At 53.0% G+C, this 230,686-nt stretch carries 194 protein-coding genes, 2 tRNA genes, 1 other RNA gene, 5 pseudogenes, 1 CRISPR repeat array, 2 riboswitches and 1 other annotated feature (2 of these 206 running past the window's edge); of the genes and pseudogenes, 171 read left to right on the forward strand and 31 right to left on the reverse strand.

Translation table 11 applies throughout. From position 1 onward, the window contains the following. The 4 genes from thrS to DKB62_RS11455 form a co-directional block, all read left to right on the forward strand. On the forward strand, positions 1-1,440 hold the 3' portion of the coding sequence (thrS, locus tag DKB62_RS11440; RefSeq protein ID WP_107195289.1) for a threonine--tRNA ligase. Its footprint begins 468 nt before the window's first position; the window shows 1,440 of its 1,908 coding nt (coding positions 469-1,908); its start codon lies off the left edge, out of view; it ends in the stop codon at positions 1,438-1,440. 236 nt (positions 1,441-1,676) lie between these two features. After that, on the forward strand, positions 1,677-3,011 hold the full coding sequence (locus tag DKB62_RS11445; protein WP_331225467.1) for an S-layer homology domain-containing protein: 1,335 nt from the start codon (positions 1,677-1,679) through the stop codon (positions 3,009-3,011). Between the two features lie 111 nt (positions 3,012-3,122). Further along, entirely contained in the window at positions 3,123-3,992 is an 870-nt protein-coding gene (gene ylqF, locus DKB62_RS11450; protein WP_107195288.1) for a ribosome biogenesis GTPase YlqF, read from the forward strand. Beyond that, positions 3,989-4,777, forward strand: a complete 789-nt coding sequence (locus DKB62_RS11455) for a ribonuclease HII (RefSeq protein ID WP_107195287.1) — start codon at positions 3,989-3,991, stop codon at positions 4,775-4,777. The genes ylqF and DKB62_RS11455 overlap by 4 nt, the downstream gene beginning before the upstream one ends. A 94-nt stretch (positions 4,778-4,871) precedes the next feature. Here DKB62_RS11455 and DKB62_RS11460 read toward each other — a convergent pair whose 3' ends face one another. Further along, complete coding sequence (locus DKB62_RS11460) at positions 4,872-5,825, reverse strand: magnesium transporter CorA family protein (protein WP_087477532.1); 954 nt, start codon at positions 5,823-5,825, stop codon at positions 4,872-4,874. 304 nt (positions 5,826-6,129) lie between these two features. Between DKB62_RS11460 and DKB62_RS11470 the strand changes: the two genes are divergently transcribed. The 7 genes from DKB62_RS11470 to DKB62_RS11500 all read left to right on the forward strand — a co-directional run bounded on the left by DKB62_RS11470 (position 6,130) and on the right by DKB62_RS11500 (position 16,899). Beyond that, positions 6,130-6,816 (forward strand): DUF554 domain-containing protein, encoded by a 687-nt coding sequence (locus DKB62_RS11470; protein ID WP_087477531.1) that lies wholly within the window; start codon positions 6,130-6,132, stop codon positions 6,814-6,816. Positions 6,817-6,857: 41 nt separating this feature from the next. Continuing rightward, positions 6,858-10,403, forward strand: a complete 3,546-nt coding sequence (smc, locus tag DKB62_RS11475) for a chromosome segregation protein SMC (RefSeq protein ID WP_232818724.1) — start codon at positions 6,858-6,860, stop codon at positions 10,401-10,403. A 2-nt stretch (positions 10,404-10,405) separates the two neighbouring features. Continuing rightward, the gene (gene ftsY / locus DKB62_RS11480) at positions 10,406-11,350 is read left to right on the forward strand and encodes a signal recognition particle-docking protein FtsY (protein WP_087477529.1); all 945 of its coding nucleotides are present in this window, start codon (positions 10,406-10,408) and stop codon (positions 11,348-11,350) included. Between the two features lie 12 nt (positions 11,351-11,362). Beyond that, positions 11,363-11,845: a NanQ anomerase/TabA/YiaL family protein gene (locus tag DKB62_RS11485; RefSeq protein WP_107195284.1), complete on the forward strand. Its 483-nt coding sequence runs from the start codon at positions 11,363-11,365 to the stop codon at positions 11,843-11,845. Positions 11,846-11,990: 145 nt separating this feature from the next. Beyond that, positions 11,991-12,572, forward strand: a complete 582-nt coding sequence (locus tag DKB62_RS11490; protein WP_087477527.1) for a TetR/AcrR family transcriptional regulator — start codon at positions 11,991-11,993, stop codon at positions 12,570-12,572. Then, positions 12,569-13,735 (forward strand): efflux RND transporter periplasmic adaptor subunit, encoded by a 1,167-nt coding sequence (locus DKB62_RS11495; RefSeq protein ID WP_087477526.1) that lies wholly within the window; start codon positions 12,569-12,571, stop codon positions 13,733-13,735. The genes DKB62_RS11490 and DKB62_RS11495 overlap by 4 nt, the downstream gene beginning before the upstream one ends. Before the next feature lie 11 nt (positions 13,736-13,746). Beyond that, positions 13,747-16,899 carry an efflux RND transporter permease subunit gene (locus tag DKB62_RS11500; protein ID WP_107195283.1) on the forward strand — a complete coding sequence of 1,051 codons (3,153 nt, stop codon included), beginning with the start codon at positions 13,747-13,749 and terminating at the stop codon, positions 16,897-16,899. Between the two features lie 218 nt (positions 16,900-17,117). Here the strand turns inward: DKB62_RS11500 and nadE are convergent, their stop codons facing one another. Beyond that, positions 17,118-19,019, reverse strand: a complete 1,902-nt coding sequence (nadE, locus tag DKB62_RS11505) for an NAD(+) synthase (RefSeq protein ID WP_107195282.1) — start codon at positions 19,017-19,019, stop codon at positions 17,118-17,120. Between the two features lie 208 nt (positions 19,020-19,227). Between nadE and DKB62_RS11510 the strand changes: the two genes are divergently transcribed. The 11 genes from DKB62_RS11510 (at position 19,228) to DKB62_RS11560 (ending at position 30,103) form a co-directional block, all read left to right on the forward strand. Beyond that, on the forward strand, positions 19,228-20,985 hold the full coding sequence (locus tag DKB62_RS11510; RefSeq protein WP_107195281.1) for a B12-binding domain-containing radical SAM protein: 1,758 nt from the start codon (positions 19,228-19,230) through the stop codon (positions 20,983-20,985). A gap of 3 nt (positions 20,986-20,988) precedes the next feature. Then, positions 20,989-21,942, forward strand: a complete 954-nt coding sequence (gene mnmL / locus DKB62_RS11515) for a tRNA modification radical SAM protein MnmL/YtqA (protein WP_107195280.1) — start codon at positions 20,989-20,991, stop codon at positions 21,940-21,942. 23 nt (positions 21,943-21,965) lie between these two features. After that, positions 21,966-22,922, forward strand: coding sequence for a PhoH family protein (locus DKB62_RS11520; protein ID WP_087477521.1), 957 nt, complete (start codon positions 21,966-21,968; stop codon positions 22,920-22,922). A gap of 14 nt (positions 22,923-22,936) precedes the next feature. Then, positions 22,937-23,410, forward strand: a complete 474-nt coding sequence (gene ybeY / locus DKB62_RS11525; RefSeq protein WP_087477520.1) for an rRNA maturation RNase YbeY — start codon at positions 22,937-22,939, stop codon at positions 23,408-23,410. After that, positions 23,410-23,808 (forward strand): cytidine deaminase, encoded by a 399-nt coding sequence (locus DKB62_RS11530; protein WP_107195279.1) that lies wholly within the window; start codon positions 23,410-23,412, stop codon positions 23,806-23,808. Before ybeY ends, DKB62_RS11530 begins: the two co-directional genes overlap by 1 nt. Positions 23,809-23,817: 9 nt before the next feature. Next, the gene (era, locus tag DKB62_RS11535; RefSeq protein ID WP_087477518.1) at positions 23,818-24,720 is read left to right on the forward strand and encodes a GTPase Era; all 903 of its coding nucleotides are present in this window, start codon (positions 23,818-23,820) and stop codon (positions 24,718-24,720) included. A 42-nt stretch (positions 24,721-24,762) separates the two neighbouring features. After that, a complete protein-coding gene (locus tag DKB62_RS11540; protein ID WP_414467272.1) occupies positions 24,763-26,073 on the forward strand; it encodes a hemolysin family protein in 1,311 nt (436 codons plus the stop codon). After that, positions 26,060-26,788 carry a DNA repair protein RecO gene (recO, locus tag DKB62_RS11545; RefSeq protein WP_107195277.1) on the forward strand — a complete coding sequence of 243 codons (729 nt, stop codon included), beginning with the start codon at positions 26,060-26,062 and terminating at the stop codon, positions 26,786-26,788. The genes DKB62_RS11540 and recO overlap by 14 nt, the downstream gene beginning before the upstream one ends. 127 nt (positions 26,789-26,915) lie before the next feature. Next, entirely contained in the window at positions 26,916-28,253 is a 1,338-nt protein-coding gene (locus DKB62_RS11550; protein ID WP_162860314.1) for an MATE family efflux transporter, read from the forward strand. Between the two features lie 31 nt (positions 28,254-28,284). Then, on the forward strand, positions 28,285-28,686 hold the full coding sequence (locus DKB62_RS11555) for a CGGC domain-containing protein (RefSeq protein WP_107195276.1): 402 nt from the start codon (positions 28,285-28,287) through the stop codon (positions 28,684-28,686). A gap of 301 nt (positions 28,687-28,987) precedes the next feature. After that, positions 28,988-30,103 carry an alanine racemase gene (locus DKB62_RS11560; protein ID WP_087477514.1) on the forward strand — a complete coding sequence of 372 codons (1,116 nt, stop codon included), beginning with the start codon at positions 28,988-28,990 and terminating at the stop codon, positions 30,101-30,103. Between the two features lie 76 nt (positions 30,104-30,179). Here the strand turns inward: DKB62_RS11560 and DKB62_RS11565 are convergent, their stop codons facing one another. Then, positions 30,180-31,736 (reverse strand): nitrite/sulfite reductase, encoded by a 1,557-nt coding sequence (locus tag DKB62_RS11565; protein WP_107195275.1) that lies wholly within the window; start codon positions 31,734-31,736, stop codon positions 30,180-30,182. 250 nt (positions 31,737-31,986) lie between these two features. On the opposite strand from DKB62_RS11565, the gene secA reads away from it, so the two are divergent. The 27 genes from secA (at position 31,987) to DKB62_RS11695 (ending at position 60,599) form a co-directional block, all read left to right on the forward strand. Next, positions 31,987-34,461, forward strand: coding sequence for a preprotein translocase subunit SecA (gene secA, locus DKB62_RS11570; protein ID WP_087477512.1), 2,475 nt, complete (start codon positions 31,987-31,989; stop codon positions 34,459-34,461). A gap of 87 nt (positions 34,462-34,548) precedes the next feature. After that, positions 34,549-35,686, forward strand: a protein-coding gene (gene prfB, locus DKB62_RS11575) for a peptide chain release factor 2 (RefSeq protein ID WP_239478010.1) whose coding sequence is annotated in 2 segments (ribosomal slippage) — positions 34,549-34,620 and positions 34,622-35,686 — 1,137 coding nt in all. Because the reading frame shifts where the segments join, the coding sequence is not laid out codon by codon here. Further along, entirely contained in the window at positions 35,687-36,373 is a 687-nt protein-coding gene (locus DKB62_RS11580; RefSeq protein ID WP_107195274.1) for an LmeA family phospholipid-binding protein, read from the forward strand. Between the two features lie 13 nt (positions 36,374-36,386). Next, on the forward strand, positions 36,387-38,444 hold the full coding sequence (locus tag DKB62_RS11585; protein ID WP_107195273.1) for a DUF5693 family protein: 2,058 nt from the start codon (positions 36,387-36,389) through the stop codon (positions 38,442-38,444). Next, complete coding sequence (gene csaB, locus DKB62_RS11590; RefSeq protein WP_107195272.1) at positions 38,437-39,573, forward strand: polysaccharide pyruvyl transferase CsaB; 1,137 nt, start codon at positions 38,437-38,439, stop codon at positions 39,571-39,573. Before DKB62_RS11585 ends, csaB begins: the two co-directional genes overlap by 8 nt. A 38-nt stretch (positions 39,574-39,611) precedes the next feature. After that, positions 39,612-40,298 carry a cell division ATP-binding protein FtsE gene (gene ftsE, locus DKB62_RS11595; protein WP_107195271.1) on the forward strand — a complete coding sequence of 229 codons (687 nt, stop codon included), beginning with the start codon at positions 39,612-39,614 and terminating at the stop codon, positions 40,296-40,298. Then, positions 40,288-41,175, forward strand: coding sequence for a permease-like cell division protein FtsX (ftsX, locus tag DKB62_RS11600; protein WP_107195270.1), 888 nt, complete (start codon positions 40,288-40,290; stop codon positions 41,173-41,175). Before ftsE ends, ftsX begins: the two co-directional genes overlap by 11 nt. 3 nt (positions 41,176-41,178) lie before the next feature. Then, on the forward strand, positions 41,179-42,372 hold the full coding sequence (locus tag DKB62_RS11605; RefSeq protein WP_087477505.1) for a murein hydrolase activator EnvC family protein: 1,194 nt from the start codon (positions 41,179-41,181) through the stop codon (positions 42,370-42,372). Between the two features lie 12 nt (positions 42,373-42,384). Next, positions 42,385-43,539, forward strand: a complete 1,155-nt coding sequence (locus tag DKB62_RS11610; RefSeq protein ID WP_107195269.1) for a S41 family peptidase — start codon at positions 42,385-42,387, stop codon at positions 43,537-43,539. 181 nt (positions 43,540-43,720) lie between these two features. Then, complete coding sequence (obgE, locus tag DKB62_RS11615) at positions 43,721-44,992, forward strand: GTPase ObgE (RefSeq protein ID WP_107195268.1); 1,272 nt, start codon at positions 43,721-43,723, stop codon at positions 44,990-44,992. Positions 44,993-45,006: 14 nt separating this feature from the next. Then, positions 45,007-45,300, forward strand: coding sequence for a YhbY family RNA-binding protein (locus tag DKB62_RS11620; protein ID WP_107195267.1), 294 nt, complete (start codon positions 45,007-45,009; stop codon positions 45,298-45,300). A gap of 12 nt (positions 45,301-45,312) precedes the next feature. After that, positions 45,313-46,443: a glutamate 5-kinase gene (gene proB / locus DKB62_RS11625; RefSeq protein WP_107195266.1), complete on the forward strand. Its 1,131-nt coding sequence runs from the start codon at positions 45,313-45,315 to the stop codon at positions 46,441-46,443. 12 nt (positions 46,444-46,455) lie between these two features. Further along, positions 46,456-47,703 (forward strand): glutamate-5-semialdehyde dehydrogenase, encoded by a 1,248-nt coding sequence (locus DKB62_RS11630; protein WP_107195265.1) that lies wholly within the window; start codon positions 46,456-46,458, stop codon positions 47,701-47,703. After that, on the forward strand, positions 47,703-47,864 hold the full coding sequence (locus DKB62_RS12640; RefSeq protein WP_162860315.1) for a hypothetical protein: 162 nt from the start codon (positions 47,703-47,705) through the stop codon (positions 47,862-47,864). Before DKB62_RS11630 ends, DKB62_RS12640 begins: the two co-directional genes overlap by 1 nt. After that, positions 47,851-48,492, forward strand: a complete 642-nt coding sequence (gene nadD / locus DKB62_RS11635) for a nicotinate-nucleotide adenylyltransferase (RefSeq protein WP_095629675.1) — start codon at positions 47,851-47,853, stop codon at positions 48,490-48,492. The genes DKB62_RS12640 and nadD overlap by 14 nt, the downstream gene beginning before the upstream one ends. Beyond that, positions 48,450-49,052 carry a bis(5'-nucleosyl)-tetraphosphatase (symmetrical) YqeK gene (yqeK, locus tag DKB62_RS11640; RefSeq protein WP_107195264.1) on the forward strand — a complete coding sequence of 201 codons (603 nt, stop codon included), beginning with the start codon at positions 48,450-48,452 and terminating at the stop codon, positions 49,050-49,052. Before nadD ends, yqeK begins: the two co-directional genes overlap by 43 nt. Beyond that, the gene (locus DKB62_RS11645; protein ID WP_232818722.1) at positions 49,045-50,052 is read left to right on the forward strand and encodes an LCP family glycopolymer transferase; all 1,008 of its coding nucleotides are present in this window, start codon (positions 49,045-49,047) and stop codon (positions 50,050-50,052) included. The genes yqeK and DKB62_RS11645 overlap by 8 nt, the downstream gene beginning before the upstream one ends. Positions 50,053-50,079: 27 nt before the next feature. Next, complete coding sequence (gene rsfS / locus DKB62_RS11650) at positions 50,080-50,457, forward strand: ribosome silencing factor (RefSeq protein ID WP_087477497.1); 378 nt, start codon at positions 50,080-50,082, stop codon at positions 50,455-50,457. 1 nt (position 50,458) lies between these two features. Continuing rightward, entirely contained in the window at positions 50,459-51,325 is an 867-nt protein-coding gene (locus tag DKB62_RS11655) for a CvfB family protein (protein ID WP_087477496.1), read from the forward strand. 166 nt (positions 51,326-51,491) lie between these two features. Next, positions 51,492-52,532: a rod shape-determining protein gene (gene mreB, locus DKB62_RS11660; protein ID WP_107195263.1), complete on the forward strand. Its 1,041-nt coding sequence runs from the start codon at positions 51,492-51,494 to the stop codon at positions 52,530-52,532. A gap of 2 nt (positions 52,533-52,534) precedes the next feature. Next, complete coding sequence (gene mreC / locus DKB62_RS11665) at positions 52,535-53,455, forward strand: rod shape-determining protein MreC (protein WP_107195262.1); 921 nt, start codon at positions 52,535-52,537, stop codon at positions 53,453-53,455. Then, positions 53,452-53,961 (forward strand): rod shape-determining protein MreD, encoded by a 510-nt coding sequence (gene mreD, locus DKB62_RS11670; RefSeq protein WP_107195261.1) that lies wholly within the window; start codon positions 53,452-53,454, stop codon positions 53,959-53,961. Before mreC ends, mreD begins: the two co-directional genes overlap by 4 nt. Before the next feature lie 16 nt (positions 53,962-53,977). Continuing rightward, positions 53,978-55,849 (forward strand): penicillin-binding protein 2, encoded by a 1,872-nt coding sequence (mrdA, locus tag DKB62_RS11675; RefSeq protein ID WP_107195260.1) that lies wholly within the window; start codon positions 53,978-53,980, stop codon positions 55,847-55,849. A gap of 39 nt (positions 55,850-55,888) precedes the next feature. Then, positions 55,889-56,893, forward strand: coding sequence for an AAA family ATPase (locus DKB62_RS11680; RefSeq protein ID WP_107195259.1), 1,005 nt, complete (start codon positions 55,889-55,891; stop codon positions 56,891-56,893). A gap of 12 nt (positions 56,894-56,905) precedes the next feature. Further along, on the forward strand, positions 56,906-58,006 hold the full coding sequence (gene rodA, locus DKB62_RS11685; RefSeq protein ID WP_107195258.1) for a rod shape-determining protein RodA: 1,101 nt from the start codon (positions 56,906-56,908) through the stop codon (positions 58,004-58,006). A gap of 18 nt (positions 58,007-58,024) precedes the next feature. Beyond that, positions 58,025-59,914, forward strand: a complete 1,890-nt coding sequence (locus DKB62_RS11690; RefSeq protein WP_107195257.1) for a TIGR03960 family B12-binding radical SAM protein — start codon at positions 58,025-58,027, stop codon at positions 59,912-59,914. Continuing rightward, positions 59,889-60,599 (forward strand): TIGR03936 family radical SAM-associated protein, encoded by a 711-nt coding sequence (locus DKB62_RS11695; protein WP_107195256.1) that lies wholly within the window; start codon positions 59,889-59,891, stop codon positions 60,597-60,599. The genes DKB62_RS11690 and DKB62_RS11695 overlap by 26 nt, the downstream gene beginning before the upstream one ends. 69 nt (positions 60,600-60,668) lie before the next feature. Here DKB62_RS11695 and DKB62_RS11700 read toward each other — a convergent pair whose 3' ends face one another. Next, the gene (locus DKB62_RS11700; RefSeq protein WP_107195255.1) at positions 60,669-61,400 is read right to left on the reverse strand and encodes a type I 3-dehydroquinate dehydratase; all 732 of its coding nucleotides are present in this window, start codon (positions 61,398-61,400) and stop codon (positions 60,669-60,671) included. Positions 61,401-61,463: 63 nt separating this feature from the next. After that, a tRNA-Arg gene (locus DKB62_RS11705) sits at positions 61,464-61,538 on the reverse strand. Positions 61,539-61,756: 218 nt separating this feature from the next. Next, positions 61,757-62,000, forward strand: a binding site (T-box leader). A gap of 77 nt (positions 62,001-62,077) precedes the next feature. Between DKB62_RS11705 and DKB62_RS11710 the strand changes: the two genes are divergently transcribed. From DKB62_RS11710 to leuB, 4 genes are all read left to right on the forward strand, one after another. Next, a complete protein-coding gene (locus tag DKB62_RS11710; protein WP_107195254.1) occupies positions 62,078-63,820 on the forward strand; it encodes a 2-isopropylmalate synthase in 1,743 nt (580 codons plus the stop codon). Between the two features lie 70 nt (positions 63,821-63,890). Further along, a complete protein-coding gene (gene leuC, locus DKB62_RS11715) occupies positions 63,891-65,150 on the forward strand; it encodes a 3-isopropylmalate dehydratase large subunit (RefSeq protein WP_107195253.1) in 1,260 nt (419 codons plus the stop codon). A gap of 1 nt (position 65,151) precedes the next feature. Beyond that, positions 65,152-65,640 carry a 3-isopropylmalate dehydratase small subunit gene (locus DKB62_RS11720; protein ID WP_107195252.1) on the forward strand — a complete coding sequence of 163 codons (489 nt, stop codon included), beginning with the start codon at positions 65,152-65,154 and terminating at the stop codon, positions 65,638-65,640. Positions 65,641-65,642: 2 nt separating this feature from the next. Beyond that, positions 65,643-66,710, forward strand: coding sequence for a 3-isopropylmalate dehydrogenase (gene leuB / locus DKB62_RS11725; RefSeq protein ID WP_107195251.1), 1,068 nt, complete (start codon positions 65,643-65,645; stop codon positions 66,708-66,710). 82 nt (positions 66,711-66,792) lie between these two features. On the opposite strand, the gene DKB62_RS11730 is transcribed toward leuB, so the two are convergent. Beyond that, the gene (locus DKB62_RS11730) at positions 66,793-67,689 is read right to left on the reverse strand and encodes a LysR family transcriptional regulator (RefSeq protein ID WP_232818721.1); all 897 of its coding nucleotides are present in this window, start codon (positions 67,687-67,689) and stop codon (positions 66,793-66,795) included. A 110-nt stretch (positions 67,690-67,799) separates the two neighbouring features. Here DKB62_RS11730 and DKB62_RS11735 point away from each other — a divergent pair, with 110 nt between their 5' ends. From DKB62_RS11735 to DKB62_RS11785, 12 genes and pseudogenes are all read left to right on the forward strand, one after another. Then, positions 67,800-68,783: a YeiH family protein gene (locus tag DKB62_RS11735; protein ID WP_107195250.1), complete on the forward strand. Its 984-nt coding sequence runs from the start codon at positions 67,800-67,802 to the stop codon at positions 68,781-68,783. 223 nt (positions 68,784-69,006) lie between these two features. Continuing rightward, complete coding sequence (locus tag DKB62_RS11740) at positions 69,007-69,828, forward strand: Rpn family recombination-promoting nuclease/putative transposase (RefSeq protein WP_198643433.1); 822 nt, start codon at positions 69,007-69,009, stop codon at positions 69,826-69,828. Between the two features lie 203 nt (positions 69,829-70,031). Next, positions 70,032-70,211 carry a hypothetical protein gene (locus DKB62_RS12645; RefSeq protein WP_162860316.1) on the forward strand — a complete coding sequence of 60 codons (180 nt, stop codon included), beginning with the start codon at positions 70,032-70,034 and terminating at the stop codon, positions 70,209-70,211. After that, a pseudogene (locus DKB62_RS11745) lies at positions 70,186-71,605 on the forward strand (IS3 family transposase). Before DKB62_RS12645 ends, DKB62_RS11745 begins: the two are co-directional and overlap by 26 nt. Before the next feature lie 276 nt (positions 71,606-71,881). Continuing rightward, positions 71,882-72,100 carry a twin-arginine translocation signal domain-containing protein gene (locus DKB62_RS11750; protein ID WP_107196843.1) on the forward strand — a complete coding sequence of 73 codons (219 nt, stop codon included), beginning with the start codon at positions 71,882-71,884 and terminating at the stop codon, positions 72,098-72,100. Positions 72,101-72,172: 72 nt separating this feature from the next. Beyond that, positions 72,173-73,414 carry an IS256 family transposase gene (locus DKB62_RS11755; protein WP_107196844.1) on the forward strand — a complete coding sequence of 414 codons (1,242 nt, stop codon included), beginning with the start codon at positions 72,173-72,175 and terminating at the stop codon, positions 73,412-73,414. Positions 73,415-73,580: 166 nt separating this feature from the next. Further along, positions 73,581-74,483 carry an MBL fold metallo-hydrolase gene (locus DKB62_RS11760; protein ID WP_107196586.1) on the forward strand — a complete coding sequence of 301 codons (903 nt, stop codon included), beginning with the start codon at positions 73,581-73,583 and terminating at the stop codon, positions 74,481-74,483. Positions 74,484-75,704: 1,221 nt separating this feature from the next. Continuing rightward, positions 75,705-76,148, forward strand: a complete 444-nt coding sequence (locus tag DKB62_RS12740; protein ID WP_198643545.1) for a hypothetical protein — start codon at positions 75,705-75,707, stop codon at positions 76,146-76,148. 4 nt (positions 76,149-76,152) lie between these two features. Then, positions 76,153-76,920, forward strand: a complete 768-nt coding sequence (locus DKB62_RS11770) for an S-layer homology domain-containing protein (protein WP_240320108.1) — start codon at positions 76,153-76,155, stop codon at positions 76,918-76,920. 257 nt (positions 76,921-77,177) lie between these two features. Beyond that, entirely contained in the window at positions 77,178-78,959 is a 1,782-nt protein-coding gene (locus DKB62_RS11775; RefSeq protein ID WP_162860317.1) for an S-layer homology domain-containing protein, read from the forward strand. 272 nt (positions 78,960-79,231) lie between these two features. After that, a complete protein-coding gene (locus DKB62_RS11780) occupies positions 79,232-87,055 on the forward strand; it encodes an ESPR-type extended signal peptide-containing protein (RefSeq protein ID WP_115759904.1) in 7,824 nt (2,607 codons plus the stop codon). A gap of 12 nt (positions 87,056-87,067) precedes the next feature. Next, positions 87,068-87,316 (forward strand): annotated as a pseudogene (locus DKB62_RS11785) (S-layer homology domain-containing protein); the annotation flags it as partial. 177 nt (positions 87,317-87,493) lie between these two features. On the opposite strand, the gene DKB62_RS11790 reads toward DKB62_RS11785, so the two are convergent. Then, complete coding sequence (locus DKB62_RS11790) at positions 87,494-87,757, reverse strand: hypothetical protein (protein ID WP_240320110.1); 264 nt, start codon at positions 87,755-87,757, stop codon at positions 87,494-87,496. Between the two features lie 23 nt (positions 87,758-87,780). Between DKB62_RS11790 and DKB62_RS11795 the strand changes: the two genes are divergently transcribed. Together DKB62_RS11795 and DKB62_RS12650 are read left to right on the forward strand one after the other, a co-directional pair. Continuing rightward, on the forward strand, positions 87,781-88,611 hold the full coding sequence (locus DKB62_RS11795) for an Rpn family recombination-promoting nuclease/putative transposase (protein ID WP_107195712.1): 831 nt from the start codon (positions 87,781-87,783) through the stop codon (positions 88,609-88,611). Continuing rightward, entirely contained in the window at positions 88,611-88,988 is a 378-nt protein-coding gene (locus DKB62_RS12650; RefSeq protein ID WP_157949668.1) for an RpnC/YadD family protein, read from the forward strand. The genes DKB62_RS11795 and DKB62_RS12650 overlap by 1 nt, the downstream gene beginning before the upstream one ends. Positions 88,989-89,107: 119 nt before the next feature. On the opposite strand, the gene DKB62_RS11800 is transcribed toward DKB62_RS12650, so the two are convergent. Genes DKB62_RS11800 through DKB62_RS11810 form a run of 3 tightly spaced genes read right to left on the reverse strand, consistent with a single transcriptional unit; the run spans position 89,108 to position 90,889 of the window. Continuing rightward, entirely contained in the window at positions 89,108-89,338 is a 231-nt protein-coding gene (locus DKB62_RS11800; RefSeq protein WP_107195713.1) for a hypothetical protein, read from the reverse strand. Continuing rightward, entirely contained in the window at positions 89,335-90,060 is a 726-nt protein-coding gene (locus DKB62_RS11805) for a metallophosphoesterase (protein WP_107195714.1), read from the reverse strand. The genes DKB62_RS11800 and DKB62_RS11805 overlap by 4 nt, the downstream gene beginning before the upstream one ends. A 31-nt stretch (positions 90,061-90,091) precedes the next feature. Continuing rightward, the gene (locus tag DKB62_RS11810) at positions 90,092-90,889 is read right to left on the reverse strand and encodes a DUF4931 domain-containing protein (RefSeq protein WP_107195715.1); all 798 of its coding nucleotides are present in this window, start codon (positions 90,887-90,889) and stop codon (positions 90,092-90,094) included. Between the two features lie 126 nt (positions 90,890-91,015). Between DKB62_RS11810 and mutY the strand changes: the two genes are divergently transcribed. From mutY to DKB62_RS11845, 7 genes are all read left to right on the forward strand, one after another. Next, on the forward strand, positions 91,016-92,077 hold the full coding sequence (gene mutY, locus DKB62_RS11815) for an A/G-specific adenine glycosylase (RefSeq protein WP_232818759.1): 1,062 nt from the start codon (positions 91,016-91,018) through the stop codon (positions 92,075-92,077). Positions 92,078-92,100: 23 nt separating this feature from the next. Continuing rightward, positions 92,101-93,336, forward strand: a complete 1,236-nt coding sequence (locus tag DKB62_RS11820; protein WP_240320112.1) for a metallophosphoesterase — start codon at positions 92,101-92,103, stop codon at positions 93,334-93,336. 23 nt (positions 93,337-93,359) lie between these two features. Further along, a complete protein-coding gene (locus DKB62_RS11825; protein ID WP_107195717.1) occupies positions 93,360-94,361 on the forward strand; it encodes a nucleoid-associated protein in 1,002 nt (333 codons plus the stop codon). A 153-nt stretch (positions 94,362-94,514) separates the two neighbouring features. Next, positions 94,515-95,414, forward strand: coding sequence for a LysR family transcriptional regulator (locus DKB62_RS11830; RefSeq protein WP_095629651.1), 900 nt, complete (start codon positions 94,515-94,517; stop codon positions 95,412-95,414). 129 nt (positions 95,415-95,543) lie between these two features. Beyond that, a riboswitch (FMN riboswitch) is annotated at positions 95,544-95,680 on the forward strand. Between the two features lie 99 nt (positions 95,681-95,779). After that, on the forward strand, positions 95,780-97,321 hold the full coding sequence (locus tag DKB62_RS11835; protein ID WP_232818760.1) for an FGGY-family carbohydrate kinase: 1,542 nt from the start codon (positions 95,780-95,782) through the stop codon (positions 97,319-97,321). Between the two features lie 278 nt (positions 97,322-97,599). Continuing rightward, positions 97,600-98,460: a 3-hydroxybutyryl-CoA dehydrogenase gene (locus tag DKB62_RS11840; protein ID WP_087477468.1), complete on the forward strand. Its 861-nt coding sequence runs from the start codon at positions 97,600-97,602 to the stop codon at positions 98,458-98,460. 143 nt (positions 98,461-98,603) lie between these two features. Continuing rightward, entirely contained in the window at positions 98,604-99,386 is a 783-nt protein-coding gene (locus tag DKB62_RS11845; RefSeq protein ID WP_087477467.1) for a short-chain-enoyl-CoA hydratase, read from the forward strand. Positions 99,387-99,460: 74 nt separating this feature from the next. Here DKB62_RS11845 and cshA read toward each other — a convergent pair whose 3' ends face one another. Further along, entirely contained in the window at positions 99,461-101,050 is a 1,590-nt protein-coding gene (gene cshA / locus DKB62_RS11850) for a degradosome RNA helicase CshA (protein WP_095629650.1), read from the reverse strand. A gap of 166 nt (positions 101,051-101,216) precedes the next feature. On the opposite strand from cshA, the gene DKB62_RS11855 reads away from it, so the two are divergent. Both DKB62_RS11855 and DKB62_RS11860 read left to right on the forward strand, forming a co-directional pair. After that, positions 101,217-103,370: an ATP-dependent helicase gene (locus tag DKB62_RS11855; RefSeq protein WP_107195718.1), complete on the forward strand. Its 2,154-nt coding sequence runs from the start codon at positions 101,217-101,219 to the stop codon at positions 103,368-103,370. Between the two features lie 42 nt (positions 103,371-103,412). Continuing rightward, a complete protein-coding gene (locus DKB62_RS11860; RefSeq protein WP_107195719.1) occupies positions 103,413-104,036 on the forward strand; it encodes a CatB-related O-acetyltransferase in 624 nt (207 codons plus the stop codon). Positions 104,037-104,160: 124 nt separating this feature from the next. Here the strand turns inward: DKB62_RS11860 and DKB62_RS11865 are convergent, their stop codons facing one another. The 3 genes from DKB62_RS11865 to DKB62_RS11875 all read right to left on the reverse strand — a co-directional run bounded on the left by DKB62_RS11865 (position 104,161) and on the right by DKB62_RS11875 (position 106,463). Then, the gene (locus DKB62_RS11865) at positions 104,161-104,652 is read right to left on the reverse strand and encodes a flavodoxin family protein (protein ID WP_095629648.1); all 492 of its coding nucleotides are present in this window, start codon (positions 104,650-104,652) and stop codon (positions 104,161-104,163) included. A gap of 133 nt (positions 104,653-104,785) precedes the next feature. Continuing rightward, positions 104,786-105,439 carry a methionine ABC transporter permease gene (locus DKB62_RS11870; RefSeq protein ID WP_087477463.1) on the reverse strand — a complete coding sequence of 218 codons (654 nt, stop codon included), beginning with the start codon at positions 105,437-105,439 and terminating at the stop codon, positions 104,786-104,788. Continuing rightward, entirely contained in the window at positions 105,420-106,463 is a 1,044-nt protein-coding gene (locus DKB62_RS11875) for a methionine ABC transporter ATP-binding protein (protein WP_087477462.1), read from the reverse strand. Before DKB62_RS11875 ends, DKB62_RS11870 begins: the two co-directional genes overlap by 20 nt. Positions 106,464-106,558: 95 nt before the next feature. Beyond that, positions 106,559-106,656, reverse strand: a riboswitch (SAM riboswitch). A gap of 459 nt (positions 106,657-107,115) precedes the next feature. On the opposite strand from DKB62_RS11875, the gene DKB62_RS11880 reads away from it, so the two are divergent. The 6 genes from DKB62_RS11880 to DKB62_RS11905 all read left to right on the forward strand — a co-directional run bounded on the left by DKB62_RS11880 (position 107,116) and on the right by DKB62_RS11905 (position 113,216). Next, positions 107,116-108,570 (forward strand): sensor histidine kinase, encoded by a 1,455-nt coding sequence (locus tag DKB62_RS11880; RefSeq protein ID WP_240320114.1) that lies wholly within the window; start codon positions 107,116-107,118, stop codon positions 108,568-108,570. Further along, positions 108,548-109,237 (forward strand): response regulator transcription factor, encoded by a 690-nt coding sequence (locus tag DKB62_RS11885; RefSeq protein WP_107195721.1) that lies wholly within the window; start codon positions 108,548-108,550, stop codon positions 109,235-109,237. Before DKB62_RS11880 ends, DKB62_RS11885 begins: the two co-directional genes overlap by 23 nt. A gap of 28 nt (positions 109,238-109,265) precedes the next feature. Then, entirely contained in the window at positions 109,266-109,679 is a 414-nt protein-coding gene (locus DKB62_RS11890; RefSeq protein WP_107195722.1) for an EamA family transporter, read from the forward strand. Between the two features lie 185 nt (positions 109,680-109,864). Continuing rightward, complete coding sequence (locus tag DKB62_RS11895; RefSeq protein ID WP_107195723.1) at positions 109,865-110,797, forward strand: NAD-dependent epimerase/dehydratase family protein; 933 nt, start codon at positions 109,865-109,867, stop codon at positions 110,795-110,797. A 1-nt stretch (position 110,798) separates the two neighbouring features. Next, complete coding sequence (locus DKB62_RS11900) at positions 110,799-112,364, forward strand: ArnT family glycosyltransferase (RefSeq protein WP_107195724.1); 1,566 nt, start codon at positions 110,799-110,801, stop codon at positions 112,362-112,364. A 27-nt stretch (positions 112,365-112,391) separates the two neighbouring features. Then, positions 112,392-113,216 (forward strand): undecaprenyl-diphosphate phosphatase, encoded by an 825-nt coding sequence (locus DKB62_RS11905; RefSeq protein WP_107195725.1) that lies wholly within the window; start codon positions 112,392-112,394, stop codon positions 113,214-113,216. Between the two features lie 211 nt (positions 113,217-113,427). Here the strand turns inward: DKB62_RS11905 and DKB62_RS11910 are convergent, their stop codons facing one another. Beyond that, the gene (locus DKB62_RS11910; protein ID WP_095630170.1) at positions 113,428-114,372 is read right to left on the reverse strand and encodes a site-specific integrase; all 945 of its coding nucleotides are present in this window, start codon (positions 114,370-114,372) and stop codon (positions 113,428-113,430) included. Continuing rightward, entirely contained in the window at positions 114,369-115,538 is a 1,170-nt protein-coding gene (locus DKB62_RS11915) for a restriction endonuclease subunit S (RefSeq protein ID WP_331225470.1), read from the reverse strand. The genes DKB62_RS11910 and DKB62_RS11915 overlap by 4 nt, the downstream gene beginning before the upstream one ends. Positions 115,539-115,588: 50 nt before the next feature. Here DKB62_RS11915 and DKB62_RS11920 point away from each other — a divergent pair, with 50 nt between their 5' ends. The 14 genes from DKB62_RS11920 to DKB62_RS11985 all read left to right on the forward strand — a co-directional run bounded on the left by DKB62_RS11920 (position 115,589) and on the right by DKB62_RS11985 (position 133,421). Further along, a complete protein-coding gene (locus tag DKB62_RS11920) occupies positions 115,589-116,161 on the forward strand; it encodes a restriction endonuclease subunit S domain-containing protein (protein WP_107195727.1) in 573 nt (190 codons plus the stop codon). Next, positions 116,139-117,746: a type I restriction-modification system subunit M gene (locus DKB62_RS11925; protein WP_107195728.1), complete on the forward strand. Its 1,608-nt coding sequence runs from the start codon at positions 116,139-116,141 to the stop codon at positions 117,744-117,746. Before DKB62_RS11920 ends, DKB62_RS11925 begins: the two co-directional genes overlap by 23 nt. Continuing rightward, positions 117,743-118,951, forward strand: a complete 1,209-nt coding sequence (locus tag DKB62_RS12655) for a restriction endonuclease subunit S (RefSeq protein ID WP_157949669.1) — start codon at positions 117,743-117,745, stop codon at positions 118,949-118,951. Before DKB62_RS11925 ends, DKB62_RS12655 begins: the two co-directional genes overlap by 4 nt. 17 nt (positions 118,952-118,968) lie before the next feature. After that, the gene (locus DKB62_RS11935) at positions 118,969-122,094 is read left to right on the forward strand and encodes a type I restriction endonuclease subunit R (RefSeq protein WP_107195730.1); all 3,126 of its coding nucleotides are present in this window, start codon (positions 118,969-118,971) and stop codon (positions 122,092-122,094) included. A gap of 184 nt (positions 122,095-122,278) precedes the next feature. Beyond that, positions 122,279-122,545, forward strand: a complete 267-nt coding sequence (gene rpsO / locus DKB62_RS11940; protein ID WP_087478628.1) for a 30S ribosomal protein S15 — start codon at positions 122,279-122,281, stop codon at positions 122,543-122,545. 136 nt (positions 122,546-122,681) lie between these two features. After that, positions 122,682-124,820: a polyribonucleotide nucleotidyltransferase gene (locus tag DKB62_RS11945; protein ID WP_107195731.1), complete on the forward strand. Its 2,139-nt coding sequence runs from the start codon at positions 122,682-122,684 to the stop codon at positions 124,818-124,820. A 9-nt stretch (positions 124,821-124,829) separates the two neighbouring features. Next, positions 124,830-125,279, forward strand: coding sequence for a dUTP diphosphatase (dut, locus tag DKB62_RS11950; protein WP_087478626.1), 450 nt, complete (start codon positions 124,830-124,832; stop codon positions 125,277-125,279). Between the two features lie 73 nt (positions 125,280-125,352). Beyond that, complete coding sequence (locus DKB62_RS11955; RefSeq protein ID WP_107195732.1) at positions 125,353-125,910, forward strand: NUDIX hydrolase; 558 nt, start codon at positions 125,353-125,355, stop codon at positions 125,908-125,910. A 32-nt stretch (positions 125,911-125,942) separates the two neighbouring features. Beyond that, positions 125,943-127,115: a phosphopentomutase gene (locus DKB62_RS11960; RefSeq protein WP_107195733.1), complete on the forward strand. Its 1,173-nt coding sequence runs from the start codon at positions 125,943-125,945 to the stop codon at positions 127,113-127,115. Between the two features lie 5 nt (positions 127,116-127,120). Then, positions 127,121-128,425 carry a thymidine phosphorylase gene (locus tag DKB62_RS11965; protein ID WP_107195734.1) on the forward strand — a complete coding sequence of 435 codons (1,305 nt, stop codon included), beginning with the start codon at positions 127,121-127,123 and terminating at the stop codon, positions 128,423-128,425. A 39-nt stretch (positions 128,426-128,464) separates the two neighbouring features. Continuing rightward, complete coding sequence (rlmD, locus tag DKB62_RS11970; RefSeq protein WP_107195735.1) at positions 128,465-129,865, forward strand: 23S rRNA (uracil(1939)-C(5))-methyltransferase RlmD; 1,401 nt, start codon at positions 128,465-128,467, stop codon at positions 129,863-129,865. An 803-nt stretch (positions 129,866-130,668) separates the two neighbouring features. Further along, positions 130,669-131,352, forward strand: a complete 684-nt coding sequence (locus tag DKB62_RS11975; protein WP_107195736.1) for a hypothetical protein — start codon at positions 130,669-130,671, stop codon at positions 131,350-131,352. 5 nt (positions 131,353-131,357) lie between these two features. Then, positions 131,358-132,314: a PD-(D/E)XK nuclease domain-containing protein gene (locus DKB62_RS11980; protein ID WP_107195737.1), complete on the forward strand. Its 957-nt coding sequence runs from the start codon at positions 131,358-131,360 to the stop codon at positions 132,312-132,314. A gap of 15 nt (positions 132,315-132,329) precedes the next feature. Further along, complete coding sequence (locus DKB62_RS11985) at positions 132,330-133,421, forward strand: hypothetical protein (RefSeq protein WP_107195738.1); 1,092 nt, start codon at positions 132,330-132,332, stop codon at positions 133,419-133,421. A gap of 330 nt (positions 133,422-133,751) precedes the next feature. Here DKB62_RS11985 and DKB62_RS11990 read toward each other — a convergent pair. Further along, positions 133,752-133,892, reverse strand: a pseudogene (locus DKB62_RS11990) (IS256-like element ISCce2 family transposase); the annotation flags it as partial. A 78-nt stretch (positions 133,893-133,970) separates the two neighbouring features. Here DKB62_RS11990 and DKB62_RS11995 point away from each other — a divergent pair. Then, positions 133,971-135,212, forward strand: coding sequence for an IS256 family transposase (locus DKB62_RS11995; protein WP_107196844.1), 1,242 nt, complete (start codon positions 133,971-133,973; stop codon positions 135,210-135,212). Positions 135,213-135,369: 157 nt separating this feature from the next. Here the strand turns inward: DKB62_RS11995 and DKB62_RS12000 are convergent. Next, a pseudogene (locus DKB62_RS12000) lies at positions 135,370-136,431 on the reverse strand (IS256 family transposase); the annotation flags it as partial. A gap of 621 nt (positions 136,432-137,052) precedes the next feature. Between DKB62_RS12000 and DKB62_RS12005 the strand changes: the two are divergent. The 19 genes from DKB62_RS12005 (at position 137,053) to DKB62_RS12090 (ending at position 159,281) form a co-directional block, all read left to right on the forward strand. Next, entirely contained in the window at positions 137,053-138,804 is a 1,752-nt protein-coding gene (locus tag DKB62_RS12005; RefSeq protein WP_162860318.1) for a phage replisome organizer N-terminal domain-containing protein, read from the forward strand. 617 nt (positions 138,805-139,421) lie between these two features. Next, positions 139,422-140,366 (forward strand): tetratricopeptide repeat protein, encoded by a 945-nt coding sequence (locus DKB62_RS12010; RefSeq protein ID WP_107196525.1) that lies wholly within the window; start codon positions 139,422-139,424, stop codon positions 140,364-140,366. A 209-nt stretch (positions 140,367-140,575) separates the two neighbouring features. Then, positions 140,576-141,616: a heat-inducible transcriptional repressor HrcA gene (hrcA, locus tag DKB62_RS12015; protein ID WP_107196529.1), complete on the forward strand. Its 1,041-nt coding sequence runs from the start codon at positions 140,576-140,578 to the stop codon at positions 141,614-141,616. Between the two features lie 15 nt (positions 141,617-141,631). Then, positions 141,632-142,267: a nucleotide exchange factor GrpE gene (gene grpE, locus DKB62_RS12020; protein WP_107196524.1), complete on the forward strand. Its 636-nt coding sequence runs from the start codon at positions 141,632-141,634 to the stop codon at positions 142,265-142,267. A gap of 33 nt (positions 142,268-142,300) precedes the next feature. Beyond that, positions 142,301-144,163, forward strand: a complete 1,863-nt coding sequence (gene dnaK, locus DKB62_RS12025) for a molecular chaperone DnaK (RefSeq protein ID WP_107196523.1) — start codon at positions 142,301-142,303, stop codon at positions 144,161-144,163. 23 nt (positions 144,164-144,186) lie between these two features. After that, entirely contained in the window at positions 144,187-145,404 is a 1,218-nt protein-coding gene (gene dnaJ / locus DKB62_RS12030; protein ID WP_107196522.1) for a molecular chaperone DnaJ, read from the forward strand. 19 nt (positions 145,405-145,423) lie between these two features. Then, positions 145,424-146,305: a 50S ribosomal protein L11 methyltransferase gene (prmA, locus tag DKB62_RS12035; RefSeq protein ID WP_107196521.1), complete on the forward strand. Its 882-nt coding sequence runs from the start codon at positions 145,424-145,426 to the stop codon at positions 146,303-146,305. Continuing rightward, positions 146,305-147,033, forward strand: a complete 729-nt coding sequence (locus DKB62_RS12040; protein ID WP_087478598.1) for a 16S rRNA (uracil(1498)-N(3))-methyltransferase — start codon at positions 146,305-146,307, stop codon at positions 147,031-147,033. Before prmA ends, DKB62_RS12040 begins: the two co-directional genes overlap by 1 nt. Then, entirely contained in the window at positions 147,033-148,349 is a 1,317-nt protein-coding gene (gene mtaB / locus DKB62_RS12045) for a tRNA (N(6)-L-threonylcarbamoyladenosine(37)-C(2))-methylthiotransferase MtaB (RefSeq protein ID WP_107196520.1), read from the forward strand. Before DKB62_RS12040 ends, mtaB begins: the two co-directional genes overlap by 1 nt. 1 nt (position 148,350) lies before the next feature. Further along, positions 148,351-148,695 (forward strand): histidine triad nucleotide-binding protein, encoded by a 345-nt coding sequence (locus DKB62_RS12050; RefSeq protein ID WP_087478596.1) that lies wholly within the window; start codon positions 148,351-148,353, stop codon positions 148,693-148,695. 3 nt (positions 148,696-148,698) lie between these two features. Continuing rightward, positions 148,699-148,857 carry a hypothetical protein gene (locus tag DKB62_RS12660; RefSeq protein ID WP_157949730.1) on the forward strand — a complete coding sequence of 53 codons (159 nt, stop codon included), beginning with the start codon at positions 148,699-148,701 and terminating at the stop codon, positions 148,855-148,857. Positions 148,858-148,953: 96 nt separating this feature from the next. Further along, positions 148,954-149,877, forward strand: coding sequence for a DMT family transporter (locus DKB62_RS12055; protein WP_107196519.1), 924 nt, complete (start codon positions 148,954-148,956; stop codon positions 149,875-149,877). A gap of 618 nt (positions 149,878-150,495) precedes the next feature. Next, complete coding sequence (locus tag DKB62_RS12060; RefSeq protein WP_107196518.1) at positions 150,496-150,906, forward strand: hypothetical protein; 411 nt, start codon at positions 150,496-150,498, stop codon at positions 150,904-150,906. Between the two features lie 40 nt (positions 150,907-150,946). Then, entirely contained in the window at positions 150,947-152,872 is a 1,926-nt protein-coding gene (locus DKB62_RS12065; protein WP_115759907.1) for an ESPR domain-containing protein, read from the forward strand. Then, entirely contained in the window at positions 152,869-155,724 is a 2,856-nt protein-coding gene (locus tag DKB62_RS12070; RefSeq protein ID WP_240320153.1) for an S-layer homology domain-containing protein, read from the forward strand. Before DKB62_RS12065 ends, DKB62_RS12070 begins: the two co-directional genes overlap by 4 nt. 124 nt (positions 155,725-155,848) lie before the next feature. Then, the gene (locus DKB62_RS12075; protein ID WP_107196516.1) at positions 155,849-156,430 is read left to right on the forward strand and encodes an RNA polymerase sigma factor; all 582 of its coding nucleotides are present in this window, start codon (positions 155,849-155,851) and stop codon (positions 156,428-156,430) included. Between the two features lie 119 nt (positions 156,431-156,549). Beyond that, positions 156,550-157,791 carry an IS256 family transposase gene (locus DKB62_RS12080; protein ID WP_107196844.1) on the forward strand — a complete coding sequence of 414 codons (1,242 nt, stop codon included), beginning with the start codon at positions 156,550-156,552 and terminating at the stop codon, positions 157,789-157,791. 129 nt (positions 157,792-157,920) lie between these two features. Further along, a complete protein-coding gene (locus tag DKB62_RS12085; RefSeq protein ID WP_115759908.1) occupies positions 157,921-158,232 on the forward strand; it encodes a type II toxin-antitoxin system death-on-curing family toxin in 312 nt (103 codons plus the stop codon). A gap of 59 nt (positions 158,233-158,291) precedes the next feature. Beyond that, a complete protein-coding gene (locus DKB62_RS12090) occupies positions 158,292-159,281 on the forward strand; it encodes an IS30 family transposase (RefSeq protein WP_115759909.1) in 990 nt (329 codons plus the stop codon). Positions 159,282-159,384: 103 nt separating this feature from the next. Here DKB62_RS12090 and DKB62_RS12665 read toward each other — a convergent pair whose 3' ends face one another. Then, a complete protein-coding gene (locus DKB62_RS12665; protein WP_162860319.1) occupies positions 159,385-159,528 on the reverse strand; it encodes a hypothetical protein in 144 nt (47 codons plus the stop codon). Positions 159,529-159,934: 406 nt separating this feature from the next. On the opposite strand from DKB62_RS12665, the gene DKB62_RS12095 reads away from it, so the two are divergent. The 6 genes from DKB62_RS12095 (at position 159,935) to DKB62_RS12120 (ending at position 165,127) form a co-directional block, all read left to right on the forward strand. After that, on the forward strand, positions 159,935-160,309 hold the full coding sequence (locus DKB62_RS12095; RefSeq protein ID WP_157949740.1) for an ASCH domain-containing protein: 375 nt from the start codon (positions 159,935-159,937) through the stop codon (positions 160,307-160,309). Positions 160,310-160,344: 35 nt separating this feature from the next. Continuing rightward, entirely contained in the window at positions 160,345-161,121 is a 777-nt protein-coding gene (locus DKB62_RS12100; protein WP_107196604.1) for a HesA/MoeB/ThiF family protein, read from the forward strand. A 193-nt stretch (positions 161,122-161,314) separates the two neighbouring features. Then, positions 161,315-162,166: a polysaccharide deacetylase family protein gene (locus DKB62_RS12105; protein ID WP_107196605.1), complete on the forward strand. Its 852-nt coding sequence runs from the start codon at positions 161,315-161,317 to the stop codon at positions 162,164-162,166. A 21-nt stretch (positions 162,167-162,187) separates the two neighbouring features. Then, a complete protein-coding gene (locus DKB62_RS12110) occupies positions 162,188-162,781 on the forward strand; it encodes a sugar O-acetyltransferase (RefSeq protein ID WP_107196606.1) in 594 nt (197 codons plus the stop codon). 158 nt (positions 162,782-162,939) lie between these two features. Next, positions 162,940-164,424 carry a sensor histidine kinase gene (locus DKB62_RS12115; RefSeq protein ID WP_232818834.1) on the forward strand — a complete coding sequence of 495 codons (1,485 nt, stop codon included), beginning with the start codon at positions 162,940-162,942 and terminating at the stop codon, positions 164,422-164,424. Between the two features lies 1 nt (position 164,425). Then, positions 164,426-165,127, forward strand: a complete 702-nt coding sequence (locus tag DKB62_RS12120) for a response regulator transcription factor (protein ID WP_087478470.1) — start codon at positions 164,426-164,428, stop codon at positions 165,125-165,127. A 3-nt stretch (positions 165,128-165,130) separates the two neighbouring features. Here the strand turns inward: DKB62_RS12120 and dprA are convergent, their stop codons facing one another. Genes dprA through DKB62_RS12135 form a run of 3 tightly spaced genes read right to left on the reverse strand, consistent with a single transcriptional unit; the run spans position 165,131 to position 168,137 of the window. Further along, positions 165,131-166,237, reverse strand: a complete 1,107-nt coding sequence (dprA, locus tag DKB62_RS12125) for a DNA-processing protein DprA (RefSeq protein ID WP_232818835.1) — start codon at positions 166,235-166,237, stop codon at positions 165,131-165,133. A gap of 4 nt (positions 166,238-166,241) precedes the next feature. Further along, on the reverse strand, positions 166,242-167,762 hold the full coding sequence (locus tag DKB62_RS12130; protein WP_107196607.1) for a YifB family Mg chelatase-like AAA ATPase: 1,521 nt from the start codon (positions 167,760-167,762) through the stop codon (positions 166,242-166,244). A gap of 9 nt (positions 167,763-167,771) precedes the next feature. Then, on the reverse strand, positions 167,772-168,137 hold the full coding sequence (locus tag DKB62_RS12135; protein ID WP_095628671.1) for a YraN family protein: 366 nt from the start codon (positions 168,135-168,137) through the stop codon (positions 167,772-167,774). Positions 168,138-168,437: 300 nt separating this feature from the next. Here DKB62_RS12135 and DKB62_RS12140 point away from each other — a divergent pair, with 300 nt between their 5' ends. The 4 genes and pseudogenes from DKB62_RS12140 to DKB62_RS12155 all read left to right on the forward strand — a co-directional run bounded on the left by DKB62_RS12140 (position 168,438) and on the right by DKB62_RS12155 (position 170,737). Beyond that, positions 168,438-169,019, forward strand: coding sequence for a PepSY domain-containing protein (locus DKB62_RS12140; protein WP_107196608.1), 582 nt, complete (start codon positions 168,438-168,440; stop codon positions 169,017-169,019). A gap of 197 nt (positions 169,020-169,216) precedes the next feature. Further along, positions 169,217-169,371, forward strand: a pseudogene (locus tag DKB62_RS12145) (transposase); the annotation flags it as partial. 278 nt (positions 169,372-169,649) lie between these two features. Next, positions 169,650-170,309, forward strand: coding sequence for an NAD(P)H-binding protein (locus DKB62_RS12150; RefSeq protein ID WP_107196609.1), 660 nt, complete (start codon positions 169,650-169,652; stop codon positions 170,307-170,309). Positions 170,310-170,365: 56 nt separating this feature from the next. Next, the gene (locus tag DKB62_RS12155) at positions 170,366-170,737 is read left to right on the forward strand and encodes a hypothetical protein (protein ID WP_087478475.1); all 372 of its coding nucleotides are present in this window, start codon (positions 170,366-170,368) and stop codon (positions 170,735-170,737) included. Positions 170,738-170,810: 73 nt separating this feature from the next. Here DKB62_RS12155 and DKB62_RS12160 read toward each other — a convergent pair whose 3' ends face one another. Next, entirely contained in the window at positions 170,811-171,410 is a 600-nt protein-coding gene (locus tag DKB62_RS12160; RefSeq protein WP_087478476.1) for a DUF805 domain-containing protein, read from the reverse strand. A gap of 422 nt (positions 171,411-171,832) precedes the next feature. Here DKB62_RS12160 and DKB62_RS12165 point away from each other — a divergent pair, with 422 nt between their 5' ends. Next, the gene (locus tag DKB62_RS12165) at positions 171,833-172,459 is read left to right on the forward strand and encodes an outer membrane beta-barrel protein (protein ID WP_087478477.1); all 627 of its coding nucleotides are present in this window, start codon (positions 171,833-171,835) and stop codon (positions 172,457-172,459) included. 66 nt (positions 172,460-172,525) lie between these two features. Here the strand turns inward: DKB62_RS12165 and DKB62_RS12170 are convergent, their stop codons facing one another. Beyond that, positions 172,526-172,972 carry a hypothetical protein gene (locus DKB62_RS12170; protein ID WP_107196610.1) on the reverse strand — a complete coding sequence of 149 codons (447 nt, stop codon included), beginning with the start codon at positions 172,970-172,972 and terminating at the stop codon, positions 172,526-172,528. A 32-nt stretch (positions 172,973-173,004) separates the two neighbouring features. Next, on the reverse strand, positions 173,005-173,439 hold the full coding sequence (locus tag DKB62_RS12175; protein ID WP_107196611.1) for a hypothetical protein: 435 nt from the start codon (positions 173,437-173,439) through the stop codon (positions 173,005-173,007). Between the two features lie 127 nt (positions 173,440-173,566). Between DKB62_RS12175 and DKB62_RS12180 the strand changes: the two genes are divergently transcribed. The 18 genes from DKB62_RS12180 to cas2 all read left to right on the forward strand — a co-directional run bounded on the left by DKB62_RS12180 (position 173,567) and on the right by cas2 (position 189,231). Beyond that, entirely contained in the window at positions 173,567-174,265 is a 699-nt protein-coding gene (locus DKB62_RS12180; protein ID WP_107196612.1) for a tRNA (adenine(22)-N(1))-methyltransferase, read from the forward strand. Continuing rightward, the gene (locus tag DKB62_RS12185; RefSeq protein WP_107196613.1) at positions 174,241-175,362 is read left to right on the forward strand and encodes a Nif3-like dinuclear metal center hexameric protein; all 1,122 of its coding nucleotides are present in this window, start codon (positions 174,241-174,243) and stop codon (positions 175,360-175,362) included. Before DKB62_RS12180 ends, DKB62_RS12185 begins: the two co-directional genes overlap by 25 nt. A 15-nt stretch (positions 175,363-175,377) precedes the next feature. Then, positions 175,378-176,025, forward strand: a complete 648-nt coding sequence (gene thiE, locus DKB62_RS12190; RefSeq protein ID WP_107196614.1) for a thiamine phosphate synthase — start codon at positions 175,378-175,380, stop codon at positions 176,023-176,025. A 46-nt stretch (positions 176,026-176,071) separates the two neighbouring features. After that, an RNA gene (gene rnpB / locus DKB62_RS12195) (RNase P RNA component class A) lies at positions 176,072-176,418 on the forward strand. A 140-nt stretch (positions 176,419-176,558) separates the two neighbouring features. Then, positions 176,559-177,782, forward strand: coding sequence for an aspartate kinase (locus DKB62_RS12200; RefSeq protein ID WP_107196615.1), 1,224 nt, complete (start codon positions 176,559-176,561; stop codon positions 177,780-177,782). 8 nt (positions 177,783-177,790) lie between these two features. Continuing rightward, complete coding sequence (locus DKB62_RS12205; protein ID WP_107196616.1) at positions 177,791-178,090, forward strand: hypothetical protein; 300 nt, start codon at positions 177,791-177,793, stop codon at positions 178,088-178,090. A gap of 54 nt (positions 178,091-178,144) precedes the next feature. Then, positions 178,145-178,537, forward strand: coding sequence for a holo-ACP synthase (acpS, locus tag DKB62_RS12210; protein WP_331225482.1), 393 nt, complete (start codon positions 178,145-178,147; stop codon positions 178,535-178,537). Continuing rightward, complete coding sequence (locus tag DKB62_RS12215) at positions 178,534-180,186, forward strand: NAD(P)H-hydrate dehydratase (protein ID WP_232818836.1); 1,653 nt, start codon at positions 178,534-178,536, stop codon at positions 180,184-180,186. Before acpS ends, DKB62_RS12215 begins: the two co-directional genes overlap by 4 nt. Before the next feature lies 1 nt (position 180,187). Further along, a complete protein-coding gene (locus tag DKB62_RS12220; RefSeq protein ID WP_107196618.1) occupies positions 180,188-181,090 on the forward strand; it encodes a ComEC/Rec2 family competence protein in 903 nt (300 codons plus the stop codon). Position 181,091: 1 nt separating this feature from the next. Then, positions 181,092-181,307 (forward strand): DUF3006 domain-containing protein, encoded by a 216-nt coding sequence (locus tag DKB62_RS12225; RefSeq protein ID WP_107196619.1) that lies wholly within the window; start codon positions 181,092-181,094, stop codon positions 181,305-181,307. A 99-nt stretch (positions 181,308-181,406) separates the two neighbouring features. Continuing rightward, the gene (locus DKB62_RS12230) at positions 181,407-182,543 is read left to right on the forward strand and encodes an N-acetylmuramoyl-L-alanine amidase family protein (RefSeq protein WP_095628685.1); all 1,137 of its coding nucleotides are present in this window, start codon (positions 181,407-181,409) and stop codon (positions 182,541-182,543) included. Between the two features lie 176 nt (positions 182,544-182,719). Beyond that, positions 182,720-183,031, forward strand: a complete 312-nt coding sequence (gene rplU, locus DKB62_RS12235; protein ID WP_087478490.1) for a 50S ribosomal protein L21 — start codon at positions 182,720-182,722, stop codon at positions 183,029-183,031. After that, positions 183,031-183,339 carry a ribosomal-processing cysteine protease Prp gene (locus tag DKB62_RS12240; protein WP_107196620.1) on the forward strand — a complete coding sequence of 103 codons (309 nt, stop codon included), beginning with the start codon at positions 183,031-183,033 and terminating at the stop codon, positions 183,337-183,339. Before rplU ends, DKB62_RS12240 begins: the two co-directional genes overlap by 1 nt. 19 nt (positions 183,340-183,358) lie before the next feature. Beyond that, complete coding sequence (gene rpmA, locus DKB62_RS12245; protein ID WP_087478492.1) at positions 183,359-183,649, forward strand: 50S ribosomal protein L27; 291 nt, start codon at positions 183,359-183,361, stop codon at positions 183,647-183,649. A 96-nt stretch (positions 183,650-183,745) separates the two neighbouring features. Continuing rightward, positions 183,746-184,135 carry a hypothetical protein gene (locus DKB62_RS12250; protein ID WP_107196621.1) on the forward strand — a complete coding sequence of 130 codons (390 nt, stop codon included), beginning with the start codon at positions 183,746-183,748 and terminating at the stop codon, positions 184,133-184,135. A 626-nt stretch (positions 184,136-184,761) separates the two neighbouring features. Next, entirely contained in the window at positions 184,762-188,031 is a 3,270-nt protein-coding gene (cas9, locus tag DKB62_RS12255; RefSeq protein WP_107196622.1) for a type II CRISPR RNA-guided endonuclease Cas9, read from the forward strand. 14 nt (positions 188,032-188,045) lie between these two features. Continuing rightward, positions 188,046-188,936 carry a type II CRISPR-associated endonuclease Cas1 gene (cas1, locus tag DKB62_RS12260; RefSeq protein ID WP_107196623.1) on the forward strand — a complete coding sequence of 297 codons (891 nt, stop codon included), beginning with the start codon at positions 188,046-188,048 and terminating at the stop codon, positions 188,934-188,936. 4 nt (positions 188,937-188,940) lie between these two features. Beyond that, positions 188,941-189,231, forward strand: a complete 291-nt coding sequence (gene cas2, locus DKB62_RS12265; RefSeq protein WP_198643547.1) for a CRISPR-associated endonuclease Cas2 — start codon at positions 188,941-188,943, stop codon at positions 189,229-189,231. Here cas2 and DKB62_RS12270 read toward each other — a convergent pair. After that, entirely contained in the window at positions 189,204-190,193 is a 990-nt protein-coding gene (locus tag DKB62_RS12270) for an IS30 family transposase (protein WP_107196804.1), read from the reverse strand. The two genes, cas2 and DKB62_RS12270, sit on opposite strands and share 28 nt — an antisense overlap. Before the next feature lie 270 nt (positions 190,194-190,463). Next, positions 190,464-191,093: a CRISPR direct-repeat array (repeat unit 36 nt; unit sequence ATTATACCTTAGCGAGAGATATTAGGGAACTACAAC). 205 nt (positions 191,094-191,298) lie between these two features. On the opposite strand from DKB62_RS12270, the gene gatC reads away from it, so the two are divergent. From gatC to DKB62_RS12290, 4 genes are all read left to right on the forward strand, one after another. Beyond that, entirely contained in the window at positions 191,299-191,589 is a 291-nt protein-coding gene (gatC, locus tag DKB62_RS12275; protein ID WP_095628689.1) for an Asp-tRNA(Asn)/Glu-tRNA(Gln) amidotransferase subunit GatC, read from the forward strand. An 11-nt stretch (positions 191,590-191,600) separates the two neighbouring features. Then, positions 191,601-193,058: an Asp-tRNA(Asn)/Glu-tRNA(Gln) amidotransferase subunit GatA gene (gene gatA / locus DKB62_RS12280; protein ID WP_107196669.1), complete on the forward strand. Its 1,458-nt coding sequence runs from the start codon at positions 191,601-191,603 to the stop codon at positions 193,056-193,058. Next, positions 193,058-194,497: an Asp-tRNA(Asn)/Glu-tRNA(Gln) amidotransferase subunit GatB gene (gene gatB, locus DKB62_RS12285; protein WP_107196670.1), complete on the forward strand. Its 1,440-nt coding sequence runs from the start codon at positions 193,058-193,060 to the stop codon at positions 194,495-194,497. The genes gatA and gatB overlap by 1 nt, the downstream gene beginning before the upstream one ends. Before the next feature lie 79 nt (positions 194,498-194,576). Continuing rightward, a complete protein-coding gene (locus tag DKB62_RS12290; protein WP_107196671.1) occupies positions 194,577-195,023 on the forward strand; it encodes an acetyltransferase in 447 nt (148 codons plus the stop codon). Positions 195,024-195,095: 72 nt separating this feature from the next. On the opposite strand, the gene DKB62_RS12295 is transcribed toward DKB62_RS12290, so the two are convergent. Next, entirely contained in the window at positions 195,096-196,478 is a 1,383-nt protein-coding gene (locus DKB62_RS12295) for an NCS2 family permease (RefSeq protein WP_107196672.1), read from the reverse strand. Positions 196,479-196,764: 286 nt separating this feature from the next. Here DKB62_RS12295 and DKB62_RS12850 point away from each other — a divergent pair, with 286 nt between their 5' ends. From DKB62_RS12850 to DKB62_RS12305, 3 genes are read left to right on the forward strand one after another with little or no spacing between them, the layout of a single operon-like run. After that, positions 196,765-197,895 carry an amidohydrolase family protein gene (locus DKB62_RS12850; protein WP_232818844.1) on the forward strand — a complete coding sequence of 377 codons (1,131 nt, stop codon included), beginning with the start codon at positions 196,765-196,767 and terminating at the stop codon, positions 197,893-197,895. Then, a complete protein-coding gene (locus DKB62_RS12855) occupies positions 197,826-198,449 on the forward strand; it encodes an adenine deaminase C-terminal domain-containing protein (RefSeq protein ID WP_232818845.1) in 624 nt (207 codons plus the stop codon). Before DKB62_RS12850 ends, DKB62_RS12855 begins: the two co-directional genes overlap by 70 nt. 23 nt (positions 198,450-198,472) lie before the next feature. Further along, complete coding sequence (locus DKB62_RS12305) at positions 198,473-199,402, forward strand: DUF1848 domain-containing protein (protein WP_107196673.1); 930 nt, start codon at positions 198,473-198,475, stop codon at positions 199,400-199,402. 73 nt (positions 199,403-199,475) lie between these two features. Here DKB62_RS12305 and DKB62_RS12310 read toward each other — a convergent pair whose 3' ends face one another. After that, a complete protein-coding gene (locus DKB62_RS12310; protein ID WP_107196674.1) occupies positions 199,476-200,351 on the reverse strand; it encodes a phosphoribosylaminoimidazolesuccinocarboxamide synthase in 876 nt (291 codons plus the stop codon). A gap of 258 nt (positions 200,352-200,609) precedes the next feature. Here DKB62_RS12310 and DKB62_RS12320 point away from each other — a divergent pair, with 258 nt between their 5' ends. From DKB62_RS12320 to DKB62_RS12375, 12 genes are all read left to right on the forward strand, one after another. Then, the gene (locus tag DKB62_RS12320; protein WP_107196675.1) at positions 200,610-201,137 is read left to right on the forward strand and encodes a ComEA family DNA-binding protein; all 528 of its coding nucleotides are present in this window, start codon (positions 200,610-200,612) and stop codon (positions 201,135-201,137) included. After that, positions 201,134-203,242, forward strand: coding sequence for a ComEC/Rec2 family competence protein (locus DKB62_RS12325; protein WP_107196676.1), 2,109 nt, complete (start codon positions 201,134-201,136; stop codon positions 203,240-203,242). The genes DKB62_RS12320 and DKB62_RS12325 overlap by 4 nt, the downstream gene beginning before the upstream one ends. A gap of 3 nt (positions 203,243-203,245) precedes the next feature. Continuing rightward, a complete protein-coding gene (gene holA / locus DKB62_RS12330) occupies positions 203,246-204,271 on the forward strand; it encodes a DNA polymerase III subunit delta (protein ID WP_107196677.1) in 1,026 nt (341 codons plus the stop codon). A 2-nt stretch (positions 204,272-204,273) separates the two neighbouring features. Continuing rightward, positions 204,274-205,755, forward strand: coding sequence for a VanW family protein (locus DKB62_RS12335; RefSeq protein ID WP_232818846.1), 1,482 nt, complete (start codon positions 204,274-204,276; stop codon positions 205,753-205,755). A 54-nt stretch (positions 205,756-205,809) separates the two neighbouring features. Then, the gene (locus DKB62_RS12340) at positions 205,810-209,454 is read left to right on the forward strand and encodes a PolC-type DNA polymerase III (protein ID WP_107196678.1); all 3,645 of its coding nucleotides are present in this window, start codon (positions 205,810-205,812) and stop codon (positions 209,452-209,454) included. Positions 209,455-209,546: 92 nt separating this feature from the next. Then, positions 209,547-209,900 carry a YerC/YecD family TrpR-related protein gene (locus tag DKB62_RS12345; RefSeq protein WP_107196679.1) on the forward strand — a complete coding sequence of 118 codons (354 nt, stop codon included), beginning with the start codon at positions 209,547-209,549 and terminating at the stop codon, positions 209,898-209,900. A 64-nt stretch (positions 209,901-209,964) separates the two neighbouring features. Then, complete coding sequence (locus DKB62_RS12350; RefSeq protein WP_107196680.1) at positions 209,965-210,516, forward strand: hypothetical protein; 552 nt, start codon at positions 209,965-209,967, stop codon at positions 210,514-210,516. A 448-nt stretch (positions 210,517-210,964) separates the two neighbouring features. Then, positions 210,965-211,954 (forward strand): IS30 family transposase, encoded by a 990-nt coding sequence (locus DKB62_RS12355; protein ID WP_107196804.1) that lies wholly within the window; start codon positions 210,965-210,967, stop codon positions 211,952-211,954. A 578-nt stretch (positions 211,955-212,532) separates the two neighbouring features. Beyond that, a complete protein-coding gene (locus DKB62_RS12360) occupies positions 212,533-212,991 on the forward strand; it encodes a hypothetical protein (protein ID WP_107196839.1) in 459 nt (152 codons plus the stop codon). After that, positions 212,988-219,596 carry an ESPR-type extended signal peptide-containing protein gene (locus DKB62_RS12365; protein WP_115759910.1) on the forward strand — a complete coding sequence of 2,203 codons (6,609 nt, stop codon included), beginning with the start codon at positions 212,988-212,990 and terminating at the stop codon, positions 219,594-219,596. Before DKB62_RS12360 ends, DKB62_RS12365 begins: the two co-directional genes overlap by 4 nt. A gap of 118 nt (positions 219,597-219,714) precedes the next feature. Further along, positions 219,715-220,338: an RNA polymerase sigma factor gene (locus DKB62_RS12370; protein WP_107195559.1), complete on the forward strand. Its 624-nt coding sequence runs from the start codon at positions 219,715-219,717 to the stop codon at positions 220,336-220,338. Positions 220,339-220,426: 88 nt separating this feature from the next. Then, positions 220,427-220,515: transfer RNA gene (locus tag DKB62_RS12375), tRNA-Ser, on the forward strand. A gap of 262 nt (positions 220,516-220,777) precedes the next feature. Here the strand turns inward: DKB62_RS12375 and DKB62_RS12380 are convergent. Both DKB62_RS12380 and DKB62_RS12385 read right to left on the reverse strand, forming a co-directional pair. Then, on the reverse strand, positions 220,778-221,041 hold the full coding sequence (locus DKB62_RS12380) for a Txe/YoeB family addiction module toxin (protein WP_107195558.1): 264 nt from the start codon (positions 221,039-221,041) through the stop codon (positions 220,778-220,780). Further along, positions 221,022-221,291 carry a type II toxin-antitoxin system RelB/DinJ family antitoxin gene (locus DKB62_RS12385; protein ID WP_107195557.1) on the reverse strand — a complete coding sequence of 90 codons (270 nt, stop codon included), beginning with the start codon at positions 221,289-221,291 and terminating at the stop codon, positions 221,022-221,024. The genes DKB62_RS12380 and DKB62_RS12385 overlap by 20 nt, the downstream gene beginning before the upstream one ends. Positions 221,292-221,625: 334 nt before the next feature. Between DKB62_RS12385 and DKB62_RS12390 the strand changes: the two genes are divergently transcribed. The 7 genes from DKB62_RS12390 to DKB62_RS12420 all read left to right on the forward strand — a co-directional run bounded on the left by DKB62_RS12390 (position 221,626) and on the right by DKB62_RS12420 (position 230,162). Further along, on the forward strand, positions 221,626-222,510 hold the full coding sequence (locus tag DKB62_RS12390) for an MBL fold metallo-hydrolase (protein WP_107195556.1): 885 nt from the start codon (positions 221,626-221,628) through the stop codon (positions 222,508-222,510). Between the two features lie 372 nt (positions 222,511-222,882). Beyond that, entirely contained in the window at positions 222,883-224,430 is a 1,548-nt protein-coding gene (locus DKB62_RS12395; RefSeq protein ID WP_107195555.1) for a gluconokinase, read from the forward strand. Positions 224,431-224,455: 25 nt separating this feature from the next. Then, a complete protein-coding gene (gnd, locus tag DKB62_RS12400; RefSeq protein WP_087477328.1) occupies positions 224,456-225,868 on the forward strand; it encodes a decarboxylating NADP(+)-dependent phosphogluconate dehydrogenase in 1,413 nt (470 codons plus the stop codon). 18 nt (positions 225,869-225,886) lie between these two features. Continuing rightward, on the forward strand, positions 225,887-227,206 hold the full coding sequence (locus DKB62_RS12405) for a gluconate:H+ symporter (RefSeq protein ID WP_087477329.1): 1,320 nt from the start codon (positions 225,887-225,889) through the stop codon (positions 227,204-227,206). A 57-nt stretch (positions 227,207-227,263) separates the two neighbouring features. Then, positions 227,264-228,118 carry a MurR/RpiR family transcriptional regulator gene (locus tag DKB62_RS12410; protein ID WP_107195554.1) on the forward strand — a complete coding sequence of 285 codons (855 nt, stop codon included), beginning with the start codon at positions 227,264-227,266 and terminating at the stop codon, positions 228,116-228,118. 140 nt (positions 228,119-228,258) lie between these two features. Continuing rightward, positions 228,259-228,540: a hypothetical protein gene (locus DKB62_RS12415; RefSeq protein WP_232818746.1), complete on the forward strand. Its 282-nt coding sequence runs from the start codon at positions 228,259-228,261 to the stop codon at positions 228,538-228,540. Positions 228,541-228,725: 185 nt separating this feature from the next. Further along, positions 228,726-230,162, forward strand: a complete 1,437-nt coding sequence (locus DKB62_RS12420) for an Rne/Rng family ribonuclease (RefSeq protein ID WP_107195553.1) — start codon at positions 228,726-228,728, stop codon at positions 230,160-230,162. Between the two features lie 56 nt (positions 230,163-230,218). Here the strand turns inward: DKB62_RS12420 and DKB62_RS12425 are convergent, their stop codons facing one another. After that, positions 230,219-230,686 carry the 3' portion of an SIMPL domain-containing protein gene (locus DKB62_RS12425; protein WP_107195552.1) on the reverse strand. It continues 246 nt past the right edge of the window, so the window shows 468 of its 714 coding nt (coding positions 247-714); its start codon lies beyond the right edge, outside the window — the gene reads right to left on this strand; its stop codon occupies positions 230,219-230,221.

Raw genomic sequence — 230,686 nt, forward strand, 5'->3', positions numbered from 1 at the left:
GTAGAATTGATTGAAGACCTGCCGGAGGGCGAACAGATTTCCTTATACCGCCAGGGAGATTTCGTCGATTTGTGCGCAGGACCGCACTGCGAAACGACGGGCCGGGTCAAAGCTTTTAAGCTGCTGACGGTGGCCGGTGCGTACTGGCGCGGCGATGAACATAATAAGATGCTTCAGCGTATTTACGGCACGGCTTTCGAAAAGAAAGACGACTTGGATGCATATCTGCACATGCTGGCTGAAGCGGAAAAGCGTGACCATCGTAAATTGGGCAAGCAGCTCGACTTGTTCAGCTTCCACGAAGAAGGCCCGGGCTTCCCGTTCTTCCACGCAAAAGGCATGGTTCTCCGCAAGACGCTGCTCAAATTCTGGTATGAACTGCACGATGAAGCGGAATACGACGAAATCAGCACGCCGACGATCCTGAGCCGCCACCTGTGGGAACAGTCCGGTCACTGGGATCATTACCGTGACAATATGTACTTCACGACTATCGACGACGAACCGTACGCGATTAAGCCGATGAACTGCCCCGGCGGTATCCTCGTATATAAGAGCGACGTCCATAGTTATCGTGATTTCCCCATGCGGATGGCTGAATTAGGCCTGGTTCACCGCCATGAGCTCCACGGCGCCCTCCACGGCTTGTTCCGCGTTCGCTGCTTCACCCAGGACGACGCCCACATCTTCATGCTGCCGAGCCAGATGGAAGAAGAAATTTCCGGCGTTATCGACTTGTTTGACAAGGCTTACAACGTATTCGGCTTGGAATACCGCGTCGAATTGTCCACTCGTCCGGAAGACTCCATGGGCTCCGACGAAATTTGGGAATTAGCGACGAGCACCCTGCGCAAGGTATTGGAAGACAGAAACATTCCGTACCAGGTCAACGAAGGCGACGGCGCTTTCTACGGTCCAAAGCTCGACTTCCACGTCAAGGATTCCATCGGCCGTACTTGGCAGTGCGGTACGATTCAGCTCGATATGCTCATGCCGGAACGCTTCGACATGACCTATGTCGGCGAAGACGGCCAGAAGCATCGCCCGGTCATGGTACACCGTACCTGCTTCGGCAGCATCGAACGCTTCCTGGGCATCCTCATCGAAAACTATGCTGGAGCCTTCCCCGTATGGCTCGCTCCGGTACAGATCAAATTCCTGCCCATTTCCGATAAGCATTTGGCCTATGCTTTGGAACTGCGCAAGAAATTCAAGAAGCTGGGCATCCGCGTAGAAGTAGACGAAAGCAACGAAAAGATCGGCTACAAGATTCGCAAGGCCCAGATGGAAAAGGTTCCGTACATGGCTATCATCGGCGACAAGGAAATCGAAACGAATACCTTGTCCCTCCGTGACAGAGCAAAAGGCGATCTCGGCGCAAAACCGGTCGACGAAGTCGTCGCTCATATTCAGGAACTGACGGCTACGCGCAAAGGATAATAGCATAGGATATACGTTAGGGCATGCCCGTGCAGGGCATGTCCTTTTCCTATTACAAAACGGTTCGTCTGGCCATACTTTTTCTCATTTCATAGTTGACAAGAGCGGATATATCAGGCAAAATAAGTAGCGTTGTGTCTTCATAAGGCGTACAAGCCGCGTGGCATGCGACGGCTGGAAATGCTGCGTACGGAGTGGAGATAGAACGCACTATACGTTTGAAATGAGGGTTATACATGATGAAGAAACTAATCGCTATGGCGGCGGCCAGTATCCTGACAATGGGCATGACGAGTGCCGGTGCTGCCAATCCCTTTGCCGACGTGCCTGCCGACAGCTGGGCTTACCGCTCTGTGGCGGAGCTGGCTGAGGCCGGCGTGATTCAGGGCGTAGACGGAAATTATTTTCAGGGAAACCGTTCCATTACGCGGTATGAAGCGGCTGAAATGGTCGCTAAGGCCATGGCTCATATGGACAGGGCGTCGGTAGAACAGCGGGCCGTGATTCACAAGCTGGCCGACGAGTACGCCGAAGAGCTGAACCGCCTCGGCCTTCGCGTCGCGGCTTTAGAGAACAAGGTCGGCAATGTGAAGTTCAGCGGCGACGCCCGCTTCCGCTATCGCTATCAGAATTCTGCAGGCAGCCGCGTCGGCAAGGAAAATGACGATTCCTGGGATTACCGCATCCGCCTTCGCGGACAGGCACAGCTCGACGAACGGCTGAAAGCCACCGTAAGCATCAGCTCGGACTGGCAGAGCTTCAGTGAAAACGGCGCGGTCAGCGGCGGCACGAACGACGCCTTTGCCGACGCCCTCAAAGTCGACTACGAGGCGGATTCCTTTTATCTGAGCCTTGGCCGGACGGATATATACAAGATCGGCGGCCCGCGCAGCTATGGTTACACGTACAGCGATATCTTCGACCGCATAGAAGGGCAGTACCATGGGGATACATTTGCTCTTACGGCGGGCTACGGCAAATTCAAAAAGGGGAATGTCATGGCCGGCAGCGTCCAAGGCGATGATTCCATCAACGGCGTAAAGACCGGCTACGGCGAAATCGAAGCTTTTTTTGGCAGCGATTCGGCTGCCGGCGTATATTATAATGATTTCAATACGACTGGGAACGGAGAAGCCAACAGGGATTTTAACGCCGACTCCTTGTGGGGCGCCTATGCCAGCGTCAACATCGGCTCGAAATGGAATGTATTGGCTCAGTATGAACGCACGAACTTAAACCATGATACGAAATATACGCACGACGACGGCTCTGCCGACTTGTTCATCGGCCGCCTGATGTACGGGAAATCAAGCATGGCAATCCCGAAATCGTGGGATATCTGGACGGAATACATCGATGCAGAAGACGGTACCTGGCTCGGCGGCTTTACGACGTCGTGGCGCTTCGCCTCGCAGATGGACAATCTGACGTCATGGGGCGTCGGCGTCGACTATGTATTTGCCAAGAACGCCATGTTCAGCGTCATGCAGTCCTTCGCTACGGAAGCCAAGGCCGGCGGCATGGCTGATCCGGAAGAACAGACGCGGGCAGAATTGATTTTCGCGTTTTAAGCGGAAGGGACCGGCGCGGCGGACAAGGCGTGCGAAGACCGGCTGCTAGTTGACGGCAGGGACAGAATCTCCTACAATAGAAACGAAACACAGACAAAAGAGAGGTACGTTATGATTATCAACTGGTATCCCGGCCACATGGCGAAAGCCAGGCGGCTGATAGAAGCAAATCTGAAGGTCATCGACGTTGTCATCGAGCTCGTCGACGCCCGCATCCCCATGAGCAGCACCAACCCCATGATAGCCAGCCTCATCGGCCAGAAGCCGTCGGTCGTCGTCATGAACAAGGCCGATCTGGCCGACCCGGACATGGTCAAGGAATGGGTGCAGTATTATAAGGAGCAAGGACGCATCGTGCTGCCCTTAAACAGCAAAGACGGCAAAGGCGTCAAGCAGCTTGTCGCCCTGGTACGTAAGCTGGCTGAACCGAAGCTGGCCCATTGGCGGGCCCGGGGACTGAAGAACCGTTCCGTGCGGACGATGATCCTCGGCATTCCCAACGTAGGCAAGTCGACGCTCATCAACAAGCTGGCCCGGCGCAGCGCCGCCAAGACAGCCGACAAGCCGGGCGAAACGAAGGGCAAGCAGTGGGTTCACATCGGCGATCAGCTCGACCTTCTCGACACGCCGGGCGTATTGTGGCCTAAGCTGGAAAATCAGGTCAGCGCCTATCGGCTGGCCGCGACAGGGGCCATTTCCGACACGGTATTCGACATGGAAACGGTCATTACCCAGCTCATCGAAGAATTGAGCCAGTTCTACGCCGACGAATTGCTGGCGAGATTTAAGCTGGACGCGCTGGGAGCTGCGCCCTTGGAAACGATCGAAGCCATCGGCCGCAAGCGTGGCTGCATCGTATCAGGCGGCGTCGTCGACATGGAGAAGACTTATAAGCTCATTTTGAAGGAATACCGCGAAGGCAAAATCGGCTTGATTTCCCTGGACCGCTGCGGCGAAGCGTGTGGGGGCGGAGAATCATGATCGACATCGGGCAGCTAAAGACGGCTGATATTAAAGCCCTGCTGGAGCAGAATCCCGACGACGTCATGGCCCTGCTGCAGACTATGAAGGAAGACCGCCGCCTTTCCGTACAAAAATTAGCGGATACCTATATCCGCCGCAAGATGAAGGAAGAAGCCGAACGGGAACGAGTCATGCACATGTATTCCCTGGAAACGGCCTATTATAACGACGGCATATACCACGTCGCCGGCATCGACGAAGCCGGGCGGGGCCCCGTGGCCGGGCCGGTCATGGTAGCCGCCGTCATCCTGCCGCCTTACTGGGAATGTCCCGGATTAAACGACAGCAAAAAGCTGTCGGCGGCGAAACGGGACGCTTTGTATGATAAAATCATGGCTGAAGCCGTGGCCGTGTCGTGCGTTGCCAAGTCGGAGCTGGAAATCGATGCCCTCGACATTTACCACGCGACGATGCAGGGCATGTATGAAGCGGCGGCGGGCCTTGCTGTGCCGGCGGAAGCCGTCCTCATCGACGCCATGCCCTTGAAGGATCTGACGGTACCTCATCAGTCCGTCGTCCACGGCGACAGCCAGAGCGCGTCTATTGCGGCGGCTTCGATTATCGCCAAGGTGACGAGGGACCGGGTCATGATGGAATACGACGAGGCTTATCCTCAGTACGGATTTGCCGTCCATAAAGGCTATTTGACGCAGCGCCACGTCGACGCCATACGGCAGTACGGCCCCTGTCCCATCCATCGGCGCAGCTTTGAGCCGATCAAGAGCATGACGGCCGGACAATAATATACTTAAATATATGCAGACAAAAAAGCTGGTCATCGCCGGCTGCCTGTTTCGGCAGCGGCGAGGCCAGCTTTTGCAGTGTATAGGCGGTCTGTCAGAATAAATCCTTTCGCCACAGCATGAAGACGGCGCAGAGGGCGCAGAAAAAGGCGATGGCGATGACGTATACGAAACCCATGACGTTGTTGGCGAAGGGCAGGGGGACGTTGATGCCCCAAAAACTGAAGATAATCGTCGGCACGGCCAGGATAATCGTGATGGAGGCCAGGAATTTCATGACGATGTTCAGGTTGTTGGAAATGATAGAGGCGAACGTATCGGACATGCTCATGAGGATGTTGGAATACATTTCAACCATTTCGATAGCCTGCTTGTTTTCGATGATGACGTCTTCCAGCAGGTCCTCATCTTCTTCGTACATTTTCAGCAGGTGATGGAGAGACGTGTTGCGGCGCAGGCGCATGAGACGCTCCATGACGATGCCGTTGCCCCGCAGGGCCGACGTAAAGTAGGTCAGGGACTTCTGTAATTCCAATAAGAGGAAGAATTCCTTGTTGCGCATGGAATGGCGCAGGATATCTTCGATATCGTCGGTGCGGTGGTTAATCTGCATCAGGTATTTTAGGAACAACGTGGCCGAGCGATAGAGTATCTGGAACAAGAAACGCGTTTTTTTGAAGGTATAAAACAGAGGATATTTATTTTCCGTGAACGCGCGCATGACTTCCGTTTCCTGGATGCACAGGGTGATGATGAAATCGGGCGTGATAAAGATGCCCAGCGGCAAGGTGTCGTAGCTGTCCGTTTCCAGAATAATCGGGATGTTGATGACGACGAAGATGTAGTTGTCTTCTAATTCTACGTGAGAACGTTCTTCCGTATCCAGAGCGGTCTTCAGCACGTCCGTCGGGATTTCCGTTACCATCGATACGAGCTGTAAGTCTTCCGAATCGGGATTTACGACGTCGATCCATGAGCCTTTTTCCGCAGACACCAGGGAAATATTATTTTCCAGGTGGCCGTTATTGTGTTTGTATACTTGAATCATGGCGCTTCTCCGTTTCCTCTTAGTTTAGCGGACTTTCGAATCCAAATTCTAATATAATCATAAATATCTATCAAGTCAAGGGAAAGGGGCAGATTTTAAACGAAATGAACTGTAAATTTAGGGTAAACGGGGAAATGGAAGAGGCTGGCCGTCCGCCGCGGCGAAGGCAGAGAATAGACTACACGAACAAGAGAGAATTTGTTATAATGAGTAAGTATATCTTTTTGCAAGACGCGCCGCGAGGCGAAGGAATTCGAAAGATACGTACAGAGAAGCTGCGGAAGCAGCAAAAGGGGGATATATTGTGATTGCTGTAATTATCAACGGGGCAGCGACCGCTTTGGGCGCCGTGCTGGGCGTCATATTGAAGAAGGGCGTGCCGGAGCACGTATCGAAGGCCGTCTTTTCGGCCATCGGTCTGTGCCTGGCCGTCATGGCGATTCAGGGCGCCATTCAAACGGAAAACATACTGCTCATGGTGTTGTCCATCGCCATCGGCGTGGCCGTTGGGACGGTGTTGGCTATCGAAGACCGGATGCAGTCCTTCGGCCTTTGGCTGCGGAACCGCATGAAAGCCGGCGGCGATTCGAACTTTGTCGAGGCCTTCGTCACCTTGTCGGTCATGCAGGTCGTCGGCGCGATGGCTATTTTAGGGCCTATTCAGGCAGCTCTTTTAGGAGATACGACGCTCTTATATTTGAAATCTACCATTGACGGCATATCGGCCTTTATTTTCGGAGCGTTGTACGGAGTGGGCGCCGTGCCGGTAGGCATCGTCATCATCGTATACGAGCTGGCCGTGTATGCCGCGGCGTCCCTGCTGTCGCCCCTCATGACGCCCGATGTCATCCGCGAGCTCAGCGCCGTAGGCAACGTCATGATCCTGGCTATCGCCTTGAACATGATGGGCTTGACGAAGCTCAAGGTGGCCGATTATACGCTGGGTATGGTTGTTCCTATCATATATTATAACCTTATTGTATTGTTTTAAGAAAACTGCCGCGAGGAAAGAGGAACGGTCCATTGCGATTAGTGAAAATGGAGCTGCGGGGATTTAAATCCTTCGCAGACAAAACGACACTGGTATTTGACAAAGGCATAACGGCGATTGTCGGGCCGAACGGAAGCGGCAAGAGCAATATTTCCGACGCCGTCCGCTGGGTCATGGGCGAGCAAAACGTGCGCCAGCTCCGCGGGCAGAAGGCGGAAGATGTCATTTTTGCCGGTACGGAAAGGCGGCGGCCCCAGGGGGCGGCGGAGGTGTCGCTGTATTTTGACAACAGCGACGGCACGCTGGACGTAGACTTTGCAGAAGTCGTCGTGACGCGGCGCCTGTTCCGCTCCGGCGACAGCGAGTATTACATCAACAAGCGGCCCTGCCGGATGAAGGACATTCACATGCTCTTTGCCGATACGGGCATCGGGCAGGATTCCATGGCCGTCATCGGGCAGAACCGCGTCGACCGTATCCTGAACAGCAAGCCCGAAGACCGGCGCATTATCTTTGAAGAGGCGGCCGGCATCAGCCGCTATAAGGGCCGCAAGCAGGAAGGCCTGCGGAAAATCGCCGAGACGGAGCGAAACGTCGAGCGTATCCGCGACATGATGGCTATGCTGGAGGAACGCCTGGGGCCCATGAAGGAACAGGCCGAAACATTACAAACCTTTCGCCAGTTAGATGCAGAGCGCATATCCTATGAAGGGACTCTGACCCTGCAGGAGCTGCGCAACTGCGAACGCTTGCTGGAAAAGGCGGAAAACAACCGCCTGGCCGTGCTGACAGAACGGCAGGACGTCGTGAAGGCGTTGGCCGAAGCCGAAGAGAAGCGCAGTACCCTGATGGCCGCTATGGAGCGGGAAGGGGAGACGATGCGGCGACTCGACAGCGAAGCCCGACAGGTCCATACTGAACTGGACGGCATGAAAAGCCGCCGCGAAGCTTTCGTCCAGCGCAAGGAAGTGCTGAAGGAAAGAGGAGCGGAGCTGGATCGGGAAGAACGGGACTGGCAGAAAAAGAAGGAAGACGCTGCCAAGCGCGGCCTGGAATTGCAGGAATTGTCGGCTCAGAAGACGGCGGAGCTGGCTGCGGCCAGGAAAGGCCTGGCCCTGACGCAGGCCCTGTTCGGCAAGGCGGAAGAGCAGGCCCGTCAGGCTGCGGCTGAGCTGGAAAAGGTAACTGCGTCTAATTCGGACCGCCAGCAGAAGCTGTTTGTCCTGCGGCGCGATGCAGAAGAACTGCGGCGGCGCCTGCAGGAAAATGGAGAACGCTGCGATGAGCTGCAGCGGGCCGTAGGGGCGCAGCAGGCGGCGCGGAAAGAAGCCGAGCGGCGCTGCGGCGACGCGGCGGCGCAGGAAGAAGCCCTGCGGCAAGAAGCGTCAGCGGCTGAAGGGGCTGCAGCGTCCAGCCGCAGCCAATGGGAAGAAGCTGCGCAGGCGCTGCAGCGCATAGAAGATACGTACCGCCGCCAGCGAGGTCAGGAAGACGCGCTGGCTCAGCGCATCCGCGTGCTGGAAAGTATGGAGCAGGAGCACGAAGGGGCAGGCCGTCCGGCTAAGGCCGTTTTGGACGCCAAGACAGGCTGGAGACGCCAGGTGTGCGGCCTCGTCGGAGAACTGTGCCGCATACCGCCGGCCTACGCCGCGGCGCTGGACGTTGCTCTAGGCGCGGCGTCCCGATACATCGTGACGGAAGACGAACAGACAGCAAAGGCCGCTATTGCCTATTTAAAAGACCGTCATGCCGGCCGGACGACGTTTCTGCCCCTTGATACGGTGAAGGAACGCCGGCGGACTCGCGACGAAGAAACGGCATCCCAAGAACCGGGTATCGTCGGCTTTGCCAGCGATATTTTGACCTATGACGCGGCCTATGCAGGTATTTTTGCGTCGCTCCTGGGAAAGACCCTCGTCGCCGATTCGGTGGATGCAGGTTCCCGGACGGCGCGGAAATATGGATACCGTCTGCGCATCGTCTGCCTGGACGGCACGCAGTTCAACGCCGGCGGTTCTTTGACCGGCGGCAGCCTGAAGGGCAAGGAGGGCTCCCTGATCAGCCGGAGGGCCTTGCTGGAAGAATTAAAGGAACAGGCCGTCCAGCTTCGGGCGGCAAAGGAACAGACGGCTGCCCAGGGACGCGAGATGCGCTGCAAAGCAGAAGAGCTGAAACGAAACCTTGATAAACAGGATGAGCAAAGCCGTACGCTGCAGGTAGAGCTGCAGAAGCGGCAGTGGCAAGCAGCGTCGGCCCGGCAGGAGGCAGAGAAGGCTCAGGAAGAGCTGCAGCGCCTCGACGGGCAGGCTGAGCAGCTGCAGCAGGTACGGGCCGATATGCAGGCCGAGCTGGTGCGGCAGGAAGAGGTGTTGGCCGTCCTGGAACAGACGCCGGCAGAAAATACGCAGGAATTGGAAGCGGCGCGGACGGCGGCCTTGCAGGAAGCGGAGGAATGCCGCCAAGCCCTGACGGAGCGGCAGATTGCCGTGGCGACGCTGGAAGAACAGGTACGCCAGGCGGGAGAGCAGATGCGCCGGCACGGCGAAGAAACGGCGCAGCACGGCCGCGACGGCGAAGGGCTGTCCGACCGGCGGCGCGAATGGCGGGCCCGCTTGACGGAAACGGAAACGCTGCTGCAGGAATTGACGGAAAAGATTGCATTGAAAGAACGGGAAACGCAGCAGAAGGATGCGGAAAAAGAAGAATTTTACCGTGACAGGGAAGAAAACTTCCGGCAAAGCCAGACGCTGGAGCAATCCCTGGCGGAGCTGCGGGAACGGGAACGGCTGTGCAGCGAGCGCCTCAGCGCCGCCAACGTGCAGCTGGAAAAATACAGCGGCGACATACGCCGCGGCGAAGAACTGCTGGCCCTGCAGGGGCTGACGCGGCAGGAAGCGATGGAACGGCGGCGCGACGGCTCGCTGAAAGAGCTCCACGACCGCGTGGCCGACTTGAAGCGGCGCATTGCCGATCTGGGGCAGATCAACGGCAACGCCGAGGAAGAATACCGGGCGGCCCTGGCGCAGCAGGAATTTTACCAGAAGCAATGCGCCGATTTGCAGGAATCGAGGGCCAAGCTGGAGGACATCGTCGCCGAAATCGACGACGCCATGACGGCCCAGTTCCGCCAGGCCCTCGGTGAGATCGGCGGCCATTTTCAGCAGATTTTCAGCCGCCTCTTCGGCGGCGGCCAGGCTAAGGCCGTGCTGACGGACGAGCAGGACGTGCTGAACGCCGGCATCGAGATCATGATTCAGCCGCCGGGAAAGAAAAAGCAGCAGCTGTCCTTGTTGTCTGGCGGCGAACGGGCTCTGACGGTCATCGCCCTGCTCCTGGCCTTCCTGGCCTATCATCCGGCGCCGTTCTGCCTCGTCGACGAAGTGGACGCGGCCCTGGACGAGGCCAACGTCGAGCGCATGGCCTGCTATTTGAAAAATTACAGCGGCGCGACGCAGTTCATCGTCATTACGCACCGCCGCAAGACGATGGAAGCTGCCAATACGCTGCAGGGCGTGACGATGGAAGAACGGGGTGTATCCCGGCTATTAACTGTTAAAGTAGACGAACTCTTAGAGAAAGGAACGTAATCATGGGCTTTTTTTCAAAATTGCGCAAAGGTCTGGAAAAGACGAAGAAATCATTTATTCAGAATATTGAAACGGTCGTCCGCGGCTACGCCAAGATCGACGACGAAATGTACGAGGATTTGGAAGCGGTCATGCTGACCAGCGATATCGGTGTCGAAACGACGGATTACCTGCTGGGTAAAATCAGAGAAGGCGTCAAATCGAAAGAGATTCGCGACGGAAACGACGTCGTTCCTTATTTGGAAAAATGCGTTGTCGAGCTGTTGGAGGAAAACGCCGAGCCCATGCCGGACCGGACGGGGACGACGGAGGTCATCTTCATCGTCGGCGTCAACGGCGTCGGAAAGACGACGACTATCGGCAAGCTGGCCAAGTATTACACCCAGCAGGGGAAAAAGGTCATGCTGGCCGCCGGCGATACGTTCCGCGCCGCTGCATCGGAGCAGCTGACGATTTGGGCCGAACGGAACGACGTGCCTATCGTAAAGCATCAGGAAGGGGCCGACGCGGCGGCCGTCGTGTTCGACGCTACGGCTTCGGCTAAGGCCAGGGGCATCGACGTACTCCTCGTCGATACGGCCGGACGGCTTCACACGAAATCAAACCTCATGGAAGAGCTGCGGAAGATGGCCCGCGTGGCCGGCCGCAACATCGACGGCGCGCCTCATGAAACGCTGCTGGTCCTCGACGCGACGACGGGACAGAACGCCGTCAGCCAGGCCAAGCTGTTCGGCGATGTCGTGCCCCTGACGGGCGTCGTGCTGACCAAGCTCGACGGCACGGCCAAGGGCGGCATTATCTTGTCTATCAAGCGGGAATTGGGCGTGCCCGTCCGCTGGGTCGGCGTCGGCGAAGGTGCTGACGACCTGCGGCCCTTCGACGCGGCTCAATTTGCCGATGCGCTGTTCGATAAAAACGTAACGCAGCGGGAACAGGAAGAAGACTAGGAGGGACGAGCTATGTACGTAGGTAATTTAAAGCAGTGGGAAAAAGAGATTCCGTACGTGCCGGCAGGAGTAGCCAAGTGGATAGAAAAGCTGGCGTCGTACGATTTGGCTTCGCTCGAACCGGGACGCCATGAATTAGGCGACGGCAACTACATGAACGTCGACGTCGGCGAAACCCATCCGGCGGCGGAACGGACGATGGAAGCCCATCGCGAGTACATCGACATCCAGACGGTCATTGAAGGAGACGAAATCATCGGTTATCAGCCCATTCGCAACGCCGGCGCCGTCGTGGAAGACCGCTCGGCGTCCGATGCCTGGTTTTATAATCCCCGCATTGGCGAAGATACGGTAATTCGCATGGTCCCGGGAACCTTCGCCGTCTTTACGCCTGCCGACGGCCATCGCTGCCTCTGCGCTCCCGACGGAGAGGGGAAACCGATTAAAAAGGCCATCATGAAAATACGCATTGCGTCTTTGGGAAAGACATACTAACGGATGGCCGTCGGAAACTTAAAAAGAAATAAAAGTTTTCATCACCCAGATAATTTCTATTGACTAATAAGATAGAGTATATTAAACTATAAATTGGTACTGAGTTTTCATTTTTAGTTTACTATATTACATAGGATGTGTTGAAATGGCGGCAGATATTCGAGAAAAGATCATTGCCGAAGCTTTGCATGAAATCAACCGCCGCGGCGCGGATTTTCATATGGATGATTTGGCTCGAAACCTTCGCATCAGTAAGCGCACGCTGTACGAGCATTTTTCATCGAAGCAGGAAATTATTGAGAAATCGATGCTTTCTTTAATCGACGACATACATGAACAGCATGTGGCCCTGCTGGCGAATACGGAGATGACGACGGAAGAAAAAATCATAAACTTCTTCAATGTAAAAACGCATTATATCTCCGTTCTTTCCGTTCGCAAGACCGACGAAATCCTGCGCAAGATGCCCGAGGTCTGCGCCGCGCTGGAAGAACGGCGCCGCATGGATTGGGCGCTGCTGAGCCAGTTGTTCGAACAAGCGCAGCAGGAAGATTCCTTTAAGGAAGTCGATAAGTTTCTTCTGATTCACATGCTGCACAGCGCTTCCGATGATATATTGGAATACTTCGACGAGTCGGAACATGAATCTTCTTTTTCCGAATATATGGAAAAATGTATCCGTGTAATTTTATACGGAATAAAAAGACAGGAGGCAAGTAACGAATGATACACAAACATAAGGTATTCACGATGGGCGTGACGGTGCTGACTGTCGCGTCGTTATTGGCAGGGTGCGGCTCTCAGGAGGCCGGGCAGAAGGCGCCTGTCGCCGTCAATACGTATAAGGTAACGGCGGAAGACACGCCTGTGCGGGCCGAGTACAGCGGCACGGTCATTGCGACGGATAAGGTTCCTGTACGCGCTAAGATTTCCGGCCGCGTCGTTGAAAAATACGTGCAGGGCGGCCAGCAGGTCACGGCGGGGCAGCCTTTATTCCGTATCGACAGCCGCGAATACGATGCGGCTTTGGAAAACGCCAAGGCCAACCGGGCTCAGGCTGCGGCCAATCTGGCCAATCAGCAGCTCAACCTGCGCCGGTATCAGCAGCTGGTCGAGCAGGACGCGATTTCCGTTCAGACACTGACGGATCAGGAAGCGGCGACGCGGCAGCAGCAGGCTGTGCTGGAAGCCAACGACGCGCTGGTGCAATCTGCTCAGGATAACGTCGACGATACGATCGTATACGCTCCGTTCAGCGGCAAGCTCAACGTCGACGACGTAGCCGTCGGCACGTACGCTACAGCCGGCCAGACCGACTTGGTGACGATTTCTACGTTAGATCCTGTGTACGTAGAATTCTCCGTCAGCGAAGCGGAATACCTGCAGATGATGAAGAAGCGGTCGGACGAACCGGGCAGCTGGGGAGACCATCTGCAGCTGCGCCTGAGTGACGGCTCTATGTACGCCTATGAAGGCCACGTCGTGCAGATTAACCACGGCATGGACGGCAATTCCGGCTCCATCATTATCAAAGCGCAGTTTGAAAATCCGCAGAACCTCCTGATTCCGGGCTTGTACGCTACCGTCGTTTCTGACACGCAGGTACAGCAGCACGCCGTCATGGTTCCGCAGCGCGCCGTACAGCAGACCCTGGGCCGCTACTTCGTCTCAGTCATCGACAGCGAAGGCAAGGCGCAGAATAAGCCCGTTACGCCGGGTCAGAAGGTCGGCAAGTTCTGGATTATCAACGAAGGCATCAGCGACGGCGACCTCATCATCGTCGACGGCTACCAGAAAGCTACGGGCGGCGCGACGCTCGATCAGCACTTGCTGACAAAAGCCGAAATTGAAAGCGGCTCCGATATAGCTGTGAAAACAGAAAGTAAATAGGGGGCGAGAGAGTGATATCAAAATTCTTTATTGACAGGCCGATCTTCGCCATCGTCATATCGTTGATCATATCGATTGCCGGTCTCTTGGCGATGATGTCCCTGCCTGTCGCAAAATATCCGAACGTTACGCCTCCGCAGGTCAGCGTGTCCGCGACCTATACAGGCGCTAACGCCGAAGTTATCAGTGATACCGTCGCCAGCGTCATCGAACGCCAGATGATCGGCGTCGACGACATGGTAAACATGTCCAGCTCCAGTAACGACAGCGGCCGGTATTCCCTGACCGTCCAGTTCGAAACGGGCAGTAACGACGACATGGACACGGTTAATACGCAGAACCGCGTCAGCCAGGTTCAGGCGACATTGCCGCAGGAAGTTACGGCAACAGGCGTTACGGTCCAGAAATCGACGAGTTCTACGGCTATGGTTTTCGCCTTGTATTCCCCGAACGGTACTTATGACGCCACGTTCATGAAGAACTATGCAACCCAGTTCTTTATGGATGCCTTGAAATCCGTTTCCGGCGTCGGCAACGTTGAAGAATTTGGCTCCGACTACGCCATGCGTATCTGGATGGACCCGCTGAAGATGAATATCCTTCAGGTCACGCCGACGGATATTATTTCTGCTATTGAAGGCCAGAATATCCAGGCTGCCGTCGGCTCCATCGGCTCGCAGCCGACGACGAACGACCAGACGTACCAGTATACAATGCGCGCTGAAGGCCGTCTCCAGACTGCCGAACAATTCCGAGATGTCATCGTCCGTACCAATCCGGACGGAACGATGGTTCGCGTCGGCGATGTCGCCACGGTAGAATTGGGTGCAAAGGATTATAACGTGGAAGGCAACTTCAACGGCCAGCCTCAGGCCGGCTTCATGGTCAGCCTGACGTCAGACGCCAATGCCATGCAGACTGTAAGCGGCGCGCGGGAAGTATTGGAAGAAGCTAAAAAATCCTTCCCATCCGACTTGGATTACCGTATTATTTACGACAGCACGAAGTTCGTATCGGCGTCTATCAACGAAGTTATTCACACCTTTGTGGAAGCGCTGCTCCTCGTAGCGGCTATCGTATACTTGTTCCTCCAGAGCGGTCGGTCGACGCTGATCCCGCTGATCGCCGTTCCTGTATCGCTGCTCGGGACCTTTGCCTGCTTTACGATTTTAGATTTCTCCATTAATACCCTGACCTTGTTCGCCATGGTTTTGGCTATCGGCCTTCTCGTCGACGATGCCATCGTCGTTATCGAAGCTGTCGAATATGAAATCAAGTACAACAACAAGGGGCCGAGGGAAGCGACGATCATCGCCATGCAGAACGTACAGAACCCGGTTATCGGCGTTGCCTGCGTACTGGCGTCCGTATTTATCCCAGTCGGCTTCCTGAGCGGCATGAGCGGTATTTTGTACCGGCAGTTTGCCTTTACGATTGCTATTTCCGTGGCCATTTCGGCCTTCGTCGCCCTGACGCTGACGCCGGCCATGTGCGCCTCTATCCTGAAGGTTCATAAACCGACGGAAAATCCGAAAGGCATCTTTAAATTTTTCCAGCAGTTCAATCGTGCTTTTGAACGCATGACGAACTGGTACGGTATCCGTCTGGTGCATTTGAACCGGCGCATCAAGTGGAGCGTCGCTTTCCTGATTATGATTTCCGGTATTTCCGGATTCTTGTTCACCATCATTCCGACAGGCTTCGTGCCGTCGGAAGATAACGGCTTCGTCATCGTCAGCACGACCTTGCCGGAAGGCACGTCCCAGACGATTACCAAGCAGATTGCCGTCGATTTGGGCAACTGGATTGAACAGCAGCCCGGCGTTACGCAGTCCATGAATATCGTTGGCTACAACATGCTGGCCGGCGGCGCTAAGACGAATGGTGCGACGGCTTTCGTCGGCATGGAAGACTGGGATCAGCGTAAAGATCCGAGCATGTCCGTTGACGCGCTGGTAGGCAAGATCATGGCTCACGGTGCGCAGATTCCCCAGGCTTCGGTCGTCGCCATCAACCCGCCGCCTATTGACGGCATGGGCATTTCTGCCGGCTTTACGCTGCACATCGAAAACCGCGGCGGCCACACGACAGACGAATTGATGGAAACGGCCAATAAGTTCATCGCCGAAGCGGCGAAACGGCCGGAAATCGGCTCCGTCTATACGGCCTTTTCCAACGATACGCCGGGGTATTACCTCGACGTAGACCGCGACATGGTTGCCAGAGAAGGCGTATCCATGAGCTCTGTATACCAGACCTTGCAGTCTTTCTACGGCTCGTACCAGATCAACGACTTCACTATTTTCGGACGTAACTTTAAGGTCGTCATCCAGGCAGCTCCGCAGTTCCGCGAAACCGTCGACGGCAACAAGAACCTCTACGTCCGCAATTCCAATAACGAGCTCATTTCCGTGGCCAACTTCGTACGGCCCCGTCCGATTGGCTCGGCTTCTATTATCACTCGTTTCAACGACTATCCGGCCATTAAGATCATGGGCGCTCCGGCTGCCGGCCAGAGCTCCGGCGATGCGCTGAAAGCCCTGCAGGAAGTCGCCGCCGATACGCTCGGCGAAGGCTACACCTATGAATGGGCCGACATGAGCCGTGAAGAAGTCGAAGCCGGCAACAAGACGATTTACGTCTTCGGTCTGGCTATCCTCTTCGTATTCCTCGTATTGGCAGCCTTGTACGAAAGCTGGAAGGTACCGTTCGCCGTACTGTTCAGCGTGCCGGCCGGCTTGTTCGGCGCGACGCTGTTCACGTACATCTTCGACCAGACGAACAACATTTACTTCCAGATCGGTATTCTCGCCGTTATCGGTTTGGCGGCTAAAAACGCCATCCTGATTATCGAATACGCTAAAGTCCGTGTCGATGAACGCGGCATGGATCCCGTATCGGCGGCGATTGAAGCGGCGAAGATTCGTCTCCGTCCTATCGTCATGACGTCCCTGGCCTTCGTCGTAGGCTCTATCCCGTTGGCTCTTGCTACGGGCGCCGGCGCGGCATCCCGTGTCACCATGGGTATCGTCGTCGTCTTCGGTACGTCTATGGCGACGATTCTGGGCGTATTCCTCATTCCGATGCTGTTCATCCTCGTTGAAAAAATCGGCCATCAGCCGGTGAAGAAGAAACAGACCATCGGCAGATTAGGTGATATGTAAGAGTATTGTATCTGCAGCTTCCCTTTTGACTGGAAGGGCGATACTGGATTTACGTTTTTGGCTCAGCGGTGCTGCCTTGTGCAGCACCGTTGGCTGAAAGTGCAGAAAAGGAGTTCTCGTGGGTATGTTCCCGTGAGAACTCCTTTTCTGTATGCTCAATACGGTGTACGACAAAAAGCCGCATCGCTGCGATGCGGCTGTATGCGTCGTATATGCAGTTATCTGCCTTGCAGCAGTTTTTCTTTTAATTCCAAATAGCGCGTCGTATAATACGGCTTGAGCTGCGATTCCCGCAGGTCGTTGCCGAAGGAACGGCGGCTGACGGATAAGATTGGCGGGCATTGAATGCGCTTGGCGACGGCAAAGCCGGCGATGAGGCGCCACCATTTTTCCAAGTCGGCGATGAAGGACGCCGCGTCGGGAAAGAGGTCGCGCACCTTGATGGGGCAGCCGATGTGTTCTTCCAGCGTGCCGTCGGCATACCATTGGAGAATCGACTCCGGCGTCGCCCGCTGCCACCGTTCGATGAAGGCGGCGAAGAGGTAGTCGTGATAGGGATACACCAGGGGGTCGCCCTGGCCTTTGGTGATGTCCTGATTGGAAGACAGCTCGGCGCTGGGGACGATGTCGATAGAGCCGCGGGGAATGACTTCCCGTTTGAACACTTCGTCGTTCAAGTACCGGGCCAGGTCGTAGACCTGATGCTTCCACAAGTCGGCCGTCGCGGCCAAGAAGCCGGCGCTGTCGCCGTACAGCGTAGCGTAGCCGACAGATGATTCGGCCTTGTTGGCGTTGCAGGTGAAGACGCCGCCGAAGGCGGCTGCCGCCGCGGCCAGAATACGGCTGGAACGGTCCCGGGCCTGGATGTTTTCTTCAATGAAGCTGGTCAGCTCCAGACGGCCTGATTCGACGTCGTTTTTATATAATACGGCGTCGCTGAATTGGCGGCGCGTCAATTCCAGGCTGTCCTGTACGGGAATGACCGTATACAAGCAGCCCAGGTTGTCGGCTAACTCCTTAGCCAGGCCCTTGGTCATTTCCGAGTTGTAGCAGCTGGGCATGTTGACTAAGAGGATGTGTTCCGGCGGAAGGACTGTGGCGTATAAGGCGGCGTTGACGGCCGAGTCGATGCCGCCCGATACGCCGATGACGACGTGATCCAGGCCGAGGGAGCCCATAAAGGATTTCAGGCCGTAATGCAGGCTGGCGTAGATGTCGGCCGTGCTGCCGCGCTGTTCGTTGACGTGGACCGGCGACGTGAAGACGTGGTTCTGCTCGTCGTATTCGACGATGGCCAGCTCTTCGCCGAAGGCGGCGCATTCGTAGTGAAGGCGGCCGTCCTTGTCGTAGGCGCTGCTGGAACCGTCGAAGGTGTAGACATTTTTGCCGTTGTTCTGGATGCCCGTGCAGTTGACGTATACGGCGGGCTTGCCGATTTCGCCGATGGCTTTGCCGAACAGGCGGTGACGCCGCTCCGTCTTGCCCTGCGTAAAGGGAGAGCTGGAAATGTTGACGAACAGGTCGATATCGTACGTATTGCCTAAGTACGACATGGGCTTGAAGGGATAGTTGTCGTCCCAGCTGTCTTCGCAGATGAGCGGGCCTACGCAGAGCTTCCGTCCGTCGGCGAAGGCGATGTGGACGGGCGACAAGAAGTCTTCCGGAAAGGCGCGCCGCTCCTGGGCCACTTCCATGAGGGATGTGAAATAGCGGATGTCGCTGAACTCCCGGTAGTTGGGAAGGAGCGTCTTGATGTAAAACGGATAGGGCGACCGTTCCGGCGACAGGAGCTTGCCGTCGCTGGCGATGAACATGGCGTTGTACTTGCGGGTCCGGCCGTCTAAGTTGACCCGGCCCGGTTCCTTGGCTACGTTGCCGTAGACGACGGTAATTCCTTCTGAAGCGGCCTGGATTTCTTCGCCGAAGCGGACGCAGTCGTCGATGAAGTCGGGCTGATCCCAGACGTCGCCGATAAAATAGCCCGGAATCGAAAGTTCCGGGAAGATAATCATGTCGCAGCCCTGCTGCTTAGCCTTGGAGATGGCTTTTTTCATGGCGGCGGTATTGAAGCGCGGGTCGCCGGCATGTATATCAAGCTGGGCGAGAGCAATTTTCAGCATAGATATGCCTCCCTGATAAATAATTTCATACCTATTATTATACTCCATAGGCGCCATTGTGAATAGAGAGGGCGGAAGATACGCCGCGTATGCCCGACAGGTCTAAGGCGACTGTGCAAAATCGCATAGCCTCATAGGGTGCGAAAAGGAGCGGCATGTAGTATAATTGTAGTGATATTACTTTCTGACTGAAGGAAAGAAGACTTACATGAACACTTTATTGACTATCTTAAACGCCAAGTTCATCCATTCCTCCCTGGCGCTGCGCTGCCTTTATACGGCGTGCCGCCGGCAGGGCGTCGCGGTGAAGACGGCGGAATATACGATCAATCAGCATGCCTATGACATTCTGCGCCGCATTTCCAAGTTCGACGCCGATATCATCGGCTTTTCCTGTTATATATGGAATATCGAAATGACCTGCCATATCATTTCCCTCATCAAGCAGGTGCGGCCGCAGACGATCGTCTTTGTCGGCGGGCCGGAAGTGTCCTATACGGCAGAGGAGATATTGCGGGACCATCCCGACATTGATTACGTACTTCAAGGTGAGGGAGAAGATATGGTGCCGGCCTTTCTGCAGGCCTTAGCGCGAGGCGAAGACGGGATGGCTGTACCGGGCGTCATGGGACGAGTCGGAGGCCAGATTCAGGGCAGTGATGCCTATCAGGAAGTGGCCGAGCTGGACCGTCTGCCCTTTCCCTATGAGGGGCAGGATTTTTCCCTGCTCGACCATAAGATCATGTATTACGAAAGCTCCCGCGGCTGCCCGTTTCACTGCCAATACTGCCTGTCGGGCATGAACGACGCCGTCCGCTTCCGCTCCGTGCCCCTCGTGCTGCAGGAGATGGAACAGTTCGTCGCAGCCGGCGTGCATCAGGTCAAATTCGTCGACAGGACCTTCAACTGCAATCCGGCCCACTACCGGCCGCTGCTGCGCTATATGATTGACGTGATCGAAGATATCAACTTCCATTTGGAAATCGAGCCGGGCCTGCTCATGGACGAAGACCTGGAGCTGCTGGCAGCGGCTCCTAAAGGGCGCATCCAGCTGGAGATGGGCATTCAGTCGACCCACGAGCCGACGCTGCAGGCTATTCGGCGGCACAACGACTGGCCGCGCATCGAGCATATTATGGAACGGCTCTTGGCATGCGGAAACATCCACCTGCATCTGGATTTGATTGTCGGTCTTCCTTATGAGGATTTCGGCCGCCTGCGCCAGTCGTTTAACGATATATACGCTCTCAGGCCCCACAAGCTGCAGATTGGTTTTTTGAAGCTCCTCAAGGGCTCGGGCATCCGCCGCGATTACGGCGGCGACTACCGCTATGACCCGCAGGGGCCTTACGAAGTGCTGGAAACGACGTGGCTGCCTTATGAACGGGTGCGGTACATGAAGGTCTTTGAGGACGTCTTTGAACGAACCTATAATTCGGGAAAATTTACCTGTCTTTTGTCCTATGTATCCCGAATCTACGCCCGGGATTATTTTGCTTTGTACGAAGGCCTGACCGACGAATGGCTGGCCCTGGGGTACGACGAACAGGCCCTGTCGGACGAGGGGCTCTGCCAGTTCTTGTGGCATTGCTGCCGGGACAGGCTGGGCCTGACGGAAGAACAGCAGGCCGTCGCGGCGGATTTGCTGGCCCTGGATATGCAGGTATGCTTCCAGTTCCGCTATCATGCCGGCTTTTTGGGCTGGCAGGAAGCGCCTCGCGAAGAGACGGACGCTATGTTCCGCGACGAGGAATGGCTGCGCCAGTATGTACCCGATTACGTTTTCACGAGCTGGCGCGACGTCAAGATGCGCTGCCGCGTCTGGCCCGTCGGCAGGGATACGCTGGACGAGCTGCGGCGCTATACGGCCGTTCCCGAAGGAGGAGCCTATATTCTGGCAGAAAAACGAAAGGGCGGCGTGTCGTGGCAGATCGTGCCGCCTAAACACAGAGCAGAGGAATTATAAGATATGAACGAACGATATAATGTATATTCGACGTATTTAAAAGAACGGTACGGCGAAAAGGTATATAAGCTGCCCATCAGCATTCCCGATACGTGCCCGAACCGCGACGGCACGCTGGGCACGCGGGGCTGCGCCTTCTGCGGCTCTATCGGCGCAGGGTATGAAAACCTGCCGGCCGACATGACCATACGGCGGCAGATAGAGGCCAACATCGCCCATATCCAGCCTAAATACAAAGCCAATAAATTCATCGCCTATTTCCAAAACTTCACAAACACCTATATCCGGCCCGACGTGTTCCGCCAATACCTCATCGAAGCCTGCCGGCCCGACATCGTCGGCATCGCCGTCGCGACGCGGCCGGACTGCGTTAATACGACGTATTTCGATATTATGGCGGACATCAAGGAGAACTACGGCGTCGATATCCTCGTCGAGTTCGGCCTGCAGACGGTTAACTACAAGACGCTGCAGAAAATCAACCGGGGCCACACGCTGGCCGAATACATCGACGCCATGATGATGATACAGGCCTATCCCTTCCGCAACTGCACCCACGTCATATTGGACTTGCCCTGGGATACGATGGAAGACGTCGTCGAGACGGCCAAGATTATTTCCGCCCTGCCGACGCACGAAATCAAGCTCCACGCCCTGTACATCATCAAGAATACCGTCATGGCCGACTGGTACAAGGCCGGGGAGATACAGCTTATTTCCGCCGAGGAATACGTAGATCGCGTCGTGACCTTTTTGGAATACACGCGGCCGGACATCGTGTTCCAGCGGCTCATCGGCCGGGCGCCGAAGGAAGCGACGGAATTTGCCAACTGGGGCATGGGCTGGTGGAAAATCCGCGATATGATCGACGCTGAGCTCGCGCGGCGCGACACCCGTCAAGGTGCGAAATGCACGTACCTTCACGGAAAAGCCGTGCGGAAATTTACAGATTACTAACAAAGGGGACATGACCATTGCCTATGGAAAAACGATTTATCTTTTCGGACTTGTCCGAGGCCAAAGCCGTGCTGGGCATGAAGGACGAATTTTTAAAGACCATACAGAAGGAATTTCCTGACTGCCGCATTGCCTCCCGCGGCGACGAAGTGATTATCGTCGGCGGCGAGCCCGGCGTCAGCCAGGTGGAGACGGTGCTGCGCACGCTGCGGTACCTGTACCGGGAAAATACGTACATGACGACGCAGCACGTGCGCTACTCGTCGTCGCTGATCAAGCAGGGAAAGGAAGACCTGCTCCAGTCTATTTACGGCGACACGGTCAGCATTTCGGCCCGGGGACGGCTCATCAAGCCCAAGACGGCGGGACAGAAGCAGTACGTCGATTCCATACGGAAAAATCTCGTGACCTTCGGCATCGGCCCGGCCGGCACGGGCAAGACCTACCTGGCCGTAGCCTTGGCGTCGTATTATTTGAAGAACCGCGAAGTAGAGCGGATTATCCTGACCCGCCCGGCCGTAGAAGCCGGCGAAAAGCTGGGCTTTCTGCCCGGTGATTTGCAGGAGAAGATCGACCCGTACCTGCGGCCCCTTTACGACGCTTTGGCGGATATGTTCGGCTACGACCAGTTTCAGAAGATGGTGACCCGCAATATCATCGAGGTAGCGCCGCTGGCCTACATGCGCGGCCGGACGCTGGAGGAATCGTTTATCATTCTCGACGAAGCGCAGAATACGACGAAAGAGCAGATGAAGATGTTCCTGACCCGTATGGGCAATCATTCCCGCGTCGTCGTCAACGGCGACGTCACGCAGATAGACTTAGTAGACCGCAAGATGTCCGGCCTCATCGAAGCCCAGAAGGTCCTGCAGAACGTCCGCGGACTGGGCATGGTGTACTTTACCGACGAAGACGTCGTCCGTCACGACATGGTCGGGCGGATCATACGGGCATATGAAGATTTCTATAAAAAAGAATAGAAAGGTGGACCAGTATGAATATCAACATCAACTACGAAGACCCGTCGTTCCAGAACGACACGTACGAACAGGTAATCGAGCAGGTATGCCAGGAAGCGGCACTCGTGTACGGCTTGGGGCCGAATGCGGAAATCAGCGTCCTCTTGTGCCACAACGAATACATCCACGAGCTGAATAAGCAGTACCGCCAGATTGACCGTCCTACAGACGTCCTGTCCTTTGCCCTGAACGAAGGGGAAGACGACGGCTACGACGGCCCCGACGCGGCCCTTTTGGGCGACATCGTCATTTCCCTGGAAAAGGTGCAGGAGCAGGCCGAAGAATACGGCCATTCCTTTGAACGGGAGCTGGCCTATTTGACGATTCACGGCATGCTGCACATCCTCGGCTACGACCACATGGAGCCTGACGACAAGGCGGAAATGCGCAAGGAAGAGGAATTTATCCTCCACCGCCTGGGTTACGTCCGTCAGGGAGAAGAATTATAATGGACGGGGAAAGCGTCCGCCTGCTCATCGAAGCGGCGAAAAAGGCCAGGGAAAGGGCTTATGCGCCGTACTCCCGGTTTTACGTCGGCGCGGCGGCTCTGGGAGAAGACGGCGTTATATATGCGGGCTGCAACGTGGAGAACAGCTCTTACGGCTTGTCGTGCTGCGCCGAGCGGAACGCCATATTCCGCGGCGTCGCCGCCGGCTGCCGGAAGTTTGAGGCCGTTGCCATTGTCGGCAGCGCCGACGATACGATGCCCTGCGGCGCGTGCCGGCAGGTCATGGCTGAATTCGGCGTGTCTTATGTCGTCGCGACCCGCGCCGACGGTGCTTACCGGGTGCTGGCTCTTGAGGATTTGCTGCCCTTTGCTTTCACACTACAGGAAGAAACAGAATAAGGAGTATATATGGAAGAAAAAACTACGTTTAAATCGGGATTCGTCGCCGTCGTAGGCCGCCCGAACGTCGGCAAGTCGACGCTCATCAACCGCATCATCAAGCAGAAAGTATCGATCGTGTCCGATAAGGCCCAGACGACGCGCAACCGCATTTTATGCATTCACACCGACGAGGACTGCCAGATTGTGTTCCTCGACACGCCGGGCATTCACAAGCCGAAGCATAAGCTGGGGCAGTTCATGGACGAAGCGGCTTATCAGTCCCTCAAGGACATCGACGCCGTGCTGTTCCTCATCTCGGGCAATGAAAAGAAGGGCCCCGGCGACATGTTCGTCCTCGACAAGGTAAAAGATGCCGGCGTTCCCGTATTCCTTATCATCAACAAGGTCGATTTGATGAGCAAGGAAGAGATTTTCCAAAAAATTACGGAATACAACGCCCTGTATCCCTTTGAACAGATTATCCCCATATCGGCGCTGAACGGCGACAACGTGGACGCTGTACTGGACGAGCTGAAAAAGATACTGCAGGAAGGGCCGAAGTATTTCCCCGACGACATGATTACAGACCAGCCTGAACGGCTTCTCGTCGCGGAAATCGTCCGGGAAAAGTTGTTCCGATGCACGCGCGACGAAGTGCCCCACGCCATCGCCGCCTACGTGGAAGAGATGAAGCCCCGCGGCAGGAACAAGGTGTACATCCGCCTGACGATTTACGTCGAACGGGATTCGCAGAAGCGCATCGTCATCGGCAAGAACGGCTCGGTTTTGAAGGAAGTGGGCGAGCAGGCTCGCCGGGAAATCGAAAACCTGCTGGGGTCGTCCGTATTTTTGGATATTTGGGTTAAAGTAAAGCACGACTGGCGCAATAAGGCGTCGGCCCTCAGCGAGCTAGGCTATAAGAACGAATAGGAGAGATGACTTATTGAACCGCAACTATTGCTGGAATGTTTTGTGATTTACTGCATATGTGTCCTTTGCAGCGCCGTCTGCGTTACAGGGAAATTTGCCTTTGCCCAGCTGCGCCGCGAATACATCGAAGAATTGGTGGAAGACGGTGATGAGAGCGCCAAGCCCCTGCTCAAGCTGTACGATAACCCGACCTTGTTTTTAGGGACGGCCCAGCTGGGCATGGCCCTCTTCGGCCTCGTCGGCGGCGCGACGATCTATTTCGCCTTGTATAACGGATACGGCCAGTTTGTGCAGTACGCCGGCGAAGCGTGGATTGTCTGGGCGGCCTACGCCGTTGTCTGCGTCGTCCTGTGCGGCATCTCCTGGGTGTTTGGCGAGCTCATTCCTAAATCCATCGGCCTGCAGCGGGCAGAACGGAGCCTGAAAACGATCCGGCCGCTGATACAGCCGTGGAGCCGGCTGCTTTACCCGCTCATCAGCCTGGGCAACTGGCTGGGCAAGGCCATTCTCCGCGGCCGCGACCTCGAGGTGACTAATGAAATCGACATGGCTCACTCGGAAGATGAAATCCGCATGCTCGTCACGGCCAGCCACAAGGAAGGGAAGATCGACCAGGTAGAAAGCGAGCTCATCGGCAACGTCTTTGATTTTGCCGACCGGCTGGCCCGGGAAATCATGATTCCCCGGCAGAATATCGTCTGCCTGTACCTGGAAGATACGATGAGCCAGCACATCGCGACGATACGCCAGTCCCGCCATACGCGGTACCCCTTGTGCGAAGAAGACAAGGACCATATTTTAGGGCTGATACACATCAAGGATTTGATGGATTTGTACATGCACAAGCAGACCAACCTCCGCCAAATCAAGCGGCCTATCCTGATGGTTCCGGAAATCATGCCGGCGTCCAAGCTCCTGCAGCTCATGCGGGCCCGGCGGACCTATCTGGCTATGGTTGTCGACGAGTACGGCAGTACCGTCGGCCTCATCGGGCTGGAAGATATTCTGGAAGAGCTGGTCGGCAACATTAAAAACGAGCACAGCATGGAAAAAGAAGAAATCCAGCCTCTGGCCAACGGCGCCTATGAGTTTGCCGGCACCGTATTGCTGGAGGACGTGGAAGAGCTGCTCCACATACCTGTCGAAGAGGACGTCGACACGGATACTATCGGCGGCTATGTGTTCAACGTGCTGGGCCATACGCCTGTCGTCAAGGAAGAGGCCATTATCGGGACCTATCGCTTTGTCGTATTGGAAATGCAGCGGTTCCGCATTGCCCGCCTCAAGGCCGTGCCCATACCGCCGGAAGAATTGCCGCCGCCAGAGGGGGAAGGGGACCATGACAAGGAGTAACCATATATTCCGCCCGGTCCGGCCGTACGACGGACTAATCCTTCAAGTTCAGAAGCGGGGAAAGCAGCGGATCTTGTCTGTCTTTACCCGGCAGGAAGGGGTGCTGCGGCTGTTTGTATCCGAGCGGAGCCGCGGCCGCAGCGGCTCCGGGGCTTTTATGCCTTTGGGGGAGATTACCTTTGATGCGGCCGAGCAAGGCGATATCCTATCCCTGCGGGAATACGAATGCCGGGGAAACGAGGCCATGATGAACCTGACGTGGGATCACTACGTGTATTCGCAGATCTTCGTCGAAATGGTCCTGCACCTCATACCGTACCGGCAGGTCGACGGCGGCGTGTACGGCCTGCTCCTGCGCTACAGCCGCCTGTTGGCGGCCAAGGATCCGCGGGTCCTGACGATTATCGCCGGCTGGCAGCTGGCCGGACTGGCTGGGTTTTATCCCGACGTCGATACGGTGCGCGTGTTTTCGTCTCCCTATGGTCAGGAGGGCTATTACTTCGGCGACGAAGGACTGGCGGACATGCGGGAAGAGAAGCTGACGCCGGAGATCCGGCAGCTTTGGAAGCGCCTGCTGCAATACCGCTGGGAGCGGGAGGAGACGCTGCGCTTCAGCGCGAAGGGCTTAGCGGCACTGGAACGGTTGCTGTACAGCTACGTCGAGCAATGCAGTGAAAAAAAGCTGCAATCGTTAGTATTGCTGGCGCGTCCGTAAGAACGGTGAGAAAGAATACTCTTTCGACGCCGTTCTTTTTGTTTTTCTTGTCTTTTAGCCGGCCTATGGTATAATAAGGCTATTATTTTTTTATACGCCTATCATGGCGAAAGATAAAGGAGGGCATATGGTCAAAAATATGACGGCAGGCAGCCCCATACGCCTGATCTTGTCTTTTACCGTTCCCCTGCTGATTGGGAACGTATTTCAGCAATTTTATAATATTGCCGACATCATCATCGTCGGACGGACCATCGGTGTCCATGCCCTGGCGGCAGTCGGAGCGTCGGGACCGTTGTTCATGGCTCTGCTGGGCCTGACTATCGGCCTGACGTCGGGATTTTCCGTCGTTACGGGCCAGCGGTTCGGAGCAAACGATGATGAAGGCGTGCGCCGTTCCGTCGCCATGTCGGCTATGCTGGCCGTCGGATTGACGGTTTTGCTGACGACGATTGCGGCCTGGCAGATGCCTCTGCTCATGGAGCTCATGAATATTTCCGACGAGCTCTACGCCGATTCGTACAGTTATATCATCATCATTACGTACGGCATCGTCGCCATGATGATGTACAATCTCCTGGCTTGTATCTGCCGGGCCTTAGGCGACAGCCGTACGCCCTTGTATTTTCTCATCTTGTCGTCTGTCCTGAACGTCGTTCTGGCTCTGGTATTTATCATGCAGTTCGGCTGGGGCGTGCCCGGTTCGGCTATCGCCTTGGTCATCGCTCAGGGCGTGTCGGCCCTGCTGTGCTTCTGTTATATGCGCCGCCGCTTCCCCATGCTGCGACTGCGCCGCAGCGACTGGGCCTTCGACAGGGAATTTGCCTGGCAGCACCTGCGCCTGGGCCTGCCCATGGCCATGCAGTTCATGATTATTTCCCTGGGGATTTTAGCGATTCAGTCGGTCTGCAATACCTTTGGCCCCGAAACCATTGCGGGCTTCGTCTCGGCGACGCGGATTGAACAGCTGGCGCTGCAGCCTATGATTTCCTTCGGTATCGCCATGGCCGTTTACTCAGCACAGAATTACGGCGCTCAGAAATACGACCGCATCCGCAAAGGCGTCCGCCAGTGTTCCCTCGTGTCGCTGGGCTTCTGCCTGTTTGCCATTGGGGCCATGTTGTTTTACGGGCAGGAGCTCATTTCTGTCTTTACGGCGGAGCACGACGACCTGCTCCTGCAGCAGGCCATGCTGTACTTGCACACGTCTGTGCCCTTTTATATTTTTCTCGGGCAGATCTTTGTCTACCGTAACGCCTTGCAGGGCATGGGGATTTCCAGCGTGCCGCTCATCAGCAGCATCATCGAGCTGGTGTTCCGCGGCTTGTCGGCCTTCGTCTTGGCCGGTATGTGGGGCTTTTTCGGCATCTGCTGCGCCAGCCCGATCTGCTGGGTCGCGGCCTGCCTGTTTACGGCGGGAAGCTATTTCTACGTGCAGCATACGATGCGAAATCTCAGAAGGTAGTTGTGTAGTTGTTTTATGAGGAGGAATGGATATGAGCAAGCTCGTCGTCGTCATTCAATGTCATTTGGTCATGAACCGCTGCAGCGGCTATCCCTGCATGGATGCATTTTACAAGCGAGAAGGCGCTTTTGCGTCCTATGAAGAAGACGTCCGCTACATGCCTGTTACCTGCGGCGGCTGCTGCGGCGCCGAAGTAGCGGCCAAGCTGGAAAATCTGACGAAGCATTTAAAGCGCCGCGGCGAACGAAAGGAAGACGTTGTCGTCCATTTCGCCTCGTGCGTCTGTTCCGACAACTCCCATCGGCCGCCTTGCCCCCATTTGGATTACATGCGGCAAATCGCAGAGCGCAAAGGCTATTCCGTCGTCTTGGGCTCGTATATATCGAACGCAGCGACGAAAAAGCGGGAAGCTGGGATTTATAAAACGTTTTAATATAGATAGAACAAAACAGAGCAGCAGAAGATGCAATAGCAATGGCTGCTCTGTTTTTCTATGAATGCAATGTAATATATATTTATTTAATTTAATTGTATTTAATTATACGATTGACAAATAAAATTGTATTTAATATAATTGGATTAAATAAAATGTGCTTAAAAACAGCAGTACGAAGTCGCTTTAGTGCAGGAGCTCTGTATTTGCAGCACATTTACGGTTTAACAAAAAATAATTGATTACATTTTTTACTGTATTTGTACAAGAAGGATTTGTACAAGAAGGGAGATATGTGAATATGAAAATTGATCAAGTGTATACGCCGGCTATTTTGTTGAATTTGGATTATATGGAACATAACCTGAAGAAGTACGCCGACTTGGCTGCGGCGCACGGAAAGCAGATTTGGCCGATGGTCAAGACGCATAAGAGCACGGAACTAGCGTTATTGCAGCAGCAATATGGTTGCACGGGATTTTTGTGCGGCACGCTGGACGAAGCGGAAGCCTTGTGCGCCGCAGGCATCCAAAATATCATGTATGCCTATCCCGTAGCGACGAACGTGTCTATCGATCGGGTCATCGCCTTGTCGCAGAAGTGCAATTTTATCATCCGCATTGACGGGGAAGACGCGGCTAAGGCAATTCAGGAACAGGCGGCTAAACAGGGCGTTTCCGTGCAGTACACGATTATTGTAGACAGCGGCCTTCACCGCTTCGGTGTGGCTCCCGATAAGGTCGTTCCCTTGGCTGACGCGTTGAAAGCCTGCGACCATCTGGTATTTAAGGGGATTTCTACCCATCCGGGCCATGTATACGGCGCATGCAGCCATGAAGATCTGGCAGGCTATTGCGAAGATGAAGCCCGCAGCATGGCAGCGGCGGCAGAAGCGCTGAAAAAGGCAGGCTATACTGTGGATATCATTTCCAGCGGTTCTACGCCTACCTTTGCCCAGAATATTGCCGACGAGCACATCTCCATCTATCATCCGGGCAACTACATCTTCAACGATACGATTCAGTTGTCTACGCAGACCGCTTCGGAAGAAGAATGCGCGCTGTACGTACTGGCATCTGTCGTGTCCCATCCGTCGGAAGACTTGTTTATCTGCGATGCCGGCACGAAATGCCTGGGGCTCGATCAGGGAGCCCACGGCAATACGTCTATCGTAGGGTACGGCACGGTCAAGGGCCATCCGGAGTTATGCGTAGACGGGCTGTCAGAAGAAGTAGGGAAAATTCACGTCAATGGAAAAACTGATTTGAAGGTCGGCGATAAGATCTGCATCATTCCGAATCACTCCTGCTCGACGGCGAACTTTACCAATTACTTCATCGGCGTCCGCGGCGATGAGGTAGAACGGCTCGTCGAAGTGGATATCCGCAGCAACGCGACGAAAAAGAATGTAAAATAATCATGCCGAAGGCAATATAAAGAAGCCGGGAGAGCCCATTCGTTTGGGTTCTCCCGGCTTTTGCCGTTTAGATATGTTATTCGAAGGAAGAAACCAGCGACGCAAACTCATCGGTATGGGCTCCGTACCATTCGTCAAAGGTTTGGCCCTTGGTTTTCAGTGTTTCGGCCAAGGCCGTCAGGAAGGCGGGGATGTTGTCTTCCGTAATGACGCCGATTTGCGCGCCGAAGCGTTCCTGTGTCGGCGTCGCATAGGTGCCGCCGGCAAAGACCGTAAAGGCCGGCTTCATATCGCCGTCCACTTTTTTAGCTGCGCCGCGCAGGCCGATGGCGCCGATCTGCTGGGCCGCGCACGACGAGGGGCAGCCGGAAATATGCAGCTTGGGCAGGTACGACGTGTCGACGCCGCTGCCGCGCAGGGCCTTGACTGTGCGCAGCCACATGCCGTGGGAATCGCGCAGGCCTTGCTGGCAGATGGCCGCGCCGATGCAGCAGACCGATTTTTCAAAGGTATTTTTCGCCGTGTCCTCTTCGGTGATGGCGGCGAAGGCGATGGCTTCTTCCGCGGTCAGGTTGACGGCGTAGAGCGATTCGTCCGTGTTCAGGCGGAGTTCTGCATCTTCAACGTCAGACAAGAACTGCAGGGCCTTCTTGAATACGGCCATGTCCGGCGTGCCGCCGAGGGGATGGTATTCTACGTAGTAGAGGTTGTCCTGCTTCTGGCTGTGGATGCGGGCGATGTTCGGCTTGGCCGAGGACGGGGCCTTCTTGGCTACGACGTATTCCTGGGGGATAAAGGAGAGGTCTTTTTCCTGCGATTGTTTCAGGAAGGTCTGGAAGGTCTTGCAGAATTCTTCGTCGCCGAGATTGACTGGCATGAAGCGGGACCGGGCTCTGGCTCTGTTCTTATAGTCGCCGTGGGCCATGAACATTTGGGCGAAGGCGTCGATATAATACAAAATCTTTGTCGGCGCTACATCTTCGCCTACCTTGACACCCAGACGAGGGTTGGCCGCTCCTAAGCCGCCGGCGGCATAGACGTCGAAGGTGCCGTTCTTCTTGGCTAAGAAGCCCAGATCCTTGAAGGTGGCGTGGCTTTCGTTGTCCGTGCCGTTGGAAAAAGCGATTTTATATTTCCGCGGCAGGTGCAGCTCCGGAATGAGCGTGAGGATGAACGAAGCCGCCGCGTCGACGTAGGGCGATACGTCGAAGAATTCCTTCGGGTCTACGCCGCGGAGCGGGCTGGCCGTGATGTTGCGGGGGTTGTCGCCGCCGCCTCCGATACAGTAAATGCCGTGGTCCAGGCATTCCTTATATAAGGATAAAATAGAGGGGCCGTCCATCTTGTGATACTGAATGGCCTGAGCCGTCGTGAAATGAGCCAGCTGTACGTGGTACGTATCGATGGCCCGGGCTAAAAATGCGATCTGGTCCTTTGTGACGCGGCCGCCGGAGAACCGCATGCGCAGCATGCCGCTGTTGCCGCCCCGTTCGGCGTAGCTGCCGTATTTGCCGGAAATGCCCTTATATTGGCCTGCCGGAAGCTCCTGGCGGAAAAAAGCCTGACAGGCGTCTTCAAATTCGGGATATCTGTCTTGAAAGGTCTTTTTTGTTTCTTCAGAAATGGTTATCATATATACCCTTCTTTCTAAGAGATAAATAGTCATATCCACATAAATTCGATGCAGGTGATATGAGTACACATATATTGTACCAGAAAATCATGTATAGAATAAGTAAAAAATGTAAAAAGATGAGGCGCAGAGGGACCGATGAGAGGGGGGAAGGGCAGAATGTATTGTCATTTAGGGCCTGTTTTGATACAATGTATAATTGAATATAAATATGTATCAATAACTTAGTTGCAATTGGAGGGCTTATTACGTGTTTAATAAAATAATGCAGAGACTGCTCGGCAATAATACCGAACGCGAATTAAAGAAGATGTGGCCTATCGTCCACCATATTAACGACTTAGAACCGAAGCTTACGGCCTTGAGCGATTCTTCGCTGCAGGAGAAGACCTTTGAATTCAAGCGCCGCCTGGCCGAAGGGGAAACGCTGGACGATATTCTGCCCGAAGCGTTTGCCGTCGTGCGCGAAGCGTCGCGCCGCGTCCTCGGCATGCGCCATTTTGACGTACAGCTTCTGGGTGGTATCGTCCTGCACCGCGGCGACATTGCAGAAATGCGTACAGGCGAAGGCAAGACCCTTGTCGCGACGCTGCCCGTCTACTTGAACGCCCTGACCGGCAAAGGCGTCCACGTCGTCACGGTCAACGACTACCTGGCTACGCGCGACAGCGAGGAAATGGGGCAGATTTATAAGTTCCTGGGATTGTCCGTCGGCCTTATCGTCCACGACCTGACGTATGAACAGCGCCGCCGTGCCTATAATTCCGATATTACGTACGGCACGAACAACGAATTCGGCTTCGACTACCTGCGCGACAACATGGTCATCAGCAAGGATCAGATGGTACAGCGTCCCCTGAACTACTGCATCGTCGACGAAGTGGACTCCATTCTCATCGACGAAGCCCGCACGCCGCTCATCATTTCCGGCCCGGGCGAAAAATCGACGGATTTGTACTATACGCTGGCTCATATCGTCAAGACCTTTGAAAAAGAAGACTACACGATGGACGAAAAGCAAAAGACCATCGCGCCGACGGAAAGCGGCGTTGCCAAGGTCGAAAAGATGTTGGGCATTAAGAATATGTTCGATAACGATCACCTTGATTTGAACCATTTGGTCATCCAGGCTTTGCGGGCCCGCTTCATGATGCACCGCGACAAGGACTATGTCGTCAAAGACGGCGAAATCGTCATCGTCGACGAATTTACGGGCCGCCTCATGTTCGGCCGCCGCTACAGCGACGGGCTCCACCAGTCCATCGAAGCGAAGGAAAACGTCAAGGTACAGGGCGAAAGCAAGACCTTGGCGACGATTACCTTCCAGAACTACTTCCGCATGTACGACAAGCTGGCCGGCATGACCGGTACGGCTAAGACGGAAGAAGACGAATTCAACAAGATTTACAAGCTGGACGTCTACGTCATTCCGACGAACAAGCCGGCTATCCGCAAGGACTTGCCCGACGTCATCTACAAGACGAAGCACGCCAAATACCGGGCCGTCGTCCGGGAAGTCAAGAAGCGCCACGAAACGGGCCAGCCGATCCTCGTCGGCACGACGTCTATCAGCCAGTCAGAAATCATCAGCCAGCTCCTGAAAAAAGAAAATATCGTCCACAACGTGCTGAACGCCAAGTATCATGAAAAGGAAGCGGAAATCATCAAAGACGCCGGCCAGATGAACATGGTCACCATCGCGACCAACATGGCTGGCCGCGGCACGGACATCAAGCTCGGCAAGGGCGTAGCCGAGCTGGGCGGCCTGATGATCATCGGTACGGAACGGCACGAAAGCCGCCGCATCGACAACCAGCTCCGGGGCCGCGCAGGCCGTCAGGGCGACCCGGGCACGACGCAGTTCTTCCTGTCTCTGGAAGACGACCTCATGCGTATTTTCGGCTCGGAAAACATTTCTAAATTCATGGACAAGCTGGGCATGGACGAAGACGAACCGATTACCCATTCCATGATTACCCGCTCCATTGAAAAGGCTCAGAAGAAGGTCGAAAGCCACAACTTTGAAATCCGTAAGTACGTCCTTGAATACGACGACGTCATGAATCAGCAGCGTGAGGTCCTGTACGGGCAGCGCCGCAAGGTCCTCGTCGCCGAATCGCTGCGCGATACGATCCTCGGCATGGTCGATGATATTATTCTCGACGGTCTGGACCGGTATGCCGACGAAAAGCTCTATCCGGAAGAATGGGATTTTGCCGGCCTCCTGGCTCAGATGGAACAGTACTTCGTGCCCAAGGGAACTGTAACGGTAGAAGAACTGGAAAACCTCAGCCGCATCGAAGTACAGGAAAAACTCAAAGACATTGCCGTCGCCTTGTACGACGAACGGGAAAAGGAAATCAGCGCTGAAACGATGCGCGAGCTGGAAAAAGCCATTATGCTCCGCGTCGTCGACAGCAAGTGGATGGATCATCTCGACGCCATGGACGCCTTGAAGGAAGGCATCAACCTGCGGGCGTACGGCCAGAAGAATCCTCTGGTCGAATACAAATTCGAAGCCTATGAAATGTTTGAAGAAATGATCGATTCCATCAAGCGGACGGTCATTACCTTCCTCTATCATATTCAGGTAACGTACAGCAAGCCCGTGCCCAAGGCGGAAGACCGGCTCCAGGGCGCGACGGAAGTGCACGAAGAAAGCAAGCCCGTCAGCCGCGAGGATATCGAACGGGAAGAACAGAGAAAGCAACAGCAGCAGGACTAAGGCTGAAATGCAGAAAAAGAAAGTAAATTCTCTGTAAAAAAGAGAATGCCTGTGATATAATCGGTAATTAATGTTGATATATGAAAGATGGTGATACTTGTGCTATTAGAAGAATTGCGTAAGCCTTTGGAAGATTTGCAGAATAGAATACAAGAAATCGGGGATTCACTTTAGCTTACCTCGAAAAGAAGAACGAATTATGAATCTGGATATGCAGATGAGCGATCCGGACTTTTGGAACGACCCGGAAAAGGCCAAGGCCATTTCCCAGGAAGCGACGCAGCTGAAAGCCGAAGTCGAAGGCCATAAAGAGCTGGTACAGCGGGTGCAGGATGCCTGCGATTACCTGGAGCTGGCCATGGAAGAAGGCGATGCCGATTTGGCCGGCGAAATCGAAAAGCAGTATAAGGAACTGGTAAAAGACGTAGAAAAGAGGGAAATCCTCCTGCTTCTTTCCGATGAATACGATACGTGCAACGCCATCGTCACCTTCCATGCCGGCGCCGGCGGCACCGAAGCCCAGGACTGGGCGCAGATGCTCATCCGCATGTACATGCGCTGGGCCGAACGCAACGGATACCGCATCAATGTCATGGATATGCAGCCCGGCGACGAAGCGGGCATCAAGAGCGCAGCCTTTACGATTGAAGGCGAATATGCCTACGGGTATTTGAAGTCGGAAAAAGGGGTGCACCGCCTGGTCCGCATTTCCCCCTTCGACGCGGCGGCGCGCCGCCATACGTCCTTTACGGCCGTAGACGTCATGCCCGAGCTGCCTGACGACGTAGACGTAGAAATCAACATGGACGACGTCCGCGTCGACTACTTCCGTGCCTCCGGCGCCGGCGGCCAGCACGTCAACAAGACCAGCTCGGCCGTCCGCATGACCCATATGCCGACGGGTATCGTCGTCCAGTGCCAGAACGAACGGTCCCAGCTCCAGAACAAGGAAATGTGCTTGAAGTACCTGCGGGCCAAGCTCTTTGAATTGGAACGGGAAAAGCAGGAAAAGCTGAAAGCCGAAATCGGCGGCGTCCATCAGGCCATCGAATGGGGGAGCCAGATACGCTCGTACGTATTCCATCCCTACAACCTGGTCAAGGATCACCGCACCGGCGTGGAAACGGGCAATATCCAGGCCGTTATGGACGGCGATTTAGATATCTTCATCGAAGGCTATCTGCAGCAGGAAAAGGATAAGAAGATTTCAAGACAGGATATATAAATGAAAAAGCTAATCACACTTTTGATCATCGCGGCGGCGGTTCTCGTCGGCGTCAACGCCTTCGGCCCGAAGACGGCGGAAGTAGCTCTTCATTACGCCTTGTCCCAGAAGATGGACCTCAAGCCGGAAGACGTGCGCGTCGAGGCCTCGCCGGGCATGAAGGTGCTCCTCGGCGAGCTCGATGCGGTCAGCGTCCACGGCAAGGCCTTCCGCGTCGGCGGCCTGATGTTCGACAGCTTTGACTGCGACCTGCAGGGCGTAAAATTCAGCCCGATGGACGCCTTGCTGGACCAGCAGATGACTCTGGCTTCTGCCGCGCACGGCGAAATGTCGGCGTCTGTCAGCAGCAATGAACTGCGCAATTTTTTAGTGGAAAAGGTAGACGGCCTGAAGGACGTGTCGGTCGTCTTTCTGGGCGATACGATTGAAGTCAGCGGCTCGGCCAAGCTGGGCGGCCTGCTGAACGCCCGGGCGGTCATTCACGGCCGCTTCGGCATGGATGAGAAAAAGCTCATGTTCATTCCCGACGACGTCACCGTCGAGGGTTTCGGCATGAAGTACCGCGCCCGTGGTCTGGGCAGCGCCGAAGTGTACGATTTCAGCGAATTTCCCCTGGGAATCGTACCGGACAGCGTGACGATGCACGGCGACGTGCTGACTATACACGGCCAGACGGCCGCTCATTAAGTAAGGTGGAAATATGGAAAAACAACATCGCTACAGCAACATGCTGATGATCGCCGCCGTGCTCATCGGCCTCCTTTGCTCCATATACATGTGCGTCCAGCGCTACGCCGTGGAAGAACGGACGATGACGATCGAGCAGGCTATGGATTACGACGCCGTCGTCAGCATGGTCCGCAACGACGGCTATGATACTGACGAGGCGCTGGAAAAATTCCGGCAGGCCGGCATTACGAGCTTTACCATATACGACACGACGCTGAACAAGCTGACCCAGCGGGGCGACATATCGCTCATCACGCGGCTGGGCTTCCAGCTGTATTATCCGCAGCTGCAGATCGGCGATTTGTCTTATGATTATTACGTCGTCGGCCAGCCTAAGGACAAGGAAGACCCGTACTTCGACGAAATTACGGCGGATCTGAAGGCCCGCCTCGGCGCGGACAGCGTCGGCGTCATTGCCAATTCCCAATACCGCATCTTAGGACTGCGCGGCGCTATGCCGGCTTTAGGCGATATGAATCTGGGAATCTTGTCGGCTGACGCCAAGGCCATTGCGGCCCGCGGGTTCCACGTCATCCTGCGGCCGACGAATTACAGCAACGTATCGAAAGAGCAGATTGATCAGTTTTTCCAGCGGGCCGCAGATATTCCCGACGTGTCGGGCATCATGTTCGTCGGCAAGGAAGTGCTGGGCTATACGCCGGACAAGGAGCAGCGCAAGGCGATGCTGGCTGTGACGGCGGAGCATATGAAGGCCCAGGGCCTGCCCTTTTACATGATCGAAGCGGCTAACCAGCTGCAGTACGACCGTCAGGACGGCATGTATGATTTGGCCGACCTCCTAAATTATCAGACGGTACGTATTTACGCCATGTCCAAGGAAGAGCTGGAAAAGATTACGCCGGAAGAAGCGGCCATGCGCTTTTACATCAGCGATTTGGAGCGCAACGTCCGCGTCAATTTGTATCCCCTGTATAAAAAGCCTCTCCATGGCATGAACCTGACGGAGACGAACCTATCCTATATTCAGGAAACGTCCCAGAAATTGAAAGACCGGGGCTATACGCTGGGCAGGGCCTCTATCATGGAAGGGTATTATCCCAACGCGTTGCTGCTGGCCGTGACGGCTGCGGCTGCGGCCTGCGGGTTTGTCTTCGTGCTGAACCTGTTCATTCCCTTATCGGAAAAGGTAAATTATATTCTCCTGGCGCTGGCAGTCGTCGGCGGAGCCGGGGGAACGGTACTGTTTCAAAGCGCTCTGTTCCTGCAGCTCATGGCTATCGGCTGCGCCGTAGCGTCGCCGACAGCGGCCATGCTTCTCCTGCTGGATTGGTGGAGAAAGAAGCCGATAGACGCGCCCCTGGGGTACGGACGAGTCGTCCGCGACGGGGCCGTCGGCCTGACCTGCGCCGTGGCTATCGCCATGATCGGCGGCCTGTATATTGCGGCCATGCTCGGCAATATCCGCTTCTTTATGGAATTTGATTTTTACCGCGGCGTCAAGCTGACCTTCGTGCTGCCGATCCTGCTGGTAGCCGCAGGCTATTTGCTCCGCTTCCCCCTGTGGGGCCGGACGATTGCCTCGCCGCAGGATTTCGCAGCCTTTGCAAAGGATTTCCTCAATATCCCCATCAAGATGGGGACGCTCATCCTGTTGGGCATGCTGGCCATGGTGGCCTTCATTTTCGTCGGACGGAGCGGCCATACGGCAGGCGTTCCCGTACCCGATTTTGAAGTGGCTCTGCGCCGTTTTCTGGAAAACGCCATGTACGCCCGTCCGCGGGAAAAGGAATTTCTCGTCGGCCATCCGGCGTTTTTCCTCATGGTCGCCGCCATGTACCGCAAATGGCCTCAGATACTGCATTTCCTGTTAGTGTTGGCCGCGACGATAGGCGTCGGCTCTATGGTCGAAACGTTCGCCCACATCCGCACGCCCTTCCTCATGTCCTTTATCCGGGGCATCGACGGCTGGCTGCTGGGCCTGCCCTTAGGCATCATCGGCGTCTGCGGCGTCGCCTTCCTCGAGTACATTACGAATTGGCTGGGAAAGCGGGTGAAGCCCCGTGAGTAAGGTCGTTATTTCCGGCTATTACGGATTTGCCAACGCCGGCGACGAGGCCATGCTGTCGGCTATTATCGGCTCCCTGCGAGACATCATGCCCCATGTGGAGATTACGGTTATTACGGGCAATTGCCAGATGACCCGGAAACATCACAACGTACATACAGTTCACCGCATGAACTTTTTAGCTATCGCAGCGGCTATTCGCCGCTGTGATATTCTTATTAGCGGCGGCGGCAGCCTGCTCCAGGATGTGACCAGTACGCGCAGCCTCTACTATTACCTGCTCATCATGCGCATCGCCTTGTTTTTCCATAAGCCCGTCATGCTTTATGCCCAGGGCATAGGTCCCGTGCGGGGCGAGAAGGCCCGGCAGGCCGTGCGGCGCGTGCTGCAGCAGGTGACGGTCATCGGCGTCCGCGACAGCGAATCGAAGCGGGAGCTGGCGTCGCTGGGCGTGACGGCTCCGCCGGTTCACGTCACGGCCGACGCTGTCCTTTCCATGCATCCCGTCGATAAAAAAATCGGCTTTTACTTGCTGAAAAAAGCCGGTGTCACAGGCATACGGACCCGCGTCGGCATCGCCGTCCGCGACTGGCAGGGGATGACGGGGTACAAAGAAGAAATTGCCAAGGCCGCCGACGAGCTGCAGCGCCGTCTGGATGCCCGCATCATCTTCATTCCCATGCAGTATCCCGCCGACGTCAAGGCCGGCGAGGATATTGCCGCCATGATGGAAACGGAAGCCGTCGTCCTGCGGGAAGGCTATAATACGGTGGAATTCATGTCCCTCATCGGCTGCATGGACGCCGTCATTGCCAACCGCCTGCACGCCCTGGTGTTCGCCTCCCTCATGGAGGTACCCGTGACGGCTATTTCCTACGATCCGAAGATAGACAGCTTTATCCAGCTCATCGGAGAAGAGCTCTGCGGTACCGTCGAGACGGTCGCTGCTGAGGATCTCGTCGCCGACGTGACGAAGAAGCTGGCTGCCGGAGGCATTGCGCCGGACGTGAAGGCGCGGCTCAATCACCTGCGCCGCCAGTCGCTGCGCAACGCTTATTTGGCTCTGCGGATTATCGAAGGAAAAGACAGCCTGCGGGCCCGGCTGAAGAGCAGAAATACGGACGGCCGTTAGGGCCGCAGTTTGCACAGATACTTGGAAAGAGGTTTCCCATGATTGATTTCAAAGACGTATCAAAAGTATATGAAAATGGTTCCGTAGCCTTGAGCCATGTGTCGCTGCACATCGGCAAGGGCGAATTTGTATTTGTCGTCGGCGCTAGCGGCGCCGGCAAATCGACGTTTATCAAGATGCTGTCCCATGAAGAACTGCCCAGCCAGGGCTCGGTCTTCGTCGACGGGATAGAAGTCAATAAGCTGCCTAAGAGCCGCGTGCCTTATCTGCGGCGCAAAATGGGGATCGTCTTCCAGGATTTCCGCCTCCTGCCCAATAAGACGGCTGCGGAAAACGTGGCCTTCGCCATGGAAGTCATCGAATCGCCGCGGAAGGTCATTAAAGAGCGGGTGCGGACGGTTCTCGACCTGGTCGGCCTGCTGAGCAAGGCCGATGACCTGCCTCAGAACCTGAGCGGCGGCGAACAGCAGCGCGTAGCTATCGCCCGGGCAATCGTAAACCGCCCTCTGTTGCTCATAGCCGACGAACCGACGGGCAACCTGGACCCGGATACATCCAAGGATATTATGGAAACGTTTAAGAAAATCAACCACATGGGTACGACGGTCCTCATGGTTACCCATGATAAGCAGATGGTCGATTTGATGAACAAGCGGGTTATCGAAATCGTCGACGGCAAAATAGCCCGGGACGAACAGAAAGGGGGATACGGCGATGAAGATTAGAACGATGCGGTACTTCGTGTCCGAAGCGGTCAAGTCTTTTTGGCGCAACAGCTTCATGACCATCGCCTCCATTGCGACGGTCGCCTTGTCCTTTTTCATCTTAGGCGTATTTACGATTATCGTCGCTAATTTGGATCACTTCGCAGAAAATCTGGAGAGCCAGGTGCAGATCAGCATCTATTTAAAGGACGACTTGACGACGGACCAGGTCATGAGCGTCGGCCGCCGGCTGAAAGCTCTGCCCGATGTCAAGGAACTCAGCTTTACCAATAAAGATCAGGCCATGGAAAAGCTGAAGGAACGGATGAAGGACCAGCCGGGTATCCTGAATGCCCTGGAAGGGAAGAACCCTCTGCCCAGCTCGTACGAGCTGACCTTCACCAATCCGGAAGCCGTTAAAAAGACGGCGGCTATTGTCGCCGAATATCCGGAAGTCGAAAGCTCCCATTACGGTCAGGAAATCATCGAGCAGCTGTTTCAGATTACGGCCGTCGTCCGCTGGGGCGGCATTGCCTTGATCATCCTCTTGACCTTTGCGACGCTGTTCATCATTTCCAATACGATTCGCCTGACCGTATTTGCCCGCCGCAAGGAAATCGGTATCATGAAATACGTCGGTGCGACGAACTGGTTTATCCGCTGGCCCTTCCTGCTGGAAGGCCTGTTCCTGGGCTTTATCGGCGGCGTCATCGCCGACCTGGCCCTGCTGCAGTTTTATGAATTCATTACGGTGACGATTCACCGTACTCTGGCGTTCCTGCCCATGGTCGGCATGTACCCCTTCATGTATCAAATGGGGGGCGTCCTCCTGCTCCTCAGCATGGTCATCGGGGCTATCGGCAGTACGATTTCGTTGAAGCGGTATATGAAGGTGTAAGGTATGGTTACGTTTACGAAACAGAAAAAATACGTAGCCGCCATGGTCATATCGGCCTTGCTGAGCCCGTGCTTCGCGTCCTTCGCCGAAGACGAGGATTTGCAGAACCAGCTGGCCGACGTGCAGCAGCAGATGGCGGAACAGGAACAAAAGAAGAATGAAGCCGAAGCGGTCATCGGCAGCGTCTTTGAAAAGCTGCGGGTCATCCAGGAAAACCTCGACGCCGCCGAAGCGGAATACAAGTCGATTTCCGACCAGCTGGCCCAGACGGAAGCCAAAATCAGGGATACGGAAGCCCGGCTGGCAGCCGAACAGGCTAAGCTCGACAAGCGTCTCGACGTGTTCAGCGTCCGCATCCGCGATATTTATATGCACGGCCAGCTCAATTATCTCGACGTCATTCTGGGAGCCAAGGACTTCAATGACTTTGCCAACCGCGTCGAACTGCTGCGCCGGGTCGTGGCCGCCGACATGGAGCTGATTTCGTCCATTCGGGAACAGCGGGACATCATCCATCAGGCACGGCAGGAACTGGAAGCGGAACGGCAGCATCAGGTACAGCTGAAGGCCGAAGCGGAACAGAAGAAGGCTGAAATCGAAGAACATAAGAAGGAACAGCAGGCTATTCTGTATCAGGCTGAAAACGACAAGGCCACGGCAGAAGCGGCGTACCGCGAATTGGAAGCGTCTTCGGCAGCTATCGGCGAAATGCTCCGCCAGCGCGCGGCCGAACGGGCGGCAGCAGCCGCTGCCGCGGCGGCCCAGCAGTCGTCGGGCGGAGGCGGATACACGAGCTATCAGCCCGTCAGCGGGTCCGGCGCTATGATGTGGCCGGTCAACGGCGTCATTACGTCCGAATACGGTTACCGCGTCCATCCTATATTCGGCTCGACCATTTATCACAGCGGCATGGATATCGGCGTCGATTACGGCACGCCCGTAGCGGCGGCCGACAGCGGCTACGTCGTGGAAGCCGGCTGGATCAGCGGCTACGGCTACGCCGTCATCATCGATCACGGCAACGGCCTGTCGACCTTGTACGGCCACAACGAATCCCTGGCCGTATCGGCCGGCCAGTCGGTCTCCAAAGGGCAAACCATCGCCTATGCCGGCTCGACGGGCAACTCGACGGGGCCCCACGTTCACTTTGAAGTGCGTTCCAATGGGGACCCTGTAGACCCCATGGCCTACTTATAAGGCGGCGCTGCGATGAAAGAGTCTATCAAGCGTTTTTTTCAGGAAGCAAAGCCCTTTTTCCAGTGGATTACGACGGTCGTCGCCTCGGTTCTTCTGCTGCTGGCCGCCTTGTCGTACGAATTGACGGGCGACTATATGGGGATTTTTAAGTTTTTCCGCATCATTGCCGTCGTAGAGGATCATTATGCCGGCGACGTCGATAAGAAGGCCCTGCTCGACGGGGCCATGAAGGGCGTTGTAGATACGTTGGGCGACAAGCATTCGACGTATTTGACCGGCGATGAATTCAAGATGTTTACGGAGCAGATGACCGGCTCCTATGCCGGCATCGGCGTGTACATCAGCCAGGCCAACGAAGGCGTGTTCATTGCCGGCGTCATCGACGGCAGCCCGGCCAGCGAGGCGGGGCTGCAGCGGGGCGACGTCATCATGGCTATCGACGGCCAGCCGACGGCGGGAATGGAGCTGGAAGACGTATCCCTGTCCATCCGCGGCCCGGAAAATACGTCCGTCGTCCTGACGATCCGCCGCGACGGCGCCGACAAGGACATGACCTTGATACGCCGCAACATCCACATGCAGACGGCGGCCGGCGAGATGATCGAAGGGACGGATATCGGCTACATCCGCATTGCCTTGTTCAGCGAGGACACGGGTCGGGAATTTACCGAAGCCTATCAGTCCCTGCGGGCCCAGGGCATGAAAAAGATGATCCTCGACCTGCGCAATAATCCCGGCGGGCTAGTCGACCAGGCGACGCTGGTGGCCAGCAACTTCGTGCCGAAGAACAGCGTCGTCGTGTCCTATACGAGCAGCGACGGCCAGGAAGAGCAGTTCGTCGCCGACGGGACGGACGAGGTCATTCCCCTCGTCGTGCTGGTCAATGAAAATTCAGCCAGCGCGTCGGAAATCGTCGCCGGCGACGTGCAGGACTTGCAGCTGGGGCCCATCGTCGGCGTCCGCACCTTCGGCAAGGGAACCGTCCAGGGCGTCTATCCCGTTACGAAGGACGACGCCGTAAAGGTCACCGTAGCCAAGTATCGGACGACGAAGGGGCGGGAAGTCGAAGGCAAGGGCATCGAGCCCGACGTCGTCGTGCCCCTGCAGCCGAACGATCCCGTCGACTATCAGCTGGAAAAAGCGATGGAACTATTGCAGAAGCCGTAAACGAATTGAATTTCTTGCGCAAAATGACTTTACAGACGAGCCGTTTTGCTTTAAAATTTGAACAGTACCTTTTTAAGTGTATATAGCAGGACAGATAGACAGGAGACATGGTATATGTATGCTGTGTCTCTTTCTGTATATAGCGTCCTTTTCAGACATTTCGTATTCAATGAGGTGAAATATGTTTATCGATAGAGCCAGAATTTTTGTACAGTCCGGAAAAGGCGGCGACGGCATGAGCAGCTTCCGCCGCGAAAAATTTGTCCCCAAGGGCGGTCCTGACGGCGGCGACGGCGGCCACGGCGGCAACGTCGTCCTCGTAGCCGACCGCAACGTCAACACCCTCGTCGACTTCCGCTTCCGCCGCCTGTTCAAGGCCAAGCCCGGCGGCAAGGGCCAGGGAGCGAACTGCTACGGCCGCAACGCCGAAGACCTGCTCATTACGGTTCCTTTAGGCACGATCGTAAAAGACGAAGAATCGGGCCAGATCATCGCCGACCTGAGTCATGACGGCCAGCAGGCTGTCGTAGCCAAAGGCGGCCGCGGCGGCCGGGGCAACTGGCATTTCCGCTCCAGTTCCAACCGCACTCCGACCTTTGCCGAACGGGGTGAACCGGGAGAAGAGCGGTGGCTCCGCCTGGAACTGAAGGTATTGGCCGACATCGGCCTGTTGGGCTATCCCAGCGTCGGCAAGTCGAGCATCCTGCGCAAGGTATCGGCAGCCCAGCCGGAAGTGGCAGCCTATCACTTTACGACGCTCAACCCCATTCTCGGCGTCGTCGACCTGAGCGATCACCGCAGCTTCGTCATGGCTGACATTCCCGGCCTCATTGAAGGAGCCAGCGAAGGCGTAGGCCTGGGCCACGATTTCCTCCGCCACATCGAGCGGACGAAGATACTGGTTCACGTCCTCGACGTGTCGGGCATGGAAGGCCGCGACCCTATCGAGGATTACGAAAAGATCAACGAAGAGCTGCGCAAATACAGCGAAAAGCTGTCGCGGAAAAAACAGATTATCGCGGCGAATAAAATCGACATGCTCGGCGATTCGGACAATCTGGAACGGCTGAAAGCTTACATGGACGAACGGGGACAGGAAGTATACCCCATCTGCGCCATGACCGGTGAAGGGCTGGAAGTCCTCCTCGAACGGCTGTGGGAGCTGCTGGAAACGTACGTCGAAGAGCCGGAAGAAATCGCCGAAGAAGTCGTCTACAAGGCGCAGGATAAGCCGGACTTCGAAGTCAAGCGGGCCGACGACGGAGCTTTCGTCATTACGGGCCCCCGTATTGAAAACCTCGTAGCCATGACGAACTTCGACGACGACCAGTCCCTGCGCCGTTTCCAGCGCATCTGGCGCTACATGGAGCTGGATAAGCTGCTGAAGGAAAAGGGCATTCACGATGGAAATACTGTCCGCATCTGCGAAATGGAATTTGAATATCACGAATAAAAGGAGCAATGAGAGTGAACAATAAAGATAAGAAGAAATTAAAAGCTATGGCCAGTCTCATGCCGTCGGTCGTGCAGATCGGCAAGGAAGGACTGAGCGACGCTGTCATCGACAGCGCCAGAGCGGCTATTACGGCGCGGGAGCTCATCAAAGCCCACGTCCTGAACAACGCCAATCTGGACACGCGGGAAACGATGGAAGACCTGGCCGATATGCTGGGCGCCGAGCTGGTGCAGGTCATCGGCCACTACGGCGTATTGTTCAAGAAAAAAGATGAAAAATCGCACTTCGATTTTATTACGATGTAAGGTTGGGATAACATGGCCGGTAACCGGGAATTGCTGCAAAAGAAAAATCGCATTGTCGTCAAGGTAGGGTCGAGCACCCTGACCCATGAGACAGGGAAGCTCAACTACCACCGCATCGAGCGGCTGGCAATGGAAATCGCCGATTTGGCAAATCAGGGGAAGGAAATGGTTCTCGTGTCGTCAGGCGCCGTCAGCGCCGGCATGGGGCCGCTGGGGCTGTCGGCGCGGCCCAAGACGATCCGCGAAAAGCAGGCCGTCGCCGCCGTTGGGCAGGGCGTCCTCATGCATACTTATGAAAAGATGTTCCGCGAATACGGGCAGAACGTCGGTCAGGTACTGCTGACGCGCATGGATGCCCAGGACCGTAAGAAATTTATGAATTCTCGCAATACCTTGCTGACGATGCTGCAGATGGGCGTCATCCCCATCATCAACGAAAATGACGTCGTAGCCATCGACGAGTTTAAAATCGGCGACAACGACACCTTGTCGGCTATGGTCAGCAATTTCATCGAAGCCGATTTGCTTATCATCCTCTCCGACGTAGACGGCCTGTATACGGCCAATCCGCAGACCCATCCCGAGGCTCGCATCATTCCCGTCGTGACGGAGGTGGACAAGCACGTCTACGACATTGCCGGCGGAGCCGGCTCGTCTATCGGCACGGGTGGAATGTACACGAAGATACAGGCCGCGTCCATTGCCACCTCGTCAGGCGTTGACATGGTCATCGCTTCGGGCAGTGAAGACGGCGTCCTGCGCCGCATTTGCCAGGGCGAGGACGTCGGCACCTGGTTTACGGCCAAGGATTCGAACCTGCATACGAAAAAGCGCTGGCTCCTGTCGGGAAGCAAGGCTCAGGGGAGCCTTATCGTAGACGGAGGCTGCCGCAACGCCCTCGTCGAGCACGGTTCCAGCCTGCTGCCCGTAGGCATCGCCGCCGTAGAGGGCGAGTTCCACGAAGGAGACATCGTCAACGTCATGTACGAAGGCCTCGTCATTGCCAAGGGCATCGTCAACTACAACAGCGAAAGCGTCGAAGCCATTAAGCGCCACAAGACCGACGACATCGAAAAGATTCTCGGCCACGAAGGCGTATATGAAGAAGTCATTCACCGCGACAACCTCGTCGTCATGCAGTGAGGAGGGATTGTTATGGAATCAGAAGTAGTAGTCAAAGCCAGAGCGGCTAAAATGGGGGCCCAGGAGCTGGCCTTAGTTGGTACGGATACGAAAAACAAAGCATTGGCGTATTTAGCCGACGAGCTGGAACGGCAGTCGGCCCGCATTATCGAAGCCAATCACCTGGATATTGCCGCGGCACGGAACAACGGCCTGAGCGAAGCCATGCTGGATCGTTTGAAGCTGACAGAACAGCGGATTCACGATATGGCTGCCGGCGTGCGCCAGGTCATCGAGCTTTCCGACCCGGTCGGCCGCTGCCTTGAAGAATGGGACCGGCCCAACGGGCTGCATATCTGCAAGGTGACTGTGCCCTTGGGCGTCATCGCCATCATTTACGAATCGCGGCCCAACGTCACCGTCGACGCTGCTGCCCTGTGCGTCAAGTCGGGCAACGCCTGCGTCCTCCGCGGCGGCAGCGAGGCCATTCATTCCAATACGGCTTTAGTTGCCGTCATTAAGGAGGCTCTCAAAGCGGCGGGCCTCAATCCCGACATCGTAGGTCTGCTGGAAAATACGGACCGGGCTCTGGTGAAGGAGCTGCTGACCCTGCGCCAGTACATCGACCTGGCCATTCCCCGCGGCGGCGCCGGCCTCATCCGCATGGTCGTCGAAACGGCGACGGTGCCCTGCGTCGAAACGGGAAGCGGCGTCTGCCACGTCTACGTCGACAAGGACGCCGACCTGGACATGGCCGTCCGCATCATCGAAAACGCCAAGGTGTCCCGGCCGTCGACGTGCAACGCCATGGAAACGCTGCTGGTTCATGAAAGCGTATTGGCCCCGCTGATGAAGAAGCTCGTGCCGGTCATGAAGCAGGACTGCGTCGAAATGCGCGGCGACGACCTAGCGCGCAGCGTCGACAGCGCCGTCCTTGCCGCAGAGGAAGCCGACTGGGAAACGGAATACAACGCCCTCGTCATGTCTATCCGGACCGTGTCGTCCTTAGAAGAAGCGCTAGAGCACATCCGCCGCTACAGCACGCATCACTCCGAAGCCATCGTAACGGACAATCCGGAAACGGCCGAAGCCTTTCTGCGCAGCGTCGATTCGGCAGCAGTGTACGTCAACGCATCGACGCGGTTTACCGACGGCTTTGAATTCGGCTTCGGCGCGGAAATCGGCATCAGCACGCAGAAGCTGCACGTCCGCGGCCCCATGGGGCTGGAAGCCCTCGTATCCTATAAATACGTCGTCCGCGGTCAGGGCCAGATCCGGTAATGAAGCGCGTCGTGCAGGCCTACATGCGGACGCTGCGGCAGTACCTGTCAGCGCCGAAGACTCGCTATGAATACAAGCACTACGCCATCTGGCTGTTGTTATACGGCCTGACGCTGGCGCTGGTGTGGGGAGGAATTTATCTGTACCATGGAAATCACTAGGCTGGGGATCATGGGGGGAACTTTTAATCCTATTCACCTGGGACACCTGATGATCGCCGAAGAAGCGCGGCAGACCTTTCATCTCGACAGGGTGCTATTCATCCCTTCGTACATAACGCCCAATAAAAATATAGACGGCGCGACGGCGGAGCAGCGCCTGGCCATGACCAGGCTGGCGACGGCCGACAATCCCTATTTTGCCGTCAGCGATTTGGAAATACGCCGCAAGGGACGGTCGTACACCGTCGATACGCTGCGCTTTTTAAAGGAATTTTACGGCCCGTCGTATATTTTGTATTTTATATCGGGAACCGATACGATACAGGATCTGCCGCAGTGGTACAAGCCGGAGGAAATCCTCTCGCTGTGCCAGTTTGTCGGCGCGACGCGGCCTGACGGCACGCAGTCCATCGGCCAGGTCGTCGAGCATTTCGGCGAGCTGGGAAAGCACATTTTAAAGCTGACCGTACCGACTATGCAAATCTCTTCGACTGAACTGCGGCACCGTATACGCAGCGGACTGTCCGTCCGATACATGATGCCCAAAGTCGTTATAGAATATATCGAAAAACATGGAGTATATCAATGTACAGCGAAGAACTCAAGACAACCATTAAAGAACATTTAAAAGAGACGCTGAGCCCGCACCGGTACCAGCACGTGCTGGGCGTAGCCCAGGCGGCGCGCCAGCTGGCCGAGAAGTACGGCGGCGATGCCGATCAGGCCGAGGTCGCCGGCCTGCTGCACGACGCGGCCAAGCAGATGGACCTGCCGGCTATGCAGAAGCTGGCCTGGCGGAGCTTCGGCAGCACCTTGCCCGATACGATCGTCTCTATCGGCAGCCTGCTTCACGGCTACGCCGCCGTGACCATAGCCCGGGAGCAGTACGGCATTGACGACGCCGACCTCCTGGCGTCCCTGGCCCATCATACGACAGGGGCCGAGCATATGAGCCTCTTGGAAAAAATTATTTTTATGGCCGATTATATCGAGGTCAACCGCGATTTCGACGGCGTGGACAAGCTGCGCCGCCTGGCTGCGGAAGACCTGGATAAAGCCGTGCTGGCCGGCTACGATTCGACCATATTTCATCTATTAGAGCAGGGCAAGACGATTTACGTCGGCACGGTGACCAATCGGAATGCCCATATTTTGTCGATGAAGAAGGATCGGACCCATCATGGATAAGAAGAAATGGTTTCACCGTCCGAAGAAAAAGCATGCCATGCCGGGCGAACGGGAGCGGCGCAAAAAGCTGCTGCACCTGCTGGCGGGCATCGTCGCCGTTGCGGCCGTCCTGTTCTTGTCCGTGACGGCGTGGCGGCACTACCAGACGTCCCGGGCCGAGCAGTTTCAGAACCGCCTCGACGCCGTACAGAACGGCGCGTCAGGCTCCTTTGAGCAGATCAGCCCCGATACGCCACTGTACGTACTGGTCATCGGCCGCGACGGCAACACGCCGCAGCAGGTCAACTTCGTCGGACTGGCGGCGGTCAATAAGGAAAAGAAGCATATCGATTTCATCATGCTGCCGGACAATACGAAGATTGAAGGCCGCAAGGAAAAGGGGATTCAGGAGCTTCAGGACGTGTATACTGAAGGCGGTCGGACCCTCGTTCAGGCCGTCGTGGAAGACATGTTTCACATTCCCGTTCCTTTTTATGTCGAATTTTCTGAAGATACCTTCGTGAAGATGATCGATATGAGCGGCGGACTGCCCATGTATGTGGAAGAAAACATGTACCACGCCGACGAAACGGGCACGACGGATATCAACCTGTTCCAGGGGTATCAGACCCTGACCGGGCAGGAAGCGGCGGGCTACATGCGCTACATCGACGAAGACGGCTACCTGTCGCGGACCCAGCGGCAGGAACGGCTGGTCAAGCTGTTTTACGCCGACCGGCAGCAGCGCTTCGGCATTTCCAACATGCTGTTTTTATACCGCTTCTGGAACAATGTAGATTCGAATATTTCCGCGAAGGATATAGCGGCCCTGGCCTTCAGCTTCCGCCACGTGCCGGCTGAAGACATTCATTTTTATATTTTGCCCGGCGAAAATACCAACGACGGGGCGACAGGCGGCAAGACGCTGTGGAGCTACGACCCCGTAGAAGGGCAGAAGATCATCGGCGCGACGAACAACGCCATCGCGCCGGCGCCCGAACCGCCCAGCAACACGCCGTAAGGCAGAGTCAGAGAAGGAGAACACAGAATGCCAATTACTATAAAGACAACGAAAGAAGAAAGAGAACTGAAAAGCTATGAAATTGCGGCCCAGGCTGCCAGCGACAAAAAGAGCTGGAACATCGTCATCCTCGACATGGAACAGTCGTCCATGATGGCCGATTACTTCGTCATCTGCAGCGCCCGCAACAACAAGCAGGCCCAGAGCATTGCCGACAACATTGAAGAAGAAATGGAAAAGCACGGCTACGACGTGCGCCACGTCGAAGGCTACCGAGAAGGTAAGTGGATACTCATCGACGCCGGCGAAGTCGTGGCTCACGTATTTGTCGAACAGGACCGCAGCTACTATGATTTGGAAAACTTGTGGTGCGACGCCGAACGGATTCCGTTCGAAGGTGAGTAAGATGCAGGTACTGCAGGAAAACAGCATCGCCACGCTGGAAGTATTGCGCGCCAGCGACATGGGCGTATTTTTAAACGGCGGCACGGGCAATACGAACGACGACATACTGCTCCATAAAAATCAGCAGACCGAAGAGGTCCATGTCGGCGACAAGGTTACGGTCTTCTTGTATCATGACCCGTCGGGCCGCCTGACGGCCAGTATGCGCCTGCCGAAAATCAAGGTCGGCCAGATCGGCTATGCGCCGGTCATCAACACGACGCGCTTCGGCGCCTTCGTCGACGTCGGTACGGAGCGGGGCATCTTCATGCCCTTTGCCGAAATGAAGGGACGCCCCAAGGAAGGGGAATACGTATGGGTTAAGCTGTATGAAGACAAGTCCCATCGCCTGGCCGTATCCATGGAAGTAGAAGACGAAATGCGCCGGGCCTCCAGGGCGGCGACGGACGCCAAGGTCGGCGACTGGGTCGAAGGGGCGGTCTACAACATGACCGACCAGGGAGCCTACCTCATGACGCGGGAACGGTGGATTGCCTTTCTGCACCGCAGCGAATTCAGCGGCCCCATCCTCATCGGCCAGATGGTCAAGGGACGCATCACGTACCTGCGCGAAGACGGCCGCATCAACATTTCCCTGCGCCAGACCAAGGAAAACGCCATCAACCCGGACAGCGAAAAAATCCTGGCCTTCCTCAAGCAGCGAAAGGGGAAGATGCCCTATGGCGACAAGACGGCGCCGGCGGTCATCAAGACGAAGTTCGGCCTGAGCAAGGCTGCGTTCAAGCGGGCCCTGGGCCATCTCATGAAGGAACAGAAAATCTACCAGCAAGAAGGCTGGACGTACTTAAAAGAAGATACGGAAGAATAAGACGCGGCGCGGCGCTGAAACCGGACCCGGCAGAGGGAAGGCTTTCGACGCCGCCTTTGTTTTAGCCTGCGCAGCCGTCGGTGATTTTGATGAAAATATAGTGCGAAAATCGCCTTGGTGTGCTAAAATATGAAGATGATTACATAGTATAGGAAAGGGTTTTGGCATGGCTTCGATTTTTTCTCCATTAACTAAAAATATAGGTATTGACTTGGGAACGTGCACGACCCAGGTCTACGTAGAAGGGCGGGGCGTCGTCTTTTCCGAGCCTTCCATCGTGGCGACGGACGAGCGGAACCGCAAGCTCGTAGCCATCGGCAACGGGGCGGAAAGCATGCTGTCGAAGTCGCCGGAAACGGTGAAGATCCATCGGCCCCTGCTGAACGGCGTCGTCGCCGACTACGGCGTGACGCGGACGATGCTGGGCTATATCCTCAGCAAATGCGTCCGCAGCGTCCAGCGCCTGCGCATCATGGTCGGCGTGCCGGCTGCGGCGTCCAACGTCGAAAAGAGGGCCGTCATGGAAGCCGTCTATCAGGCCGGAGCCAAGGAAGCCTACCTCGTCGACACGGCCGTTGCCGCGGCCATGGGCGTCAACATGCCCGTATACGATCCCGTAGGCAACATGGTCGTTAACATCGGCGGCGGCACGACGAATGTGGCTATCCTTTCCTTGGGCGGCATCGTCGTGTCCAAGTCTATTCACCTGGGTAGCCTCGATTTCAATGAAGCGATTAAGGACTATCTGCGCGGCCAATACGATATCGTTACCGACGACATGACTATCGAAGAGATGAAGATTACCAACGGCTCGGCCGTATTGCCCCTGGAAGACCGGGGCTATTACTTCACGGGCCGGGGCCTCGACGACGGACTGCTGAAGGAATGCGCCGTTCAGGCCAGCGAGCTCTATCAGGTCATCGGACGGCCCCTCATGAAAATACTCGACTTAGTGCGGTCGGCCCTTCAGGAAACGCCGCCGGAGCTGTCGGCCGATATTATGGAGCACGGCGTCGTGCTGACCGGCGGCGGCGCCAAGCTCAAGGGCATGGAACAGCTCTTTTCTCAGGAACTGGGCGTGCCCGTCGTCCTGGCCGCCGAGCCGGATCTGGCCGTCGTCCGGGGCATCGGCGTCGCCGTGGCGGAACGGGAAAAGCTGGCCCCGGTCATTGAAGGAGCGCAGCGCATTTATAGGAGGAGATTTTAAAATTGTTTTCGTTAGGTAAAAAAAGCGTCGTCATCGTGCTGATTCTCTTTGTCCTCATCGCCGTCGTCGGCTGGGCCTGGCGGCAGCGCGAATCGCTGCCCTTCGTAGCCAAGCCGCTGCAGATGGCGGCGGCTCCCTTTGAATACGGGGCGAGCCGTATCATGAATTCGTTGGCGTCGGCTTTTCACATCGTCGATATTAGTTTAAAGAACCGCATTGAATGGGAAGCGCTGGAACGGGAAAACGCCGAGCTCAAGAGCCGCACCGTCGACTACGACGAACTGGTGGCCGAAAACGACCGCCTGCGCCAGCTCCTCGACTTCCGCGCGTCCCACGGCCAATACCAGCTGGCTGCCGCAGTCGTCATTTCCCGCGATTACGGCACGTGGAGCAACACGATGATCATCGACGCCGGCACGAACGAAGGCGTAGCCAAGGACATGCCCGTCATTACGCCGAGCGGCGTTGTCGGCTTCATCAGCGAGGCCTATCCCCATTCGGCCCGCGTCCAGCTCCTGACGGACCCGCGCACCAGCATCGGCGCTATCGTACAGCGGCCGGAATCGCGCGTATCGTCCGTCGTCCGCGGCAACGGCAACGTGCCGTCAGAACCGCAGTTCGTCAACATCGCCAAAGACGCGGATATTCTGGAGGGCGATACCCTCGTCACGTCGGGCTTCGGTTCCATTTATCCCAAGGGATTGTACGTCGGTACTATCGTGTCGATTCACCAGAACGACAACGATTTCGTCAAATACGCCGTCATCCGTCCCAGCGTCGACTTCTCCAAGCTGGAAGAAGTATTCGTCATCTTGAAATCGTCTGATACCGGTTCGTACGACAAGCCCGGCGTCGCGCCGAAGCTCGTTCCCCAGACGAACCGCGATAAAGTAGAAGGAATCAAAGGAGCGGCAGCCTTATGAAAAAGCTGAGTTGCCTTATGACGGCGTTCATCGTATTCATCCTGCAAAGCTCCGTCCTGCCCTTTATATGCGACGGCATTACCCAGCCGAACCTCGTATTTCTTTTCGTCGTCCTCATGGCCCTTCATCACGGCCAGCGCGTCGGTGTCGTTACGGCTCTGATAGGCGGCGTCTGCCAGGATGTGGTAATCGGCAATTTCCTGGGCGTCCACCTGCTGCCGTATCTCGTCATCGCCTTTGCCTGCAGCTACATAGGCCGCGGCATCGACAAGGACCAGTGGATACTGACGGAGCTCATCGTCCTGGGCGCGACGGAGTGCTGCCTGATTCTGACCTGCGCCGTCCTGTTTATTTCCGGCCAGTTCATCAACGGGGCGTCCTATTTGTTTGAATTCAGTATTCCCATGCTGGCATACCACGGCATACTGGCCCTGCCGGTAGACCGCGTCGTTTGGCGGCTGCGCCGCGACGAGTTGTACTACGGCCACATGGGATATCGTTGGTAGATGGAGGAACGCGCAGATGCTTGAAGCGTTAATGAAAAAAAAGAGCGATGACGGCCGCTTCCGGTATTTGTATTGGATTATCATCGCTATCTTCGCCATACTGGTCTGCCGGCTGGCCTATTTGCAGCTCGTAGAAGGGGAGTATTACCACTCCCTGGCCGAAGGGAACCGGCTGCGGGCTGTCCCCATCGCGGCCATGCGCGGCGTCATGTACGACCGCAACGGCCAGATTCTCGTCGGCTCGCGGCCCAGCTTCATGGTGACCTACGTGCCGACGAAGGACGGCATGTCCGACGCGGAGCTGAGCGAATTGTCGCAGCTGCTGAATATCCCGGAAGCCAAGCTGCGGGAAAAAATAGAAAAAGTAAAGAGCTCCTATATCCCGACGGTTTTGGCCAACGACCTGACTCAGGATATCGTCACTAAAATTGAAGAACGGCGCAACGAGCTGCCGGGGATTTCCATCGACGTCCAGCCTATCCGCTACTATCCGTACAACGAAATGGCCGCTCAGATTTTCGGCTACGTCGGACAGATAGACGAGGATGACCAGAAGCGTCTCGAAGGGCAGGAGGGCGTGTCCAATATCACCCAGATCGGCCGGGCCGGCCTGGAAGCGTACTATGACGACCTGCTCCGCGGCAAGGACGGCGGCCGGCAGGTCGAAGTCGACGCTACGGGCAGCCCGGTCAAGGAAATGGAACGAAAGAATCCCGTAGCCGGCCACAATATTCATTTGACTATCGACCTGAACCTGCAGCAGGCGGCAGAAAAGGCTATGGATGCCCAGATTGCCAACGGCATCGGCACGGCGGGCATCGCTATGGTCGCCTTAGACCCCAATACGGGAGCCGTGCTGGCTATGGCCAGCCGCCCGTCGTATAATCCGAACTGGTTTACCCGGGGGATTACGGAAGCCGAATGGTCTCAGATCAACGACAATCCCTATCACCCCATGGAAAACCGGGCCATTGCCGGCGAATATCCGCCGGGCTCGCCCTTTAAGATTATTACCGGCGCCGCCGCCTTGGAATTGAAAAAGGTTACGCCTGACGAATTGATCTTCGACAGCGGCCGCCACTGGCTCGTAGACATGCGCAACGCCGGCGGCGAAGCCCTGGGCTGGATTAACTTTACTGAAGCTTTGTCCAAGTCGGACAACGTATATTTCTATGAAATGGGCCGGCGCGTCGGCATCGACAAGCTGGCGGAATACGCGGCCATGTTCGGCATGGGCAAGAAGACGGGCATCGACCTGCGCGGCGAATCATCGGGCCTCATTGCCAGCGAGAAATACAAGATGGATACCTTTGACGAAGACTGGTATCTGGGCGATACGTTCAACTCGGCTATCGGCCAGGGCTTTCAGCTCGTCACGCCTCTTCAGGCGGCCCTGATCGTCAGCGAAGTGGCCAACGGCGGCATCCAGTACCGTCCCTTTTTGGTCAGCCGCATCGACAACCTCGACGGCACGCCCTATAAGATTTTTGCGCCGGAGCAAATCGGCACCCTGTCCATTTCCCGGTCGACGCTGGATTTGATCCGCGAAGGCATGCGCAACGTTACGGAAGAGGGGACGGCGGGATATATCTTCGCCGATTTCCCCATCCAGGTCGCCGGCAAGACCGGCACGGCCGAAAACTACAGCGGCCAGGACCACGGCTGGTTCGTGGCCTACGCGCCCTTCGACCATCCGCGCATCGTCATCGCTGTTCTCGTTGAACAGGGCGGGTACGGTTCCAGCGCGTCCGCGCCGATTGTTAAGGAAATGCTGGAAGAATTTTTCCACGTCGGCAAATACGCCGCCGGCATGCCGAAGGACGAAGAGAAGGACCAGAAGGCAGGCGCCGACGGAGCGGCGGCCCAGGACGCCGAGCCGGCAGAATAGGATTTGTAATTTCGTATTGTACAGAAAGGAGTCGTTCTCATGTCAACCATCATAGCTATCGCCTCGGGTAAGGGCGGCGTCGGCAAGACGCTGGTCACGGCCTCCCTGGCTATCGCCCTGCAGCGCCGCGGCCATTCCGTACTGGCCGTCGACGCCGATATGGGCCTGCGCAACTTAGATCTCATGTTTGGCATGCAGGACGACGTCCTGTACGATATAGGCGACGTCATCAAGGGACGCTGCCGCGCCGGCGAAGCCGTCATGACTGTTGCCGGCAAGCTGGACTTTTTAGCGGCCAGCCAGAAGCATACGTGGGAAAAAATCGACGCGCCGACGTACCATTATATCGTCGAAACCTTATCTAAAGACTACGACTATACCCTCATCGACTGTCCGCCGGGGCGGGGGCGGGCCTACAAGGACGCCACGGCCATTGCCGACCGCATTTTCTTCGTCGTCGAGCCGACGTGGTCGTCTATGCGCGACGCCGCCCGGGTCATGCAGTTCTGCAACAAGCGCAAGCGCTTCAATTACGACGTGCTGTTCAATAATTTCTACAGCGGCGTACCCGGCTATGTGCCGGTGCAGGATATGCTGCAGATTTTAAATCCCGAAACCGTCGCCGGCATTCTGCCTCACGACCCAGCGGTACACCTGGCTGCCCACGAGGGCTGCCTCCTGCACGCGGCGGAGACTCCCTTTATGAAGGCCCTGGCTCAGACGGCGGCTTACGTCGAAGGGGGAGCGGCTCCGGACATCGGCAGCCTGACGGCCCTGCTGCCGACGGTGGAAGGAGCCGGCGCAGAGGAAAAAGAAAGCTTGCCCGTTGCTGACGAGGAAGAAAAAGAATCTCTCGGCTGCATGAAGGCTCTGGCCGTAGCGGAGCTGCAGAAAGCGGCGGCTATTCTGAACGGCACGGCGGCCGAGCCTGAAGAAGAACCAGAAGAAGACGCGGCAGACGAGGATATGCCTCGCCGGCCCAAGGGCCTGTCCCTGCGGCGGCGGCGCGACCAGTCTGCAGCTTGGCGACATTATCGCCGATAGGAGTTCCTATATATGTTGAAACGAGAATGGAAAAATTTAGATAAAGTGCTGCTCGTCATAAGCTTCCTTATCATAGGCGTCAGCTTATGCATTATCGGCAGCGCCACGCACATTAACAAAGGCATTATCAATTACGATTTCGTCATCCGTCAGGGCATAGGGTTTATCATCAATTTGGCCCTGGTCCTGTTTTTCTGCCACTACGATTACACGCGGCTCAAGCGCTTCGCCAAGCCCTTGTACGTCGTCAACCTGCTCATGCTGCTGGCCGTTATGTTTGTCGGCACGTCGGCCTTAGGGGCCCAGCGGTGGATTCAGATCGGGCCGATTACGGTGCAGCCGTCGGAATTTGCCAAGATCATCATGATCGTCTGCACGGCGGCCCTGCTGTCGGAACGGGTCGGCCAGCTCAATACGTTCCGCAGCGTCCTGCCTGTCGGCTTATTCATCGGCATCCCCTTCCTGCTCGTATTGAAGCAGCCCGACTTGGGGACGAGCCTCGTCTTTTTAGCTATCGGCCTGGGCATGGTATTTGTATCGCGCATCAAGCTGTCCCTGCTGCGCAATATCGCCGCCGTCGGCGTCATCCTGGCGCCTATTGGCTGGCACTTCCTGAAGGATTACCAGAAGGCCCGCATTACCGTATTTTTGGACCCCAACGCCGACCCCTTCGGCGCGGGCTATCATATCATCCAGTCTAAAATTGCCATCGGCTCGGGCATGCTTTTTGGCAAGGGCCTGTTTCAGGGCTCCCAGAGCCAGCTGAACTTCCTGCCGGAAAACCATACGGACTTCATCTTTTCCGTTATCGGCGAAGAGCTGGGCTTTTTAGGCTGCGTATTTCTGCTGTTTTTGTATTTCGTCCTTATTTACCGCGGCCTCATGATCGCCAAGGAGTGCAAGGACCCCTTCGGCATGCTTTTGGCTACAGGCGTCATTTCCATGTGGACCTTCCAGATTCTGGTCAACGTCGGCATGACCTGCGGCATCATGCCGGTCACGGGGATTCCGCTGCCCTTTATGAGCTACGGCGTCAGCGCCCTGACGACCAATATGGTAGGCCTGGGTATTTTGCTCAGCGTGTACATGCGCCAGCAGACTATGATTTTTTAGCGATTAGGAGGAAATTCAGTGTCCCGTACTGTTTCGATAGATCCGATTTTGCTCAGCAAGGTCAGCAAGCCGGCCCGCTATGTCGGCGGCGAATGGAACAGCGTCGTCAAGAGCCACGACGACGTAAAGCTGACCGTTGCCTATTGTTTTCCCGACGTATATGAAGTAGCCATGAGTCATTTAGGTCTGCGCATTCTCTACGCCCTGCTCAACGAGCGGGACGACGTGGCGGCCGAGCGCGTCTACGCGCCGTGGCCCGACATGGAAGAGGTCATGCGCCAGAAGGGCTATCCCCTCTTTTCCCTGGAAACGAAGACGCCCGTCGCCGATTTCGACATGGTCGGCTTCACCCTCCAGTATGAAATGAGCTTTACCAATATCCTGAATATGCTGGATCTGGCCGGTATTCCCCTTTTTTCCAAGGACAGGGGAGAGGATATGCCCCTCGTCGCTGCCGGCGGCCCCTGTGCCTACAATGCCGAGCCGTTGGCCGATTACGTCGACGTTTTCTTCCTCGGCGAATCGGAAGAGTCGACGCAGCTGACGGCCGATACGATCATCGCCTGGAAGGAGCAGGGCAAGCCCGGCGGCAAGAAGGGGCTGCTGAAGCAGCTGGCCCAGCAGCAGGGAAACTATGTGCCGGCCTTTTACGACGCCCAGTATGACGAGCAGGGGAATTTCCTGGGGCTCGTGCCGACGGAGGCAGAAGCGAAGGAACACATTGAAAAATGCGTCGTCGCCGACATGGAGCACGCCTTTTTCCCGACGAAGCCCCTCGTGCCGAATATCGACATCGTCCACAACCGGGCCGTCCTCGAACTGTTCCGCGGCTGCAGCCGGGGATGCCGGTTCTGCCAGGCCGGCATGCTGTACCGTCCCGTCCGGGAAAAATCGCCGCAGCGCCTCGTACAGCTGGCGAAGGAAATCGTCGCCAATTCCGGCTATGACGAAATCTCCCTCATGAGCCTCAGCTCAGCCGACTATTCCTGTCTGCCCGAGCTGGTCGACATGCTGCTGGATGAGTTTAAGGATCAGAAGGTCAGCGTCAGCCTGCCGTCGCTGCGCGTCGACAGCTTTTCCGTCGATATTGCCAAGAAAGTCCAGCAGGTCCGCAAGAGCGGCCTGACCTTCGCGCCCGAAGCGGGGACGCAGCGCCTCCGCGACGTCATCAACAAGGGCGTGACGGAAGAAAATCTCCTGAAGGCCTGTGAAAACGCCTTCCAAAACGGCTGGTCTACCGTCAAACTATATTTCATGATGGGCTTGCCGACAGAGACGGACGAAGATTTGGCCGGTATTGCCGACCTGGCTTATAAGGTGCTGAATCTGTACCGCACGGTGACAAAGAAGAACAACGGCAGGGTCACTGTGTCCGTGTCGAGCTTCGTACCCAAGTCCCACACGGCCTTCCAATGGTTCGGACAGCTTCCCGTTGAAGAAATTCAGCGCAAGCAGGCCTATTTGAAGAGCCTTATTCGGGACAAGCACATTTCGTACCACTACCACGACGCCAAGACGGGCTATTTGGAAGCGACCTTCGCCCGCGGCGACCGCCGCATGGGTCAGGTGCTCTACGAAGCGTGGAAGCTGGGCTGTAAATTCGACGGCTGGACGGAGCTGTTCGACTACGACAAGTGGATGGAAGCCTTTGCCAAAGCCGGCGTCGATCCTGATTACTTCGCCGCCCGCCAGCGCGATGTGAACGAGCCCCTGCCGTGGGACCACCTGAGCAACGGCGCGTCCAAGGCCTTCCTCCAGCGGGAATGGCAGAAGGCCGTCGGCGGAGAGCTGACTCACGACTGCCGTCATCTGAGCTGCACGGGATGCGGCGTATGCCCGAATTTAGGCGTAGAAATCATCGATAGAAAGGAAGGTGCCGGCCGTGGAAAGACTGCGTTTAGCTGTTAAAAAGGACGGGGCTCTGCAATTTTTGTCCCACCTGGATTTTGCCCGGGCCGTCCGCTACGTCATTATCAGGGCTCGCCTGCCTATAGCCTATTCCGAAGGCTTTAATCCCCATATGAAGCTGAGCTTCGCCTCGGCTCTCGGCGTCGGCGTAAGGGCCGACGAAGAGTATCTGGACATGGAGCTGCGCGAGCGCCTGCCTGTAAAAGACGTCGTCGAGCAGATGAACGCTCAGTCGCCGGACGGCTTTGTCGTCCTGGGCGGCAAATACGTCGACGCCAGAGCGCCTAAGCTCATGGCGATGGCCAATTACGCCGTGTATCGCCTGACCGGCCCCGTACAGGCCGGATACGGCGACGACGCCCTTCAGAAGGCGCTGCAGGCCTTCAACGATGCCTCCGACGTCATGTACGAAAAGGTGTCGCCTAAGGATGCGCGCAAGGTGCGCCTCATCAACGTGAAGCATCACGTCGTCGAGCCTCTTTCCGGAAAGACCGACGGTGAAACGCTGACCCTGCGCGTCGGTATCCTGCAGACTGACGAAGGGGCTATCAAGCCTCAGCAGGTCTGGGAAGTGCTGGGCAAGCAGTTCGGCATTCCCTTGGATGCGGACATGATGCTGGCCCGCCGCATCGGCATATACCACCGCCGGGGCCGCAAAAACCAGTCCCTCTTTGAAACGATATAACCTCATGAAAAAAGCGCCCTGTCGGCAGCTCCGATATGCTGCGGCGAGGCGCTTTTATTTATATCTATGTCATTTTGCTTGAAGAACGCCGTGCAGTTCGGCGACGGACAGTTTGTCTTCCGTTTCTTCCGGCGCGGCGTAGAGGATAGGCGACGAGAAGGTGTTGCCGTTTTTGAGGGCTTCTTTCCCGTAGGAGCCTCTCGTTTCGATGATGAACTGCGTGTCCTCATGGACGGCTTCGCAGCTGTGCAGGCATTCCATGATTTCCGCCAGCTCTTCGTCCGACTGGGGAGAGCAGATGATGTGGTAGGCGAAAATATCTTCCGATACGGCGGAGAACAGCTTGTCGGCAAAATCCGATTCTGAGAAGGGGCCGTCGCAGCGGATGGTGAGGATAGGCATGATGTCGGCTTCCGTCGCTTCGTCGGCCAGCTCGTCGATCTTGTCTATGTCCAGCGTCGATTCGATTTCCACGGCGTCGATGAGGCCCGTGCGGATGGCGAAAAATAAGATGTCGTAGTAGTCGTCCTGGGTCTGGTAATATTCCGGCAGCTCGGCCATGGGGCAGGAAAAGACGACCCGCTGGTCGCGGAGCGGACTGGTGATGAGGAGCAGGGCGTTGCCGATTTGGGAGAAATTGCTGACGCCGTTAAAGGTTGCGGCGTTGAATTCGATGACGTCAGCCGGATATTCCGACAAGGCGCGGACGGCGTCGCTGAGCTCTTCGATCGTTTCGCCGCGCAGGGTGAGGCAAAGCTGCGGATGGGACTCGCGCAGGTGCAGGCCCGGTAATTGAGACATGACGATAACCTCCTTTTAAATGGCGGGATATACAAAAAGCAGCCTTTACGGCTGCTTCATAGGTGGTGCGCCTAGTAGGATTCGAACCTACGCACCCGGTTCCGGAGACCGGTGCTCTATCCCCTGAGCTATAGGCGCATGTATGGCTCTCGGCGAATACTTTACTAGTCTACCACGTTTTGCCGGAAAATACAAGAGACAGATTCGCTTTTTGCTGAAACCGTTATTTTTACGGTATATTTCCTAATATACTGGCGACAGTAAAAGGTTTAACTTAATAATTTTTTGTAAAATTTAAGAAATTCCCTTGCCAAGACGTTTTTCATGTGATAATATACACATCAACAAGTCAAAATAAAAATGCGTTGAAGAGAAATAGTAGGTTCCAGAAAGTTTGCAGAGAGCTGCTGGGTGGTGAGAAGCAGCAACGGAATGGAAGTGAACTCGTCTCTAAGCAGCTCGCTGAAACGACAGTAGGTGGAGCCGGGGCCTGGCCGTTAACAAACAGGAGGGTATCGACGATATGTCCGTACCTATAGAGAGCATGCCTTTGGGCATGAATGAGAGTGGTAACGCGTAAGGATATCTTTCGTCTCTTAACGAGGCGGAAGATTTTTTTTTATTTTGATTATGTTATATTTGCCGTATGTATTTCATGATCAAGGAGAGATGGAAGTATGAGAAACGTAGAACATTACAAAAAAGGGTATTACATGCCCCCTGTCGTCGATATGTCGTGGGCATACAAGGATTGCCCCGACAAGGCCCCCGTATGGTGTAGCGTCGATTTGCGCGACGGTAACCAGGCCCTCATCATTCCTATGAGCCTTGATGAAAAAATCGAATTTTACAAGACCCTCGTAGCCATGGGCTTTAAGGAAATCGAAGTAGGCTTCCCGGCAGCGTCGGAGACGGAATACGAATTCCTGCGCTACCTCGTCGAGCACGACATGATTCCTGACGACGTGACCGTCCAGGTACTGACCCAGGCCCGGGAGCACATTATCCGCAAGACCTTCGAGGCCCTGCAGGGCGTCAAAAACGCCATCGTCCACGTCTACAACTCGACGTCCTTCGCCCAGCGGCAGCAGGTCTTCCGCATGTCCAAGGAAGAAATCAAGCAGATTGCCGTCGACGGCGCAAAATTGCTTCAGCGCCTGACAGACGAAGCCGGGGCCGACTACCGTTTCGAATATTCGCCGGAAAGCTTCACCGGCACCGAGCCGGAATACGCCCTGGAGGTATGCAACGCCGTTCTGGACGTATGGAAGCCCACGGCCGACCGCAAGGCCATCATCAACCTGCCGTCGACGGTGCAGATGTCCATGCCGCACGTTTTCGCCGCCCAGATTGCCTACATGTCGCAGAACCTAAAATACCGCGACAACGTCGTCTTGTCCGTCCATCCGCATAACGACCGAGGCACGGGCGTAGCCGACGCGGAAATGGCCCTCCTGGCCGGGGCGGACCGCGTCGAAGGGACATTGTTCGGTAACGGCGAACGGACGGGCAACGTCGATATCGTCACTGTCGCCATGAACATGTTCGCCTTGGGCGTCGACCCGCAGCTGGATTTTTCCAACATGCCTAAGCTCGTCGACACGTACGAACGAGTGACGCGCATGCATGTCCATCCCAGGCAGCCCTACGCAGGCCAGCTGGTCTTCGCCGCCTTCTCCGGCTCCCATCAGGACGCCATCGCCAAGGGCATGCATTTCCGAGAAGAAGGAAACGAGCAGTACTGGACCTGTCCGTACCTGTACATCGATCCCCACGACGTGGGCCGTACCTACGACTCCGACGTCATCCGCATCAACAGCCAGTCCGGCAAGGGCGGCGTAGGCTTCATCATGGAGCAGAACTACGGCATCGACATGCCCAAGAAGATGCGCGAAGATTTCAGCTACTTCGTCAAGAGCGTATCGGATCACAAGCATCAGGAGCTCAAGCCAGCTGAAATCTATGACGTATTCGAGCAGAATTACTTGAACGTAGGCTGGCCCTTGAAGGTAGAAAACTTCTTCGTACAGAAATTCGGCGGCCAGTGGATCGGCAAGATTTTAGTCAAGGCCGACGAAGAAGAGGTCATCCTGGAAGGACGGGGCAACGGCCAGCTCAACGCCATCAGCAACGCCATCTGCGAAGCCTACGGCATCGAAATCGACAACCTCGTGTACAGCGAACACGATTTGGACCGCGGCTCCGACTCGCGCGGCATCGCCTACTTCGGCCTGACAGACAAGCAAGGCCGTACAACCTGGGGCGCCGGCGTCGATACGGATACGATGACCGCTTCGATTTTCGCCTTCATCACGGCGATCAACCGCATGGAGGGCATGGCCCAGCGCGTCCGCTTCCGCCACCTGACGTCCGACCCGGCGGCAGTCAGCGAATTCAAGGCCATTGCAGGACAACACTAAACCGACAACGCAGGGGTGCGCCGGCGACGGCGCGCCCAATATATTGATATCAGAGGAGGAATAGACTCACATGGGAATGACGATGACGCAGAAGATACTGGCAAAGCACGCCGGCCTTCCTTCTGTCAAAGCAGGAGATTTGATTACGTGCAAGTTAGATATGGTACTGGCCAACGACATTACGGCGCCGCCGGCCATCGCCGAATTCAATAAAATCGGCCGGCCCGTTTTCGACAAGGATAAAATCGCCTTGGTACCGGACCACTTTACGCCGAACAAGGACATTAAATCGGCAGGTTTAGCGAAAATCGTCCGCGATTTTGCCAGGGAACACGAAATTACCCATTACTTTGAAGTGGGCCGCGTCGGCATCGAGCACGTCCTCTTGCCCGAACAGGGCATCGTAGGGCCGGGCATGCTGACCATAGGCGCTGACTCCCATACCTGTACGTACGGCGCATTAGGCGGCTTTGCCACCGGCGTCGGCTCGACCGACTTGGGCGTGGCCATGGCGACGGGCGAAGCGTGGTTCAAGGTGCCCGAAGCCATCAACGTCCATCTGACGGGACAAAAGCCCGATGATATTACGGGCAAGGACGTCATGCTGACCCTCATCGGCATGATCGGCGTCGACGGCGCGCTGTACAAATCGCTGGAATTCACCGGCGAAGGTGTGGCGGCCCTCACCATGACCGACCGCCTGACCATTGCCAACATGGCTATTGAAGCCGGTGCGAAGAACGGGATTTTCCCCGTCGACGAACAGACGATAGCCTACGAAAAAGGCCGCATCAACTACGAATACGACGTCGTCACAGCCGATGAAGACGCCGAATACTGCCGGATCGTCGACATCAACCTGTCCGAACTGAAGCCTGTCGTAGCCTTCCCGCATCTGCCGGGCAATACGAAGGTCATCGGGACCTTCGGCGACATCGCTATCGATCAGGTCGTCATCGGCTCCTGCACGAACGGCCGTCTGGAAGATTTGGAAATCGCCGCGTCGATCCTGAAGGGACGCAAGGTTCATCCCCGCGTCCGCTGCATCGTCATCCCCGGCAGCCAGCAGGTCTACATGGACGCCATGAAGGCCGGCTATATCGAAACCTTCATTACGGCGGGCTGCGCCGTGTCTACGCCGACGTGCGGCCCCTGCCTGGGCGGCTACATGGGCATCCTCGCCGCCGGCGAAAAATGCGTGTCCACGACGAACCGCAATTTCCGCGGCCGCATGGGCCACGTCGACAGCGAAGTATATCTGGCAGGGCCGCAGGTCGCCGCTGCCAGCGCAATTCTCGGCAAGATAGCCGCACCGAAGGAGGTTCAGTAACATGAGTTTAGAAGGAAAGGTTTGGCGCTACGGCGACAACATAGATACGGACGTCATCATCCCGGCCCGGTATTTGAACAGCTTTGACCCGAAGGAATTGGCGTCGCACTGCATGGTGGACATTGACGAATCCTTTGCAGATAATGTCCGGGAAGGGGATATCATGGTCGGCGGCCACAACTTCGGCTGCGGCTCGTCGCGGGAACACGCGCCCATCGCCATTAAGGCCTCCGGCGTGCCCGTCGTCATCGCCGCCAGCTTCGCCCGCATTTTCTACCGCAACGCCATCAACGTCGGCCTGCCCGTACTGGAAATCGGCGACGACGTGGAAAAAATCAAGGCCGGCGACGTATTGTCCGTCGACTTGTCCACGGGGAAAATCGTCGATAAGACGACGGGAGACGTCTTCCAGGCGCCGCCTCTGCCGGGCTTCATCCAGGATATCGCCAAGGCCGGCGGATTAATCAACTATGTGAAGGAGTATAAATAAGCATGTCTAAGCATATCGTAGTCATTCCCGGCGACGGGATTGGCAAGGAAATTACTGACGCAGCCGTCAAGGTGCTGCAGAAAATAGACGACAAATTTCATATCGGCCTGACCTTCGAGACGAAGGACGCCGGCGGCACGGCTTATGACAAATACGGCACGCCCTTGCCTGACGATACGGTCGAAGCGGCGAAGAAGGCTGACGCCGTCCTCTTCGGAGCCGTCGGCGGCGACCAGTGGGATGACGTCGAACCGTCCCTCCGCCCCGAACGGGCCGTCCTGGGCCTGCGCAAGGCCTTGGGATTGTACGTCAACCTCCGTCCCGTCAAGGTGTCATCCGTCCTGGCCGAGTATTCGCCCTTGAAGCCGGACATCGTCACCGGCACGGACATCGTCATCGTCCGCGAGCTCATCGGCGGCATTTACTTCGGCGATAAATGCGAATCGGAAATCCATGACGGCGTCGAACGGGCCTGGGATCTGGAAAACTACAGCGTACCCGAAGTACAGCGCATTACGCGCTTTGCCATGGAAGCGGCGCGGAAACGGCGCGGCAAGGTCACGTCCGTCGATAAATCCAACGTCCTGGCTACGTCCCGTCTGTGGCGGCGCACCGTCATAGACGTAGCCAAGGACTATCCCGACATCGTCCTGAATCATTACTACGTCGACAACTGCGCCATGCAGCTGGCCCTGAACCCGACGCAGTTCGACGTCATCGTCACGGGTAACCTCTTCGGCGACATCCTGAGCGACGAAGCAGCCGTATTGGGCGGCTCCATCGGCATGATGCCCTCGGCCTCCATCGGCGAGCTCACCAGCCTGTACGAGCCCATCCACGGCTCGGCGCCGGACATTGCCGGCCAGGGCATAGCCAATCCCTGCGCTACCATCCTGTCGGCAGCCATGCTCCTGCGCTATTCCTTAGACGAAGACGCCGCTGCCGCTGCTATCGAAGCCGCTGTCGACAAAGCCCTGGCCGACGGCTGGCGTACAGCCGACCTGTATAAAGAGGGCTTCAAAAAAGCAGATACCCATACGATGACCGACGTCGTATGTCAGTATATCTGATATATCATCCCCAGTAGACAAAAGGGAAACGACCTGTTCGCAGGCGTTTCCCTTTTGTTCTATATACCTTTATATGGGCTTTTTAAAACCACTGGTCGTGCTGCTGGCAGGCCTGAATGACGGCTTGCAGGGGCGGCGTGATGAATTTGTCCTTGTGGCGGACGACTTTGAAGATGCGCTTGAAGGCGACGCGGTCTACCGGCAGGAGGGCGAGGCGCCCGGCGGCGATGTCTTCGTCTACGAGGCGGCGCGACAGGATGGTAGCGCCCAGGCCGGCCATGACGACCTTTTTCAGGGCTTCCGTATTGTTGAACGAGCCGGCAATGTGCACGGCGGCGTGGTGCTGCTCCATGGTCTGGAGAAAGAGGTCCCGCGTGCCGCTTCCTTCCTCGCGCAGGTACATGGTCAAGCTGCACAGCTCTTGTACCGAAAGGGAGGTGCGCTGGGCCAGGGGACAGGACGGCGGCGCGACGACGACCAACTCGTCGACCATGAAGGGCGAAGACAATAAATAGGGCGACGAAATGTCCCCTTCGACCAGGGCCAGGTCGATGTCGTCGCGCAGGAGCATGTGTTCCAGCTCGCTCGTGTTGTGGATTTCCGACAAGATTTCCTGCGCAGGATGACGGCTTTTTAGCTGTTGGAGCAGCTCGACGAGGAATATTTCGCCGATAGTCACGCTGGCGCCGATGCGGACGGGAGCCGTGCGGCTGAAGGAGTGGAGGGCCTGTTCGGCCTGGGCTGTCAGCGACAAGATTTGCCGTCCATAGGCCAGGAGGCTCTGTCCAGCCGGCGTGATGTGCAGCCGCCGTCCCAGCCGCTCGAAGAGGCAGACCTCGTAGGCATCTTCCAATTCCTTGATAGTTTGGCTGACTGAGGGCTGAGTCATGTGCAGCCGCTTGGCCGCGCCGGTCATGCTGTTTTCCTCGCAGACGGCGAGAAAGACGGATAGATGGCGCAGCGTCATAGAAATATCCATAATGAATCACCTATTAAAACGATAAAATAATACAATTTTACATATACATGATACCATGATACACTTCTTTCATGACGTTTTCAAATACGATATGAAGGAAGTGTATCTGCATGAATGTATGGAAAGGCTTGGCCTTTACCCTCGTGTTTGCTGTTCCGGCCTATTTTCTGGGCCAGTATTTCCCCATCATCGGTGGGCCCGTATTCGGGATTCTGCTGGGGATGGTCTTCGCCTCTGTCCGGCGGCCTGCTGTGCTGGAAGAGGGTATTGCCTATACGGGCAAGAAGGTGCTCCAGTATTCGATTATTTTGCTCGGCTTTGAAATGAACTTATACCATGTGCTGGATACGGGAGCAAAATCGGTGTCGGTAATGGTATGCACCTTGGCAACGGCCTTTCTCGTAGCCATCGTCGTCGGCAAGCTTCTCCACCTGGAATTTAAGACGACGACCCTCATCGGCGCCGGCACGGCCATCTGCGGCGGTTCGGCTATCGCCGCCGTAGCGCCGGTCATCGAAGCCAAGGAAAAAGACGTGGCCTTTTCCATTTCGACGATTTTCCTGTTCAACATCGCTGCCGTCTTTATCTTTCCCTTTTTGGGCCACCTCATGGGCATGAGCGACGCCGGCTTCGGCATGTGGGCCGGCACGGCCATCAACGACACGTCGTCCGTCGTCGCCGCCGGCTATTCCTACAGCGACGCCGCCGGCAGCCTGGCGACCATTACGAAGCTGACCCGGGCTCTCATGATCGTGCCGGTCTGCCTGGTCATGGCGGTCATCGTGGCCCGCCGCAAACGCGGCGACGCTCAGGGCAGCACGTTCAGCCTGAAAAAAGTATTCCCGTACTTTATCGCCTGGTTCGTCGTAGCCTCCGTCGTCAATACGACAGGCGTCCTGCCGGCCGACGTATCCCATTTCCTGGGCCAGCTGGGGAAATTCATGATTATCGCTGCCATGACGGCCATCGGCCTGCGCACCAACCTGCGCTCCTTAGTCCGAAACGGTATCCGGCCGATATTGCTGGGCCTGGTCTGTTGGTTCAGCGTGTCGGCCGTCAGCCTTATCGTGCAGTACATGACGGGCCTGATATAGTCCGCGGCCTCATCGGCAAACACGTCTCATATATGCTCTTTCTCTGCGGAATACAGCCTATGGAGAAGGAGCATATTTTGCTGCTTCCGGCGTCTGCCTGGGAAAACGGGCGGCTGCACTGCAGACCGTATTTCTATATAGGTATACTGCGATTTTGGCATAGGTAATGCATTGCCAAGGCGTACAGTTGTTTGGTATACTACAAATAGAAGGAGGCGAGGCCGTGAAGCGGATCAAGGACTGGGAAGAACTGACTATACAGGACAATTTCTTATTTCAAAAGGTTATGCGCAATAAGCGCTTGTGTCAGTATTTGATTGAGAAAATACTGCAAATTAAGATAGCCGATATTACCTATCCCGATACGGAAAAGGCGATTGATATCCGGCTGGACAGCAAGAGCGTACGCCTGGATGTGTATGTTCAAGACGATACAGGACGGGTATTTAACATTGAAATGCAGTGTACTGATGAGCAGGACAGCGGATTGGCGAAACGGACGCGCTATTATCAGGCTATGATAGATATGGATATGCTGAAAAAAGGCGAAGTGTATAATAAGCTCAGGCCGTCTTATATTATATTTATTTGTACCTTTGATGCCTTTGACGCAGGACTGCCTATGTATACATTTAGAAATCGGTGCATTGAAACTGAAGGGCTGGAGCTGGGCGACGAGGGAACGAAGATATTCCTGAACAGCAAGGGCGATAGCGATACGCTGGACCCGGATGTACGGGCTTTTCTGCGGTACGTAGACGGCAAGGCAGCAGAAGGCGCATTTGTAAAGGCCGTAGAAAGAGAAGTAATACGAGTTAAGGAACACAAGGAAACGAGGCGAGAATATATGACGCTGGCAATGGAATTAGAGAGACAAAGACAATTTGGCCGGGAAGAGGGCCGGGAAGAAGGCAGAGAAGAAGAACGGTTGCAGATGATATTGGCGATGCTGAAAGATGGGGTTGCGAAAGAAACCATAGCAAAATATGCAAGAGTTTCAGTAGAATATATTACAGAACTAGGCAAGAAGAATCATCTGTTATAGTTGTATAAGGCGTCTGCGCAAGTAGACGTCTTATTTTATAGGCTGACGTATTCTTTTGCTGCGGCGACAGCGATACACTGGACCCAGATGTACGGGCTTTTCTGCGGTATGTAGACGGCAAGGCAGCAGAAGGCGTATTTGTAAAGGCCGTAGAAAGAGAAGTAATACGAGTTAAGGAACCCAAGGAAACGAGGCGAGAATATATGACGCTGGCAATGGAATTAGAGAGACAAAGGCAATTTGGCCGGGAAGAGGGCAGAAAAAAAGGTCGGGAAGAAGGCAGAAAAGAAGGCCGGGAAGTGAACTGCCCCCCAAATGTTAGACCAAAAAATCTAACGATTGGAGGTCAGTTTTTTTATGGCGAAACACAGTTACGAATTTAAGAAGCAACTGGTATTAGAATACCTGGACAATCAGGGAAGCTATGCTTCCATTTCACAAAAACATGGCATGCCGGACAGTTACCAGTTAAGAAAATGGGTTGCTGCTTACAAAAAATTGGGGATACCGGTTTAAAACGATCTCGATCCCGGAAAGAATACTCTTTCGAAGAAAAGCTTTCTGTGGTAGAGTCTTACTTAACAAGCGAACTCTCGTATCAGGAACTGGCTCTTCAAATGGGAATCAACAATCCGTCGCTACTTGTCAGATGGGTAAATGACTTTAAAATAGCTGGGCCGGATGCGTTAAGACCGCATAGGAAAGGCAGGAAGAAGACATTGAGTACATCGCAATCAAGAGAAACAGAAGCACAAGTTCAGCATACGGAGGTTGACACCCGCGCAGAGCACGTCAAGGAATTAGAGGATGAACTTCTCAAGCTCCGTATAGAGAATGCAGTTTTAAAAGAACTGAGGAGACTGCGGTTAGAGGACGAAGCAAAACGGAGAGGGTTGCGAACGTCATCTTCAGTCTCCGAGGACAATTCAAACTAAAAGATCTCCTCTCCTACACCGGCATGGCAAAGTCAACCTACATGTACTGGCAGAAACGCGTTGGCCGCGAAAATCCGGACAAAGAATTAGAAGATACCATACAGGAACTTTGCAAACAGCATACCACCTATGGCTATCGGCGAATCACGGGTGAGCTTACCAATCAGGGATGGTGCGTGAATAAGAAGAAGGTGCAGCGCATCATGCAAAAGCTAAGCCTTCAGGTCACTTGTTTTACGCGAAAGAGTCGCAGATACAGCTCTTACAAAGGTAAGGTGGGAACCATCGCTCCCAATAGAATACGCCGTCGCTTCCACACGACGGTTCCCCATCAGAAAATCACAACAGATACGACAGAATTTAAATACTATGAAGTGGATGCCCAAGGGCATCTGACGCAGCATAAGCTGTATCTGGATCCCTTTATGGATATGTTCAATGGAGAAATCATCAGCTATAGAATAGGGAACCGTCCTTCGGCCGAAAATATATTAGAAGCACAGGCGGAAGCGATCCGCATCACGGCGGATTGCCCCTATCGCCGAACCTTCCATTCCGACCAGGGTTGGGCGTACCAAATGAAGGCATACGTCCGCAAGCTCAAGCAAGAACGGATTTTTCAAAGCATGTCCCGGAAAGGCAACTGTCTGGATAATGCGGTGATGGAGAACTTCTTCGGCCTACTGAAACAGGAAATGTACTATGGTGTCGTGTACTATAGTTACGAAGAATTGAAATCAGCCATCGAACAGTATATCAAATACTATAACGAACAAAGAATCAAAGAAAAACTAGGCTGGAAGAGTCCTGTCAAATACAGGCTGTCCTTGTCCGCGGCATAAAAAAAGTAACGAGATAGTAAAAACTATCTCGTTACTAAAGTCTAACTTTTTGGGGTCACATCACTGCGGGCGTCTGTTTTTATATTATGTTATGCTGCCGAATCGTAGTGTACCACGGCAATTTCCATTATGATGCTGCCGTTAACATAGGTTATGAATTTCGAGAATCGCTCTTTGTGTTGTTTCATCAAAATTGTATATACAGTGAAACAACTTGACTTACACTTTACTCTAACGAGTATAATGAAATAAAAACGCAGAAATGGAGTATAGACGATGAACAGACGACAGTTTTTGAAAGCCCTGGGAATCGGCGCAGCCGGCCTAGCCCTCGGCGGTACATATTATGTAAGCCGACCGGAATTTGGCCGCCTGCCGACGGGGATGCGGCGGGAGCGCATCTTGGCATCGCCCCATTATTACGACGGGCAGTTTCAGAACTTGGAGCCTATCGACCAGACTGTCAAAGGGGGAGAAGCCAAGGCGACTATGTGAAGCTTTTTCTGTAAATAACTGCCAGGTATAGGTCTTCTATGATACAATCTAAATCATAGGAGGCTTAGTATCATGGCAAGAGAAAAGAAACCGGTACATAAGGTCATTATGACCGAAGGAAAACGCAGCATTATTCAACAACTGTTTCAAGAATATGACATTCAATCCGCAGAAGATATTCAGGAAGCACTGAAAGACCTGCTGGGCGGTACCATCAAAGAAATGATGGAAACCGAGATGGACGAACACCTTGGCTATCAGAAATCCCAGCGGTCTGACAGCGAGGATTACCGCAATGGGTATAAGAGAAAGCGGGTCAACAGCCGGTATGGTACCGTAGATATCCAGGTACCGCAGGACCGCAACTCCACGTTCGAACCGCAGGTGGTCCGTAAACGGCAAAAAGATATCTCTTCTATCGACCAGAAAATTATCTCCATGTATGCCAAGGGAATGACGACCCGGCAAATTTCAGAAACGTTAGAGGATATCTATGGATTTGAGGCTTCCGAAGGCTTCATTTCCGATGTAACCGATAAAATCCTGCCTCAAATTGAAGACTGGCAGAAACGCCCGCTGTCGGAAGTGTATCCTGTCCTCTATATTGATGCCATTCATTATTCTGTCCGGGATAACGGAGTGATCCGGAAGCTGGCAGCCTACGTCATTCTGGGAATCAACATAGACGGACAAAAAGAAGTTCTGACGATTCAGGTCGGAGACAATGAGAGCGCAAAATATTGGCTTTCCGTGCTGAATGAATTGAAAAATCGCGGGGTAAAAGATATCCTGATTCTCTGTGCCGATGGCCTGAGCGGGATCAAAGAAGCCATCGCCGCAGCCTATCCTAACACGGAATACCAGCGCTGCATCGTACATCAGGTACGAAACACGCTGAAATATGTAGCAGACAAGGATCGTAAGCCTTTTGCCAATGATTTAAAGACTATTTATCAGGCTCCGTCTGAAGAACAGGCTTTGGAATCTCTGGAAAGGGTAACCAAAACATGGTCTGTAAAATATCCGAATTCCATGAAAAGTTGGAAGCAAAACTGGGATGCCATCTGCCCAATTTTCAAGTTTTCCATGAACGTAAGAAAAGTGATTTACACGACCAATGCCATCGAATCCCTGAATTCCACCTACCGGAAGCTGAACCGTCAGAGAAGCGTATTTCCAAGCGATACAGCGCTTTTAAAAGCCCTGTATCTGGCGACGTTTGAAGCCACCAAAAAATGGACCATGCCAATCCGAAACTGGGGACAGGTGTATGGGGAACTGAGCATAATGTACGAAGGCCGACTCCCAGAGTAACGCATAGCTGGCAAAAGCAGGCGAAAATCCTGTCTGTACTTGACATGTTCAGCATGTGTTGTTATATATAAACCATGAGCTGAAAGTTCTCAAATTCGCTTTCAGCTTACCGAGTATCATAGAAGATCTATGTTTACAGAGATTTTTTCACAGGCTCGCCAAGGCTATGGCCGAGTTCCTTTTCGGCAGCTCCGAGGGATTGAAGCCCAAAGAACGGATGATATCCCGGAAAACGGAGCTGCATTCCCTGCCCCTTGATGAGGACTGTCTTGTCTGGATGGGCCATTCATCGCTGTATTTGCATCTCGGCGGCTGCCGTATTCTCGTCGACCCGGTGTTCAGCAGCTATGCCTCGCCGGCCTTTTTCATCAACCGGGCCTTTGATGGCAGCAATGTCTATGCGGCTGCCGATATTCCCCCTGTGGATGTACTGGTTCTGTCTCATGACCACTGGGATCATCTCGATTATCCCAGCGTCATGGCTTTGAAAGACAAGGTGAAGGACATCGTCTGCCCCTTGGGTGTCGGCGAGTATTTCGAGCAGTGGGGCTTCGACTTGGCTCGCGTCCACGAGGAAGATTGGTATACGGCGATTCCCTTGGCCGACGACCTGACGGTGCACATCCTGCCGAGCCAGCATTTTTCCGGCCGCCTGCTCAAGCGCAATCAGACCCAGTGGGCCGGTTTTGCCTTCATTACGCCGGGGCGGCGCGTCTATGTCAGCGGCGACGGCGGCTATGGGAGCCATTTTCGCCATATCGGCGAGACCTTGGGGCCTTTTGATCTGGCTGTCATGGAAAACGGCCAGTACAACGAACGCTGGGCCCGCATTCATCTCATGCCGGAGGAAGCGGCCCGGGCGGCTGTCGACGTCGGCGCGAAGGCCGTCTTATCCGTGCACAACGGTAAATTCGCTCTGAGCCGTCATCCCTGGGCAGAGCCGTATCAGCGCCTGTCAGCTGTCAGCCTAGGCAAGCCGTACCGTCTCCTGACGCCTGCGATCGGCGAAGCTGTCCGCATCGGCGACGACAGGCAGACCTTTGCGGCATGGTGGGAGCAGATGACCTGACCGGTGTATGGCTTTCGGCTGGGAGAAGTACTCCGGCCCGAGCAGGGCTGATATAAATGTATACCATAGGCAAGGTCGGATATTTAGTTCTACAGGCAGTATTCCATTAGGAAGCTGTCTTTTTTTGTACCTTTTTCTGCCTGGCGTGTGTTGGCATATGCCGGATGCCAAGGCCTATAGTGGTGGCTGCATAACAAAGGAAAATCAAGAAATACAAGGGGAAAATGAAAAAAATTCCTTTATATAACGAATTTGCATAGTAATCAACTAAAGTATTCGAAAAATAAATATAACACAAAACGATTATAAATAACCAAATAACTAAGAAAAATGGAAGAATCGTTTCATGCATACAAGTACTGTAAGAAATATATGAAGAGACAAAAGTCTTGTAATACAAGACAAAAGAGGAAAATTAATATAGAATATAATGACATAAATACAATGGTTAACTTTATTTATAGGGGTGGGTATAAGATTAGTAAAATGTCTTTTCTGATGCATATAATGAAGATACAGCTATCATAGTCTTGCAATGGATTAGAAAAATATTTAATATATCTATCACATAATCTTATTGTATTAAAGAATAGGGGGGATTGCATTTGCTGTTAGAGCGTGATACACTTAAGAACATAAAGAGGAGGTGAATGGCAGAAGCCTGTCCGTCTCACTGAAGCTACGTTTTACATTATTTTAAATATATGAATGCAGTTCTTTATTTTGGCATAGCTTGTATTTTATTATAACCACCCCATGAGAGTATCGTATTAAGACCACCCCTTAATAAATGGACTATACGATGATACATGTATGGAAGAAATACCTATACATGGCCTGAAGAAACATGACTATACGATGGCATAAATATACGATATCAGTCTGCAGGGGCTATACGATGCCGCCATGGCGTCATGAACGACAGGAGACGGCAGTCATGCGGAGAAAGAAGAATTTACCGGCTGCATAGCCGGTATACAGCACGCCGCAGCGTACGGTGCAGGATCTGCGGCAAATGAATACCTGAGGCGGCAGCTATAAGGAGGAGGACAACATGATTTCAATTCGGAATCGTTGTCATGATAAGGGAAACCGGAATAACAGGGCGGAGACAATGCTTGATTTGGGGATTCGTTTTAGTGTAATAAGACCACCCCGAAACTATCCAAAAGGCGGCCTGACGGCAAGACAATATAATACACTGCAAAGCCGGGATTTTCCGTGAAGCGCGATGCCGTTTGTCCCGTATGCGGCACTAAGTTTGTCGCTAACCGGTCAACGCAGAAGTACTGCAGCTCCTTTTGCCGGCAATATGCCCACCGCCATGGCTACAACAACCACGTGCGGCCCTACGGCAAGCAAGAAACGCTGCGCACCTTCCGCTGCATCAAATGCGGCCGTCTCGTGCGCGTCACCGACCAGACAGACCGGCGGACGAAGTTTTGCTCATCCCACTGTGAACGGCTCTACTGGAAGCACCCCAAGAAAGCGAAATCCGCAGTCATTCAGCGGTCCTTTCATTGCCGCCAATGCGGCGAGCTCGTAACCGTTACAGAGGCGAAAGACAAACGGACCGTCTTCTGCAGCCACGCCTGCCGGGAACGATGGTTTTCCTTACACCGAACAAAGAAAGAAACGACCCATGAAAGGGAATGTTGTCAATAATGATATGAGCGTAACAGACGCTATCGGCGCCTTGGATTCGGCTATTGAGCATGCCACTACAGAAGCGGGCAAGCATAGCACGGTACATGCAGGCAACGGAATTAAGGTTGATCCGACGGATGATCCTGATACAGCAGGTAATGATTATACCGTATCTCTGGATAACGACATTACGTTGACTGGCGACGATGGTACAAACAGCATCCATATCAATGCGAACGCTGTGGCAGTCGGCGCGTACTATCGTCCTAATGAAGACGTCATGTTCAGCGTCGGCGGCTCCATGGGCGGCGGCGAAAACATGGTCAATGCCGGCGTATCCCTCAAGATTGGCGCAGGCAGCAGCAACGTCACCACGTCCCGCGTAGCGATGGCTAAGGAAATCAAATCTATGCGCGACATCGTAGCGAAACAGGACGCTCAGATCCAGAAATTGACGGCTATGGTCAACGCCTTGGTCGGCATCCAGTCCGAACCGGATACGACGACCATGTTCCCCGACGTACCGGAAAATCACTGGGCTTATGAAGCCGTGGAAGCTATGGCGAAGAGCGGCTTAGTCAAAGGCTATCCTGACGGAGAATTCAAGGGCGACCGTACCATGACTCGCTATGAATTTGCCCAGATCGTTTACAACGCTATCCAGGCCGGAGCAGAAGTAGATGCTCGTCTGGTAGAAGAATTTAAGCCCGAACTGGAATACTTCCACATCGCCACCGTCGCGAAGGACAAAGACGGCAACCCGACAATCGAACGCGTACGGGCTAATTAATCTTCACATCCTTGCCTGAGGGTGTTTCTGGCCAGAAATATCATGGTAATACGAACACCCTGTAAGGGAAAGGCAGCCTGATGAAGATATCGTTAGGTTGACACATATGGTAAACGCGGCGGCTACAACTTAGACGCTGTGTTATATAAAATTTTTCGGCAGTACTTTTCGGCGTGCCGTGCCTTGTCAGACGAAACACCGCTTCGTCGGCAAGGCGCGACGCCGGAGAGGCTGACCATATGGGAGGAATTATTATTATGAAAATGAAAAAAGCAAGTCGTAAGGTGTTAGCCATGATGGCTGTTACAGCCCTCATGAGCAGTGTAAGTGTTGTTGGTGCGACTGAGTTGGGAAAGGTTACAGATAAACCGACTTTTGAACAAGGTTTAACCGTAGGTAATCCCAACAACAATTACAAATTTAACGCAGACGGTAACTTGAAGGCAAATCAGGTAAACACAACAGCAGATATGAATGCAGGTGGCAATCTTACAGCGGCAAATGATCAGTTCCAAGTTCATACGGATGGTTCTGTTTCTACTACGGGCACGATTACTACTCAAGGTGACATCACTGGTAAAGGTGGCACATTTAATACTCTCAAGGTAAACGGCATGAATGTCGACGAATCGATTACTAATTTAGAGAAGCAAGTAGAAAATGTTGGGCTCGCAGCAGATGCAGCAAATGATCTTGCCACGCAGAATAAGGATAAAATAACATCTTTAGATGACCAAATTAATAATGAAACAACTGGTTTAAAACAACAAATTACCAATGTTGGGCTCGCAGCAGATGCAGCAAATGATCTTGCCACGCAGAATAAGGATAAAATAACATCTTTAGATGACCAGATTAATAATGAAACAACTGGTTTAAAACAACAAATTACCAATGCTGGACTTGCAGCAGATGCAGCAAATGATCTTGCCTTACAGAATAAGGATAAAATAACATCTTTAGATGACCAGATTAATAATGAAACAACTGGTTTAAAACAACAAATTACCAATGCTGGACTTGCAGCAGATGCAGCAAATGATCTTGCCTTACAGAATAAGGATAAAATAACATCTTTAGATGACCAGATTAATAATGAAACAACTGGTTTAAAACAACAAATTACCAATGCTGGGCTTGCAGCAGATGCAGCAAATGATCTTGCACTAAAGAATCAAGAAGCAATCCAAACTGAACATGACCGGGTAACAATGGTTGAAGGCGCTGTATTGGAAGTCAACGGTAAAGTTGATAAGAATACGGCAGCTATTAACACTGTAAATAACATTGTTGGCGATGGTGTATTGAGCAATCCGAATGCTTCCAACTTAACAGAAGCTGTGAATCAGAACTATGCTCAGATTAACAACAATACGCAGGCTATCAGCGCATTGGACAACCGTGTAGATGACCTCGGCGGTGAAATTGATCAGGTCGGCGCTATCTCCGCTGCGTTGGCAGGCTTGCATCCCCTCGATTATGACGGCACGGGCTCCAAGTTCCAGCTTTCTGCAGCTATGGGTTCCTATGACAGCACGCAGGCAGCTGCTATCGGCGCATTCTATCACTTCAACCGCGACGTCATGATTTCCTTGGGCGGCGCTACATCCTTCGATGGCGACCATAAGACAGCCGGCAACTTGGGCGTAACCTTCCGCATTGGTGAAGGCGCTTCCGGTAAAGCCGTATCGGACGACGTCATGGCTCGTCTTGAAGCAATGGATCAGAAGATCGCAGCTCTCGAACAGGAAAACAAAGACCTGAAGAACGTATTGGGGACTATCGATACGTCCCTGAGCAAGGAATTCCCTGATGTACCGGCTAACCACTGGGCCTATGAAGCCGTAACGAAGCTGGCTGGCAACGACGTTGTCGCTGGCTATCCTGACGGTGAATTCCACGGCGACCGCACCATGACCCGTTATGAAATGGCTGAAATCATCTACAAGGCTATGAACAAAGGCGTACAGGTAGACCAGAAACTGGTAAATGAATTCAAACCGGAAATGGAACAGGTAGCTGCAAACGAAAGAGCCTAAGCCGCTGGAACGACGCAGGTTATAAAAGTTAACAAATAATGTGACCTATCCTATGACATTAGGAAAGGTCAATATGTAGAGGCATCAGCTTGCGTATGTGAGATTTGAAGAAGAGATAGGTCTAACTGCGCAAGCTTTTGCCATATACAACATTTACAATATCAAGAAAAAAGGTTGGCTTTGTCCTGTGAAAGGCACAAAAGGACGAATCTGCCGGCCGATTTTATTCATCTGTAGTCGAACATTCGATAAGATGAAAGGGGAATAGATATATGAACCGAATTTACAAAGTCATTTGGAGCAAGGTCAAGCACCAGTACGTTGTCGTATCGGAACTGGCTCACAGCTGCACGAAGAGTACGAGCAGCCGTGTCGGCAGAAGCGCCGCCGCCGTATTGGCTGCCTTGGTGCTGACGACGGGCGTCTGCGCTGTACCGGTGCAGGCCGAAGACCTGACAGATCCGTATGCCCTGTTGAATGAGAAGGTAGAAAAATCAAAAAATTCGGATCCTATAGTAGAATTGGTCCAAAGCCCGTTGGCTAAGGCTGCGTCTGAAACCACAGCCGAAACGAATAGCGACAACCAGCCAGCTGACGAAGAAGCTACGACGCCGACACAGCCGGCTGATTCACAAAAACAGCATACCATTATCAATCAAGACGGCATCTATGCCAGCAACGGCAAAGGTACGTATAATACGCTGAGCAAAGACGGCCTGTGGGTTGGCGGAAGGGATGACGGCGAAGGACTCTATGTCGATAACGACGGCAATATGCGCACGACAGGGAACGTCATGGTAGACGGCGCATTTTCGGCTGGCGACGGCAATGCTTATATTGCTAAAGACGGATCGACGAGTATTCAGGTAGGCGGCTCCCAGTTTATCGTCAATAGTGATATTGCTGGTATGAGTAATGGTAATGCCAGCGTTTCTGTAATGAATAATAGTGCCGAAGTACGAGCAGCAGATAATCTGATTGCAGCAGGTATTGACGGTATTACCATGTCGGAACAGACAGGAAACACAACGGTAACGGTTAATCAAGATGGTATGACTGTTGATGGGGATTTGACTGTTACCGGTGATACGAACTTGAAAGATACAGGCGTAGATGGAACTTTAAATGTATCTGGCAATCAGACTGTTGGCGGGAATTCGACGGTTAAAGGCAGCCAGGAAGTGTTGCATGACCTGACAGTCGGCGGCAGTTCGACGGTTAAAGGCAGCCAGGAAGTGTTGCACGACTTAACGGTTGGTGGCAGTTCGACGGTTAAAGGTAGCCAGGAAGTGTTGCATGACCTGACAGTCGGCGGCAGTTCGACGGTTAAAGGCAGCCAGGAAGTGTTGCATGACCTGACAGTCGGCGGCAGTTCGACGGTTAAAGGCAGCCAGGAAGTGTTGCACGACTTAACGGTTGGTGGCAGTTCGACGGTTAAAGGTAGCCAGGAAGTGTTGCATGACCTGACAGTCGGCGGCAGTTCGACGGTTAAAGGTAGCCAGGAAGTGTTGCATGACCTGACAGTCGGCGGCAGTTCGACGGTTAAAGGCAGCCAGGAAGTGTTGCACGACTTAACGGTTGGTGGCAGTTCGACGGTTAAAGGCAGCCAGGAAGTGTTGCATGACCTGACAGTCGGCGGCAGTTCGACGGTTAAAGGCAGCCAGGAAGTGTTGCATGACCTGACAGTCGGCGGCAGTTCGACGGTTAAAGGCAGCCAGGAAGTGTTGCATGACCTGACAGTCGGCGGCAGTTCGACGGTTAAAGGCAGCCAGGAAGTGTTGCACGACTTAACGGTTGGTGGCAGTTCGACGGTTAAAGGTAGCCAGGAAGTGTTGCATGACCTGACAGTCGGCGGCAGTTCGACGGTTAAAGGCAGCCAGGAAGTGTTGCATGACCTGACAGTCGGCGGCAGTTCGACGGTTAAAGGCAGCCAGGAAGTGTTGCATGACCTGACAGTCGGCGGCAGTTCGACGGTTAACGGCAGCCAGGAAGTGTTGCATGACCTGACAGTCGGCGGCAGTTCGACGGTTAAAGGCAGCCAGGAAGTGTTGCACGACTTAACGGTTGGTGGCAGTTCGACGGTTAAAGGTAGCCAGGAAGTGTTGCATGACCTGACAGTCGGCGGCAGTTCGACGGTTAAAGGTAGCCAGGAAGTGTTGCATGACCTGACAGTCGGCGGCAGTTCGACGGTTAAAGGCAGCCAGGAAGTGTTGCACGACTTAACGGTTGGTGGCAGTTCGACGGTTAAAGGCAGCCAGGAAGTGTTGCATGACCTGACAGTCGGCGGCAGTTCGACGGTTAAAGGCAGCCAGGAAGTGTTGCATGACCTGACAGTCGGCGGCAGTTCGACGGTTAAAGGCAGCCAGGAAGTGTTGCACGACTTAACGGTTGGTGGCAGTTCGACGGTTAAAGGTAGCCAGGAAGTGTTGCATGACCTGATAGTCGGCGGCAGTTCGACGGTTAAAGGCAGCCAGGAAGTGTTGCACGACTTAACGGTTGGTGGCAGTTCGACGGTTAAAGGTAGCCAGGAAGTGTTGCATGACCTGACAGTCGGCGGCAGTTCGACGGTTAAAGGCAGCCAGGAAGTGTTGCATGACCTGACAGTCGGCGGCAGTTCGACGGTTAAAGGCAGCCAGGAAGTGTTGCACGACTTAACGGTTGGTGGCAGTTCGACGGTTAAAGGTAGCCAGGAAGTGTTGCATGACCTGACAGTCGGCGGCAGTTCGACGGTTAAAGGCAGCCAGGAAGTGTTGCATGACCTGACAGTCGGCGGCAGTTCGACGGTTAAAGGCAGCCAGGAAGTTTTACACGACCTGACAGTCGGCGGGAATTCGACCGTAAAAGGAAATCAAACAGTAGGTGGCACAATTACCGCTAATAAGGGAATTATCGGCGGCGTCATTTTAGAAACGACGGACGATGGCAAGAGCAAGGTCAAAGCAGATAAAGCCGACATCGGCGGTGTTATTATTAAAGATAAAGGCATTGAAGCTGGTACTGTACAGATTAACAAAGGCAGTGCAACGGATAACCGCGTCTTAGATGTCAATGGCAATTTTGCTGTTTATAATGACGGAGCCTTTAAAGCCGCTGGTGAAAACTTTGTCGTTAAAGCCACTGGCGATGTAACGGCTAATTCGTATCGTAACGCTAATGGCACGTTTACAGCTGATGAAACTGGCCTTGTAACAGCAACGAAAGCGCAAATAGACAATGTAACGATTGGCGGTGAAGACCCATCTGCTGCTATTAAGGTCAGCGATGATAACTTTATCGTTTATAATGATGGAGCATTCCAAGCGGCAGGACGTAAATTCTTAGTTAATAATCAAGGTGAAATGACTGCTGCAGCGGCAACGGTGGATAATGTTGTCATTGATAATAACCAAGTGACAGGTCTTTCTAATACAACATGGAATCCTGAAGATCCTGATTCTATAGTAGAAGACAGGGCAGCAACGGAAGGCCAGTTGATGTATGTCGATGCGCAGGTAAAAGTCAACAGCGATGACCTTGCAGCATATAAAGCCGCTGGTATTGTTGCAGGAAATGAAGTGGGCCAGTACTCTAACTCTATTGCGTTAGGAAACAATGCGACTGTCGATAGTACGAACAGCATTGCAATCGGTGCAGGCAGCACTGCAGATGGAGCTCAGGCTACGGCCTTAGGGCAGAATTCGAATGCCTTAGGTCATGGAGCGGTTTCCTTAGGCGCTAATTCAGAAGCTGTAGGAGAAGGCGCAGTTTCGATTGGTTTTAACAATTCGGCGGAAGTAGCCGGTTCGGTTGCTATTGGCAACGGTGCCCATGTATATGAAGGCGGTACGAATTCGGTTGCCTTAGGCCAGTGGAGTCAGGCCTCTGACGATAAAGTCGTTTCCGTAGGGAATGATTGGCTGAAACGCCGGATTACCAATGTAGCCGCAGGCACAGATCCTACCGATGCTGTCAACGTACAACAGCTGACAGATCGGACTGCCAATATGGTGGAATGGGATGAAAATACGGATGACACAATTCATGGTGTCACCTTGGAAAATGGCATGATTACGGCTGCTGAAGGTAACTTCAAGGTATATGGTACAGGCGGCATCTATGCTGCTAATGGCAAGTTCCAAGTCAACGGTAATACTGGCGATGTTAGTGCAGAGGGCAATTTGAAGGCCGCTGACGGTAAGTTCTTCGTCAATGGTGACAACGGCAGTATCATTGCAGCTGACGGGGATTTCAAAGTTTCCGGTAAGGGCGATGTCACTGCAGCAGGCAGCCTTACTGCGGCAGATGAAAAATTCAAGGTTTATGGCGCAAGCGGCGGCTTTATGGCAGCTGATGGAAAAGTAGAAGTCAACGGCTACACTGGAGACATCAGAACCGATGGGAAAGTTACGGCCAATGAAATTCATGCAGCTAACGACAACTTCATTGTTTATGAAAGTGGTGTTGTGAAACTCAACGATGGTAATCTTGTGATCGGTACGAATGGCGACTTGAATTCTAAAGGCACCATCACTGGTAACGTATTGAGTACAGGCGGTTTTGTAGCTAATGCAGATGGAAATGCTGAAGCTAAAGGTACTGTAATCGCTAATACTTTAAGTACTGGTGCAGATGGATTTATTGCTAACAGCGATGGTGATTTTGAAGCCAGAAATGCTCATATTGATGGCACGCTTTTGGTTGGTGAAAAATTCAAGGTAACATCCGATGGTGAATTGATTGCCGCAAATAGCGCCTTTAAGGTGGGTGCTGATGGTACGGTGACGGCTGTTAAAGGCGGAAGTATCGGCGGAGTAGAGCTGAAAGACGGTGAAGTGACTGGCCTGAACAATACGACGTGGGATGCTGGTAATATTGTCGATGACCGTGCGGCTACGGAAGGTCAGCTGGCAGTTGTCGATGCAAAGGTAAAAGTCAACAGCGACGACCTTGCAGCGTATAAAGCAGCCGGCGTTGTTCCGGGCGCAGTGCCTGCTGAAGCAGAAGGAGCAATGGCTCTTGGTGCAGGGGCAGAAGTACGAGGCGATAGCGATAAGGCCATGGCGATTGGCAACGGTGCAGCTGCTACGAATAAAAACGCTGTAGCTTTGGGCGCAAGCGCAACGGCTAAAGGTGTAGATTCGTTGGCTTTGGGCGCAAATGCCAATACTGATGTCAGCGCGCAGCACGCAGTAGCCATCGGCGCGTGGGCTGGAGCTACGGAAGACAATGCTATCGCAATCGGTCAGAGCGCTGGCGCTAAAGCCGAAAATGCTGTGGCAGTAGGCATGGAAGCAAAGGCTGAGGGCGATCATAGCGTAGCATTAGGTGCAAATAGCGGAGTAGCGGAAGACACTACTAACAGCATGGCTCTTGGCAACAACGCGAAGGTTGAAAATGCAGGCAGTGACAGTGCGTTGGCTATTGGCGATGAAGCAACTGTTACGGCAAGCCATGCCGTAGCTGTAGGTGCAGGTGTAGAAGCTGACGGTGTACATTCGCTGGCTATGGGTTCTGATCTTACTGTAACAGGCGATAATGCTATCGGCATCGGCTACAGTGCAGGCATGGGAACTAAGATCAGCGGTGAAAATGCGATAGGCATTGGTAAAGCTGTCAATGCGACGGACAAGAATACGATTGCTTTAGGTACGGCTGCTGCTTCGAATGAAGAAAACGCTATTTCTATCGGCACTAGAGCGACAGTTGACAGCTATAATAGCATTGCTATTGGTGCAGAAAGCGGTGTTGCAGAAGGCAGCCAAGAAGGTATAGCCTTAGGGTATAATGCTAACGTTAGTACGAATGGCGCTATTGCGATTGGTTCGAATAGCGTTGCGGCAGGAGAAGGCAGCATGGCTTTGGGTTTAGGCGCATCGACAACATTGCAAGCTCCGCACTCTGTTGCTATTGGTGAAGGCAGTGTTGCTGATGAATCAATGGTTGTTTCCGTTGGTCATGCTGGAGAAAACGGACAGCGCCGCATTATCAACGTAGCGGCTGGCACGAAAGATACCGATGCCGTAAATGTTTCTCAAATTAAAGGCATGGTAAGATGGGATCAGGATGCTGACGATTCCTATCTGGAAGGGACGCTGAGAGGCGTAACATTGTCTGATGGTACTATTACGGCAGCTAATGGTAATTTCGTAGTTACAGACGATCCCAAGAGTGGTACGGATTCGATTCTCAATATTGGCGAAGATGCGTTTAGAGTCAATGAAAATGGTGGTTTTGTTGCTGGCAATGGAAACTTTAAAGTATTTAGCACTGGCGGCGTTGTAGCGGCTGGCGGAGACTTTAAGATTAACAGTGAAACTGGTGCAGTAACTACTACTTCTGTTACGGGACTTACGAACACAGACTGGAATACTACGCATGATTATAGCGATTCTACTCTTGCTGCGACAGAAGCGCAGTTGCAGGCTGTAGCCGAAGAAGCAGGCAAGCAAGCGAGTGTAGTGAGTGCTGACGGCAACTTGACGGTGAACGATGCTACTACTAATGCTAGTGGAGGGACTACGTTCAAAATTGGTCTTAGCGATAAAGTTGTCTTAGACGGCGATAAGGGAACGACGATTACTCTTAATAGTGGCGAACTGAATGCTGATGATTCTGCTTTTAGTATTACAACGCCAGGATTAGCAACGGGACGTACGCAATCCTTTGATTTTTCGAGTGCGGGTGCTGTTTTCAAAGAAGCATATGCAGATACGTCGAACTCTACTAAGATTGCTGGCAGCACAATTATATCTGAAAATTATTATCATGATGAGGGTACTGGAGAAAAACGTACTGCTACGACTGTAATTGATGGGGGTACCCTTAGAGTAAGTAGCAGTGGCGGGGAATCGGATAAAACCGTTATTAAAGGTGCCGATATTACAGTTGGTACTACAACTGGTGGAGCGGCACAAACTCACATTACCGCTAAGGAAATTACAATTGGCGGAGATCTGTTGAATGATGACAAGGCAACTGCACTGCGAATCACAAATAACGGCGTAAATGATAGAACTATCACCGGCTTGACTAATATAACGTGGAAGAGTGATGAGGAATGGCAGAAAGCGCATTACGAATCAAGTAGAGCTGCAACAGAAGGCCAGTTGAAGATAGTAGATGACAAAGTCAATGCGAATGCCGATGCTATTGACAAGCTGAATAAGTTCACTGGTCTTAGTAAAGACACCAATGCAAAAGTTTCTGCCTTTGCTGCGAAGACGCAGGGTATCAACTGGGATAATTTGAATACCTTGTCGCAGATTTCACCGATGAATCTGGCTGCGCCGATGAATGCAGCCGTACCGACGGCCAATGCGACGAGATTCCCTGACCTTGACGACGAATCTGGCGAAAGCGGAACTACTGGAGATACGGGCAGAGTTCCTGTTGAAGGATTAACTGTGACGGACGATCAAATTTCGACTGACAGAGACTTCAGCGTCGGCGGAGATCTGAGCGTAAGCGGCGATACGACGCTTGGCGGCAAGCTTACGGTTGGCGGCGAAGCTACGTTTAACGACAACGTTAGCATCAAAGGCGACCTGAACATGAACAACAACAAGATCACTGGCGTGGCTGCTGGCGATGTAAACGCTACATCGACGGACGCTGTCAACGGCAGCCAGCTCTACGGCGTACAGCAGGATGTTGAAGCTAACGCGAAGAACATCAGCACTCTCGGCGGCGCAGTCAATAAGCTTGGCAACCGCATTGACGAAGTCGGCGCTGGCGCAGCGGCCTTGGCAGCTCTCCATCCGCTCGATTTCGACCCGGACAACAAGTGGGACTTCTCGGCAGGCTTCGGTAACTACCGCGGTGAAAGTGCCGTCGCCTTCGGCGCCTTTTACCGTCCGAATGAAGATACCATGTTCAGCGTCGGCGGTACCGTCGGCAACGATGACAACATGGTCAATGCCGGCGTATCCCTGAAGATTGGCTCGGGCAGCAGCGGCGTCACCACGTCTCGCGTAGCCATGGCTAAGGAAATCAAAGCCATGCGCGACGTCGTCGCTAAACAGGACGCCCAGATCCAGAAGCTGACGGCTATGGTCAATGCCTTGGTCGGCGTGCAGACGGAACCGGATACGACGACGATGTTCCCGGATGTACCGTAAAACCACTGGGCTTATGAAGCTGTCGCTGCGATGGCTAGAAGCGGCTTAGTGAAGGGCTATCCTGACGGCGAATTCAAGGGCGACCGCACCATGACCCGTTATGAATTTGCTCAGATCATCCAAAATGCGATTCAGGCCGGAGCGGAAGTAGATTCCCGTCTGGTAGAAGAATTCAAGCCGGAGCTGGAATATTTCCACATCGCCACGGTCGCGAAGGATAAGGATGGCAACCCGACGATCGAACGCGTACGGGCTAACTAACTTCATACGGAAAGGCTTTGTGAATAGCTTATAGCTGACACAAGGCAAGAGAAACGAGTCGGGGGAAACCTCGGCTCGTTTTTCTGAGTTCATTAAACTGCATACATGCGAAAAACAGCGTCCTGAAGGCCTATATGCTTCATGACGCTGTTTTATGTTATGTCGTATTCAATTTCCTTAGAACGAAGGTGTCTCCAAGGCAGGATGGGTGCAGGGATTCAGGGGCAAGGAGGCGACGAGGTAGATTGATTCTTCCAAGGTGACGTCTTCCTTTGCTCTGACTTTGCTGCCGGGCAGGCAGATGGATTCTCTTGTTTCGCTGTCGCCGAAGATGATGACGGCCATGGTAAGGACGAATGGCGTAAACGGCATGGCTGCCGTCTGGGAGACGACGGCCGGCGTATGGTATAATAAGGTAAAGATACCATTGCGCGAAGTCATTGCGCAGATAAAGGAAGTGACCTATGTATACGACAGAAATCAATCGGCTGAACGACTTTTATTTTAAGTATTTACTGGGAAATGAAAAACGGAAAAACCTGACGATTCATTTCCTCAACGCCGTGTTGTATGGCGACGAGACGCCTCATATTACGGACGTGTCATTTATCGACAAAGACAAGGAGCCGAAACAGGCCGACGGCAAGATGGTAAAGTTGGATATTTTGGCTCGGACTGATGCGGGCATGCTCATCGATATTGAAGTACAAATACAGCGCCACCCACATCTGGCCGAGCGGTTTTTGTATTACTGGGCCGAGATGTACGGCGGACAGCTCAAACGGGGCGATGAATACAGCGCTTTGAAACCGGCTGTTTCCATCGTGCTGATGGACTTTGAATATTTACCTGAGGAAAGCTGGCATAATATATATCATATTTGCAATGACGTGTCGAAACAGGTGCTGACCCATCATTTCGCCATGCATTTTATTGAACTGAAGAAATTTACGTATAGTGATATTAAGTCGCTGCACCGATTGGGAAAATGGACGGCCTATTTTTCCAATTGCAGCGCCGAAGAAACGGAGGAATTAGCCATGAGCGACCCGATCATGAAAGAAGTCGTCAACGCCGAAATGGCCTTTACAGAGGACGAAATCATGCGGCGGCAGTATACGCAGCGGGAAAAAGCCCTGCGGGATTACCGCAGCGACATGGCCGAGGCCCGGCGCGAAGAAAAATCTTTCATAGCCGTTAATATGCTGCGCATGGGTATGGATATCTCCTTAATTGCTAAGGCGACAGGCTTGTCTGAAGAAGCGGTTGAGCTGCTGAAGAAGAAACTGCCTTAATGGCAGGTCTTGGTATCAGCAGCGACGCCGAAGAAACGGAGGAATTAGCCATGAGCGACCCGATCATGAAGGAAGTCGTCAATGCCGAAATGGCCTTTACAGAAGACGAAATCATGCGGCGGCAGTATACGCAGCGGGAAAAAGCCCTGCGGGATTACCGCAGCGATATGGCCGAGGCCCGGCGTGAAGGAGAGCAGAAAGGAAGACGTGAGGGAGAGCAAAAAGGAAGACGTGAAGGAGAACAGAAAGGGCGACGTGAAGAAAAGGTTTCTATTGCTGTCAACATGCTGCGGCTGGGTATAGATGTGTCTCACATTGCCGCGGCAACGGGCTTGTCTATTGCTGATGTGGAGCTGCTGAAGGCGAAATTGACTTGACACAGGCGTTGTTGTCAGCAGCGATGCCGACAGCTGTGGAAGAAAGTTTTGTAACATACGAAAACCCAGCGTCATGAAAGGTGTATGCGCTTCATGACGCTGGGTTTATATTTTTTGTATTAAAACGACCGCCTTCCCAAGGCGGGATGGGCGCAGGGTTTCAGGGTCAGGTGGTCGACGAGATAGCCTGCTTCTTCCAGGGTGACGTCTTCCTTCGTGCCGTCGTGCTCGAAGACGCAAAGGGGATTGTCTGCGCCGACTTCGCCGCCGGGCAGGTAGATGTATTCTCCCGTTTCGGCGTCGCCGAAGATAATGCCGGCCAGGAGGTGTTTCTGGGCGATTTGGCTCATACTTTTTCCTCCTCTTCAAAGGTGATTTCCAAGAGCTTGCAGTCCCGATAGTCTGCCGATACGAGGTGGAGCAGGGTGCCGTTGTAACGGCGGGGGAACATCGTATTGGGCTGCATGCCGTGGAGGTGGCCGAAGATGCACAGGGGCACCTTGTATTTTTCCAGGAGCTCCGTAAAGCCGCTGGGCTTGGTCAGGTCGCAGACCGGCGGATAGTGGAGGAGCAGGATGGTGTGCTCGCAGCCGAGCTTTTCCGCTTCCTGCAGGGTCCGCTCGACACGCAGGAGCTCGCGGCGGTAAGGCTTGGCGTCCCGCTCTTCCTTGTAGTGGATGTCGCCGGGGCAGACCCAGCCGTGGGTGCCGCAGACGGCGATGCGCCCTTCGTCGAGGGTGACTGTCGTGCCGTAGAGGTACTGCATGTTATTCTCGGCGTCCATGCGGTTGAGCTTGCCGGCGCTTTCCCACCAGAAGTCGTGGTTGCCGCGGATGATGAGCTTCCGGCCCGGCAGGGCGCGGATTTCGTCCAGGTCTTCCTGGGCGTCCTTGAGGTGCATAGCCCACGACGTGTCGCCGGCGATGAGTACTGTGTCGTCGTCGGTGACGCGGCTGTTCCAGTCTTCCTGGATGCGGCTCCAGTGGTCTTTCCAGCGGGGGCCGAATATTTCCATTGGCTTTTTAGGCGGATGGCCTGATAAGTGTAAGTCTCCGATTGCAAATAAACGCATGTATCTGTCCTTTCTGTATTGGGATTTGGCGTCAAACAGGCTGCGTCAGCTGCTGTTTCAGGGCTTCTATGAACCGTTCCCGGTGTCCCGGATTGGATATTTGGGGAATCATGTAGCCGACGAACAGGGGGTTGGTCAGGAAGCGGGGCATGATCTTGACGTACAGCTTGTCGTCGCCGGGGAAGTCGTAGAAGAAGATGTTGTAACTGTCGTTGCTGCGGATGAATTTGAACATGAAGTAGTCTGCCGTGCGCTGCATATAGCGTACGAACTGGGGAAGCTTTTTCTCGTCGGAGAGGATGAGGTTGATTTCATAAAATCCGATGATAGGCCGCAGGGACAGGTTGACTTCTATGCCTTCTTCGCAGAGGATGGGCGTACCGGAGAAGTGGCAGGACTGAATGTCGTCGTGGTAGTCGTAGTGCTCGAAGCCGACGATCTGCGAGTGGGGATGGTGAATCGTCCCGCCCGACATGTAGCCGTGGTTGCGGTAGAATACGACAGAGCCGCGGCGGAAGCGTTCCATGGCCTTGACCTGACGCCATTTTTCCAGTCCGAAGCGGATGAGGTCGACGGCGTAGGCGGCGTCGTAGGTGGAAAAGTCGCCGTCGCAGTCGTCCGTTTCGATAATCAGGGTCTGCCAGGAGTTCTTCAGGACGGGGTAGGCGTTTTCCAGCCAAATCATATGACCTCTGGTATCCATGATGTTCTTCAAATGGGCTACGTCGCAGAAGGGGCAGTACGATTCGTCGCGGTGGACCGTATCGGGCTTCGTTTTCCCTATGTCTAAATTGTATTCAAGAATATGGTGCAATGGATTCTGTTCCATAGTGTGTGCTCCTTTTTTATTCATTATATATTGTAGCATACGGACTGCCTTTTTTAAACATGATGCGATATAATTATAGATACAGCTTTTCCGGCGACGGGGAAGCTGCGAAAGGATGGTAGATATATGAAGGATAACGATATGAAGGATGGGGCCTTGTGGTCGCCGGTGCTGCTGCAATGGTTCGACGCCTACGGGCGGGACCTGCCGTGGCGGCGCGACGTGCCGCGGGACCCGTATAAGGTATGGGTGTCGGAAATCATGCTGCAGCAGACGAAGGTCGAAGCGGTGCGGCCCTATTACGACAGCTGGATGGACCGCTTTCCCGATATTCCCACGCTGGCGGCGGCCTCGCAGGACGACGTGCTGCGCCAATGGCAGGGGTTGGGGTACTACTCGCGGGCCCGCAATCTCCACGAGGCCGTGCGCGAGGTTGCAGCAGCCTACGGCGGCAAGGTGCCGAAGAATAAGAAGGATATACTGGCCTTGAAGGGCGTAGGAGACTACACGGCCGGGGCGATCCTGAGCATCGCCTACGGCGAGGCTGAGGCCGCCGTAGACGGCAATGTCCTGCGGGTCTTCGCCCGACTATACAATATAGACGGCAACATCTTGTCGGGGCCGGTGAAAAAGGAAATTACGGCCTTGGTGCAGGCTCAGATTCCCCAAGGCCGGGCCGGGGCGTTCAACGAAGCGCTGATGGATTTCGGGGCCATGATCTGCATTCCCAAGCATCCCCGCTGCGGCGAATGCCCCTTGGCCGATATATGCATGGCGAAGCGGGCCGGCCGGGAGCAGGAGCTGCCCGTGCGCATCGTAAAGAAAAAGGTGCCGACAGAGCCGGTGACGGTCGTCGTCGTAGAGGACAATGGACGCTGGCTCATCCACCGCCGGCCGCCGCAGGGCTTGCTGGCGTCGATGTGGGAGTTTCCCAACGGGACGGACGGCTTGGACGGCGTACGGCAGCTGACGGCCAGTGCAGGCGTCATGATTGACGTCGATGACCAGCCGGTAGGAACGCTGAAGCATGTGTTTTCTCATAAAATATGGCAGATGACCATATACGAAGGCCGCCAGATCGGCGGAGAGATTGCAGAAAAGGAGGATTGGCAGTGGCTGCCGCGGCGCGACGTGACGTCGGTCCCCTGGGCGGGGCCTCACGGTAAAATCACTGCGATGGCGAGATGAAGGGACCCTTTTTTATCAATTTCATGATCATCATGTCGTGCATCTGCGTATGCTCCGCCGTGCTGTGGAACTACATCTACCGCCGCAGCCGCTGGCTGGCGCTGGTCGTCTTCGTGGCGGCAGCGACGGTTATTGCCGGCGCAGGCCTGTCTTACTACGGGCGAGTGTTTCCGGCTGTGCAGGGAACTGTCGAGGGGATGCTCCTCATGTACGGATCCTTGGGGGCTATCAGCTGGTTTTTCCTGTTTTTCCTGGCCTTTCCCGTCTTGGTCGTCGCCTCTGCCGCTGTCTTTATCGAGCGGCGTCTGCGGCGGTGGAAGCAGAAACGGCGCGGCGTGACGACTATGCCGCCTGTACCGCCGGAGAAGGGGCGGGGGATTACGCGGCGTTCCTTCCTGCGCGGCGTCGCGGCGGTCATCCCCGTGGCGGCGGCCGGCACGAGCGTATTGGGGAATTTCGTTGGCGAGAGCTATCTGGCCGTAACACGTCACGACTTGCACTATCCTGACCTGCCGGACTACCTCGACGGCTATAAAATCGGCCAGATTTCCGACGTTCACCTGGGGCTGTTCGTCAGTCCCGAGCGGCTCCGCGAGGCTTTGGAGGCGCTGGCGGCGGAGGGGGTAAGCCGCGTGGAAATTACGGGCGACCTTATCGATGAGCTGTCTCTCCTGCCGCAGTGCGGCGACGTGCTGCGGGAGATGGCGGCGAAATTTCCCGACGGCATAGATTACTGCTACGGCAATCACGAGTATTACCGCGGCCTTGAGGCGATTACGGCCTTGCTGGAAACGACACCGGTACGCATTTTGCGCAACAGCGCCGTAGAGGCGTCGGCCGGGCGGGGAGAGGGCTTGGCCGAACGGTCCGGCCAGGATGCCGCTCCCTTTTACGTTGCCGGCGTAGACTACAGCTTTGCCCGCGGCGACGAAGCCTTTACGGCCCAGCGGCGGGAGTACGTGGCTCAGGCTTTGGACGGCGTGCCCGAGTCGGCCTTCGTCGTCATGCTGGCGCATCATTCCGATTTCATCGACGAAGGCTTTGAACGGCGCATTCCCTTGACGATGTGCGGCCACACCCACGGCGCCCAGTTCGCCCTTATCGGGCCTGTCGTCGAGTCCGTCGGCTTCAAGTACCTGCGCGGCATGTACCGCCAGGGCGGCTCATACGGCTACGTCAACCGCGGCACGGGCCATTGGCTGCCCTTCCGGGTATTCTGCTCCCGCGAGGCGACGGTCTTTACCCTGCATAAAGGATAAACAGGAGGAAACAACAGATACGTATGATGATACAAAAAGCGATTTTACATATATTGGATTTCAATACGAACATGTGCATCTTGTCGCAGAAGGACCTCGATTTCAGCAGCGACGTCGTGTACGAATACGTGGACAAGCGCATGAACCGCATCCTGCAGGACGCAGGCCAGCAGACGGGCGTATTTTACGCGACGAGTAATTATCAGGCCCTGCTGCAGCAGCTCATCGGTGGAGAAATCAGCTTCGACGAGTTCGCCTCGCAGACGGCGCGGCAGCTCTACGACATCTTGTCGCACTGCGACGGGCCGTCGTCGCTGGACGTCCTCGTCGTCGATTTCAATGACGACGCCGATGTGCGCTGCATCGGCGTGCTCCTGCTGGACAACAAGACGGCCTACACCCATCAGATATTGGACGACGACGGGGCGGTGTACAACAAGCTTATCAAGCATTACGCTATCCTGCCCGGCGCGTCTCAGAAGATAGAGGCCTACGCTCTCATACACTGCGGCGATTTCTCCATCCGCTTTGTCGACAAGAAGCGGCAGATGGACGGGGAAGACATCTATATCCTGCCGGAACGGCTCCTGCAGTGTACGTCGGTCATTTCGGCCAAGGACGCCGTCAAGCTGGTCAGCAAGATTGCTGCCAAGGTCGCCGAGGATCACGGCGGAAATACGGTAGAAGTCTTGTCGAAGGCTAAGAATTACCTTGTCGAAAACGCCGAGACGGCCGAAGCCTTTTCGCCGCAGGACTTGGGGGCAGAGGTATTCGCCGGTTCGCAGGCCATGCGGAATGAATTTGCCGCCCAGCTGGAAGAAGCCAAGCTGCCTGCCGACGTGCCTATCGCCAAGGCCTTTGCCGAACGGGCCGGCCGCAGCCACAAGATCAAGACCGACACGGGCATTGAAATCATTTTCCCGTCGGAATACATCGAAAACACGGACTATATCCAGTTTATCAATAATCCCGACGGCACCATTTCCATCGAATTGAAGAATATCGGAAAGATCATCAATAAATAAACGAGAGAGGGCTTTTTCCCGCAGAGGAGAAGGCCCTTTTTCCTTGCAGCAGCTCCAAGATTGAATTTTATGGGGAAAAATGATACGATTACGTATATATTTTAAGAATGGCCTTCAAGGTTCGAGGGATGTTTGCCGAAAGGGGAATGGGACATGGAACTGCGCGTGCTGAAGTATTTTTTAGTCGTTGCCAGAGAAGAGAATATTACGAAGGCGGCCAAGATGCTGCACATCACGCAGCCTACCTTGTCGCGCCAGCTCATGCAGATGGAGGAAGAGTTCGGCGTGTCCCTGTTCAAGCGCAGCAAGCACAGCATCATACTGACTGAGGAGGGCATGATACTGCGCCGCCGGGCCCAGGAGCTCGTCGACCTGGCCGAAAAGACGGCGAAGGAAGTGTCGCGGCAGGACGAGGTCATTTCCGGCGAAATCGCCATCGGCTGCGGCGAGACGAAGAATCTGGAGCCTATGGCCAAGGTCATGGCGGCCTTTCAGCAGGCCTATGGAGAGGTGCAGTTTACCTTGTATACGGGCATTGCCGACGACGTGAAGGAGCGCATCGAGCAGGGAACCCTCGATTTCGGACTACTCATTGAGCCCGTAGACGTGAGCAAGTACAGCTACCTGCGCATGCCTCTCAAGGACCGCTGGACCGTGCTGATGCGGCAGGATCATCCCATGGCGGCGAAGGAGGCCGTCGAGCCGCAGGATCTGGCGGGGCAGCGCCTCATCATGCCGGCCCGCTTGTCCGTAAAAAATCAGGTCGAAGCCTGGCTGGGGCGATGGCAGTCCGACGTGCGCCTGGCCGTGTACATGAATCTGTCGGCATACAACAAGATGGTCCTGACGGACAACGGCGTCGGCCTGGCCTTGGGGCTGGACTTCGACACGGTCTTGCCGGGCTTGTGCATGCGCCCTATGAAGCCGTTCATCGAAAACGGCAGCTACATGGTCTGGAAAAAGAACCAGTTCTTGTCGCCGCTGCTGGAACGGTTCATCGAGTTTACGGAAGTATATCTGCAGGAGCACTATGGAGCGCAGCGCGGTGAATAGGGCACCGGCGTCTGGACAAAGGCGTTTCACCGGGCGGGCTTTGCTTTTGCCGTCGTCTTACTTGTTTTTTCCATTCCATCGTAGTATGATATATATGTAAAAAATACATAATATATTTACATTAATATATTTAGTCTTTGAGGCAAGGTGAGAAAGGGAAATCCTTTCAGAGTCCTGACCGGCGGTGATAGTCCGCAACCTCCTGAGGGAGCTGACCCGGCGAAATTCCGGGACCGACAGTATAGTCTGGATGAGAAAAGACTTCGGGCGCGGCACAGGTGTGTTTGCCGTGCCGTTCTCAAGTGCGAAAAGGCTGGATGTATTCCGGCCTTTTTTTGATTTGCCGCAAGATAGAAGGGCAGGTAATGGATATGGAAAAGAAATATTATTTGGGATTTGACGCCGGGACGCAGAGCGTAAAGGTCGCCGTGTACAGCGAGGACATGGAATGCGTAGCTATGGATACGGCCAAGACGACGCTGTATTATCCTCACCCCGGCTGGGTGCAGATGGACGTAGACGAATATTACCGCCTCATCAAGCAGTGCATGGCGTCGTGCAGCCGCCAGCTGGAAGAGAAGGGGATTTCCCCAGCGGCAGTGCGGGCCATTATGGGCGACGGCATCATCTGCGGCATCGCCGGCGTCGACGCCGAAGGGAACGCCGTGACGCCGTACGTCAACTATCTGGACAGCCGCACGGCCGACGACGTAGAAGCGCTGAAAGAACTCAAGCTGGATATCTGGGCGGCCGAAACGGGCAACGCCGAGCCGAACGTCATGTTCCCGGCCATGTTTGCCCGCTGGTTCATGAAGCATATTCCGGCCTTTAACGAAAGGGGCGTCAAGTTCGTCCACAACTGCCCGTACGTCCTCATGCATCTGGCCGGATTGAAGGGCGAAGACGCCTTTATCGACTGGGGCGCCATGTCCGGCTGGGGCCTGGGCTACAACGTCGTGACCAAGGAGTGGTCGGACGAACAGCTGCGCATCCTGGGCATCGACAAGAAATACATGCCGCGCATCGTCAAGCCCTGGGATATTATTGGCCGTCTCTGCGAAGACGATGCTCTGGAAACGGGCTTCCCTGCCGGTATTCCCATCTGCGCCGGCGCCGGCGATACGATGGAATCCATGATGGGCAGCGGCATTCTGGAAGCGGGCAAGGCCGTCGACGTAGCCGGCACGTGCGCTATGTTCTGCGCCGCCACGGACGGCATCATTCCTGAATTGTCCGTACCGGGCAGCGGCCTCATCTTCAATTCGGGCACCTTGCCGGGAACGTATTTCTACTGGGGAATGGTGCGGACCGGCGGACTGGCCCTGCGCTGGTTCAAGGATTCGATTTGCCGCCGCGAAGACGACGACTACTATGCCGAGCTGGACGTGCTGGCAGCACGCCATCCGGCCGGCTGCGACGGGGCGATGTTCATCCCGTATCTGACAGGCGGCAACGGTGATTTCCCCCACGTGCGCGGGACCTTCACGGGCCTGACCCTCGACTCGGACCAGGGAGCGATGTGGCGCTGCGTCCTCGAAGGCATCGGCTACGACTACATGGAAGTTACCGACCGGTACCGGGCGGCAGGCATCGACTTGACGACCTTGACGATTACGGAAGGGGGCAGCCGCGACGATTTGTGGAACCAGATCAAGGCTGACATGCTGGACACGCAGGTATCAACGCTGCGCGTCGCCGGCGGCGCCGTGCCGACGAACTGCATTGTAGCGGCCTATGGAGCCGGCGACATTGCCGACCTCAAGCAGGCCCTCCAGCGGCAGCTCGCTGTCCACAAGACCTTTGGGCCGAACAAGGACAACACGGCCATGTACCGGCGGCAATACGAACAAAGACGCCGTATCTTGCAGGCCTTAAACGTCGGCGAAGGGCAAAAAAATGAATTGTGAAAAATTACATAATCTGGTATGACCAACGTTCATAATATAACGTAGTAAACGGCGCTTTTGGTATCGAATGATGAAATAAAAGTATTGGACATGGTTTATGTATTAAAAAAACGTATACATAATATGCAGTTTTTTGGAAAAATCGCGTTTTTTCGGTAGATTTTTTTGGAAAACGTGATATACTATGAGTGTAAGCAGTGAAACTTATTTTAATATCGCGCGTGAGTTTTTGAAAAGAACTCGTGAAAAAAATCACGCGAAATAAGGAGGAGTTTAACATGTTTTGTAAAAAGGTAATGGTTATTGGCGCAGGCACCATGGGTTCCGGTATCGCTCAGGTATTTGCTGTTAACGGTTGCGAAGTCGTTTTGAATGATATTAAAGACGAATTCATCGCCGGCGGCAAAGCTAAAATTGATAAAGCCTTGACGAAATTGGTCAGCAAGGAAAAAATGACGCAGGAAGAAAAAGACGCCGTAATGGGCCGCATTTCCGGTTTCGTTACCCGCACGGCCGACAACATGAAAGACATCGACCTCGTTGTTGAAGCTGCTATCGAAGATTTGAAAATCAAATCGGCTATCTTCAAAGAATTAGACGAACTCTGCCCGGAACACACGATCCTGGCCAGCAACACGTCCTCTTTGTCCATCACGCAGATCGGCGCAGCTACAAAACGTCCGGACAAAGTTATCGGCATGCACTTCTTCAACCCGGCTCCGGTCATGAAATTGATCGAACTCATCAACGGCATCGCTACTTCTGAAGATACGTTCGCAAAAATCAAAGAAGTATCCGAAGAAATCGGCAAATCCCCGGTTAAAGTTGCAGACTTCCCGGGCTTCGTAGGCAACCGCGTCGTTATCCCCATGATCAACGAAGCTATCCAGGCTTTGATGGAAGGCGTAGCATCCAAAGAAGATATCGACTCCGTATGCAAACTGGGCTTCAACCATCCGATGGGCCCCTTGGCTTTGAGCGACTTGATCGGCAACGACGTTGTCCTTCACATCATGGAAGTTCTCTATGAAGGCTTCGGCGATCCGAAATATCGTCCGTGCCCGCTCCTCAAAACGTACGTCAACGCTGGTTACCTCGGCCGCAAGACGGGCAAAGGCTTCTACGACTACACGAAATAATAGGCGAGCAGTACAAACACAACTCTATAAGCAAGCAATGTAAACTCAAGCGATTTATATTTGTCAGGCAGTGGGCGTGAGTATTCACGCCCCTTGTTTGCACGTCCTACGTGTGAATATATTATTTTGGGAGGGTTCTAATTATGGACTACAAAAACATTCTTTACTCGGCAGAAAACGGTATTGCAACGATTACGATCAATCGTCCGAAAGCTCTGAACGCCCTGAACACGGAAACGGTTTCGGAATTAAGAGACCTCGTCGGCAAAATCGCCGCTGATTCCGAAATTAAAGTCGTCGTTATCACGGGTTCCGGCAGCAAATCCTTCGTAGCCGGCGCAGATATCGTTGAAATGTCCACGAAGAATGCAGTTGAAGGTCGCGCATTCGGCAAAATCGGTCAGGATACGTTTACGGAAATCGAAAACATGCCGCAGCCGGTTATCGCTGCTATTAACGGCTTCGCTTTGGGCGGCGGCTGCGAACTGTCCTGCGCTTGCGACATCCGTTATGCTTCTGAAAACGCTAAATTCGGTCAGCCCGAAGTTGGCCTCGGCATTACGCCGGGCTTCGGCGGCACGCAGCGTCTGCCCCGTGTCGTTGGCCGCGGCTACGGCAAAGAACTGATTTTCACGGCTGGCATGATCGACGCTCAGGAAGCATATCGTATCGGCCTCGTAAACAAAGTTGTTCCTCAGGAAGAACTGATGGATACCGTATATGCATTGGCTAAGAAGATCGCGAAAAACGCTCCGATCGCCGTACAGCTCTCCAAAGCAGCTATCAACCGCGGTATCAACTGCGACGTTATCACTGGTATTGCTTATGAAGACGAAGTATTCGGCCTTTGCTTCGCTACGGAAGACCAGAAAGAAGGCATGGGCGCTTTCGTTGAAAAACGTAAAGCTACGTTCACAGGCAAATAATATCCTTGATATTGCCATATGAATAAGAAAAAACCGTATCCTCGTCAGAGGGTACGGTTTTTTTGATAGGCGAATTAGTCTTTAAAATAGGGCTTGAACACGGAGCGGTTCGGCTCCTTACGGACCTTCTTTTCGCCGCTGCGGCGGAACGTTCCCGACGCGTTGTCGTTTTGCTTCCGCGGCGCGAAGTGACGGCGTTTCGTATTGCCGCTTCGATAGTCTCCGCTGCGTTCGCTTCGGTCGTTTCGTTCGGAACGGTCGTTCCGGTCGCTGCGGTCGTGACGATAGTCGCGGCGGCGGTTTTTGTCGCCGTAGGGACGGCGGGAGCGGTGGACGCGCAGGGGCGCTTCTTCCGTAATGTTGACCGGCGTCGTGTCCGGCTCCTTCGTGAGCAGCTTGATGGCTGCCGACAAGAGGGCGACGGAGTCGAAGTGGGTGAGAAGCTCTTCGGCGTTGGCCCGGTAGATGCTGTAGTTGTCGTCTTCTGTCGCGGCGACGAGACGGCGGATAGCCGCCTGCTGGGCTCCTTCCAGGGCTTCCGAGAAGGTCGGGGCCTTGCGGCGGGCGATGCGCCGTTTGATGAGCCGTTCGATGGCCCGCAGGTGGTCGATTTCGCGGGGAATGACGAAGGTCGTCGCTTCGCCGCTCTGGCCGGCCCGGCCTGTACGGCCGACACGGTGGACATAGCTTTCCGGGTCCTGGGGCAAATCGTAGTTGAATACGTGGGTGACGCCGCTGATGTCGAGGCCGCGGGCGGCGACGTCGGTGGCGACGAGGATATCGATGGTCTTTTCCCGGAACTGGCGGATGACCGTGTCCCGTTTAGCTTGGGTCAGGTCGCCGTGAATGCCTTCGGCGGAATAGCCGCGCTTTTTCAGGGCTTCGGACAGCTCGTCGACGCGGCGCTTGGTGCGGACGAAGATGATGGCCAAATCCGGCTCCTGCAGGTCGAGAAGGCGGCAGAGGATGTCGAACTTCTGGCGGTCCGGCACTTCGATGTAGGACTGCTCGATGAGGTCGATAGTTACTTCCTTGGCCTTCATGCGGACGATCTGCGGGTCGTGGAGGAAGGTTTCCGCCAGCTGCTGAATGGGCTTGGGCATGGTAGCCGAGAACAGCAGGGTCTGACGGGTGCTGGGCGTGGCGGCCATGATGAGGTTGATGTCTTCGATGAAGCCCATGTCCAGCATTTCGTCGGCTTCGTCAAGGACGATCGTCGAAATATGGCTCAGGCTGATGGTGCCGCGCTTCATGTGGTCGATGAGGCGGCCCGGCGTGGCGACGACGATCTGCGGCGATTTGCGCAGGCGGCGCAGCTGCCGTTCCATATCCTGACCGCCGTAAATCGGCAGGGCCTGGATGTGGGTGAACTGGGCCAGGTGGTTGAGCTCTTCGGCGACCTGCATGGCCAGCTCGCGCGTCGGCGACAGGACGACGGCCTGTATTTCCTTCGACGGCTCGGACGCTAATATTTTTTCTAATACGGGAATGCCGTAGGCTGCCGTTTTGCCCGTGCCGGTCTGTGCCTGGCCGATCATATCGCAGCCCGACATGGCGACGGGGATGGCGTTTGCCTGAATCGGCGTCGGTTCTTCAAAGCCCATTTCGTTTAAGGCGTTGAGAATGACGTCGCTAATTTGTAAGGTTTGAAATTTTTCTAACATGTATGCCTCCTTTTGTATAACTTATTTATTATATCATTAGATAGATTAAAAGAATAGAGGGGGGCTGCGTTTTTGCGGCAGGAGAAATGGCTGGATTTCGTATTGAGCGGCGGCGGAATTCCTGTTATAATGAAAGAAACGAATGTTCGCAGAAAGGGAGGATACGATGATGGATTTGCTGCAGGGGCTGAACGACGCCCAGCGTCAGGCCGTGACGACGACGGAGGGCTGCGTGCGGGTCATCGCCGGCGCCGGCTCGGGCAAGACGCGGGCCTTGTCGTACCGGTTTGCCTTTTTAGTCAACGAGCTGGGCATCGTGCCGGGCCACATCCTCTGCGTCACCTTTACCAACAAGTCGGCGGCGGAAATGCGCCGGCGCATCCACAACCTGACAGGCGACAACGACACGGGCTACGTCAATACGTTCCACGGCTTCTGCGTATCGGTCCTGCAGGAAGACTGCCACGCCGTCCAGTATCCCAAGAATTTTCTCGTCCTCGATAATGCCGATATCGACGCCATGCTCCAGATGATTTACGAGGAACGGGGGCTCACGCTGCGCAATATGACCTTTTCCGCTGCCCGGGATATGATAGAAATGCGTAAGCTCGTCCATGAGCCGGAGTATTACGCTGACATGATTACGATGTCCCTGGAGCGGCTGAAACGGAAGTACGACGAAGCCGCGTCGGCTGCGGATATCATCTTCTACGGCTACTTGTACCAGGAAAAGAAATGCTTCGGCCTCGATTACAACGACCTCATCAAGTTTTCCCTGTATATTTTCAAGGAACACGACGACATCCGGCTGAAATGGCAGCGGCGGCTGGAGTACATCATGATCGATGAATTTCAGGATATCGACCTGCTCCAATACGAGCTCATGAGCGTATTGTGGGGCTATCACAAGAATTTGTTCATCGTCGGCGACCCGGACCAGACGATTTATACGTGGCGCGGCGCCAACGTGAAGTATCTCCTCGAGTTTGACAAAGCTTTCCCAGGGACGAAGACCATCGTAATGATGGATAATTACCGCTCGACGCCTCAGATTTTGGCGGCGGCCAACGCCCTCATCGACAACAACGTGTGCCGCATGGCCAAGTCTCTCAGGCCGACCTTGCCTGACGGCGACGCCGTGGTCTGTCATTTTGCCGAAAGCCCCCAGGCCGAAGGGCTGTGGATGGCTGGGCGCATGAAGGCCTTGCGCGAACGAGGCGTGCCTTACAAGGACATGGCCGTCCTGTACCGGGCCCATTACGTGACGCGGACTGTGGAGGAAGCGCTGTTGAAGGAACACATACCCTACGTCATATACAGCGGCGTCCAGTTTTTTAGCCGCAAGGAAATCAAGGATGCTCTCAGCTATTTGCGCATCATCGCCTATAAAGACGACCTGTCTTTCCGGCGGATCGCCAACGTGCCGAAGCGCAATCTGGGCAAGCGGCGCATGGCCTTTCTGCAGGAATACGCCGACACCCGCGGCTGCTCCCTGTACGAAGCGCTGGTCGAAACGATGGACGACGGCCTGTTTAAGGGGACGAAGGCCCGCCAGTTCGCAGCGCTCGTCGAGTCCTTTGCCGCCGAGTACGAGGGCCGGCCCGTGTCGGAGGTCCTGTCGGCAATCCTTGATACCAGCGGCTACGAGAAAGTCCTTCGTACCGAAGGCAGCCAGGAGCGGCTGGACAACCTGGCCGAACTCAAGCAGGCCGTGTACGAGTATGAAACGACGTGCGGCGAGGAAGTCACGCTGGAGCATTATTTGTCCCACGTGGCCTTGCTTACCAACGCCGACGCCGCGCCGGATGACGACAAGGTCAAGCTCATGACGGTTCACGCCGCCAAGGGGCTGGAATTTCCCTACGTATTCCTGTGCGGTCTGAACGAAGGCATTTTCCCGTCGCGGAAGGTGCGGACGATGCAAGCCATGGAAGAAGAACGGCGGCTGGCCTTCGTAGCCCTGACGCGGGCCGAAAGGGGCTTATATTTGTCCGAAGCAGACGGGCAGCACTTCGACGGCGCAGTCCGCTATCCGTCGCGGTTTATCCTGGATATGGGCCCGGATGTGCTGGCGTATGACAATCCGCCGCCGGACAGCCTCGTCCGGGCGACTCGGGACTACATCGAGTACAGCAGCAAATACTGGCCTGACCGGGAGGGCGAAAGGACCTTTGCGTCAGGACAGCGGGTACGGCACGCCGTCTTCGGCGAGGGGACCGTCATCGACGCCGATATGGACCGGCAAGCCTACGTCGTGCAGTTCGATGCCATGGACACGGCGCGGATGATTTCGTTCCGCGTGAAGCTGAAAGCCCTGTAACGCAGGGAAAGGGTTGTTGCAGAAGAAAGAAGGAATACGCCTATGAACCCGGAGAAAATCTATCCCCGTACGGGAGATAGGGAGACTGTCTACTTAAAGCCTGTCGTAACGAATCCCAACATACAAATCGGTGAGTACACGATGTATAACGATTTCGTTCGCGATCCGAGGCAGTTTGAAAAGAACAACGTCTTATATCACTATCCGATAAACAGAGATTCGCTGCGGATAGGCAAGTTTTGTTCTATTGCCTGCGGCGCCAAGTTTTTATTTGCCAGCGCCAACCATACGCAGGCGTCTGTATCTACGTATCCTTTTCCCATCTTTTTTGAAGAATGGGATTTGGATATAGGCGATGTGACGTCGGCCTGGGACTATAAGGGAGACATCGTCATAGGAAATGACGTGTGGATTGGCTACGAGGCCGTCGTCATGGCCGGCGTGACGATTGGCGACGGCGCGATTATCGGCGCGCGGGCTGTCGTGACGAAGGACGTGCCGCCGTATACGATTGTCGGCGGCGTTCCGGCTAGGGAAATTCGCCGGCGGTTTTCGGATGATGTGATTGCCCGGCTGCTGGAACTCAAATGGTGTGACTGGCCGGCAGAGCGGATTCAACGAAATATAAAGAATATACAAGCCGGTCGGTTGAACTTGCTGCTGTAAATACGGCATGCAAACCTTTCTATTGCAAGAGATGAAAAAAGCTGCTGGGAAACGCAAGTATTGCGTCTTCCAGCAGCTTTTTGGCATTTTATGTCGTGCCTGTCTTTGTGAGCGGCTCGGGAAATCAGGCTCCGAATAATTCGACGGCCTTAGCCGCCATGCGTTCGCCGTAGGTCAGGAAGGTTTCCCGGCTGCCATCCAGATCCTTGCTCAGGGCTACAGGCCCCAGGTGAATGACCGGCGCGCCGCAGGAGCCGCCGCCGGAATAGGTCATCATGCCGTGGACCATCATGTGGTCGAGGATGAGGCGGATGCCCAGGTCGCCGCCGCCGTGGAGATAATCCATCGTCGCGAAGGCTCCGCCCAGCTTGCCGGCGAGCTGGCATTTCTTGCATGGCCCTTCGAGCCAGGACTTGACGTCGGCGCAGACGCTGGCGAAATAAATAGGCGAGCCCAGGACGATGCATTTGCTTTCGGCAGCCCACGCTTCGTCCAAATCGTCGATAGAGCAGGCTTTGGCCTGGACGCCCTGTACCCGTTCCATGCCCTGGGCGATGATTTCGGCCATCTTCTGCGTGTGGCCCGTTTTAGAGTAATACAGTACCATTGCTTTCATACTTCATGCCTCCTTGTTGCATACGTATATATACATCTTACTCATACGGCCCTTTCTTTGTCAAATCCGGCGCTGTATAACATAACCCAGACCATGGCAGGTTCTGCTGCGGTCTGGGTTATATCGTATCTACTTATTTTTTATTTTTCTTGCGCGAGGCGAAGTCGCCGCAGGCCTGGATGAGGTTGACGCCTACGATGAGGATGATGATCGTCGCCAGCATGACGTCGGCGCGGAAGCGCTGGTAGCCGTAGCGGATAGCGATGTCGCCGAGGCCGCCGCCGCCGATTGCGCCGGCCATGGCCGAAGCGCCGATGAGGTTGACGATGAGGACCGTAATGTTGTTGATGATCGTCGGCAGGGCTTCGGGAATGAGGACCTTGCGGATGATCTGGAAGGGCGTGGCGCCCATGGATTCCGCGGCTTCGACGAGGCCGAAGTCGACGTCGCGGATAGACGTTTCAACGAGGCGGCTCAAAAAGGGAATGGCCACGATGGTCAGGGGCACGCAGGCCGCCGTCGTGCCGATGGACGTGCCGGCGATGATGCGGGTCAGAGGAATGATGGCGACCATGAGGATGATAAAGGGAATCGAGCGGATGATGTTGACGATGGTGCCCAGTATCTGATTGATAAAGCGGTTTTCCAGAATATGGCCCCGGCTGGTCGTGACCAGCGTAATGCCGAGGGGAATACCGATGATAGCGGCGATGATCGTCGCGACGGCGACCATGAAAACAGTTTCCTGAATGCCTTGGAGCATTAAATTAATGATTTCTTGGGACATATCCTAAAACCTCGCTTCCAATAGGTAATTCTTTAATATATTCAAATGCTTTTGCCTGTTGTTCCATAGAACCCATGATGACGACGATGAGATAGCCGAAAGGTTCGTCCTGAATGTAGTCGATGTTGCCGTAGAGGACGCTGACGTAGGTGTGGAAGCGTTGTACGACCGATGCGACGACAGGTTCGTTCGTAGCGGCTCCCTTGAAGCGCAGGCGGACGAGCATATCGTAGCCCGGCGCAGGCTGGTCCGTAATGCCCATCTTGGCGATGCCGGCGGGCAGCTCCATGTTGATAACCGATTTGACGAAGTCCTTCATCGTCTGGGACTGGGGATTGGTAAAGACGTCGACGACGCGGCCTGCTTCCTTGATGACGCCGCCTTCGATGACGGCGACGCGGTTGCAGATTTCTTTGATAACCGCCATTTCGTGGGTAATGATGACGATGGTAATGCCAAGGCGCTGGTTAATGTCCTTGAGCAGCTCGAGGATGGATTTCGTCGTCTGCGGGTCCAGGGCCGACGTGGCTTCGTCGCACAGGAGGATGTTCGGGTCGCTGGCCAGGGCCCGGGCGATGCCGACGCGCTGCTTCTGGCCGCCCGACAGCTGGGCCGGGTAGTTGAACTGCCGGTCCGTCAGTCCGACTAATTCCAAAAGGTCGGCGACTTTTTTCTGGATGGCTTCCTTCGATGCGCCGATGAGCTCCAGGGGGAAGGCGATGTTGTCGAAGACCGTCCGCGACGAGAGCAGGTTGAAATGCTGAAATATCATGCCGATATGCTTGCGTTCCGCCCGCAGCTGGGCGTCGGTCATGTTCGTCAGGTTCTTTTCGTCGATGATGACGTTGCCGCTCGTCGGCCGTTCGAGCATGTTGATGCAGCGGACGAGGGTCGATTTGCCGGCGCCGCTCTTGCCGATAATGCCGAAGATTTCGCCGTCTTCAATGGTCAGGTTGACGCCTTTGAGGGCGTGGACCTGGGCCTTGCCGTCGTAGGTTTTGGTAATGTTTTCCAGTTTTATCACAATATCAACTCCTTGATTCAGTACGAGTTCAACCCGGTGGCAGTACAACTAAAAAAGCCGTCAAACAGATGACGGCTCGGTATTTCGTGTATGTCGCTTCATCTGCCGGAATACTCCGTTGGAATTGGCACCTTCCCTGACGGGGGTTGCCGCAGCGTCATGGGGCCAGTCCCTCAGCTGCTCTGGATGAACTTGTATATTTGGTTGTTGCTTAACATATTATCACTAAGGGACGGGTGTTGTCAAATACAAGAGGTATCTCGCCGTGTAAAATATAAGAAAACAAAAGAAATAGGTGCGGCCTGCAAACCGGGAATTTCGTAAAAATGCAATATAAAAATCGGGGAAAAGAGATATTTTTTTGAAATAATGTGCCTGCATATTAAAGATGTTAAGGAAAACGGTTCATGTACTCTGCCGTAGAAAAGACAGGCCAGGGAGGTTTTATGAAGAATTTTTCCTTCGTTTAATTTTTGTTTATCTTTTCCGCATACACTGCAATAAGTATAACTATGCGAACGTATCAAGATATCTGCGGCGGCGTGGTATAATAGAAGGCAAGGCGCGTCATGCGGCAGGAAAGCGGGGAGAAGGACAGATGAACCTGAGAGATATACCTATTGGAAAACGATTGCTGTTGTCTAACTTTGTTATGATAGCCATTCCCGTGGCCTTTACTCTCGTCGTCAGCATCGCTATTTTTTTAGGCCTTCATTTCGGCAACATCAACAGGGCGGCGGCCATTTCCTTTCTCTGGCCGGAGAGCAACGGCCCGACCTTATCGGTGCAGTTTGAGCTGAGCCGCCTCTGCGTCCGCGCCGACTGGTATAACGGAGGAATGGGCCGGCTCATGCAGACGAGCGACCATTTGGAAGATCAGGGCCTTACGGTAGCGATTTCCCAGCAAGGACGAATCCTGTATGCGACGGAACATACGGACCCGTGGGCGACGATCGGCGAAGCGTACCGGCGCAGCCCGGGCAGCGGCGCGGCTCTCAACTGGTCGGACGAGGGCATCGCCTTCCATTATACGTCGCCTGAGACGGGCGTAGCCGTAGCCGTCGTCGGGCCGGTACAGCTGCGTAAGCACGGCGGCATTTGGGACCTCAGCTCGAAGAATATCGTAAAGGTTGCCTTTGTCGTCTTAGCCGTATTAGCAGTCCTCGTGACGATTGCCGTAGGTCTTTTCTTATCGCGCCTGCTGGCCCGGCAAATCGTCCGGCCTGTAGAGGAAATGCGGAACATCGCCGAAGACATCAGCCGGGGCAATCTGGATCACCCCGTCGTCGCCGACGGAAACGACGAAATCAGCCAGACCTGCCGGGCCTTTGAAACGATGCGCAAAGAACTGAAGGCGTCGCGGGAAATGAGGGACGCCTACGACAAGAACCGCAAGGAGCTCATCGCCGGCATTTCCCACGACCTGGCGACGCCCCTGACCCGCATCGAAGGCTATGCCAGCGGCTTGAAGGACGGCATTGCCGATACGGCGGAAAAGCGCCGCCATTACGTCGCCATGATTTTGGATACGTCGAAGATGATGACCCGCCTGGTGCGGACGCTGTTCCTCTTTTCCAAGTTTGATTTGGGACAGGTGGAATTCTGCTGGGAAAACGTAGACCTGTGCGGCTATTTGGAAGACTATACGGGCGAGCAGGCCGAGCATTTCCGCCATCAGGGACTGGACATTTCTTATAAGGCCTCTGTAGACGAGGCTGTCGTGGCTATGGACCGGACCCACTTCCAGCGTGTCGTGGAAAATATCATCGGCAACAGCGTAAAATATAAAGACGGCGACGAAGGCCATTTATCCATATCCCTGGACGCTGCCGGAGACGGCGCCGTACGGCTGACCTTTGCCGACGACGGCCGCGGCGTAGGCGAAAACGACCTGCCTAAGCTGTTCGATTCGTTTTATAGGACCGACAAGGCCCGCAGCAACGTGGCTAAAGGAAGCGGCCTGGGCCTGGCCGTAGCCAAGCAGATCATCGACGAAATGAAAGGGAAGATTTGGGCCGATCAGACCCAGCCCAAGGGACTGACGATCTGCATCGAGCTGCCTGTACAAAAGGAAGGAAACCATCATGAAGCATATACTGATCATTGAAGACGATAAAGGCATTGCCGAATTGGAAAAGGACTATCTGGAAGCCAACGGCTTCGCCGTGTCCATTGAAGTGGACGGCATCAAGGGGCAGGAGCAGGCGCTGCGGCAGCCCTTCGATTTGATTTTGCTGGACATCATGCTGCCCGGCCAGGACGGCTTCCAGATTTGCCGCCATATTCGCGAACATAAAAATATCCCCGTCCTCCTCGTGTCGGCCAAGCAGGAAGATATCGACAAGATACGGGGCTTGGGACTGGGCGCAGACGACTACATCGTAAAGCCCTTCAGCCCCAACGAGCTCGTCGCCCGCGTCAAGGCCCACCTGGCCCGCTATGACAGGCTGACGGCCCGGGAGACGTCGAAGAGCGTCCTCCAGTACGGCGACCTGGAAATCGACGAGTCGGCGCGGCGGGTTTTCATCGCCGGCAAGGAAATAGCGCTGGCCAATAAGGAGTTTGAGCTCCTCTTGTTCCTGGCGAAAAATCCCGACATGGTATTCAGCAAGGAGACGCTCTTTGACCGCGTCTGGGGCACCGAATCCCTGGGCGAAACGGCGACCGTATCGGTCCACGTCAACCGCATTCGCGACAAGATAGAAACAGATTCGGCTAAGCCGAAGTATATCGAAACGGTGTGGGGCGCAGGCTATCGGTTCCGCTCGCGATAAGGTATAACAGAAAGGGAGATGAAGTACTATGTGGGCGCTGTTAGCCCTAGGGTCGGCTGTGTTTGCGGCTCTGACGACGATCCTGGCAAAAATCGGCATCGAAGGTGTAAATTCCCATGTGGCGACGGCTATTCGGACGGCCGTGGCCTTAGTCATGGCCTTCGGCATGGTCTCCTTGACGGGAAACTGGGACGGTTTCGGCGGCATCAGCCGGAAGGGCTGGCTCTTTCTCATCCTGTCGGGCCTGGCGACGGGGGCGTCGTGGCTTTGTTATTACAAGGCGTTGCAGCTGGGCGACGTGTCCAAGGTCGTGCCCATCGACAAGCTGAGCGTCGTCATTACCCTGCTCCTGGCCTTTATCCTGTTTCACGAAATGGCGTCGCTAAAAGTCGTCGTCGGCGCAGTCCTCATCACCATAGGGACGCTGCTCATGGTACTATAACTGCATATGGCGTATGCGAGAACTGTCGCGCTTCGGCGCGGCAGTTTTTTGCGTTTATGTTCCGGAAAATTTCTTTACCCTCTGTTTATGCTTTCGTAGCTATTCGTTCAAACTTTGTTTAATTTTTCTCCCTATACTTGGGTTAAATGATAAAGACTTAAACATTAGGGGAAAGAGGGAGCATTATGAACATACTCGTTACCGGCGGCGCCGGATTTATTGGTTCGCATCTCGTACGCAAGCTGCTGTCTATGGGACACGACGTCCTCGTCGTCGACGATCTGCGCGGCGGCCTGCGGACGAACGTGCCCGAAGGAGCCGGCTTCGTCTGCCTGGATATCAACAGCCCGATGCTGCTCGACGTCATGGACCGAGGGCGGTTTCAAGCTGTCGTCCATCTGGCGGCCCAGACCCGCGTCGACGTGTCCATCAAGGATCCCTACGGCGATACGAGGGACAACGTCATGGGCACGGTCAACGTATTGGAATGCGCCCGCAAGACCGGCGTGCAGCGCGTCGTCTTCGCTTCGTCGGCAGCCGTATACGGCGACCCGCCGGAAACAGACTTGCCCTTGTCGGAAGACTATCGGCTGTCGCCCTTGTCCTTTTACGGCCTGAGCAAGGCGACGATCGAATCGTACCTGCGCCTGTATCATAAGTGGTACGGACTGGAATACGTCGTCCTGCGCTTTGCCAACGTCTACGGCGAACGGGCCGAAGTCGGCGGCGAAGGCGGCGTCGTCAACGTATTCGCCAAACGGGCGGCCTGCGACCTGGACATTACGGTATACGGCGACGGCAGCCAGTCGCGGGATTACATCTACGTCGGCGATATTGCCAACGGCATCGTCTGCGCCTTGACGACGGAGCAGGCTGACGAAGTATACCACCTGAGCACGGGACGGGAAGCGTCGCTCCTGGACGTGCTGGCCGAGCTGCGCCGGGCTTCGGGTAAAGAGCTGACGCCGAATTTTGCCAGGACGCGGAGCGGCGATATATACCGCTCCGTATTATCGAATGAAAAAGCCCGCCGCCTTCTGGGCTGGGAGCCGTACATGAAACTGAAAGACGGCATTATCCTGACATATCAGTATGCTGCGGGACAAGGGGGACGATGAGATGGAATGCTTACATCGCAGTGAAGAACGCTTGCTGAACGCTGCGCCGGCTGTTGCGCCGAACCTGCTGCAGCGGCTGCTGGACGACATAGGATATGTTCCGATCCTGCTGGCTGCGGCCGTCCTCGTCTGCTTTACAGGCAACGCCCTGATCAAAATTACCGACCCTGTCGAATCGAACTATGCCCTGACGGCGATGGAAATGCTGCAGGCAGGCGATTACGTTTCGCCGCGCATTTTCGGCAATTACTGGTACGACAAGCCCGTCTTGTTTTACTGGGAGCTCATGGCCGCTTTTTCCTTGTTCGGCACGACGGAATTTGCCGCCCGCTTTTTCTCGTCAGTCTTCGGTCTCATCGGCGTCGTCATGGCCTATGGCTTCGCGTCGCGCCTGTACGACAAAAAGACGGGCTTCGTCGCGGCTTTGGTCCTCGTGACATCGCTGGAATACTTTTACCTTTCCCACGCCGTCATTACGGATATGACCTTGTTCGTCTTCTTTTCGGCGACGCTCATGCTGTTTTATCTCGCCTACAGTGAAGGGCGGCCGCGCCTGTATTATGGAGCCTATGCCTGCGCCGCTCTGGCCGTCCTGACGAAAGGGCCTGTAGGCCTCGTTCTGCCGGGGCTGATTATCGTCCTGTTTTTACTGTGGCGGAGAGATTTCAAATCTGTTTTCCTGCACATCAAGCTGGGATCGGGGCTGCTGCTGTTCTTCGTCATCGCCGGCCTGTGGTACGTACCCATGTACATGATGCACGGCGGCGATTTCATCAGCCAGTTCATCGGCGTCCACAACGTCCTGCGGGCTACCGTGTCGGAACATCCCAAGGACAACGTGTGGTATTACTATACGGTAGTGTTCCTGTTAGGCTTCTTTCCCTGGGTATTTACGCTGCCTTTGGCCGCAAAGAAATATAAACCAGTTCACAAGCTGAGAGCTTGTTTGAGAACGGGAGGCCTTGCCGGCCTGCGCCGTATGGCAGATTCCCTGTCCATGAAGGAACAATTCCTCGTGACCTGGGCCGTCGTCGTCTTCGTGTTTTACCAGTGCATGGCTACGAAATACATGACCTATACGTTCCCGTACATGATTCCCGTTGCCATCGCCTTTGCTGCGTACCTGCGCCATCATGAGCGCCTCGTCGCCGTCCTGACGACGGTTGGCGTCGCCTTCTACCTGATCGTGACCCTCTTCGTCGCCGTACCCCTGTGCCGGGAGGCGTCGGCTTATGATGCTGCCCAGGCCGTACAGCGCATGGCCGACGGCCGTACCTGCGTCGCCGTCTACGGCGGGCGCTATCCCGTATCGCTGGCCTATTATTCCGGCTATGACGCCAAGCGGCTGAAATGGGCCGATGAAATAGAAGACTCCCTGCCCGGCGGCATCAACTGGAACGCCAAGAACATCATGCCCTTCATGGCAATCGAAGACTTGGCGCAGCACGACCACGTAGTGCTTCTGGTCCATGAAAACGAAGACGCCAACTTCCACAAAGCCGGCATTCCCGGCGACTGGGTCGGTGTGAAAAAGGCCGGCCGCTGGCTCATCTATGAAAACCAATAATATCGGACAGAAAAGAGGGGACTCATCGTGTATGATTATATTATCGCCGTCGTCCTGGGCATCGTCGAAGGGGCAACGGAATTCCTGCCCGTATCGTCGACGGGGCATATGATTCTCGTCGGCTATCTGATGGGCTATGACGGCCAGCAGGCCGGCGTATTCGAAGTCTTTATCCAGCTGGGGGCTATCATGGCCGTGGCGGTCATATATAAGGAAAAAATCCTGACCATGCTGCATTTTAATGGCTGGCGGCTCTTGCTGCGGCGGGAAAACTGGCGGCGCTCCGATACGGGCCTGACGCTGGTTCACATTGCCGCCGGCGCAGTCCCCGTCCTGCCCGTCGGGTATTTGCTCCATCACTTCATCAAGACCTATTTGTTTTCCGTAGAAACGGTCCTCGTCGGCCTCGTTGCCGGCGGCGTATTCATGATGGCAGCTGAAAAAGCCCATCGAAAAACGCTGTGCGACGACGTGGATAAGCTTACCGTCGCCCAGTCCTTTGGCATCGGCCTGTTTCAGATCCTCGCCCTGTGGCCGGGCTTTTCCCGCTCCGGCTCGACCATCGCCGGCGGCCTCTTCCTCGGCGTCGGCCGCAAGGCGGCGGCAGACTTTTCCTTTATCATGGCCGTGCCGGTCATGCTGGCCGCCTGCTTTTACGACTTGCTGAACAACATGTACATCCTGACGGACAACGACTTCGACATGATTACCATCGGCTTCTTCGTCGCCTTCGCCGTGTCCTACGCGTCGGTCTACTGGTTCCTGAACTTCCTGAACCGCTCGACGCTAACCACCTTCGCCGTCTACCGCTTTATCATCGCCGCCTTGACCGTCGTGTATTTCTTTGGGTGATACGATACGGCAGATACATAAAAGAACGCAAATCAACGCGAATCAAATAGAGAAAAATTGCAAGGCCGTGCTCGCGAGGGCAAGGTCTTGTTTTTTTTGCAATTAGAATGGGGATGACGCAGAAGAAGAAGAACAATCTTCTTCTGCGTCAGCTCTTGATTTATGATTCAATCAGATACTATTTCAGCCTACAAACCTAGTTTATTGTAGGCTAACTTAATAAGCTGGATAACGAACGCATAATCAAATCAATATCTTTACTTTCTAATTCCCGTATGATATGAAGATACGTACGCTGCGTCGTGTTAATGCTGGAGTGGCCTAAACGTCGCGCGACACTGGCGACGGACACGTCGGAAAATAATAAGAGAGACGCATGGGTATGACGCAAGCCATGCATGGAAATAATGGGAATGTCGGCTTTAATGCAGTGCCGTTCCAAAATATCGTTGACTGTTGAATTGTATATTTTCTTTTTCGGCGGTACAAAAATAGGTTTTTGAGGAGGTAAATTTTTTATTAACGTGAAAAATTGGATGACCGTTTGCCAGTCTAATTTGATTTTGCGAATAGACGAACGGTTTTTAGTTGGCAGAAATCCTCCTTCGCCTTTATAATTCCAAGTTTTATCAATCGATAAGGTTTGGTGGAGAAAATCAAAATCTTTCGGCGTGACGGCTAGGGCTTCGGAAAAGCGCAGTCCCGTTTTGGCAACAAGCAAAATAAGCCAATCCATAGTCAGCTGTTCAGTCAATTTGAGTTGCGCCAATAATTTTTGCAATTCATACCGGCTTAAATATTTTGCTTTTTTCTGGGAGGGAGGTTTGCCTTTAATGATAACTTTGCGTGTGGGATCCCGGTCGATTAAGCCTTCGTCTAAGGCGTCGATAATGGCTCCTTTTAATTGATGATGAAAATCCATCGTTGTTTGCCGTTCGTGATTTTCTGCATAATCGTTGATTAATTTTTGGTAAGCAATGCGGTCTAAATCGACGATGCGCAGATCGGGAGCCAGTTTTTTTAGCCACGATTCGGTAAGACGATACTTTTTCATCGTAACGTCCCGGATAGAGCCTTCCTTGTAAATAATCAACCAATTTGAATAATACTGATGGAATAAATCGGTTCTTTTTGTTGTGATGAAAGTCGTTGTCATAATAAGCCTCCTTTCAAATTTTCATGCTGATGAAGGGTGATGAGATTGTCTAGTTTGTAAAAAAATTTTCCAATCATTTGTTGTTCATTAACAGATGGAAGTTTTATTTCTGTATTCAAAATATTGTCATTATATAATCTCTTTATTGTACTCCCTTCAATTCCAGACCACTTAACAATAGCATAAAAAGCTTTTAAAAATGTATTGTCCAATTTGTCATCATGGCTTAGCCACACTATATTAGAATCCTGAAAATATTCATCTTTTCCTGTATATTCAACAGTTCTGCCAATACTACCTGATGCTGAAATAAGAATATCTCCGATTTTGGGATATGGATATTTTGACTTATACTCTTCAAAAAGATTTCTTGAAATAAAAGCATCTGGTACTCCTCCAAATGTACCGATTTTGTAAAACGGTACATCACCCGTTGCGGTAGTTTGTTCTTTAAATATTCTACGATTCATTGAAACGGAACCAAGTTCTCCCAACTTACGCTGTTCCCAAGAATTTGTAAATTGCCTATATATCTCATGGGATAGTGTTGAGAAAAATTTTAATAATGCTATTTTTTTGATATTCATAGCGTTAAAATACTTACGCTGATGAAGGGTGATGAGGTTGTCAATTTTTTGAAAATACCTACCTATTTTTAGTTGCTCATCTTTTACTGGCAAAAATACTTTAGCTTCAATTATTATATCTGGAGTTACTCTCTTCTGACTATTTGAAGAGCCAGATGAACAATCTTCTAAATAATTCGTAAATGAATCCCTTGAAACTACATAGTTCAAAAAAAGCAAATCTATATCATCTGAATATAACGGAATAAATTCGGCAGAACAAACAGCATTTTTTGTTGGATTTTTTATATACCAAATACGTTTTTTTCTTACATTCAATTTATTAATGAGTAAACAGGATTCATTTACAATTTTCCTGGTACTATTCATCGTAAACCCATAGACTATATTTGGCTTCATACCAGAATCATATGCAGGCATACTGTATTCAACAAAAAGCTCATTAGGTCTAGTTTGGGGATTAATCGCCCCCGTTAATTGGTTGCACACATCCCCTAACTTATGCTGTTCCCAAGAAATTACTTGATTGAAGTAATTGAAATGAATTACATTGACGATTTGGTGAATATATGATACGATTTACGTGTAATTTAGTTCAAGTACTTAGATAAAGATAGGGGAGGAGGCTTATGAAGGTAAGTGATGTTGTACAGCTTTTATCAGGGCCGAATGCGTCGCGTATAAAAAAGAAGTATGATAACGGTTTACTATATACTGTTGCCGATATAGAATTGGATTTATCGCAGATGGGAACGAAAAAAAAGGTAAAAAAAAGAGACATGCCTGATTTTTTTACCCAAACAGGCGACGTAGTGATTAGCCTAATGAAGCAGCAGGCGGCTATTGTCACGCCGATGAATGCAGGGAAAATTTTAACTTCAAATTTTGTGAAATGCCAGTTTGATGAGAAGCTGCTTGACGCTTGGTATTTTTGCTATTGGATCAATGAATCGGGCGAAGTAAAACGGCAAAATTACAGAAATGTAAGTTTATCGGTGTATACGCCCCGCTTTGTCGACGAGTTAGAAATGCGGCTGCCGCCTATAGAAATGCAGCGGCAAATAGGGAAACTGTATAAAAATCTCAAACATATGCAGGGGCTAATGGATAAACAGAAAGACGATTGGACTCACTTTACGCTGCAAATCATTCGCAATACAACTAGGGAGGTCATGGAATATGGCGATAACGGAAAACAGTAAGGAGTTACGACAGATATTATGGGCTGGAGCCGATATTTTGCGCTCGAAAATGGATGCTAATGAATATAAAGACTATCTATTGGGGTTTGTATTTTATAAATATTTATCAGATAAATTGCTTATGGAAGCTTATGATTTATACGAAGGCGGCAAGCCGCATACGATGGCCGAAGCGCAGCGTGTGTATGAAGAAGCTCATGACGACGCTGTATTTTTGCAGGAATTGCGTGAAAAAATACGATACAGTATTCAGCCTGACGTGACCTATACGAAGTTAGCGGACAAAGCGGAAAATAATACGTTTCAGCGCGAAGATCTGCAAAGAGGCTTTAATGAAATCCAAGAATCGGATCCTATATTTGATAAGCTGTTTGCTGATGTCGATTTATATTCACCGAGACTGGGGACGGGCGACTTGAAACAAAGCCAGACTGTCGCCGAGCTGCTGAAAAAGATCAACGAGGCGAATCTCATGGATTATTCAGGCGACGTATTAGGCGACGCATACGAATACATGATCGGTCAATTCGCATCGGAAACGGGGAAGAAGGCAGGGGAGTTCTATACGCCAAAAGCCGTATCGGAGATTCTAGCGAAAATCACGATTAGCAGCCAGGAAAATGTAACGGGACTTACCGTATACGACCCGGCAATGGGGTCGGCGTCGCTCTTGCTGAGCTTGAAACAATATTCAAAATATCCTGATTTTATACAGTATTATGGGCAAGAATTGATGACTTCGACCTATAATTTGGCTCGTATGAATATGTTCCTCCACGGCATCAATCCGAGTAACCAGCACCTCCGCAACGGTGATACGCTCGATAAAGATTGGCCGACTGACGAGGAAACAATGTTTCACTGCGTCGTTATGAATCCGCCCTATTCGCAAAAATGGACGGCTAATCCTGGCTTTTTGACTGATTCGCGATTCAGTGATTACGGCGTATTACCGCCAAAATCCAAGGCAGATTACGCATTTTTGCTTCACGGCTACTATCATTTAAAAAATACGGGTACCATGGCCATCGTACTGCCTCACGGCGTATTGTTCCGCGGCGCGGCCGAAGGGAAGATTCGGCGGAAGCTGTTGGAACTGGGCGCGATTTACGCTGTCATTGGCCTTCCGGCTAACTTGTTTTATAATACGTCTATACCGACGACGATTGTCGTATTGAAAAAAAGCCGCGGCGAAGATATGAGCCGGGACGTCTTATTTATCGATGCGTCGAAGGAATTTGAACGGGGAAAGAAGCAGAATACGCTGACGGAAGAACATATCAACGCCATCGTAGATATGTATCATAACCGAAAAGACGTGGATAAACATGCTCATGTGGCGACGTTTGAAGAAATCGAGCAAAACGATTTCAATTTGAATATTCCCCGTTACGTCGATACCTTTGAAGAAGAACCGGAAATAGATCTGGGTGCCGCAGCGGCAGAGATCATTCAAACAGATAAGGAAATTGCCGAAGCAGAATCTGAATTATTGAAAGGATTGCGCGAATTGACGGCTTCTACGCCGGAAGGGCAGGCAGGATTAGAACAATTATTGGCATTATTTTCCAAGGAGGCAGAATGATGGGGGAGGAAATGCACGAAAAAAAGCGCGTACCGGCTATCCGATTTGCCGGATTTACGGAACCTTGGGAACAGCGTAAGTTAGAAAATCTTGCTGTTTTTAATCCTAAAGAAAATCTTCCTGACGAGTTTGAATATGTTGATCTTGAATCAGTAGTTGAAACGGAAATGCTTTCTCATAGAACAGAAAAAAAGGCGACAGCACCTTCCAGAGCACAACGACTTGCCCGCTTAGGAGATGTATTTTATCAAACGGTCAGACCCTATCAGAAGAATAATTATCTTTTTGAAAAGACTGATAAATATTATGTTTTTTCGACTGGATATGCTCAACTGCGGCCTTATAACGATGGGTATTTTTTATTTAGTCTTGTGCAATGTGAGTCGTTTGTTAAAGTAGTTTTAGATCATTGTACAGGAACAAGTTATCCAGCTATTAACTCAAATGATTTAGCAAAAATAAATGTTTTTGCACCAATAAATGCACATGAGCATAAAAAAATCGGAAAAATTTTCCGTAATCTTGACAACCTCATCACCCTTCATCAGCGTAAGTGCGACGCACTCAAAAAAGTGAAAAAAAGTCTGCTGCAAAAAATGTTCCCAAAAGAAGGTTCGGTTGTTCCAGAGATCAGATTTGCTGGATTTACGGAAGCTTGGGAACAGCGTAAGTTTGGAGACTTATATGAACGAGTAACAGAGAAAAACGATCTTACTTATGGAATCGATAAAAGTATCACAGTCGCTTCAATGCAATACAAGAAAGATGGTTGCATTACTAATGAAGATTATTTAAGAACGTACACAATATGTTTATTAGGAGATATAGTATTTGAAGGTCATCAAAGCAAGCAATTTCGTTTTGGTCGTTTTGTTGAAAACGATTTAGGAAATGGCATAGTATCTCATATTTTTATGGTTTTTCGACCGAAAACAGATTATGACTTATATTTTTGGAAATATGCGATTAATAATGAGCAATTAATGAGAAAAATTCTTTCTCATTGTACAAAAGCATCAAGAATGATGAATGATTTAGTCATACAAGATTTCTTTAAAGAAAGTATGCCTGTTCCAACTATTAATGAACAACAAATGATTGGACATTTTTTTTATAAACTCGATCAGCTCATCACCCTTCATCAGCGTAAGCTGGATCAACTTAAAACGATTAAAAAATCACTGCTGCAACAGATGTTTGTATAGCGCAAGGAGGCGTTATCATGCCTGAATTAGAACGTACATTAGAAACGAAGCTTATCGAACAACTGACGCAAGGCGTCTCGCAATGGACGTATTGCCCCGAACTCAATACGGAAGAAAAACTTTGGGCTAACCTGCGCCAAATTATCGAATCTAATAATCGAGATAAACTGCGCGAAACGCCCTTATCCAATCAGGAGTTTGAACAGGTAAAGAACCAGCTGAGTTTTTCTTCTTTTTACAACGCCGCCGAATGGATTGTCGGGGAAAACGGCAAAGCCTATGTTCACGTGCAGCGAGGCAATGAAACGCTGCATCTATTGGTATTGAATCGCGCTCATGTTACTGGCGGAACGAGCGTATATCAGGTTATTAACCAATGCCAGACTTTTAAAGATGAAGAAAATCCGACGGAATCCAGAGCCAGACGATTCGACGTGACGCTCCTTATCAACGGCCTGCCCTTGATTCATATCGAATTGAAAAATCGGCAGCACTCGTATAAAGAAGCGTTTCGGCAAATTGTGAAGTATGCCAAGGAAGGGCAGTTTACAGGGATTTTTTCTACCATACAGATGTTTGTCGTCAGCAATGACGTCGATACGAAGTACATCGCTGCGGCGAGAAGCGACGAGCTGAACGATAAATTTCTATCTGGCTGGGTCGATGCGGAGAATAAAGCGGTACCGGGCCTGTTTGATTTCGCGAAAACGGTGCTGCGGATTCCGGAAGCGCACGAAATGATTACGCAGTATACTGTACTGGACAAAGAAAAAGAAAGGATCATTTTACTGCGGCCATATCAGATTCATGCTATCGAAGCTATACGGGCAGCGTCGAAGCGGGGCGTATCCGGCTTCGTTTGGCATACAACCGGTTCGGGGAAGACGCTTACATCGTATAAAGCGGCGCGGAATTTGCTGCAAGATATACCGAGCATTGAGAAGACGATTTTCCTGATTGACCGACAAGATTTAGATCAGCAGACGACGAGCGCTTTTCAATCGTATGCGGAAAATGACGTCGTCGACGTCGACGATACGGAAAATGTCAAGGAGTTAATCAAAAAGCTGCAAGATCCTACGAAGGAAATGATTGTTACGACGCGGCAAAAAATCCAGCACATGATACTACGGTGGCTAGAAAAGAAACCTGATTCGGCCGTTTATAAACGTATTATGAATCTGCGCGTAGCCTTTGTTGTCGACGAGTGCCATCGCGCCGTTTCGCCGGAAACGAAGCGGAAAATGGAACAGTTTTTCCGGCAGAGTTTGTGGTATGGGTTTACGGGAACGCCTCGCTTCGGCGAGAATGCCTATGAAAAGAAGGGCGATTTGCCGCGGACGACAAAAGAATTGTATGGCGATATCCTTCATGCCTATACGGTCAAAGAAGCAATTCACGACGGAGCCGTGCTGGGTTTTCAAGTAGAACATCTGGGGCCGAAAGGTTTGGAAGAAGACGAGTACGGCAACACCATTCATGAAGATATGCGGGTGTATACAAGCAAAGACCATATGTATAATGTTATCGACACGATGGTCAATAAGTCGTATGAAAAATTAGGATTTCAAAACGGCGGCGGCAAGACCTATGAAGGCATTTTAACGGTCGGCTCTATTCCTATCGCTCAAGCGTATTACGACTTGTTCCGACAGGTTAAAGAAGGAAACGGCGACGTAAAAATACGAGAAGATATCCGTCGAGTTCTTCCTGATTTCCCTAAGGTAGCCATTACCTATTCATTGAGCGAAAATGAAGAGAAATCTATGGTCAATCAAGAGGCGATGCAGCGTTCTTTGGACGATTATAATGCCATGTTTGGGACGGCGTACGGTCTGGATCAAATCGGTGCGTATAATGCGAATTTAAACGACCGCTTGGCTCGAAAACAGAAAAAATATCAAACGAGGACGGAACAACTTGATTTTGTTATCGTCGTCGATAGATTGCTGACCGGGTTTGACGCGCCGTGTTTGTCGACGTTGTATATCGACAGGCAGCCCATGCAGCTGCATAATATCATACAGGCTTTTTCCCGAACGAACCGCATTTTCGATGCTGGCAAAACGTATGGACAAATCTTGACGTTCCAATCGCCGGGAACGTTTAAGAACAAAGTTGATGAAGCGCTGTGTCTGTTTTCGCAAGGCGGAGAAGATGTAGTGCTAGCGCCGGACTGGGAAGGCGCGGAGGCGCATTTTATAGAAACGCTGGAAGAATTGCGCGTCCTGGTTCCCGATCCTGCGGCAATTCCGGCGATGACGAAAAAGGAAAAAAGAGTCTTTGCCAAGGTTTTTCAGCGATTCGATTCGGCGTTGAAACAGTTGAAGGCTTTTACTAATTTCCAAGATAAAAACTTAGAACGGGACTACGGGCTGACAGACGACGAAAACAGCGCATACAAAGGGCATTATGTCAACGTCATAGAAGAATTGCGAAAGGATGAGCCATCTGATGATGGAGCTGGCGGGGAAGAAACGGGTCTTGATTTCGAATACACGCTGCAATCTTATGGCGGTGAGATTATTGATTACGAATATATCGTAGCGCTTATGCAGGATTTCGTATCGAAAGACGACGTGACGTCTCATCCTGAAAAATATGAAAAACAGCGCGATGAAATTACAAAGTATATCCAGGAAATCCAACATAGAAATAATAAGCTGGGCGACATCATGATGGACTTGTGGATCAATGCCCTGCGCAGTCCAGAAGAATACAGGGAAAAACAGCTTATTACGATTCTCGAACAAACGAAACGGGAAAGCATACGGAAAATAGTTCATGACCTATGCCAGACTTGGGGGCTTGACGAACAAATTGTCCTCCTTGCAGCTCATCGGTATGAAGCGGGAGATGAGCATAATCCATATATTGAAAAGAGCATTGAAAGCGGAGATTATAATGCTTTTGCGGCTAAACACGGCACATCGCTGCGAAAATACCAATACCGCAAGGCCGTACGAGACGCGTTGCAGCAAACTTTTGAGGCGGATATCGTGCCGCTTCGTGAGGGAACCGTCGTAATAAAAGACGACGATACGGACGATATTTCCAAGGAGAAGTCGCCTAAGGTGATCGTGTATCCAGAAAGTGGACCGAAGAAAACGTTGGTTGCGGAGAAACCATCTTTTCATTCTTAGCATAGCATAGGAATGGGACGCGGGATAGTCCGCATTATGTTCATAATTTTCCGCCAAAAATCTTTACACTTCTCCTGCCATATAGTATAATAGTCATTGTCGTACGGGCGCTCAGTGAATCGAAGACTCCGACGTTCACTTAGCGGTTTGCGAATAGATTATAGTCACAAATGGAGGAAGACAGATGTTAACAGTTGATCAGAAAAAAGAAATCATTGCTAAATTTGGCGCTAACGAAAACGATACGGGTTCGCCGGAAGTACAGATCGCGCTGCTCACGAGCCGCATCGTGTATTTGACGGAACATCTCCGCAGCCACAAAAAGGACCATGCGTCCCGCCGCGGCTTGCTGAAATTGGTCGGCCAGCGCCGCAACTTGCTGGCATACTTGCAGAAACACGACCTCGAACGGTATCGTGCGATTCTCGAAAAATTAGGTTTGCGTAAATAATTGCATAGTTGAGGCTGATGTACATGCATCAGCCTCTTTTTTAAGGAAGCGCAGGGTGGTAGGTTGTAGCGCGCGGACAGGGGCTGTCCGTACGCTAGTGCCTATCACCTGCGGGTATGATGAAGGAGGTACACGAATGGAAGAAAAGAAATTCCAAATGGATTTTGCCGGCCGCCCGCTGATTATCGAAGTCGGCAAATTGGCGAAACAGGCCAGCGGTGCTGCACTGGTACGCTACGGCGACACGGCTGTATTCGTTACGGCGACGGGCTCGAAGGAAGCGCGCGAAGACGCAGACTTTTTCCCGCTCACTGTCGATTATGAAGAAAAAATGTATTCTGTCGGGAAGATTCCCGGCGGCTTTATTAAACGGGAAGGTAAGCCGCCTGAATCGGCGACGCTCTTTGCCCGCCTCATCGACCGGCCCATTCGGCCGTTGTTCCCGAAGACCTATCGTCACGACGTGCACGTCGTCGCCTACGATTTCTGCGTAGACCACGATAACGCCCCGGAAATCGCCGCCATGATCGGCGCATCCGTATCGCTGTGCATGTCCCATATTCCCTTTGCCGGCCCGATTGCCGGCGTCCGCGTAGGCCGCGTAGACGGGCAGTATATCATCAACCCGACCGTAGCCCAGAGCGAACAGAGCGATATGGATATCGTCGTCGCCGGCACGAAGGACGCCATCCTCATGGTTGAAGGCGGCGCTAAGCAGGTTCCGGAAGAAAACATCCTCGACGCCATCATGTTCGCTCATGAAGAAATCAAGAAAGTCGTCGAATTCCAGCTCAGCTTCCTCGACGAAATCAGCGTTCCCAAGCAGGAATTCGTAGAAAAAGAACCGCCGGCCGACATCGTCGAAGCTGTCCACGCCTATGGCGAAGAAGCCATGAAAGCCGCTATTTTCACGGCTGACAAGATGGAACGGGAAGAAAAGATGAACGCCGTCGAAAGCGATATTTATGAGCATTTCGCAGACATCTATCCGGAAGACGGCGACGTCGTCGCGGAAATCACCCAGAAGATGATCAAGGAAATTGTCCGTCATATGATCGCCGTCGACAAGATTCGTCCCGACGGCCGCCGCGTCGACGAAGTGCGCCCTGTCAGCTGCGAAGTCGGCTTGTTCAAACGCACTCACGGCACGGGCCTCTTTACCCGCGGCCAGACGCAGATCATGAGCTTTGCCACTTTGGCTCCTCTTTCCGAATCCCAGCATATCGACGGCGTAGGCCTTGAAACGGACCGCCGCTACATGCATCACTATAATTTCCCGTCCTTCAGCGTCGGCGAAACGAAATCGTCCCGCGGACCGGGACGCCGCGAAATCGGCCACGGCAAGCTGGCTGAACGGGCGCTGGTACAGGTATTGCCGAAGGAAGAAGATTTCCCCTATGCGATCCGCGTCGTGTCGGAAGTCCTCGAATCGAACGGCTCTAGCTCCATGGGCAGCGTATGCGGCAGCACCCTGGCGCTCATGGATGCCGGCGTTCCCATCGAAGCTCCCGTAGCCGGCGTGGCTATGGGCCTGGTTACGAAGGGCGACGACTTCACGATTCTGACGGACATTCAGGGCATGGAAGACGCTCTCGGCGACATGGACTTCAAGGTCGCCGGTACGATGAAGGGCGTTACGGCCATCCAGATGGATATTAAAATCAAAGGCCTCAGCCGCGAAATCCTGGCGCAGGCCTTGAAGCAGGCTCATGAAGGCCGCATCCACATCATGGGCAAGATGCTCCAGGCCATCAGCGAACCGCGGAAGGAGCTGTCTCCCTATGCGCCGCGCATCATTACCATGCAGATCGACCCCGATAAGATTCGCGACGTCATCGGGCCGGGCGGCAAGATAATCAAGCAGATTACGGAAGAAACGGGCGCTAAAATCGACATCGAAGATTCGGGCCTCGTATACATCGCCTCTGTCGACGCTGCCGGCGGCGAAAAGGCAAAGGAATGGATTGAAACGCTGACGAAGGACGTCGAAGTAGGCGAAACGTACGTCGGCAAGGTTACGCGCATCATGAACTTCGGCGCCTTCGTAGAAGTGCTGCCCGGCAAGGAAGGCTTGGTCCATATTTCCCAGCTGGCTAAGGAACGGGTAGAAAAGGTCGAAGACGTCGTCAGCATTGGCGATGAAATCATGGTCAAATGCGTGGAAATCGACAGCCAGGGCCGCGTCAACCTGTCCCGCAAGGCATTGCTCGGCGGCGGCAGCCCGGCTCCGTCCCATCGCGGCGGCGGCCGTCGTGGTCCCCGCGACAAGAAATAAGGTGCGTATATGACTGGCAGAGGATTTGAAATCGTAACGGCTTATCGTGATAAAGGCCTGACGCTCCCGGTCCGCAAGACGGCCGGAAGCGCCGGCTACGACCTGGCGGCGGCAGAGACTGTCGTACTGCAGCCTCACGCCGTGACCGTCGTGCCGACGGGGCTGAAGGCATATATGGAAAAGGACGAATACCTGTCCATTTTCATCCGCTCCAGCCTGGCCTTCAAAAAGGGCCTGATGCTGGCCAACAGCACGGGTATTGTAGACAGCGATTACTACAATAATCAGGACAACGAAGGCCACATCATGATAGCCTACTATAATACAAATGATGCGCCCTATACAATTGAAAAAGGCGAACGTATCGGTCAGGGCATCTTTATGAAATATTTGACTGTCCATGACGACGCTGCGGAAGCTGTCCGCACCGGCGGCATCGGCAGCACGGGAAATAAATAAGGTATGCAGAAGGGCGCTTGCAGGCAGGGATATCCTGCCCTGGCGTCCTTTTTGCGTTGAGGAGGAACGCGTTATGAGCATCAGCACGGAAACATTAGTATCTCGACAGGAAATCATGAAGGGGAAGGTTCTCCACGTCACGGTAGATACGGTTGAAATCGACGACGGCCAGGGCGGTGAAAAGAAGACGGCCGTCCGCGAAGCCGTATGGCACTTCGGCGCCTGTGCTATCCTGCCGGTAACGGACGACGGCAAGATTATCCTCGTCCGCCAGTACCGCTATGCAGCAGGCGAACCGATGCTGGAAGTCCCGGCAGGGAAAATCGAGCACAACGGCGAGTCGCCGGATATCTGCGCGGCTCGGGAGCTGGAAGAAGAAGCGGCCGTTACGGCAGGAGAATTGATTCCCCTGGGATACGTCTACACGTCGCCGGGCTTCTGCGACGAACGCATTTATTTGTATCTGGCCCGCAAGCTCCACAAGGGGGCTCAGCATCTGGACGACGACGAATTTATGAATATTGAGCGTTACACGCCGCAAGAAGTGGAAGAATTGATTGCGGACAATAAAATCGTCGACGCCAAGACGATTGCTGCCTTTGAAAAATCGCGCAAATATTTAAGGATATAATCACAGGAATTTGCTGCAAGGAGGGATGAACCATGAAATTCAATCGGATTATCGTCATCGTAATGGACAGCGTCGGCGCCGGCGGTGCGCCGGACGCGGCAAAATTCGGCGACGCCGGGGCAGACACGTACGGCCATATTGACGCCGCCGTACCGCTGGCCGTGCCGAACCTGCGCCGCCTCGGCTTAGGAAAGGTCGCTCATATACACGATGTACCGACGGATGTCGTCGGCGCGTACGGCCTCATGCAGGAAATTTCCGCAGGAAAGGACACGACGAGCGGCCATTGGGAATTCATGGGAAATCCCGTAGACAACCCGTTCCCGACCTTTCCCGACGCGTTTCCCAAAGAGCTGATGGACTTGTTCACGGCCAAGACAGGGTACGGCTATATCGGCAATGAAATCGCTTCGGGCACGGAAATCATCGAACGCCTCGGGCCGGATCATTTCCGTACGAAGCAGCCCATCGTCTACACGTCGGCAGACAGCGTATTTCAGATTGCCGCCCACAACGACGTCATTCCGCTGGAAGAGCTGTACCGTATCTGCGACATTACGCGTCGCGAAGTCTGTGTCGGCCCTTACGAAGTGGGGCGTATCATTGCCCGGCCCTTCGTCGGCGAACAGGGCCGTTTCGTCCGCACCGGCGACCGCCGCGACTACAGCCGCCTGCCGAAGCGGAAAATGGTCTTTGAATACTTGAAGGAAGCGGGCTGCTGCGTCGTCGGCGTCGGGAAAATCGGCGATATTTACGCCCATATCGGCCTGACCGAATCGTACCATACGTCTAATAACGGCGAAGACATGGCCGAGCTGACAAAACAGCTTCTGGCCCATCGCCGGGACAAGGGGCTGCTCATGGCGAACTTCGTCGATTTCGACAGCCAGTACGGCCACCGTCGCGACGTCGCCGGCTATGCCAAATGCATTGAAGACTTCGACGCTGCCTTAGGCGATTTCCTGCCGCAGCTGCAGGACGACGAGCTGCTGGTCATTACGGCCGACCACGGCAACGACCCGACGTGGCGCGGCACGGATCATACGCGCGAACGGGTGCCCCTGCTCCTGTACAGCCCGGCCTTTGCAGAGGCCGTAGATGTGGGCATTCGTCAGACCTATGCCGATTTGGGCATGACGATTATGGATAACTTTGGACTGACAGGGCTGGAATTTGGGACGAGCTTCCTGAACGAATTGAGGTGAGGCATATGTGGCCCATAGACTGCATTGAACATAAAAGGGACGGAAAGGTGCTGACGAAGGAAGAAATCCATCGCTTTATTGACGACTACACGGCCGGAAGGATCGCCGACTATCAGGCGGCGGCCTGGCTTATGGCCGTATACCTGCGCGGCATGACGGCAGAAGAAACGACGGAGCTGACCATGGCTATGGCCCGTTCCGGCGACATCGTCGATTTGTCGTCCATTCCCGGCGTCAAGGTGGACAAACACAGCACCGGCGGCATTGCCGATACGACGACGCTCATCGTCGCGCCTCTCGTCGCCGCTGCCGGCGTGCCTGTGGCGAAAATGAGCGGCCGGGGCCTGGGCTTTACAGGTGGCACGGCGGATAAGCTGGAAGCCATTCCGGGATTTCGCATCGAGCTGCCGGAAGATCAGTTTCTGCAGCAGGTCCGCCGCATGGGCCTCGCCCTCATTACCCAGTCCGGCGATATTGCCCCGGCAGATAAGCTGCTCTACGCCCTGCGTGACGCGACGGGAACCGTCGAAAGCATCCCTCTCATTGCCAGCTCCATTATGAGCAAGAAGATAGCCTCCGGAGCTGACGCTATCGTGCTGGACGTAAAATACGGCGACGGCGCGTTCATGAAGACGAAGGAAGACGCCCGAAAATTGGCCCGCATGATGGTGGACATCGGCCGCCTGGCCCATAAGCCGACGAGAGCCGTCATTACGTCTATGGAAGCGCCCCTCGGCACGGCTATCGGCAACAGCCTCGAAGTAGACGAAGCTGTCGACGCCTTGTCCGGACGGGGAGGGCGGCGGCTCATGGAAGTCGTGCGGGCCATCGGCGCGCAGATGCTCCTCGTCGGCGGCAAGGCCGGCAGCGAAGCCGAAGGCGAACAGATGATTGACGACCTCGTCGCCAGCGGCAAGGGATTAGCGAAATTCAAGGAATTCGTCAAAGCCCAGGGCGGCAGCGCGTCGTGGATCGGAAAGCGGCTTCTCACGAAAGCGCCCCAGATGTTTACGGCCGTCTGCACTGACGAAGGCTATATTACGGAAATCCATGGCCGGGCCTTGGGTGAAATCGCCATGGCTATGGGCGCCGGCCGGGCCCGCAAGGAAGATCCCATTGATCCTATGGTAGGCATCCGCCTGTTCAAGGAGCTGGGAGATTCTATCACGGCCGGCGAACCCTTGTTTACCTTATACGGCAAGGCCGGCGCTGACATGGCCTGCATCGCCCAGGAGATTGCCTCTCACATCATCGTGCAGTCCCAGCGGCCGGACCATATAGAACCCGTTATCAGCGAAATCATTACGTAATACCAACGCTGCCCGGCGCAGCGCGAAAGGAAGGAATTCATGAAACAGCACCGGTCTGTTCCTGTTGTAAAAGGAAATACATATACGATTGATATACTCCGCCTCGGCTCCAGCGGCGAAGGCGTAGGGCGGTATGAAAACTTTACGGTCTTTGTCAGAGGGGCGCTGCCCGGTGAAACGGTGCAGGCCAAGGTCGACGTCGTCAAAAAGCAGTATGCCACGGCTATACTGCAGGATATCGTCACGCCGTCGCCGCAGCGCGTGGAGCCCCTGTGTCCCGTATACGCCCAGTGCGGCGGCTGCCAGCTCCAGCACATAAGCTACGACGGCGAGCTGTTGGAAAAACATGGGCAAGTACGGGACGCCCTGGAACGCATCGGCCATCTGACGGGAATAGACGTCCTTCCAACCCTGGGCGCAGCGACGCCGTGGGAATACCGCAATAAGATGCAGTTCCCCGCAGCGGCTGCAAAAGGGAAAGCCGTCGTCGGCTGCTACGCCGCCGGCAGCCACCGGGTCATCGACGTCGCGTCGTGCGCCATTCAAAAGGCTGGCAACAACGACATCTTGCGCATCGTACGCCAGTGGATGAACGACTATCACGTGCCGGCTTATAACGAGCAGGCACATACGGGCATCGTCCGCCACGTCATGGGCCGCGTCGGCGTCCGGACAGGAGAGCTCATGGTCTGCCTCGTCACAGCCCAGGCTGATGTGCCTCACATCGCCGAATTGATCGGCATGCTCCGCGAAGAACTGCCCAAGCTTACCAGCGTCGTACAGAACATCAATACGCGCCGTACCAACGTCATCTTAGGCCCGGAAACGAAGGTCTTATACGGCTCGCCGACGATTCACGATTCCATCGGCCCCCTGACCTTCAACATTTCCGCCCAGTCCTTCTTTCAGGTCAACAGCGAGCAGGCTCAGCGCCTGTATGAAAAGGCCTTGGAATTTGCCGACCTGCAGGGTCATGAAACCGTAGCCGACGTGTACTGCGGCACCGGCACGATTACCCTCTTTTTAGCCCAGAAGGCAAAAAAGGTCTACGGCATTGAAATCGTCGCGCCGGCTATCCGAGACGCCGTGAAAAACGCGGCCGACAACGGCGTGACAAACGCAGAATTCATCCTCGGCGACGCCGTGGAAAAACTGCCCGAACTCATCAAAAGCGGCGTCCGCCCCGACGTCATCGTCCTGGACCCGCCCAGAGCCGGCTGCGGCGAACCCGTCCTAGAAGCCATCGCCCAAAGCCAGCCGAAGCGCGTCGTCTACGTATCGTGCAATCCGGCGACCCTGGCCCGCGACCTGGCTTACCTAAACGACCACGGCTACCAACCCGTCAAAGTCCAGCCTGTCGATATGTTTCCGCGGACCCATCATGTGGAGACGGTCGTACTGCTGATAAGAGTCAAAGAATCGAATAGTGAAAAAGTATAGAAAAAAGATTTTCGGGAGCCGGAGCTTGTCGGCAGACAGGTTCAGTTCCCGTTTTATATTTTACAGACACCGATGATTTACTTAACAAAAAGCGAATGTGCACAAGAACATTATTCCATATCCTGTAGTAGTATGTGGCAAGCAGCCGTGAATCTCATCGTCCCTTGTGACTTTTTTATATACAAGTGCGAGAGGAAATGATCCGGCGAGAGAACTTACACAGAGAAGACAAATAGAAAAAGCGGATTTGGTGCAGTAAATATATTTTATCCAATATTGACTATTACTTGAAATACAATAGGATTTGCTATCAGCTTGCATGAAAAACTGGAGAAAGCACTATACCGTATGGCACTACTGTACCCGTAGGGAACAAGGGTCAATTGCCTGTGATGCATCGACTATTTAGAACTCGTATTTGTAGGCAACGAATGGTACAGGCTATTAGTCATGTTCTAGACAACCGAGAAATCATGATGATTATCCTTAAGGAGAACGTGAAAGTAGTGAGACGACAAGAAGATGAACTTAACGGAAGAGCCTAAGGCCAAGTTGCTAGAGCTGGAAAAAGAACTTCCGAAACTGGCGAATTCGAAAAAGGGGTATAACCGTATTGAGATGAATTTGACAGGTTGTAGGAAGTGAAACAGAATGTATTTGAGGAAAGGGGGGTATGCGTAGTGCCACTTCTTTTTAGAATAATTTAAGGGTTAAGGGGAGATAATAGTTGATGACCAATGGAGAAATATACTATATAATAAAATAATAAATAAGAAAAAGCATTTGCTAAAGGAGATGTTGATATGGCATCGAATAGTGTTTTGCTATACAGGATAGAACTTTATCGAGAATATCCTGTAGATGACATAGTAAGTAGGTTAGAAAGTAGCCTTTTAGATGAAACACGGATTATTGTAGACCACTACAATGAATTTTCCCTTGCTGGTATATACATATATTCAGAAATATATAAGTCACAAGAATATAATTTTGAGACCAATGTTTTTGAGGTCGTTACCAGAAAAAAGTATGTGATTACAGAATTTCATATTGATTTTAAAAATCATTTTATGGATATTTGGGGAAATACGAAAAATGCACAAAAAATAATTACTTCTTTATCTTTGGCGTTTGATAATCATATTGCGATAGAAGCTCTTGAAATGAAATTTACACGAATGATAGAGTATTTAAGCAAAGAAGAAGGGATATATGTCGGAAAAGTTACAGCACGGCAAGTCGTTTTAAGTGATGGCTTACTTGCGGATTGTACTTTTAATTTATCTAATGAAGAAATGCCTTTTGAGATGATTGACAAGTACAAAAAAAACATTCAAAAAATTTCTTTTAAGTGGAAGTGTGAAGAATTAGTGATTAGTATGGTTATACATATGTCAGGAGCTATTACTATCTATAAAACTCGCCGGATGCTTAACGATAATGAATTAGAATGTATATATAAAATGTTGTTATATGCTGGGAGGTAATTTGTGTGGGAGAAAACGCACAGAAGATAGGGAAAAAGTTAGAAATCTTGGGTGTTGATTTGTTAGGTATGTTTAAGTGGAATAAGAAAATGAGTGATAAAGAAATCAAATGTACTCGAAGTACACATAAAAATGCTGAGGGAAAGTCTAAGAAAACGCACGGAATAGATTTATATATGGAATACAATGATCCATATATTGGAGGTGTACAGGGAGTATTTATTGAATGTAAAAACAGAGTTTGGAGTGGTATTAATAAGACGCAAATCGAAAGTTGGGTTAATGAAGAGATTAATCTTATTGACTGCGCTCGCAATAATAGTGAGTTACAAGAATTTTATTCCGATGGAGCTGATAAGAATTGTGCGTTACTTTTAATTAATTGTAATGATGAAAAGTTTAATCAAGCTAAGTTTGATGAATATTTATCAAACATTCAAATTCCAAATAAAAGAACTCCATATAAGGTTTTTATTGCAGGAAATAATATGATTGAAAAGTGGGATGCAATTGCTCGAATGATAAAAGAATCTTATCATGATGATCTAAGTGTTTTATATCCAAGCATTAATAATTCTCAGCCGATTTCAGAAAAATATTGGAGTATAAATCACTTATTTTCAAAATATGTTTTTTGTGAAACAAAAGAACAAGTTCCGGTTGGTCGTAATGGAGATATTCATATTGATAGAGTTTTGGTAATTTTCTTTTTTGATAAAATTAATGCTGAAAGTTTCCAATATATGTGGAGCATGTGTAGATCTTTCCAATATGAAAATCAATATGATGTGTTTGATATATGTTTTTGGACAGAGAGCAGAGATGAAAATAATTATATTACAGAGAATTTTATTACTATCTTGAGTAATTATGACGATGGAAAAGTATCGCAAGATATTATAGACACTATTAGAATAAAATTTTTGCTAAATAGGAAATTAAATCCTGTAGATAATCATTAACTATGGAGTAAAAAAATGGTATCGAAATATATTGATAATAAAGAACTTAAAAGAGTAATAGAAGATGGCAAACTAAAACCTTTTCGCATAAGAAAAATACTTAAAGATCAAGGTATTATTCTTGCATCCAATAATCCAGAACAAATTGCAAAACAAGTGTATCCTATATTATGGGGAAGTTATGATATAGAAAACTTAAGTCAATCTTTGGATGACGAAAGTAATTATATAAAATCATCTGTTGTAGAAGTAGAGATTAAGAAATCTGATAATATTATAGATGAGTTAGAGGATTTTTTTTACAACGCTTCTTTCGGAATGACTCGTTACCGGCTTTCTGCTGTAAACCGAGTAGATGATGATCAACTGGTAGTTAAGTTGAGGTATACAATTAATCGGCCAGGAAGAAATGAATTTATATCTACCCAACATAAAAATACGGATATTATTGTTAGAAAGGTTTCAGATGAAAAGGCAATTATTGATGTTAGACAAGCTTCTACGACAGAAATGAAAGAAATCAATAAATTTTTGGAGGAAGCGACAAAAAAGGATACAGCGGTACATACCCACCATATCACTTTGAGAGTTTTGACAAATGAGAATAAAATTGCTTTTTTCGATGAATTCATCAAAAAAAATTTTGCGGATTGGCGGTTTGAAACTGTGACAAAGGTAGAACTAAAGCGGTGTGAAGGATCTGAGGATGATGAAACTAGAGCGTTAGACGAAGAAGAAAGTTCTGCTTTATCAAATCTACAAGGAATTACAAGTGCCATTTTGAATGGGACTAGTATAAGAAATAATTCATTTGTACAAGAATGCTTGCAGAATAATTTCTATATCACAACGATGGGATATAAATTTGAGAGCTTATCTGATTTGCGAAAAGTGGTTGTAGAAGTAAATTTTAAATATGATGATTTGAAAATAGATATATGCAAGACATATGAGTATGATTCAGATTCTGAGGGACTTCGACTGCATCCAGCAATGCTAGATATACAGGAAGAAATACTGAAAATGTTTCAAGAAGCTGCATATGAGCAGTATATTGAGATATTTGAACGACAGAAACAGAACGCTCAAAAAGCAGGGGTAAATTGATTTGGAAATTATGATGAAGTTGCTTAAGATACTGCGTATAATTAAAAAAGCGTTGTAAGAAGACAAAAAAGATGACTAATATGCTGTGAGTAATAGATATTCCATAAAGAGCTGATATAATTGAGATTCGTAAAAGAATAAGTAACTCTCTTTTAAATGTTAGAAATAGTGCCAAACCGAATGAATATATTTATTTAGGAAAACGCAGACACGTTTTTGCAATTCCCATTCTGTTTCATAATTAGTAGTCAGAAATATTTACGCAAATGAAAAGTAGGTAGTGTCAAGTATTTTTCGCAAAATGGTTTGCAGGCCCTGATATGAGTGAAGTCACCCAGCAATGGAGGTATCCTCCAGAGCCGCCTGTAGGTGCTTCATGTTCATGTACTTCTTGTTGCCCCACTGGGTACCGGCCACATGGCGCAGCCGGGCACAGACCAGCATGAGGGCGGAGTTGCCGTCCGGGAGACTATGTGAAGCTTTTTCTGTAAATAACTGCTAGGTATAGGTCTTCTATGATACAATCTAAATCATAGGAGGCTTAGTATCATGGCAAGAGAAAAGAAACCGGTACATAAGGTCATTATGACCGAAGGAAAACGCAGCATTATTCAACAACTGTTTCAAGAATATGACATTCAATCCGCAGAAGATATTCAGGAAGCACTGAAAGACCTGCTGGGCGGTACCATCAAAGAAATGATGGAAACCGAGATGGACGAACACCTTGGCTATCAGAAATCCCAGCGGTCTGACAGCGAGGATTACCGCAATGGGTATAAGAGAAAGCGGGTCAACAGCCGGTATGGTACCGTAGATATCCAGGTACCGCAGGACCGCAACTCCACGTTCGAACCGCAGGTGGTCCGTAAACGGCAAAAAGATATCTCTTCTATCGACCAGAAAATTATCTCCATGTATGCCAAGGGAATGACGACCCGGCAAATTTCAGAAACGTTAGAGGATATCTATGGATTTGAGGCTTCCGAAGGCTTCATTTCCGATGTAACCGATAAAATCCTGCCTCAAATTGAAGACTGGCAGAAACGCCCGCTGTCGGAAGTGTATCCTGTCCTCTATATTGATGCCATTCATTATTCTGTCCGGGATAACGGAGTGATCCGGAAGCTGGCAGCCTACGTCATTCTGGGAATCAACATAGACGGACAAAAAGAAGTTCTGACGATTCAGGTCGGAGACAATGAGAGCGCAAAATATTGGCTTTCCGTGCTGAATGAATTGAAAAATCGCGGGGTAAAAGATATCCTGATTCTCTGTGCCGATGGCCTGAGCGGGATCAAAGAAGCCATCGCCGCAGCCTATCCTAACACGGAATACCAGCGCTGCATCGTACATCAGGTACGAAACACGCTGAAATATGTAGCAGACAAGGATCGTAAGCCTTTTGCCAATGATTTAAAGACTATTTATCAGGCTCCGTCTGAAGAACAGGCTTTGGAATCTCTGGAAAGGGTAACCAAAACATGGTCTGTAAAATATCCGAATTCCATGAAAAGTTGGAAGCAAAACTGGGATGCCATCTGCCCAATTTTCAAGTTTTCCATGAACGTAAGAAAAGTGATTTACACGACCAATGCCATCGAATCCCTGAATTCCACCTACCGGAAGCTGAACCGTCAGAGAAGCGTATTTCCAAGCGATACAGCGCTTTTAAAAGCCCTGTATCTGGCGACGTTTGAAGCCACCAAAAAATGGACCATGCCAATCCGAAACTGGGGACAGGTGTATGGGGAACTGAGCATAATGTACGAAGGCCGACTCCCAGAGTAACGCATAGCTGGCAAAAGCAGGCGAAAATCCTGTCTGTACTTGACATGTTCAGCATGTGTTGTTATATATAAACCATGAGCTGAAAGTTCTCAAATTCGCTTTCAGCTTACCAAGTATCATAGAAGATCTATGTTTACAGAGATTTTTTCACAGGCTCGTCCGGGAAGCTGACCACCACACGGGTACGGCGGCGGATCTCCCGGTTAAGCCGTTCCATGACGTTATTAGTACGGATACGGGTCCAATGTTCACAGGGAAAATCGCAGTAAGTCAGCGTTTCCTCAATGCCATCCTCCACCTTCTTGGCAGCCTCTTTCAGTTTCATGGAACGCAGTTCTTCTACCACGGCCCGGGCTTTCTCACGGGCAGCTTTCTTGCTCTCCTGCGCATGGATCGCTTTGAGCATTTTGGCCACCAGCTTCACCTTGGAACGAGGCGTTACAGAGAAGATATTGCGGTAAAAGTGTACAGTACACCGCTGGTACTTGGCCTCTGGAAACACTTCTCCCACAGCTTCCAGCATACCCAGGCACTTGTCGCCAACTACCAGTTTGACTCCATCCAGGCCCCGGCCTCGCAGCCATTGAAAGAAGCTGACCCAGCTAGCTTTATCCTCCTTCATGCCCTCGGCAGCCCCAAGAACCTCACGGTATCCATCTTCATTTACCGCAATCGCTACCAGAATGGCCACATTCTCAAACTCTCCGCCCCAGTTGCGACGCAAGTAGATGCCGTCCACATAGACATACGGGTAATGCCCTCCCTGTAAGGGGCGGTTACGCCAATCCTCAATGTGGACATATGCCTTCTTATTCAGTTCACTGATGGTTGAGGGCGACACTTTGCTGCCCCACAGCGCCTCTGTAATGTCTTCCACACGCCGGACGGATACGCCGGCCAGATACATCTCGATGAGGGCTTCTTCTACGCTGCTTTCACGGCGGCGATACCGCTCAATAATGGCGGTCTCAAAGGAAATCCCTTTGAGCTTGGGTACCTTGAGGGTAACGTCCCCGGAAGTGGTAGTGAGGCTGCGCCTGTAGTGGCCGCTGCGATAGCCCTGACGCTTCTCATTGCGCTCGTATCGGGCCGCCTGAGTCAGTTTCTCCGCCTCGGCCTCCAGCAGCTCGTTGAGAGTCTCCTCTACGCTGCCACGCACAAGATCCTTGAGCTGTCCCTTGATTACTTCCTCGTTAAGCTGTACAATCTTTTCAGACATGGTTTGCTTGCTCCTTTCAGAATGGTGTGTCGCGACTTCATTCTACCAGAGTTCTGCAAGCCATGTCTCTTTTTATTTTTGCGAAACTTATTGTACCTTATCTTTGATAGTGTCGGGAATACGTGCCGTTGCCGACAAAAATATGATTGAACTTTATAGGCAGGAGGCGTTTGCGGTCTTGGATGGAGTATGCATAGAAGTTATGGAATGGAAGAAATGCATCGTGATTCAGTTGTCGAAATAGCTAATGAATTGGCAAATGTTTGGCGTTGCATGAATGGTTTAATGCAGTATGGTATCAGTATATATTTTGATTTATATGTATTATAAACTGAATTACGGCGTATAGCTGACAAGGGCCTATGATTGCCAATGGCTTTGTCAAGCCGTTTTTAGCTTACATTTGGTTCTTGACGCTTTGCGGCGTTACGCGTAACGTCTTCTTTTCTTTTTCTCTTTCTTTTTATATGTTTCCCGGTCTTATTTTTTATTTGATGTATTTTCTTTTTTTGATGAATCGTTTTTGCGTTGCGTTTTATGCAAGTTTGGCAAGAGGGGAAATAAAATTGGCTCTTCATGTCCCTTACTACTATAGAGAGCTGCGAAGGGAGAGGTGCGGACATGAAGGGGCTGCGATGGTTTCAAACGAAGGTGGGGTTATTTCAGGACCCACGGATGATGTATTTGCTGAGTCAGCCTCATGGCGATTCGTATTTCGTCATTTGGTTTTATCTCAAGGATTTGGCCGGCATGATTAACGACGACGGCTACATATACGTATCGGAGAGACAGGTTATGCCGACGGAGCTGCTGGCTCGTCAGCTGCGCCGCCGCAAGGCCTTTGTGGAACGGGTGCTGGACGTGTTTGAGCAGATTGACCTCATCAGCCGCGATGAAACGGGGTTGATCCGCATCGTGCCCTGGGATGAAATCCAGAGCTTTTCCCGCGACGAGAAGAAGCGCAGCGACGCCCGGGACCGCATGCGGCGCTATCGCCAGCGGCAGCGGGAGGAGCAGGCGAATGTAGCAGCTTGCGCTTCCCATAATGAAATGCCTGGTCGTATGCCTGCCGAAAGGCTGGAGAGCGTCAATGGGCAGGCCTGTGAAACGGGATATGTTGCGCCGTATGGCAGGTCTGAATTGGATTGCCTTCAGCATGGTGAACAGATTGGCCGCGTGCTTGACGAGAGCATACAGAATGACAACGAACTAGTACCTGAAACGGAACGTGCTGCGTCATACGGCGGGGCTGCTGTGGATTATCCCCTAAACGGCATGAAGACCATCGCTGTGACCGATAAGAAAAGACTGCGTGTCCATGGACAGGCACAACAAACGGGATATACCGTGCCGTCTGGCAAGGCTGACTTACATTGTGTTCGGCATGGTGAACAGGTTGGGGCTATGCCTGACGAGAAAGTACATGGTGTCGATAAGCCAACGCCTGAAACGGAACCTGCTGCATCGTACGGCAGGACTGCTGTGGATTATCACCGAAATGGCATGAAGACCATCGCTGTGACCGATAAGAAAAGACTGCGTGTCCATGGACAGGCACAACAAACGGGAGATGCCGTGCCGTCTGGCAAGGCTGAATGGGAATGTGTTCATTATGGTGAACAGGTTGGTGTTCTGCTTGACGCGAAAGTACAGGGCGTCGATAAGCCAATACCTGAAAGGGAATATGCTGCATCGTACGGCGAGGCTGTTATGGGTTGCCCACGAAACAGCGGGAAGGATGCTGCTGGGCCCGATGAGAAAGTACAGAGCGTCAATGGACAGACACATAAAGTGGAATGTGCCGTGGCGAACGATGGGGCTGATCTGACCTGCACACAGCTTTCCGAAAGGCAGGAAATCGCGGCGTATGATAGGGATGGAATGAACGGCATACAGGGAGAGGAAAGGGCCGAAGGAATAGCGTATGTAACCGAAGACAGGGCATATGTGCCAGGGGCAGATTTTGCTGCAGATTATCTCGATGAGGGGCGAGATACCAGCAGCGATAGGGAGGAGCCGTCGTCTCTGCCGGGCGGCAAGGCCCTCCTGTATTACGAAGCCTTGTTCGGCAAGGCCGACGGGCAGACCGTAGAGGCCTTGCAAGGGTTGGCGCGGCGCTGGGGCGACGAGGCTGTCTGCCGGGCTGTTTGCATTGCCTTGAAGAAGGGCGCGTCCAGCATCCAGTATATCCGCACCGTATTGGTTCACTGCAAGGGAACTCCCCGCCATGATACGGCGCCCAGCCCGTACGAGAACGCAAGGTCTATGCCTTCCGGCCAGGGCGGACTCCGCCATATCAGCGATATGAACTGGGGCAGCCCGGACGTCAGCTTAGGCGAAGGCATCCGGCCCGTATACGAAGCGCTGCCATAGGCATAACGGCTAAAGGACGGGCCGCAGATTCAGGTTAGCAAGACGCCTGAAAATCAGAATCTACAGGTTCTGACAGCGTTAGGATACGGGTAAAAAAGTATAAATTCATGGCGGGGAAACGTTGTTATTCAAAAATAAAAGAATAGTAGAGCAGCGCAGCGCTGCTCTGCCGGTACCGTCATGCTGCCTATGGCCTATATGACGCAGCCCACAGCGCTACATACTGCGCGTAATGGGGAAAGCGTATACACGCAGCAAAGCAGCGGTGCTCGTACATTCTGAAGAAAATACCGATACAGCAAGGCGGATATCGAAGCAAAAATACTTGCAAAAACGCTATTCTTTTAGACGGTGTAAAATACTTGCAGAAAAACTTTAGTGTACAAAAGTAAAACATATAATGTAACGGTAATGCGCGTTGGCGTGTTGCTGCATATTGTCTATGATGCGAACCATAGCAGCAATAGATTGAGAAAATTATCAAAAAATTCCTGTCAAAACGATACCCACAACAACGTTACACTATCATTTTTTTGCTTTTTTACTAGCCAAACAGTTTGCCGATTGTTACAATAAACAATAAAAGCAATATATACTACATTTGCGAGGCGATATCTATGAGTTTGGCTACGGAAAAAGAATTTAAAAATATTCACGAGTTCATTGAGCGGCGATTGGGCGGTCGGAAACCGGCGTCCGACGAAGAACTGAACCAGCTGATTCAGGAATATATGGATCAGACGAATACTATGCTGGAAGCACAGGAGCCGCTGACGGAGGAAACGGCGGAAGACGTATTCGACTGGTTAGAGCTGGCCGGACGAGCCAGGAGCAAAAAGGTGCAGAGACGGTATCTGGAAAAGGCGAAGGAACTGGAGCCGAAAAATCTGGACGTATTGTCTGCCCTGCTGTTTTTGGATAAGCGGGCCTATCATGAGTATCTGCCCGACGTTGAACGGCTGCTGGCTCTGGGCAAGGAAGATCTGCGGGAGCGGAAGATTTACCAGCAGTCCGTAGGCGACTTTTATCAGGTTTTGGAGACGCGCCCGTATATCCGGCTTATGCATATGTATATGTTTCTGCTGCAGCAGTGCATGATGCTGCGGAAGGCCATCGCCGTAGGCAAGGAAATTTTAAAATTAAACTGCAGCGATAATCTGGGCGTCCGATATACGCTGATGCACTTGTATGTCTATATGGAAGACGAATACAACGCCCTGAAGCTGATGCGTCAATTCAAGGAAGTCGACGATACGGCCGGATTTCAGCTGCCTCTGGCGCTGCTGTATTTCCAAGAGGGGAAATCAGAGGAAGCCAAAGGCGTATTGAAACGATTGAGCATGACGTACCGCGGGTTCCGATCGTTTCTCAAGGATGCGGCGGAACTACGGCTGCTCGATGAATCCGAATATATAGATGAATATCAGCTGTATACGGAAAGCGAATTAGTCAGCTGCTATCAGGAAAACTTGTTCCTGTGGGATTCGCGGCAGGAATTTTTCCAGTGGGCCCGGAAAGCGATGACGCCGCCTCGGAAGAAGAAAGAGCAGACGACGACGTAATGATGCATAGGGAGCAGTCCGGCTGGCAGCGGCCGGGCTGTTCGACTGTGCCTGAAAAAGTTGTTTGACTTTTTGACTAATTAGCTGTTTTTTGGCCTAAAATCATTGACAAATACTTGCAATCATGCTATCTTTTATATAGTCATTAGCACTCAAATTGCATGAGTGCTAATTAATAAGTCAAATGAGCAGAAGCAGAGGTGATGCATATGGATTTGGATGAGAGAAAACAAAAAATATTGCAGGCCATCATTCAGGACTATATCACTTCTGCCGAACCGGTCGGCTCGCGGACTATCGCCCGAAAGTACAATTTAGGCGTCAGCGCCGCGACGATCCGCAATGAAATGTTTGATTTGGAAATGCTGGGCTATTTGGAACAGCCTCACACGTCGGCCGGGCGGATTCCGTCCATCAAGGGCTATCGGTTTTACGTCGACTGCCTGCTGGAGCCGACGCAGATTTCCGAGGAAGAAAAGCGGTTCGTCCAGTCCTGGTTCCACGATAAGATGAACAACGTCGACCAGATTTTCCAGTCGACGGCCAAGGTCTTGTCCAAGATCACCCACAATGTGACCTTGGTCATGGCGGCCCAGCAGGTGAGTTCGAAGCTGAAGTACATCCGCTTCCTGCCCCTGGATTTCCGGCGGGCCATCATGATCGTCGTCACCGATTCGGGCCAGATCGAGAACTGCATTTTCCCGAAGCCTGAAGATACGGACGTAGACGAGCTGAACGTCATCGCCGAAAAGCTGACGCATTACCTGGCCGGCCTTCCCGTGAGCCGCATCAATATGGAAATGCTGGAGCAGTTTCACGAATCCATCGTCGGCGACCTGGAGCTGTACCGGCTGGCCTTCCGGTCTATCCATCAGGCCTTCCGCAGGGAGCAGCAGCTGTACAAGGGCGGGGCCATGGAGCTCTTAAACAAGCCGGAGTTCAAAGACGTAGCGAAGGCAAAAAACTTGTTCACCATGCTGGAGGAACAGGACGTCATGGCCAATCTGTTCAGCGACGGCGGCCAGGAGCCGCAGAAGACCGTGACCGTGCGCATTGGGGAAGAAGCAAACCTATCTCCTATCAATGATTGCAGCATCATCGAGGCGACTTTCAAGGCAAACGACGTCGTCCTCGGCAAGATTGCCGTGCTGGGGCCGACGCGCATGGAATATGCCAAGATCATCGGTCTCCTCGATTTTATGAAGCAGCATGTGACGAATATTTTAGAGCATTATCACGACGATACATAGGAGGCTTTCATACAGATGAGCAAAGATAAAGAAAAGGATAAAGAAAAAAAGCACGAACAGCAGGCTGCTGCCGAAGCGGCAGAGGCTGAAAACGCGAAGGTAAACGAATCGGCTGAACAAGCGGAACCGGCGCAGGATGCAGGAGACGCTCCGGCGGCAGATGAGGAACAAGCGGCGGAAGATGCCGCTTCGACGGATGCCAAAATTGCGGAAGCAGCCGTAGCGGATATGAAACAGCGCTACATGCGCCTGCAAGCCGACTTCGCCAATTTCAAAAAGCGGACGGCCGGCGAAAAGCTTCAGATTTCTGAAGTCGTAAAAATGGAAGTCCTGCAGAACGTCCTTCCCGTCGTCGACAACTTCGAACGGGCCCTGCAGGTGCCGCAGGATAAGCTGACGGACGATCTGAAATCCTTCGTAGACGGCTATGAAATGATTTACAAACAGCTCATGACCGTCCTGGAAAAGGAAGGCGTTGTGAAAATCGACGCCGTCGGCAAACCCTTCGACCCGAACTACCATCAGGCGGTCATGCGGGTAGCCAGCGACGAATACGACAACGACGTCGTCGTCGAAGTGCTGCAGGAAGGCTATTTGCTGGGCGACAAGACCTTGCGTCCGGCTATGGTAAAAGTTGCATTTAACGGTTAATCATCGTAGAAAGATATTGAGGAGGAATTTATCATGAGTAAAGTAATTGGTATTGACTTAGGTACGACAAACTCTGTTGTAGCTGTTATGGAAGGCGGCGAACCGACCGTCATCACGAATACAGAAGGTTCTCGTCTGACGCCGTCTGTCGTCGGCTTTTCCAAGACAGGCGAACGCCTCGTAGGCCAGCTGGCAAAACGCCAGGCCGTTTCCAACCCGGAAAACACGATTTCTTCTATTAAACGTCACATGGGCGAAAGCTACACCGTCGACATCAACGGCGAAAAATACACGCCCCAGCAGATTTCCGCTATGATTCTGCAGAAATTGAAAGCCGATGCTGAAAGCTATTTGGGCGAAAAAGTAACCCAGGCCGTCATCACGGTACCGGCTTACTTCAACGACTCCCAACGTCAGGCTACGAAGGACGCCGGTCAGATTGCCGGCCTCGACGTACTCCGTATCGTCAACGAACCGACGGCAGCTGCTCTGGCCTACGGCCTCGATAAGGGCGGCGAAGGTAAGATCCTCGTATTCGACCTCGGCGGCGGCACCTTCGACGTATCTATCCTCGAACTGGGCGACGGCGTCTTCGAAGTTAAGGCTACAAACGGCGATACCCACCTCGGCGGCGATGACTTCGACAATGCCGTTATGAACTGGATGATCAGCGAATTCAAGGGCCAGACGGGCATCGACCTCTCGACGGATAAGATGGCAGAACAGCGCTTGAAGGAAGCTGCGGAAAAAGCGAAAATCGAACTGTCTACGGTTCTCTCGACGAACATCAACCTGCCGTTCATCACGGCTGACGCGACAGGCCCGAAACACCTCGACCTGACCCTGACGCGCGCTAAATTCAACGAATTGACGGAAGACCTCGTACACCGCACGATGGAACCGACGAAGAAAGCCATCGCCGATTCGGGCTTCACTATTGACGAAATCGACAAGATCATCCTCGTCGGCGGCTCCAGCCGTATTCCTGCCGTACAGGACGCTATCAAATCCATCCTTGGCAAGGAACCGAGCAAGGGCGTCAACCCGGATGAATGCGTTGCTATCGGCGCAGCTATCCAGGCCGGCGTTCTCGTAGGCGACGTCAAAGACGTACTGCTCCTCGACGTAACGCCGTTGTCCCTGGGCATTGAAACGCTGGGCGGCGTATTTACGAAGATCATCGAACGGAACACGACGATTCCGACGTCCAACAGCCAGGTATTCTCCACGGCTGTCGATAACCAGCCCTCCGTCGACGTACACGTCCTCCAGGGCGAACGCGAAATGGCAGCCGACAACAAGACACTGGGCCGTTTCGAACTGTCCGATATCCCGGCAGCTCCGCGCGGAGTACCTCGTATTGAAGTTACATTCAACATCGACGCCAACGGCATCGTAAACGTTTCGGCCAAAGACCTCGGCACGGGCAAGGAACAGAAGATTACTATCCAGTCCTCGTCGGGCCTCGACAAGAGCGAAATCGACCGCATGGTCAAGGAAGCTGCGGCTCACGAAGCAGAAGATAAGAAACGCAAGGAACTCATCGAAGCGAAGAACAACGCCGACTCCCTGATTTATCAGGCTGAAAAGACGATCAAAGACCTGGGCGACAAAGCCGACGCTTCCAAGGTTTCCGATATTAAGAGCAAGATTTCCGACTTGAAGGAAGCCATGAAGGGCGACGACGTCGACAAGATCAAATCGGCGTCCGAAGCCGTCACGAAACCGCTCTACGACTTGACGAGCGAAATGTACAAGCAGGCCGGCGCGCAGCAGCAGGCTCAGCAGGGCCCGGCCGGCGCAGGCAGCGCTCAGGGCGGCGCCCAGCAGAGCGCCCAGGGCGGCGAAAAGGTAGTCGACGCAGACTATAAAGTCGTAGACGACGACCAGAAGTAAGGTAGATAAGAGGGGTTGCCCATATGAGTACGAAACGAGATTATTACGAAATCCTCGGCGTTCCTAAAGACGCCAGCGACGCAGAGATCAAAAAGGCTTTCCGCAAGTTAGCCATCAAATACCATCCGGATAAAAACCGGGACGACCCCAAAACTGCCGAAGAAAAGTTTAAGGAAGTCAACGAAGCCTACCAGGTCTTGTCCGATAAGAACAAGCGCGCCCAATACGACCAGTTCGGCCACGCCGCCTTTGAAAACGGCGGCGCCGGCGGTCCGGGCGCAGGCGGCTTCGGTGGGTTCGGCGGCTTTGGCGGATTCGGTCAGGGCGGCGGGTTCGGCGGCTTTGAAGACATCTTCGCCGATTTCTTCGGCGGCCAGGGACGCCGCCAGTCGGCAAACGGCCCGCAGCGCGGCGCAGACCTGCGCTTCGACGTGGATATTTCCTTTAAGCAGGCCGCCTTCGGCACGGAAATGGAAATCCAGGTCCCGAAGGATGAAACGTGCGACCGCTGCAACGGCAGCGGCGCCGAACCGGGCAGCGACGTAGAAACATGCCCCGTCTGCCACGGCACGGGCCAGCAGCGCGTCGTCCAGAACACGCCCTTCGGCCAGATGGTCAACGTCCGCACCTGCTCGCACTGCGGCGGCACGGGCAAGATCATCAAGAAGAAGTGTACGAAGTGCCACGGCGACGGCACGGTCAAGGTCCGCAAGAAGCTGAAGATCAAGATTCCTGCCGGCGTCGACGACGGAGCCCGTCTCCGCGTAGCCGGCGAAGGCGAACCGGGCGTACGCGGCGGCGGCCACGGCGATTTGTACGTATACATCTTCGTCCGCCGGGACCCGCAGTTTACGCGGGAAGGAAATGACATCCTGTCGCAGGAAACGATTTCCTTTGCCCAGGCGGCCTTGGGCTCGACGATCCGCGTCGATACGCTGGACGGCAAGATCGAGCTGAAAATTCCTGCCGGCACACAGACCGGCACGGTATTCCGCATCCGCGGCAAGGGCGTGCCCGTCTTAGGCGCGAAGGACCGCCGCGGCGACCATCACGTACAGGTCACCGTAGCCGTACCGAAGAAGATGAACGCCAAGCAGAAGGAACTGCTGAAGGAATTTGCCTACGCAGGCGGCGAAACCTGGGTGGGGGAGCCTAAGCCGGCCCAGACATCGCCGGAAGGTTCCAAAGAAAAATCTAAGGGCAAAAAAGGCTTTTGGAGCAAATTAAAAGAAGAACTTTGAAGATAAGGGAGAACATTCGATGAAATGGAATGAAATCGATTTGATTGTTTCCCCAGAGGCCACCGATTTGGTGGCCCTTCTTTTATATGAATGCGGCAGCAGCGGCTCGATTATCCACGACGACGAGGCCGACGAGCTGGGCCGCATCCGTATAACGGCGTATTTCCCGCCGGAGCAGAAGGACGCTGTGGAAACGGTACGAACGCATATGAGAGAGCTGGCCCGGCGCGACGCGGCCCTGGGCAAGTGGCAGATTCGGACAAATTTGACCGATGACACAGACTGGCTCTATTCCTGGCAGGCTTATTTTCATCCGAAGAAGATATCGGAGCATTTCTGGGCCGCGCCGGCCTGGGAGCCGGCTGAGCCGGGCGAGGGAGAAGACGTCGTGGTCATCGAGCCGGGACTGGCCTTCGGCAGCGGCTTCCACGATACGACGTGCATGTGCGTCCAGTATTTGGAACAGGCCGTCAAGCCGGGAGCCGAAGTATTCGACATCGGCACGGGGACGGGCATTTTAGCCGTGGCAGCGGCCAAGCTCGGCGCAAAGCACGTCGTTGCCGTCGATTTCGACGAAAAGGCTGTATCTCAGGCTGTCATCAACGCCAACCTGAATAACGTGAGCGATGTAGTCGACGTGTACAACAGCGATTTGCTGGCCGCCGTATCGGCCGAGGGCAAGAAGGCCGACGTCGTCGTTGCCAATTTGGTGACCAACGCCGTCCTGGCCCTGCTGCCGTCTCTTCCGCCGTATATGGAACCGAACGGCGTCCTGATTGCCAGCGGCATCATTGACGAGCGCATCGGCGAGGTCCGCCGCGCCGCAGGGGAAGCAGGCTTTGCCTGGGAAGATGAATGCCTGCAGAACGGCTGGTACGCCGTGCGCATGAGGAGACTATAATGCGGAAACTATTTACGGATTTCCCCATTTGCGGGAACTTTGAGCTGTCGGCTGACGACGCCCGCCACGTCCTCGTCGTCCTCCGCCATACGGTGGGGGACACGCTGGCCGTGACGGACAGCACAGGCGCGACGTACGAATGCGTCATCACCGCCGTGCAGGGCCATTCGGCTATGCTGACGCCGGCGAAAAAGCTGTCCGACGGCGACGAGACGGCCGGCGAGGTCGTCCTGGCGGCGGGGCTTTTGAAGAGCGACAAGTTCGACTGGGTCGTCCAAAAGGCGACGGAGCTGGGCGTCAGCCGCATTGTTCCTGTACAAATGGAAAATTGTGTAGTAAAATTAAATGAAACTCGCCGTCAAAGCCGGCGGGAACGGTGGCAGCGCCTGGCCCTGGAAGCGGCGAAGCAGTGCGGCCGCAGCGACGTGCCGCCTGTAGAGGACGTCGTCGAGTTCCAGGCTCTGGTGGACCAGTACGGCCATGAGCGGTTCGTCATTCCCTACGAACGGGAAACGGCCCCGCTGGCCGACGTATGCAGCCAGATCCGCACGGGAAACGTCGTGCTCTGCATCGGCCCCGAAGGCGGGTTTTCACCGAAAGAAATACAATACGCCGAGGCGCACGCCGCCTGGTGCCGTACCGTTTCCTTAGGGCCCCGCATCCTGCGGGCCGAGACGGCGTCCCTGGCCGCCCTGGCGATTGTCAAATACGAAAGAGGATTTAAATAATGGCGACTATTGCTTTTGCGACGCTGGGATGCCGCGTCAATCAATACGATACGGACAGCATGCGCGGCCTGTTTTTGGCCGAAGGCTTTGCCGACGCCGATTTTAACGACGCCGCCGACGTGTATGTCATCAACACCTGCTCGGTGACCCAGATGGGGGAAAAGAAATCGCGGCAGCTCATCCGACGGGCGAAAAAGCGCAATCCTAAGGCTGTCGTCGTCGTGACAGGCTGCTATGCCCAGCTCGACCCGGAGCTGTTGGCGGCCATGGACGGCGTCGACGCCGTCGTCGGCACCAATGAAAAGAAGAACATTACGGTCATCGTCCGAAAGCTCTTGGGACATGAAGCCGGCGGGACGATACAGGCCGTGCACGACGTCATGAAGGGCGACGAATTCGAGGAAATCCCCCTCTATCCGTCGGCAGTGGAGCATACGCGGGCCGACCTCAAGATTCAAGAAGGGTGCAATAATTTCTGCACCTACTGCATCATCCCTTACACGCGGGGCGGCTTGAAGTCGCGTCAGCCCGACGCCGTCATAGCCGAGGCGCAGCGCCTCATTTCCTACGGCTTCAAGGAGCTCGTCCTGACGGGCATTCATCTGGGAGCCTATGGCAAGGATCTGCCGGAACGGCCGACGCTGGCTCTCATCCTGCGGCGGCTCCTGGCCGAGACGGACGTACAGCGCATCCGCATGGGCTCCGTCGAATCGCTGGAAGTAGACGACGACCTCATCGCGGTCATGAATTCGTCGGACCGCATCTGCCCGCACCTGCATCTGCCCCTGCAGTCCGGCTCCGACGCCATCTTGAAGGCCATGAACCGCCAGTACACGAAGGCCGAGTACAAAGAGCTGCTCGCCGAACTGCGCAGCCGCATTCACGGCCTGACCATCTCGACGGACTTGATTTTAGGCTTTCCCGGTGAAACGGACGAGCTGTTTCAGGAGACGATGGAAACGCTGGAAGAGCTGAAATTTTCCCACATCCACGCCTTTCCCTATTCGCAGCGGCCCGGTACGCCGGCGGCGGCCATGGCGAATCAAGTCGACTCGCAGGTAAAGAAAGAGCGGGTCGAAATCGTCAACGCCTTGTCGGCCCGGCAGAAGGACGAGCTCCTGGCTCAGATGGTCGGCAAGACCGTCCATGTCCTCATCGAGCGGCAGGACGGCACGAAAGGCGAAGGCTTTTCAGAAAACTACGAACGGGTCTGCGCGGAAGGCCTGACGGAACCTTGCGAAGGCGCAATCGTTCCCGTCGTGCTGGACCGGGCGGACAACCATATACTTTACGGTACATTAAAGGAGGATGCTTAACATGGAAGACTGCTTATTCTGCAAGATCATCAAGGGAGAAATCCCCAGCACGAAGGTGTACGAAGACGACAACTTCTTCGCCTTCAAGGACATTGCGCCCGTTGCGCCGGTACACGTCCTGGTCATTCCGAAAAAACACGTCGCCAGCATTGCGGCCCTGACGGAAGATGACGCCGACGTAGCCGGCAAGATGCTCTTCGCCATCCAGAAGGTCGCTCAGGAACTGGGCTTGGACAAAGACGGCTACCGGGTCATTTTCAACACCGGCGAAAAGGCCGGCCAGACGGTACATCACATGCACGCCCACATCTTAGGCGGCAAGGAAATGGCTTGGCCCGGCGTATAAGCGATGGAAGAAGATATGTCGAAACGGCCGCGCCCTGCCGGCCGGCCTAAGAAAAAGAGAAAGCTGCCCCATGTGTCACTGCGCGGCGGTTCAGGCATCCGCGTCATATCCATTGCGATACTTGCCGCCGTCATGGCCTTTCTCATACTAAAAGGAGTATAAGCATGGCAACAGCCTGCGCAGCGAAAGCGATTGCTTGGCGGCGCAGGCTTTTTATTGTCGCCGGTGTATCTGCGCCGGCAAAGAGAGGTGCGTCGTATGATGAAGAAAAGCCGCAGCCGTATACTATGGGGCTGTCTCTGTGCCGTCGGCTGCGAAACCCTATTCGGCCTGAGCTATATCTGTACCAAGGAGGCGACGCAGGCCGCCAGCGCCCTGACATTGCTGGGATGGCGGTTTTTCGTCGCCGCTGCGTTCATGGCCCTGTGCGCCGCGTCGGGAAGGGTGCAGGTGCGCTGGAAAGGAAAACCAAGAAAGCCTCTCCTGGCCGTAGCTCTCTGTAATCCCGTCGTCTATTTTGTCGCCGAGACCATAGGCATCAGCCGGACGACGGCCTCGGAAAGCGGCGCCTTTTTGGCCTGCATTCCCGCCGTGTCGCTCCTGGCCTCGACGCTGCTGCTGGATAAATCGCCGCAGAAGCATCAGGTCGTCGGCATTGCCGTGACCCTGGCCGGCGTCCTCACGGCAGTCCTGGCAGCCGGCGCGTCGGCGAGCTTTTCTCTTTCCGGCTACGCCGTCCTGACGATTGCCGTCCTGTCTTATGCCTTGTACAGCGTGTCTGTCGAAAAGGCCGCGGCTTACACGGGGGCAGAGCTTACGGCGGCCATGATGGCGGCCGGCGCGGCCGTATTTATTCCCTTGGCTCTCGCCGAAGGATGGCATACGGAGACACTGGTTGATAGCCTGTGCCTGCCCTTGACCAACTCAGCCTTCCTCGCTGCTATTCTGTATCAGGGCGTGGGCTGCTCCGTCCTGGCTTTTTTCTTGTCCAACATAGCCCTCGCCAGCATCGGCGTAAACCGCACGGCGTCATTCATCGGCATTTCCACCGTCGTAGCCATCGCCGCCGGCGTCACTATGCTGGGCGAGACCTTTTCCCTGACGCAGACCATCGGCGTCGCCGTTATATTGTCCGGCGTGTACATCGCCAATGCGAACATCGGAAAATCTAATGGGATGTAACCAACAAAATACCTCTTGCCTGTCCATGAAATATCACGATTTGCTCTCTCGGCAAAAAAAATATTTCATGAACAGGCATTTTTTTACATATATTTTTTCCCTTTGTCAGCTTTAAATTCAATATAAAAACGGGGGGATTGATGGTAACGATAAAATAGCCTGTTCCCGAATTTTATCGGGGTGGCCTGAGGATAAAAGTGTCATTAAATTTATTAGAAATATTGCCAAAATACATAATATTTTAATTAAATAATAAATAATACGTAAAATAATAACAAGGCAGGGGATATTGATTTTATTTTAGTAAAGTGATATATTGAAAACTATAAAAGGGGGTGAAAGATATGTTCTCTAGCTTGAACCGTTGGAATAACAGGGTGAATACATCCTGGGATATGAACGCAAATACATATACGGGGGGGGGTACCATTATAGCCATAAATATGCATTCGTCCCGTATACAGTACTGACGACGACTATCCGGGGATTCGTGCGCCCTGTTATGCATCATAGCGTGTGTTTTAGGCAGCATAGGTTTATGCTGTCTTTTTTGCGTGTCTGCCTTGGCTGGAAGCAGGCCGGACGGTATATGGCTGCTGGAGACGGTAAGGTCAGCCTATGAAACGGCCGGCTGTATGCCCCATCTGCGGAAAGGATTTCCTAGCCGACAGGGCGACGCAGAAATACTGCAGCTCTTACTGCCGGCGGTACGCCCACCGGCACGGCGCGAACAACCACGTGCGGCCTCCCAAAGACGCCGAGGCCCTGCGCAGCTTCCACTGCATCAAGTGCGGCCGCCTCGTGCGGGTCACAGAGCCGACGGACCGGCGGACCAAATTCTGCTCGGCCCATTGCGAGAGGCTCTATTGGAAGCACTCTAAAAAGGTAACGTCCGTAGTCATCCGGCGAGCCTTTCGCTGCCGCAACTGCGGCGCCCTCGTCGAAGTGAGCGAGGCCAAGGACAGGCGGACGACCTTCTGCAGCCTGGCCTGCCGCGAGAAATGGTTTTCCCTGCACAGAAAAAAATAAAACACGCGAAGCCAAGTATGAATACAAGGAGGAAACACATATGAACCGGATCTATAAAGTAATATGGAGTAAAGTAAAACATCAGTACGTCGTCGTGTCCGAGCTGGCTCATCGGGATGGAAAACGGAGTAGTACGGCTGTGACAAGTAAAGCCACATGGCGCGCCTTGGCGGCAGCTCTTATGCTGACAGGTTCGTTGGTTGCTATGCCGTATGCTGGGTATGCTGCAGCGACAGGAGGAACGGCTACGTCTGGGCAGTATATTGCTGTGGCTGTAGATGGTGATAATAGTACATATACTACTACCGAGCAACAATGGGTTCCTGGTCATTTTGAGAACTGGCAGTGGGTTCCGGGACGTTATGAAGATGTAGAAGTAACAAAACCCTATGAAGAAGGCGAAACCCGGCAGTTTACAGATGCCAATGGTAATGAACATGATTATACCTATGTAAAAGTTAAAGACGATAAAGGTGAATTCCATAATTACTGGGTTAGAGATGGATATACTATCACGATAGTTGATCATCCGCGTTATGATGCAGTTGATGGAAGCGATGCTCCGGATAATACGTATGTTATTAACGCCACTAAAAACGATGGAGCGGACGACAGTGGTCTGATTTCTTCCAGTGAAGCCGTAATTACGGATGATACAAATCATACAACGCTTACGGGGAATCCGTTAAATCAGATTGATGCCGGCATGTACGGCGGCGCTGTCAATACAGGCAGCCCAGTTACTCCAAAAAGTTATAACTACTACATCAATGATAATGGAAATGGCTATAGAGATGTAGGGAAGGATCATTGGAGTAGTACAAATTTTAAAGCCGTTTACCAGCAAAGCGACGGCACGTACAATACCATGGAAGATGGCAGCGGAACAACGGTTTCCTCGGAAAATTTGTATGTCATTGATGGCGAACTGGGCGCATTTTTCAATAGCAATGGTACAGTTTATGACAAAGACAAGCAGGGATATATTTACGGTTATAACAATGAAATATTGATGACTGGTAGAGATGAAAATGGTAAATACTACAGCTTCTGGGCAACAAAAATAGATGACCCGAATGCTTCTATGTCCAATATGACTATGGGCGATCATGAAAAAATAGTCAATGCTCTTCATGACAGTATTTACACTGCCCAAGGCGATGACATTAAGAAAATTGACGTAGTTAAAGCGGAAAATGGTAATGGTGGCACAATTGGTTTAGTTCGTCAAGGTGATTGGGTCAGCGATGGACAAGGGAATGGATATTATCAAGAAACTGATCCTATTCCGGGAACTATCACCATCAGAAACACCGATAACAGCGGAAAAGACGGTCATGACGTTGCCATTCGGTTTGGATCTATAGATGAGGAAGGAAATGATATCGAAAAATTCACCGTAGATGCCGGCTCGAAAGTCGTAGGTAAAAATGGTGATGCTGTAGCTAATGAAGGAGACACCTTAACCAGCGTTGATATCAACGGTAAGAATTATAAACTTGGCGACGGCAAAACGTATACAGCGGGAGACAATATTACTATCAGTGATGATGTTATTTTTTCTACGGATTACCAGCTGATAGCCAATCCGACAGAAGGCAGTGACGGCAAGTATACGGTAGCAGACGGCAAGGTAGAGTTAACCGTACAGAACGGGGACAATACGGAAGACCGTAACACCGTAACGATTGACGGCATAGCCAGCACAGCTGATGTAGCCAAGGCGACGTCGACTGTCACGGGCGACACCAATGTAAATGTAACGCCGGATACGACAGCAGAAGACGGCCACACAGAATACAAAGTCAGTCTGGAAGATGACATCTATCTGGGAGGCAGTCAAACGGCAGACAGCAACAACCTCTTCTTAGATGGTACGAATGGCTCGATTTACGCAGGCTCGTCGTCGGAGACCGGATTGTCGTTAACGGAGCTGACCGTACCATCAGCGGCTTGTCGAATATGACATGGACGCCGACTACGGTAGATTACAGCCAGTCCAATAAAGCGGCAACAGAAGCTCAGTTGAAAGCTGTCGCAGATTCGGATGGATATGTTACGAGCGCTACGTTAAACGGCAGTACACTGACTCTGGGAAGAAACCAGAATTTAGGAGATGTAACGGTAGATCTGGGTACATTAACTGAAGGCCTGAGCGGCACGGATTACCAGCTGATAGCCAATCCGACGGAAGGCAGTGACGGTAAATATACGGTAGCAGACGGCAAGGTAGAGTTAACCGTACAGAACGGGGACAATACGGAAGACCGTAACACCGTAACGATTGACGGCATAGCCAGCACAGCTGATGTAGCCAAGGCGACGTCGACTGTCACGGGCGACACCAATGTAAATGTAACGCCGGATACGACAGCAGAAGACGGCCACACAGAATACAAAGTCAGTCTGGAAGATGACATCTATCTGGGAGGCAGTCAAACGGCAGACAGCAACAACCTCTTCTTAGATGGTACGAATGGCTCGATTTACGCAGGCTCGTCGTCGGGAGACCGGATTGTCGTTAACGGAGCTGACCGTACCATCAGCGGCTTGTCGAATATGACATGGACGCCGACTACGGTAGATTACAGCCAGTCCAATAAAGCGGCAACAGAAGCTCAGTTGAAAGCTGTCGCAGATTCGGATGGATATGTTACGAGCGCTACGTTAAACGGCAGTACACTGACTCTGGGAAGAAACCAGAATTTAGGAGATGTAACGGTAGATCTGGGTACATTAACTGAAGGCCTGAGCGGCACGGATTACCAGCTGATAGCCAATCCGACGGAAGGCAGTGACGGTAAATATACGGTAGCAGACGGCAAGGTAGAGTTAACCGTACAGAACGGGGACAATACGGAAGACCGTAACACCGTAACGATTGACGGCATAGCCAGCACAGCTGATGTAGCCAAGGCGACGTCGACTGTCACGGGCGACACCAATGTAAATGTAACGCCGGATACGACGGCCGAAGACGGCCACACAGAATACAAAGTCAGCCTGGAAGATGATATCTATCTGGGAGGCAGCCAGACGGCAGACAGCAACAACCTCTTCTTGGACGGCACGAACGGCTCGATTTACGCAGGCTCGTCGTCGGGCGAACGGGTTGTCATTAACGGAGCTGACCGTACTATTAGCGGCTTGTCGAATATGACATGGACGCCGACTACGGTAGATTACAGCACGTCCAATAAAGCGGCAACGGAAGCCCAGTTGTCACAGGCAATCTCGAATGCTACCTCTGAAATGACTGCTAGTGATCAGCATTTAGTGGCTAATCCTGATGGTGGCAATTATGCTGTCAATAAAGAAACAGGAGATGTAACCTTAAAAGTTCAATATAAGGATGAACAAGGAAATACGAAATATCATGATGTGACAATTGAAGATGTAGCATCTAAAGCCAATTTGGACGCATTGGAAAGTATTGTTGGCGATGGAAATTATATTAAACCTGGTGAAACAGGTAATGTTGTCAATAATGATATGAATGTGACAGAAGCTATTGGTGCATTGGATGGTGCTATTGCCAATGCTGCGGCAAATGCTAATAAACATAGCTCTGTTCATGGTGGTAGTAATATTTCTGTTACTGAAGGAACAAATCCAGATTTTGAAGGCGGAAAAGACTATGTTGTTTCTCTGAATGACCATATTACTTTAGGTGATAAGGAACAGGGGACTTATGTAGATGTCAATGGAGAAGACGGAACTGTGACGGCTTCCGGCAATATCAGCGCAGGCTCCTTCAAGACTGATAATATTACAATTAACGGAATTGGAGCAGACGGTAAGCATACCGGTACTATTACGGGTTTGTCCAACACGACTTGGAACAAAGATGTTGCTGATGCAATTGCGGCTAATGCTAACGGCGAAGCCGGTACGGCGGCAACGCAGGGACAGTTGCAGCAGGCTATGAGCACGACTGTTCAATATGACACTAAAGACGGCTCGGTGGATAAAGGCAGCATTACCTTTGAAGGCGAAAACGGTACGACGCTGAAGAATGTAGCTGCTGGTGAAGTTTCTGCTACGTCGACACAGGCTGTCAACGGTAGTCAGTTGTGGCAGACGAACCAGGCTGTTATCAACAACAGCCAGAACATCCAGATGCTCAGCAACTCCGTCAACAAGCTGGATAACCGTATCGACCGCGTCGGCGCTGGTGCAGCGGCCTTGGCGGCCTTGCATCCCCTTGATTTCGACCCGGATGCGAAGTGGGACTTCGCCGCAGGCTATGGCAATTACCGCGGTGCGAACGCTGTGGCTGTCGGCGCGTACTATCGTCCCAATGAAGACGTCATGTTCAGCGTCGGCGGTTCCATGGGCGGCGGCGAAAACATGGTCAACGCCGGCGTATCCTTGAAGATCGGCGCAGGTTCCAGCAACGTCACGACGTCCCGCGTCGCCATGGCTAAGGAAATCAAATCCATGCGCGATATTGTAGCCAAGCAGGACGCCCAGATTCAGAAATTGACGGCCATGGTCAATGCATTAGTCGGCGTACAGACCGAAACGGATTCGTCCATGTTCCCGGACGTGCCGGAAAACCACTGGGCTTATGAAGCTGTGGAAGCCATGGCCAAGAGCGGCTTGGTCAAGGGCTATCCTGACGGCGAATTCAAGGGCGACCGCACGATGACCCGCTATGAATTTGCCCAGATCGTCTACAACGCCATTCAGGCCGGCGCAGAAGTAGACGCTCGTCTGGTAGAAGAATTTAAGCCGGAATTACAGTTCTTCCACATCGCGACGGTGGCGAAGGACAAAGACGGCAACCCGACGATTGAACGGGTACGGGCTAACTAATTTCATACAGAGGGGAACTTTGCGTATAGCTGCCGTGCAGCTGACGCAAGGAAGAAAAACGAGTCGGGGGAAACCTCGGCTCGTTTTTTACTATCATTTTATTCATTTAAAGGAGGAACTTCCCATGAATCAAACCGTGTGCCAATGGATAGAACGCGCTCAGAAAGGCGAGGAAGAGGCGGTATTGCTGATATTGCAGCAGTTCCGGCCCTTGATTTGCAAATATGCCCGGCGGCACCGATATTGCTACGATTCGCTGGACGAGGCCGTGTCGGTGGCCCAGCTGGCAATTTTGGAATGCGTCGATGCCTTCGACGTAACTTGCGGCGACGAAGCTCACAAGGCCTTTCGTAGGGCTGTAGACCGGGTGTTTAAAAGAGAAAGCCGGCGGTTTAAGGCATATATGGAATCGGTAGAGACGGCCCTTCATATAGACGAGAGCGCCGAAGCCTTAGGCTTGACGGGCGGCGACGAGCAGGACCCGCACCGGCAGGCCGTGTTGTCCGAAGTACGGGAGCTGGTGCGCAAATGCCTGAACAGCCTGACGGAAGAAGAACAACGATTTCTCCGCCTGCGCTGTCAGCACGACCTGACCTACGAAGACGTAGCCAAACGCTGCGGCCTGTCCCTGTCGCAGGCTCATAAGCTGACAAAAGCGGCTATGGTCAAGTTTCATGAGGGCATATACGGCTGCGATGTGGAATAGGGTGGTGCATGTGTTAATTTTTTATTTCAGATGTTGCACTTAGATTGTACATTCATTGTAAATAACTGCTAGGTATAGGTCTTCTATGATACAATCTAAATCATAGGAGGCTTAGTATCATGGCAAGAGAAAAGAAACCGGTACATAAGGTCATTATGACCGAAGGAAAACGCAGCATTATTCAACAACTGTTTCAAGAATATGACATTCAATCCGCAGAAGATATTCAGGAAGCACTGAAAGACCTGCTGGGCGGTACCATCAAAGAAATGATGGAAACCGAGATGGACGAACACCTTGGCTATCAGAAATCCCAGCGGTCTGACAGCGAGGATTACCGCAATGGGTATAAGAGAAAGCGGGTCAACAGCCGGTATGGTACCGTAGATATCCAGGTACCGCAGGACCGCAACTCCACGTTCGAACCGCAGGTGGTCCGTAAACGGCAAAAAGATATCTCTTCTATCGACCAGAAAATTATCTCCATGTATGCCAAGGGAATGACGACCCGGCAAATTTCAGAAACGTTAGAGGATATCTATGGATTTGAGGCTTCCGAAGGCTTCATTTCCGATGTAACCGATAAAATCCTGCCTCAAATTGAAGACTGGCAGAAACGCCCGCTGTCGGAAGTGTATCCTGTCCTCTATATTGATGCCATTCATTATTCTGTCCGGGATAACGGAGTGATCCGGAAGCTGGCAGCCTACGTCATTCTGGGAATCAACATAGACGGACAAAAAGAAGTTCTGACGATTCAGGTCGGAGACAATGAGAGCGCAAAATATTGGCTTTCCGTGCTGAATGAATTGAAAAATCGCGGGGTAAAAGATATCCTGATTCTCTGTGCCGATGGCCTGAGCGGGATCAAAGAAGCCATCGCCGCAGCCTATCCTAACACGGAATACCAGCGCTGCATCGTACATCAGGTACGAAACACGCTGAAATATGTAGCAGACAAGGATCGTAAGCCTTTTGCCAATGATTTAAAGACTATTTATCAGGCTCCGTCTGAAGAACAGGCTTTGGAATCTCTGGAAAGGGTAACCAAAACATGGTCTGTAAAATATCCGAATTCCATGAAAAGTTGGAAGCAAAACTGGGATGCCATCTGCCCAATTTTCAAGTTTTCCATGAACGTAAGAAAAGTGATTTACACGACCAATGCCATCGAATCCCTGAATTCCACCTACCGGAAGCTGAACCGTCAGAGAAGCGTATTTCCAAGCGATACAGCGCTTTTAAAAGCCCTGTATCTGGCGACGTTTGAAGCCACCAAAAAATGGACCATGCCAATCCGAAACTGGGGACAGGTGTATGGGGAACTGAGCATAATGTACGAAGGCCGACTCCCAGAGTAACGCATAGCTGGCAAAAGCAGGCGAAAATCCTGTCTGTACTTGACATGTTCAGCATGTGTTGTTATATATAAACCATGAGCTGAAAGTTCTCAAATTCGCTTTCAGCTTACCAAGTATCATAGAAGATCTATGTTTACAGAGATTTTTTCACAGGCTCCGTTTCAAACATTCGGCGGTCAGGAATTATATCCCTCTCTTCTAGATAAAGCAGCCCGTCTTTGTTATGGTCTGGCGAAAAATCATCCTTTCCGCGACGGCAACAAACGTTCTGCGGTTCACAGTATGTTGGTCTTTCTGTACATCAATGAGATAGAATTAGAGTATACCCAGCTTGAACTTGAAGAAATGATTATCGCTGTCGCTGATAATCGCATGTCTAGCGATGAATTAAAAGATTGGATGGCGAATTTACAATACAAGTGCAACACCTATAAAAAATGACACATAGGTTTCTGATATAATAATGCTACCAAACAAAATCTATATCTCGGAGGAAACCTATGTGCCACTATCATCATCTTACTCTATCTGAACGAGAAAATCTACTCTTTTTTCGCGCGCAGTCCTATTCTATCTCTCGAATTGCGGCGGCCCTCGGCCGAGATAAATCCACGATCTCACGGGAACTACGCAGAAATACAGTGAACGGCAAGTATCTGCCCATCACCGCACAACAACAGTATGCCCGCCGCCGTAAGGCATGCAAGCCTCACAAGCGGTTAGAGAATGCCGAGCTATTCGCATTGGTTAAAAATCTCTTCCTGGTGCATCATTGGTCCCCAGAAGAAATTGCCGGACGCTTGCAGCTGGAACATCAGAAGGCACTCCTTAGCTATGCAACGATTTACCGCGCCATATATGCCGGTATGTTTGATGAAACGTCGTCCTCCCATGGGTCCCGCGGTGCGGTCCGCCGCTTGCGGCATCATGGAAAATCCCGGCATACCCGGCAATATCAGGAACGACGGGGTTCTATTCCCATCTCTCACGATATTTCGGAACGGCCAGCAGGAGCCGCTAACCGCTCCCGGCGAGGACATTGGGAATGTGATACCATAGCAGGAAAGACAGGAAAAGCCTGTCTGGTTACGTTGGTAGATAGAAAGAGCCTGTATCTGGTAGGAGGCAAAGCAGCCAAAAAGACAGCACAAGCCGTCAATACGGTATTGCTTCAGGTACTGCAAGGGCAACCTGTAAAAAGCCTTACGCCGGACAGAGGAAAAGAGTTCGCCCATCATGCCGCTGTCACGGAGGCCTTGAACGGCGTGCCGTTTTATTTCCCGCCGCCGCATCAGCCCTGGCAGCGGGGAAGCAACGAAAATACCAATGGCCTAGTCCGAGAGTATTTCCCGAAAGGGACGGACATCACACTCGTTCCAGAAGCCTATGTGCAAGCTGTTTTTGCAGAACTAAATCGCCGTCCCCGAAAATGTTTAGGATACAAAACGCCATACGAAGTACATTACTCTAAAAAGTTGCACTTAGCTTGACAATTCGCCACAGAAAAATCTTCACATAGTCAGTTTTTTTCCATTTGTTTATGAAAAGCCAATACATCGTCTAGAATGATTGCGATTGTATCTTTTTCAGTACTCATTTGTTTTCCAAATCCTTATATGCTTGGTAATTCCGCTGCATCATCAGTTCAGATGCCTTGCGGATTTTTTCTTTAATTTCCTGGCTGGTCTGGCTAGTAAGTATTTTCTTTTCTTGTTTAGTTTGTTGTACATTCATCATAATGCTCCTCGTTTTACTGTACTTTCACTGATTTCGAATAGTTTATTAAATTCAGAACGCTCCATTGAAACCTTCTTTTAGCATATTATAATGTCATATTACAATAAATTTGTACATAATGGAAGAGAATAATGAAGAAGATAACTTGCATATCATGGGTAATTAGCGGTTGACGTCGTGGTATCTTATAGATAAGAAACCTTGTGTATTATGCAAGAAAAAGAAGTGAGAATTTGGAAAAATGATGGTTGAAAGAGGAATATTCAAGAACAAAATGCTGACGCTGATGGCTGGTTCCATAGATTTTGTCATGGCGTTCCCCTAAGGGTATGGTATAATATCAAGTAATATAGGCCTAGTTGCGATAATGGTATGTGTATGGCGAAGGAACGGGGAGATGAGAGACATGAAAGCCTTATCGCTGCATCCGTATTATGCGACACTGATTGCTGCAGGCGAAAAGCATATTGAATATCGGTCATGGAGTACACCTTACAGAGGGCTGCTGTTAATTTGTGCTTCGCAATATAATGACGGGCCTCAATTTCCCAGAGGGTATGCCTTATGCATTGTCAATTTAGTACATATTACGGGCGGAAATCGAAAGTATGCGTGGCATTTTGATCCAGAGGTCGTGCCGATCGCTCCGTTTCCTGTAAAGGGAAAAATCCATTTATTTGACGTACCGGATGAGAAAATCACCGTGTTGTATGAAACGGGGACAGACCATTTTATTGATTTTGATACGGCCTATTCTCTTTGGATAGATGAGGGGATATGACGCGATGTGGAATAAAAGCTGGAAGGATAGTTTATATGAAACTGACAGTGGAACAACGGGATAGATACGCCCGCAATATGGCTTTGGCCGGTATCGGCGAAGAAGGACAACGGAAATTATGGGAAAGCAAGGTATTGCTCATCGGCGCCGGCGGGCTGGGGTCGCCTATTGCCTTGTATTTGGCGGCGGCCGGCGTAGGGACACTGGGGATTGTCGACGGCGACGTCGTCGATGTATCTAATTTGCAGCGGCAGATTCTCCATTCAGAACAGGTTGTCGGCACGGAGAAGGCATTGTCAGCGCAGCGGCGGCTGCGGGAGCTGAACGGCGGCATTACAGTCGTGCCATACTGCGAAGAGGTGACGCGGAGCAATATTGCCGACATTATCAATGATAAGGATTACGATTTCATCATCGACGGGACGGATAATTTCTCGGCTAAGTTCCTCATCAACGACGCCTGCGTCCTGCTGCAGAAGCCCTTTTCCCACGCCGGCGTCGTGGCGTATCACGGGCAGGTCCTAACCTACGTGCCGGGCCAGGGGCCGTGCTATCGCTGCATCTTCGAGGAAGAGCCGGCTCCCGGCGACGTGCCGACGGCGAAGGACGTCGGTATATTGGGCGCTGCGGCCGGCACGATCGGGACGATACAGGCGACGGAAGCAATTAAGTATATTACCGGCGTCGGCGAATTGCTGACGGGGACGCTCCTGACCTACGACGCCCTGACCATGACCTTCCGCAAGGTGCCTTTTCCGCAGAATCCAGACTGCGCCGTCTGCGGGGATCATCCGACGATTACGGCGCTGTAGCGGCTGATGTTGCGAAGAAAATTTCCTTTTCACAGGAGTGATAGGCGAAGACATGGAATTTCTGCCGTTGGCAGCCGTTGGGAAGGGAAGACGCAAGGGCTGCGCTGTTCTGGATTCTATTCTTGCGTCATCAGGTCAAATGTGCTATTCTATTAGGCAATGATTAGAGTACGCATCAAGGGAGATCGTGGCGATGAAAAAAATCGTATCTTGGCTTGCCGGCCTGGCGCTGACCGGGGCCGTCCTGGTAGCAGGCATAGGGTTGTTTTGGTTTTTCGGCTCGACAAATTATTTGCTGACCGGCGTTCCTGTCCTGAATTATCATCAGGTAAACGACAAGTTTCAAACGGTGCTGACGATGACGCCGGCAGATTTTGAAGAACAGATGAAGTACCTTCACGACCACGATTATCATGCGATTACGCAGGACCAGTTCGCCGCCTATATGCGCGGCGAGGGCAGCCTGCCCGACCGTCCGGTCATGATTACCTTTGACGACGGGTATGTCGACAACTATGAGCATGCCTATCCTATCATGAAGAAATACGGCCTTACGGGGACGATTTTTCTCATCGTCGATTTGATGGAGACGCCGGGATATCTGACGTGGGCCCAGGTACAGGAAATGGGGCGGAACGGCATGGAATTCGGCTCCCATACGATGAGTCACAAGCCCTTGACCAGCTTTGACCGCCAGGGCGTGCGGACGGAGCTGCGGGAATCCAAGGCGGCCATAGAATCCCATTTGCAGAAGCCCTGCAAGTATATCGCCTTTCCCGAAGGGGAGTTTGACGACATGGTCATGGAAGAGACGCGGGCGGCCGGGTATGAGTACGGCTTTACTGTAGAAACGGGGCGGGATTTTCCCTGGGACGACCACTTCGATTTGGCCCGGGTTCCCTTTTTTGAAGGGCCCGACAGCTTCGGCCATTTCTATTTCCGCCTGAATTTCAGTACATTGAGCTCGTGGCTGTGGCGCCTGCATAAAGGGCTGGAAGCCAGGGAAGCGACGAGGTCCTTGGCGGTCTTTGTTCCCGAGCCGTAGCAAAGGAGAGACGGGAAGACGATGACGGAAAAAGAGAAGATGCTCCGCCGGATGCTGTATGACGCCAATTATGACGAAGAACTGCTGGCAGAACGGATGAGGGCAAAGGACTTATGCTATACCTTTAACCAGCTGCGTCCGTCGGAAGCGGCGGAGAAGGAACGCATCCTGCGGTCCTTATTGGGAAAGACTGGGGCTTCCTTTTCGATATTGCCGCCCTTTTGGTGCGACTACGGGTATAATATCGAAATCGGCGACCATTTTTTTGCCAACCACAACTGCGTGATCCTGGACGCCAATAAGGTCGTATTCGGCGATAATGTCTTTATCGCGCCGAACTGCGGCTTTTATACGGCCGGCCATCCCATCGACGCAGGGCTGCGGAATCAAGGGCTGGAATACGCCTATCCCATTACGGTAGGACACGACGTGTGGATCGGGGCAGGCGTGCAGGTCATGCCTGGCGTGACGATCGGCAGCAACGTCGTCATCGGCGGCGGCAGCGTCGTCGTTCACGATATTCCCGACAATGTCGTCGCTGTCGGCAATCCCTGCCGGCCTGTTCGTCCGATTACCGCGGCCGACGCCGCCTTGTACGGCGCTGGAGGCATCTGACAAATATATACGGAAATATAAAAACACCTGATATCGGTCTGTTAGGCCATGTCAGGTGTTTTTGCCTGTTGCTGGAGTAATCTTTTTATAAATTTTAGAAATATTTAAAGAATGTAGAGTATAATATAAAATGAAAACGTATCGATACATGGGGAGGGATGATTTTGCTGAAGATACGGGATATTTCGCTGCGGAAACGGATGATGCTGACGAATTTCCTCATGGTATTCATTCCCGTCGTGTGGCTGACGATTTTAGGGGGCGTCATCTTTGCCGGACTGCAGTTTACCGGCACGGTGCGGCAGAGCGAGCTGGCCCTGCTGTGGCCGGAAAAGGGCTCGTCCATGTCGATTTCCTATGCCGTGAGCTCCTTGCGCATGAAGGTAGAGAGCGAAGAGTCGCTGAAGCTGGAAGACGTGTTTGAAGAATGCCTGATTTTGGAAAAGCACGGCATACAGACCGTCATCGTCGCCGACGGCCGCCTGCTGTATATCACTGACGGGGCTGATGAAGACGATATACGGTATTTGGTCCAGAAGCAGTGCGGAAACGCCGCCTCGGCCATGTCGTGGAATAACGAGGACTTTGCCTTTATTTATTCTTCGCCCCGCCGCGACACGGTCATATGGGCGGCCGGACAGATGCCCTTCGTCACGTCGTACGATGCCGACGACGCCTTGGAGGATGTGCTGGAAATCGTGCTGTTTGCCGTCCTCGTCCTTTCCATCATCGTCATCATCTGGCTGGGCCTGTATTTATCGCGCCTCCTGTCGCGGCAGATTATCGAGCCGCTGGCAGAGCTGCGGAAGGCTGCGGCGGAAATTCAGCAGGGCAATTTTGAGTATCCCCTTGTCGTGCCGGCGCAGGATGAGCTGGGCCAGACGTGCCGCGATTTTGACGACATGCGCAAGGAACTGCGGAAGGTGCGGGAGGAACGGCAGAAGTACGAGCAGAACCGCAAGGAATTGATCGCCGGCATTTCTCATGATTTGGCGACGCCTCTTACGCTGCTGAAGGGCTATGCCAGCGGCATTCGCGAGGGCATTGCCCGGACGCCGGAAAAGCAGCGCCAGTATATTGATAAAATTTATGACACGGCCTGCGCCATGGAGCGGCTCGTAGACAGCCTGTTCCTGTTTTCCAAGCTGGACCTGGGACGGATTCCCTTTTCGCTGGAAGTCGTGCCGATATACCGGTATTTTGAAGACGTCATCGGCGAGACGGCTATGACGCTGGCCGAACAGGGCGTGACGCTGACGCTCCGGGGACATCAGAGCACGGCGGCCGTGGCCATAGACAGGAACCAATTCCGGCGGGTCGTGGAAAACCTGCTGACGAACTGCGTAAAATATAAGACGACGCCCCAGGCCGACGTAGACATCGTCATTGCCGAGGAAGGTGAGTCCGTCGTCGTTTCCTTTGTCGACCACGGCGTCGGCGTGCCTGCTGAAAGCTTGCCGAAATTGTTCGACAGCTTTTACCGCACCGACGCGGCCCGTACGGACGTAAAGAAGGGCAGCGGCCTGGGACTAGCGATTGCCAAGCAGATTATCGAATCGCTGCACGGCTCGATTTGGGCAGAGGAAACGAAAGGCGGCGGCCTGACGATTTCCATGCGCCTGCCCATTGCAAAGGAGGAGTAACATGAAGCGCATTTTGATCATTGAAGACAATAAGGAAATTACGGAGTTAGAGCGGGATTACCTGGAAGCGAACGATTTTGAAGTCGATATAGCCGAAGACGGCGTGACCGGCTTGGAAAAAGCGTTGGCTGATGAATATAATTTAATTTTATTGGATATCATGCTGCCGCGCATGGACGGCTTTCAGGTCTGCCGGGAAATACGGGCGCAGAAGGATGTGCCCATTCTCATGGTGTCGGCCAAACGGGAAGATATCGACAAGATCCGGGGCCTGGGACTGGGAGCTGACGATTACATCAGCAAGCCCTTCAGCCCCAGCGAACTGGTAGCCAGGGTCAAGGCCCATATCAGCCGCTATGAACGGCTGACGAGCCGTGCCGGCGCCGCGCCGAAGGACGAGGACGTCCTCAAGGTCGGCGAGCTGGAAATCCATTTAAAAAAGCACCGCGTCTTTTCCCAGGGCAAGGAAGCCTTTTTGACCAACCGGGAATTCGAGCTGCTGGCCTTTTTAGCTAAGCATCCGGGCATCGTGTTCAGCCGCGAGCGGATTTTTGACCGGGTTTGGGGATTGGATGCGGCCGGCGATACGGCGACGGTCATGGTTCATATCAACCGCATCCGTGAAAAGATAGAGCCTGATCCGACGCAGCCCATCTATATTGAAACCGTATGGGGCGCAGGCTACCGCTTTGCCGAAGGATAGGAGCTACTGCACGGGCTTTTTGACATACGACGTGCCGCCTGTTTCTTCAATGAGGCCGTACAGCTGCAGCTTCAGCAGCAGGGGACTCAGCTGAGACGGCGGCAGCTTCGTTTTGACGACCAGCTCGTCCTGGGACACGGGCTGGTCGCAGGGCAGGGCTTCCAATACAGCTTCTTCCAACAGCGTGAGGGAAAATGGCGGGGGGCTTTGTTCCCCTTCTTCTGCGTACCAGCCATACTCGGACAGGATGTCTTCAATACCCGTCAGGGCGATGGCTCCCTTGCGCAGGAGGGCGTTCGTCCCCTTACTCATTTCTGAATAAATGCTGCCAGGGACGGCGAAGACGTCCCGCCCTTCTTCGAGGGCAAAATCAGCCGTAATGAGGGAGCCGCTGCGCAGGGCCGCCTCGATCACGACGACGCAGCGGCACAGGCCGGCGATGATGCGGTTGCGGGCCGGGAAATTCATCGCTAAAGGGCGGACTCCGAAGGCGTATTCGCTGACGACGGAGCCGCCTTTTTCTATGATATCCGCAAATAAGGCCTTGTTCTCCGGCGGATAGGCCGTATCCAGGCCGTTAGCGACGACGGCGCAGGTCATCCCTTTGCCGGTTAAGGCTCCCAGATGGGCTTTGGTATCGATGCCGCGGGCTCCGCCGCTGACGACAGCGATGCCGCTGCGGGCCATTTGTTCCGCCAGGGTCTGGGCGGCGTTCCTGCCGTACGGCGTGGCCTTGCGGGCGCCGACGATAGCGGCGGCTTTGGGAAACTGCGGCAGCGCTCCCTGATAGTACAGTATAGGCGGCGGATTATACGTTTCGCGGAGAAGCTGGGGATAGTCGTCTTCCCACAAGGCGACGAGCTTCGTATGATATCGGGACAGCAGGCGGAGCTGCTCGTCCCAGTCGTAGCGGGACCGAGCCTCCGTCAGCGCCGTACCGACGGTTTCCGGTATGCCCGCGTCTTGCCAGTCGGCGGCCGAAGCGTCCCAGGCGGCTGCGGCAGAGCCGAACCGGCCGATCAGGGCGCAGATGCGGCGGGAGCCCAGCCCGGGCAGGGAGGCCAGGGCCGCCGTATAGAGCCGTTCCTTTTCTATGTCCTGTATCATCATAGCGTCACACCCTTTGTAATGTATTACGGTAGCTCACTGCTTCGGCAACGTGTTCGCTTCGTATGTGTTCGTCCCCGTTTAAGTCGGCAATCGTCCGGGCTGCTTTGACGATGCGGTCGCAGCTGCGGGCGCTTAGCTTCATTGTGTCGAACACAGTCTGCAGCAGATCCTGGGCGCTGCTTGATAGACGGCACGTTTCTTTGATTTCCCGATGGCCCATGTGGGCGTTGCAGGACAGGCCGTACGATTGGAGCCGCCGCTCCTGCCTTTCTCGGGCGGCCAGGACGCGGCTGCGGATCGCTTCGGACGACTCCTGGGGAATGGTCGTAATCAATTCCTGGTATTTGGGGCGGTCTACGGCGACGTGCAGGTCGATGCGGTCCAGGAGAGGACCCGATATTTTGCGGACGTATCGGCGGATTTCGCCGGTCGTACAGGTACAGGAATTCGATTCGGAGCTGCCGAAAAAGCCGCAGGGACAGGGATTCATGGCGGCGATGAGGATGAAGCGGGCCGGATAGGACAGGGAGGCGTTGACCCGGGAAATGTGGACGACGAAATCCTCCAGGGGCTGGCGCAGCACTTCCAATACGGAACGGGGAAATTCGGGCAGCTCGTCGAGAAACAGGACGCCGTTGTGGCTCAGGGTCACTTCGCCGGGCTTGGGAATCGTGCCGCCGCCGATGAGGCCTGCCGTGGAAATCGTGTGGTGAGGACTGCGGAAGGGCCGCTGCGCCAGCATTTTCGACTGCTGAAACAGGCCGGCTACGCTGTATATCTTTGTCACCTCCAGCGATTCGCGCAGGCTCATGGGCGGCAGAATCGTAGGAATCCTCTTGGCCAGCATGGTCTTGCCGGAACCGGGCGGGCCGATGAGCAGGACGTTGTGGCCGCCGGCCGCGGCGATTTCCAGGGCCCGCTTGGCCGTAAACTGTCCCTGGACCTCTGAAAAATCGACGCGGTAATCCGGCCGGTCTGTAAACACGTCTCCGGCCACGGCCGGAGAGAGGCGGGCAAGGCCCAGCAAATGGGAAATAATGTCCGACAGGGACTCGACGGCATAGACCGTCATGGCGCGGCACAGCAGCGCTTCGGCGGCGTTTTCCTTGCTGACGAAGCAGGTGTGGAAGCCTTCTTCGGCGCCCTGCAGCACCATGGACAGGATGCCTGCGACGGGGCGGATTGTCCCGTCTAAGGCCAATTCGCCGATGAACAGGGTTTGGCGGCACAGCTCGGCCGGGATTTGGCCGCTCGACACCATGATGCCGGCGGCGATGGCCGCGTCGAGGCCGGCGCTGTCTTTTTTCAAATCGGCCGGCGCTAAATTAACCGTAATGCGCCGCATGGGAAATTCATAGCCGCTGTTCTTGATGGCCGAGCGGACCCGCTCCTTCGATTCTTTGACGGACGTCGCCGCCAGTCCTACGATTTCAAAAGCCGGAAGGCCGTTGGAAATGTCCGTCTCGACCGTTATGATATTGCCGTGAAGCCCGAATACGGTGGCTCCGTACGTACGTGAAAACATGGGCGTCTCCTATGCCTTGCTCAAAAAGGCGTGGCGTATATGATGAAGGTGAAATCCCTGCGGCGAAGGGATGACTTCGACGACGTCGAAGCGGCAGGGCATGTGCCAGCAATGGTGCCGCGTCATATAGGACAGGGCGACGAGGGACAGCTTTCGCTGCTTGCGGTTTTCTACGGCTTCGGCCGGCCTGCCGCACTGCTGCGACCGGCGCGTTTTTACTTCGACGAAGACGAGGGTGTCGCCGTCTTGGGCGATAATGTCTATTTCTCCCAGGCGATTGCGATAATTTTGGCTGAGGACTGCGTAGCCCAGCGTATGGCGGAGGTACTTGACGGCGGCTTCTTCGCCGGCCTTTCCCAACGAGGCGTCTGACATGATATCCACTCCTTTGACGAGGTATCTATCGGCAGTATACGAAAGGAACATTAGAACAAATGGAGAATTACATGAAAATTAGATGAAAAAAACGCAAAAATCAGGTTAGTTCATTAAATTTTCATTAAAATTCAGGCCGATGGATGAGGCCGCTTTGCTGTAAAAAAGGGGAAAGCAAAGATTAACACTATTTTTTTGCTTTCTTAAGCGATTGTTTAGATTTATTGTCTATACTGTATATGTAATCAGCAATGCATATAATTCGGTATACTACGATAGATATATGAGGAGGAACATGACATGGAACAAAAGGGATATACGAACTGGCTGAAACGGATATTTACGCCGCGCCGTCTGAAACTCGGCGCAGTCTTAGTGGTTGTCTGCGCCATAGTCGCAGGCGGCGGCGCATGGTATTACCACCAGCAGAAGATGGAACGGAAGGCCCAGATCCAGCAGGCCCAGACGCGCATGGTAGAATATCAGGCGGCGCAGCGCAACGTGCAGCTCATCGGCGTCGAGGACATCAAGGCGATCGCCGCCCAGGCTGTCGGCAAGGATGTGGCAGAATTGCGGTTCCGGGAAATTTCCCTGGAAAATAAATGGGACGACGGCAACTATCGGAACGCGCGCCGCGACCGCCAGCCGCGCGACGTAAGACCGGCTGCAGCAGCTCCTGCCCAAGGAAACGGACAGGGACAGGCTGCGCAGGCGACGCCGGGACAGCACGACGGCTGGACGAGACAGGAGGAGTTTTTCCTGCCTATCTATGAAATCGAGTGCAACGGCGACGGCTTAGGCTATGAATTGGAAATCAACGCCATTACGGGCGAAGTCTTGGAAAGCGAAGTCGAATCCTATTTTATTTTCGACGAACTGTAATAGAAACAAAAAAATCTATCCCTGCGGCGTCATGTCCGCGGCGATAGATTTTTTTTGCCGCCGAATAGGCATGATAAAATCCCTGGCTGCACTAGGGGGTAGACATACGATCCTTATAGAAACAGAAAGAACCTCCTATGATACAATGGAAAGGGTCTGGCAACCACATCCCCGTATAGAATAGGAGGTTCCTGTCAATGAATGACGTAAAAAGGTTATCACTCCGCAAGGGGAGATGTAAATATCATATTGTATTCGCGCCTAAATATAGGCGGCAGGGAATCTATGGACGAATCAAATCAGAGAAAAAATATTGCGGCAGCTATGCGAGAGAAAAGGAGTAGAGGTGATTTGCGCATAGGGATAGAAATGATTGAAGAAACGAGTGTATTTTGATAGACGTATAAAAATCACTTATTTCATATAATTTTGAATTATAAGTACAAAATTATTGATACCCTGGCAGTTTTTGGCTTATAATCTGTATAAAATAAGGTGTTGCATATCCGTTTTAACAAATTGGCCTTGAGTATTTAGCGAGTTTTGTTCAGTATGAGGACATAGATTTAGTCAAAATGGTATCATGATCTTACGGGTTGCTTTTATGAATTTACATAAGGGATGGTATATATGGAACATCATCTGAAAAAGGCCCTCGTCATCGGGGCGACGGGGGCTGTCGGTCGGGATTTGGTAGATATCTTATTGAAAGATGAGCAGTATAGCTCTGTAGCGACGTTTGCACGGAGGGACCTTGGCATTCGACATGAAAAATTGACGCCTTATATCGTCGACTTTGCCTATCCGGAGCAGTGGCGGGAATTCATGCAGGGCGACGTGTTGTTTTCTGCGCTGGGGACGTCGCGGAAGCAGGCCGGCTCTAAGGAAGGGCAGTACCGCGTCGACTATGAATATCAACTGACCGCAGCCCGGACAGCGAAAGAGCAGGGTGTGCGTCACCTGGTACTCGTGTCTTCCGTCGGCGCTGACTGCCATTCTAAGTTCTTTTATCTGCGGCTAAAGGGAGAGATAGAAAGAGCTGCAGAAGCGCTGGGATTCGATGGACTTACCATCATTCAGCCGCCGTCCTTGATACGCAAAACGGCCAAGGGGCTAGGCGAAACGGTGTCTGTCAAAGCGCTGCAAATAGCCAATGCCTTCGGCCTGCTTCGAGGACTTGCGCCGATAGAGACCCGTGTCGTAGCGGAATGTATGGCCCATGCCGGGGCAGAGTCTTTCCGAGGTGTTCGCCGTATAACGGGACAGAATATCCGCGTTTCTATGGATTGAAAGTGTTTTGAAATCGGGCAACGCAGCTAAAGACATTACGAACAGGAGGGATTACGATGCCTGTTTATATTACAAATCGCATGTACTTGCCTCGGGATGGCGTGGAACGGGTGTTGGAGTATATCGGCGGAGCGGAGCCCCTTGATTTTAACGCCGTTCAGCCCATGCCCCGGGATTTGACGGGACAGGAAGGGCGGGACTGGCGTTCGGCCTTCTGGGGGACAGAGGAAAATGCAGTTCATGCGGAGCGGATGGGGAATATCCTGACCTTTCAGACTGCCGATACGCCGCCGTTGGGCTGGCTGAAAGAGGTATCCAAGCAGTTTCCGCAATATGAGTTTACGTTGGATTGGTTTTACGACGATTTGCCGGAGTGGTATCAGTGCGTCGTGCGCGGCGGCACGGTGCAGTATATCAACGGCGTGTAAGGAAGGAAACTATAGAGAAAATACAAAAGCGCAGGCTGATACATACTCAGCTTGCGCTTGTTTTTGTCGTGTATTACAGTTTTTCTTTCGGCTGTTCCGTCGAGGTATCGTCGGGCTGATCGTGCGGCGAAGACTCCATCGTATAGGCCGGTTCCTGGGATTTTGCTTTTCGCAGGGCTTTTTCTTCTTCCGTTTCGTTCTTCAACCGCTCTTCTTCCAGCCGTCGCTGTACGGCAGGAGGAACGTACTCTGCCTGGCCTTCCCAGGGTTCTGCCGGATTCGGGCCGTAGAGATTTTTTCCCGGCGTTCCCTTGGCGATGAATAAGTAGGCGTACAGAAAGAGGGAAAAGACGCCGGCAAAGGCGCAGCAGACGTTGATGAGAACGTACTGCCAGGATTTGTTCAGGTCATGCCAGCGGCGGACGGCGATGGAGAGGGAAATGATCGTCGTCGGAATGGCCAGGATGACGGCGACGATAAGGCAGATGCCGCCGGTCATCGTCCCCAGGGTAGCGCTGGCCGTGTGCAGCAGATAGGAAATGGCGCCGGCCAGTACCCAGGTGAGGATCGTCAGGTAGATATAATGCCGCCGGCTGAGGCGGCCGTGAAAGGTAAATAACTTCGTTTTTAAGGATTGCTCTTCCCAGGGCATATATTCGGGTGTTGTCGACATAGTATCAAGCTCCTATTCCAATCATTCTTTATAACGCTATAGTATATATTACCACATCAGGCCTCATATGAAAATCGAGAGGATGCGGAAACATTTTACTTCTTCATATTCCCGCCGTTGTGACAGGGATGAAACGGTTTTGTTACAGTTCTGTTTCCGAGCGGGACCGTCTCTGTTACAAGTGTATAATATGTAATAAATAATTCATATATATACTTGCGGAGAAATTTTGATAACAGTTATAAAAGAGTGTATAACAGTATATAAATGGGATAAAGATTGTAAATTTTTTCTTGTAACAGAATTGGGATAATGCATATTTATGAGATGTTAAAAACGTGACAAGTGCGCCGGATACTGCTATACTGTAGTCAATCCCAAAGGGGAGAAACGAAAAGACAAGGACAGGAAGGATGATTTATATGAAGAAAAAATTATTTGCAGTGCTCTCAGCGTTGACAGTTTGTGTATCCGGCGCTGCGTTTGCAGCTCCGCAGACCACCTTCCAGGAAGGAGCTGTACAGGTAGATGTAGGCGCATGGAATCCGAAATCTGATATTGGCGATTTCAGTTCCGACTCGAACTGGAACTTCCAGGGCGGCATTACGTACGGCTTGACTGACGACGTGGCCATCCAGTACCAGTACGCAGGGTTAAAGACCGATGTCAACGGATATGACGCTACGACAGGCAATCAGCAGGAAGTCAACCTCTTGTATTCCCTCAACGACAACGTAGCGGCTTATGCCGGCTACAACCGCATTGAAAACGAATGGGATCATCACGGCAGCACGACGAATAATGTCCTGCAAGTCGGCCTTATCGGCAAAGCGCCGCTGGCGGACAACCTCGACCTCTATGGCAAGGTCGGCGTAGGCACGAAGAACACGACGACATGGGAAGCGGGCCTTTCCTACGGCGTCACGCCGGACCTGGACATCAACGCCGGCTACCGTTACGTCGATACGGAAGGACGGCATGGCAACGACCCCAGCGTCACCTATAAGGGCTTTGTTACGGGTATTTCCTACCGTTTCGGCGGCTTCTAGTAGGATGTGTTTCTATACGGTAACATAATAAGAACCTGCTCCCGCATATGCGAGGGCAGGTTTTTTCTATGGTTTGGGGCCGAGATTGACGAGGCGGTATCTCGTAATGTCCTTTTCCAGGCGGACGTAGGTGTATTTATTTAAAATCCAGTCGTCTTCCCACGGTTCGCCGTTGTCCGATTTCCAGTAATCGTCCTTCGTTTGGACGGAATAGGTGACGCGGAACCGCTTTTCTTCCGGGTCTTCGGGATTTTCTTCGGGAATGACGAAGATGTTTTTATAATCGAAAATCTTCCCTTCTACGAGGAGCCGCTTGCTTTTGTGAAAGGCCAATTCCTGCTCGACGATACGGTAGACGATAGTAGAGTCGTTAAGGCCGCCGGCTTCGATCAGATTCAGCGTATCAGGGTACAGCTGGCGGGGCGGTGTCGTTTCATAATGCACGACGCCGCAGATACAGACGATAACCAGTATGACAATGCTTTTGCAGGTAATGGTAAAGGGGAGTTTCATGAGCTTCTCCTTTATAATTATGATAGGTAAGATTACAGCCCCGTTCCGACAGCGGCGAGGCGGTACGTGCTGCCGTCTTTGACCAGTCGATATATCATCGATTTGTTGCGAATCCAATGGTCTTCACCGATACGGCCGTTCCCGGCAGTCCAGGCAGGGGATTGCCAATAGTTTTTAACGGAGTAGACGACGCTGTATAAGGGCTCCTTGGGCTTTGTCGCGTCTGTCGTGGGGATAATGCGGACGATTTCGTAAGCGAATATACGGTCGGGATACAGCAGGCCCATGCGTGTATAATACGTCAGTTGCTGCTCCATGATGCGGCGGACGATGTCTTCGTCAGATACGGAAGCATCGGCCACGACGAGCGTATCCGGATACGGATAGGGGATAGGCGTCAGCAGCACGTAAAAAAGAAGTATTCCTATGCCCAGGCGCAGTATGCCATTTCCTGTTTTCCAGATCATGATCAGCTCATCTTCTTTATCATAAGGCGTACGAGAAGGAACCTATTGCTATTCTGTGCTATAATTTATGCTATAATAAATACAGTATATTGTAAAGACTTAAATGGATACTAAAGGATGTGTTGCTATGAAACTGAGCGGACGGCTTGCCGCCGCGGCGTCTTTAATTCCTAATCATAAGGTCATTGCCGATATCGGCACCGATCATGGATATATTCCCGTCTACATGTGCCAGGAAGGGCGTTGTCCCAAGGCCATTGCTGCCGACATCGTGCCGGGGCCGCTGCAGGCTGCAGTCACCCATGTCCGGCAGTCGGGGTTAGCCGACCGCATCGACTGCCGCTTAGGCGACGGACTGACGTGCATCCAGCCCGGCGAAGCGGACGGGGCGGTCATCTGCGGCATGGGCGGCCCGCTGATCGTCAGCATACTGCAGGCCTCGCCCGGCGTATGGCAGGAGATGGAATTTCTCGTCCTGCAGCCGCAAAGCGACAGCGGCGCTGTCCGGAAGTATTTATATGAATCGGGCTGGCATATAGAAGACGAAGAGATGCTCGTTGAAGACGGGCGGCTGTACGAGATGATGCGGGCCGTGCCGGGCAGGGAAGCAGTACCCGAACCCTGGCTCTGTGAGATAGGCCCGGTCAACTGGCAGCAGAAGCATCCCCTGCTGGTACGCAAAATAGAATCGCTCGTCGACAAAAAAGAACACATCCGCGCCGGATGGACGAAGAGCCGCAGCGATATGTCGGCGCAGATTCAGGCGCTGGATGAGGAAATCAGGCATTGGAGGGATATTATATGGCAGTTACAGTCGGAGAGGTAGTAAAAGTATTGGCAGAATGGGCTCCGGTCTCGCTGAAGGAGTCCTGGGATAATCCGGGGCTGCTCGTAGGCAGTCCCAACGAACCGGTGCAGAAGATCATGGTCACGCTGGACGTCATGAGGGACAGCGTCGACTATGCCGTAGCGCACGGCGTCAATCTCATCGTCAGCCACCATCCCATTATTTTCAGCGGCCTCAAGGCCCTGCGCAGCGATACGTACGACGGAGACATGTATCAGAAGCTGCTGGCCCATCATATTTCCGTGTACAGCGCGCACACTAACCTGGACAGCGCCGACGGCGGCGTAAACGACGTGCTGGCCCGCAGGCTGGGACTACGGGAGGTCACGGGCCTCGTGCCGGGAGTGAAGGAACCCTTGTACAAGGTTGCCGTCTATGTACCCGAAAGCCACAGCGAAGCCGTCCGGCAGGCCATGGCGGCAGCCGGCGCAGGATATACGGGAAATTACAGCGACTGCTCCTTTACGGTGAAGGGCGACGGGCGGTTTAAGCCCCGCGCCGGCGCCAACCCCTTTATCGGCTCCATCGGCACGGTGGAAACGGTACGGGAAGAACGGATCGAGACGATCGTACCACAGCCGAAGCTGCCGGCCCTTTTGGCGGCGGTCTTGCAAGTCCATCCCTATGAGGAACCGGCGTACGACGTATATCCCCTGGCCAATGAAGGCCATCAATATGCTATGGGACGAGTCGGGCTCTGGCCGACGCCGGAACCGGCGGGCATCGTCCTGCAGAAGATAAAGCGTGCGCTGAAGCGCGACGTCCTGCCCTTTGCTGGTGACGCCGATACGATGGTTACCAAGGTGGCCCTCCTCGGCGGCGCTGGAGCCGGATTCATGAAGCTGGCCAAGGAAGCGGGGGCGCAGCTTTATCTGACCGGCGATATCCGCTACCACGACGCTCAGGAAGCGGTGAAGTTAGGCATCGTCGCTGCCGACGGCGGCCATTTCGGCACGGAATACCCCATTGTCAGCGATTTGCAGGAACGGCTGCGGGCGGCCGGACGGGAAAGAAAATGGGCTATTGAATGTATCAGCGACCCGACGAGCCGCGATATGTTCCACTATATAAAGTAAACGAGGCGATAGGACATGACAAAAGAAGAACATATACGACAACTGATGAGCGACCCTATCTACGCGATTATGGGGAACGCCGAGTTATCCCTGGGACGGAGCAATATCGACGCGGCGCGGCAGCTCATAGAGGCCGGCGTTACGATCATCCAGTACCGGGAAAAGCATAAGACATGGCGGGAAAAATACGCTGAAGCGACGGCCATTGCCAAATTATGCCATGACCATAAGGTGACGTTCATCATGAACGACTCCGTCGATCTGGCGATTGCCTGCGGCGCCGACGGCATTCACGTCGGCCAGGACGACGCGCCGGCGACGGTCGTGCGCCGGCTGGCTGGCCCCGACGTAGTGATCGGCGTGTCGACGAATACGATTGACGAAATGAAGCAGGCCCTGGCCGACGGGGCCGACTATGTCGGCTTTGGCCCCATGTTCCCGACGGCGTCGAAAAAGGACGCCCACGAAGTCGTGTCGGACGAAGCGAAGCACTTTGCCCTGCATTTCTCCCTGCCTGTCGTGACCATCGGCGGCATCAGCCTGGAAAATATCGGCTCATTATATAAGGAAGGCTTCCGTTCCTTTGCCATGATATCGGCCATTGTCGGAAAAGAAGACATGACGGCGGCCGTGCAGGAGCTGCGTAATGCTTTGAAGGCGTAATTGCATATTGACTTCTGCGCTGAATTAATGTAAGATTTCTAGATGACGAGTATGAAAGACAATCGCTAGTGCTTGCATTAGAGGAAAGTCCGAGCTCCGCAGGGCAAGATGCCGGATAACGTCCGGCGAAGGTGACTTTAGGGATAGTGCCACAGAAATGTGTACCGCCGCGCAAGCGGTAAGGGTGGAACGGTGCGGTAAGAGCGCACCAGCAGTAAGGTAACTTACTGGCTAGGTAAACCCCATCTGGAGCAAGACCGAATAGGGGAGGGATGAAGCGGCCCGCTGATCTTCCGGGTTGTGTCGCTTGAACATGCCAGCAATGGTATGTCTAGATAGATGATTGTCGCTGCCATCGGCAGAACAAAACTCGGCTTACTGATTACTCGTCTCATGGTCTATAGGAGGCTCTCTGTTGCGGCAGAGAGCCTTTTTTTGCTTTACAATTTTATGACGACATGATATTATTCAATTATATGGTCAAAAAATTATACTCCATGACGCATACATTTTAATAAAGCGAGGGATTTGAGTTGGCTTTAATCGTAAAGAAGTTTGGCGGCAGTTCTGTTGCGACGCCGGACAAAATGCGCGCTATTGTACAGCGTGTCTTGAAGGGCAAACAAGAGGGGGACAAAATCGTCATCGTCGTGTCGGCTATGGGGGATACGACAGACGAATTGGTTTCGTTGGCAAAACAGATAACGTCAAAAGCATATGGACGTGAAATGGATATGCTCCTTTCGACGGGCGAACAGGTATCGATTGCCTTGATGGCTATGGCGTTCCAGGAAGCCGGCCAGAAGGCGATTTCCTTTACGGGCGCCCAGGCAGGCATCAAGACGAGCGACGCCTTTAATAAGGGCCGTATTTTGGATTTAGAACCGAACCGCATTATGGAAGCGCTGGACGAAGGCAACGTCGTTGTCGTCGCAGGATTCCAGGGCATTACGGGCCACGGCGATATTACGACCTTGGGCCGCGGCGGCTCGGATACGACGGCTGTCGCCATTGCCGGTGCGATCAACGCCGACGTGTGCGAAATTTATACGGACGTAGACGGCGTATATACGTCGGACCCCCGCGTCGTTCCCAACGCGCAGAAAATGAAGGAAATCACGTATGGCGAAATGCTGGAAATGGCAAAGCTCGGCGCCGGCGTCATGCAGCCCCGGGCCGTTGAAATGGGAAGCCGCTTCAGCGTTCCCATCCACGTACGCTCTACGTTTTCGGAAGATGAAGGCACTATGATTCAGGAGGTTTGCTCAATGGAAATTAAACAGTATTTGATTCGCGGCGTCGCTTCGGATAAAAATGTAGCTAAGATTACGGTATTAGGCATCCCCAATCAGCCGGGACATGCCTATAAGATTTTCTCGATGCTGGCCGACAGCCATGTCGACGTCGATATGATCGTGCAGAGCGTCCGCGTCGCTAAGGAAGGCGTTACGGATATTACCTTTACGATTGCCCGCACGGAATTGCCGGCTGCGAAGGATATTCTGAACCGCCTGCGCGAAGAAATGCCGGTCGAAGATATCCTCGTCGACGACAAGATGGCCAAGGTTTCCATCGTCGGCGCCGGTATGGCCGGCCATCCGGGAATTGCCGCCGGCATGTTCGGCGTATTGGGGGACAACCATATCAACATCGAAATCATTTCCACGTCTGAAATCAGCATTACCTGCCTGATTGGCGAAGAAAGCGTCGATACGGCCGTCAAGGCGATCCACGCCCATTTCTTTGACGAACACTGAGGTGGATAATGTCTGTATTGGATAGTTTTGTAGATGAAATGCTGCAGCCAGAGGTTCCGAAGCGGGTGCTCATCGACCGCATGATACGGGGGCTGATGATCGAGAAGCCGCCCCAGTTTAAGGTGCCGGCGCCGAAGTATACCTTTGAGTCGAACCTGCACGGCCTGATTTACGATTATCAGAAGCAGCAGGTTACGTTGTCTTATAAGGTTGCAAGCTCCGTGTATGACGACATGGAAATGTCCTTCGCGTCGTTCCGGGCGCTGCTGGAAGGCCTGGCCGTTTGTATCCGAATGCAGAAATGGTAAACATACTATGCCGCAGTTCCTGTTGGGGGGATTGCGGCATTTTTTTGGAGGTGTATGATGAGGTGCGGAATTGATATCGTGCAGATTAGCCGCATAGAGGACATGGCCTGCCGCCACGAACGATCCCTGGGAAAATTTTTTACGGAAGCCGAGCTGGCGTACTGCCGCCGGCGGCAGCAACAGCAGTATGCTTCGCTGGCCGGCATATTTGCGGCAAAGGAGGCTCTTTTTAAGGCCTTGGGTACAGGGTTCCGGCAGGGAAAATGGACGGACGTGGAAGTCAGCCATACGGAGCTGGGAGCGCCTGTATTTATTCTGCACGGTTATTATAAAGAGGCGGCTGCGGCGATATGCCCGACGGCGCCGGCATTGTCCGTCAGCCACGACGGGGATTACGCTGTCGCTCAGGTCGTCATGGAAGGATACATACATAAGGAGGAAGAATGATGCAGAAGTTGAACACGGCGGCGCAGATGCGCCAGATGGATTATACGGCCATGCACGGCAAATACGGTATTCAGCCGGCCGTATTGATGGAAAATGCCGGCCACGCCGTTGCCGAACGGGCCGACGAATACATTCACGGCTGGGCCGGCAAGGACGTAGTCGTCGTCTGCGGAAAGGGCAATAACGGCGGCGACGGCTTCGTCATTGCCCGCCATATCGCAGCGGCCGGAGCCCGGGCTTACGTGTACATCCTGGGACAAGCCGAAGAATACAGCGATGAATCGCAGCAGCATTTAAGCACGCTGCAGGCTATGGAAGACGACGAATCGTGCCTGCTGACCTATTTCGGCGGCACGGAACGGGAGTGGCGCGTACTGCGGCAGCGGCTGCAGAGCTGCCAGGTCGTCGTCGACGCTATGCTGGGAACGGGATTTCACGGCAATCTCAGAGAGCCTGTTTCGTCTATCGTCGGCCTGATTAATGAAATCGCCGCGGCCGGCGCGCTGACGGTTATTGCCGTCGACGTGCCGACTGGCGTCAATTCTGATACGGGAGCTGTCAGCGGCAGTGATGAAGAAGAAAACGGGCCCTTGTTTGCTGATATGACCGTTACCTTCGGCGCTCTGAAGCGGGGGCTGGTCTTGTATCCCGGCCGTACCTGCGCCGGCCATGTAGAGCTGGACGCTATCGGTATGCCGGCTCCGCTGCTGGTACAGCCTGAGGAGAAACCGGCATATTTGCTGCAGGAGTCGGATATTGCCGAAGTCCTCGTGCCGCGCAGCCCCGACAGCCATAAGGGAAGCCACGGTACAATCGGCATCGTGACGGGATGCAGCGACATGGCCGGCGCGGCCCTGATGGCGGCGCACGGCGCGGTGCGCAGCGGCGCCGGCAAGGTATTCCTGCGCGTGCCGGCGCAGACGGCGCCGTACTGCATCGGCCGGCAGCCGGAAATCATGGTTCGCGGCGTAGGCCAGGGCGAATACTTTACGGAGGCAGACGCGGTGTCTGTCCTGGATGAATGCGCCGCCTGGTCGGTCATCGCGATGGGTCCCGGTATGGGAAGACATGAGGAAACAAAGGCTTTTGTCAAGGCGATATTAGCTCATGGCGAATGCCCTGTCGTATTGGATGCCGACGCCTTGAATTTGCTGGCAGGAGAAAAAGACTTCGTCTCTTCCTTGGACCGGCAGGTCATTATGACGCCACACTTGGCTGAATTCAGCCGTCTCAGCGGCCTGTCGGTCGCCGAAATTCAGGAAGATCCCTTTGCGGCGGCCGTGCAGTTCGTCAAGGAATGGCGCGTCACGTTAGTCTTGAAAGGCGCGCCGACGCTTGTCGTATCGGCTAAGACCGGCAACGTATACGTCAATCCGACGGGCAACGCCGGCATGGCCTGCGGCGGCATGGGCGACATCCTGACGGGCATGATTGCCGCTATATCGGCCAGGGAAAGCCGCCCCGATATTTGCAGTGCCGCCTGTGCCGGCGTGTACCTCCACGGCGCTGCCGGCGACGCCTGCCGCCGTCAGATCGGCTCGTACGGCTTTACGCCGATGGAAGTGGCCGACGCCGTGCCCGGCGTGATCCGGCGCATGGAAGAAGAAATGGCAGTGCCGCTGCTGCAGGCGCCGATGATCTTGGATTAAGATGAAAGGGCGCGCGGCAGCGCTGCGGACGGCTCTTGCCGGTTGTTGTCTTATCCTGTTGGCGGCGTGCCTTCTCTTTGCGGCAGGCTGCGGGCGGGGAGCGGACGCAGAGGCGGAGCAGCTGCAAGTCCATTTCCTCGACGTCGGCCAGGCCGACGCGGCCTTGCTGCAGTACAAGGGACAGCATATGCTCATTGATACGGGAGACGTAGACGGCCGGTCGGCTTTGGTACAGAGGCTCAAGGAAAAGGGCGTTCATACGCTGGACGTCGTGTTGATAAGCCATCCGCACGGCGATCACCTGGGCGGCATGGCCGCCTTGTTCGACCAGTTTCACATAAAACAAATATACGATAACGGGCAAGAGTCCCGAACGGCGATGTATAAAAATTACGTAAAAAACATCGTGCGTAAGAAGATTTCCTATAAAGCCTTAAAGAGGGGAGATAAGGTTACCTTTGCCGGCGACGTCGTGTGCCATGTCCTTTGGCCGGCGGCAGAAGGAGCGGCAGCGATGACTGCGTCGGAAAGCGGCCGGACTAATAACCAGTCCGTCGTCTGCAAGATAGCCTTCGGCAGCTTTTCCGTCTTGTTTACGGGGGACGCGCAGCGGGAAGCAGAGGAACAGATTCTCCGCCATGTCCGGCGAAACGATCTGAAGGCGACAATACTCAAGGCCGGCCATCATGGCAGTAAGACCTCTTCCAGCCCGGCGTTTATAGAGGCCGTGAGGCCGGAAGCTGTCGTCGTTTCCTGCGGCGCCGGCAATTCCTACGGATTTCCCCATACAGCCGTTTTGGCGGCGCTTAAAAAGCAAAAGGCGGACGTATACCGGACGGACCGGGACGGCGCCATATCTGTCGTCAGCGACGGCCGGGGATATACTGTGATAAAGGAGCGATAATATGAAGACGCTTATCGGCAGCGTCGACCGCATTACCGGGACGACTGCCTATATCATGCTGAACGACGATGCGCATGTCCTGCAGATTCCGGCAGAGCTGCTGCCGGATGGCGCAGCAGAGGGCATGGCCTATACGATTACCATAGAGCGCAACGGCGCGGAAGAACGGCGGCTGCGCGACGACATTGCGGCGCTGCGGAAGGCCTTGAAGGATTAGATAAAATACGAATAGGAATTTTGTCACAAAAAGATATTATCCGGCGGCGACATGTGATATAATAAACAGGTCAATTTTTGCAAAGGAGAGATATACGTGATGAAGAGACTTTTTATACTTCCGCTCCTGATGCTCCTGTGCCTGGTTCCCATGCTGCCGGCGCAGGCCGCTTCTAAGGCGGAAATCACCAGCGTCCGCACGGCGACCCGCAACGACGCCAATGTTCCTTTCGTACGAACCGTATTGGAATTGGACAGCAAAGTCACGCCGCGCCTCTTTATTGACGAGGACGGGAAATATGTTACGGTGACGCTGCCGAACGCCAAAATTGCCAAAAATGTAGAAAAGAAGTACAATGCGGACCGCAACGTCGTGTCCCGCATCAGCTTGTCTCAGCGTTCGTCCGGTACAGATGTCAACATCAAGGTCCCCCGGGCCGTGACCAAGAGCGACGTCAACGTCTTTACCCTGCCGGGAACGGACAAGGCTAAAAAGGAATGCCGCGTCGTCATCGACGTCAACGACAAGTCGGGCAAGGTCAAGCAGTGGATGCACTGGAACGACGCTAAGATCGGCATTGACAATACGTCCCTCAGCTCGACCTATTCCGTCAAGGTGCCGTCATACAGCAGCAGCCGTTCGTACAAGCTGACCAAGGGCTTAAAGGATAAGGTCATCTGCATCGATCCGGGCCACGGCGGTACCGATGTCGGCGCGATCGGCAAGATATCCCAGGAAAAAAATATCACCCTGGCAATTTCTAAGAAGATCGCCGATTTGCTGAATGATGCCGGCGCGAAGGTCATCATGACCCGCACGACCGACGTCGACGTATATGCTCCGTACGATGCCGCGGCAGAAGAGCTGCAGGCCCGCTGCAATATCGCCAATGCGGCAAAGGCCGACGCCTTCGTATCGGTTCACATCGACTCCTTCTCTTCAGCCGACGCCCGCGGCGTGACGGCGTATTACAACAGCAAGACGCCTCATGATTACAGCCTAGCCAAGTACATCCACAACCAGAACATGCAGGCGACGGAATTCCCCGACAGAGGCACGCGGACGGCTAATTTCTACGTGCTGCTCCACACCAATATGCCGGCCGTCCTTTTGGAATTGGGCTTCATTTCCAACCCGACGGAAGAACGGGCCCTCAATTCGGAAAAGCAGCAGCAGAATTTTGCCGAAAGCATCGTTAAAGGGCTGGCCGATTATTTTAACCATAACGGCAGATAAAGTGGTCTGAAAGAAATAGCTGTAAATCTTGAAAATTTCTATTGACAGTTTACCGGCTGTCATGTATACTAGAAAAGTCGTAGCATAAGTGGCTAGGATAAGCCGCATGGAGAGGCTCGTAAGTCCCTGCAAAGGGCGCCGTATTCAGCGAGTATATGTATGAGGAGGTGTCACTCATGTACGCTATTATTAAAACGGGCGGAAAACAGTATCGCGTTCAGGAAGGCGACAGCATTTTTGTCGAAAAACTGGCTGCTGATGTTGATTCCGAAGTAGTATTTGACCAGGTTTTGGCAGTCGTAAACGACGGAGACGTTAAAGTAGGCGCTCCCGTAGTTGAAGGCGCTAAAGTTACTGCGAAAGTATTGGAACAGGGCAAACAGAAGAAAATCCGTATTTTCAAATACAAAGCTAAATCCAACTACCGTCGCCGTATGGGTCATCGTCAGCCTTACACAAAGGTTACGATTGAAAAAATCGAAGGCTAATGATTACGATTACATTGCAGCGTGATAAGGAGAAGCGCATTACGGGGTTCGATATATCCGGTCATGCCGGGTACGGCGAAGCTGGAAGCGATATCGTATGTGCAGCCGTATCGGCACTGGCACAGTCGGCGTTGTTAGGTCTGCTTGACTACGATGCCAAGCACGTGCAGTACGACGTAGGAGAAGGCTCTTTATCCGTTCATGTGATGAAAGACGGCGTTGCGCCGCAGGCTATACTGCGCGCAATGGAATTAGGCTTAACAGAAATAAGCAAGCAATACAGCGAGTATGTAATACTCCATTCATAGACGTCAGGAGGTGGACGGGATGTTCAATTTTAATTTGCAGCTGTTCGCTCACAAAAAAGGTACCGGCTCCACGCGTAACGGTCGTGACAGCGAATCCAAACGCCTTGGCGTAAAATGCCATGACGGCGTTCTCGTAAAAGCCGGCAACATTATCGTTCGTCAGCGCGGCACGCATTTCCATCCGGGCACTAACGTAGGTATCGGCAAAGACGATACGTTATTTGCTACGGCTGCCGGCAAAGTCGCTTTCGAACGCTCCGGCAAGTACAACCGTAAGGTAAGCGTATACCCGGTTGAAGCTGAAGCTTAAGTATGAGTATAAAAAATCCTGCAGCATGGCTGCGGGATTTTTTTGTATTCTGAACCTGTTATGATACGCAGTAATTGAATGATCAGGAGGAACAGTATGCGCATATATGTAAATGGAGAAGAACGAAATCTGCATGTGTACGACAAAATTGCCGGCGTAGATTATGCCAAAAACGTCATCTGTGCCCAGGACCGTCTGGATACGGACGATTTCGGCGCGTTTACGATGACCGAGGAAGAATTTGAATACTGGCGCAAGCTTCTCGTCACCTTGCAGGATTCGGAAGATATCCGCTTTGCCATTAAGGATCTGGTCGATGAAGAAGAATTAAGCGACTATGTTTACGAAGAAACGAAATACGTCACCCAGACGCAGCAAATTATTGAAGTAGAAAACCTGAGCCTTAAAGATCTGCAGAAGGCCCTGACGGAAAAGAATACGGCTTGGCTGAAGGAAAACGGTTTCGTCAAGACCTTGGAAAAATAGATATTTCTGCAAGAGAATACTACTGCTGGCATGTTGATACTATGCGGCGTTGTTCGCATGAATTACGGCTTTGACGTGACCATCGACGCGATGGACGAAACGCCAGCTATTCCTGAATGGATTAAGATTGCAGTAAAATAAGTGTCAAGGAAAGGGACTGTTGCATGAAGAATCATTATCCTCTTCGTGTGACAGTCCCATTTTATTATGCATTGCAGCACAAAAGCTCCGCAGCAGAATATATCTGTCAACGGAGCTTTTGTGCAGTGAATGCATCACTAATAAATTATTTCAATCCACAATTATGCTTCTGCATAATGGCTATCTTATTATAACAAACAAATTGAAGTTTTTGAATTTTCCCGTATAGTATTGACTATTCTTTTTGTATATATTAAAATTTAATAAACTAATAAATTGAATTAAAATATAAACAGCTTTTGATGGCATTGACGTTAGGTCTTATCTATTGTATACTATAAATGTAGTAATTATATCTTAGCGAGAGATACTAGGTTATTACAATAAGGTCCAACGTAGTTGGTACCGCAAAGCTCTAACGGTATGCCTTTTGGCATACCGTTATCTTTTTATACAGACTTATTTTGGAGACAGGGAGTGATCATATGAATTATGTATTAGGCTTAGATATTGGGATTACATCCGTGGGGTGGGCTGTCTTGGAATTAGATACACACGATGAACCCATACGTATTGTCGATTTAAACTCCCGCATCTTTGAAAAAGCAGAAGTGCCGAAGACGGGGGAATCCTTGGCTGCGCCGCGGCGGATGGCGCGCAGTGCTCGTCGGCTGACAAGACGGCGTCGGTTTCGGCTTCATCGCGTGAGGCGATATTTGATTCGAAATCGTATACTTGATGCGCGACAGGTTGAAGAGTTGTATGTTGATTCGATAGGAAAAACAGATATTTACGAACTGCGGTATCAAGCGTTAAGCCAACCAGTTTCCAACTCAGATTGGGCCAGACTGCTGATTTTCTTTGCTAAGCACCGCGGTTTCAAATCCAATCGGAAACATATCAGCGACAGCGGCGATGAAGGCCAGATGCTGAATGCTATTACGGAAAATCAAGAGATTCTGAACAACTATCACACCGTTGGCGAAATGCTGTATAAAAACGAAAAATTTAAAGCCTGTAAACGAAATAAAGGCGGCTCTTATGCATTTACTGTCAGTCGGGATATGCTGGCTGATGAAATTCATGCCTTGTTTGACGTACAGCGGAGTCTAGGACAAGCCTATGCGTCAGAGGAATTAGAAGAAGAATATATGGAGCTATTTTCAGCACAGCGCAATTTTGATGAAGGTCCCGGTATGAACAGTCCATATAGCGGAAACCAAATTGAAAAAATGATCGGCTGTTGCACCTTTGAAGACGATGAAAAACGAGCGCCTAAAGCCAGCTATGCTTTTATGGCTTTTAATGTATGGCAAAAGATTAATCATCTTCGCGTAACCTGTGAAGGAACAGATCGCTCTTTATCACAGGCGGAAAAAGAAACGTTGGCTGCACTCGCTTGGAAAAAAGAAAATATCACTTTTAAAGATATTCGCAATAAGCTTGGACTGGATGATACAGTTCGATTTTTAGATGTAAATTATAATTTAGACAAATATAAAACGGCAGAAGAAGCCGAGAAGAAGGTAAAATTTAGCTGGGTCAAAGAATATCATGCGATTCGCAAAGCTTTGGATAAGGTGAAAAAAGACCGTATTTCAGAATTAAGCCATGAGCAGATTGATACCATTGCCTATGCGTTTACTGTCTACAAAAATGATGAAGCCATTAAAAGATATTTGCTGGAACATGCTATTGAACTGGCTGACGCTGAAGCTTTATTAGAAAACATATCGGGATTCAGTAAATTTGGCCACTTGTCGGTCAAGGCATGCTATAAGCTGCTGGAGCCCCTGCAGCAGGGCCATGTATATACCAAAGCTTGCGAAATTGCCGGATACGATCCGCAGAAAAGTAATCAGGAAAATATCAGTGATATCCCGAATCCAGTAGTAAAACGGGCGTTGAGTCAGGCTTTGAAAGTTATTAAGGCGATTATCCGGCAATATGGATGCCCCCCTGTGGAAATTCATATTGAATTAGCCCGCGAGCTGGCTAAAAGCGCAAAAGAACGGACAGTGCTAGAGAAGGCTATGAAGGACAATCAATCCCGCAACGAAAAAATCAAAACTAAGCTCCATGAACTGAACGTCATGCAGCCGACGGGGCTGGATATTGTCAAGTATAAGTTATACGAACAACAACAGGGCGACTGCGCTTATTCGCAGAAGAAGTTCGATGTGAATCGTCTGCTTCATGATCCCACCTATGCAGAAGTAGATCACATTATTCCGTATAGCCGTTCTTTTGATGATACATACCGCAACAAGGTATTGGTATTGACGAAAGAAAACCGGGACAAAGGCAATCGGACGCCTATGGAATATTTTCAAGATAAGCCGGAGCGGAAAGAAGCGTTTATCAACTGGGTAAAGCGTACGATTTCTGATGGGAAAAAACGAAATAATTTACTGCGCGTCAATTATTCTGCTGACGCTGAAAAAGAATGGAAAGATAGACATCTGCAGGATACGCAGTATATCAGCCGGTACTTATATAATTATTTGAAACGGCATATTGAATTAAAAGAAGGATATACAGACAGAAAACGACGCATTATTCCTGTCAACGGTGCTGTGACAGCATATGTCCGCAAACGGCTGGGTATTTCTAAAATTCGCGAAAACGGAGACTTGCATCATGCCGTGGACGCCGTTATTATTGCCTGTGTGACTCAAGGCGTAGTCAATAAGATTTCCCGCTACAGCAAAATAAAAGAGCTGCGGCAGTTCATGACGGCAGACGGTATGATTGTTGACAAAGAAACAGGAGAAGTACTGCAGACTACCAATCCGCGTAAAACAGATCCCTTCCCCGAACCATGGCCGAAATTCCGTCAGGAATTGGAAGCTCGGGTCAGCGACAATCCGGCAGAAGCGATTGCAGCGCTGGGGCTGCCGACATATAAAGGCATTGTCAATATTTCCGCGCCTTTTGTCTCACGCATGCCTAACCGTAAGGTTCACGGGCCGGCGCACGCAGACACTATTCGTAGTCCTAAATTGCGTAAAGAGGGCTATGTAATATCTAAAACAACGTTATCTAAATTAAAATTGAAGAATGGCGAAATAGAGGGCTATTATAATCCTTCTAGCGATAGACTTCTTTATGAAGCATTGAAACAACGACTAGAGGCTTTTGGCGGAGATGGGAAAAAGGCTTTTAAAGAACCGTTTTATAAACCTAAGGCAGATGGAACATTCGGAGCAGAAGTTAAAAAAGTAAAGTTGATAGAAGCGGCTACGTTGTTGGTATCTGTAAATAATGGTAAAGGTGTAGCTCAGAATGATTCCAACAATGGAATGGTTCGTGTTGATGTGTTTGGTGTCGATGAAAATGGAAAACTTGGATACTATTTTGTTCCTATATATGTTGCAGATACAATAAGAGATATTCTGCCTAATAAGGCGATAATTCAAGGTAAAAAATATACTGATTGGAAAGTTATGAAAGATGATGATTTTCTGTTTTCTCTATATTCAAATGATTTAATTTATATTGAATCTGCTAAAGAAATTGTCTTACATACTATAAAAGAGAGTACGTTACCATCTGATTATAATATAAAAAAAGGTTTCTTGTATTATAAAGGGACTCACGGACGTAATGCAACTCTTACAGTAGTTAATCATGATGGAACCTATACAAAAGGCAGTATGGGGGCCAAAGGGTTACTCTGTCTAAAGAAATGTACAGTAGATGTTTTAGGCAATATACATTACGTGAAAAAAGAAAGACGATTAGGATTTAAATGAAAGTGTGATGCAGAATGTATCAACATATCGTCATAGAAAGTGGTGCAAAGTTATATCAGAAAAACAGCCAGCTTTTTATAGAAGCTGAACAGATTCATCATATTCCCATAGAAGATATCGCTACGCTGCTGTTAGATAATCGCCGTATTGCAATTACGGGGTATTGTTTGGAAACAGTAGTAAAAAACGGCGCTGTCGTCATATTGTGCAACGAGAAACACTTGCCCAGCGCCGTTATGCTGCCATTTGCGGCTAATTCCCGGCGACTGAAGATGATAAATCTGCAGGTAGGGCAGACCAGGCCGCGGAAAAAGCAGCTCTGGAAACAGATCATACAGCAGAAGATTTATAATCAGGGACGGTGTCTGGAACTGTGCGGAAAAGAAAATGTAGTCAAAAAGTTTATAGATAAGGTTAAATCCGGCGACAGCACAAACGCTGAAGGAACTGCGGCGGCAGCGTACTTTAAAGCCTTATATGGAGACGAGTTTATTCGCCATGGCAGCGATGTAGTAAACAGTATCCTGGATTACGGCTATGCGGTGCTTCGCAGTTCCATTGCTCGGTATTTGGCCTTATACGGATTCGAACCTAGCTTGGGAATATTTCATCACAGCGAGTTAAATTCATTCAATTTGGCTGATGACTTAATTGAACCGTTTCGGCCTATTGTCGATATATATGCATATCGGTATGTTGGAACGGAAGAAAAGGAGATGAGTGCTGCAGTACGTCGAGAACTGGTCCAATTATTAAGCTGCAATATCTGTTCCGGAAATGAAGTTCATGCTGTTCATTATGCCATTGAGCGGACGGTGCAAAGCCTGATTCGTGCCTATACAGAAAAAGAAAAATGCTTGTTGCTGCCGGAACTGCTGCCTTTACAAGTTCATGCATATGAGTAGGTTTATGCGTTTAATCGTCATGTTTGATTTACCTGTTCGAACAAAGGCAGAACGACGGGCAGCAACGCAGTTTCGACAATTTCTTTTAAAAGACGGATATTATATGATGCAATTTTCCGTCTATGTGCGCTTGTGCAATGGTATGGAAGCAGCTAATAAACACCGGATGAGAATTTTACATGCATTGCCTAAAGCAGGGTCTATTCGTACCTTGTTAATTACGGAACGACAATTTGAATCAATGGAAATTTTATGTGGGGCGAATTGTCAAGCTAAGTGCAACTTTTTAGAGTAATGTACTTCGTATGGCGTTTTGTATCCTAAACATTTTCGGGGACGGCGATTTAGTTCTGCAAAAACAGCTTGCACATAGGCTTCTGGAACGAGTGTGATGTCCGTCCCTTTCGGGAAATACTCTCGGACTAGGCCATTGGTATTTTCGTTGCTTCCCCGCTGCCAGGGCTGATGCGGCGGCGGGAAATAAAACGGCACGCCGTTCAAGGCCTCCGTGACAGCGGCATGATGGGCGAACTCTTTTCCTCTGTCCGGCGTAAGGCTTTTTACAGGTTGCCCTTGCAGTACCTGAAGCAATACCGTATTGACGGCTTGTGCTGTCTTTTTGGCTGCTTTGCCTCCTACCAGATACCGGCTCTTTCTATCTACCAACGTAACCAGACAGGCTTTTCCTGTCTTTCCTGCTATGGTATCACATTCCCAATGTCCTCGCCGGGAGCGGTTAGCGGCTCCTGCTGGCCGTTCCGAAATATCGTGAGAGATGGGAATAGAACCCCGTCGTTCCTGATATTGCCGGGTATGCCGGGATTTTCCATGATGCCGCAAGCGGCGGACCGCACCGCGGGACCCATGGGAGGACGACGTTTCATCAAACATACCGGCATATATGGCGCGGTAAATCGTTGCATAGCTAAGGAGTGCCTTCTGATGTTCCAGCTGCAAGCGTCCGGCAATTTCTTCTGGGGACCAATGATGCACCAGGAAGAGATTTTTAACCAATGCGAATAGCTCGGCATTCTCTAACCGCTTGTGAGGCTTGCATGCCTTACGGCGGCGGGCATACTGTTGTTGTGCGGTGATGGGCAGATACTTGCCGTTCACTGTATTTCTGCGTAGTTCCCGTGAGATCGTGGATTTATCTCGGCCGAGGGCCGCCGCAATTCGAGAGATAGAATAGGACTGCGCGCGAAAAAAGAGTAGATTTTCTCGTTCAGATAGAGTAAGATGATGATAGTGGCACATAGGTTTCCTCCGAGATATAGATTTTGTTTGGTAGCATTATTATATCAGAAACCTATGTGTCATTTTTTATAGGTGTTGCACTTGTATTGTAAATTCGCCGGTGAAAAAATTCCCGATTTAGATGAAAATAAGAAGAAAAATACAGTCGTTGTTTTGTAATTTTTGTGAAAAAAGTGTCTCGAAAGAGGCACTTTTTCTGCTTTTCCGACGATTTTTTTCATACTAAAAAGAACGTCGCAGAAAGTGTGCAACGTGCTTTTTAGCAGGTATATTATACCTTAGCGAGAGATATTAGGGAACTACAACCATTACCTTTATTTCCCGCACGGAACAGTTATTATACCTTAGCGAGAGATATTAGGGAACTACAACATCACAACAAATTATAAGTTTGACACCGTCATTATACCTTAGCGAGAGATATTAGGGAACTACAACATGACACTATACGACATTTGCGCCGCCTGGATTATACCTTAGCGAGAGATATTAGGGAACTACAACTATTCTTTGAGTCTACGGACGAGAATGTTAATTATACCTTAGCGAGAGATATTAGGGAACTACAACCAGCAGATAATGCAAGTTTCTGCAAGCTATATTATACCTTAGCGAGAGATATTAGGGAACTACAACAGTTCACGTTCATGGGCGTTAGAAACGATTATTATACCTTAGCGAGAGATATTAGGGAACTACAACCCTTCCCGTACCGGCAGAATTTCCTTGCGCATTATACCTTAGCGAGAGATATTAGGGAACTACAACTAGGACGGGCTCTATCTTCGCAATGTCCTTATTATACCTTAGCGAGAGATATTAGGGAACTACAACGAACGAACGTGAACGATTGAGCCAAATCCGATTATACCTTAGCGAGAGATATTAGGGAACGATAAGAGGACAGAACAGTTTGACACGTCGTCATTGATATATTACTGTTCACTATCATTGTACTGTAACATGGCATAATTGTGAATATGTAAAGTTTTATTATTTTCTCTGTCTGGGCGGTTCTTACCAAAATAGGATGATTTTATGCCGTTCATATGGTATAATACTATTTTGTAAATGTGTATTAAATTTTTCTGCGAGGAGTGTCTGTATGAAAATCAGTGCTGAAGAAATAAAGAAAATTGCACTGTTGTCCCGCTTGGAAATCAAGGAAGACCAGATTGACGCTGTCGGGAAACAGCTGAACGACATTTTATCGTATATGGATCTCATGAGTCAGGTAGATATTACGGATGTACAGCCGACGGCTCATGCCGTATCCATGTCCAATGTCATGCGCGACGATGTGCCCCATACGTCCCTGCCCAATGATAAAGCGCTGCAAAATGCGCCGGAACCGGAAAACGGCTACTTTAAAGTGCCGAAGGTCATTCAGGATTAAGGAGGGATATTGTGGTAACGATACATGGATTACACGACAAGCTCGTCAAAGGCGAACTGTCTGCCGTTGAATTGACAAAAGCCTATATTGCCCGCAAAGACGCCGTAGAACCGCAGGTTCAGGCTTTTTTGTCGGATAACCGCGAATTTGCGCTGGAAGCGGCTGCTGCCGTCGATAAAAAAATCGCTGCCGGTGAAGCGATTGCCGATCTGGCTGGCGTTCCCGGGGCCATTAAAGATAATATCTGCATTAAAGGACAGTACGCTACGTGCGCGTCCAAGATGCTGAAAAATTTCAAATCGCCGTATAATGCGACGGTTATTGAAAAGCTGATGGACGTCGATTACGTCAGCCTTGGCAAGACCAACATGGATGAATTCGCCATGGGCAGCTCGACGGAAAACTCGGCCTTCCAGATTACGCATAACCCCTGGGGGCTGGATTATGTTCCCGGCGGCTCGTCGGGCGGTTCGGCTGCTGCCGTCGCTGCCGGCGAATGCGTATGGTCTCTCGGCTCCGATACGGGCGGATCGGTCCGCCAGCCTGCGGCTTACTGCGGCGTCGTCGGCCTCAAACCGACGTACGGCCTCATTTCCCGCTACGGCCTCATCGCCTTTGCGTCGTCCCTCGACCAGATCGGCACCTTTACGAACGACGTAGAAGACTGCGCCATTGTGCTGAATGCCGTTGCCGGTCACGACGCGAAAGACTCGACGTCTATTCCGCAGGCTAAAAAGGACTACAAGCAGGCCTTGGTCAACGACGTCAAGGGCATGAAGATCGGCATTCCCGAAGAATTCTTCGGCGAAGGCCTCGACGCTGAATGCCGCAAGGCCTTGGATGAAGCCATTGAAACGTACAAGAAATTAGGCGCGGAAATCGTGCCGGTCAGCATGCCTCACGTAAAATACGGCATCGCCGCCTACTACATCATCGCCCCGGCCGAAGCCAGCTCCAACCTGGCCCGGTACGACGGCGTCGGCTTTGGCCTGCGCGTCGAAGGCAAGGACATCGTCGATATGTATATCAAGACCCGTTCCGAAGGCTTCGGCCCGGAAGTACAGCGCCGCATCCTTCTCGGCACGTACGTCCTGAGCTCCGGCTATTACGACGCCTACTATCTGCGGGCTATGAAGGTCCGCACGCTTATCAAGCATGATTACGACGAAGCGCTGAAGCAATGCGACGTCCTCCTGACGCCGACGGCTCCGGACACGGCCTTCAAGATCGGCCAGAACAGCGGCAACCCGCTGGCCATGTACTTAGGCGACGTCTGCACCGTTACGCTGAACCTGGCAGGACTTCCGGGACTCAGCATTCCCTGCGGCTATAAAAACGGCCTGCCTATCGGCATGCAGCTCATCGGCAAGGCCCTCGATGAAGAAACGCTGCTCCGTGCGGCTTACACCTTTGAACAGAATAGAACGGACTTGCGCAAGCCGTTGCCTATGGGGGAGGTTGAATTATAATGAAATACGAATCCGTTATCGGCTTGGAAGTCCACGTCGAACTGAAAACGAAGACAAAGATTTTCTGCGGCTGCAGCACTGAATTCGGCGCCGAACCGAATACCCACGTCTGCCCGGTCTGCCTGGGCCTGCCCGGCGTGCTGCCCGTCCTCAATAAGGAAGTGCTCCACTTTGCCGTCAAGGCAGGGCTGGCGCTGCACTGCGACATTTTGCCGTACAGCAAATTTGACCGCAAAAACTACTACTATCCCGATTTGCCGAAAAACTTCCAGACATCCCAGTTTGACCTGCCTATCTGCAAGGGCGGCTACGTGGATATCGAAGTCAACGGCGAACAGCGCCGCATCCACCTGACCCGCATCCACATGGAAGAAGACGCCGGCAAGCTCGTTCACAGCGGCGGCAGCATCGACACGGCTGATTCGTCCTGTGTCGACTACAACCGCACGGGCGTGCCTCTCCTGGAAATCGTCGGCGAACCGGAGCTGCGCAGCGGCGAAGAAGCGCGGGCCTATTTGGAAAAGCTGCGTTCCATTCTCCAGTACTTAGGCGTATCGGACTGCCGTCTCGAAGAAGGCAGCATGCGCTGCGACGCCAACATCTCCGTCCGTCCTGTCGGCAGCGACAAGCTCGGCACGAAGACGGAATTGAAGAATATCAACTCCTTCAGCGGCGTGCAGAAGGGTATTGAATATGAAGCCGTCCGCCAGGCCCAGATCCTCGAAGAAGGCGGCACAATTCAGCAGTGCACCCGCGGCTGGGACGACGCCAAGGGTGTTACGTTCCTCCAGCGCGTCAAGGAAGGCGACAGCGATTACCGCTATTTCCCCGAACCGGATTTGATTCCCATCGAAGTATCGCCGGAATACATTGAAGAAGTCCGCAAGGAACTGCCGGAAATGCCCGACGCCCGCAAGAAGCGCTTTATGGACGAATTGGGCCTGCCCGAATACGACGCCAACCTGCTGACCTTGGAAAAGCAGACGGCAGACTATTTCGAAGACGTCGTCAAATGCGGCGTCGACGCCAAGACGGCATCGAACTGGATGCTCGGCGAATTTGCCAAGCTCCTCAATGAAAACGGCGTAGGCGCTGTCGACTCGCCCGTGCAGCCGGCGGCGCTGGCCGAACTGCTCCAGCTCATCGCCAAGAACACCATTTCCGGCAAAATCGCCAAGAAGGTACTGCCTGAAATGTGGAAATCCGGCAAGTCGGCCAATGACGTCGTAAAAGAACAGGGCCTCGTACAGATTACCGATACGGGCGCACTGGAAGAACTGGTCAAGAAGATCATCGAAGCCAATCCGCAGTCCGTTGCCGACTACAAGGCCGGCAAGAAGAAGGCTATCGGCTTTCTCGTCGGCCAGATCATGAAGGAAACGAAAGGCCGGGCTAACCCCGGTGTCGTCAACGAGCTCTTGACGAAAAATTTGCAATAGTGTAAGTACTGCGCGTTAACAGAAACACCGCTTATGCCGTAATCCACATAAGCGGTGTTTCTTGTAGTTAGGAGATATAATGAACATTATAGAAATTAAAGGGAACAGAGATGCCTATATTGAGCCCTTGACGGAACTGTGGGAACAGTCGGTCAAGGCGACGCACGATTTTTTATCGGCCGACGAAATAGCGGCCATTAAGAAGTATGTGCCGCAGGCTCTGGGCGGCGTGCCCGTATTAGTCGTGGCTCGCAGCGAGCAACAGGCCATGACGGCCTTCCTGGGATTGGACGGCGGCCGCATTGAAATGCTTTTCGTCTCGCCGGATGAACGGGGAAAGGGCATTGGAAAAGCCTTGATTCAGCAGGCTGTGGAACGATACGGGGCTTGGGAAGTAACGGTAAACGAGCAAAATCCCCAGGCCGTCGGCTTTTACGAGCGCATGGGATTTACGGTGTATAAACGGTCGGATTTGGACGAGCAGGGAAATCCTTATCCGCTGCTGTACATGAAGCTGCCAAGATAAGGTATCCATAAAGTATATAAAAATCTGCCGCCTTACGGAACGAACGCGTAGGACGGCAGATTTTTTTGCAGATTATAAAAAGATGTATTTTCCAATGAAGATGACCGCCAGAATGTACATGAGCAGGCTGATTTTTTCTCGTTTTCCCGTCAGGACGTTGAGGATGACATAGGAGATGATACCGAAAGAGATGCCTTCGGAAATGCTGTAGCAGAAGGGCATGGCAATGATGGTAATGTAGGCCGGAATGGCTTCGCTGAAATCGTCAAAGTCGATGCCGGCAACAGAGGTCAGCATGAGGAACCCGACGATGACCAGGGCCGGCGCGGTGGCGAAGGCCGGGATGGCCATGAAGAGAGGTGACAGGAACAGGGACAGGGCGAAAAACAGGGCGACGAACAACGCCGTCAAGCCCGTGCGGCCTCCTTCGCTGACGCCGGTAGCGCTTTCGACGAAGGTCGTCGTCGTACTGGTGCCGAGGACTGCGCCGAAGGTCGTGGCGACGGCGTCAGCCATGAGGGCTCCCTTGATGCGGGGCAGCTTGCCGTCGGCGTCGAGCATGTTGGCCTTGGAGGATACGCCGATGAGCGTACCTAAGGTATCGAAGATATCGACGAATAAGAAGGCGAACATGACGATGAGGAAATCGACGGACCAGAGGCGGCTGAAATCGAGGTGCCCGAAGATCGGAGCGATACTGGCTGGAGCAAAGGCCGCCGCGCCGGCAGATACGTCAGGGATTACGCTGTACATGTGCAGTTCCGGATTGGGGACGTACAGGCCGGTCAGTTCGCAGAGGACTGCTAATATCCATGTAAATAAGATGCCCCAGAGGACGTTGCCGCGGACGCGGCGGATCATGAGGAAGGCCGTAAACAAGATGCCCAGCATAGCCAGCAATACCGTAATGCCTACGGTGTGGAAGGTGCCGTCGGCGACGGCCTGCTTAAAGGAAAAGAGGGAAATCTTCGTAGCCGGGTTGGCGACGATGATTTGGGCGTTGAACAGGCCGATGAGGGCGATAAACAAGCCGATGCCGGCGGACACTGCCTTTTTCAGGGTCATCGGTATGGCGTTGAAGATGGCTTCGCGGACGTTTGTCAAGGATAGGACGATAAAAATGACGCCTTCTACAAAGACGGCGGCCAAGGCCATTTCCCACGTATAGCCCATCTGCAGGACTACGGTATAGGCAAAAAAGGCGTTCAGGCCCATGCCGGGAGCCAGGGCGAAGGGATAGTTGGCAAAGAAGGCCATGCACAACGTGCCGATGAGGGACGCCAAGGCCGTCGCCGTGAGGACGGCGCCCTTATCCATGCCGGCGGCGCTCAGAATCGTCGGGTTGACGGCCAGAATATAGGCCATGGTCATGAAGGTCGTAATGCCGGCGATGAGCTCGGTTCTTACAGTCGTGCCGTTTTGCGTCAAATGAAACATACGTTCGAGGAAGTTCATAATGCACCCCTTTTGTGAATTTATAAAAATAAAATAAAAACATAGGTATGATTATATCTTTTTCAGGTCGAAATAGCAATGAAAAGGGTGAAAATATTTTTTATAGTCATATAAATTTGTCGTATAGAAGATGTTTTTCGGCAAGATGCTTTGGCTTCCCCGTAGCGGGTATGGTACAATATGAGTACCTATAATTGGCAAACAAAGGAGAGTTACTTATGGCTTCTGTATATAAAGACCTGTTGAAACGAAGAATTGAAGCGGCCAGGGGATCATTCCCTGCGACTTGGTTCTTAAACACTGCCGTATTGTCGACGTGTATACCCAGTCTATACGGGAAGGGGACATTGCTGTCATAGACGGCGTCCTCGCCGGTATCGGCGGTTCGTACGAAGGGCGGCGCGTCGTCGATGCCGGAGGGCGGTATGCCGCGCCGGGCCTCATCGACAGCCATATCCACATCGAGTCGTCCTACGTCAGTCCGGAAGAATTCGGCCGCCTCGTCGTTCCCCTGGGGACGACGACGATTATTGCCGACCCTCATGAAATCGCCAATGTCTGCGGACTGGCCGGATTGAAGTATATGGCCGAAGCGGCGGAGCAGACTGTTCTGGATATTCAGTTCATGGCTCCATCCTGCGTGCCGGCGACATCCTTCGACCACAGCGGCGCCGTCATCGGCGCGGAAGAGCTGGCCCGGGCTCTGCAGGACAGTTACATATTGGGCGTAGGGGAATTTATGAACTATCCCGGCGTCGCGGCAGCCCAGGACGACGTGCTGGATAAGTTAGCGGCGGCCCATGAAGCAGGCAAGATCGTCGACGGTCACAGTCCGGGCCTCCATGGCGGCGGGCTGCAGGCTTACGCCGCTGCCGGAATTCGGACGGACCATGAATGCTCCACTGCCGAGGAAGCGCTGGAGCGAATTTCCCTCGGCATGTACGTCCTCCTGCGAAACGGTTCGGCCTGCCGCGATTTGCCGAATCTCATCGGCGCCGTCACGCCGCAGAACCTGCGCCGGTTCCTGCTGTGTTCCGACGATCTGCATTTGAAAACGATATTTTCCAAGGGCCATTTGAACGAGCACCTGCGGCTGTGCGTGCGGCACAGCATTTCGCCGGAAGGAGCCGTCACGATGGCGACGCTCAACGCTGCCGAATGCTACGGCTTGTCGGACCGCGGCGCTCTGGCGCCGGGAAAACGGGCCAACGGGCCGACGTCGTCTTGTTTGATGATTTGCAGGAGTTTTCCGTTTGGAAGACCTTTATTGCCGGCGAGGAGGTTGCGTCCGAAGGGGCGTATATTCCGCCTTTTACGCAGGCTGACACCAGTGCTGTCCGTCACACTGTGCATCTGGCCGGTTTTTCTGCCGACAAGCTGCGCATGGCCCTGCGCTCGCCGTCGGTCCATACGATAGATATTATCCCCGGCAGCGTCGTGACTCGCAAAGGGACGGCGACAGTAGCCGTCGATGAAAGGGGCGATTTCGTATATGATGCCGCCGCTGATATCGTCAAGGTCGCCGTCGTCGAACGCCATCACGGCACGGGCAATGTCGGCCTCGGCCTGCTGCGGGGCTACGGGCTGACGAAGGGGGCCGTGGCCGTATCCATTGCCCACGATTCTCACAACATCATCGTCGCCGGCGCGAACAACGGCGACATGGCGGCGGCCGTCGAAGCCGTCGCGGCCCAGGAAGGAGGCATTGCCGTCGTGCTGGACGGAGCCGTCATCGCCTCTATGCCCCTACCCATTGCCGGCCTCATGAGCAATCGGGACGGCCATTGGGTAGAAGAGCAGGCCGAAGAAATCTACGCAGCCGGCCACGAAGCGCTGGGCATCCACGAGGATGTGGACGTCGTCATGACCTTGTGCTTTATGTCCCTGCCGGTTATCCCGCAGATTAAGCTTTTAGATACGGGCTTGTTCGATGTAGACGCCTTTGATTTTATGAATATTGAAGCTGACTAAAGGGCAGCAGGAAGGCAGGGAATATGATTATCAGCGTCAGCCGGCGGACTGATATACCGGCCTATTATTCTCCTTGGTTTTGGAACCGCCTCCGGGACGGCTATGTACTGGTGCGACAGCCTGTGAATGAACGGCGCGTCAGCCGCATTGTCCTGCATCCCGACGTCGTCGACGGCTTTGTCTTCTGGACGAAGAACCCTGCACCTATGCTGCCGATGCTGGGCGAGTTGGAAGCGTACGCCTATTATTTCCAGTACACCTTGACGGCATATGGCCGCGATGTGGAACCGGGTATTCCGTCGAAGCGGGAGTGTCTTATTCCTGCTTTTCAAGAGCTGTCGCGCCGCATCGGGCCGGAGCGGGTCATTTGGCGGTACGATCCTGTATTTCTCAGTTCTAAATATACGGAAGCGTATCATGTACGGTATTTTGCCGAGCTGGCAGCGCAGCTGGCGCCGTATACGAGGCGGTGCGTCCTTAGCTTCCTTGATTACTATCCCCAGATCAGCCGTCCTATGGCAGCTCTGGGTCTAAAGCCCTTTCCGGCTGCGCAGAAACGGCGGCTGGCCTGTGCCTTGGCGGCGATTTGCCGGGCACACGGCCTGCAGATGGAAACGTGTGCCGAAGAACTGGACCTGGCTGAATACGGAATTTCTCATGGTCGCTGCATCGACAAGACCTTGTTTGAACAGCTTTTGAAACAGCCCTTGCTGGTCAAGCGAGATGCGAACCAGCGGCCGGCCTGCGGCTGTGCGGAAAGTATCGACATCGGTGCCTACCGTACATGCCGAGGCGGCTGCCGGTACTGCTATGCCGGCGGCGCAAATCGAGAAGTCAGCAGAATCCATGACCCGGCGTCGCCTTTGTTGGGCGGGTATGTGCGGCCTGAGGACGAGGTGTATGACCGGCATATAACGTCATGCCGGTCGCCTCAGATGGTACTGGAATTTTGATTGCTTTGTAATGCTGTGGGATATAACAAAAAAATGGATTCAGCGCGAGGAGCTGAATCCATTTTTTTGTTGCTTATTTATCGAATTTTTTGCCTGTCAGCATTTCATAGGCTTCTTCGTATTTTTCAATCGTCTTGTCGATGACGTCCTGCGGCAGGAGGAAATCGCTGTCCGGGTTGGCTTTGAGCCAGTCGCGGACGAACTGCTTGTCATAGGACGGCTGGGACTGGCCGGGCTTGTAGCCTTCGAGGGGCCAGAAGCGGGAGCTGTCCGGCGTGAGCATTTCGTCGCCTAATACGATTTTGCCTTCTTCGTCGAGGCCGAATTCAAACTTCGTATCGGCAATGATGATGCCGCGGGACAAGGCGTAATCGGCGCATTTCTTGTACAGGGCGAGGGTGTAGTCGCGGATTTTTTCGGCGTATTCCATGCCCTTGCCGGGGAAGGTCTTGTCGAGGACGGCTGCGCCCTGTTCGAGGGAGACGTTTTCGTCGTGGTCGCCTAATTCGGCTTTCGTGCTCGGCGTGAAGATCGGTTCGGGAAGCTTCTGCGATTCCTGCAGGCCTTCGGGAAGCTGAATGCCGCAGATCGTGCCGTTTTCCTTATAGCTTTCCCAGCCGCTGCCGGTGATGTAGCCGCGGACGATGCATTCCATGGGGATCATGGTCAGCTTTTTGCATTTCATGCTGTTGCCGAGGAACTGTTCCTGCTGGAAGAATTCGGGCATGTCGGCGTTGTCGACGGAGATCATGTGGTTCGGAATAATATCTTTCGTCAAATCAAACCAGAATTTGGACATCTGCGTGAGGATCGCGCCTTTTTTCGTAATCTGGTTTTTCAGGATGTGGTCGAATGCGGAAATGCGGTCGGTCGCAACCATGATGATGCTGTCGCCGGCATCGTATACTTCGCGGACTTTACCTGATTTGAACGGTTTGTATTCTTTCATGTTCTGGCCTCCAATATATTTAAAACTATATCCATGATGAATGTACTTATCATATCACAAAATGTAAGACGATGGAATAGGATTGCTCGTTTTTGACCGAAATAACCAGCCGGCGGCGGAGAATGACGGAGAAATATTAAAATATGAGATCCTTTATGAGACGAAGATTAGAAGGAGCTTAAACCTGATGACGGCGGCAGGAACGGCCGATGCAGACCGAGAAGTGAAGAAGAAATACCTGAATGAGGAGGTCTGTATATGAAGAAAGTGCTCATAGGAGTCTGCCTGCTGGCGGCTTTATTCATTTTGCAGGGGGCGCTGCCGGATTGGCTGGAAGAACCAGCAGCTATGCCGGCTGTAGAAGCGCCTCAGCCCCAGTCGGCCTACGTCTACGTCAGCGGCGCTGTGCGCAAGCCTGGGCTATACGCCTTTGACGAAACGGTGCGCGTCGGCGAAGCCGTCCATGCCGCCGGAGGCGTCTTGCCTTATGCTGATGCGGCGGCTGTCAACTTTGCCGATGAAGCGGCTGACGGCATGCATATTCATATCCCGTACGACTTGAACGGCGCGCCGTCTGTCGGAGAGGCAGACGACGGCCGTATCAATATCAACGAAGCCGACGAGGAAAAGCTGGGCGAGCTGCCGGGCATCGGGCCGGCTATGGCCCGGAAGATTATTGCTTATCGGGACGAGCACGGCTTGTTTTCCAGCATAGAGGAACTGCAGAAGGTCAAGGGCATCGGACCGGCGAAATATAAAGAGCTGCAGGATAAGGTGACGATATGATGTACCGGGGGCTGGGGGCTGTGTCGGCCTTCTGCATCGGCATCGCAGCGGCAGATTATTTGGGGGTATCCTTGACGGAATGGGCTGCCGCCTGTCTTGCCGCCGTCCTCTTAGCCGCGGCGGCGAGAAAAACGCGCTGGGCCTGGCCTCTGATTTTGCTGTTCTGCCTGCTAGCCGGCGGCGCGCGGCTGCAGCTGGCAGCGGAGCAGTACGACGGGCTGCCTCATTATGTCGGCGGAGCCGACATCTATATGGAAGGGACGCTCCGGGAAAAAGGCAGTATGTACGAAACCGACGGCAAGGCGATGGCTCGCTATGTCGTCGATATGGAGCGTTTCGCCTATGCCGGCGAAGGCACGTTCCGGGAAGGAGCGGGCGCAGTGTATGTGTCGGCGCCGGCTGATCCGTCCTTTCAGCCTTCGGCCCGCGTCGCCTTCCGCGGCGTCCTGCGGCCCATTCGGTATTATAAAAACGGCGGAGCCTACGATGCACAGCACCGCGACAAGGAAAAAGGCATTTTCTTAAAAGGCTACGGCGACGATGGCGGCCTGACCTTGCTTCAGCCGGCGCAGGGATGGCGTCATACCTTGGCGAATCTGCGCGAAACCATGACGGACCGCTTCCGCGCCATATTGGGAACGGACGGGGCGCACATCCTGAGCAGCCTGCTCTTCGGCGGCCATTACGACGAGCTGCCGCCGGAGCTGATTGAGAGCTTCAGCGTGACGGGATTGATTCATATCCTGTCGGTGTCGGGGTCGCACATCGCCTTGCTCCTGTCGGTCGTGCAGATTTTAGGCCGGGCAGCCGGGCTGCGGGGAAAATGGCAGTTCCTTCTGTCGGCGGGCTTCGTCCTTTTATACGGAGCGATGGCCGAATTCGTCGCGCCCGTCGTCCGGGCGTCCATCATGGGGCTGATTTGTTCCTTCAGCCTGTGGGCCCGGCGGGACTACGCGAGCGTGCAGGCTTTGGCGGCGGCAGTGCTGCTCATGCTGCTGTACAGCCCGTATTTGTTCTATGATTTGAGCTTCCGCCTGTCCTGCGGCGCGTCGGCGGGCATCGTCCTCCTCAGCGGCAAGGTGCGGCCGTGGTTTTCCGCCTTGCCGGCGCTGCTGCGCGACGGCCTGTCCGTATGCCTGTGCGCCCAAGTCTTGCTGCTGCCCCTGCTGTTCGCCAATTTCCATGCCTTTCCCGTTTATTCCTTTGCAGCCAATCTCCTCGTCGCTCCTGTATTGGATCTGGTCATCGTCCTGGGGCTGACTGCCGCCGTTCTCGGCTTTCTCTGCGAGCCCGTCGCCCATATGGTCCTGCACGGCGTGTCGCCCCTTCTGGCCCTGGCCGTGAAGGGAAATTATTTTCTGGCCGCCTTGCCGCACAGCCGTTTCTGGGCCGGAGCCATGTCTCTGCCGGCTGTCGCCGCCTGGTATACGGCCCTTGCCGCCGTTTTCGTCTGGCCTAGGCAGCGGCGTATCTTGCTAATTTTGGCAGCCGTCGCCGGTCTCGGTTCCTGGGGCTGGGCGCAGCTGCACCGGCCTGAGGCGGTCGTCCACGTTTTCGATTTGGGACAAGATAAGGCGACGTGCGTCGTCTATGATGATGATTCTGCCTATCTGTGGTATAATAAAAGTTCCTGGGCGAACCCTGAGCAGGCGGCCTATACGCTGACGCCGGCATTGCGGTACGAAGGCGTATTCCGTCTGACCGGCTGTACTGTCGCCGGCCACGAGCCGGAGAAAACGGCGGCCCAGATAGAGGCCAATTTTACCTTGGACAGGCCGTGCCGCTTGGCTGACGACGCCAGACCCATCGCTGTTGCAGGAGGGGCGATTTCCTATTACCTGTACGACGGCCTGCCGCAGAAACGGCTTCCCGACGGTGCTTGTATCGAGCTGCGCCAGCTGCCGCCGTACGATGAGAAGACCTTTCCCAGCCGGGCTGCGGCGCTGATTTTCTATCGCGGCGGCGGTCATGACGAAAGGTATGACGAATGGACGGAAGGGGCGGCCCTATACGATATCCCCTGGTTTTCGCCGGCTCGCGACGGCCAGATTACGGGAACCTATCGAAAGGGCGAGTGGACTTTTACGGCCCGGGGCGGAGAGTAAACGATGAAACCAATAGCAGTGATATATGGAACAGAAGAATATTTGATGGAGCAGGCCCGGCGGCGTTTCGTTGCCGACTGCCAACAGCGGGCCGGCGGCGACGCGGCGGTGCGGCAGTTCAAAAAGGACGCCCCTGCGGCGTCGGTCGTCGAGGCCTTTGAAGGGACGAGCCTGTTCGGCGGCGGCAGCGTCGTCGTATGGACCGAGTGCCCCTTCCTGCCGATAAAGCGCGGCGGCCGGTCGCGCAGCAAGCTGTCCAAGGAAGAGATGTGGTTTTTGGAAAAGCTGCGGACCCTGTCCGATGAAAACGGCGTCCTGTTTTATACCAAGGGAAACATAGACACGGGCTGCGCCTTTTTCAAGGAGCTGCGCCCTATGGCCGACGTCGTCGCAGGTGAGGCCGTGACGGAGAAAAACGTCATGCCCTACGTCTGCGATTTCCTGGAAGGCCGTGGGAAGAAGCTGACCTTGCGGGCCGAGCAGTACCTGCGCGGATTGTTTCAGACCTGGGGCGAGATTTCCCTCCTGTACGTCTTTTCCGAGCTGGAAAAGCTGTGCATTTCCCTGGATGACAGCCGGCGCAGCGTCGATGAAGCCGACGTAGCGGACTTGTTCGCCGGGACGATGGAGAAAAACTTGTTTACCTTTATGGACTATTTCCTGCGCCGCGACGGCCGGCACGTCGTGCCTTTTTTGGAAGGGCTGTTCTCGCGGCAGGACTTGTTCCTGAAGAACGTGGGCTATATGATATCCCGCCTGCGCCTGCTTCTGGCATATAAGGAATTGAAAGAAGCCGGCATGGGCCAGCGCCAGTGCGAATCCATCATGACGCAGATCAATAAGGGCAGAAGTGTAAAATATGTGTTATATCACTTGCAAAAAGCCGCGCCCTATTGGACAATAAGAGAGTTACAGGAATTGATTACCAATATATTTACATTACAGCGCAATATTCGCAGAGGCACGGCGGCGATAGACGACATCGGGCCGCTGATCTGCCTGTATTGCCGAACTAAAGGCAGGGTTTAACGTTGGATGATGAAGAAAAGAAGGCGCGCAAAGAGCGCATGAAGGACTATCGCCGCCGCTATCGGGAAAAGCACGGCATCGTCGAGAAACGGCGGCCGTGGAAGAAGGCAATCGGCGCCGTCGCCGCTCTTTGCATCCTGGCCTTCGCCGGATTTTTGGCCGCCCAGAGCGCGGCAGCGGACCGGGTGACCCTCGACGGCCAGCCCGTGCGGGACTGGACGGAGGAACAGGCGCGCCAGTATGTAGAAGATAAGGAAGGGGAGCTCAAGGGCCGGACGATTCGCCTGACCGGCGAAGACATAGACGAGACGATCGACTTCGACGACTTGGAGCTGCAATTCGACAAGGAAAAAATCTTTAATGACGTGTATCTCGTCGGCCGCCGCGGCACGCCGTGGCAGCGCCTGAACGACGTCGTCGCGACGCTGCGGTTCGGGAAAGACGTGCCCCTGTCCCTCAAGGTAGACGAAGGAAAGCTGGACGAACGAATTCAGCAGATCCACGATGTCTATGACAAGGCGCCGGAAAACGCCTGTGCCGTGCCCAACAGCGACAACAAGACCGTGTCCATCCACAAGGAAAAGGATCGCATCGTCCTCGATGATGCCGGGCTGAAACAGCAGATTTACGACCAGCTGGACCGCGGCGTTACGGAGGACATGGAAGCGCCAGTCCAGTCGCGGGAGGAAGCGGCCGTTAAGGAAGGGGATTTAAAGGATATCGACACAGTGTTGTCCTATTATACGACCCACTTTGACGACTCCAACAAGGATCGGAATGAAAATATCGCCATTGCCCAGAAGCGGCTCAATCATGCTCTCGTACCGGCCCAAAAGGATTTCTCCTTCAACGGCTACGTTGGCACGCGGACCCGCGACAAGGGATACAAGGACGCGCCGGTATACTTTGACAACAAGCTCGTCCCCGATGCCGGCGGCGGCGTCTGCCAGGTCAGCACGACTCTGTTCAATGCCGTCCTGCGGGCCGGCTTGTTCATCGCCGGCCGGGCGCCCCATTTTGCCCCGGCTGCTTACGTGCCCGTCGGCATGGACGCGACTGTAGCCGACAATTCGCTGGATTTCGCTTTTACCAATCCCTTCCAGCATCCCGTGTATATTTACACCGTTGCCGGCGCCAATACGGTGACGACGTACATCCTGGGCAACCACGCTGATACGTGTACGACGACCTTCCAGACGATTCACTTGCAGAACCTGCCCCACAAGGTCATCCGTAAGCACAACGACGCCGTTACTTCCGACGTCTGCGAGCAGGTCGGCTACGACGGCCACGATATCGTCATCCGCCGCACCGTCAACTATACGGACGGCGACAAATACACCGATACGATAGAATCACATTACGCGCCGAACGATGAGATCATCGTCACCAATGGGCCGGCGTCGGAAACGGTCGTCCAGACGTCGGACCTGCAGCCTCAGGACGTGCTCATCAACGCGCCTCACGATATGTTTGCCTTTTAGCCGGCTGCCTGCCGGCAGGGCTGACCCCGATATTTCTGAAAGGATATACGATTGATGAAAGTATGGCATATTGTCCCTAAGCAAGAGCTACTCATATCCCTCGACGCGGATCATACGGTATGCGTCGAAGAAATCTGTGTTTCGCCGGCCGAACATGCCTGGCAGGTCCGTACCCAGTCGGACCGGGCCGTGGCGGATATGACGCTGCTGCGGCGCAAGGTATGCAGCCGCCTGGATTTAACCGGGAAGGTAGACGTCGTGCACCAGGTCATGGCGATTCACCACGGCGGCGACCTGCCCTTAGCGGCGGCTGGCGACGACGAAGGACTGCGCAGCGTAGCCAATGTCTATACGGACGATCTGGACGGTTACGATATTCCTCATGAGGACTGCTACGACAGCCTGTATGAAGAAGACGCCGAGCTGTTTGACGAAGACTATAAAAAGGCCTGCAAGGCCGCCTGCGACGGCGGAAGCTCCCGCAGCTCGTCGGCTCCGGCAGGAGGGGGAGCCAGCGCATCCGCCGACGGCGGCAACAGCCGCGTCTGGTACGGCAAGGCCTTTGGCGGCGACGTGACGCCTATTACGGAAATCCTCGGCGAAGAACGAAATAACGTCATCATCAAGGGGAAAATCGTCAAGCTTGAATTCCGCGAGCTGAAATCGAAGCGCATCCTCTTGTCCTTCCAGATTGCCGACTCGACGAACGGCATCTCGGCCCGTCAGTTTTTGACTGTCGGAAACGGCGGCGGCAAGTTCCGTCAGAAAAACGCCATGTCTGCCGACGAGTACGCGACCTTTTCCCAGCGCATGAAGGTAGGGGCCTACGTCCGCATGCGCGGCGACGTCGTATACGATACGTACGTCAACGACTACGTTTTCAACGCCAACGACATCATGGCCGACGACGAAGGCGTTACGGTCGAACGGGAAGACAACAATCCGACGCCGCGCGTCGAGCTCCACCTCCATACGGTCATGAGCGACATGGACGCCTTGATTACGGTCAAGCAGCTCATTAAGACTATCAAAAAATGGGGCCACCCGGCCATCGCCGTCACAGACCACGGCGTCGTCCAGTCCTTCCCGCTCCTGCAGGAGCTGTCGACGGATAAGACGAACAATATCAAGGTCATTTACGGTATGGAAGGATACCTGTTCGACGAAAAAATTGACCAGTCCTACCACATCATCATCTTGGCGAAGAATCAGGTCGGCATCCGCAACCTGTACAAGCTGGTCAGTATTTCCCATTTGAAATACATCTACCGCGGCCGTCCCCGTATTCCCCGGGCCGTCCTGAACGAGTACCGCGAAGGGCTCATCCTCGGCTCGGCCTGCGAAGCCGGCGAGTTGGTCCGTTCTATGGTGCAGAAAAAGCTGCCCTATGAAGAACTGAAGAAAATTGCCGATTACTACGACTATTTGGAAATCCAGCCTTTGACGAACAACAGCTTCCTCGTCCGCGAGGGCTACGTGCCTGACGACGAAGGCCTGCGGGACATCAACCGCACGATCCTGCGCATCGGCGACGAGCTGGGCAAGATGACTGTCGCGACGTGCGACGCCCACTTCCTCAACCCGGAAGACAAGATATACCGGGAAATCCTCATGACCGGCAAGGGCTTTAAGGACGCCCAGTTCCAGCCCGACCTGTACCTGCGCACGACCGACGAAATGCTGGAAGAATTCGCTTACCTCGGCGAAGAACGGGCTCGCGAAGTCGTCATTACCAATCCCAACAAGGTCAATGAAATGATTGAAGACGTGCGCCCCGTGCCGAAGGAAACGCTGTACTTCCCGCAGATTGCCGGCTCGTCGGAGGCCCTGAAGAACATGTGCTATGAAAAGGCCCATAAGATTTACGGCGATCCCTTGCCGCAAATCGTCGAGGACCGGCTCATCGAAGAATTTACGTCTATCCTGGGCCACGGCTTCGGCGTGCTCTATTACATCGCCCATAAGCTCGTTAAGCATTCCAATGACGACGGCTACCTCGTAGGCTCCCGTGGGTCCGTCGGCTCGTCCTTCGTGGCGACCATGTCCGACATTACGGAAGTCAATCCCTTGCCGCCTCATTACGTTTGCCCGAACTGCCAGTGGAGCGAGTTCTTTACGAAGGGGGAAGTCGGCGGCGGCTTCGACCTGCCCGATAAGAAATGCCCGAAGTGCGGCGCAGAGCTGCATAAGGACGGCCACAACATCCCCTTCGCGATTTTCCTGGGCTTCGACGGCGACAAGGTACCCGATATCGACTTGAATTTCTCTGGCGAATACCATCCGAAGGCCCATAAATACACGGAAGAACTGTTCGGCAAGGACAATGTATTCCGCGCCGGCACCATCGGCGCCGTCAAGGATAAGACGGCCTACGGCTACGTCATGAAATGGGCCGCCGCCCGGGGCATGCAGGTCAACGACGCCTACGTCAACAGCCTGGTCAGCGGCTGCACCGGCGTCAAGAGTACGACGGGCCAGCATCCCGGCGGGGTCATGGTTATCCCCCGCGACATGGACGTCCATCACTTTACGCCTGTCCAGTACCCGGCTAACAAGAAGGACAGCGGCATCATTACGACCCACTTCGACTATCACTCCATCGAAGGCCGTCTGGTAAAACTGGATATACTCGGCCATGATGATCCGACGGTTATCCGCATGCTCGAAGACATGACCGGCGTCGACGCCAAGACCATTCCCTTCGACGACCCGGCGACGATGAGCCTGTTCAGCACGCCCAAGGCCTTAGGCGTGACGGAAGAAGAGCTGGGCTCCAAAGTCGGCAGCCTGGGCATTCCCGAATTCGGCACATCCTTCGTCCGCAAGATGCTCGTCGACACCAAGCCCAAGACCTTCTCGGAATTGGTGCGCATATCCGGCTTTTCCCACGGTACGGACGTATGGCTGAACAACGCCCAGGACCTCATCACGTCCGGTACGGTGCAGCTGAAGGAAGCCATTTCCACCCGTGACGACATCATGAACTATCTCATTCAGCACGGCATCAAGCCCAAGACGAGCTTTAAGGTCATGGAAAACGTCCGTAAGGGCAAGGGCATCGACAAGCTCAACAAGCTGGGCCAGAAGACGTCCAATTACGAAGAAGAACTCAAGGAAGGCCACATTCCCCAGTGGTTTATTGATTCGTGCCACAAAATCGGCTACCTCTTCCCGAGAGCCCACGCCGTAGCCTACGTCATGATGGCCTTCCGCATCGCCTGGTTTAAAATCAATTACCCCTTGGCCTATTACGCGGCCTTCTTTACGATCCGCGCCAAGGCCTTCAAGCTGTCGGCTATGATACACGGCCTGGAAGGGCAGCGGCAGGCCATGAAGGACATTCTGGCCAAGGGCAAGAGCGCTACGAAAATCGACATGGACTTGTATTCGTCCCTGGAGCTGGCCGTAGAAATGAGCCTGCGGGGCTACTCCTTTATGAACGTCGATATCAGCCGCTCCGACGCCACGCGCTTTACCATCTGCGAAGGCAAGATCCTGCCGCCCTTTACGGCCATCGACGGCCTGGGCGTCAGCGTAGCCGAGCAGATCGTATCGGCCCGCAGCGAAGCGCCCTTCAGCTCCAAGGCCGACCTTAAGATCCGCGGCAAGGTGCCCCAGCCGGCGCTGGAGCTCATGGCCGAAGAAGGCTGCCTGGGCGACCTTCCCGAAGACGAGCAGATTGATTTGTTCGCCATGTAAGGTTTTTCTCGACATTCTGCCCAAACTGTTTTATAATTAAGTGTGAGTTTTATACGCTAAAGGATAAAAGCAGAGAAGGAGATGACCTGCCCATGAGCGCCAATGAAAAGTTGAAGGATTATCTTCACGACCAGCTGTTTTCGGCGATATTGCAGCTGAAAAATTTAGACGAATGCTACGAATTTTTTGAAGATATATGCACGGTGCAGGAAATGAAGGCTATTGCGGCCCGCCTCGAAGTCGCCCGCATGCTCAAGGCCGGCGATATTTACGAAGACATCGTCAAGAAGACCGGCGCCAGCACGGCGACGATCAGCCGCATCAAGCGCTGCCTCATGTACGGCAGCGGCGGCTATGAAAAAATCCTGACCCGCATGGCCGAGCACGACCCGGAATTTTTAAAGACGACGTCCAACCGAAAGCATGGTCACGGGCAGGACGCATAATACGATACATCAGAAAGGCTCCCGTTTGGGCGGGAGCTTTTTCTATGGAAAGGATGAATGACGAATGAAAGCGAAGATCAACGTCACGGTCTTTCAAAACGGTGACGTCGACATATTGCAGGCCTCGGTGTACGAGGAGCTGTGGAAGGACTACAAGGCCTTTAAAGAACGAGCACGGCGGCATCACGAAAAAGACTCGGCGAAAGGAGATTTCTTTGCCAGACGGTACGAACGGGCCGCCTTGCTGACGCTCTTTACTTTTTTGGAAGGCGTCGTCGACAGGTGGCTCAAGGAGGCGGCCGCAGCGGCGGGCGCCGAACCGGTCGGACTGCCGAAGTTGAGCGATAAATGCCGGTACCTGACGCAGCTGGCCTGCCTGCCGCCCTTTCGCGGCATTACTTACGATGCGGCCCGTCTCCTGACCTTTACAGGACGATATGAGCAGGCCGATTTGGCCCTGCTGGAGCATGTCGACGGCAGCCTCCTGCAGACGATAGAAGACGCAGTAGACGAGTACATGACCTTCATCGAACGAGTGACAGGCTTCACTCGCTTCCCGCACTTGAACGCTGGCACGGCCGCTATTATGGAAACCATCGGTTCGTGGAGGCAGTAGGGGCGGAGCAAGGATCCTAGAGAAAAGGATAAAAACTTTCTGAACGGCAAAAGCAACAAACAAATCGGCATAGATAAAGCAGGTTGAAGATGAATTTTCAGCCTGCTTTTTTTGTACGCCTTTGATGGTAATTATCTTTTGTTCGCCCTAGTCAAGAAATGATGGGGATTTGTCCATTAGATGGATAAAGGAAGAAGCGATAGATGCAAGTCGTATGCATATTACTTCTACGTTGAAGAAAGCAGACTATACTGTCCCAGGAGATATATTGTGGAGTATATCTGTTGTCATGACATAAATTACCTGATTTCTCGCTTTAACAAGGTAAAGAAATGTGCGGTTTATTTGGGGCGAATTTACAATACAAGTGCAACACCTATAAAAAATGACACATAGGTTTCTGATATAATAATGCTACCAAACAAAATCTATATCTCGGAGGAAACCTATGTGCCACTATCATCATCTTACTCTATCTGAACGAGAAAATCTACTCTTTTTTCGCGCGCAGTCCTATTCTATCTCTCGAATTGCGGCGGCCCTCGGCCGAGATAAATCCACGATCTCACGGGAACTACGCAGAAATACAGTGAACGGCAAGTATCTGCCCATCACCGCACAACAACAGTATGCCCGCCGCCGTAAGGCATGCAAGCCTCACAAGCGGTTAGAGAATGCCGAGCTATTCGCATTGGTTAAAAATCTCTTCCTGGTGCATCATTGGTCCCCAGAAGAAATTGCCGGACGCTTGCAGCTGGAACATCAGAAGGCACTCCTTAGCTATGCAACGATTTACCGCGCCATATATGCCGGTATGTTTGATGAAACGTCGTCCTCCCATGGGTCCCGCGGTGCGGTCCGCCGCTTGCGGCATCATGGAAAATCCCGGCATACCCGGCAATATCAGGAACGACGGGGTTCTATTCCCATCTCTCACGATATTTCGGAACGGCCAGCAGGAGCCGCTAACCGCTCCCGGCGAGGACATTGGGAATGTGATACCATAGCAGGAAAGACAGGAAAAGCCTGTCTGGTTACGTTGGTAGATAGAAAGAGCCGGTATCTGGTAGGAGGCAAAGCAGCCAAAAAGACAGCACAAGCCGTCAATACGGTATTGCTTCAGGTACTGCAAGGGCAACCTGTAAAAAGCCTTACGCCGGACAGAGGAAAAGAGTTCGCCCATCATGCCGCTGTCACGGAGGCCTTGAACGGCGTGCCGTTTTATTTCCCGCCGCCGCATCAGCCCTGGCAGCGGGGAAGCAACGAAAATACCAATGGCCTAGTCCGAGAGTATTTCCCGAAAGGGACGGACATCACACTCGTTCCAGAAGCCTATGTGCAAGCTGTTTTTGCAGAACTAAATCGCCGTCCCCGAAAATGTTTAGGATACAAAACGCCATACGAAGTACATTACTCTAAAAAGTTGCACTTAGCTTGACAATTCGCCGGTGAAAAAACGACGCAAATATGCCCACCCGTGCAATATCATATGGGGTGGATTGAAAATAGATAAAATAATTATAATTACTGAATTTATATTCACACAAATAAAAACAAGAGATAGTGATCTCATCTTACCTAAACTGATTTTACCATTATCTATGATGAGTTTTAATCATAGATAGAATAATGTATTCATAAAAAAATTAAAATATACCGTATTGCATATCATATATTTAATGTATCAGGGGATATTGTAATTTACTATCATATATGATAAACTAAAACTCATAAGAGGAGGTGAGTGACATGATCTCTGGCTGGAACCGTTTGACATACAGGAATACCGTATCAAACCGTATGAATATGAATATTAATACGGGGGGGGGGGTACCGTAGTGATAAGACGTACTCCTCTGTTTCTCATGCCCTTATTGTAACTGACAACATCCGGGGATACGTGTGCCCTGTTATATATAATGTGTTTTTTAGGCAGCATAGGCGTATGCTGTCTTTTTTGCGTGCCTGTATAGGGACGGCGCGGTATATGGCTGCTGGAGATAGCGGGGGATACCGATGAAGCGGCAGGCTGTATGCGCCGTGTGCGGCCGGGAATTTACAGCCGACCGCGTCACGCAGAAATACTGCAGTTCCTACTGCCGCCGCTACGCCCACCGGCACGGCGCGAACAATCATGTCCGTTCGTCGCGGAAGAAGGAAGCCCTGCGCACCTTCCGCTGCCTGAAATGCGGCAAGCTGGTGCGGGTGACCGAGCCGACGGACCGGCGCATCAAGTTCTGTTCAGCCCACTGCGAGCGCCTGTACTGGAAGCATTCCAAGAAGGTCAGCTCCGTCGTCATCCGGAGAGCCTTCCAATGCCGCAACTGCGGAACCTTCGTAGAAGTGACGGAGCCGAAAGATAAACGGACGACCTTCTGCAGCCAGGCTTGTCGGGAAAAGTGGTTTTCCCTCCATAGAAATAAAAACACATTACATATCAAAGGCAATACTGCCATAAGGAGGAGTACAGTATGAATAAGATTTACAAGGTTATTTGGAGTAAAGTGAAACATCAGTACGTCGTAACATCAGAATTTGCCCACAGCTGCACGAAGAGTACAACGAGCCGCGCAGGCCGGAGCGCTGCAGCTGTATTGGCTGCATTGATATTGACGACAGGGATATGCGCTGTGCCGGCTCAAGCAGCTGATCCAACGCTCGAAGAGCTGTATTATGAACAATTGAACAGCACCGTTCACAACGACGAAACTTCGTCGCCGGTGGTAAAACTGGTTGAAGCACCGACTGCGGTGCCGACTGCCGCAAAAGACGGTGAACAGGCCGTTGACAACGACACGCAGACTGGCGAAGACGGTGGCATGACAGGTGCGGCTGACCAATATACGGTGGTCAACGAAGACGGATTCTACGCCAGCAATACGAAAGGTACCCATAACACGTTGAGCAAAGACGGCCTGTGGGTCGGCGGCAAGGACGACAACACGGGCTTCCATGTCGATAACGACGGTAACGTTCGTACGACGGGAAGCGTTACAGTGAAGTCGGAACAGGGCGACGTAATTATACAGAATGGCGGCGTTCAGGCCGGAAATGTCAAGATCAATACCGATGGAAAAAATACCATTACCGGCCTGACCAATACAACTTGGGATGGAACGACGGAGACTCCGGATCGTGCGGCGACAGAAGGCCAGTTGGGTCAAGTTCAGGGCGATCTCAATGAACTGAACAAAGCTGCTGTAAAATACGATTCGGACGGCCAAGGCGGTTATACGAATAACGTTACTATTGGCGGACAGGTCACGGCAAATTCGTTCCAGAATACCGATGGTAGCTTTAGTGTAGATGCCAACGGCAACGTGGATGCGGAAACAGTGAAATCCGAAGGTATGTCTGTCGTCGATGAAGACGAAAACACAACGTTCCAAGTCTTGGCGAATGGCGATGTAACGGCTCATGATGTAACGGCAACGACAGTAACAGGCGGCACCGTCATCGGGGAAACGATCCGCAACACCAATAATAGCTTCAGCGTAGATGCCAACGGCAATGTAGACGCTGAAACGGTGAAATCCGAAGGTATGTCTGTGGTTGACGAAGACGGCAATACGACATTCCAAGTCTTGTCGAACGGCGACGTAACGGCGCATGCCGTGACAGCGACGACAGTAACGGGCGGCACGATTCAGAATGCTGATGGCAGCTTCAGTGTAGACGCCAACGGCAATGTAGATGCGGAAACGGTGAAATCAGAAGGGATGTCGGTCGTCGATGAAGACGGCAATACGACATTCCAAGTCTTGGCGAATGGCGATGTAACGGCAACGACAGTAACAGGCGGCACCGTCATCGGGGAAACGATCCGCAACACCAATAATAGCTTCAGCGTAGATGCCAATGGCAATGTAGACGCTGAAACGGTGAAATCCGAAGGTATGTCTGTGGTTGACGAAGACGGCAATACGACGTTCCAAGTCTTGTCGAACGGCGACGTAACGGCGCATGCCGTGACAGCGACGACAGTAACGGGCGGCACGATTCAGAATGCTGATGGCAGCTTCAGTGTAGACGCCAACGGCAATGTAGATGCGGAAACGGTGAAATCAGAAGGGATGTCGGTCGTCGATGAAGACGGCAATACGACATTCCAAGTCTTGGCGAATGGCGATGTAACGGCTCATGATGTAACGGCAACGACAGTAACAGGCGGCACCGTCATCGGGGAAACGATCCGCAACACCAATAATAGCTTCAGCGTAGATGCCAATGGCAATGTAGACGCTGAAACGGTGAAATCCGAAGGTATGTCTGTGGTTGACGAAGACGGCAATACGACGTTCCAAGTCTTGTCGAACGGCGACGTAACGGCGCATGCCGTGACAGCAACGACAGTAACGGGCGGCACGATTCAGAATGCTGATGGCAGCTTCAGTGTAGACGCCAACGGCAATGTAGATGCGGAAACGGTGAAATCAGAAGGGATGTCGGTCGTCGATGAAGACGGCAATACGACGTTCCAAGTGTTGGCGAACGGCGATGTAACGGCGCATGATGTAATTGCTAATTCCTACAGCAATGTCAACGGCACGTTTGTTGCTGACGAGAATGGCAAAGTTACAGCTGAAAAAGGCGATATTGGCGATGTATGGTTGTCGGAAGGCAATATTTCCAACGTGAAGAATATCAAAGCGGAAAGCGGCAATATTGGCGACGTCAAATTGGCTGATGGCAAAGTCACGGCAGACAAAGGAGACATCGGCGACGTATGGTTGTCGGAAGGCAATATTTCCAACGTAAAGAATATCAAAGCGGAAAGCGGCAATATTGGCGACGTCAAATTGGCTGATGGCAAAGTCACGGCTGAAAAAGGCGATATCGGCGATGTATGGCTGTCGGAAGGTACCATTTCTCACGTGCAGAATATCACGGCCGAAAGCGGAACGATTGGCAATGTCGAATTAGATGATGGCAAAGTCACGGCAGACAAAGGAGACATCGGCGACGTATGGTTGTCGGAAGGCAATATTTCCAACGTAAAGAATATCAAAGCGGAAAGCGGCAATATTGGCGACGTCAAATTAGCTGACGGCAAAGTAACGGCCCAAAAGGCTGATATTGGCGGAGTATTTATTAAGAACGAAAGCATTCAGGCTGGAAATATCAAGATCAACGAAAACGGCTCAAATGAAATTACAGGTCTTTCTAATACGAGATGGAACGATGGAACACCTGTAGACGAAGATCGTGCCGCAACAGAAGGTCAGTTGTCGACTGTTCAAGGTTATGTAGATGATCTGGAAAAGAAGACACAGCACATTACCCATACGGCGACTGACAACGGCCACTATACTACTATAGAAGACCATACGAACTTTAACAGCGACGGCAGTATTGACGCTGTAGACGGCCAGTTCAGAGTAACAAGCGACGGCGGACTTATGCTTAAGGACGAAGCTGGCAATGAAACCTTCAGAATTTACAACGGCACTGGCGGTATGAAAGCAGCTAGTGGCAAGTTTGTTGTCAATGGTAAGACTGGCGAAGTGACTGTTGACGAAAGTCTTTCTGTCGGCAAACACGACGACGGAACCTATGCTTTCACCGTAGATAAAGCCGGTAATGCAGAAGTTGACGGCACGATGGTAATCCAAGGGCAGACGATTATCAATGCTGATGCCGATATCAAAGGAAGCCTTGGAGCCGCAGGCAATAAGTTCAAAGTTGATGGAGCTACTGGTGATGTAACGGCTAATTCCTATACAACAGGAGACGTTCGGATTAATACAGATGGTCATAACACGATTACAGGTCTTTTGAATGTAGAATGGTCTGGCAATGCAGAAGATATTGTAGCAGACCGTGCAGCAACGGAAGGACAACTCCTCGATGTTCAAGGCAATCTCGATACGCTGGCAAAAGGCGCAGTGATGTATGACGTAGACGAAGACGGAAACGTTACGGATAACGTAACCATTGACGGCAAGATGAGAGCCAGTGAATTTGCGAATTCCAACAATACGTTCATGGTAACTGAAGACGGAGCTATCTGGGCTAGCGGCGGCGGCAACATTGACGGCGTAGGATTCCAGGACGGTGTAGTGACAGCTCCGGAAGGTATCAGTGCAGGATATGATGCCTTTAAGGTAGATGCCCAAGGCAATGTCAGCACAGATGGTACGATTATCGCTCAAGGCAATTCAATGATTGGCGGTGTCACACTGGAAGACGGCAATGTCCTGACTAATGAAGTATGGGCTGGCAACAATAACTTCCATGTAAACGAAACCGGGAGTGTAACTGCACCAAGCGTAACCGGCCTTGAAAATACAGAATGGAATGCTGATGAAGTTGTAGCAGACCGTGCAGCAACGGAAGGACAACTCCTTGATGTTCAAGGCAATCTCGATACGCTGTCAGAAGGCGCAGTGATGTATGACGTAGACGAAGACGGAAACGTTACGGATAACGTAACCATTGACGGCAAGATGAGAGCCAGTGAATTTGCGAATTCCAACAATACGTTCATGGTAACTGAAGACGGAGCTATCTGGGCTAGCGGCGGCGGCAACATTGACGGCGTAGGATTCCAGGACGGTGTAGTGACAGCTCCGGAAGGTATCAGTGCAGGATATGATGCCTTTAAGGTAGATGCCCAAGGCAATGTCAGCACAGATGGTACGATTATCGCTCAAGGCAATTCAATGATTGGCGGTGTCACACTGGAAGACGGCAATGTCCTGACTAATGAAGTATGGGCTGGCAACAATAACTTCCATGTAAACGAAACCGGGAGTGTAACTGCACCAAGCGTAACCGGCCTTGAAAATACAGAATGGAATGCTGATGAAGTTGTAGCAGACCGTGCAGCAACGGAAGGACAACTCCTTGATGTTCAAGGCAATCTCGATACGCTGTCAGAAGGCGCAGTGATGTATGACGTAGACGAAGACGGAAACGTTACGGATAACGTAACCATTGACGGCAAGATGAGAGCCAGTGAATTTGCGAATTCCAACAATACGTTCATGGTAACTGAAGACGGAGCTATCTGGGCTAGCGGCGGCGGCAACATTGACGGCGTAGGATTCCAGGACGGTGTAGTGACAGCTCCGGAAGGTATCAGTGCAGGATATGATGCCTTTAAGGTAGATGCCCAAGGCAATGTCAGCACAGATGGTACGATTATCGCTCAAGGCAATTCAATGATTGGCGGTGTCACACTGGAAGACGGCAATGTCCTGACTAATGAAGTATGGGCTGGCAACAATAACTTCCATGTAAACGAAACCGGGAGTGTAACTGCACCAAGCGTAACCGGCCTTGAAAATACAGAATGGAATGCTGATGAAGTTGTAGCAGACCGTGCAGCAACGGAAGGACAACTCCTTGATGTTCAAGGCAATCTCGATACGCTGTCAGAAGGCGCAGTGATGTATGACGTAGACGAAGCCGGAAACATTACGGATAACGTAACCATTGGCGGCAAGATGGAAGCCAGTGAATTTGCGAATTCCAACAATACGTTCATGGTAACTGAAGACGGAGCTATCTGGGCTAGCGGCGGCGGCAACATTGACGGCGTAGGATTCCAGGACGGTGTAGTGACAGCTCCGGAAGGTATCAGTGCAGGATATGATGCCTTTAAGGTAGATGCCCAAGGCAATGTCAGCACAGATGGTACGATTATCGCTCAAGGCAATTCAATGATTGGCGGTGTCACACTGGAAGACGGCAATGTCCTGACTAATGAAGTATGGGCTGGCAACAATAACTTCCATGTAAACGAAACCGGGAGTGTAACTGCACCGAGCGTAACCGGCCTTGAAAATACAGAATGGAATGCTGATGAAGTTGTAGCAGACCGTGCAGCAACGGAAGGTCAGCTAGCAGATATTCAAAAACAAGTTACTAATAATACAAATAATATAGGTAACTTGACTACTAAATTTAACGAAGCTGGAATTAACACGAACAGCCTTGAAAAAGCGGTTGCTGTTGCTAACCAGCTGGATGGAGCGAACTTGTCTGCGCTGAACGCCTTGTCGCAAATTGCTCCTATGAGTTTGGATGTAACGATGATGACGAACAGTGTATTGTCGGCACCGCAGGAATCTCCAAAAGGGATGCGTGATCCGGATCCGAGTGAATGGGGCAACAATGTAACGACTGAAGATATGACGACTATTAATAATAATCTGACCGTTACGGGCGATACCCATCTGAAAGGCGATTTGAAAGTCGACGGTGAAGCTACGTTTAACAATAACGTTAGCATCAAAGGCGATCTGAACATGAACAACAACAAAATCACCGGCGTGGCTGACGGAGAAATCTCCGAAACGTCGAAAGACGCCGTCAACGGCAGCCAGCTCTACGGCGTACAGCAAGATGTCGAAGCTAACGCGAAGAACATCAGCACTCTCGGCGGCGCAGTCAATAAGCTGGGCAATCGCATTGATGAAGTCGGCGCGGGTGCTGCAGCCTTGGCAGCTCTCCATCCCCTTGATTTCGACCCGGACAACAAGTGGGACTTCTCGGCTGGGTACGGCAACTACCGCGGTGAAAGTGCTGTAGCCTTCGGTGCATTCTATCGTCCCAATGAAGACACTATGTTCAGTGTCGGCGGCACTGTCGGCAATGACGACAACATGGTCAACGCCGGCGTGTCCATCAAGATTGGCTCCGGCAGCAGCGGCGTTACTACGTCCCGCGTCGCTATGGCCAAGGAAATCAAGGCTATGCGCGATGTCGTCGCTAAGCAGGATGCGCAGATTCAGAAATTGACGGCTATGGTCAACGCTCTCGTCGGCATTCAGTCCGAACCGGATACGACGACGATGTTCCCGGATGTACCGGAAAACCACTGGGCTTACGAAGCTGTCGCAGCCATGGCTAGAAGCGGCTTAGTAAAGGGCTATCCCGACGGCGAATTCAAGGGCGATCGCACTATGACCCGTTATGAATTTGCCCAGATCATCCAGAACGCGATTCAGGCCGGAGCGGAAGTAGATTCCCGTCTGGTAGAAGAATTCAAGCCGGAGCTGGAATATTTCCACATTGCCACGGTCGCGAAGGATAAGGATGGCAACCCGACGATCGAACGCGTACGGGCTAACTAACTTCATACGGAAAGGCTTTGTGAATAGCTTATAGCTGACACAAGGCAAGAGAAACGAGTCGGGGGAAACCTCGGCTCGTTTTTTCTATCATTTTATTCATTTAAAGGAGGAACTTCCCATGAATCAAACCGTATGCCAATGGATAGAACGCGCTCAGAAAGGCGAGGAAGAGGCGGTCTTGCTGATATTGCAGCAGTTCCGGCCCTTGATTTGCAAGTACGCCCGGCGGCACCGATATTGCTACGATTCGCTGGACGAGGCCGTGTCGGTGGCCCAGCTGGCGATTTTGGAATGCGTCCATGCCTTCGACGTAACTTGCGGCGACGAAGCTCACAAGGCCTTCCGCCGGGCTGTAGACCGGGTGTTTAAGAAGGAGAGCCGGCGGTTTAGGACCTATATGGAGAAGATAGAGACGGCTCTTCATATAGACGAGAGCGCCGAGGCATTAGGCTTGATGGGCGGCGACGAGCAGGACCCGCACCGACAAGCTGTGGTGTCCGAGGTGCGGGAGCTGGTGCGGAAGTGCTTGAACAATCTGACGGAAGAAGAACGGCGATTTCTCCGCTTGCGCTGCCAGCATGACTTGACCTACGGCGACGTAGCCAAACGCTGCGGCCTGTCCCTGTCGCAGGCTCATAAGCTGACGAAGGCGGCTATGGCTAAATTTCATGAGGCTATGGGCTGTTACGGCGGTGGAGAAGGCGAGGTTTATGGAGCACTGCGTCCAGACGGGCAGCTGTAGGCGGCAGGCCACACAATTTGACGATATTTTTTTGAAAAAATCATTGACGAATAGCCCCTGAAATGATATTATAATAAAGTATTTGCGTGGAGCGGTATCGAAGTGGTCATAACGGGGCTGACTCGAAATCAGTTAGGCCGAAAGGTCTCGTGGGTTCGAATCCCACCCGCTCCGCCAGACAAGAACCGCGCTGTCGAGCAGAAATGCTTGGCAGTGCGGTTCTTTTTTGCGTTTAAGAGCCTTTTACGGCTGTTTTTCTGCCTAAAAAAACGGCATTGAATAGAATCTATTATCGATGCTTGACATATAGCTTTCTACGCCGGTGCCTTCTCCATAAATATGGTAAAATTAACAAAGTAGCCGCATGAGAAAATAAGTCTTTGCATGCGGCCGTTTCTTTGATATGCGTGTAAACTATGTTGCATTATTATTAAATTTGCTATTTATCCCTATAATGAGAACCACACTGGACGATTTTTATTATGCCTTTATCTATGCGATATACGATGCGGTTGGAATCATCTATTCGACGATTCCAATAAGCGGATAAATCGCCGCTTAACCGTTCCGGCTTGCCAATTCCTTCATATCCGTTGCGGTCTATATCTCTCAGAAGTTGTAAAATGCGTTTCAGCGTTTTCTTATCTTGTTTTGTCCAATATTCAAAATCTTCCCAGGCTTCATCAGTCCATGCTTTGATCATCTGTAATTACCTCATGAATTATACCGCCTGTAGCTTCCATCTGCGCGATAGAACGGCGAAGTCGAGCCATGTTTTTCTCAGAATAAAAGGGATCTATAGACACGTCGAAGGGGATACGTTTTTCCCTTGTCATTTTTTTTGCCAGCATGGTAATAGCCGTAGTCATAGAAAGTCCCAGATCATTGCAAATGCGGTCAAATTCTTTTTTTAAGGATTCGTCCATTCGGACGCTGATTGTAGTTTGTGCCATCGTAAACACGCTCCTTTCTATTTATATTTTAATACAATATCCATACAACATCAATACAATTAGCAAAAAGTGTATTTGATGATTATTTGAAGAAGTATTGCAGAATGCAATGTTTCAAGAAAAATGGATATACTTATTGCCGCTGCAGCTGAATACAAAATCGTTGTATTTTTTACGTATATTTTTATCGATGAAACGCTTTAGGTTCATGAAGATATAAAAATTTAAGAGTATCACTCATTGTATGCCGAATATTCTAATTAAATTTCATCTTATGGTATAATATCTATATGTATATTGATTATAACAAATTCGGCGCAGGGAGGAATGCAGGATGTTTGAATTGGTGCAGGTCAACGAGAAGACTTATTATATCGAGAGTCCGGCGAAAATCGGCGTGTATGTTGCCGGCGGGACGGACGTGTATTTGATTGACAGCGGCAACGACAAGGACGCAGGGCGGAAGATCCGCAAGTTTCTCGACGAAAAGGGCTGGACGTTGAAGGGGATTTTAAATACCCATTCCAATGCCGATCACATCGGCGGCAACGATTATCTGCAGCGCCAGCGGAAATGCAAGGTATTTACCGGCGGTATTGAAACGGCCTTTACGAAGTATCCTATTTTGGAAACGTCCTTCTTGTACGGCGGCTATCCCTGCAAGGATTTGCGCCACAAGTTTTTGCTGGCGGCGGCCAGCGACGCCGTCGACTTTTCCGACGCCGATTTTCCTAAGGATATAGAAGTGATTCCCTTGCCGGGCCATTTCTTCGACATGGTCGGATTCCGCACGCCGGACAACACGGTCTTTCTGGCCGACTGCCTCAGCAGCGTAGAAAATCTCGACAAATACGCCGTGTCCTTCATTTACGACGTAGCGGCCTATTTAAAGACTCTCGACGCCGTAGAGGCTATGGAGGGGGACGTCTTTGTGCCGTCTCACGCGGCGGCCGGCTCGAAGGAGGACATGCAGAAGCTCGTGCAGGCCAATCGGGATAAGATATATGAAATCAAGGATTATCTCCTGTCGCTATGCCAGGAGCCGATGATATTCGAGCATATCCTGCGGAAGGTATTTGACCGGTATCAGCTGGTCATGACGATAGAGCAGTATGTCCTGGTAGGCAGCACGATTCGCTCGTATTTGTCGTGGCTCCGCGATACGGGCGAGATGACTTATTCTTTTGAGGAGCATTTGATGGTCTGGAAAACGGTATAAAACATAGATGAGAGTAAGACGACAAGGCGCTTGCATAGGCAGGCGTCTTTTTTGTAAGAGAAATATGCCAGATAGGCAGGTTTGTTTGGGAAAAGTTTCACGTAAAATCTTGTTCATCATCCTGTGCACGAACACAACCGTGGAAAAGGCTTATTGTAATTGGATAGCCCGTATATACTATGTAAGCGTCACATAGGTATGGTGGTTTTTATGATATAAATATATCATAAAATTAAAAATAAAATGAAAAGACTATTGCATTTTACTAACGAATGAGTATAATAAAGGTACAAACAAGGTTTACCAAAGTTTTACAGTATTCTTACATTATTACATGACGAAGGGAAATGTATTGAAAGGATGGGATGACATATGCCAATGGATTCGGCAAATCAGGAAGTTTGGATTGGCGTCGACGTAGGGACGACAGGCGTGCGGGCTATCGCCTACACGGAAGAAGGGACGAACGTCTGCTCTTCCGAAGCGTTTTATCCGCTGCTGACGCCTCATCCGGACTGGGCGGAAGAAAGTCCGCTGCAAATTTATGAAGCTATCGAACAGGTCGTGCGCAAGACGGCGGACCAGCTCCGCTACAAGAACAAGGAGCTGGCAGGCGTAGCCCTGAGCACGGTGATGCACAGCTTCGCCGGTCTGGACGACATGAAGGAACCGCTCATGGATATGCAGACCTGGGCCGACAGCCGCAGCACGGGCATCGTGCGGGAAATGAAGAAAAATCCCGAACTGTGCCGGTCTTTCTACGAACGGACAGGCTGCCCTATTCACGCCTGCTATCCCCTGGCGAAGATCATCTGGCTGCGGGAAAATCAGCCGGAATTGTTCAAGCAGATGAAGTACGTAGGGTCTTTAAAGGATTATATTTTCTACAACATGACGGGCCAATGGGTCATCGATAAGTCGGCGGCCAGCACGAGCGGCATGTACAACGAGCATACGCTGGACTGGGACGATGAAATCCTGGCTTACGCCGGCGTGACGAAGGACTACATGCCTCCCGTCGTATCGACGACGTACAGCCATCCGCTGACCGACGAAGCGGCGGCAGCCATGCATCTGCCCAAGGGGCTTCCCGTCGTCATCGGCGCGACGGACGGCGTATTGGTCAACGTCGGCATCGGCGCAGTCGAACCGGGCCAGCTCAGCGGCACCATTGGCACGAGCGGCGCGCTGCGCATGCTGACGAAGGAACCGATGACGGACCCGCAGATGCGCACGTGGTGCTACAATCTGACCGACGACATGTGGGTAGCCGGCGGCGCTATCAACAACGGCGGCATGATTCTCCGCTGGGTCCGCGACAAGATCTGCCATTACGGCGGCAGCGCCCTGGAAAACCTGGACATCGACCCGTACGACCTCATGACCATGAAGGCGGAACACGTCGACGCCGGCGCCGACGGCCTCATCTGCCTGCCGTACTTTACAGGCGAACGGGCTCCGTACTGGAATTCGGAGCTGCGGGGCATGTTCTTCGGTTTCTCCCTCAACCACAGCCGATCCCACATGATCCGGGCCGTCATGGAGGGCATCTGCTACAGCCTGAACAGCGTCATGCAGGCCTTGAAGGAATTCGGAGAGGTGAAGGACATCCGCGTCAGCGGCAGCTTTACGAAATCGAGATTGTGGATTCAAATCCTGTCGGATGTCCTCAATCAGCCCATTACCTTGCCGGACAACAGCGAAGGCGCGGCATTCGGCGCCGCCGTACTGGGCTTTATTTCCAGCGGCAAGATGAAGAGCATCGCCGATACGGCTCACCTCGTCCATCCGCGCCGCATTTACACGCCGCAGGATGAAAACCGCGAAGTATACGACGAATTGTACGACATTTTCGTCCGCTTGTATCACAACTTACAGACTGAATTTTCCGATATTACGGAATATCAGAAGAAAATATAAGGAAGCAGAGAGGAGATAGATGATTATGGAATTACGGGATATCGGCGTCGTAGGCATGGCTGTCATGGGCAGCAATCTGGCCCTCAATATGGCCGACCACGGCTTTGCCGTATCGGTATACAACTACACGCCGGACTTGACGGAAAAATTTGTAACGGAACGGCCTCATGACAACATCAAAGGCTACTACGACTTGAAGGAATTTATCGGCTCCCTGAAAAAGCCCCGCAAGATCATGCTCATGATCATGGCTGGCGCGCCTGTAGACAGCATGATTGAACAGCTTATTCCCATCCTCGATGCCGGCGACATCATCATCGACGGCGGCAACTCGTACTTCGGCGACACGCGCCGCCGCTGCGAACGCTGCAGCGAAGCAGGCATCCACTTCTACGGCATGGGCATTTCCGGCGGCGAAAACGGCGCCCGCCGCGGCCCGTCCATCATGCCCGGCGGCAACAAGGACACGTATCCGGAAATCCAGCCGGTCTATGAAGCCATCGCCGCCAAGGCTGCCGACGGCAAGCCGTGCTGCACCTACATCGGCGAAGACGGTGCAGGCCATTACGTCAAGATGGTCCACAACGGCATCGAATACGCCGATATGCAGCTCATTTCCGAAGCGTACCTGCTCTTGAAATACGTCGGCGGCTACGACAACGCCAAGATTTCGGAAATTTTCCACCAATGGAATCAGGGCGAGCTCAAGAGCTTCCTCATCGGCATTGCCGCCGATATCTTCGCAGAAGACGACGAAGCAGGCGGACAGGTCGTAGACTACATCGTCGACGCTGCCGGCCAGAAGGGCACGGGCCGCTGGACGAGCATCGAATCGATGAAGCAGGGCGTAGATATTTCCATGATTACGGCGGCCTGCAACGCCCGCGTCATGTCCAACCAGCCGGGCCGCAAGGTGGCGCAGGAAGTCATCCATAAGCCGGCTCTTACGAAGCAGGAAGGGGAGGCCTTTATCGAAGCCGTCCGCCAGAGCCTGTACACGGCGAAAATCGTCGCCTATGCCCAGGGCTTCTCGCTGTACCGCAGCGCCTCGGAAACGTACGGCTGGAACCTCGACTACGGCAGCATCGCGTCTATTTTCCGGGCCGGCTGCATCATTCAGGCTGAGTTCCTGAACAAGATTACCGAAGCCTACGAAAAGAACCCGAATCTGGAAAACCTCATGTTCGACGAATTCTTCCTCGACAAGATCAACGCCAACCAGGCCAGCCTGCGCAAGATCGTTTGCCTGGCTGTCAGCGAAGGCATTCCCGTACCGGCCTATGCCAACGCCATGGAATACATCGACGCCTACAGCAGCCCCCGCGTCGGCGCCAACCTCATTCAGGCCCTGCGCGACTACTTCGGCGCCCATACGTTTAAGCGCGTAGATAAAGAAGGTACGTTCCATCATCAGTGGAAGGAACATTATACGAAATAATAGAAGGAGGTCATACTCATGCCGCTAGTCATACTTGCCATCGGTATTCTCGTACTGTTTTTCCTCATCGTCAGAGTCAAGCTGAACAGCTTCCTGGCCCTTCTGGTCGTCGCCGGTCTCGTCGGCCTGGCCGAAGGAATGCCCATCGACAAGCTGATCCCGACTATTGAAAAAGGCTTGGGCGGAACCCTCGGCGGCCTGGCTATCGTCGTTTCCTTCGGCGCTATGCTGGGTAAGCTCATGGCCGAAAGCGGCGGCGCACAGCGCATCGCCACGACGCTCATCAACGTCTTCGGCCGGGAAAAGGTAAAATGGGCCGTCTGCCTGACAGGCTTCATCGTCGGCATCGCCCTGTTCTATGAAATCGGCTTCGTCCTCTTGATTCCCCTTGTATTCACTATCGCTGCAGAAGCGAAGATTCCCCTTCTCGAAGTAGGCATCCCGATGGCTGCGGCCTTGTCGGTCACGCACGGCTTCCTGCCGCCCCATCCCGGCCCGACGGCTATCGCCATCATCTATAACGCCGATATCGGCACGACCCTCGTATACGGCGCGATTATCGCCATTCCGACGGCTATCGTCGCCGGCCCGCTGTATTACAATTTGACGAAGGATATTAACCCGGAAATTCCTAAGGGATTGTACAATCCTAAAATCTTTAAAGACGATGAAATGCCCGGATTCGGCGTTTCCGTTTTCACTGCTCTCGTGCCGGTCGTCCTCATGGCTGCATCAGCTATTGCGAAATTGGCTCTTCCCGAAGCTTCGGGAGCACGCCATATCCTGACCTTCCTCGGCCAGCCGGACATGGCCCTGACCATCGCTGTGGCCATTGCCATTTACACCTTCGGCCTGGGCCGCGGCAAGAAGATGGATGAAGTCATGAAAATCGTCCAGGACGCAGTATTGGCTATCGCCATGATTCTCCTCATCGTCGGCGGCGGCGGGGCCCTCAAGCAGGTCCTCATCGACAGCGGCGTTGGTACCTATATTGGCGACTTGGTAGCTGGTGCAGACTTGTCTCCGTTAGTACTGGCCTGGCTCGTTGCTGCCGTTATCCGTACAGCCTGCGGCTCGGCTACTGTCGCGGCCTTGACGGCCGGCGGCATTGCCGCTCCGATCTGCGCGGCTACCGGGGCCAATCCTGAGCTGATGGTACTGGCTACAGGCGCAGGCTCCCTCATCTTCAGCCCGCCTAACGACCCCGGCTTCTGGCTGTTTAAAGAATTCTTCGGCCTGACCGTCAAGGAAACGGTGCGTACCTGGTGCGCGCTGGAAACGATCATCGCCGTCATGGGCCTCCTCGGCGTACTTGTTATCGACGCATTTTTAGTATAAAATTAAATAGAGTCATAGAAATACTATGAAAATTTGCAAGGTAGGGGAGACGCGCCTATGGATGAAAAAGCAATCCAGCAATTTCCCGTGCTGCGCAGCGCATACGGCGGTCTGACGAAATCAGAGCGCCGTATTGCCGATTATATCGTCGCTGCGCCGGAAGAGATCATGGAGCAGACTATTTCCGATATTGCCAACGCTACGGAAAGCTCGGAAATTACAGTATCGCGGTTTTGTAAAAAGCTGGGGTTCAGCGGTCTGCAGGAATTGAAGCTGAACCTCATTGCCGGCATGTCGGCGGCAGAAAATAAAGAATTTCACGACATCCGCAGCGGCGACCGCTGTTCTGTCGTAGCGTCCAAGATGTTTCAAAACATCAGCGACGGCCTGCAGGATACGCTGGCTCTGCTGGACTACGACGCTGTAGACGACGCGGCCCGTATCCTGCGCCGGGCCCGCCGCGTCGCCGTGTTCGGCTTCGGCAACTCGGCGACGGTGTGCCGGGACATCGCTACGCGCTACCTCCGCCTGGGATTGGCCATTCAGGCCTATGCGGACTCGCACATGCAGGTTACGTCGGCAGCCCTCTTGTCGCCGGCCGATGCGGTCATCGCCGTCTCCCACAGCGGCGCATCCCAGGAGCTGCTCCAGTCCGTGCAGGCTGCGAAGGACAGCGGCGCGTCTATCGTCGTCATTACGAGTCACGCCAAATCGCCGCTGGCAAAGCTGGCCGACGTGTGCCTGTGCGGTATGGGCCGCGAAGTCCGATACTCTTCCGAAGCCGGCGCGTCGCGCCTCATTCACATGGCTATCGGCGATGTCCTGTACACGCGCATCGCCATGGCCGACGCCGAGCTGTTTCAGGACAACATGCAGAAAATGCGGCGGGAAATTACGAAAAAGAGAATATAAAGCATATCCTTCAGGGCCTTGTATGCGAAAAAAGTATATAACTTGCCAAAGAAATGACACACAATTGTAACATTTGTGCTGTATACTATATGTATCAACCAAAGGAAAACACTGGAATGGCAGCTAAAGGAGTGGTACAGATGATGAAGCGCATAAAGAATATTTTGAAGATGACGTTGGTTACGACGTTGGTACTGACGACGTTCAGCGGAGCCGTTGCCGTTCAGGCTGCCGGCCCGAGACACGACCGGCCAGGCTGGGAACAGCGAGACGACCGCCGCGACCATCGCGACAGAGACTGGGATCGCGATAGAAAAGACCATAAGAGCAAAACTCAGGAAGACGCTGACGACGCCAACAAGAAAGCCAACTGGGCTTTGGGCGTAGCCGCCGTCGCAGCGATTATCGCCATCGCCAAATAACATGGCTCCCCAATAGGGGAGGATATGATCTCCCTTTTAATCTCATATAATAAAATACCCGCAGGCAGCGACGACGAGCTGTCGGCGGGTATTTTATTTGCCGTCTTGGGCTGGCGGCATATATGGCTTGACTGTAGTTTTTATGATACAATGTTTTCATAGTTTTTAAGAGTGAGGAACAGCAGATGAAACTAATCGTAGGAAACGTCATGCCCGAAGAAACGCGCATGGCTATCATAGAAGACGGTCGTCTCCGCGATTTCGCCGTCGAGCGGAACGACGAGACCCACATTGGCAATCACATTTACAAGGGAACCATACAAAATATCCTGCCGGCCCTGCAGGCGGCCTTCGTCAATATCGGCCGTAAGAAAAACGCCTTTTTGTATCTGGGCGATTTATTTCCCCGGGCGGCGACGAAGGAAGAAATTCAGCAGACCCATATTTCCGTCGGCCAGAGCGTCCTCGTCCAGGTCATCAAGGAGGAACGGGGCAGCAAGGGGGCCAAGGTGACGGCCAATGTCAGCCTGGCCGGGAGATACGCCGTCCTCATGCCGACGGTGGACTACGTCGGCGTGTCGAAAAAAATACGGGACGAAGAGGAACGGAACCGCCTGCGCGATATTACGGCGAAAATCAAGCCGGCCGGCATGGGCCTGATCATACGCACCGTCGCCAAGGGCGTGTCGGAAGAGGCATTGCTGGCCGATATCCGCTATCTGCTGCGGACGTGGGACAGCGTGCAGCAGCGGTATAAGCTGGCGAAAAAGCCCAAGCTCCTGTACCGTGAGGCCGACTTAGTCATGCGGATGATACGGGATCACTTCACGGCCGACGTAAAGAAAATCGTCGTCGACGACAAGGATGCCTACGACCGCATCTGCCAAATCGTGACGGACGACCAGTGGCGCAGCCGCGTCGAGCTGTATCAGGGCGACCAGCCCATTTTTGAATGCTACAATTTAGAAGACGAGCTGCGGCACCTTATGGCCCGTGAAGTCGCGCTCCCGTCGGGAGGCACGCTGGTCTTCGACCATACGGAGGCGCTGACGGTCATCGACGTCAACAGCGGCAAGTATACGGGCAACGGCACTCTGCAGGACACGATATTTCACGTCAATAAGGAAGCGGCCGTGGAAATTGCCCGGCAGCTGCGGCTCCGCGATATCGGCGGCATCATCATCATTGATTTCATCGACATGGCCCAGCCTGTGCGGCGCGATGAAATTCTGCAGATACTGGAACGGGAAATGGCCCAGGACTGCACGAAAACCCACGTCCTGGGCATGACGGCCCTGAATCTGGTGGAAATTACCCGCAAGAAGGCCCGGCAGGGCTTGTATCAGGTACAGTTCAGTCCCTGCGATATCTGCGGCGGCTCGGGATATTTGTATTCTCCCGAATCGGTGGCGATCCAGATTATCCGCCGCCTGCGCCATATGGTTCACGTGCGCTATATAAAGGGCGACCTGCTCATTTGCGCTCATGCCGACGTATTAGCCGTCTTAAAAGATAAAAAACGGCGGGACGAATTGGAGCGGGAGCTGTCCCGGACGCTTCATTTCGAAGCGTCAGATCATCCGAACAGGGAAGTATTTTCGATTTTGTCGTATCATGAATAAATGAAAAATGCCCCGGCACAACAGGGTGCCGGGGCATTTTTCGTGTTCGTCATATGCTATTGAAGATAGAACGTCATGGTGACCGTTTCGCTTAAGGTATTCGTGCCTGCTTCGACGGGGGCGTAGTCGGCGGCTTTTGCAGACATGCGCAGCGTCGCGCCGGCGTATCCGTTTTCATAGGACGGCGATCGGCCGGAAATGCTGATTTCCTTCACCTTGCCGAGGGACATGCCTGCGGCCTGGGCGGCGGCTTCGGCCTGCCGTCTGCCGTTGATGATGGCCTGCTTGACCAGGTTGTCCTTAATCTGTTCGGTCTTTTCGTTGGTGAAGCGGATGCCTTGAATAGAGTTGGCGTTCAGGTTGGCCGCCTTGGCGATGATGCGGGGAATCATGTCGAGGTCGGACACTTTAATTTGCAGATTATTCGTTACGGTGTACGATACGATCTTGCGGCTCTTGCTGTCGTAGTTCGGCGACATGTAGAAGCCCATGGTCTTGAGGTTTTCCGGGGCGATGCCCATAGA

Source organism: Megasphaera stantonii (assembly GCF_003367905.1).
GTDB classification, from domain to species: Bacteria; Bacillota; Negativicutes; order Veillonellales; family Megasphaeraceae; genus Megasphaera; species Megasphaera stantonii.

Bases quoted from the DNA above. Each gene is read 5' to 3' on its own strand.
- DKB62_RS12410 (WP_107195554.1), top strand. From the start codon at position 227,264: ATGGATGAAAAAGCAATCCAGCAATTTCCCGTGCTGCGCAGCGCATAC.
- DKB62_RS12350 (WP_107196680.1), top strand. From the start codon at position 209,965: ATGAAAGCGAAGATCAACGTCACGGTCTTTCAAAACGGTGACGTCGAC.
- DKB62_RS11585 (WP_107195273.1), top strand. From the start codon at position 36,387: ATGGAAAAACAACATCGCTACAGCAACATGCTGATGATCGCCGCCGTG.
- DKB62_RS12665 (WP_162860319.1), bottom strand. From the start codon at position 159,528: ATGATGAATGTACAACAAACTAAACAAGAAAAGAAAATACTTACTAGC.
- gatB (WP_107196670.1), top strand. From the start codon at position 193,058: ATGAAATACGAATCCGTTATCGGCTTGGAAGTCCACGTCGAACTGAAA.
- dprA (WP_232818835.1), bottom strand. From the start codon at position 166,237: ATGATGATACAGGACATAGAAAAGGAACGGCTCTATACGGCGGCCCTG.
- DKB62_RS11825 (WP_107195717.1), top strand. From the start codon at position 93,360: ATGATGATACAAAAAGCGATTTTACATATATTGGATTTCAATACGAAC.
- DKB62_RS11655 (WP_087477496.1), top strand. From the start codon at position 50,459: ATGCAGGTACTGCAGGAAAACAGCATCGCCACGCTGGAAGTATTGCGC.
- DKB62_RS12180 (WP_107196612.1), top strand. From the start codon at position 173,567: ATGAAACTGAGCGGACGGCTTGCCGCCGCGGCGTCTTTAATTCCTAAT.
- DKB62_RS12270 (WP_107196804.1), bottom strand. From the start codon at position 190,193: ATGTGCCACTATCATCATCTTACTCTATCTGAACGAGAAAATCTACTC.
- era (WP_087477518.1), top strand. From the start codon at position 23,818: ATGGAAGAAAAAACTACGTTTAAATCGGGATTCGTCGCCGTCGTAGGC.
- DKB62_RS12225 (WP_107196619.1), top strand. From the start codon at position 181,092: ATGAAGACGCTTATCGGCAGCGTCGACCGCATTACCGGGACGACTGCC.
- DKB62_RS11865 (WP_095629648.1), bottom strand. From the start codon at position 104,652: ATGAAAGCAATGGTACTGTATTACTCTAAAACGGGCCACACGCAGAAG.
- DKB62_RS11455 (WP_107195287.1), top strand. From the start codon at position 3,989: ATGATCGACATCGGGCAGCTAAAGACGGCTGATATTAAAGCCCTGCTG.
- DKB62_RS12170 (WP_107196610.1), bottom strand. From the start codon at position 172,972: ATGAAACTCCCCTTTACCATTACCTGCAAAAGCATTGTCATACTGGTT.
- DKB62_RS11730 (WP_232818721.1), bottom strand. From the start codon at position 67,689: ATGGATATTTCTATGACGCTGCGCCATCTATCCGTCTTTCTCGCCGTC.
- DKB62_RS12290 (WP_107196671.1), top strand. From the start codon at position 194,577: ATGAACATTATAGAAATTAAAGGGAACAGAGATGCCTATATTGAGCCC.
- cas2 (WP_198643547.1), top strand. From the start codon at position 188,941: ATGCGTTTAATCGTCATGTTTGATTTACCTGTTCGAACAAAGGCAGAA.
- DKB62_RS12150 (WP_107196609.1), top strand. From the start codon at position 169,650: ATGGAACATCATCTGAAAAAGGCCCTCGTCATCGGGGCGACGGGGGCT.
- DKB62_RS12160 (WP_087478476.1), bottom strand. From the start codon at position 171,410: ATGTCGACAACACCCGAATATATGCCCTGGGAAGAGCAATCCTTAAAA.
- DKB62_RS11550 (WP_162860314.1), top strand. From the start codon at position 26,916: ATGGTCAAAAATATGACGGCAGGCAGCCCCATACGCCTGATCTTGTCT.
- DKB62_RS12370 (WP_107195559.1), top strand. From the start codon at position 219,715: ATGAATCAAACCGTATGCCAATGGATAGAACGCGCTCAGAAAGGCGAG.
- DKB62_RS11805 (WP_107195714.1), bottom strand. From the start codon at position 90,060: ATGCGTTTATTTGCAATCGGAGACTTACACTTATCAGGCCATCCGCCT.
- DKB62_RS11530 (WP_107195279.1), top strand. From the start codon at position 23,410: ATGGACGGGGAAAGCGTCCGCCTGCTCATCGAAGCGGCGAAAAAGGCC.
- DKB62_RS12065 (WP_115759907.1), top strand. From the start codon at position 150,947: ATGAACCGGATCTATAAAGTAATATGGAGTAAAGTAAAACATCAGTAC.
- DKB62_RS12120 (WP_087478470.1), top strand. From the start codon at position 164,426: ATGAAGCGCATTTTGATCATTGAAGACAATAAGGAAATTACGGAGTTA.
- DKB62_RS11755 (WP_107196844.1), top strand. From the start codon at position 72,173: ATGGCAAGAGAAAAGAAACCGGTACATAAGGTCATTATGACCGAAGGA.
- DKB62_RS12220 (WP_107196618.1), top strand. From the start codon at position 180,188: ATGAAAGGGCGCGCGGCAGCGCTGCGGACGGCTCTTGCCGGTTGTTGT.
- DKB62_RS12230 (WP_095628685.1), top strand. From the start codon at position 181,407: ATGAAGAGACTTTTTATACTTCCGCTCCTGATGCTCCTGTGCCTGGTT.
- DKB62_RS12310 (WP_107196674.1), bottom strand. From the start codon at position 200,351: ATGAAAGAATACAAACCGTTCAAATCAGGTAAAGTCCGCGAAGTATAC.
- DKB62_RS12215 (WP_232818836.1), top strand. From the start codon at position 178,534: ATGATGCAGAAGTTGAACACGGCGGCGCAGATGCGCCAGATGGATTAT.
- DKB62_RS11995 (WP_107196844.1), top strand. From the start codon at position 133,971: ATGGCAAGAGAAAAGAAACCGGTACATAAGGTCATTATGACCGAAGGA.
- DKB62_RS11485 (WP_107195284.1), top strand. From the start codon at position 11,363: ATGTACGTAGGTAATTTAAAGCAGTGGGAAAAAGAGATTCCGTACGTG.
- cas1 (WP_107196623.1), top strand. From the start codon at position 188,046: ATGTATCAACATATCGTCATAGAAAGTGGTGCAAAGTTATATCAGAAA.
- DKB62_RS12345 (WP_107196679.1), top strand. From the start codon at position 209,547: ATGAGCGCCAATGAAAAGTTGAAGGATTATCTTCACGACCAGCTGTTT.
- ftsE (WP_107195271.1), top strand. From the start codon at position 39,612: ATGATTGATTTCAAAGACGTATCAAAAGTATATGAAAATGGTTCCGTA.
- DKB62_RS12405 (WP_087477329.1), top strand. From the start codon at position 225,887: ATGCCGCTAGTCATACTTGCCATCGGTATTCTCGTACTGTTTTTCCTC.
- DKB62_RS12135 (WP_095628671.1), bottom strand. From the start codon at position 168,137: ATGTCAGACGCCTCGTTGGGAAAGGCCGGCGAAGAAGCCGCCGTCAAG.
- acpS (WP_331225482.1), top strand. From the start codon at position 178,145: ATGATGAGGTGCGGAATTGATATCGTGCAGATTAGCCGCATAGAGGAC.
- DKB62_RS12075 (WP_107196516.1), top strand. From the start codon at position 155,849: ATGAATCAAACCGTGTGCCAATGGATAGAACGCGCTCAGAAAGGCGAG.
- DKB62_RS12390 (WP_107195556.1), top strand. From the start codon at position 221,626: ATGTTTGAATTGGTGCAGGTCAACGAGAAGACTTATTATATCGAGAGT.
- DKB62_RS11935 (WP_107195730.1), top strand. From the start codon at position 118,969: ATGCCTGAATTAGAACGTACATTAGAAACGAAGCTTATCGAACAACTG.
- DKB62_RS12645 (WP_162860316.1), top strand. From the start codon at position 70,032: ATGACGCTGGCAATGGAATTAGAGAGACAAAGGCAATTTGGCCGGGAA.
- DKB62_RS12005 (WP_162860318.1), top strand. From the start codon at position 137,053: ATGAAGGGGCTGCGATGGTTTCAAACGAAGGTGGGGTTATTTCAGGAC.
- DKB62_RS12420 (WP_107195553.1), top strand. From the start codon at position 228,726: ATGAAACTAATCGTAGGAAACGTCATGCCCGAAGAAACGCGCATGGCT.
- DKB62_RS11560 (WP_087477514.1), top strand. From the start codon at position 28,988: ATGAAAATTGATCAAGTGTATACGCCGGCTATTTTGTTGAATTTGGAT.
- DKB62_RS11800 (WP_107195713.1), bottom strand. From the start codon at position 89,338: ATGAGCCAAATCGCCCAGAAACACCTCCTGGCCGGCATTATCTTCGGC.
- mutY (WP_232818759.1), top strand. From the start codon at position 91,016: ATGAAGGATAACGATATGAAGGATGGGGCCTTGTGGTCGCCGGTGCTG.
- obgE (WP_107195268.1), top strand. From the start codon at position 43,721: ATGTTTATCGATAGAGCCAGAATTTTTGTACAGTCCGGAAAAGGCGGC.
- DKB62_RS11965 (WP_107195734.1), top strand. From the start codon at position 127,121: ATGTGGCCCATAGACTGCATTGAACATAAAAGGGACGGAAAGGTGCTG.
- rodA (WP_107195258.1), top strand. From the start codon at position 56,906: ATGTTGAAACGAGAATGGAAAAATTTAGATAAAGTGCTGCTCGTCATA.
- DKB62_RS12655 (WP_157949669.1), top strand. From the start codon at position 117,743: ATGATGGGGGAGGAAATGCACGAAAAAAAGCGCGTACCGGCTATCCGA.
- DKB62_RS11495 (WP_087477526.1), top strand. From the start codon at position 12,569: ATGATACACAAACATAAGGTATTCACGATGGGCGTGACGGTGCTGACT.
- DKB62_RS11555 (WP_107195276.1), top strand. From the start codon at position 28,285: ATGAGCAAGCTCGTCGTCGTCATTCAATGTCATTTGGTCATGAACCGC.
- DKB62_RS11680 (WP_107195259.1), top strand. From the start codon at position 55,889: ATGTCAACCATCATAGCTATCGCCTCGGGTAAGGGCGGCGTCGGCAAG.
- DKB62_RS12660 (WP_157949730.1), top strand. From the start codon at position 148,699: ATGGAAGAAGATATGTCGAAACGGCCGCGCCCTGCCGGCCGGCCTAAG.
- DKB62_RS11580 (WP_107195274.1), top strand. From the start codon at position 35,687: ATGAAAAAGCTAATCACACTTTTGATCATCGCGGCGGCGGTTCTCGTC.
- DKB62_RS11820 (WP_240320112.1), top strand. From the start codon at position 92,101: ATGATCATCATGTCGTGCATCTGCGTATGCTCCGCCGTGCTGTGGAAC.
- DKB62_RS11920 (WP_107195727.1), top strand. From the start codon at position 115,589: ATGAAGGTAAGTGATGTTGTACAGCTTTTATCAGGGCCGAATGCGTCG.
- leuB (WP_107195251.1), top strand. From the start codon at position 65,643: ATGTCTAAGCATATCGTAGTCATTCCCGGCGACGGGATTGGCAAGGAA.
- nadE (WP_107195282.1), bottom strand. From the start codon at position 19,019: ATGCTGAAAATTGCTCTCGCCCAGCTTGATATACATGCCGGCGACCCG.
- DKB62_RS12110 (WP_107196606.1), top strand. From the start codon at position 162,188: ATGACGGAAAAAGAGAAGATGCTCCGCCGGATGCTGTATGACGCCAAT.
- DKB62_RS11630 (WP_107195265.1), top strand. From the start codon at position 46,456: ATGGAATCAGAAGTAGTAGTCAAAGCCAGAGCGGCTAAAATGGGGGCC.
- DKB62_RS12100 (WP_107196604.1), top strand. From the start codon at position 160,345: ATGAAACTGACAGTGGAACAACGGGATAGATACGCCCGCAATATGGCT.
- DKB62_RS11775 (WP_162860317.1), top strand. From the start codon at position 77,178: ATGAAAATGAAAAAAGCAAGTCGTAAGGTGTTAGCCATGATGGCTGTT.
- DKB62_RS11810 (WP_107195715.1), bottom strand. From the start codon at position 90,889: ATGGAACAGAATCCATTGCACCATATTCTTGAATACAATTTAGACATA.
- DKB62_RS12165 (WP_087478477.1), top strand. From the start codon at position 171,833: ATGAAGAAAAAATTATTTGCAGTGCTCTCAGCGTTGACAGTTTGTGTA.
- DKB62_RS11645 (WP_232818722.1), top strand. From the start codon at position 49,045: ATGGATAAGAAGAAATGGTTTCACCGTCCGAAGAAAAAGCATGCCATG.
- ybeY (WP_087477520.1), top strand. From the start codon at position 22,937: ATGAATATCAACATCAACTACGAAGACCCGTCGTTCCAGAACGACACG.
- DKB62_RS11955 (WP_107195732.1), top strand. From the start codon at position 125,353: ATGAGCATCAGCACGGAAACATTAGTATCTCGACAGGAAATCATGAAG.
- DKB62_RS11830 (WP_095629651.1), top strand. From the start codon at position 94,515: ATGGAACTGCGCGTGCTGAAGTATTTTTTAGTCGTTGCCAGAGAAGAG.
- DKB62_RS12650 (WP_157949668.1), top strand. From the start codon at position 88,611: ATGGCAGGTCTTGGTATCAGCAGCGACGCCGAAGAAACGGAGGAATTA.
- DKB62_RS12250 (WP_107196621.1), top strand. From the start codon at position 183,746: ATGCGCATATATGTAAATGGAGAAGAACGAAATCTGCATGTGTACGAC.
- mtaB (WP_107196520.1), top strand. From the start codon at position 147,033: ATGGCGACTATTGCTTTTGCGACGCTGGGATGCCGCGTCAATCAATAC.
- rpmA (WP_087478492.1), top strand. From the start codon at position 183,359: ATGTTCAATTTTAATTTGCAGCTGTTCGCTCACAAAAAAGGTACCGGC.
- DKB62_RS12155 (WP_087478475.1), top strand. From the start codon at position 170,366: ATGCCTGTTTATATTACAAATCGCATGTACTTGCCTCGGGATGGCGTG.
- DKB62_RS11945 (WP_107195731.1), top strand. From the start codon at position 122,682: ATGGAAGAAAAGAAATTCCAAATGGATTTTGCCGGCCGCCCGCTGATT.
- DKB62_RS12360 (WP_107196839.1), top strand. From the start codon at position 212,533: ATGAAGCGGCAGGCTGTATGCGCCGTGTGCGGCCGGGAATTTACAGCC.
- mreB (WP_107195263.1), top strand. From the start codon at position 51,492: ATGGCTTCGATTTTTTCTCCATTAACTAAAAATATAGGTATTGACTTG.
- DKB62_RS11870 (WP_087477463.1), bottom strand. From the start codon at position 105,439: ATGTCCCAAGAAATCATTAATTTAATGCTCCAAGGCATTCAGGAAACT.
- DKB62_RS11855 (WP_107195718.1), top strand. From the start codon at position 101,217: ATGATGGATTTGCTGCAGGGGCTGAACGACGCCCAGCGTCAGGCCGTG.
- DKB62_RS11835 (WP_232818760.1), top strand. From the start codon at position 95,780: ATGGATATGGAAAAGAAATATTATTTGGGATTTGACGCCGGGACGCAG.
- DKB62_RS11565 (WP_107195275.1), bottom strand. From the start codon at position 31,736: ATGATAACCATTTCTGAAGAAACAAAAAAGACCTTTCAAGACAGATAT.
- DKB62_RS11975 (WP_107195736.1), top strand. From the start codon at position 130,669: ATGGCATCGAATAGTGTTTTGCTATACAGGATAGAACTTTATCGAGAA.
- DKB62_RS11445 (WP_331225467.1), top strand. From the start codon at position 1,677: ATGATGAAGAAACTAATCGCTATGGCGGCGGCCAGTATCCTGACAATG.
- DKB62_RS12115 (WP_232818834.1), top strand. From the start codon at position 162,940: ATGATTTTGCTGAAGATACGGGATATTTCGCTGCGGAAACGGATGATG.
- dut (WP_087478626.1), top strand. From the start codon at position 124,830: ATGACTGGCAGAGGATTTGAAATCGTAACGGCTTATCGTGATAAAGGC.
- DKB62_RS12640 (WP_162860315.1), top strand. From the start codon at position 47,703: ATGAAGCGCGTCGTGCAGGCCTACATGCGGACGCTGCGGCAGTACCTG.
- DKB62_RS11770 (WP_240320108.1), top strand. From the start codon at position 76,153: ATGAGCGTAACAGACGCTATCGGCGCCTTGGATTCGGCTATTGAGCAT.
- gnd (WP_087477328.1), top strand. From the start codon at position 224,456: ATGGAATTACGGGATATCGGCGTCGTAGGCATGGCTGTCATGGGCAGC.
- ylqF (WP_107195288.1), top strand. From the start codon at position 3,123: ATGATTATCAACTGGTATCCCGGCCACATGGCGAAAGCCAGGCGGCTG.
- DKB62_RS11710 (WP_107195254.1), top strand. From the start codon at position 62,078: ATGAGAAACGTAGAACATTACAAAAAAGGGTATTACATGCCCCCTGTC.
- holA (WP_107196677.1), top strand. From the start codon at position 203,246: ATGAAACCAATAGCAGTGATATATGGAACAGAAGAATATTTGATGGAG.
- DKB62_RS11840 (WP_087477468.1), top strand. From the start codon at position 97,600: ATGTTTTGTAAAAAGGTAATGGTTATTGGCGCAGGCACCATGGGTTCC.
- gatC (WP_095628689.1), top strand. From the start codon at position 191,299: ATGAAAATCAGTGCTGAAGAAATAAAGAAAATTGCACTGTTGTCCCGC.
- DKB62_RS12205 (WP_107196616.1), top strand. From the start codon at position 177,791: ATGTCTGTATTGGATAGTTTTGTAGATGAAATGCTGCAGCCAGAGGTT.
- DKB62_RS12080 (WP_107196844.1), top strand. From the start codon at position 156,550: ATGGCAAGAGAAAAGAAACCGGTACATAAGGTCATTATGACCGAAGGA.
- DKB62_RS12385 (WP_107195557.1), bottom strand. From the start codon at position 221,291: ATGGCACAAACTACAATCAGCGTCCGAATGGACGAATCCTTAAAAAAA.
- hrcA (WP_107196529.1), top strand. From the start codon at position 140,576: ATGGATTTGGATGAGAGAAAACAAAAAATATTGCAGGCCATCATTCAG.
- DKB62_RS12055 (WP_107196519.1), top strand. From the start codon at position 148,954: ATGATGAAGAAAAGCCGCAGCCGTATACTATGGGGCTGTCTCTGTGCC.
- DKB62_RS12365 (WP_115759910.1), top strand. From the start codon at position 212,988: ATGAATAAGATTTACAAGGTTATTTGGAGTAAAGTGAAACATCAGTAC.
- DKB62_RS12320 (WP_107196675.1), top strand. From the start codon at position 200,610: ATGAAGAAAGTGCTCATAGGAGTCTGCCTGCTGGCGGCTTTATTCATT.
- DKB62_RS12175 (WP_107196611.1), bottom strand. From the start codon at position 173,439: ATGATCTGGAAAACAGGAAATGGCATACTGCGCCTGGGCATAGGAATA.
- yqeK (WP_107195264.1), top strand. From the start codon at position 48,450: ATGTACAGCGAAGAACTCAAGACAACCATTAAAGAACATTTAAAAGAG.
- DKB62_RS11795 (WP_107195712.1), top strand. From the start codon at position 87,781: ATGTATACGACAGAAATCAATCGGCTGAACGACTTTTATTTTAAGTAT.
- DKB62_RS12040 (WP_087478598.1), top strand. From the start codon at position 146,305: ATGCGGAAACTATTTACGGATTTCCCCATTTGCGGGAACTTTGAGCTG.
- DKB62_RS12395 (WP_107195555.1), top strand. From the start codon at position 222,883: ATGCCAATGGATTCGGCAAATCAGGAAGTTTGGATTGGCGTCGACGTA.
- leuC (WP_107195253.1), top strand. From the start codon at position 63,891: ATGGGAATGACGATGACGCAGAAGATACTGGCAAAGCACGCCGGCCTT.
- nadD (WP_095629675.1), top strand. From the start codon at position 47,851: ATGGAAATCACTAGGCTGGGGATCATGGGGGGAACTTTTAATCCTATT.
- DKB62_RS12090 (WP_115759909.1), top strand. From the start codon at position 158,292: ATGTGCCACTATCATCATCTTACTCTATCTGAACGAGAAAATCTACTC.
- DKB62_RS11890 (WP_107195722.1), top strand. From the start codon at position 109,266: ATGTGGGCGCTGTTAGCCCTAGGGTCGGCTGTGTTTGCGGCTCTGACG.
- DKB62_RS11605 (WP_087477505.1), top strand. From the start codon at position 41,179: ATGGTTACGTTTACGAAACAGAAAAAATACGTAGCCGCCATGGTCATA.
- DKB62_RS11460 (WP_087477532.1), bottom strand. From the start codon at position 5,825: ATGATTCAAGTATACAAACACAATAACGGCCACCTGGAAAATAATATT.
- DKB62_RS12070 (WP_240320153.1), top strand. From the start codon at position 152,869: ATGACATGGACGCCGACTACGGTAGATTACAGCCAGTCCAATAAAGCG.
- DKB62_RS11985 (WP_107195738.1), top strand. From the start codon at position 132,330: ATGGTATCGAAATATATTGATAATAAAGAACTTAAAAGAGTAATAGAA.
- dnaK (WP_107196523.1), top strand. From the start codon at position 142,301: ATGAGTAAAGTAATTGGTATTGACTTAGGTACGACAAACTCTGTTGTA.
- DKB62_RS12105 (WP_107196605.1), top strand. From the start codon at position 161,315: ATGAAAAAAATCGTATCTTGGCTTGCCGGCCTGGCGCTGACCGGGGCC.
- proB (WP_107195266.1), top strand. From the start codon at position 45,313: ATGGCCGGTAACCGGGAATTGCTGCAAAAGAAAAATCGCATTGTCGTC.
- DKB62_RS11885 (WP_107195721.1), top strand. From the start codon at position 108,548: ATGAAGCATATACTGATCATTGAAGACGATAAAGGCATTGCCGAATTG.
- DKB62_RS11780 (WP_115759904.1), top strand. From the start codon at position 79,232: ATGAACCGAATTTACAAAGTCATTTGGAGCAAGGTCAAGCACCAGTAC.
- prmA (WP_107196521.1), top strand. From the start codon at position 145,424: ATGAAATGGAATGAAATCGATTTGATTGTTTCCCCAGAGGCCACCGAT.
- mnmL (WP_107195280.1), top strand. From the start codon at position 20,989: ATGAACGAACGATATAATGTATATTCGACGTATTTAAAAGAACGGTAC.
- DKB62_RS11880 (WP_240320114.1), top strand. From the start codon at position 107,116: ATGATAGCCATTCCCGTGGCCTTTACTCTCGTCGTCAGCATCGCTATT.
- rpsO (WP_087478628.1), top strand. From the start codon at position 122,279: ATGTTAACAGTTGATCAGAAAAAAGAAATCATTGCTAAATTTGGCGCT.
- DKB62_RS11720 (WP_107195252.1), top strand. From the start codon at position 65,152: ATGAGTTTAGAAGGAAAGGTTTGGCGCTACGGCGACAACATAGATACG.
- DKB62_RS12355 (WP_107196804.1), top strand. From the start codon at position 210,965: ATGTGCCACTATCATCATCTTACTCTATCTGAACGAGAAAATCTACTC.
- DKB62_RS11910 (WP_095630170.1), bottom strand. From the start codon at position 114,372: ATGACAACGACTTTCATCACAACAAAAAGAACCGATTTATTCCATCAG.
- DKB62_RS12415 (WP_232818746.1), top strand. From the start codon at position 228,259: ATGATGAAGCGCATAAAGAATATTTTGAAGATGACGTTGGTTACGACG.
- DKB62_RS12340 (WP_107196678.1), top strand. From the start codon at position 205,810: ATGAAAGTATGGCATATTGTCCCTAAGCAAGAGCTACTCATATCCCTC.
- DKB62_RS11895 (WP_107195723.1), top strand. From the start codon at position 109,865: ATGAACATACTCGTTACCGGCGGCGCCGGATTTATTGGTTCGCATCTC.
- mreD (WP_107195261.1), top strand. From the start codon at position 53,452: ATGAAAAAGCTGAGTTGCCTTATGACGGCGTTCATCGTATTCATCCTG.
- DKB62_RS12325 (WP_107196676.1), top strand. From the start codon at position 201,134: ATGATGTACCGGGGGCTGGGGGCTGTGTCGGCCTTCTGCATCGGCATC.
- DKB62_RS11750 (WP_107196843.1), top strand. From the start codon at position 71,882: ATGAACAGACGACAGTTTTTGAAAGCCCTGGGAATCGGCGCAGCCGGC.
- DKB62_RS12085 (WP_115759908.1), top strand. From the start codon at position 157,921: ATGTTTACAGAGATTTTTTCACAGGCTCCGTTTCAAACATTCGGCGGT.
- DKB62_RS11510 (WP_107195281.1), top strand. From the start codon at position 19,228: ATGAACACTTTATTGACTATCTTAAACGCCAAGTTCATCCATTCCTCC.
- thiE (WP_107196614.1), top strand. From the start codon at position 175,378: ATGACAAAAGAAGAACATATACGACAACTGATGAGCGACCCTATCTAC.
- DKB62_RS11845 (WP_087477467.1), top strand. From the start codon at position 98,604: ATGGACTACAAAAACATTCTTTACTCGGCAGAAAACGGTATTGCAACG.
- DKB62_RS12185 (WP_107196613.1), top strand. From the start codon at position 174,241: ATGGCAGTTACAGTCGGAGAGGTAGTAAAAGTATTGGCAGAATGGGCT.
- DKB62_RS11760 (WP_107196586.1), top strand. From the start codon at position 73,581: ATGGCCGAGTTCCTTTTCGGCAGCTCCGAGGGATTGAAGCCCAAAGAA.
- DKB62_RS12130 (WP_107196607.1), bottom strand. From the start codon at position 167,762: ATGTTTTCACGTACGTACGGAGCCACCGTATTCGGGCTTCACGGCAAT.
- DKB62_RS12095 (WP_157949740.1), top strand. From the start codon at position 159,935: ATGAAAGCCTTATCGCTGCATCCGTATTATGCGACACTGATTGCTGCA.
- DKB62_RS12295 (WP_107196672.1), bottom strand. From the start codon at position 196,478: ATGAACTTCCTCGAACGTATGTTTCATTTGACGCAAAACGGCACGACT.
- rsfS (WP_087477497.1), top strand. From the start codon at position 50,080: ATGCCAATTACTATAAAGACAACGAAAGAAGAAAGAGAACTGAAAAGC.
- DKB62_RS12060 (WP_107196518.1), top strand. From the start codon at position 150,496: ATGAAACGGCCGGCTGTATGCCCCATCTGCGGAAAGGATTTCCTAGCC.
- cas9 (WP_107196622.1), top strand. From the start codon at position 184,762: ATGAATTATGTATTAGGCTTAGATATTGGGATTACATCCGTGGGGTGG.
- DKB62_RS11520 (WP_087477521.1), top strand. From the start codon at position 21,966: ATGGAAAAACGATTTATCTTTTCGGACTTGTCCGAGGCCAAAGCCGTG.
- DKB62_RS11735 (WP_107195250.1), top strand. From the start codon at position 67,800: ATGAATGTATGGAAAGGCTTGGCCTTTACCCTCGTGTTTGCTGTTCCG.
- DKB62_RS11700 (WP_107195255.1), bottom strand. From the start codon at position 61,400: ATGTCTCAATTACCGGGCCTGCACCTGCGCGAGTCCCATCCGCAGCTT.
- ftsX (WP_107195270.1), top strand. From the start codon at position 40,288: ATGAAGATTAGAACGATGCGGTACTTCGTGTCCGAAGCGGTCAAGTCT.
- DKB62_RS11925 (WP_107195728.1), top strand. From the start codon at position 116,139: ATGGCGATAACGGAAAACAGTAAGGAGTTACGACAGATATTATGGGCT.
- DKB62_RS12305 (WP_107196673.1), top strand. From the start codon at position 198,473: ATGATTATCAGCGTCAGCCGGCGGACTGATATACCGGCCTATTATTCT.
- DKB62_RS11790 (WP_240320110.1), bottom strand. From the start codon at position 87,757: ATGACTTCGCGCAATGGTATCTTTACCTTATTATACCATACGCCGGCC.
- DKB62_RS11860 (WP_107195719.1), top strand. From the start codon at position 103,413: ATGAACCCGGAGAAAATCTATCCCCGTACGGGAGATAGGGAGACTGTC.
- rplU (WP_087478490.1), top strand. From the start codon at position 182,720: ATGTACGCTATTATTAAAACGGGCGGAAAACAGTATCGCGTTCAGGAA.
- rlmD (WP_107195735.1), top strand. From the start codon at position 128,465: ATGAAACAGCACCGGTCTGTTCCTGTTGTAAAAGGAAATACATATACG.
- DKB62_RS12050 (WP_087478596.1), top strand. From the start codon at position 148,351: ATGGAAGACTGCTTATTCTGCAAGATCATCAAGGGAGAAATCCCCAGC.
- dnaJ (WP_107196522.1), top strand. From the start codon at position 144,187: ATGAGTACGAAACGAGATTATTACGAAATCCTCGGCGTTCCTAAAGAC.
- ftsY (WP_087477529.1), top strand. From the start codon at position 10,406: ATGGGCTTTTTTTCAAAATTGCGCAAAGGTCTGGAAAAGACGAAGAAA.
- grpE (WP_107196524.1), top strand. From the start codon at position 141,632: ATGAGCAAAGATAAAGAAAAGGATAAAGAAAAAAAGCACGAACAGCAG.
- DKB62_RS12380 (WP_107195558.1), bottom strand. From the start codon at position 221,041: ATGATCAAAGCATGGACTGATGAAGCCTGGGAAGATTTTGAATATTGG.
- DKB62_RS11490 (WP_087477527.1), top strand. From the start codon at position 11,991: ATGGCGGCAGATATTCGAGAAAAGATCATTGCCGAAGCTTTGCATGAA.
- recO (WP_107195277.1), top strand. From the start codon at position 26,060: ATGACAAGGAGTAACCATATATTCCGCCCGGTCCGGCCGTACGACGGA.
- DKB62_RS11960 (WP_107195733.1), top strand. From the start codon at position 125,943: ATGAAATTCAATCGGATTATCGTCATCGTAATGGACAGCGTCGGCGCC.
- DKB62_RS11610 (WP_107195269.1), top strand. From the start codon at position 42,385: ATGAAAGAGTCTATCAAGCGTTTTTTTCAGGAAGCAAAGCCCTTTTTC.
- DKB62_RS12010 (WP_107196525.1), top strand. From the start codon at position 139,422: ATGAGTTTGGCTACGGAAAAAGAATTTAAAAATATTCACGAGTTCATT.
- DKB62_RS12240 (WP_107196620.1), top strand. From the start codon at position 183,031: ATGATTACGATTACATTGCAGCGTGATAAGGAGAAGCGCATTACGGGG.
- DKB62_RS11900 (WP_107195724.1), top strand. From the start codon at position 110,799: ATGGAATGCTTACATCGCAGTGAAGAACGCTTGCTGAACGCTGCGCCG.
- mrdA (WP_107195260.1), top strand. From the start codon at position 53,978: ATGCTTGAAGCGTTAATGAAAAAAAAGAGCGATGACGGCCGCTTCCGG.
- DKB62_RS12140 (WP_107196608.1), top strand. From the start codon at position 168,438: ATGGAACAAAAGGGATATACGAACTGGCTGAAACGGATATTTACGCCG.
- cshA (WP_095629650.1), bottom strand. From the start codon at position 101,050: ATGTTAGAAAAATTTCAAACCTTACAAATTAGCGACGTCATTCTCAAC.